The 230,686-nt window shown below is 36.9% G+C and carries 186 protein-coding genes, 4 tRNA genes, 1 other RNA gene, 2 pseudogenes and 2 riboswitches (1 of these 195 running past the window's edge); of the genes and pseudogenes, 78 read left to right on the plus strand and 115 right to left on the minus strand.

The features are described from left to right. From glgC to glnS, 8 genes are all read right to left on the minus strand, one after another. Positions 1-210, minus strand: the beginning of a protein-coding gene (gene glgC / locus HSM_RS07035; RefSeq protein ID WP_011609040.1) for a glucose-1-phosphate adenylyltransferase. The gene continues 1,101 nt to the left of window position 1, outside the view; only the first 210 of its 1,311 coding nucleotides appear in the window; its start codon is at positions 208-210; its stop codon lies off the left edge, out of view. A gap of 58 nt (positions 211-268) precedes the next feature. Then, positions 269-2,251, minus strand: coding sequence for a glycogen debranching protein GlgX (glgX, locus tag HSM_RS07040; RefSeq protein WP_012340518.1), 1,983 nt, complete (start codon positions 2,249-2,251; stop codon positions 269-271). 25 nt (positions 2,252-2,276) lie between these two features. Further along, the gene (gene glgB / locus HSM_RS07045) at positions 2,277-4,724 is read right to left on the minus strand and encodes a 1,4-alpha-glucan branching protein GlgB (RefSeq protein ID WP_012340519.1); all 2,448 of its coding nucleotides are present in this window, start codon (positions 4,722-4,724) and stop codon (positions 2,277-2,279) included. Between the two features lie 11 nt (positions 4,725-4,735). Further along, complete coding sequence (gene malQ, locus HSM_RS07050) at positions 4,736-6,835, minus strand: 4-alpha-glucanotransferase (protein WP_012340520.1); 2,100 nt, start codon at positions 6,833-6,835, stop codon at positions 4,736-4,738. Positions 6,836-6,944: 109 nt separating this feature from the next. Then, complete coding sequence (locus HSM_RS07055) at positions 6,945-7,388, minus strand: YcgN family cysteine cluster protein (RefSeq protein ID WP_075293883.1); 444 nt, start codon at positions 7,386-7,388, stop codon at positions 6,945-6,947. Between the two features lie 113 nt (positions 7,389-7,501). Then, positions 7,502-10,285: a M16 family metallopeptidase gene (locus HSM_RS07060; protein ID WP_012340521.1), complete on the minus strand. Its 2,784-nt coding sequence runs from the start codon at positions 10,283-10,285 to the stop codon at positions 7,502-7,504. Continuing rightward, a complete protein-coding gene (locus HSM_RS07065; protein ID WP_012340522.1) occupies positions 10,285-12,672 on the minus strand; it encodes a TonB-dependent receptor plug domain-containing protein in 2,388 nt (795 codons plus the stop codon). Before HSM_RS07065 ends, HSM_RS07060 begins: the two co-directional genes overlap by 1 nt. A 195-nt stretch (positions 12,673-12,867) precedes the next feature. Then, the gene (glnS, locus tag HSM_RS07070) at positions 12,868-14,535 is read right to left on the minus strand and encodes a glutamine--tRNA ligase (protein WP_012340523.1); all 1,668 of its coding nucleotides are present in this window, start codon (positions 14,533-14,535) and stop codon (positions 12,868-12,870) included. Positions 14,536-14,730: 195 nt separating this feature from the next. Between glnS and HSM_RS07075 the strand changes: the two genes are divergently transcribed. After that, on the plus strand, positions 14,731-15,684 hold the full coding sequence (locus HSM_RS07075; protein ID WP_012340524.1) for a gluconeogenesis factor YvcK family protein: 954 nt from the start codon (positions 14,731-14,733) through the stop codon (positions 15,682-15,684). Here HSM_RS07075 and HSM_RS07080 read toward each other — a convergent pair. Genes HSM_RS07080 through ttrB form a run of 3 tightly spaced genes read right to left on the minus strand, consistent with a single transcriptional unit; the run spans position 15,671 to position 20,515 of the window. Next, positions 15,671-18,760 carry a tetrathionate reductase subunit A gene (locus HSM_RS07080; protein ID WP_012340525.1) on the minus strand — a complete coding sequence of 1,030 codons (3,090 nt, stop codon included), beginning with the start codon at positions 18,758-18,760 and terminating at the stop codon, positions 15,671-15,673. The genes HSM_RS07075 and HSM_RS07080 overlap by 14 nt on opposite strands. Then, positions 18,753-19,781: an NrfD/PsrC family molybdoenzyme membrane anchor subunit gene (nrfD, locus tag HSM_RS07085; protein WP_012340526.1), complete on the minus strand. Its 1,029-nt coding sequence runs from the start codon at positions 19,779-19,781 to the stop codon at positions 18,753-18,755. Before nrfD ends, HSM_RS07080 begins: the two co-directional genes overlap by 8 nt. Then, positions 19,778-20,515 (minus strand): tetrathionate reductase subunit TtrB, encoded by a 738-nt coding sequence (ttrB, locus tag HSM_RS07090; RefSeq protein WP_012340527.1) that lies wholly within the window; start codon positions 20,513-20,515, stop codon positions 19,778-19,780. The genes nrfD and ttrB overlap by 4 nt, the downstream gene beginning before the upstream one ends. 218 nt (positions 20,516-20,733) lie before the next feature. On the opposite strand from ttrB, the gene HSM_RS07095 reads away from it, so the two are divergent. Next, positions 20,734-22,431, plus strand: a complete 1,698-nt coding sequence (locus HSM_RS07095; RefSeq protein ID WP_011609053.1) for a sensor histidine kinase — start codon at positions 20,734-20,736, stop codon at positions 22,429-22,431. A gap of 1 nt (position 22,432) precedes the next feature. After that, positions 22,433-23,023: a response regulator gene (locus HSM_RS07100; protein ID WP_012340529.1), complete on the plus strand. Its 591-nt coding sequence runs from the start codon at positions 22,433-22,435 to the stop codon at positions 23,021-23,023. Between the two features lie 91 nt (positions 23,024-23,114). Here HSM_RS07100 and thiI read toward each other — a convergent pair whose 3' ends face one another. After that, on the minus strand, positions 23,115-24,569 hold the full coding sequence (thiI, locus tag HSM_RS07105; protein ID WP_012340531.1) for a tRNA uracil 4-sulfurtransferase ThiI: 1,455 nt from the start codon (positions 24,567-24,569) through the stop codon (positions 23,115-23,117). A 189-nt stretch (positions 24,570-24,758) separates the two neighbouring features. Here thiI and xseB point away from each other — a divergent pair, with 189 nt between their 5' ends. The 5 genes and pseudogenes from xseB to fabA all read left to right on the plus strand — a co-directional run bounded on the left by xseB (position 24,759) and on the right by fabA (position 29,673). After that, a complete protein-coding gene (gene xseB, locus HSM_RS07110) occupies positions 24,759-25,010 on the plus strand; it encodes an exodeoxyribonuclease VII small subunit (protein ID WP_012340532.1) in 252 nt (83 codons plus the stop codon). Positions 25,011-25,025: 15 nt separating this feature from the next. After that, positions 25,026-25,916, plus strand: a complete 891-nt coding sequence (ispA, locus tag HSM_RS07115) for a (2E,6E)-farnesyl diphosphate synthase (RefSeq protein WP_012340533.1) — start codon at positions 25,026-25,028, stop codon at positions 25,914-25,916. 32 nt (positions 25,917-25,948) lie between these two features. Continuing rightward, positions 25,949-27,802: a 1-deoxy-D-xylulose-5-phosphate synthase gene (dxs, locus tag HSM_RS07120; protein WP_012340534.1), complete on the plus strand. Its 1,854-nt coding sequence runs from the start codon at positions 25,949-25,951 to the stop codon at positions 27,800-27,802. A 257-nt stretch (positions 27,803-28,059) separates the two neighbouring features. Further along, complete coding sequence (locus HSM_RS07125) at positions 28,060-28,968, plus strand: lysine exporter LysO family protein (RefSeq protein ID WP_011609059.1); 909 nt, start codon at positions 28,060-28,062, stop codon at positions 28,966-28,968. A gap of 185 nt (positions 28,969-29,153) precedes the next feature. Then, positions 29,154-29,673: pseudogene (gene fabA, locus HSM_RS07130) on the plus strand (bifunctional 3-hydroxydecanoyl-ACP dehydratase/trans-2-decenoyl-ACP isomerase). A 113-nt stretch (positions 29,674-29,786) separates the two neighbouring features. On the opposite strand, the gene sppA reads toward fabA, so the two are convergent. Then, positions 29,787-31,643: a signal peptide peptidase SppA gene (sppA, locus tag HSM_RS07135; RefSeq protein ID WP_178384297.1), complete on the minus strand. Its 1,857-nt coding sequence runs from the start codon at positions 31,641-31,643 to the stop codon at positions 29,787-29,789. Between the two features lie 136 nt (positions 31,644-31,779). Between sppA and HSM_RS07140 the strand changes: the two genes are divergently transcribed. Beyond that, positions 31,780-32,334: an NAD(P)H nitroreductase gene (locus tag HSM_RS07140; protein WP_012340537.1), complete on the plus strand. Its 555-nt coding sequence runs from the start codon at positions 31,780-31,782 to the stop codon at positions 32,332-32,334. A 65-nt stretch (positions 32,335-32,399) separates the two neighbouring features. On the opposite strand, the gene folE is transcribed toward HSM_RS07140, so the two are convergent. Next, positions 32,400-33,056 (minus strand): GTP cyclohydrolase I FolE, encoded by a 657-nt coding sequence (folE, locus tag HSM_RS07145; RefSeq protein ID WP_011609063.1) that lies wholly within the window; start codon positions 33,054-33,056, stop codon positions 32,400-32,402. Between the two features lie 146 nt (positions 33,057-33,202). Between folE and moeA the strand changes: the two genes are divergently transcribed. Both moeA and moeB read left to right on the plus strand, forming a co-directional pair. After that, a complete protein-coding gene (moeA, locus tag HSM_RS07150; RefSeq protein WP_012340538.1) occupies positions 33,203-34,417 on the plus strand; it encodes a molybdopterin molybdotransferase MoeA in 1,215 nt (404 codons plus the stop codon). 7 nt (positions 34,418-34,424) lie between these two features. Beyond that, positions 34,425-35,153, plus strand: a complete 729-nt coding sequence (gene moeB / locus HSM_RS07155) for a molybdopterin-synthase adenylyltransferase MoeB (protein ID WP_011609065.1) — start codon at positions 34,425-34,427, stop codon at positions 35,151-35,153. Between the two features lie 72 nt (positions 35,154-35,225). On the opposite strand, the gene purN is transcribed toward moeB, so the two are convergent. The 6 genes from purN to rnpB all read right to left on the minus strand — a co-directional run bounded on the left by purN (position 35,226) and on the right by rnpB (position 42,166). Further along, positions 35,226-35,858 carry a phosphoribosylglycinamide formyltransferase gene (gene purN, locus HSM_RS07160; RefSeq protein WP_012340539.1) on the minus strand — a complete coding sequence of 211 codons (633 nt, stop codon included), beginning with the start codon at positions 35,856-35,858 and terminating at the stop codon, positions 35,226-35,228. Between the two features lie 212 nt (positions 35,859-36,070). After that, positions 36,071-38,677 (minus strand): type I DNA topoisomerase, encoded by a 2,607-nt coding sequence (gene topA / locus HSM_RS07165; protein WP_012340540.1) that lies wholly within the window; start codon positions 38,675-38,677, stop codon positions 36,071-36,073. Positions 38,678-38,957: 280 nt separating this feature from the next. Next, positions 38,958-39,545 carry a UbiX family flavin prenyltransferase gene (locus HSM_RS07170; protein ID WP_041604193.1) on the minus strand — a complete coding sequence of 196 codons (588 nt, stop codon included), beginning with the start codon at positions 39,543-39,545 and terminating at the stop codon, positions 38,958-38,960. After that, on the minus strand, positions 39,535-41,049 hold the full coding sequence (gene purF / locus HSM_RS07175) for an amidophosphoribosyltransferase (RefSeq protein WP_012340542.1): 1,515 nt from the start codon (positions 41,047-41,049) through the stop codon (positions 39,535-39,537). Before purF ends, HSM_RS07170 begins: the two co-directional genes overlap by 11 nt. A gap of 12 nt (positions 41,050-41,061) precedes the next feature. Then, complete coding sequence (locus HSM_RS07180; protein WP_012340543.1) at positions 41,062-41,562, minus strand: CvpA family protein; 501 nt, start codon at positions 41,560-41,562, stop codon at positions 41,062-41,064. Between the two features lie 216 nt (positions 41,563-41,778). Beyond that, positions 41,779-42,166: RNase P RNA component class A (gene rnpB / locus HSM_RS10490), an RNA gene on the minus strand. Positions 42,167-42,256: 90 nt separating this feature from the next. Between rnpB and HSM_RS07185 the strand changes: the two genes are divergently transcribed. The 4 genes from HSM_RS07185 to ftnA (HSM_RS07200) all read left to right on the plus strand — a co-directional run bounded on the left by HSM_RS07185 (position 42,257) and on the right by ftnA (HSM_RS07200) (position 45,085). Next, positions 42,257-43,192, plus strand: a complete 936-nt coding sequence (locus tag HSM_RS07185; protein ID WP_012340544.1) for a KpsF/GutQ family sugar isomerase — start codon at positions 42,257-42,259, stop codon at positions 43,190-43,192. 4 nt (positions 43,193-43,196) lie between these two features. Beyond that, complete coding sequence (locus tag HSM_RS07190; RefSeq protein WP_012340545.1) at positions 43,197-43,748, plus strand: KdsC family phosphatase; 552 nt, start codon at positions 43,197-43,199, stop codon at positions 43,746-43,748. A gap of 337 nt (positions 43,749-44,085) precedes the next feature. Further along, positions 44,086-44,571, plus strand: coding sequence for a non-heme ferritin (ftnA, locus tag HSM_RS07195; protein WP_011609074.1), 486 nt, complete (start codon positions 44,086-44,088; stop codon positions 44,569-44,571). A gap of 16 nt (positions 44,572-44,587) precedes the next feature. Further along, a complete protein-coding gene (gene ftnA / locus HSM_RS07200) occupies positions 44,588-45,085 on the plus strand; it encodes a non-heme ferritin (protein WP_012340546.1) in 498 nt (165 codons plus the stop codon). Positions 45,086-45,306: 221 nt separating this feature from the next. On the opposite strand, the gene HSM_RS07205 is transcribed toward ftnA (HSM_RS07200), so the two are convergent. The 4 genes from HSM_RS07205 to pdxA all read right to left on the minus strand — a co-directional run bounded on the left by HSM_RS07205 (position 45,307) and on the right by pdxA (position 49,402). After that, entirely contained in the window at positions 45,307-46,062 is a 756-nt protein-coding gene (locus HSM_RS07205) for a DeoR/GlpR family DNA-binding transcription regulator (protein WP_012340548.1), read from the minus strand. Between the two features lie 103 nt (positions 46,063-46,165). After that, positions 46,166-47,395, minus strand: a complete 1,230-nt coding sequence (locus HSM_RS07210; protein WP_012340549.1) for a four-carbon acid sugar kinase family protein — start codon at positions 47,393-47,395, stop codon at positions 46,166-46,168. Further along, positions 47,392-48,390: a 2-keto-3-deoxygluconate permease gene (locus HSM_RS07215; protein ID WP_012340550.1), complete on the minus strand. Its 999-nt coding sequence runs from the start codon at positions 48,388-48,390 to the stop codon at positions 47,392-47,394. The genes HSM_RS07210 and HSM_RS07215 overlap by 4 nt, the downstream gene beginning before the upstream one ends. 10 nt (positions 48,391-48,400) lie before the next feature. Next, positions 48,401-49,402 (minus strand): 4-hydroxythreonine-4-phosphate dehydrogenase PdxA, encoded by a 1,002-nt coding sequence (gene pdxA, locus HSM_RS07220; RefSeq protein WP_012340551.1) that lies wholly within the window; start codon positions 49,400-49,402, stop codon positions 48,401-48,403. Positions 49,403-49,821: 419 nt separating this feature from the next. On the opposite strand from pdxA, the gene HSM_RS07225 reads away from it, so the two are divergent. Both HSM_RS07225 and ddc read left to right on the plus strand, forming a co-directional pair. Next, positions 49,822-51,186 carry a diaminobutyrate--2-oxoglutarate transaminase gene (locus tag HSM_RS07225; RefSeq protein WP_012340552.1) on the plus strand — a complete coding sequence of 455 codons (1,365 nt, stop codon included), beginning with the start codon at positions 49,822-49,824 and terminating at the stop codon, positions 51,184-51,186. An 89-nt stretch (positions 51,187-51,275) separates the two neighbouring features. Further along, complete coding sequence (ddc, locus tag HSM_RS07230) at positions 51,276-52,811, plus strand: L-2,4-diaminobutyrate decarboxylase (RefSeq protein ID WP_012340553.1); 1,536 nt, start codon at positions 51,276-51,278, stop codon at positions 52,809-52,811. 116 nt (positions 52,812-52,927) lie between these two features. Here the strand turns inward: ddc and recD are convergent, their stop codons facing one another. The 4 genes from recD to dinB form a co-directional block, all read right to left on the minus strand. Then, the gene (recD, locus tag HSM_RS07235) at positions 52,928-54,952 is read right to left on the minus strand and encodes an exodeoxyribonuclease V subunit alpha (protein WP_012340554.1); all 2,025 of its coding nucleotides are present in this window, start codon (positions 54,950-54,952) and stop codon (positions 52,928-52,930) included. Continuing rightward, positions 54,952-58,602: an exodeoxyribonuclease V subunit beta gene (gene recB / locus HSM_RS07240; protein WP_012340555.1), complete on the minus strand. Its 3,651-nt coding sequence runs from the start codon at positions 58,600-58,602 to the stop codon at positions 54,952-54,954. Before recB ends, recD begins: the two co-directional genes overlap by 1 nt. 110 nt (positions 58,603-58,712) lie before the next feature. Then, positions 58,713-59,579, minus strand: a complete 867-nt coding sequence (htpX, locus tag HSM_RS07245) for a protease HtpX (protein ID WP_012340556.1) — start codon at positions 59,577-59,579, stop codon at positions 58,713-58,715. Between the two features lie 82 nt (positions 59,580-59,661). Beyond that, positions 59,662-60,726 (minus strand): DNA polymerase IV, encoded by a 1,065-nt coding sequence (gene dinB / locus HSM_RS07250; RefSeq protein ID WP_012340557.1) that lies wholly within the window; start codon positions 60,724-60,726, stop codon positions 59,662-59,664. A gap of 320 nt (positions 60,727-61,046) precedes the next feature. On the opposite strand from dinB, the gene accA reads away from it, so the two are divergent. From accA to tilS, 3 genes are all read left to right on the plus strand, one after another. Then, on the plus strand, positions 61,047-62,000 hold the full coding sequence (gene accA, locus HSM_RS07255; RefSeq protein WP_012340559.1) for an acetyl-CoA carboxylase carboxyl transferase subunit alpha: 954 nt from the start codon (positions 61,047-61,049) through the stop codon (positions 61,998-62,000). A 68-nt stretch (positions 62,001-62,068) separates the two neighbouring features. Further along, entirely contained in the window at positions 62,069-62,929 is an 861-nt protein-coding gene (gene pdxY, locus HSM_RS07260) for a pyridoxal kinase PdxY (RefSeq protein ID WP_011609087.1), read from the plus strand. A 74-nt stretch (positions 62,930-63,003) separates the two neighbouring features. After that, positions 63,004-64,287: a tRNA lysidine(34) synthetase TilS gene (tilS, locus tag HSM_RS07265; RefSeq protein WP_012340560.1), complete on the plus strand. Its 1,284-nt coding sequence runs from the start codon at positions 63,004-63,006 to the stop codon at positions 64,285-64,287. A gap of 47 nt (positions 64,288-64,334) precedes the next feature. Here the strand turns inward: tilS and pgi are convergent, their stop codons facing one another. The 17 genes from pgi to HSM_RS07350 form a co-directional block, all read right to left on the minus strand. Continuing rightward, complete coding sequence (pgi, locus tag HSM_RS07270) at positions 64,335-65,984, minus strand: glucose-6-phosphate isomerase (protein ID WP_012340561.1); 1,650 nt, start codon at positions 65,982-65,984, stop codon at positions 64,335-64,337. A 27-nt stretch (positions 65,985-66,011) separates the two neighbouring features. Further along, the gene (gene alr / locus HSM_RS07275) at positions 66,012-67,091 is read right to left on the minus strand and encodes an alanine racemase (protein WP_012340562.1); all 1,080 of its coding nucleotides are present in this window, start codon (positions 67,089-67,091) and stop codon (positions 66,012-66,014) included. A 16-nt stretch (positions 67,092-67,107) separates the two neighbouring features. Then, a complete protein-coding gene (locus HSM_RS07280) occupies positions 67,108-68,526 on the minus strand; it encodes a replicative DNA helicase (protein WP_011609094.1) in 1,419 nt (472 codons plus the stop codon). Positions 68,527-68,677: 151 nt separating this feature from the next. Next, positions 68,678-69,757 (minus strand): 3-deoxy-7-phosphoheptulonate synthase AroG, encoded by a 1,080-nt coding sequence (gene aroG / locus HSM_RS07285; protein WP_011609095.1) that lies wholly within the window; start codon positions 69,755-69,757, stop codon positions 68,678-68,680. A gap of 106 nt (positions 69,758-69,863) precedes the next feature. Beyond that, on the minus strand, positions 69,864-71,114 hold the full coding sequence (gene lolE / locus HSM_RS07290) for a lipoprotein-releasing ABC transporter permease subunit LolE (protein WP_012340563.1): 1,251 nt from the start codon (positions 71,112-71,114) through the stop codon (positions 69,864-69,866). Next, a complete protein-coding gene (gene lolD / locus HSM_RS07295; protein ID WP_012340564.1) occupies positions 71,111-71,794 on the minus strand; it encodes a lipoprotein-releasing ABC transporter ATP-binding protein LolD in 684 nt (227 codons plus the stop codon). The genes lolE and lolD overlap by 4 nt, the downstream gene beginning before the upstream one ends. Before the next feature lie 20 nt (positions 71,795-71,814). Next, positions 71,815-73,005: a lipoprotein-releasing ABC transporter permease subunit gene (locus HSM_RS07300; protein WP_012340565.1), complete on the minus strand. Its 1,191-nt coding sequence runs from the start codon at positions 73,003-73,005 to the stop codon at positions 71,815-71,817. A gap of 169 nt (positions 73,006-73,174) precedes the next feature. Next, entirely contained in the window at positions 73,175-74,116 is a 942-nt protein-coding gene (locus HSM_RS07305; protein WP_011609099.1) for a 2-hydroxyacid dehydrogenase, read from the minus strand. A 111-nt stretch (positions 74,117-74,227) separates the two neighbouring features. After that, a complete protein-coding gene (kdsA, locus tag HSM_RS07310) occupies positions 74,228-75,082 on the minus strand; it encodes a 3-deoxy-8-phosphooctulonate synthase (protein WP_012340566.1) in 855 nt (284 codons plus the stop codon). 13 nt (positions 75,083-75,095) lie between these two features. After that, entirely contained in the window at positions 75,096-75,890 is a 795-nt protein-coding gene (locus tag HSM_RS07315) for a SirB1 family protein (RefSeq protein ID WP_012340567.1), read from the minus strand. Then, positions 75,874-76,779: a peptide chain release factor N(5)-glutamine methyltransferase gene (prmC, locus tag HSM_RS07320; RefSeq protein ID WP_012340568.1), complete on the minus strand. Its 906-nt coding sequence runs from the start codon at positions 76,777-76,779 to the stop codon at positions 75,874-75,876. The genes HSM_RS07315 and prmC overlap by 17 nt, the downstream gene beginning before the upstream one ends. 14 nt (positions 76,780-76,793) lie before the next feature. Then, entirely contained in the window at positions 76,794-77,285 is a 492-nt protein-coding gene (locus tag HSM_RS07325; protein WP_012340569.1) for an RDD family protein, read from the minus strand. Positions 77,286-77,336: 51 nt separating this feature from the next. Continuing rightward, the gene (gene prfA / locus HSM_RS07330) at positions 77,337-78,419 is read right to left on the minus strand and encodes a peptide chain release factor 1 (protein WP_012340570.1); all 1,083 of its coding nucleotides are present in this window, start codon (positions 78,417-78,419) and stop codon (positions 77,337-77,339) included. A 37-nt stretch (positions 78,420-78,456) separates the two neighbouring features. After that, positions 78,457-79,359: a glycosyltransferase family 52 gene (locus tag HSM_RS07335; protein ID WP_012340571.1), complete on the minus strand. Its 903-nt coding sequence runs from the start codon at positions 79,357-79,359 to the stop codon at positions 78,457-78,459. A 123-nt stretch (positions 79,360-79,482) separates the two neighbouring features. Then, positions 79,483-79,944 carry an outer membrane lipoprotein gene (locus HSM_RS07340; protein ID WP_012340572.1) on the minus strand — a complete coding sequence of 154 codons (462 nt, stop codon included), beginning with the start codon at positions 79,942-79,944 and terminating at the stop codon, positions 79,483-79,485. A 23-nt stretch (positions 79,945-79,967) separates the two neighbouring features. Further along, positions 79,968-80,291: a hypothetical protein gene (locus tag HSM_RS07345; protein WP_012340573.1), complete on the minus strand. Its 324-nt coding sequence runs from the start codon at positions 80,289-80,291 to the stop codon at positions 79,968-79,970. Between the two features lie 5 nt (positions 80,292-80,296). Beyond that, on the minus strand, positions 80,297-80,884 hold the full coding sequence (locus HSM_RS07350) for a VOC family protein (RefSeq protein ID WP_012340574.1): 588 nt from the start codon (positions 80,882-80,884) through the stop codon (positions 80,297-80,299). An 83-nt stretch (positions 80,885-80,967) separates the two neighbouring features. On the opposite strand from HSM_RS07350, the gene argS reads away from it, so the two are divergent. Continuing rightward, positions 80,968-82,701 (plus strand): arginine--tRNA ligase, encoded by a 1,734-nt coding sequence (gene argS, locus HSM_RS07355; RefSeq protein WP_012340575.1) that lies wholly within the window; start codon positions 80,968-80,970, stop codon positions 82,699-82,701. Positions 82,702-82,774: 73 nt separating this feature from the next. Here the strand turns inward: argS and sucD are convergent, their stop codons facing one another. From sucD to sucA, 4 genes are all read right to left on the minus strand, one after another. Continuing rightward, the gene (gene sucD / locus HSM_RS07360) at positions 82,775-83,647 is read right to left on the minus strand and encodes a succinate--CoA ligase subunit alpha (RefSeq protein WP_012340576.1); all 873 of its coding nucleotides are present in this window, start codon (positions 83,645-83,647) and stop codon (positions 82,775-82,777) included. Next, a complete protein-coding gene (sucC, locus tag HSM_RS07365) occupies positions 83,647-84,816 on the minus strand; it encodes an ADP-forming succinate--CoA ligase subunit beta (RefSeq protein WP_012340577.1) in 1,170 nt (389 codons plus the stop codon). The genes sucD and sucC overlap by 1 nt, the downstream gene beginning before the upstream one ends. Positions 84,817-84,869: 53 nt before the next feature. Then, positions 84,870-86,093, minus strand: a complete 1,224-nt coding sequence (gene odhB, locus HSM_RS07370) for a 2-oxoglutarate dehydrogenase complex dihydrolipoyllysine-residue succinyltransferase (RefSeq protein ID WP_012340578.1) — start codon at positions 86,091-86,093, stop codon at positions 84,870-84,872. An 88-nt stretch (positions 86,094-86,181) separates the two neighbouring features. Then, positions 86,182-88,977, minus strand: coding sequence for a 2-oxoglutarate dehydrogenase E1 component (gene sucA / locus HSM_RS07375; protein ID WP_011609113.1), 2,796 nt, complete (start codon positions 88,975-88,977; stop codon positions 86,182-86,184). Positions 88,978-89,322: 345 nt separating this feature from the next. Between sucA and HSM_RS07380 the strand changes: the two genes are divergently transcribed. The 3 genes from HSM_RS07380 to yfaE all read left to right on the plus strand — a co-directional run bounded on the left by HSM_RS07380 (position 89,323) and on the right by yfaE (position 92,197). Next, positions 89,323-90,606: a citrate synthase gene (locus tag HSM_RS07380; protein WP_012340579.1), complete on the plus strand. Its 1,284-nt coding sequence runs from the start codon at positions 89,323-89,325 to the stop codon at positions 90,604-90,606. Positions 90,607-90,743: 137 nt separating this feature from the next. Further along, a complete protein-coding gene (nrdB, locus tag HSM_RS07385; RefSeq protein ID WP_011609115.1) occupies positions 90,744-91,874 on the plus strand; it encodes a class Ia ribonucleoside-diphosphate reductase subunit beta in 1,131 nt (376 codons plus the stop codon). A gap of 65 nt (positions 91,875-91,939) precedes the next feature. Next, positions 91,940-92,197, plus strand: a complete 258-nt coding sequence (yfaE, locus tag HSM_RS07390; protein WP_011609116.1) for a class I ribonucleotide reductase maintenance protein YfaE — start codon at positions 91,940-91,942, stop codon at positions 92,195-92,197. Positions 92,198-92,250: 53 nt separating this feature from the next. Here the strand turns inward: yfaE and nhaA are convergent, their stop codons facing one another. After that, positions 92,251-93,438 (minus strand): Na+/H+ antiporter NhaA, encoded by a 1,188-nt coding sequence (gene nhaA, locus HSM_RS07395; RefSeq protein WP_041605296.1) that lies wholly within the window; start codon positions 93,436-93,438, stop codon positions 92,251-92,253. A 186-nt stretch (positions 93,439-93,624) separates the two neighbouring features. Further along, complete coding sequence (locus HSM_RS07400) at positions 93,625-94,977, minus strand: anti-phage deoxyguanosine triphosphatase (RefSeq protein WP_012340581.1); 1,353 nt, start codon at positions 94,975-94,977, stop codon at positions 93,625-93,627. A 161-nt stretch (positions 94,978-95,138) separates the two neighbouring features. On the opposite strand from HSM_RS07400, the gene HSM_RS07405 reads away from it, so the two are divergent. The 8 genes from HSM_RS07405 to HSM_RS07435 all read left to right on the plus strand — a co-directional run bounded on the left by HSM_RS07405 (position 95,139) and on the right by HSM_RS07435 (position 99,532). Then, positions 95,139-95,642: a thermonuclease family protein gene (locus tag HSM_RS07405; RefSeq protein WP_012340583.1), complete on the plus strand. Its 504-nt coding sequence runs from the start codon at positions 95,139-95,141 to the stop codon at positions 95,640-95,642. Further along, positions 95,632-96,831 carry a cysteine desulfurase gene (locus HSM_RS07410; protein ID WP_012340584.1) on the plus strand — a complete coding sequence of 400 codons (1,200 nt, stop codon included), beginning with the start codon at positions 95,632-95,634 and terminating at the stop codon, positions 96,829-96,831. Before HSM_RS07405 ends, HSM_RS07410 begins: the two co-directional genes overlap by 11 nt. Further along, on the plus strand, positions 96,828-97,205 hold the full coding sequence (locus tag HSM_RS07415) for a SufE family protein (RefSeq protein ID WP_012340585.1): 378 nt from the start codon (positions 96,828-96,830) through the stop codon (positions 97,203-97,205). Before HSM_RS07410 ends, HSM_RS07415 begins: the two co-directional genes overlap by 4 nt. Positions 97,206-97,519: 314 nt before the next feature. After that, positions 97,520-97,663, plus strand: coding sequence for a hypothetical protein (locus tag HSM_RS10850; protein WP_157857767.1), 144 nt, complete (start codon positions 97,520-97,522; stop codon positions 97,661-97,663). Positions 97,664-97,888: 225 nt separating this feature from the next. After that, positions 97,889-98,080 (plus strand): antitoxin VbhA family protein, encoded by a 192-nt coding sequence (locus HSM_RS07420; RefSeq protein ID WP_041605106.1) that lies wholly within the window; start codon positions 97,889-97,891, stop codon positions 98,078-98,080. Then, a complete protein-coding gene (locus tag HSM_RS07425) occupies positions 98,049-98,687 on the plus strand; it encodes a Fic/DOC family protein (RefSeq protein ID WP_052292874.1) in 639 nt (212 codons plus the stop codon). Before HSM_RS07420 ends, HSM_RS07425 begins: the two co-directional genes overlap by 32 nt. A 286-nt stretch (positions 98,688-98,973) precedes the next feature. Then, a complete protein-coding gene (locus tag HSM_RS07430; RefSeq protein WP_012340588.1) occupies positions 98,974-99,267 on the plus strand; it encodes a type II toxin-antitoxin system RelB/DinJ family antitoxin in 294 nt (97 codons plus the stop codon). After that, on the plus strand, positions 99,260-99,532 hold the full coding sequence (locus HSM_RS07435) for a type II toxin-antitoxin system YafQ family toxin (RefSeq protein WP_012340589.1): 273 nt from the start codon (positions 99,260-99,262) through the stop codon (positions 99,530-99,532). Before HSM_RS07430 ends, HSM_RS07435 begins: the two co-directional genes overlap by 8 nt. Positions 99,533-99,616: 84 nt before the next feature. Here the strand turns inward: HSM_RS07435 and HSM_RS07440 are convergent, their stop codons facing one another. Beyond that, positions 99,617-100,759 carry a porin gene (locus HSM_RS07440; protein ID WP_012340590.1) on the minus strand — a complete coding sequence of 381 codons (1,143 nt, stop codon included), beginning with the start codon at positions 100,757-100,759 and terminating at the stop codon, positions 99,617-99,619. A 437-nt stretch (positions 100,760-101,196) separates the two neighbouring features. Between HSM_RS07440 and HSM_RS07445 the strand changes: the two genes are divergently transcribed. The 3 genes from HSM_RS07445 to HSM_RS07455 all read left to right on the plus strand — a co-directional run bounded on the left by HSM_RS07445 (position 101,197) and on the right by HSM_RS07455 (position 102,472). After that, positions 101,197-101,478 carry a virulence factor gene (locus tag HSM_RS07445; protein ID WP_012340591.1) on the plus strand — a complete coding sequence of 94 codons (282 nt, stop codon included), beginning with the start codon at positions 101,197-101,199 and terminating at the stop codon, positions 101,476-101,478. Between the two features lie 198 nt (positions 101,479-101,676). Then, complete coding sequence (locus HSM_RS07450) at positions 101,677-101,976, plus strand: type II toxin-antitoxin system TacA family antitoxin (RefSeq protein ID WP_012340592.1); 300 nt, start codon at positions 101,677-101,679, stop codon at positions 101,974-101,976. Then, positions 101,966-102,472 (plus strand): GNAT family N-acetyltransferase, encoded by a 507-nt coding sequence (locus tag HSM_RS07455; protein WP_012340594.1) that lies wholly within the window; start codon positions 101,966-101,968, stop codon positions 102,470-102,472. Before HSM_RS07450 ends, HSM_RS07455 begins: the two co-directional genes overlap by 11 nt. A gap of 23 nt (positions 102,473-102,495) precedes the next feature. On the opposite strand, the gene lapB is transcribed toward HSM_RS07455, so the two are convergent. The 16 genes from lapB to HSM_RS07535 all read right to left on the minus strand — a co-directional run bounded on the left by lapB (position 102,496) and on the right by HSM_RS07535 (position 117,785). Next, the gene (gene lapB, locus HSM_RS07460; RefSeq protein WP_012340595.1) at positions 102,496-103,692 is read right to left on the minus strand and encodes a lipopolysaccharide assembly protein LapB; all 1,197 of its coding nucleotides are present in this window, start codon (positions 103,690-103,692) and stop codon (positions 102,496-102,498) included. Between the two features lie 9 nt (positions 103,693-103,701). Then, entirely contained in the window at positions 103,702-103,986 is a 285-nt protein-coding gene (locus HSM_RS07465) for a LapA family protein (RefSeq protein WP_012340596.1), read from the minus strand. A gap of 119 nt (positions 103,987-104,105) precedes the next feature. Next, positions 104,106-104,390, minus strand: a complete 285-nt coding sequence (locus HSM_RS07470) for an integration host factor subunit beta (RefSeq protein ID WP_011609129.1) — start codon at positions 104,388-104,390, stop codon at positions 104,106-104,108. Between the two features lie 63 nt (positions 104,391-104,453). After that, a complete protein-coding gene (rpsA, locus tag HSM_RS07475) occupies positions 104,454-106,097 on the minus strand; it encodes a 30S ribosomal protein S1 (RefSeq protein ID WP_012340597.1) in 1,644 nt (547 codons plus the stop codon). Positions 106,098-106,169: 72 nt separating this feature from the next. After that, on the minus strand, positions 106,170-106,883 hold the full coding sequence (cmk, locus tag HSM_RS07480) for a (d)CMP kinase (RefSeq protein ID WP_012340598.1): 714 nt from the start codon (positions 106,881-106,883) through the stop codon (positions 106,170-106,172). Positions 106,884-106,935: 52 nt separating this feature from the next. Next, entirely contained in the window at positions 106,936-107,961 is a 1,026-nt protein-coding gene (gene lpxD, locus HSM_RS07485; RefSeq protein WP_012340599.1) for a UDP-3-O-(3-hydroxymyristoyl)glucosamine N-acyltransferase, read from the minus strand. Then, on the minus strand, positions 107,961-108,545 hold the full coding sequence (locus HSM_RS07490) for an OmpH family outer membrane protein (protein ID WP_012340600.1): 585 nt from the start codon (positions 108,543-108,545) through the stop codon (positions 107,961-107,963). Before HSM_RS07490 ends, lpxD begins: the two co-directional genes overlap by 1 nt. Positions 108,546-108,641: 96 nt before the next feature. Beyond that, the gene (gene bamA / locus HSM_RS07495; protein WP_012340601.1) at positions 108,642-111,071 is read right to left on the minus strand and encodes an outer membrane protein assembly factor BamA; all 2,430 of its coding nucleotides are present in this window, start codon (positions 111,069-111,071) and stop codon (positions 108,642-108,644) included. A gap of 68 nt (positions 111,072-111,139) precedes the next feature. Beyond that, positions 111,140-112,471, minus strand: coding sequence for a sigma E protease regulator RseP (rseP, locus tag HSM_RS07500; RefSeq protein WP_012340602.1), 1,332 nt, complete (start codon positions 112,469-112,471; stop codon positions 111,140-111,142). A gap of 8 nt (positions 112,472-112,479) precedes the next feature. Then, entirely contained in the window at positions 112,480-113,343 is an 864-nt protein-coding gene (locus tag HSM_RS07505) for a phosphatidate cytidylyltransferase (protein WP_012340604.1), read from the minus strand. Between the two features lie 12 nt (positions 113,344-113,355). Beyond that, positions 113,356-114,081, minus strand: a complete 726-nt coding sequence (uppS, locus tag HSM_RS07510; RefSeq protein ID WP_011609137.1) for a polyprenyl diphosphate synthase — start codon at positions 114,079-114,081, stop codon at positions 113,356-113,358. A 182-nt stretch (positions 114,082-114,263) separates the two neighbouring features. Then, positions 114,264-114,770 (minus strand): DUF2301 domain-containing membrane protein, encoded by a 507-nt coding sequence (locus tag HSM_RS07515; protein WP_012340605.1) that lies wholly within the window; start codon positions 114,768-114,770, stop codon positions 114,264-114,266. A gap of 1 nt (position 114,771) precedes the next feature. After that, positions 114,772-115,980 carry a 1-deoxy-D-xylulose-5-phosphate reductoisomerase gene (gene ispC / locus HSM_RS07520; RefSeq protein WP_011609139.1) on the minus strand — a complete coding sequence of 403 codons (1,209 nt, stop codon included), beginning with the start codon at positions 115,978-115,980 and terminating at the stop codon, positions 114,772-114,774. Positions 115,981-116,050: 70 nt separating this feature from the next. Then, positions 116,051-116,608, minus strand: coding sequence for a ribosome recycling factor (frr, locus tag HSM_RS07525; protein ID WP_011609140.1), 558 nt, complete (start codon positions 116,606-116,608; stop codon positions 116,051-116,053). 53 nt (positions 116,609-116,661) lie between these two features. Beyond that, positions 116,662-117,378 (minus strand): UMP kinase, encoded by a 717-nt coding sequence (gene pyrH / locus HSM_RS07530; protein WP_012340606.1) that lies wholly within the window; start codon positions 117,376-117,378, stop codon positions 116,662-116,664. 98 nt (positions 117,379-117,476) lie between these two features. Then, positions 117,477-117,785: a DciA family protein gene (locus HSM_RS07535; protein WP_012340607.1), complete on the minus strand. Its 309-nt coding sequence runs from the start codon at positions 117,783-117,785 to the stop codon at positions 117,477-117,479. A 100-nt stretch (positions 117,786-117,885) separates the two neighbouring features. Between HSM_RS07535 and secM the strand changes: the two genes are divergently transcribed. The 3 genes from secM (at position 117,886) to mutT (ending at position 121,405) form a co-directional block, all read left to right on the plus strand. Then, positions 117,886-118,185 (plus strand): secA translation cis-regulator SecM, encoded by a 300-nt coding sequence (gene secM / locus HSM_RS07540; protein ID WP_012340608.1) that lies wholly within the window; start codon positions 117,886-117,888, stop codon positions 118,183-118,185. Between the two features lie 78 nt (positions 118,186-118,263). Then, on the plus strand, positions 118,264-120,960 hold the full coding sequence (gene secA / locus HSM_RS07545) for a preprotein translocase subunit SecA (RefSeq protein WP_012340609.1): 2,697 nt from the start codon (positions 118,264-118,266) through the stop codon (positions 120,958-120,960). A 46-nt stretch (positions 120,961-121,006) separates the two neighbouring features. Beyond that, positions 121,007-121,405 carry an 8-oxo-dGTP diphosphatase MutT gene (gene mutT, locus HSM_RS07550; protein ID WP_011609145.1) on the plus strand — a complete coding sequence of 133 codons (399 nt, stop codon included), beginning with the start codon at positions 121,007-121,009 and terminating at the stop codon, positions 121,403-121,405. A 67-nt stretch (positions 121,406-121,472) separates the two neighbouring features. Here mutT and hrpA read toward each other — a convergent pair whose 3' ends face one another. Both hrpA and HSM_RS07560 read right to left on the minus strand, forming a co-directional pair. Further along, positions 121,473-125,384 carry an ATP-dependent RNA helicase HrpA gene (gene hrpA, locus HSM_RS07555; RefSeq protein ID WP_012340611.1) on the minus strand — a complete coding sequence of 1,304 codons (3,912 nt, stop codon included), beginning with the start codon at positions 125,382-125,384 and terminating at the stop codon, positions 121,473-121,475. A 46-nt stretch (positions 125,385-125,430) separates the two neighbouring features. Continuing rightward, positions 125,431-125,886, minus strand: a complete 456-nt coding sequence (locus HSM_RS07560; RefSeq protein ID WP_012340612.1) for a DUF441 domain-containing protein — start codon at positions 125,884-125,886, stop codon at positions 125,431-125,433. A 312-nt stretch (positions 125,887-126,198) separates the two neighbouring features. Between HSM_RS07560 and ppc the strand changes: the two genes are divergently transcribed. Further along, positions 126,199-128,838 (plus strand): phosphoenolpyruvate carboxylase, encoded by a 2,640-nt coding sequence (gene ppc, locus HSM_RS07565; RefSeq protein ID WP_012340613.1) that lies wholly within the window; start codon positions 126,199-126,201, stop codon positions 128,836-128,838. A gap of 102 nt (positions 128,839-128,940) precedes the next feature. After that, entirely contained in the window at positions 128,941-129,264 is a 324-nt protein-coding gene (locus HSM_RS07570) for an HI1450 family dsDNA-mimic protein (protein WP_012340614.1), read from the plus strand. A 156-nt stretch (positions 129,265-129,420) separates the two neighbouring features. On the opposite strand, the gene HSM_RS07575 is transcribed toward HSM_RS07570, so the two are convergent. The 3 genes from HSM_RS07575 to lolB are packed head-to-tail and all read right to left on the minus strand — an operon-like array spanning position 129,421 to position 131,946. Continuing rightward, complete coding sequence (locus tag HSM_RS07575; protein ID WP_011609150.1) at positions 129,421-130,368, minus strand: ribose-phosphate pyrophosphokinase; 948 nt, start codon at positions 130,366-130,368, stop codon at positions 129,421-129,423. A gap of 7 nt (positions 130,369-130,375) precedes the next feature. After that, on the minus strand, positions 130,376-131,317 hold the full coding sequence (gene ispE / locus HSM_RS07580) for a 4-(cytidine 5'-diphospho)-2-C-methyl-D-erythritol kinase (protein WP_012340615.1): 942 nt from the start codon (positions 131,315-131,317) through the stop codon (positions 130,376-130,378). After that, positions 131,317-131,946, minus strand: coding sequence for a lipoprotein insertase outer membrane protein LolB (gene lolB / locus HSM_RS07585; protein ID WP_012340616.1), 630 nt, complete (start codon positions 131,944-131,946; stop codon positions 131,317-131,319). The genes ispE and lolB overlap by 1 nt, the downstream gene beginning before the upstream one ends. 177 nt (positions 131,947-132,123) lie before the next feature. Here lolB and HSM_RS07590 point away from each other — a divergent pair, with 177 nt between their 5' ends. Together HSM_RS07590 and greA are read left to right on the plus strand one after the other, a co-directional pair. Further along, complete coding sequence (locus HSM_RS07590; protein WP_012340617.1) at positions 132,124-132,393, plus strand: DUF945 family protein; 270 nt, start codon at positions 132,124-132,126, stop codon at positions 132,391-132,393. Positions 132,394-132,671: 278 nt separating this feature from the next. Further along, positions 132,672-133,148: a transcription elongation factor GreA gene (gene greA / locus HSM_RS07595; protein ID WP_011609154.1), complete on the plus strand. Its 477-nt coding sequence runs from the start codon at positions 132,672-132,674 to the stop codon at positions 133,146-133,148. A 54-nt stretch (positions 133,149-133,202) separates the two neighbouring features. On the opposite strand, the gene yhbY is transcribed toward greA, so the two are convergent. Beyond that, positions 133,203-133,499, minus strand: a complete 297-nt coding sequence (yhbY, locus tag HSM_RS07600) for a ribosome assembly RNA-binding protein YhbY (RefSeq protein ID WP_012340618.1) — start codon at positions 133,497-133,499, stop codon at positions 133,203-133,205. A gap of 116 nt (positions 133,500-133,615) precedes the next feature. Continuing rightward, on the minus strand, positions 133,616-133,966 hold the full coding sequence (gene arsC / locus HSM_RS07605) for an arsenate reductase (glutaredoxin) (protein WP_012340620.1): 351 nt from the start codon (positions 133,964-133,966) through the stop codon (positions 133,616-133,618). Between the two features lie 85 nt (positions 133,967-134,051). Here arsC and HSM_RS07610 point away from each other — a divergent pair, with 85 nt between their 5' ends. From HSM_RS07610 to HSM_RS07625, 4 genes are all read left to right on the plus strand, one after another. Continuing rightward, positions 134,052-135,104, plus strand: a complete 1,053-nt coding sequence (locus HSM_RS07610) for an AI-2E family transporter (protein WP_011609157.1) — start codon at positions 134,052-134,054, stop codon at positions 135,102-135,104. Between the two features lie 19 nt (positions 135,105-135,123). After that, a complete protein-coding gene (gene mltF, locus HSM_RS07615; protein ID WP_012340621.1) occupies positions 135,124-136,563 on the plus strand; it encodes a membrane-bound lytic murein transglycosylase MltF in 1,440 nt (479 codons plus the stop codon). Further along, positions 136,560-136,712 (plus strand): hypothetical protein, encoded by a 153-nt coding sequence (locus HSM_RS11035; RefSeq protein WP_012340622.1) that lies wholly within the window; start codon positions 136,560-136,562, stop codon positions 136,710-136,712. Before mltF ends, HSM_RS11035 begins: the two co-directional genes overlap by 4 nt. Before the next feature lie 600 nt (positions 136,713-137,312). Further along, positions 137,313-143,852, plus strand: a complete 6,540-nt coding sequence (locus HSM_RS07625) for a YadA-like family protein (protein ID WP_012340623.1) — start codon at positions 137,313-137,315, stop codon at positions 143,850-143,852. Between the two features lie 128 nt (positions 143,853-143,980). Here the strand turns inward: HSM_RS07625 and bioB are convergent, their stop codons facing one another. The 6 genes from bioB to HSM_RS07660 form a co-directional block, all read right to left on the minus strand. Next, positions 143,981-144,964, minus strand: coding sequence for a biotin synthase BioB (gene bioB / locus HSM_RS07630; RefSeq protein ID WP_012340624.1), 984 nt, complete (start codon positions 144,962-144,964; stop codon positions 143,981-143,983). Between the two features lie 31 nt (positions 144,965-144,995). Beyond that, positions 144,996-145,640, minus strand: a complete 645-nt coding sequence (thiQ, locus tag HSM_RS07635) for a thiamine ABC transporter ATP-binding protein (protein ID WP_011609165.1) — start codon at positions 145,638-145,640, stop codon at positions 144,996-144,998. Beyond that, positions 145,633-147,237: a thiamine/thiamine pyrophosphate ABC transporter permease ThiP gene (gene thiP / locus HSM_RS07640; RefSeq protein ID WP_012340625.1), complete on the minus strand. Its 1,605-nt coding sequence runs from the start codon at positions 147,235-147,237 to the stop codon at positions 145,633-145,635. Before thiP ends, thiQ begins: the two co-directional genes overlap by 8 nt. 1 nt (position 147,238) lies before the next feature. Next, complete coding sequence (gene thiB / locus HSM_RS07645; RefSeq protein WP_012340626.1) at positions 147,239-148,255, minus strand: thiamine ABC transporter substrate binding subunit; 1,017 nt, start codon at positions 148,253-148,255, stop codon at positions 147,239-147,241. Positions 148,256-148,319: 64 nt separating this feature from the next. Then, positions 148,320-148,410: riboswitch (TPP riboswitch) on the minus strand. Positions 148,411-148,794: 384 nt separating this feature from the next. Beyond that, positions 148,795-161,082, minus strand: a complete 12,288-nt coding sequence (locus HSM_RS07655) for a YopT-type cysteine protease domain-containing protein (protein ID WP_012340627.1) — start codon at positions 161,080-161,082, stop codon at positions 148,795-148,797. Between the two features lie 24 nt (positions 161,083-161,106). Next, positions 161,107-162,867 (minus strand): ShlB/FhaC/HecB family hemolysin secretion/activation protein, encoded by a 1,761-nt coding sequence (locus HSM_RS07660; protein ID WP_012340629.1) that lies wholly within the window; start codon positions 162,865-162,867, stop codon positions 161,107-161,109. A 344-nt stretch (positions 162,868-163,211) separates the two neighbouring features. Between HSM_RS07660 and HSM_RS07665 the strand changes: the two genes are divergently transcribed. Further along, positions 163,212-164,570 carry a Na+/H+ antiporter family protein gene (locus HSM_RS07665; RefSeq protein ID WP_012340630.1) on the plus strand — a complete coding sequence of 453 codons (1,359 nt, stop codon included), beginning with the start codon at positions 163,212-163,214 and terminating at the stop codon, positions 164,568-164,570. Positions 164,571-164,617: 47 nt separating this feature from the next. Next, positions 164,618-165,211 carry a primosomal replication protein PriC gene (priC, locus tag HSM_RS07670; RefSeq protein ID WP_012340631.1) on the plus strand — a complete coding sequence of 198 codons (594 nt, stop codon included), beginning with the start codon at positions 164,618-164,620 and terminating at the stop codon, positions 165,209-165,211. Positions 165,212-165,245: 34 nt separating this feature from the next. Here the strand turns inward: priC and HSM_RS10855 are convergent, their stop codons facing one another. Together HSM_RS10855 and HSM_RS07675 are read right to left on the minus strand one after the other, a co-directional pair. Then, complete coding sequence (locus tag HSM_RS10855) at positions 165,246-165,419, minus strand: anti-sigma factor family protein (RefSeq protein WP_011609170.1); 174 nt, start codon at positions 165,417-165,419, stop codon at positions 165,246-165,248. Then, the gene (locus HSM_RS07675; protein WP_370483375.1) at positions 165,420-165,995 is read right to left on the minus strand and encodes a sigma-70 family RNA polymerase sigma factor; all 576 of its coding nucleotides are present in this window, start codon (positions 165,993-165,995) and stop codon (positions 165,420-165,422) included. A gap of 82 nt (positions 165,996-166,077) precedes the next feature. Between HSM_RS07675 and msrP the strand changes: the two genes are divergently transcribed. Both msrP and HSM_RS07685 read left to right on the plus strand, forming a co-directional pair. Next, a complete protein-coding gene (gene msrP / locus HSM_RS07680; protein ID WP_012340633.1) occupies positions 166,078-167,031 on the plus strand; it encodes a protein-methionine-sulfoxide reductase catalytic subunit MsrP in 954 nt (317 codons plus the stop codon). After that, positions 167,031-167,630: a protein-methionine-sulfoxide reductase heme-binding subunit MsrQ gene (locus HSM_RS07685; protein WP_012340634.1), complete on the plus strand. Its 600-nt coding sequence runs from the start codon at positions 167,031-167,033 to the stop codon at positions 167,628-167,630. Before msrP ends, HSM_RS07685 begins: the two co-directional genes overlap by 1 nt. Positions 167,631-167,731: 101 nt before the next feature. Here HSM_RS07685 and HSM_RS07690 read toward each other — a convergent pair whose 3' ends face one another. The 8 genes from HSM_RS07690 to HSM_RS07725 form a co-directional block, all read right to left on the minus strand. Further along, positions 167,732-168,997, minus strand: coding sequence for an NRAMP family divalent metal transporter (locus tag HSM_RS07690; RefSeq protein WP_012340635.1), 1,266 nt, complete (start codon positions 168,995-168,997; stop codon positions 167,732-167,734). Positions 168,998-169,279: 282 nt separating this feature from the next. Continuing rightward, a tRNA-Gln gene (locus HSM_RS07695) sits at positions 169,280-169,354 on the minus strand. A gap of 46 nt (positions 169,355-169,400) precedes the next feature. Continuing rightward, positions 169,401-169,475, minus strand: a tRNA-Gln gene (locus HSM_RS07700). Between the two features lie 27 nt (positions 169,476-169,502). After that, positions 169,503-169,587: transfer RNA gene (locus HSM_RS07705), tRNA-Leu, on the minus strand. Positions 169,588-169,592: 5 nt separating this feature from the next. Further along, positions 169,593-169,669, minus strand: a tRNA-Met gene (locus tag HSM_RS07710). A gap of 160 nt (positions 169,670-169,829) precedes the next feature. Further along, positions 169,830-171,986: a bifunctional 23S rRNA (guanine(2069)-N(7))-methyltransferase RlmK/23S rRNA (guanine(2445)-N(2))-methyltransferase RlmL gene (gene rlmKL, locus HSM_RS07715; RefSeq protein WP_012340636.1), complete on the minus strand. Its 2,157-nt coding sequence runs from the start codon at positions 171,984-171,986 to the stop codon at positions 169,830-169,832. A gap of 45 nt (positions 171,987-172,031) precedes the next feature. Continuing rightward, complete coding sequence (gene msbA / locus HSM_RS07720; RefSeq protein WP_041605303.1) at positions 172,032-173,780, minus strand: lipid A ABC transporter ATP-binding protein/permease MsbA; 1,749 nt, start codon at positions 173,778-173,780, stop codon at positions 172,032-172,034. A gap of 51 nt (positions 173,781-173,831) precedes the next feature. Next, the gene (locus HSM_RS07725) at positions 173,832-176,258 is read right to left on the minus strand and encodes a DNA internalization-related competence protein ComEC/Rec2 (RefSeq protein WP_041605115.1); all 2,427 of its coding nucleotides are present in this window, start codon (positions 176,256-176,258) and stop codon (positions 173,832-173,834) included. Positions 176,259-176,556: 298 nt separating this feature from the next. Between HSM_RS07725 and dksA the strand changes: the two genes are divergently transcribed. The 3 genes from dksA to folK all read left to right on the plus strand — a co-directional run bounded on the left by dksA (position 176,557) and on the right by folK (position 179,142). Further along, positions 176,557-176,994, plus strand: coding sequence for an RNA polymerase-binding protein DksA (gene dksA, locus HSM_RS07730; RefSeq protein WP_012340641.1), 438 nt, complete (start codon positions 176,557-176,559; stop codon positions 176,992-176,994). Between the two features lie 301 nt (positions 176,995-177,295). Next, positions 177,296-178,669 (plus strand): polynucleotide adenylyltransferase PcnB, encoded by a 1,374-nt coding sequence (gene pcnB / locus HSM_RS07735; protein ID WP_012340642.1) that lies wholly within the window; start codon positions 177,296-177,298, stop codon positions 178,667-178,669. Beyond that, on the plus strand, positions 178,666-179,142 hold the full coding sequence (gene folK, locus HSM_RS07740; protein ID WP_012340643.1) for a 2-amino-4-hydroxy-6-hydroxymethyldihydropteridine diphosphokinase: 477 nt from the start codon (positions 178,666-178,668) through the stop codon (positions 179,140-179,142). The genes pcnB and folK overlap by 4 nt, the downstream gene beginning before the upstream one ends. A 97-nt stretch (positions 179,143-179,239) precedes the next feature. Here folK and nagA read toward each other — a convergent pair whose 3' ends face one another. The 6 genes from nagA to moaA all read right to left on the minus strand — a co-directional run bounded on the left by nagA (position 179,240) and on the right by moaA (position 183,661). Beyond that, positions 179,240-180,388 carry an N-acetylglucosamine-6-phosphate deacetylase gene (gene nagA / locus HSM_RS07745; RefSeq protein WP_012340644.1) on the minus strand — a complete coding sequence of 383 codons (1,149 nt, stop codon included), beginning with the start codon at positions 180,386-180,388 and terminating at the stop codon, positions 179,240-179,242. A gap of 12 nt (positions 180,389-180,400) precedes the next feature. Further along, on the minus strand, positions 180,401-181,207 hold the full coding sequence (nagB, locus tag HSM_RS07750) for a glucosamine-6-phosphate deaminase (protein WP_012340645.1): 807 nt from the start codon (positions 181,205-181,207) through the stop codon (positions 180,401-180,403). A 231-nt stretch (positions 181,208-181,438) separates the two neighbouring features. After that, positions 181,439-181,891: a molybdopterin synthase catalytic subunit MoaE gene (gene moaE, locus HSM_RS07755; protein ID WP_012340646.1), complete on the minus strand. Its 453-nt coding sequence runs from the start codon at positions 181,889-181,891 to the stop codon at positions 181,439-181,441. Next, positions 181,892-182,137, minus strand: coding sequence for a molybdopterin synthase sulfur carrier subunit (moaD, locus tag HSM_RS07760; protein WP_011609184.1), 246 nt, complete (start codon positions 182,135-182,137; stop codon positions 181,892-181,894). 21 nt (positions 182,138-182,158) lie between these two features. Next, complete coding sequence (gene moaC / locus HSM_RS07765; RefSeq protein ID WP_012340647.1) at positions 182,159-182,635, minus strand: cyclic pyranopterin monophosphate synthase MoaC; 477 nt, start codon at positions 182,633-182,635, stop codon at positions 182,159-182,161. A gap of 9 nt (positions 182,636-182,644) precedes the next feature. After that, positions 182,645-183,661, minus strand: coding sequence for a GTP 3',8-cyclase MoaA (moaA, locus tag HSM_RS07770; RefSeq protein WP_012340648.1), 1,017 nt, complete (start codon positions 183,659-183,661; stop codon positions 182,645-182,647). Beyond that, positions 183,650-183,784: riboswitch (molybdenum cofactor riboswitch) on the minus strand. (Overlaps the previous gene by 12 nt.) A gap of 148 nt (positions 183,785-183,932) precedes the next feature. On the opposite strand from moaA, the gene purR reads away from it, so the two are divergent. After that, positions 183,933-184,934 carry an HTH-type transcriptional repressor PurR gene (purR, locus tag HSM_RS07775; protein WP_012340650.1) on the plus strand — a complete coding sequence of 334 codons (1,002 nt, stop codon included), beginning with the start codon at positions 183,933-183,935 and terminating at the stop codon, positions 184,932-184,934. 50 nt (positions 184,935-184,984) lie between these two features. Here purR and cysB read toward each other — a convergent pair whose 3' ends face one another. The 4 genes from cysB to mepM all read right to left on the minus strand — a co-directional run bounded on the left by cysB (position 184,985) and on the right by mepM (position 188,993). Beyond that, the gene (gene cysB, locus HSM_RS07780) at positions 184,985-185,956 is read right to left on the minus strand and encodes an HTH-type transcriptional regulator CysB (protein ID WP_012340651.1); all 972 of its coding nucleotides are present in this window, start codon (positions 185,954-185,956) and stop codon (positions 184,985-184,987) included. Positions 185,957-186,017: 61 nt separating this feature from the next. Beyond that, positions 186,018-186,344, minus strand: a complete 327-nt coding sequence (gene grxD, locus HSM_RS07785) for a Grx4 family monothiol glutaredoxin (RefSeq protein ID WP_012340652.1) — start codon at positions 186,342-186,344, stop codon at positions 186,018-186,020. A 101-nt stretch (positions 186,345-186,445) separates the two neighbouring features. Next, positions 186,446-187,474: a porin OmpA gene (gene ompA, locus HSM_RS07790; protein ID WP_012340653.1), complete on the minus strand. Its 1,029-nt coding sequence runs from the start codon at positions 187,472-187,474 to the stop codon at positions 186,446-186,448. Positions 187,475-187,616: 142 nt separating this feature from the next. Then, positions 187,617-188,993, minus strand: coding sequence for a murein DD-endopeptidase MepM (gene mepM / locus HSM_RS07795; RefSeq protein ID WP_012340654.1), 1,377 nt, complete (start codon positions 188,991-188,993; stop codon positions 187,617-187,619). 188 nt (positions 188,994-189,181) lie between these two features. Between mepM and znuC the strand changes: the two genes are divergently transcribed. Next, positions 189,182-189,976, plus strand: a complete 795-nt coding sequence (gene znuC, locus HSM_RS07800) for a zinc ABC transporter ATP-binding protein ZnuC (protein ID WP_012340655.1) — start codon at positions 189,182-189,184, stop codon at positions 189,974-189,976. 9 nt (positions 189,977-189,985) lie between these two features. Next, the gene (znuB, locus tag HSM_RS07805) at positions 189,986-190,771 is read left to right on the plus strand and encodes a zinc ABC transporter permease subunit ZnuB (protein ID WP_012340656.1); all 786 of its coding nucleotides are present in this window, start codon (positions 189,986-189,988) and stop codon (positions 190,769-190,771) included. A gap of 72 nt (positions 190,772-190,843) precedes the next feature. Here the strand turns inward: znuB and HSM_RS07810 are convergent, their stop codons facing one another. The 3 genes from HSM_RS07810 to HSM_RS07820 form a co-directional block, all read right to left on the minus strand. After that, entirely contained in the window at positions 190,844-192,283 is a 1,440-nt protein-coding gene (locus HSM_RS07810; RefSeq protein ID WP_012340657.1) for an alanine/glycine:cation symporter family protein, read from the minus strand. 171 nt (positions 192,284-192,454) lie between these two features. Further along, positions 192,455-193,372 carry an N-acetylglucosamine kinase gene (gene nagK / locus HSM_RS07815; protein ID WP_012340658.1) on the minus strand — a complete coding sequence of 306 codons (918 nt, stop codon included), beginning with the start codon at positions 193,370-193,372 and terminating at the stop codon, positions 192,455-192,457. Positions 193,373-193,407: 35 nt separating this feature from the next. Then, positions 193,408-194,145, minus strand: a complete 738-nt coding sequence (locus tag HSM_RS07820; RefSeq protein ID WP_012340659.1) for a phosphatase PAP2 family protein — start codon at positions 194,143-194,145, stop codon at positions 193,408-193,410. Positions 194,146-194,237: 92 nt separating this feature from the next. On the opposite strand from HSM_RS07820, the gene ribA reads away from it, so the two are divergent. After that, entirely contained in the window at positions 194,238-194,888 is a 651-nt protein-coding gene (gene ribA / locus HSM_RS07825) for a GTP cyclohydrolase II (protein ID WP_011609198.1), read from the plus strand. A 321-nt stretch (positions 194,889-195,209) separates the two neighbouring features. On the opposite strand, the gene HSM_RS07830 is transcribed toward ribA, so the two are convergent. Then, entirely contained in the window at positions 195,210-196,334 is a 1,125-nt protein-coding gene (locus tag HSM_RS07830; RefSeq protein ID WP_012340660.1) for an IS1595 family transposase, read from the minus strand. Positions 196,335-196,862: 528 nt separating this feature from the next. Beyond that, positions 196,863-197,020, minus strand: a pseudogene (locus tag HSM_RS11170) (IS1595 family transposase); the annotation flags it as partial. A 186-nt stretch (positions 197,021-197,206) separates the two neighbouring features. Between HSM_RS11170 and HSM_RS07835 the strand changes: the two are divergent. The 7 genes from HSM_RS07835 to HSM_RS07865 all read left to right on the plus strand — a co-directional run bounded on the left by HSM_RS07835 (position 197,207) and on the right by HSM_RS07865 (position 201,615). After that, entirely contained in the window at positions 197,207-197,605 is a 399-nt protein-coding gene (locus HSM_RS07835; RefSeq protein WP_240731007.1) for a hypothetical protein, read from the plus strand. A gap of 185 nt (positions 197,606-197,790) precedes the next feature. Further along, the gene (locus HSM_RS07840) at positions 197,791-198,009 is read left to right on the plus strand and encodes a hypothetical protein (RefSeq protein ID WP_041605117.1); all 219 of its coding nucleotides are present in this window, start codon (positions 197,791-197,793) and stop codon (positions 198,007-198,009) included. A 9-nt stretch (positions 198,010-198,018) separates the two neighbouring features. After that, complete coding sequence (locus HSM_RS07845) at positions 198,019-198,537, plus strand: hypothetical protein (RefSeq protein ID WP_012340661.1); 519 nt, start codon at positions 198,019-198,021, stop codon at positions 198,535-198,537. A 25-nt stretch (positions 198,538-198,562) separates the two neighbouring features. Further along, on the plus strand, positions 198,563-199,075 hold the full coding sequence (locus HSM_RS11175; protein ID WP_012340662.1) for a hypothetical protein: 513 nt from the start codon (positions 198,563-198,565) through the stop codon (positions 199,073-199,075). Positions 199,076-199,240: 165 nt separating this feature from the next. After that, positions 199,241-199,843, plus strand: a complete 603-nt coding sequence (locus HSM_RS07855; RefSeq protein WP_012340663.1) for a hypothetical protein — start codon at positions 199,241-199,243, stop codon at positions 199,841-199,843. Positions 199,844-199,852: 9 nt separating this feature from the next. Further along, a complete protein-coding gene (locus tag HSM_RS07860) occupies positions 199,853-200,389 on the plus strand; it encodes a hypothetical protein (RefSeq protein WP_012340664.1) in 537 nt (178 codons plus the stop codon). A gap of 245 nt (positions 200,390-200,634) precedes the next feature. Then, on the plus strand, positions 200,635-201,615 hold the full coding sequence (locus HSM_RS07865) for a hypothetical protein (RefSeq protein ID WP_012340665.1): 981 nt from the start codon (positions 200,635-200,637) through the stop codon (positions 201,613-201,615). 239 nt (positions 201,616-201,854) lie between these two features. Here HSM_RS07865 and HSM_RS11180 read toward each other — a convergent pair whose 3' ends face one another. Beyond that, positions 201,855-202,322, minus strand: coding sequence for a hypothetical protein (locus HSM_RS11180; RefSeq protein ID WP_012340666.1), 468 nt, complete (start codon positions 202,320-202,322; stop codon positions 201,855-201,857). Positions 202,323-202,483: 161 nt separating this feature from the next. On the opposite strand from HSM_RS11180, the gene ydiJ reads away from it, so the two are divergent. From ydiJ to HSM_RS07890, 5 genes are all read left to right on the plus strand, one after another. Then, the gene (gene ydiJ / locus HSM_RS07875) at positions 202,484-205,579 is read left to right on the plus strand and encodes a D-2-hydroxyglutarate dehydrogenase YdiJ (protein WP_012340667.1); all 3,096 of its coding nucleotides are present in this window, start codon (positions 202,484-202,486) and stop codon (positions 205,577-205,579) included. A 16-nt stretch (positions 205,580-205,595) separates the two neighbouring features. Further along, positions 205,596-206,018 carry a hotdog fold thioesterase gene (locus HSM_RS07880; RefSeq protein WP_012340668.1) on the plus strand — a complete coding sequence of 141 codons (423 nt, stop codon included), beginning with the start codon at positions 205,596-205,598 and terminating at the stop codon, positions 206,016-206,018. A 94-nt stretch (positions 206,019-206,112) separates the two neighbouring features. Then, complete coding sequence (locus HSM_RS10645; RefSeq protein WP_075290441.1) at positions 206,113-206,628, plus strand: HdeD family acid-resistance protein; 516 nt, start codon at positions 206,113-206,115, stop codon at positions 206,626-206,628. Positions 206,629-206,639: 11 nt separating this feature from the next. Then, positions 206,640-207,599 (plus strand): ferrochelatase, encoded by a 960-nt coding sequence (hemH, locus tag HSM_RS07885; RefSeq protein WP_167591114.1) that lies wholly within the window; start codon positions 206,640-206,642, stop codon positions 207,597-207,599. A gap of 142 nt (positions 207,600-207,741) precedes the next feature. Next, the gene (locus tag HSM_RS07890) at positions 207,742-208,788 is read left to right on the plus strand and encodes an extracellular solute-binding protein (RefSeq protein WP_012340672.1); all 1,047 of its coding nucleotides are present in this window, start codon (positions 207,742-207,744) and stop codon (positions 208,786-208,788) included. 105 nt (positions 208,789-208,893) lie between these two features. Here the strand turns inward: HSM_RS07890 and degS are convergent, their stop codons facing one another. The 7 genes from degS to mdh form a co-directional block, all read right to left on the minus strand. Further along, on the minus strand, positions 208,894-209,940 hold the full coding sequence (gene degS, locus HSM_RS07895; RefSeq protein WP_012340673.1) for an outer membrane-stress sensor serine endopeptidase DegS: 1,047 nt from the start codon (positions 209,938-209,940) through the stop codon (positions 208,894-208,896). A gap of 19 nt (positions 209,941-209,959) precedes the next feature. After that, positions 209,960-211,090, minus strand: a complete 1,131-nt coding sequence (gene ribD, locus HSM_RS07900) for a bifunctional diaminohydroxyphosphoribosylaminopyrimidine deaminase/5-amino-6-(5-phosphoribosylamino)uracil reductase RibD (protein WP_012340674.1) — start codon at positions 211,088-211,090, stop codon at positions 209,960-209,962. A 2-nt stretch (positions 211,091-211,092) separates the two neighbouring features. Next, positions 211,093-211,542, minus strand: a complete 450-nt coding sequence (gene nrdR, locus HSM_RS07905) for a transcriptional regulator NrdR (protein WP_011609206.1) — start codon at positions 211,540-211,542, stop codon at positions 211,093-211,095. A 149-nt stretch (positions 211,543-211,691) separates the two neighbouring features. Continuing rightward, positions 211,692-212,021, minus strand: coding sequence for a branched-chain amino acid transporter permease (locus tag HSM_RS07910; RefSeq protein ID WP_012340675.1), 330 nt, complete (start codon positions 212,019-212,021; stop codon positions 211,692-211,694). 10 nt (positions 212,022-212,031) lie between these two features. Next, entirely contained in the window at positions 212,032-212,763 is a 732-nt protein-coding gene (locus HSM_RS07915) for an AzlC family ABC transporter permease (RefSeq protein ID WP_012340676.1), read from the minus strand. Between the two features lie 7 nt (positions 212,764-212,770). Then, complete coding sequence (locus HSM_RS07920; RefSeq protein ID WP_012340677.1) at positions 212,771-213,697, minus strand: LysR family transcriptional regulator; 927 nt, start codon at positions 213,695-213,697, stop codon at positions 212,771-212,773. A 136-nt stretch (positions 213,698-213,833) separates the two neighbouring features. Continuing rightward, a complete protein-coding gene (mdh, locus tag HSM_RS07925) occupies positions 213,834-214,769 on the minus strand; it encodes a malate dehydrogenase (RefSeq protein WP_012340678.1) in 936 nt (311 codons plus the stop codon). 223 nt (positions 214,770-214,992) lie between these two features. On the opposite strand from mdh, the gene argR reads away from it, so the two are divergent. Both argR and HSM_RS07935 read left to right on the plus strand, forming a co-directional pair. Further along, positions 214,993-215,460: a transcriptional regulator ArgR gene (gene argR / locus HSM_RS07930; protein WP_012340680.1), complete on the plus strand. Its 468-nt coding sequence runs from the start codon at positions 214,993-214,995 to the stop codon at positions 215,458-215,460. Positions 215,461-215,481: 21 nt separating this feature from the next. After that, positions 215,482-216,369 carry a TIGR01777 family oxidoreductase gene (locus HSM_RS07935; protein WP_012340681.1) on the plus strand — a complete coding sequence of 296 codons (888 nt, stop codon included), beginning with the start codon at positions 215,482-215,484 and terminating at the stop codon, positions 216,367-216,369. Between the two features lie 77 nt (positions 216,370-216,446). Here the strand turns inward: HSM_RS07935 and HSM_RS07940 are convergent, their stop codons facing one another. Next, positions 216,447-223,604 carry a YadA-like family protein gene (locus HSM_RS07940; protein ID WP_012340682.1) on the minus strand — a complete coding sequence of 2,386 codons (7,158 nt, stop codon included), beginning with the start codon at positions 223,602-223,604 and terminating at the stop codon, positions 216,447-216,449. 678 nt (positions 223,605-224,282) lie between these two features. On the opposite strand from HSM_RS07940, the gene rsxA reads away from it, so the two are divergent. From rsxA to nth, 7 genes are read left to right on the plus strand one after another with little or no spacing between them, the layout of a single operon-like run. Next, positions 224,283-224,864: an electron transport complex subunit RsxA gene (gene rsxA / locus HSM_RS07945; RefSeq protein ID WP_012340683.1), complete on the plus strand. Its 582-nt coding sequence runs from the start codon at positions 224,283-224,285 to the stop codon at positions 224,862-224,864. A 3-nt stretch (positions 224,865-224,867) separates the two neighbouring features. Continuing rightward, positions 224,868-225,458, plus strand: a complete 591-nt coding sequence (gene rsxB / locus HSM_RS07950; protein WP_012340684.1) for an electron transport complex subunit RsxB — start codon at positions 224,868-224,870, stop codon at positions 225,456-225,458. Between the two features lie 3 nt (positions 225,459-225,461). Further along, positions 225,462-227,582, plus strand: a complete 2,121-nt coding sequence (rsxC, locus tag HSM_RS07955) for an electron transport complex subunit RsxC (RefSeq protein ID WP_012340685.1) — start codon at positions 225,462-225,464, stop codon at positions 227,580-227,582. 16 nt (positions 227,583-227,598) lie between these two features. Beyond that, complete coding sequence (gene rsxD, locus HSM_RS07960) at positions 227,599-228,690, plus strand: electron transport complex subunit RsxD (protein ID WP_012340686.1); 1,092 nt, start codon at positions 227,599-227,601, stop codon at positions 228,688-228,690. Next, positions 228,687-229,310: an electron transport complex subunit RsxG gene (gene rsxG, locus HSM_RS07965; RefSeq protein ID WP_012340687.1), complete on the plus strand. Its 624-nt coding sequence runs from the start codon at positions 228,687-228,689 to the stop codon at positions 229,308-229,310. Before rsxD ends, rsxG begins: the two co-directional genes overlap by 4 nt. After that, a complete protein-coding gene (locus tag HSM_RS07970) occupies positions 229,307-230,023 on the plus strand; it encodes an electron transport complex subunit E (RefSeq protein WP_012340688.1) in 717 nt (238 codons plus the stop codon). Before rsxG ends, HSM_RS07970 begins: the two co-directional genes overlap by 4 nt. Next, on the plus strand, positions 230,020-230,655 hold the full coding sequence (gene nth, locus HSM_RS07975; protein WP_011609220.1) for an endonuclease III: 636 nt from the start codon (positions 230,020-230,022) through the stop codon (positions 230,653-230,655). The genes HSM_RS07970 and nth overlap by 4 nt, the downstream gene beginning before the upstream one ends. The last annotated feature ends 31 nt before the right edge of the window (positions 230,656-230,686 follow it).

Genomic DNA, 230,686 nt, shown 5'->3' on the forward strand with positions numbered 1-230,686 from the left:
GACTACCCCAATGCGATTTAAGCCGGAGTTAATACAATTTGATAAAGCAAAATCAATAATACGACGGTTGCCACCAAAATATAAAGCTGGTTTAGCACGTTTATCTGTTAATTCATGAAGTCGTGAGCCTCGACCTCCGGCGAGAATTAATACTAAGGTATCTTTAACAAGTTTATGTTTACTTAAATTTTTAGTAATACTGTTACTCATAGCAACTCCTTATCTTTTATTTTTATACTCACGACTAACTCACATTTACTTGAGTTATTCACTTTTTCTGCAACACACCAAAAGCCAAATCCGTCATCTCCAACTGCTTGTTTTCTAAATGTACTACTTTTGAATAACACAAAATCTCCCAATTGCCTTGAGGTAATAAGAATTTTTGTGAACTTGTTTTTGCGTTGATAACGAACAGGTATTTACTGTCCAGCAAAATCTGCAGAGCTTTGCTCTCTTTATTATGCCACTCATCTAATGACATCTTCTCAGCATCAATATTTAACCAAGATACATTGCTCTCCTGCCACCAATTATCCCGTTGTAAACTCGGAATTTGTTTACGCAATGCAATAACTTGCTTAACCAAATTAAAGAGATCTTGTTCAAAATATTGCCATTTTAACCATGTTGTTTCATTATCTTGGCAATAGGCATTGTTATTACCATACTGCGTATTACCAAACTCATCACCAGCCAATAGCATTGGCGTTCCGTTTGATAATAACAAGCTCAGTAACAACGCACTACGACTTAAATAACGAGCTTCTTCAACAAGAGAATTTCCCTCTTTATATCCTTCCATACCATGGTTATAACTATAATTCTCACTCCGCCCATCTCGATTATCTTCACCATTTGCCCAATTATGCTTTTGGTTATAACTTACTAAATCATGTAATGTAAAACCATCATGTGCGGTAATAAAATTGACAGAATTATGTGGTAATTTCCCCTGACAACGATATATATCACTCGAACCTGCGAAACGCTCTGCAAAAACACCGAGTTCACCGCTTTTCCATAACCAAAAACGACACATATCATCACGAAATCGGTCATTCCATTCAGCAAAATACGCTGGGAAATTACCTACTTGGTATCCACCCATACCTATATCCCAAGGTTCGGCAATAAATTTAACTTTTTGCAAAATTGAGACCTGCTCAATTTCTTTAAATAATAAGGCATTAGCATTAAAATCCGGCGTTTCTCGTCCTAAAACTGAGGCTAAATCAAAACGAAAACCATCAACATGACATTCTTCTACCCAATAGCATAAACAATCAATTATCCACTTTCGTCCTAGTTCAATGGATAAATTAAGTGTATTTCCACAACCTGTTAGATTAATGTAGTTTCCCGCTTCGTCCTGCCAATAATAAGTCCGATCATCAATTCCTCGTTGACTAAACGTTGGAAAATACTTTTCCGATTCAACAGAATGGTTGAACACTACATCTAAAATCACCTCAATTCCCGCTTTATGTAATGCTTTTACCATTGATTTAAACTCTGTTAAGGGTGTTGTATCGGCTTGATTTGACCAATATTTGGACTCAACAGCAAACATCGCTAAGGGACTATAACCCCAATAATTCTGTAGTCTTTTCTCCTGCAAGTGCGGTTCATCTAAATGATAATTTATTGGCAATAATTCCACCGCACTTACACCTAATTCTTTCAAATAGGCAATGACATTTTGATGAGCTAAACCTGCATAAGTCCCTCGAATTGCTTCCGGAATGTCCTCTCGCAACTGAGTAAAACCTTTTACATGCAATTCATAAATGATACTTTCTGACCAAGGTGTTTGGGGTAAAATATCTTCTTCCCAATCAAAAGATGACGATTCAATTAACGCTTTAGGTGCTAAATGTGCATTATCTCTCTCATCTTCAAGTAAAAACCAAGCTCTATTTTCTACACAACTTAAATCAGGTTTACCCACAACAGCTTTCGCATAGGGATCTAACATCAATTTATTTGGATTGGATAAAGAACCATCCACGCCATGAATACGAAAACCATATTCAGTTCCATATTCCAATTCAGTTACCCAAATATGCCATATATTTTCTGTACAATACATTGAATAACAGGTTTCTTGAACAGAATTTTTATTAAAAATACAAAGTTCAACCGCACTTGCCTGTGAGGAATAGATTGCAAAATTAAATCCTGCAATACCTTCCATACAACATTCTGTACAACCTAAAGGATATGGTTTACCTAAACTCATCTTGCTCATAAATATTCAAATTGTTTTTATACCTTTAGCTAACGTTGTTTTCTACTGATGTCGATTCTGCAATCACCTCTGCATTTGGAAAAACAGCACTTTCCTCGTTTTTTACTTTTTTAACTACCGCTCTTTTTGTTACCGTCTTTTTAGGCTTAACCTCTGTTGCCTCAGAGACAGTATCAGCGACAGTTTTTTTGGTTCTCGTGGTTTTACCCTTTGCTATTTTTTTCTCTGTTTTCACCGCTGTATCTTCAACTTTCGAGGTTTTTCTCATTTTTCTGACTTTTTTTACTTTATGCAGTTTAAGATACACTGTTGCTAGAGGAGGGATATCAATACTGATAGATTGTGCTTTATTATGACTTTCAATATCTTCAGTTACAATTTTGCTCGTATTTGTCGAATTTGATCCCATATACTGTTGTGCATCGGAGTTTAAAATTTCCAGATATTCACCGGCAATATTTACACCAAAACGGTAATTTTGACGTAAAACAGGGGTGAAATTACTGACAACAATAATACGTTCATCTTTTTTACTACGACGCTCAAAAACAAACACGGAATTTTGATAATCATCAACAACAAGCCATTCAAAACCTTGTGGATCCGTATCTAACTCAAAGAGCGGTGCATTTTTTTGATAAATATGATTAAGATCTCTAACATAATCCTGTATAGCTTTATGCCAGCCACCACCATGAAATTCATCAAGAAGATACCAATCCAAACTTTCCTGATAATTCCATTCTCTGCCTTGAGCAAATTCATTGCCCATAAAGAGTAATTTTTTACCCGGATAACCCCACATATAACCATAATATGCACGTAAATTAGCAAATTTTTGCCACGCATCTCCGGGCATTTTACCGAGTAATGAACATTTACCATGTACAACTTCATCATGTGAAAGCGGTAAAATAAAGTTCTCACTATATTGATACACCATACCAAAGGTCATTTGGCTATGGTGATGTTGACGATAAATCGGATCTTTTTTCATATACGACAATGTATCGTTCATCCAACCCATATTCCATTTAAAATGAAAACCTAAACCACCTTCATACGGAGGATGAGTAACACCGGCAAAAGAGGTTGATTCTTCCGCAATTGATACAACACCAGGAATTTCCGTTCCCAATAAATGATTAGTTTGTTTCAAAAATTCAATGGCCTCCAAATTTTCACGACCACCATACTGATTTGGTATCCATTGCCCGTCTTCACGGCTATAGTCACGATAAATCATAGACGCAACCGCATCTACTCGAATACCGTCTAAGCCAAATCGCTCCATCCAATACAACGCATTCGAAGCCAAATAATTTTTTACTTCATGACGACCGTAGTTATAAATCAAAGTATTCCAATCTTGATGATAACCTTCTTTGGGATCCGCATGTTCATATAAAGCCGTACCGTCAAAAGCAACTAAACCGTGCGTATCGCTTGGGAAATGACCCGGAACCCAGTCTAAAATCACATTGATTCCAGCCTTATGAGCTTTATTCACTAAACGTTTAAAACCTTCGGCTGTACCAAAACGGCTAGTCGGAGAATACAAACCTATAGGTTGATAACCCCACGAACCGTCAAATGGAAATTCAGACAGGGGTAAAAGTTCAATATGCGTAAATCCCATGTCTTTTACATAAGGAATAAGCTCCTCAGCAATTTGATCATAATCCAGCCAAAAATTATTTTCCAAGTTACGACGCCAAGAACCCAAATGTACTTCATAAATTGAAATCGGCTGATCAGCTTGATTAGCTTTTCGGCGTTTTTCAGTCATTGATACAATTTCAGGCAATGCCCCAATTTGTGATGCTGTATCAGGACGTAATTGTGAACTGAAGGCATAAGGATCGGCTTTTAAGCGTAATTGATTATGACAGTCTAACAGCTCAAATTTATACAGTTGCCCCAACGATACTTTGGGTAAAAATAATTCCCAAATACCGCTAGATTGATGAAAACGCATTGGGTGCCGGCGACCGTCCCAATAGTTAAAATCGCCTACGACCGAAACACGTTTAGCGTTTGGTGCCCACAGACGAAAATTTACACCTGCTACGTTGTCACATTCGGTAAAATGTGCACCTAAAATTTCATAAGGGCGTTTATGGGAGCCTTCTGCCAGTAGCCAATTATCAAGTTCATTAATCATCGGATGAAATGCGTAAGGATCTTCTATAACTTGAGCTTCATTTCCCCAATAAACTTCTAATTGATACGCAAAAAAACTATGCGTATTAGGCACAACACCGGCAAAAAAACCACGTTCATCTACCCTCAATAATTCACAAAGTACATTTTTTGTTTCTTTACTGAGAACAAATACTTTTTCAGCATCCGGTAATAATACCCTTACTTCAATCCCATTTGACGTTTCATGCATACCTAACACGGAAAAAGGATCCGCATGTTCTCCATCAAAAAAAGTATCAATGGTAGATTGTGATACAAATTTATTCATAAAAACCCTGCCTATTTATTTCTTGCCTGATTAATTGTTCTAATTAATGAAAGTACTGTTTTATCAGTAAAAATTTTTTCTAGCGGTTGTAATAATTTCTTACGCCAGTTAGGATATTCCGTTGAAGTACCGGGTAAGTTAAAAGAAACCTCTTGATTAAGTAAATTTTCCAGTTGTATGCCAATTAATTGCGTTTGACTTTCAGCTAAATATTGATGAATGACATGATTTAAATTATCGTGCATTGCCATATTTAACGCATCTCCCCAATAATCAGGCGGTAAGTATTGATCTCGGTGCAAAGTATTAAGCAACGCTTGTTTATCTACTACTCGCTGATCATATTTTGATTTTAAAACATCTTCTTTCAACATACCTAATTGAGCAAACAGTTCTAAATCACGACAGTGCCAAAAACTCTGCAATGAAGGAAGATCATGAGTTCCAACTGTAGCAAATGCTTGCAAAGGAAAATGATCTGCTTTCGGATATTCGTTGTGTTGTTGCTCAAAATACAGAACAAAATAAGAGAACACTTTAAATTCATCCAATTTAAACCGCACTTCATTAGGTACAGTACCTAAATCCTCACCGACAATTAAACATTGATTACGCTGACTTTCAATTGCCAAAATTGCCATCAACTCTGCAAAAGGATAATGTACATAAAGTCCATCACAGGCACTTTTTCCTTCCGGTATTAACCACAAACGAAACAATCCCATAATATGATCAATACGTAACACACCAAAATGCTGCATATTGGCTCGCAACATATCAATAAAAGGCTGAAAGCCACGAGCTTTTAAAATTATTGGATTATAAGGCGGAATATTCCAATTTTGTCCTACCGGACCCAAAGGATCCGGCGGAGCACCAACTGAAGCGTTCACACAATAAAGTGTTTGATCGGACCAAACATCCGCACTTCCTCTCGAACTGCTTACAGCCAAGTCTCCATAAATTCCCAACGATAGACCTTTTTCCAAGCACAAGTTTTTTACTTCAGTTAATTGGATAGTAGCCAACCACTGCACCCAAGCGTAAAAATCCACTTGTGTTTTATATTTACGTAACAAATTTTTGCGTTCTTTATCAGTTAAAATTTGCCATTCTTTACGCCAACCTAACCAACCAATTTTATTTTCATCTTCCGGCATATTTTGATGTTCAATACTATCTAATACGTCAAATAAAGCCTGAGATAATAAAGCATCACCTTGTGCCTTCACAAACTCAGCAAATTGGCGACGACGCTCAATAATTTTACTTGCTCTGCTACGCTTAAAATAAGCGAATAACTCTTCTAATGCAGAACGTTTTAATGACATTACTGCCTGATAATCTACGATATCAGATTGGCACAACTCAGCCAGTTTAGCTTGAGTATTCTCTTGTTTAAACCAATTTTGGACTTTTTGACACAAATTAAATTCAGGTAATTTATCTACTGCCAAATATAAAAAATTCAACCAACGTCTTGAAGAAGAACTGTACGGACTTGCCCATTCAGGAATAGCCGGATAAAGTTGATGTAACGGATTAATTCCAATAAAGTCAGCTCCCAGCACCGCACTTTTCTCAATTAAATATGCAAGATCGGCAAAATCGCCAATCCCCCAATTGCGTGCGGAAACCAAACTATAAAGCTGAACATTAATTCCCCATGCTTTTTTACGTTGAAATACTGTCGGTTGATAAGATTGTTGAGGCGAAACTAAAATGCGAACGACATAGTTATTTCCATTTATTTCAAGAAGCAACGAATAATAACCATAAGCTAAAGGAGATAATGTTAGTTTTTTCTGCTCTTTAAGAAGTTGGCTCCGAGACAGGAAGTTCCCATTATCATCATACAAAGAATATTGAATAGAAATGCCGGAAGATAAATTAAATGCGGTTAAGTCATAAATTATAGGTTCATTTTCACTGACGACTATTACATCATCAAATTTTTTATCTTCTGAACCGACTTCCGTTTGATTCAGTAATTGAATGAAATAATGCAGACTTTCCGGTTTTGCGTAAATCAAATTACCATCAATATCATAATGAGATATGGCAATCCCTATTTTTTCTGCATCTTGTTGTAATTGATTAGAAATGCCCATCTTACTCTCAAAAAGCTTAAAAAGAATTAAATCAATTTCATTCTATCTAATCTTAACTGACAAAAGCAAACGCATTACTTTAAATTGTGATCCAGTTCAAATAGAAATTTTAAGTTTTTTCATCAATCACAAATTCAAACCAATCAATCACATCTTTTTCATGAATACCCTGCTCAATCATCACACCAGCACGTTTCATTGCTTGAGAATGACCAACGATGAGAGGATGCCAATCAAAGAGCGGTTTATTTTCATAAAGTAAACGATAAGCACAAGTACTGGGCAACCAACTGAAATGTGGCAAATTTGCTTTAGTTAATTTTGTACAATCTTTCTCTAAGCGAAAACGTTTCTCATAATGACCGCACTTTCCCGTTTCTAAATTCAATAGATTGCAAGCAATACGAGTAAAATACAGCTTTTGTCGTTTTCCTCGCCCTTCAATAAACTTACGGTAACAGCACTTGCCACAACCATCACAAAGTGCTTCCCATTCTTCATCGTTCATTTCAAGCAAAGATTTATATTTCCAGAATTCAGGGGATAAAGTCATTTCGAAAAAAACCGATACTATCATCTTAAAAAAATAATCCGGTTAAATATTATTCAACCGGACTCGTAGAATATTACCCAATTCAGGGAGTACGGAATTTAACCGCACTTTTATTACTGTGTCAATATTGCTTCAAATCTAAATTGAGATGGCAAAATTTTATGGGCTAAAGCCTCTATATTTTGTTGAGTTACTTGCTGTAATAACTGTTGCTCAGCAAACATAAGCAAAGGACCATCACTCAAAGAATAACTTTGTTCCAATTGAGATAAAATGGCTAACAATGATTCCTTCGCCTGTTTTAACTGAGATTGTTTTTCACTCACTTTTTTAGCCAACAATTCAGGCTCAATGCCTTGTTTAAGTATTTGATCTAATACATGATGAGTCATCTGCGTTAATTCCTGTACACGCATAGGATCACAACTAAACTCTATTTTCCCCTCAATTTGAGGTGAAAAATGTTCTTGTTCAAACCACGCATGCACTGCATAGATACCCGATGCCTGTTCTCTTAAACTCAACCGTAATTTCTCTTGTATGATATCTGCTAAAATATCCAGTAAATATTTGTTTTCCACTTGCCATTGATGATCAGCTGCGAAATACATTTCAACTTCTGCTCTTGGCTCATGCAACCCTTTAACAACTAAACGCTGCTCGGGTACATGTGCCTTTATCGGCTGTAATACTCTATTTTGTGTTTTAACCGGTACATTGGCTAAATATTTTTCAGCCAAATTTTGTACCGCACTTTCGCTAATATCACCAACAATAAAATAAGTGAAATCTGTTTTATTCGTAATATATTGCTGATAAATTGCGGAAAGTTTATCTGCCGTTAAATGCAGATTACTGAAACGATTTGCACCATATAGCGTTTCTTGTTGTGGAAAACGCAATTGCTCTACTTTCTGCATAAACGTCTTTTCCGGACTTTTTTCATTCACTTCATCCTGTAAAGTTTGGCGATATTCGGCTAAGACTTTCTCTGAAACAGGGCTGGTTTGTAGTTTTAACCTAAATAATCGCAGAATATCCGCTAAACTTTCTGTTTTACCTGCCGCCGTAAAACCCTGATCAGCCTCATCAATAACCGTCGTAAAAGCTATCGGAGCGTGACTGAAATACTGATCAATATCAGCCTGAGGTACAATGCCAATTCCAGTATCATCGACCACAGAAATCGCCGCTCTTAACGCATGATAATGTGATCTTGGCACAGAACGTAATCCTCCTGCTGTCAAGGCTTTAAAATAAACTTGTTGCGGACTTTTATCACTATACATATAAATCAATTTACTGCCGTTACTTAACAAATATTCAGTAATTTTTTGTCCACGCCATACTTTTTGCTTAGTGGCATTGCCCGCAACTAAATCTAAATGCGGAAGCTGAACTACCCTATTATCTTGTTGTTGCCAAGAAGATTGCGATTGCTGTAAAGCCTGTTGCCATTTTTGTGCCAACCATTGACTATCAAACGATAATTTGTGCGGTTTTGGCTGAGTAATCAGCACCAACTTGGACTTTAACTGCAACATTTGTTGAAAAGTGCGGTTAATATCTGCCAAAGTCAGTTGATTGAACAATTGATGATTTAATTCATATTGATCTTGCGGAGAGAGTAGCACTTGATCATTTGCCATGGTAACAACTAATTCATCAGCAATTTTGATACTACTCACTTCCAAATGTCGTTGTTTAGTATTTATTTTACGCAAACGCTGAAGTTCATCATCCAATTCCGTCTGCGTAAACCCGTTTTGAGCAATTTCCGCAATAAAGTTAAAGAGTTGCTCTGTCGCTTTTTGATAATCCTCATTCTCAAGTTGTAAAGAAAATGTGGATTGTAACGTTTGCTTACCTAAATAATCATGATAAAAATTAGCAGATTTTACGACCGCACTTGAAGACTGATGTAAATATGTTTCCCATTGTTGCAAACGTAAATTAAGCAAACGCACCACAATTTGTTGCCATAAATTCTCTCGGTATTGTGCTACCGTATTGATATTTTCCGGCGGTTTAAAAAAACTCAAGTCCAATCCCGGTTCACGCATTTCTTTCTCAGACACGGTCGCTAAACGCCATTTAGGCGGTAAAGGAATATCAAAATCAATCTCGGGTAAAGGTTGGTGTTGTAGCGGATGGCTACTCCCTAATTTCTGTTGAATTAAAGACTTAATTTTTACCGGATTCACATCACCTACCACAATAAGACTGACATTATCCGGACGATACCATTTTCGATAAAAATCTTTTACACGCTGTGCCGAAACATGTTTAATGACGTTGACATCACCAATCGGATCTCGTTCTACATAACGTGACCCCGCCATTTCTATTTGGCTTTTTTTATCCCCTAAACGCAACATAGGACTTAAACGTGAACGCCATTCTTCCAACACAATTCCACGTTCCGCCTCTAAATCCGCTGGTAAAATGGTAAGATGGTTTAGCCATTGATCAATAACATTGAATGCCAAGCTAAGAGATTGCGGATCATTTTTAGCGATATTTAATGTATAAACCGTATTTTCAAAATCGGTAAACGCATTAATATCACGTGCAAACTTCATTCCTAATTTCTCAAGTGCATTAATAATTTGATTTTGCGGATATTGTTGCGAGCCATTAAATGCCATATGTTCAACAATATGGGCAACCCCTTTTTGATCATCCTCTTCGTGCATTGAACCGGCATTAACTACCAAACGCATATACACACGATTTTGCGGAAAATGATTAGGTAAAATGACATAACGCAAGCCATTTTCCAGTTGTCCTTGGTGGGCTTGCGAATGAAAAGGTAACGTATCTTTTTCATGAAATAAGGATTGGCAAGCACCAATCCCCAAAAGAGCGGTTAAAATTAGCAATATTTTTTTTAACATTAGAATTCATACCCTAATTCAAGCCAAAATTCACGACCTGCTGCGTAGAAACCATTATCCTCGTTAGAACTTAACCCCTTTCTCGTTTGATTAAGGACATTCAATATATCAAATTTCACAATCGCAGAATGTTTACCAAAGATTTTAGGTTGCCAACGAAGGCTGGTATCCCATTGTGTATGAGTGCCGTAATTGTAACTGCGATAAATCGGTAACTGACTACTTCTACTACCTGTATCCAATTGTTTAAACCCTTTTATAGGTGCTTTTACATAAATTCGGTTGGTCCATTCCAAATTATAATTTGGCATAGACATATCCACGCCAATCCGAGCCATCCATTCTTCACGATTGTTATTAACTTTAGACCGCATTTCTAATTCGGTCATTTGTTTTCCGTCTAAAATCACAATGGAATTCGGGTCATATCCTACACCTATATCAATACCTTTGGTATTTAACCAATCAAACCCTAGCGAAGCTCGCCATTCTGTCTGCCAAAATTTCCAACTGTCTTTATTTTGAATTTGCAACGTATATACATTATTGCTGTAATCTTTGCCTCGTGCAAAATGACGCACTTTTTTACCATTTTGACCATCTTCTTTTAGTATGATGCGGTTTTTATTTTGACGATGAATATATCGGGCATCAAGGATAACATTCCCGAGTTCTTGATTAATACTGAAACTCAATTCATCACTAAACGGCGTTTTCATGGAAGCAACGGACTGATAACGTGTGGTTCCTTTAGTGCCATCAATATCATCTAATTTGAAAATTCCCTCACTTAATTTCATGGAAGCAAAAGAGCGGCCATAATAACGGTTTGCTCCGAGGCTTAATTTGGTTTGTTCAAAGGGTTGATAGCGGGCGACAAAACGAGGGGCAATATTGGTATTTTTCAGGAAAGTATCACGCTCTAAACGTAATCCCGGACGAACTTCCCATTTACCCCCCAGCTTGATTAAATCTTCGACATAAAGGGCGATATTGTGATAATCGGTTTTTACTGTTCCTTTGGAAACGGAATTTGAAGAAAGAGGACTTTCCATACTATCCTGCATGAAAATTTCAGATTTAGCATTTTGATCACGTTGAAAACGATAGTGCGTAAATTGCCAGATACCCCCTAAGGAAATAGAATGTTCAGTACGTCCCCAAGTCAACGGATCCATAGCAAATTCACTGGAAAAATGCACATTGCGTTGCGTTAAAGCACTATCTCCCATTCCTCCACGTTCATAATTAATCGGATCATAGTTTTCATCAAATGCCAATATTTGCTTCAAATAATTAGAGGCGGATTTACGCTTATCTGCAAATTGATCATACGCCAATGTATTAGTTAACACACCGCTCTTTAACGAACGAATCCAAGCTAAAGTGGCACCATAGGCTTGATGATAATCTTGCACATTGCTATCAACATTTGTATCAAAGAATTTAGTTTCCACATAATTAGAATAACGCAAACTCAATTCAAAGCGATTATCCTCATTAGCAAGCCAGTTAAAATTCAACAACGCATTATCGGAACGGCGTTTATGTCTGCGATTATCCGAACTCAACTTGTCATCTTTTCCCAGCACTAAACGACGTTGCTGAATATCTGAAGTACGGCGACTAAATCCTGCTACCATACCGATATTTTTCCCTAAAGAATGTTGTGCAGAAAGGCTGAAGAAATCTTTGCTATATTTAGGTTGAAAATCCGCACTACTACCGTTAGGCGAGGCTTGTTTAAATTTTTCCCGATCTTTTTCCTCAAGATGAAACTTCGCCCAATTAGAATGGCTGGTACGATAACGCAGTTGCACACCATCGGTACCATCGTATTGCTTGGTTTTGGCGACTACGGCACCGCCGGCAAAACCGCCTAAACTGGCGGAAATATCGCTGTCGTAAACGGTTACGGAAGACAATAAATTCGCATCAAAGAAATAGGCTTGTGCATGACTTGCCATAGGCAAAGTTTGCATCGCTCCATCAAAAATAGCCGAGTCAAAGCCTAAATCATTATTGATATTGACATTATCTACAAAATAACTGGTTTGATTGGCTTCCGCACCATTAATCGAAATGTCAGCAGGTTTAATTTCACCTCGTTGAAAACTGTTTTCATCACTACGTTCAAAACGCACATGAGAATTGGTTTTCAAAAAATCAGAAATATTGCCGTTGGAATTAGGGGAAGATTTAATATCTTTGGCGGTTACTTTTTGGCTGGAAGATAATCCTGCGTTTTGCTCTGCATAAACAACAACCTCCGGTAATTGATTAGCTCGTTCAACTTTATTTTTACTTGTTTCTGCTTGAGCGGAAAACGCTAAACAGACGCTGACAGCTAATAAGGTTTTTTTAGTTTTTAAATCATAAGCTGACATAACTTTTCCTTAATTAGATATAAATGATAATAATTCTTATAAATTTTATCATCTAAATTTTTTAATGTAAAAATGTTCATCGCTTGCAGAAAAAAAATAATCCGACCATAGGTATGATCGGATTATGTGAGAGGCATTAAAATCATTAAATATACTCAGTAATACAACCGCACTTTTGGCGAAAAGGAACAGATATTAAAACCCTTCTTTCAGACTGACAGTTAGATTAAAAACTAAGTTATCTGCATTACTGTCTTTGCTATCGGCACAATAATACCCTTCCCGTTCAAATTGATACGCTTGTTCAGCTTTGGCACTAGCAAGGCTTTGTTCAACTACTCCATGCTTAATGATTAAGGAATTTGGATTTAACACTTCATTAATGTCTTCCACTGCTCCCGGATTCGCTACAGTAAACAATTTGTCATACAAACGAAATTCTGCCGATAAATTATCCGTTGCTGACACCCATTGAATAACACCTTTTACTTTGCGTCCCTCAGGATTTTTACCTAATGTTTCGGGATCATAAGTACAATATACTGTGGTTACACAACCTTCCGCATCTTTTTCAACACGTTCCGCTTTAATCACATAAGCATTACGCAACCGCACTTCTTTACCCAACACCAGACGCTTATATTGTTTATTCGCTTCTTCACGGAAATCAGCCTGATCAATATAAATTTCTTTGGTAAAAGGGAGTTCCCTCGTTCCCAATTCTTCACGATTTGGGTGATTAGGTGCGGTAAGTATTTCTTTCCCATCAAAATTTTCAATCACAATTTTTAGTGGGTTTAACACTGCCATTGCACGAGGTGCGTTTGTGTTTAAATCATCACGAATACAGCTTTCTAATGCACTGTATTCCACCACGTTATCCTGTTTAGTTACCCCTATACGACGACAAAACTCACGCAATGATGCAGGGGTATAACCTCGACGACGTAAACCGGAAATAGTAGGCATACGCGGATCATTCCAACCGTCAACAATCCCATCATTAACCAATTTCAGTAGCTTACGTTTAGATGTCAATGTGTATTCTAAATTCAAACGTGAAAATTCATATTGATGCGGTAATGGACGCTCAATCGAAATATTATCCAATACCCAATCATATAGACGGCGGTTATCTTGAAATTCTAGCGTACATAATGAATGAGTAATTCTTTCAATGGCATCGGAAATGCAATGGGTAAAATCGTACATCGGGTAAATGCACCATTTATCGCCTGTTTGATGATGACTTGCAAATTTGATGCGATATAACACAGGATCACGCATAACCATAAAAGGAGATGCCATATCAATTTTCGCTCTTAAACTTGCCGCGCCTTCTGCAAACTCGCCTTTTTTCATTTTTTCAAATAACGCCAAGTTTTCTTCTATGCTGCGATCACGATAAGGACTGTTTTTACCTGCTGATGTAAGTGTTCCTCTATACTCACGAATTTGCTCGGGGGAAAGTTCATCAACATAAGCCAACCCTTTTTTAATTAATTCAATTGCATAACTATACAGTTGATCGAAATAGTCGGAAGCATAGCGAGGCTCCCCCTCCCATTCAAAACCTAACCATTTTACATCTTGCTTAATACTGTCAACGTATTCCACATCTTCTTTTACCGGATTGGTATCGTCAAAACGTAAATTACATTTACCCTGATAATCTTGTGCAATACCGAAATTTAAACAAATCGACTTAGCATGGCCAATATGTAAATAGCCGTTCGGCTCAGGTGGAAAACGAGTATAAACATTATGATGTTTTCCACTAGCTAAATCTTCATCAATAATTTGGCGAATAAAATTTGTTGGTTTATGTTCCGTATTTTCCATTTCAACTGTTATTTCGCTCATTTTTTGTCCTCAATGCAATTTGATAATTAAAAATCTGCGTATTTTACAGTGTTTTGCACAGAATACAAAGTACAGCGGATTTTATCTCACTTGGCATATCTGTACATTACCTTTTGTAAACTTTCAGGTAAAATAGCATAACCTCTAATACAGGTATTTTTATACCGCACTTATTTTTCATGAAAAGGAACGTTTATGTCTGATTTGACCCTACACAGCCGACATACCTATTTAGATCAAGTCAAACACATTGTGGCAATCGGTGGGGGTCATGGGTTAGGACGTGTCATGTCTGCATTGAGCTTTATGAATGAGCGTCTTACCGGTATTGTTACTACAACAGATAATGGCGGCTCAACAGGGCGGATTCGACAAACTCAGGGCGGCATTGCTTGGGGTGATTTACGCAATTGCCTTAATCAGATCATTGCAGAACCTAGTACAGCATCTGCTTTATTTGAATATCGTTTTTCCGGTCAAGGTGAATTAGCAGGGCATAATTTAGGTAATTTAATGCTGAAAGCACTGGAAAATATGAATATCCGTCCAACAGATGCGGTTAATTTAATTCGAGATCTTCTCAAAGTGCGGTCTTTTATTGTGCCAATGTCTGAAAGCCCTGTACACCTTGCCGCCTCCTTGTCTCCCGGTAAAAGTATCGTTGGAGAAGTAAGTATTGATCAATTAACCGAAATCCCTACATCTATTTTTTTAGTTCCATTAGTACAGGCTACCACTGAAGCAATTCAAGCTTTAAAACAAGCGGAAGTCATTTTATTCGGTCCGGGTAGCTTCTTAACCAGCATTATGCCGCCATTATTACTACCAGAAATTATTGAGGTACTGAAAAATAGTCAAGCTAAGAAAATCTTTATTGATAATTTAGGTGTAGAACACGGTCCTGCCGCCAAATTATCTTTAATCGATCGCATTCAATGGATTAATCAAACTATTGGTTGTGATATTATTGATGGTGCGATCGTTCAAAGCAAGCCGCAACAGAATTATCACGCCTCCTCAATAAAAATCATGGCTCGCCAACTTAAAGCCGATGATATAGGCTACCGCCACGACCGCACTTTACTTTGTAATGCGATTGACGAATTATTGACAGAATTAGCTCATCATTTTTCACCTAAGCAAGTTTGACTAATTTAGCTGGAATTCCTTGTCTAACAGCGGAGCCACATACCCAATCAACCCAAGGCGAGGCAATCTCTTTGGTACTATCTAACAAACCAAGATCATTAATATTAACTCCGGAACCAATCTGAGCATGTCCTTCAATTAATTTCCCATTAATTGTATAACCTGTAGCCCCCAGTTGTTTATGTCCATAACCATGCTCAATCGCAATTGTCCCTTTAATGACACCGTTCATCACAACCAGCTGCACAACAGCTTTTCCTCCCGGGGTATTTAGCTCCACAAGCTCACCATGATGTAATCCATATTCCGTAGCATCCTGTTGATTAATTGCCACAATACCATTAGGTTTAATACTATGTAATCTTAGCAAAGGTGCTGTAATACTACTCATTAAATTTGATTTAAAGGAAATTAATTTAAATGGCCATTGTATTTTAGGGTAATGGCTTTCAACTGTGCTATTATCGGCAAACTGATCTTCAAAATACGTTGGACAGCCGTGATAATTTTTACCGGTTTGAGCATGTTTGGCTTTTGCTACATTTTCATTCCAAATTTGCAAACAGTTTTTCCAGCGAGCCTGCATATTATCTTCCTGCCATGCACTGCTATGAGGAGCAAAACGTCCGCCTTTACAGTAAATTGTAGCCACTTTCTTAATTTCTTCAGGTTTTAACACTTGTTGTAAACTTGGCATCAAACGTTGTACACCCGTTAGCAATAAATCTTCTTGAGTTGCATCTTGTACCGGCTGTTTTCCATCATAAGCTATATTGGCAGCTGCTCGTAAAAAGAAATCTTCACTACGATTTAAAGGATAGGAATGATTTTGTTTATCTAAGATAGCATTATCACCAAATCCAGGTAATTGCATCATCTTAGCAATTTCGATAACAAAACTTTCCATACAAATAGTATCGCCTTGAGATGTTTTCTCATTAGGCGATGCTATCACAGGCCAGCGGGCAGTACTGGTTTTTGTTGGAACACCAGCCCAAGGGGTACTAAATCCCCAACTCTCAAAATTATGGGTATCCGGCACAATATAATCGGCAAGGGCGGTAGTTTCATTCATAAAAGCATCAATAGAAATAAAGAGCGGTAAGATTTTCGGATCTTTTAATTTCTGTTGCGTAATATGGTGAATACCTGTCATACCATAAATTGGATTCCCCATATGATTAATCCAAGCTTTAAGTGAGTATGGATAGCCTTGTAAGGCAGAAGTAATCATTTCTGACATTTGTCCGCCAACAAAAGGATACCAAGCGGCTTTCGCTGGATATGGAGAAATACCTTGTGCTACTTTTTGTTTAAATTCACTGGATTTTTCATAATCTTTTTTACTACGCGCTAAATTTGTTCCTTTGGGTTTAACCATATTGGGGAAATTTGCAAGATTGTAACGAGATCCAGCAGCAAAATCTTTAAATTTACCGCCACTCATACTCATACCACCTTTTTTATTCATATTTCCTATCATGGCATTAAGTAACAATATCGCCCATGCTGTATAGAAACCATTGCTATGCATAGTTCCACCGTGGGTAATAACTGCCGCACGAGGTCCATGAGAAGTAAACTTTTTAGCAAGTTGAATAATAGTATCAACAGGTACACCACACTGCTCAGAATATTCCTCGATGGAGTATGAAAAACAAGATTCTTTGAATAATTGTAAAGCTGATTTAGCTAAAACCTGTGAGCCGTCTTTAAGGCTTATCCTGTCTTCCACAAAAAGCACCGCACTTTGGCAATCTTTGGCAGCTATAAATTTGCCTGTTTGTCGATCTTTCACCAAAATATCACTATCGCTCAATTTTTCAGGTTCGGGTAAATCCTCTATATGAAAATTTCTAATGGCTTGCCCATACTGCTTATGATTTGGATCGGCGATAAATAAATGTGTTGCATTACAAAAACTTACGCCATTAGCTTGTTGCATCGCAATTTCACTTGGTATAGACAAATAATCTTCGTTATAACGTTCATTTTCAATAATCCAACGTAACATGGCTAGTGCTAAAGAAAGATCTTTACCCGGAATAATTGGTACCCAGCGATTTTTATCTTGTGCTGCAGTTGAGGTAAGCTCTAAACGAGGTGCTATCACGACATATTCAAAATTATCCTCTGTACGCTTCTTAGCAAGCTGACGAGATTGACGTTTAAATGGATTTCCGGATTGTGCAGGAGAAGTTCCCATAAACAAAATAAATTCAACATGATCCCAATCAGGTTTAGCATGAGAATTATTAGCAAAGTCATTCATAAATGCACCGGATCCGGCACGATAGGATAAACCACAAAAAGAGCCATGAGAGGCGAAGTTAATGGTACCAAAACTGTTGTTTGCAAAACGTTTCAGAAGAGGTTGTCTTCCTTCAGGACCTGCGAAGGTTACCATCAGTTGATTTACTTTTGCACCAAAATCAGGGTGTTGTGCATTCACTGGCGTTTGCAAATCACGAATCGCTTTTAATCCATCTACATGCCCCTCTCCAAATAGATCTCCGCCATTCACAACTTCATCAATTAATTGCTCAAAACTGATCGTTTTCCATTTACCTTCTCCCCTTTTACCTACTCGCTTAAGAGGTTGTGTAATACGATAAGGGCTATTTATCCCATCTAAAAATGCAGCTCCACGGACACAAGCAGTAGAACGTTGCTGTAAGCCATTTTCACCAGAAACGCTTAACTCTGCTTGTTTAATTGATTGATTATAATCAAGGTAATGATCTGATGAGAGCGGGTGATAAGGATTACCGTTAATACGCAATACTTTATTTTTTTCTAAATCTATTCGAACCCGTAAACCACATAGAGTCCAGCACCCCATACATTGGGTATTACATACTACTTGTTGGCTATTGGTTAATAAATTGCCCTCTTTGACTTGATATTCAGGTAATAAAGAATTTCCATTTATATTGTCTTGTGTTTTTTGTCCTGAAGAACCTTCAATTACGCCCTTTGCAATTTCTTTTACTTTGGGAGAATAACCTGCAACAAAAGCAGTAGCGGCAGTTGTAGCCAAAGCTCCTTTTATCAAATTACGTCTTTGTTTATTCATGATCTTTTCTCCCCAAATTTGATTGCAATAGTGTATGAGATAGCAGTTGCCATAAAATAATACCTACTAATGACCACAAGCTAAAGACAGCTATCATTCCAATTAGCCCATCTACGTTCCAACTCAATTGATATGGATTTACCAAAGCGTTATATTTTGCGATTTGCTGTACTTCAATTAATAAAATCCAACGGGTAAGCCAAGTGATACAAAGTGCGGTTAATATTCGTAATAACCTTAGGAAAGTTGAATGAGGCAATAACAGCAATATGAACAAAACGAAGATCCCGATGAGTAATAACATCGGTGAATAGCTAATTTGCCATAATTTCATTAAATGAATAGCTGTTTGCTCAGAAAATAGATAAAGCCCTAAAATAGAAACCGTTAACCCTAATAAACTGGCGATAGTAAAGTATCTGAGAGCATAAACTTGAGGTATAAAATAATGACAAAATAATAAGCTGACGGGTAAAACACTAAATACGAGCAAAGGTAAAAGCCAAGTGTGATGCCATAAAGGACGAGCCTGTACAGTGAAGACCTCCATCGTGGTATACATTAAAATCAATATTGTCATAATTAAAGAAAGCCAAACAAAAAAGACTTTAATTAAATCAGTATTGAATTTCCCCCAATAAAGCCAGTGAAAATACTTAGGAATAGATTGCATTGGAACTGAGGTACGTAATGAACATAAAAAATATCCTGCCACGGATAAAACAAAGAAAGGTAAAAACCATGCTCCCCAATACATCCAAGACCATATCGTTGGGTTCAAATAAAAATTCATAATACGACCCGGTTGATGTAAATCCGCAGTTAAGGCAATAGGTGCAACAATTGCACAACTGAACGCTAAGCTAAGAGCAAGCAATTCAAGACGTGAATTTTTAATAAAATGAAAGAAGAACGCAGTCAAAACAGATGAACAGGCTAGTCCAATAAAGAAAAAATAGCTTACCGCCCAAGGTAGCCAAGCAATAGCTTGTGGTTCTACTAAGATCTCACGAATAATCATTCTGCTTTCTCCTTATCTTGCCATAACATTGGTTGACCGTTAACTTCATTCACAAAAGCATCATCTAAACCTAGATAAAATACATGTGGAATGGTACCGTGATCCGGTTTTAAAACCTTCAAATCATCTTTAAATTCATCTACCATTTTACTAATTGTACTGGTTGGATCCCGTAAATCCCCAATAATACGAGCTCCTCCCACACAACTCTCTACACAGGCAGGTAATAATCCTGCTTCTAAACGATGAGTACAAAAAGTACATTTATCTGCAGTTTTAGTTTCTGAGTTGATAAAACGAGCATCATAAGGACAAGCTTGTACACAATAAGCACAACCAATACAGCGTTTGTTATCAATCACAACAATACCGTCTTTACGCTGATAAGTTGCTTGTACAGGGCAAACCTGCACACAAGGAGGGTTATCACAGTGGTTGCATAATCGAGGAAGTAGAACATTATTGGTAATATTCTGTTCATTGGTGACTTCATATTGACGTACGGTAGTGCGAAACTCGCCAAGTGGTGTTTGATTTTCCACCGAACAACTCACCGTACAAGATTGGCAACCGATACAACGGCGTAAATCAACTAACATGGCATAGCGATGAGCTTCATTACCCTCTTTTCTTTCCGGCTGAAAACTTGTATTCGCTTGAGAAAAAGGGATAAAAGCCTGCCCAATAGTTAGTACTGATAAGTTTTTCAAAAAACGTCTTTTGCTTATGTACATAATCACTCCTACCTCTAATAAAGATTGAGCATTCAAGTTGATCAATTCAGGTTGTCTGAATATCAATGCTTAATCTTCCCACTCACAAATAAAATATTTAATAAAATTGAGTTGTTACCTCTTTTAGCGTATTGTTAAAAAATCTCCATGAAAAAACCATTGTGGTTTTCCACATAAAAATATGAGGATATTGATCTTCATCAATAAAAGGAAATAAAGTGAGAAAGTGCGGTCAGTTTTTAAAAAATTTTATGTTAATAATGGCTTTATTGCCCCAGTTAGCTTTTGCACAATCTTGGAAAATCGGTATTTTGGCACAGCGAGGAATTGCTGAAGCACATGAGCGTTGGCAACCTTGGATTGATTGGCTAAATCAACAATTTGATGAACATAACCAATTTTCATTAGTTACTCTCGATCTTAATGATCTAGAGACAGAACAAGCACAAGGAGTTGACTTTATTTTAAGTAACCAATCCCAATTTTTTTATTTAAATAATAAGGAAGTTCGTTGGTTGGTAACATTAAAATCGCTAAGACAAAAACAACATGACAGCACAGGAAGAGTTGGTAGTGCTATTTTTGTTCGTAGTGAAAGTAATTTTTATCAATTGAAAGATTTGAAGAATAAACGTATAAGTGCGGTAGGAAATAAAGCATTTGGCGGATTTTTATTAGGTTATAACGAATTATATAACCAAGGCTTGATGGAAAATAAAGATTTCAAGCCGGTTTTTACGGGATTTCCGGTAGACAATACACTATTTTTTTTAAAAGAGAAACAGGTAGATGCGGCAATTGTTCCCGTTTGTATTTTTGAGCAATTGGTAAAAGAGGGAAAAATAAAGGCTGAAAATTTCCGTCTATTGGCAGAAAAACCTAACCACATTGGTTGTCTGGCGAGTACAGTCTTACTACCCAATTGGTCATTAGCTGCAATGCCACAAGTACCCGGTGACTTGGCATCAAAATTAATAACCCTATTGCTTAATCAAGCGTCTGATAATCTTCCGCAATGGACACCTCCATATTCAACAAATCAAGCGGATAATATACTGCATCAGCTATATAAACACCCGAAACAAAATTTATGGCAAGCAATAAAATATTGGTTCTCACAATATCAATTTTGGATTACTGGTATTATTCTGCTTTTATTCGTTAATTATATTTGGATAAATTGGCAGATACATAGAAAAAGTAAAGCCTTACAACAAGCGTATCAACAACATCAAAAATATGAACAACAGTTGATACAGGCTGATAGACTTTCTATTCTTGGAGAAATGAGTGCAGGTATTGCTCATGAAATTAATCAACCTCTTACTGCTATTAGAATGTATGTGGAAGGTATGAAATATCAAGCAGAAGAACAAAGAACTCAAATCGTATTGGATAAAATATTACAACAAGTAGATAGAAGTGCGGAGATTATTCATAACTTAATGAATTGGGTAAAAGGAAAAAGTAGCGAAGATATTGAGTTAATCAATCTCAAACATTTACTAAAAAAAGTGACTCAATTCATTTCTCTACAACATTATAATAAATTTCAAATTAATCTAGTTTGTGCAACAGATATTTATTTGGAAATAAAAACCACAATTTTAGAACAAATTATCTGTAACTGTTTATTAAATGCCTTACAAGCAAAAGCATCAATGATAGATATTATAGTAGAGAAAGAGCAAAAAGAACTAAAAATAAGAATTTTGGATAACGGAACAGGTTTTCAACAAATAGAGTTGGATTTTCCTTTTGTTCCTTTCCGCACAAGTAAAAAACAAGGATTGGGCTTGGGATTAGTATTGTGTCAACGTCTAATCCAAGCGATGAACGGTAATATAAAGCTATCAAATAGACAGGATCAATCTGGGGCAGAAGTGACCTTAATCTTACAAATAAAAGGAAAATAGTATGAATATTCATCTACTTGATGATGACTTAACAATACTTGATGCCGCTAGTTTTTTATTGGAGCAAGCAGGTTATCAAGTTAAAACTTGGTCTAATAGTCAGCAATTTGTACAACAAGCTAATATTTTTGAACCTGGAATTTTGTTATTGGATATGAAAATGCCTCATTTAGATGGAAAAGCTGTTCATCAATTTTTACAGCAACAAAATAGCCCTTTTGCTGTAATTATTATGACAGGTCATGGCGATATCCAAATGGCAGTACAAGAACTCAAATTAGGTGCAGTAGATTTTTTACAAAAACCTATGCAATTTAGCCAATTACAATCAGCCATTAAACTGGCGAGAAAAAAAACAATGGAGAATTATGAACAATATCAAATCAAACGATGTTATAAGCAACTTAGCACTAAAGAATTAGAAGTTTTATCTTTATTATTAAAAGGTTATATTAATCGACAAATTGCAGAAACTCTAAATATATCCGTCAGAACAGTTGAAGTACATCGTTCACATATTATGGAAAAAATGCAAGCACAAACAGTGGCGGAATTAATCTACAAGATCACTCTTATTAAAAAGGACGAATAATATTCGCCCTAATGATGTAGTCTACTCAATTTATACCTTCATTTGCAGTCTAATTGCATCAGCAACCAATTAGCTTTTGCACCTAATGCTTTTAACTGATTTTATTCAATACTTTCACATTATCAAACCCTTTCTCTCGAAGATATAGGGCTTGTAACTTACTCATCACCCCTCGTTCACAATAAAGAACATAATTTTTACTTTGATCTAATTCAGCGAAATGTGAAGATAATTTATAAAAAGGCATTAAAATAATATTCTGTCCTGAGATTTCCAGTGGTTTATCATCGACTTCCTCCGGACTGCGAATATCTAAAATCACCTCATTAGCCGATAAAACCGTTATTTCATCAACTTCAGATACTTCTTTTTTTGTTTGTTCGGCAATTTGACGAATATCTAAATATTGTGCATTTTGCACCGCACTTTCCAGCACGGAAAAATCAAAATAACTTTCTTCCTGTTCGATTTTTTCTTTTACAGCTTTTACTGTCGGACTTTTAGAAATGGCACCGCAAAATTCAGGCATAGATTTAGCAATGTCCTCTGTACCAATTTCTTTTGCCTTAGCAATAATTTGTTCTTTGTCATGCGTAATTAACGGGCGTAAAACTAAACTTTCAGCCACCTCATCAATTAAGCGTAAATTAGTTAATGTTTGACTCGACACTTGTCCCAGTGCTTCCCCCGTTACAATCGCTTGAATGCCGAAACGTTGTGCAACTTTACTTGCCGCACGCACCATCATACGTTTTAACACAACACCCATTTGTCCGTTATCTACTTTTTCTAAAATTTCCGCAACAACCTGTTCAAAATTAATAGCAACAAATCGCACTTTATGCGAACCGCTAAAACGCTTCCAAATATGATACGCCATTTGTTTCACGCCAATTTCATGAGTTGCTCCGCCTAAATTGAAAAAGCAATAATGTACTCTCGAGCCACGACGAATTAACATGTAGCTGGATACACCGGAATCAAATCCACCGGAAATAAGCGATAAAACATCTTCTTGTGTACCGATAGGATAACCACCAATCCCCTGATGACGAGCTTTAATCAACATCATTTTGTCATTTTCAATATCAATTCTGACGGTAACATCCGGTTTGCTCAACTGCACTTTTGCACTTGCAACGGCTTGATTTAAACCTCCGCCAATATAACGTTCAGCATCCAATGAACTAAAATCATGTTTTCCTTTGCGTTTTACTCGTACACAAAATGTTTTATTCTCAATCTGAGTTGCTACATCACTCAAAGTTTGCTCAAAAATATCGTGCAATGTGACAAAAGGTTTTTCTTCCACTTCTAAGAAATGATGTATTCCGGGAATACGTCCGAGTAATTCAACCAATAGTGTCCGGTTTTCTATATTCTTCGACCGCACTTCGATGTAATCCCAATGTTTAACTACTGCAACAGTATCATCATATTTATTTAATACATTGCGAATATTACCGGTTAGAATTTTCACGAAACGTTTACGTACGCTTTCGCTTTTAATCATAATTTCAGGAAAAAGTTTAATAATAAATTTCATAATGAGTTTACATAGCTTTAATTTGATGATTTTCAGCACACGTTTCGCATACTGAATTGCCTTAAGTTTCGTGACATATTAGCATTCATGCCAAATGATATAAATTAATTTTTCATTTGCTATATAATTTTATTCATAAAATACAGTACAATAGACACCCTGATTTAAGATGAAGCAAGGATGATTAATATGGCACAGACACTTGACAAAAATGCAACTGATGAACTCAACTTTGAAACAACCCTCGCTCAACTTGAGTCTGTTGTTCATGTACTGGAAAATGGCGATCTTGCTCTTGAAGACGCATTGAAAGAGTTTGAGCGGGGTATTCAGTTGGCTCAAGCCGGTCAACAGCGTTTACAACAAGCTGAACAACGCATTCAAATTTTATTGCAAAAAAGTGAAAATGCAGAATTAAGCGATTATCAACCAAGTGAATAAAATAGTTAGTTTCTAATGTATCAATTTGCTCAAGATCTCCAAGAATCCAAACAACGAATTAATTTTTTTTTAGAAAAACAATTCGAGTGCATTGATAGTTCTCCATCTCCTTTAGCTGAGGCGATGAAATATGGATTATTGTTAGGTGGAAAACGTATTCGCCCCTTTTTAGTTTATGCAACAGGAAAAATGCTCGGAGCGAATTTAATTCAATTAGATTATGCAGCAGCGGCTATTGAAGCTATTCATGCTTACTCACTCATTCATGATGATCTTCCGGCTATGGATAATGATTCACTCCGTCGTGGACACCCAACTTGCCATATTGCCTTTGATCATGCTACCGCTATTCTTGCCGGCGATGCTTTACAACCTTTTGCTTTTGAGCTGTTAACTCAAACACCCGATTTGTCTGCCGAACAAAAATTAGCTTTAGTTCAAACTTTAGCCAATGCTTCTGGTGTTAAAGGTATGTGTTTAGGGCAAAGTTTAGATTTAATCTCAGAGAATCAACAAATTAATTTATCCGCACTTGAAAAGATACATCGCAATAAAACAGGTGCCTTGTTGTCAGCTGCAGTGAAGATGGGGTTTATTTGTTCTCCGCACTTTGCAAATATAAAATTAGAAGAACAATTAATGCACTACTCCTCTGCTGTGGGTTTAGCTTTTCAAGTACAAGATGATATTTTAGATATTGAAGGTGAAAGTATTGTGATTGGAAAAACTGCCGGATCTGATCTCCTTGCCGATAAAAGTACTTATCCAAAACTTATAGGTTTAGATGGTGCAAAACAGAAGGCACAAGAACTTTATCATCAAGCACTACAAGAATTGGATGCTTTGCCCTTTGACACTTCAGCATTGCATGCACTCGCTGAGTTTGTCGTAAATCGGCAAAGCTAAGTGCGGTTAAAATAAAAATGGAATAACAAATAATGAATAAATATCCACTTCTCTCTCTAATTAATTCACCTGATGATCTGCGATTATTAAGTAAAGACAAATTACCGCAACTTTGTCAAGAGTTACGTAGTTATTTATTGGAAAGTGTAAGCCAAAGCAGTGGGCATTTAGCCTCAGGTCTTGGCACGGTTGAATTAACTGTAGCTTTACATTATGTATTCAAAACACCTTTCGATCAGTTACTTTGGGATGTAGGGCATCAAGCCTATCCACATAAAATCCTTACCGGCCGTCGAGATAAAATGTCAACTATTCGTCAAAAAGGCGGATTACATCCATTTCCTTGGCGTGAAGAAAGTGAATTTGATGTGTTAAGTGTTGGACATTCATCCACATCTATCAGTGCAGGTCTCGGCATTGCGATTGCCGCACAGAAAGAAAATCTCGGACGTAAAACAATTTGTGTAATCGGTGATGGTGCAATTACTGCAGGTATGGCATTTGAAGCATTAAATCATGCAGGCTCCGTACATACAGATATGTTAGTTATTTTAAATGATAATGAAATGTCAATTTCAGAAAATGTGGGGGCATTAAATAATCATCTGGCTCGCTTATTAAGCGGTTCAATTTATTCTACTTTGCGTGAAAGCGGTAAAAAAATTCTTTCAGGACTTCCGCCGATTAAAGAGTTTGTCAAAAAAACCGAAGAACATGTCAAAGGTTTCGTTTCCCCAGTGGGAACCCTGTTTGAACAACTCGGTTTTAATTATATTGGACCTATTGATGGGCATAATATCCATGAACTCATATCGACTTTAAAAAACATGCAATCATTGAGCGGTCCGCAATTCTTACATATCAAAACGAAAAAAGGGAAAGGCTATGCTCCGGCAGAAAAAGATCCTATTGGCTTTCATGGAGTACCTAAATTTGATCATAAATTAGGGGAATTACCTAAATCCTCAACGACGCCAACTTACTCACAGATTTTTGGCAGTTGGTTATGTGAAATTGCAGCACAAGATGAAAAACTGATCGGTATTACGCCAGCTATGCGTGAAGGCTCCGGCATGGTTGAGTTTTCGCAACAATTTCCACAGCAATATTTTGATGTGGCAATCGCAGAACAACATGCGGTAACTTTTGCCGCCGGTTTGGCAATTGCAGGCTACAAACCTGTTGTAGCCATTTATTCAACGTTCTTACAACGAGCCTATGATCAACTTATTCACGATGTTGCCATTCAAAACCTACCCGTGCTATTTGCTATTGATCGTGCCGGCATAGTAGGTGCAGATGGACAGACTCATCAAGGTGCATTCGATTTAAGTTTTATGCGTTGTATTCCTAACTTGGTGATTATGACACCAAGCAATGAAAATGAATGTCGTCAAATGCTCTATACCGGTTATAAATGTGGAAAACCTGCTGCTGTACGTTATCCACGAGGCAATGCAATCGGTGTTAAGTTAGAACCGCTTGCAGAACTACCATTGGGTAAATCAAAGCTGATTAGACAAGGTAAAAATATTGCTATTTTAAACTTTGGTACTTTATTGTCAGAAGCAACAAAAGTTGCTGAAGATCTTGATGCAACCGTTGTTGATATGCGTTTTGTTAAACCTTTGGATACTCAACGTATTCAAGAAATTGCACAAACTCATTCTTTAATTGTTACCTTAGAGGAGAATGCAATTCAGGGTGGAGCCGGAAGTGCGGTAGCTGAAACTTTATATCAGCAGCAACAAAAAGTTTCATTATTGCAATTGGGGCTACCGGATAACTTTATCCCTCAAGGTACACAAAAAGAAATGCTGGCTGAGTTAAAATTAAATGCTGAAGGGATTTTTGAACAAATAAAACAATTTTTGCAAAAAATTTAATATTTTTATGAACTATTTTTTATGTTGATAGTCTTATAGATCGCTAGTGCACTGCAATTGCAGTTGTCTTTTTAATGTTAAAGTTTCTTATATTAAGACCTCCCCGCTATTCAATCTTTGAATAGCGGTTTTTTCTTTTTTAACACTCAACAGCTATAAAAGAGCGGTGATTTTTACAAGTAATCTGTAATTGGACTTGACTGATAACCTTAATGTGGTAAAACAACGCTTTCAAGTATTTTGGAAGGAAGATGAATATGTATGAAGGACTGCTTATTGTATTGGTTCCAATGTTCATTGGATATTTAATCAAAACAAAAAATACCGCACTTTTAACACGCATAAATCATATTATGATGATATTGTTATATATGATCTTATTCGTGATGGGATTTTCTCTAGGTCAATTGGATGATTTAGCGAAACAACTACCGATAATTGGTATCTCCGCCTTTACTTTTGCGTTAACTATTCAAAGTTGCAATATTATGGGGCTGTTAATTTACGATAAATTAAATCCCAGTCCATTACCCCATCTCGCCAAAGAAATGCCTTCTCGTTGGAAATTACTTCTTGACAGTGCGAAACTTTGTGCAATGGTGTTATTAGGCTTTGTGATCGGTTTATCGGTAAAAAGTTGGTTTATGTTAAAATTTGGTGCAAGCACTTATATTCTAATAACTTTAATTTTTTTCGTCGGATTACAATTGCGTAATAATGGTATCTCCTTAAAAGAAGTCTTCTTTAATAAACGTGGACTTTATACAGGTATTATCTTCGTTTTTACTTCGTTGTTAGGCGGAATTCTTTCTGCTTATATTCTCGACTTGCCTATTACACAAGGACTTGCCATTTCTTCGGGATTTGGTTGGTATTCTTTATCCAGCGTAATCATTAATAATGCTTGGGGACCTGTTTTTAGTAGCATCGCTTTTTTAAATGATCTATCAAGAGAAATAACTAGCTTATTTATTATTCCTTTATTGATGCTAAACTACCGCTCTACCGCAGTAGGTATTTCTGGAGCAACATCGCTGGATTGTACTCTTCCTATTATCCAACGTTCCGGAGGAATTGAAGTTGTACCGTTAGCAATTAGTTTTGGTTTTATCACTAATATTCTTCCCCCTATTTTATTGGTCTTTTTTTCCTCCATCCCAATTTAGCTAAAACGAGAGTAAGACGATAAAAGTCTCACTCTCGTTTTATAAGATAAAATCATTTTTCATATAATTACTCGACTGCTCCGATAAGTTAGGAAAATAATTGTTGGCTATTTATATTTATATTCATCTTGATAGAATAAACGAGTTAACAGTAACTTTGATATCTTATGTGGGGATTAGTTAATATGATGAATAAAAAAAATAGTTATAGTTACGAAGATTTGTTAGCTTCTGGAAGAGGTGAATTATTTGGTGAAAAAGGACCTCAGCTACCAGCCCCCCAGTATGTTAATGATGGATCGTGTTGTAGAAATGAATGAGGAAGGAGGATTGTTCAATAAAGGCTATGTTGAAGCTGAATTGGATATTAACCCGAATTTGTCTTTCTTTGGTTGTCATTTTATCGGTGATCCGGTCATGCCTGGCTGCTTAGGTTTGGACGCTATGTGGCAATTAGTTGGATTTTATCTTGGTTGGATAGGCGGTCAAGGAAAGGGACGTGCCTTGGGTGTAGGAGAAGTAAAATTTACCGGTCAAATTTTACCTACGGCTAAAAAAGTTATTTATCGTATTAATATGAAACGTGTAATCAATCGTAAATTAGTCATGGGAATGGCGGACGGTGAAGTTGAAGTTGACGGTAAAGTCATTTACACGGCAACTGATTTAAAAGTAGGATTATTTCAAGACACCTCAACGTTTTGATTAAATAATTGCTATTGTGTTAAAAAATTGTAGTTTCTGCGAATTTTACATTTATAGAGTTATCTAGTTTAAAAAAGTGCGGTTATTTTTATTAAATAACCGCACTTTTTTTATTACTTCAATTCACCACAATTCAAACAATATAAGTATTGCCCTTTGGGATCATTAAATTTATTTAAAATACCTAATTGCTCAGTCATTTTCTGCATTGATGTAGAAAAGCCGAATAAATGGGCAATATACTGACGAAGATTATGTTCTGAATGTTGTTTAGCATTTTTCATCAACTCCCCCAATAATGACGGTTCTTTTTCCGTTAGCCAAACAACAGAAAAATCTTTTATTTCTTCTGAAGATTTTTGTATCACTAATTCTCTAGCTTTTTCGACTGCATCATCAAAACTGCCCAGTTGATCTACCAGTTTATACGTATAAGCATCAAAACCTGACCAAACTTGACCTTGAGCAATTTTATCAACTTGTGTTTTTGATAAATTACGCCCACGGCTAACAACATCCAAAAATTGATCATAACCATGCTCTATTTCTAATTGAATAATCTCACTGCTGATTTTAGATAACGGGCTGAAATGTGATTTCATCACCACATCAGTTGTCGCAACACCATCGGCATTCACACCAATTTTTTGCATAGATTTTTCAAACGTTGGAAACATGGCAAAAATACCGATAGACCCTGTAATTGTATTAGGGTCAGCAACAATATAATCTGCCGTTGAGGAAATCCAATAACCGCCGGAAGCCGCCATTGCCCCCATCGAAACAACGACTGGCTTTCCTGATTTTTGTAAATTATCTACTTCTTGGCGAATAATTTCTGAAGCGAACGCACTTCCACCCGGACTATTTACTCGCAATACAACCGCTTTTATATTTGGATCATCATTCGCCTCACGTAATAATTGTGCTATGCTATCTCCGCCCACATTTTGTTCATCACTTTCGCCATCGACAATAGCCCCTTCAACATTTACCACGGCAATAGCAGGTTGTGTAGGTTGTGCAAATCGATTTTTCAATATTGCCAAATAATCCTCAAATTCAACAAAATCCAACTTATCATCAGAATTAACTATCCAACGTTTAATGATTTTTTCTCGTTCTTGCGTTACCGCTAATTCTGTTATTAAACCACGCTTTTTCGCATATTCAGTTTGATTTCCGTTCAGTGCTTTTAATTCACTAAGGTATGTTTTACTATCCGGTAACACCTGTGCTAATGGAATATCACGATTTTCAGCCACAATTTGCTGATAACTTTTCCATAATTGGTTAAGCCAACGGCTTGTATTTTCACGACTTTTTTCTGACATTTTATCGAGCATAAACGGTTCTACCGCAGATTTATAAGTACCTACACGAAAAATATGCGGTGTAATTTCCAATTTATTAAATAGCGATTTAAAATACAAATTCTCTGCAACCATACCTTCTATCGCCACTTCACCTTGTGGATTTAACAAAATAACATCCGCATAACTTGCCAATAAATATTGACTTTGCGTATAGTTATCCGCATAAGCAATCACTGGTTTCTTGCTGGCTTTAAAGGCTTGAATAGCTTTCCCAATGTAAGTTAACGCAGGAATATCTTTCCCATCAAAATAATTGAGATCAAGAACAAGTGCGGTAATTTTTGGATCTTTTTTAGCCGCTTGAATGGCATTAACAACATCAAACGTTGAGATTTTTCTCGGTACATGTTGATTACCTAATTCCAAAAGAAGCTCTTGCCATGCCGTATCATCGCTACGATTATCTGCCAAATAGCCGTCCAAATTTAATAGCAACGCCCCTTTAAAATGAGTTAAATCTACTTTATTCGACATACTCGAATTAACCGAAAACACTGCTACAATCAATAAAACGAAAAAAAGAAATACTATATTCATTACAACACGACGAGCAAAATTGAGCATTTGCCAGCACAATTTGAGAAAGGTCAACATCACTTTCATATTATCCTTTACTAAGTTAAAACAAATGTCGTACCTTACCACAATTTCCTTTTACTTCATATCGATCAAGGTAAAAATGTGCTAGAATCCACCGCACTTTTAAGATGAAAAACAAGATGGAACTAAAATGGATGCTCTACAACTTCTTACCACTCGTCATTCAGAAAAAAAATTAATTTCACCTGCTCCAACTCGGCAACAACTTGAACAAATTTTTCAAGCTGCACTGCATACACCGGATCATGGAAAATTACACCCCTATCGTTTTGTTGTTATAGAAAAGGAAGGGTTGAATAAATTTACAGAGTTACTAAAAGAAGCTGTTTTGGAATTAGATCTTGGACAAGAGCGGTTAAAAAAAGCCAAGAATTTATCCCAAAGAGCACCGATGATCATCGGTGTAATTGCCAAAATAAATCCTGATATTGAAAAAATACCGGCATGGGAACAAATGATTACCGCTGGTTGTGCTGCTTACGCTATGCAATTAGCCGCAAATGCACAAGGGTTTGATAATGTTTGGATCAGCGGTCCTTGGGTTAAAGGCTCTGCTTTGCGTCAAGCCTTTGATTGTGAAAAAAATGATAAAATCATTGCATTATTGATGCTTGGTACAGCAGAACAAAAAAGTGATCGAGGAAATCGAGAATTGAATTTAGATAAGTTTGTGCGTTATTTATAGATTTTATGTAGCCCAAATTTTCACTGGGCTAAAATCTCCCCTTATAATTAAAAAATAAATATAACTCATTTTTTTAACAAGGTTAAAAACTCTTTTCTGGTTTCTCTGTCGTCCAAAAATACTCCGCCAAAAGCCGATGTCACAGTGTAACTATTGGTATCTTTAATTCCACGGCATTTTACGCAAAAATGCGTAGCTTTAACATAAACGGCTACATCTTCCGTTTCTAAAATGGTTTGGAATGCCAACAAAATTTGTTGCGTTAGACGTTCCTGAACTTGAGGACGTTGTGCAAAAAAAGCAACAACACGATTAATTTTAGATAAACCGATCACCCATTTTTGCGGGTAATAAGCTACTGACACTTTACCATCAATAGTTACAAAATGATGTTCACAAGTACTGGTTAAAGTCACATCATCAACTAGCACCATTTCACTTACTTTCATGCGGTTTTCAATATTAGTAATTTTAGGGAAATTAGCGTAATCTAAACCACTAAAAATCTCATCAATAAACATTTTTGATAAACGTGCCGGTGTTTCTTCCAAACTGTCATCAGATAAATCTAAACCAATCAGTTTTATAACCTCACGCATATGTTGTTCAATACCTTGACGACGTTGATCTTTATCTTGCACAAGATCAATCATTGGTGTTTCAATTCCTTTTTCAACCAAAGCATTACGAACCTTAATCGCTTCCGGAGATAAATTGCTCATGACTACTTCCCGTAAAATCGTTATATCCTTTAAAAATGCCTGACATTCTAGCAAATAAAAGCTGAAATCTCTATTTATTAGGTATAACAATTACTGAATTTAAAGTAAAATGTGAGCTGTTTTTTCACATTATTACAAGGATTTCTATGCTATCTCTTGAACAAGCTTTACAGCAAATGCTTTCGCAATTAGCAACTATAAATAAAACTGAAACGCTAACATTGGAACAAGCAGTGGCTCGCATTTGTGCAGAGGATATTATTTCACCGATTAATGTACCGTCTTTTGATAATTCTGCAATGGACGGTTATGCAGTACGTTTGGCAGATTTGAAACATTCAACAACGCTATCTATATGCGGGAAATCTTTCGCTGGTAATCCATTCAACGAGCAATGGCAAGAAAAAAGTGTTATTCGAATTATGACCGGAGCAATGCTTCCTGAAGGTACTGATGCCGTTGTAATGCAAGAAAATGTTACAATAAACGAAGACGGCACAGTTACCATCAATGAAATACCTAAATTGCACCAAAACATTCGTCGTTTAGGAGAAGATATAAAAGTGGGTGATATTGCATTAAAAATGGGCTCAAAATTGACCGCACGTTCACTCCCGCTTTTAGCTTCTTTAGGCATCTCTCACGTAAAAGTTTATAAGAAACCCAAAGTTGCTCTATTTTCAACGGGCGATGAGCTTGTATCCGTTGGACAGCCTTTAGTACAAGGAAAAATTTACGATAGCAATCGCTTTACAATTCGATTAATGCTGGAAAAATTTCCTTGTGACATCTTAGATTTTGGTATTCTTCCCGATGATGAACAACTTTTCGAGCAAACTTTCTTTAAGGCTCAAAAACAGGCTGATTTAGTGATAAGTAGCGGTGGAGTTTCTGTTGGAGAGGCTGATTTTACCAAAGCTGTCTTAGAAAAGTGCGGTGAAATTAATTTCTGGAAAATTGCAATGAAACCGGGCAAGCCTTTTGCTTTCGGTAAATTAAATAACGCTTGGTTTTGCGGACTGCCCGGCAATCCGGTTTCAGCTTTAGTGACGTTCTATCAACTTGTGCAGCCCGTAATAGCAAAATTAAGTGGCTATACACAATGGAAAATGCCACAACAATTAAAAGCAATCAGTGCTACAAAATTGAAAAAATCTATTGGTCGGATTGATTTTCAGCGTGGTTTTTACCAACTCAATACACAAGGGCAAATTGAAGTTTATCCTGTCGGACAACAAGGTTCTCATCTTTTTAGTGCCTTTGTGAACAGTAACTGTTTTATTCGTTTGGAACAAGAACGTGGAAATGTCGAAGCCGGTAGCATCGTTACTATAGAACCTTTTAGTGATATTTTAAACTAGGATCTTTATGCAAATCGAACTCTCAACAATAGAAGAATTACGCTATAACCGTCAAATTATCATGAAACAAATTGATTTTGATGGTCAAGAAAAGTTAAAAGGCACAAAAATGCTTATTGTCGGCTTGGGAGGATTGGGTTGTGCTGCTGCTCAGTATCTTGCTTGCACAGGTGTAGGGCATTTAACTCTCCTTGATTTTGATACTGTTTCTCTCTCTAATTTACAACGCCAAGTACTGCATAATGATGAGCGTTTAAATATGCTCAAAGTACAATCTGCTAAAATCGCCCTGCAACAACTGAATCCTCATATTGAAATTCAATGTATTGCAGAAAAATTGAACGAAGAAAAACTTGCTGAAATTGTACCGCACTTTGATGCAGTCTTAGACTGTACTGATAATGTAGAAATCCGTAATCAGCTAGATCGCTGTTGTTTGGCTACAAAAACGCCTTTAGTATCAGGTGCGGCAATTCGTATGGAAGGGCAAGTTTCGGTGTTTACTTATGAAGAAAATACACCAACTTACCAACATTTAAGCCGTCTATTCGGTGAAAATACGCTAAGTTGTGTGGAAGCTGGTGTTTTATCTCCAATAGTCGGCATTGTAGGGGCAATTCAAGCCTTGGAAGCAATAAAAGTGCGGTTAAATATAGGCAAAATATTATCAGGACGTTTATTGATGATTGATGGTTTAAATATGAAGATACGTGAAATTAACATTCCGTCTGAATAAAAACTCAATATCCTTACAATCTCTAAGATAATGCTGGATTGCCTAAAACACAGGTTTATCAATCAACTGTTTTCAAAGTAGCAAAGATTCAGGTAGTACGCCATCATCTCCACGATGTACCCGCATACCTTCAACCCGCACACGTCCCGTCACACAATCAGCGATGGCTCTTGGTAACAAACGGTGTTCTGCAGCTAAAACTCGTGCCGCCAATGTTTCCGGTGAATCATCATCGGCCACAGGCACAGCCGCCTGTGCGATAATCGGTCCGCAATCCATCTCTGCCGTTACAAAATGCACCGTACACCCAACTACACGACATCCTGCTTCCAATGCCCGACGATGCGTATCCAACCCAGTAAATGCGGGCAATAACGATGGGTGAATATTAATCAACCTCCCAGCATAATGCGTGCAAAATTCTGGCGTAAGTATCCTCATAAAGCCTGCTAAAACAACCCAATCAGGCTGGTATTCATCGATTTTTCTCATCAAAGCCGCATCAAAATCGCTACGTTCAGGATAATCTTTGTGACTGACCACACCGGTAGCAATACCTTGTTCTTCCGCCCATGCCAAACCAGCAGCATCAGCTTTATTAGCCAATACCGCCACCACATTTGCACCCTCAATTCGAGCTTCAACTACAGCCTGCATATTACTGCCACGCCCTGAAATTAGAATTACAATGTTTTGAGTGTTCATTTTTTTCCTTCAATTTTTCCTTCAATCAACCCAGCCGGGATTAATTGCTTTGTTGAGATGGCACAAACATCGTTTTAATCACCGCAACTTCAGATTCCCCCTAAATTTTATCAACCCGTCCGATTCGAAAAAGATTCTAAGTACGAACAACAAAGATGGTGAAGAATATGGATTGGGGTAGCCCTTAAAAGGCTATGGCTCTATGGCTATGGCTATTTGCTATTCTCCACCCATTTACCATCAACAAAATAGGCACTCCATTTTGTTGTTTTACCATTTTTCTCTGAGGTAACATATTGACGTTTTTCTTTACGACTAAAGCGAATAATTGCCTCATTACCTTCAGGATCTTTAACTGGCGCATCAGCTAAATAGCGTAATTTTTCCGGCAGGCGATCTTGATATTGAGCCAATTCAGCCACTTTTGCAGGACGACTTTCTCGTGATTTTGGAAAATTATGTGCTGACATAAACACACCACTCGCCCCATCACGCAATACAAAATAAGCATCCGATTTTTCACATTTTAATTCAGGAAAATGTACAGGATCCTCTTTTGGCGGTGCCACTTCCCCACTTTTTAAAATCTTCCGAGTATTATCACAATTCGTGCAGCCCATATATTTACCGAAACGTCCTAATTTTAAGTGCATTTCACCACCGCACTTATCGCATTCAACTATAGGACCTTCATAGCCTTTAATTTTATATTCACCTTGTTCGACCAAATAGCCATCGCAATTTGGATTATTTCCACAAATATGCAATTTTCTTGTCGTATCAATCAAATAACTGTCCATTGCAGTATCACATTTCGAACAACGCTTACGTTCCATTAAGGCTTTTGTTTCAGAGCTTTCATCTAAAACATTTAATAATTCCGCTTCCGGAATTAAATTTATTGTGGTTTTGCACCGCTCTTTGGGAGGTAAGGCATAACCGGAACAGCCCAAAAAAACACCGGTACTGGCAGTACGAATAGCCATTTGGCGGTTACAAGTTGGGCAACCTATATCTGTTGCAACCAAACTATTTGGTTTCATTCCTCCGTCCAATTCATCCAATTCAGCTTGTGTTAATTGTTGGCTAAAATCTTTAAAAAATTGATTTAATTCTTCTTTCCAATTTTTCTTACCGTCTGCAATTTGGTCAAGTATATTTTCCATATTAGCAGTAAAATCATAACTCATTAAATCAGCAAACGATTGGTTCAATCGATCTGTGACAATTTCCCCCATTTTTTCTGCATAAAAACGGCGATTTTCAACTCGAACATAGCCCCTTTCTTGAATTGTGGAAATAATTGCCGCATAAGTAGAAGGACGACCAATCCCTCGTTTTTCCAATTCTTTAACTAAGGCAGCTTCACTAAAACGTGCTGGTGGTTTGGTGAAATATTGTTGAGGTTCAACCTTAGTTAAACTTAATTTCTCTCCAACTTTCACTATCGGCAACTCTTGATCTTCAGGGTTTCTATTCGATTGAGGTAATACTTTTGTCCAACCATCAAAGCGTAAAACACGTCCTTTGGCTTTTAACTCATAATCTCCTGATTGGACGGTTACGGTTGTACTGTCATATTTAGCGGCTGGCATTTGGCAAGCAACGAATTGTCGCCAAATCAAATCGTATAAACGCACTGCATCTCTTTCCATTCCCTCTAAACTATCTGCCAATTGTTTCACATCAGAAGGACGAATTGCTTCATGTGCCTCTTGTGCATTTTCGTTACTGGAATAGAAATTCGGTTTATCCAGCAAATAGGCTTGTCCAAATTCTTGCACAATATAATTACGCACCATTTCTAAGGCATCTTTACTTAAATTTGTGCTATCTGTACGCATATAAGTAATGTAACCCGCTTCATATAAACGTTGTGCTAACATCATCGTTTTCTTTACGCCAAAACCTAATTTTGTGCTGGCACTTTGCTGTAAAGTTGAAGTAATAAAAGGTGCTTTTGGTTTTGACGTCGTTGGTTTTATTTCAAGATCTTTGACGAAATAATCGGAAATTTGTAAAAAATCTACCGCACTTCTCGCCTGTTCGATATTTTTAGGTTCAAATTTTTTCCCTTGAAATTGTACTACATCTAAACGAATAGGTCGTTTTTGACTGTTTTTACTATCAACAGAAATTTCCCAATATTCTTGAGGTTGAAAAGCCTTAATTTCACGCTCACGCTCAACGACTAATTTTACTGCCACAGATTGAACTCGACCGGCAGATAGACCTCGTGCCACTTTTTTCCAAAGTAACGGTGATACCATAAAACCCACTACACGATCTAAAAAGCGACGAGTCTGTTGTGCATTAACACGATCTAAATTTAACTGTTCAGGTTTCTCAAAAGCTTGTTTAATCGCATTTTTAGTAATCTCATTAAATACTACTCGACTAAAACGACTGTCTTCACCGCCAATAACTTCGCGTAAATGCCAAGCTATCGCCTCCCCTTCTCTATCCAAATCGGTAGCGAGATAAATATGATCAACTTTTTTTGCTAAAGATTTGAGTTCAGAAACCACTTTCTCTTTACCGGGTAAAATTTGATACTTAGCTTCCCAATTATGATAAGGATCAATTCCCATTCTTTTTACCAACGCATTTTGCTCTTTTTCCGTTTTTATGCGTTGTTTTTCTTCCGCACTTAATCCCTTCGTTGAAATAGGTTTCGCTTTTTCACCGCTACTTTCACCTACCGTAGGCAGGTCACGAATATGCCCTACACTGGACTTAACTACATATTGATTACCCAAATACTTATTAATAGTTTTCGCTTTTGCCGGCGACTCAACAATTACTAAGGATTTACTCATATTTTTATTTACCTAATTCGCTGTATTTTTGTAAAATTGCCCGCTATATTGCTTACTATCTTTTGCAAGGTCAACAGTTTTTTATAAAAATGGGTATAAATGAATAAACTAAATGCAGTTTCAATCATCTGTAAAGTTATTAAAATATACAGAACTTTTAAAGCTACAACGTAACAAAGCATTTACCCCATCATGTTTACGCTAAACTAAAAGCATTGATTCATTTTGTTATCAACTTATATTTGTACTAAACGACACGCTAAAAATAAGGTAAGTTACCTTATTTTCCCTCACTTCCCCAGCGAAGAAATAAATCTTGTTCTAATTCAATACCAAATTGATCACATACACGATTGACGCTTTGGTTAATAATATCATCTAAGTTACTGGGTTTATGGTAAAAAGCGGGCATTAGAGGGGTAATCTGTGCACCTATTTCTGCCGCCTGAGTCATCAAACGTAAATGTCCTAAGTGTAAAGGTGTTTCACGTACACATAATACCAACGGTTTACGTTCTTTTAAGCATACATCAGCAGCTCTTGTCATTAAATCATCGGTATAGCTATGTGCAATACCTGACAGGGTTTTTATTGAACAAGGCAAAATTACCATGCCTAAAGTGCGGTAAGATCCGGAAGAAATTGCCGCACTAATGTCACGAATATCATAAACTTTATCGGACAATTCTCGGACTTGTTGTACCGTAAATTGTGTTTCAAGTGCAATAGTCTGTTTCGCCGCTTGGCTAATAATAAGGTGCGTTTCAATTTCCGGAAGGGATTTTAAAATTTGCAACAACCGAATAGCATAAATGGCACCAGATGCACCGGTGATGCCAATAATTAAACAGTCTTTTTTAAGCTTCATTGTGCATTTCGAGATTCGTGGCATCTTTTTCACGCTTTTTCTTTGCTTTGTCATTACGTAAATCGGCAACTTGATCCAAATACGCTGAGGTAATATCTCCAGTAACATAAACACCGGTAAAGACAGAACAATCAAAATCTTTAATTGCCGGATTTTCTTGCTGAACAGCTCTGGTTAAAGCATCAAGATCTTGGAATATAAGCTTATCCACACCAATGAGTGTAGCAATTTCATGAACATCTCGTCCATAAGCAATTAATTCATTTTTAGTAGGCATATCAATACCATACACATTTGGATAACGAATTTCCGGTGCCGCTGAGGCAAAATAGATCTTATTTGCTCCTGCTGCTCTTGCCATATCGACAATCTGTTTCGAAGTCGTCCCTCGCACAATAGAGTCGTCAACCAACAACACATTCTTACCTTTAAATTCAGAAGAGATAGTATTGAGTTTACGACGTACCGCACTTACACGCTGAGTTTGCCCCGGCATAATAAAGGTTCTTCCCACATAGCGATTTTTCACAAAACCTTGTCGATAAGGTTTATTTAAAATATGTGCAATTTGTAACGCAATATCATTAGAGGTTTCAGGAATGGGAATAACAACATCAATATCTAAATCTTTCCATTCTTTTGCAATTTTTTGTCCTAAATTCTCTCCCATATGAACACGAGCTGCATAAACAGAAACGCCATCAATATAAGAATCCGGACGAGCAAAATAAACATATTCAAAAATACAAGGCGTTAACTTAGGATTTTCTGCACATTGTTGTGCATATAACTGACCATCAAAAGTAACATAAACGGCTTCTCCCGGTGCTACATCACGAACAAATTCAAAGTCAGCAATATCTAACGCGATACTTTCAGAAGCAAACATATACTCTGTTTTACCGCTTACCTCATCTTCACGTTTTCCTAATACTAACGGACGAATACCATTTGGATCACGAAATGCAACTATGCCATAACCAATCATCATTGCAACACAAGCATAAGCACCACGAATATCTTTGTGAGTAGCTCTAACTGCCTCAAAAATATCCTGCGTAGATAAAGGGTGTGTTGTTTGATCCAAATGATGAGCCAAAATATTTAACAAAATTTCCGAATCCGAATTGGTATTGACATGACGGCGAGCAAAGGTAAAGAGTTTTTGTTTTAACTCTTCTGAATTTGTTAAATTTCCGTTATGCACCAAAGTTAAACCGTAAGGTGAATTTACATAAAATGGTTGAGCTTCAGAGACACTGGAACTTCCGGCAGTAGGATAACGCACATGACCAACTCCCGCATTCCCTTGTAAACGTAGCATGTGAACTTGCTGAAAGACATCACTTACCAATCCATTTGCTTTTCGTAAGCGAAAACGATTTTCTTCATCTACTGTGATAATCCCAGCCGCATCTTGCCCCCGATGTTGCAATACCGTCAAGGCATTATAAATAGACTGATTTACAGGGCTATGGCTAACAATACCCACAATTCCGCACATATTTCACGTTCCTTATTTATTCAATGTTGAATTTATTAAATTTGAATTTGCTTGTATTTGTTCAAAAAACCATTCCACAATAAAGCCAAAGTGCGGTATTAATTTTGATGTTTTCCACCAATCACTCTGTGCAAAGTTTGTGAAAGAATCAATAAAAAATAGCAATGCCGCCACGATTAATATACCTCGTAGCAACCCAAAGCAAGCACCTAATACCCTATCTGTTCCGGTTAAACCTGTTTTATCAACTAACTGACTGATAATGTAGTTAAGCATTGCACCAACAATCAAAGTTGCTACAAATAAGATTGCAATAGCAACCGCATTACGAACATAAGGTGCTTCTATTTGAGTTAAATAAGTTGCTAAATAGGGATAAAAATTATTTGCCACCAAAAAAGCAACAATCCAGCTGGCAAGCGACATAACTTCACGCACAAACCCTCGCAATAAACTGACAATTATAGAGAATAAAATTATTCCGATAATCATTAAATCAAGATAATTGTTCATTAGGTAACCTCTAAAATCCCATCAATTTAAGACCGCACTTATTCTAGCAAAAAAGGAAAACGTTTGCGTAGTCTAAATTCACGCTTTATGCAAATTTAATCGAAATAAAAAAGAAGAAATCAGAATTGTCGTCTAAAAATATAGATGGAAATATCAGGAAATGTATCCTTTCAGTTTAAAATCCATCTGTCTATTCACTAAAACACTAGATGAGAGATGTTGAGTTAGTCGATAAGCCGGGTTCTGTCTTGGACAATCATTCATCTAGGCGTATATTTACACATACGCTCAAGCAACCTACCCGAACTCTGAGCGGGCAACTCATTGAGTTCCTATTTGGTCTTGCTACGAGTGGAGTTTACCATGCCATAAAATGTTACCATTCATGCGGTGTGCTCTTACCACACCCTTTCACCCTTACCTGATCTCTTACGAGCCATTGGCGGTCTGCTCTCTGTTGCACTGGTCGTAGGCTCACGCCTCCCGGACGTTATCCGGCACTCTGCCCTATGTAGCCCGGACTTTCCTCTCGTTTACTTATGCCTCTAAGTCGTTTAAAAACGGTTAAAGATTTCAACAAACCAGCGATTGCCTGACTAACTCAATGCGGAGTATAGCGTAAAATTCAGATAAAATATAGAGTTCACCCAAAACTTGCGGTAAAATAACCGCACTTTTCAATGAGGAAATGACGATGAATTACTTACAAATCGCTCGAAATTCGTTAGCTGCCGAGCAAAATGCTTTAGCTAAACTTAGTCAAAATTTAAATCAACAGTTTAATCAGGTTGTTGAGCTTATTTTAAATTGTGAAGGACGATTAGTTGTTGGCGGAATCGGGAAATCCGGACTTATTGGTAAAAAAATGGTTGCTACATTTGCCTCAACAGGAACACCAAGTTTTTTTCTACATCCAACAGAGGCTTTTCATGGTGATTTAGGTATGTTAAAGCCTATTGACATTGTGATGTTAATCTCTTATAGCGGTGAAAGTGACGATGTTAATAAATTGATTCCCAGCTTAAAAAATTTTGGCAATAAAATCATTGCATTAACAGGTAACCTGAATTCTACTTTAGCAAAACATGCCGACTATATCCTTGATATCAGTGTTGAGCGTGAAGCTTGTCCCAATAATCTGGCTCCAACAACTTCGGCTTTAGTAACGTTAGCTTTAGGCGACGCTCTTGCGGTTTCTTTAATTACAGCCAGAAACTTTCAACCGGCTGATTTTGCCAAATTTCATCCAGGCGGTAGTCTTGGTCGTCGTTTGTTATGTAGAGTGAAAGATCAAATGCAAGTTCGTTTACCAAAAGTAACAGAAAACACAAACTTTACTGGTTGTTTAACCGTTATGAATGAAGGTCGTATGGGGGTTGCTCTTGTCATGGAAAATGAAAATTTAAAAGGTATTATTACCGATGGCGATATTCGCCGTGCATTAAGTGCAAACGGAACTAATACACTTAACAAAATCGCCAAAGATCTTATGACTTCCAATCCTAAAACTATTAACTATAATACTTATCTGTCTGAAGCGGAAAACTTTATGAAAGAGAAAAAAATTCATTCATTAGTCGTTGTAGATGATCAGAATAAAGTGATAGGTTTAGTTGAATTTTCGAGTTAATCCCATGATGTTATTAAATGAAAAATTACAAAAAATTAAGCTGGTTATTACCGATATTGATGGTGTACTAACAGACGGCTTATTGCATTATGATGCCAACGGGGAAGTAATGAAAAGTTTCCATGTGCGTGATGGACTGGGTATCTGTATGTTAATCAAAAATGGCATTCAAGTTGCAGTCTTATCTGGTCGAGACTCCCCTATCTTACGTAAACGCATTGCAGACTTAGGCATCAATTTATTTTTCTTAGGTAAATTAGAAAAAGAGAGTGCTTGTTTTGAATTAATCAAAAAAGCAGGTGTAACACCCGAAGAAACTGCATACATTGGTGATGATAGCGTTGATTTACCCGCATTTTCCGTTTGCGGATTGTCTTTTGCCGTAAATGATGCGATGGACTATGTGAAAGATTGTGCTGATCATATTTTGAGTTTACCAGGGGGGAAAGGTGCCTTTCGAGAAATGTCTGATATGATTTTAAAAGCTCAAGGAAAAGCAAGTGTCTATTCCACAGCACAAGGTATTCTCAAAGCAGTTAACAAGATGGTGCAATAAAATAGATAATGAAAATAACAGTCCACATACAAAATAAGCGGACTGTTACTTGTCTGTAAAATATCTCTAAACACAACTAAAATCCCCGCAAGCAACGTAAAAAATACTTTTCACATTCTACCCATTCATTCATTAATTTAATAACCACATTATCGATCACCGCACTTACATAAGCTAAACCTTACATCATAATTACCTATTCGTATTCTAAATAACAATAGTTATTATTAAAAATACCCTTTTAAATTAATAACTTATAAAAAAATAAAAGTTGCATTCCATGAAAAACTGATTAAAATAAAACCTGTTTTATTCATCAATAAAAAAGGAACTCGCTATGCTAAATCAAGCTATTATTACTAAGTTAAATGAACAAATTAACTTAGAGTTTTATTCATCTAATGTATATTTACAGATGAGTTCATGGTGTGCTCATAACGGCTATGAAGGTGCAGCTGCATTTTTACTTCGACATGCAGATGAAGAAATGCAACATATGCATAAATTATTTACTTATGTAAGTGAAACAAGTGGTATGCCTCTGTTAGGTAAAATTGAAGCACCCAAAAATGATTACAAATCTTTAAAAGAAATTTTTGAAATAATCTTAGAACACGAAAAATTTGTAACTAGTAAAATCAATGAATTAGTTGAAATTACTTTTGCAACCAAAGACTATTCAACATTTAACTTCTTACAATGGTATGTTGCGGAACAACATGAAGAAGAAAAATTATTTACCGGCATTATTGATAAATTCAATTTGATGGGCGAAGACGGTCGTTCTCTTTACTTTATCGATCGTGATTTACTTACTTTATAATAGATAGGACAAAAATATGTTATCAGCAAATGTTATCAAATTATTAAATGATCAAATGAATTTAGAATTTTATTCTTCTAACCTGTATTTACAAATGAGTGCTTGGTGTGAGCAAAACGGTTTTGACGGAACAGCTAAATTTTTAGCCGCACATGCAGTAGAAGAAATGCAACATATGCGTAAGTTATTCACTTATTTGAATGAAACAGGTGCTTCGGCAATCATTACGGCTATTGATGAACCGCCACATGAATTTGATTCATTAAAACAAGTAATTGAACTAACATACGAACATGAAAAACTCATTACCTGCAAAATCAATGAATTAGTCGGAAAAACCTTTGAAGAGAAAGATTATTCAGCTTTCAATTTCTTACAATGGTATGTAGCAGAGCAACATGAAGAAGAGAAGTTATTTAGTGGTATTTTAGATAAAATTAATCTTCTTGGTGAAGATGGTAAATGTTTATATCTAATAGATAAAGACCTTGGTGATTTGACAAGTAAAGTATAATCTATAGAAGATCAAATCTAATCTGACAGTCCCTGTTTAAAATTATCATATCTGTCAGATTAGTTTGAGCTTAAGTTTTTTCTATCTAAGTACATTTTCCATCAAGTGATGTTGCTATTAATCTCTCACTTAAGCACGTTTTTGTGGGATTATAATAAAGGTCTCTTTTTGAGTTGCTATACCTTTTACCAAAATGAGTAAAAAAATAATCATTTGTAGAATCATACTAATGACAGTTTAAAGATATCACTTGATAGTAATTGACAATATTCAGTAGACAGTCCTTTATCTGTGATAATTTGTGTAAAGTTATTAAGTTGAGTCGCACAAAATAAGGAATATTTTCCATATTTACTGCTATCGGCAACTAATACTTTTTGTTTGGCATTTTGTTGGAGCATTCTTTTTAAATGGGCTTTCTCTTCTGTAGGTGCGGTAACACCTTTTTCCAAACTCCAAGAATTACAACTTACAAAAGCAATATCAGGATTAATGTTATTCAATAAAATCAGGCTATGGTTACCGATACAGGATTGGCTACTATTATCCACTCTTCCCCCGGTTATGGTCAATTCTATTTGTTTATATTCGGAAAGTAATAAAGCGATATGCAGATCAGTCGTAATCACTCGAAGTGGCATATGAGCGATTTTTTTTGCAATGCACAAAGTTGTAGTACCTGCATCTAATACAATAGAGTCTCCCGGAGAAATGAGAGAAACGGCATATTCGGCTATCCGCTCTTTTTCAGTAATTTGCTTAAGTTGCTTTTCATTTGTAGTTGGTTGGAATGGAATAAAATGGTTTAAACTTACTCCTCCGTGTGTACGAATTACAACACCTTCTTCATCTAATTTTATTAAATCACGGCGGATAGTTGCAGGAGAAGCATCAGTAACCTTTACCAGCTGTTCTACGGTAGCAATATTATGACTTTTTAGAAATAGTAAAATCTGTTCTAGACGATTTTTAGACATATAAACTCTCTTATTTGTAATTATTTTACTATAAATAATTTTTTGAAAATAAGATAGTGAAAATTAAAGAACCTAAAACATTATTGCTTTAGGTTCTTTAGTATTATTTCTCCATTATGTGGCTTAAAAGTACTTCGCTTCCAAATCCACCGGATTTGGTCATTACAACGATGTCTGAATAGTTACCTTCTTCAATTGAGCATAAAGGCACTCCCGGTACTACTGCATATAATACGTTCATTTCAGTTACATTCATTTGCTCCAATAATGCTGCAGCCCCATCTCCACCGAATAGTATAAGACTATCAAATTTTTCATTATCAAGGCAGAATTTACTTAAATCAGCTAAGTGTTGAGAAATTTCTTTAGCGGTTTCAGTAATATTTGCCGATTTTGCATTTACGACTTTTGCTGGGTTTGCTCGAATAATCACATTATCCTTACTAAAACGTATTAGAGCGTTTAATTGTAGTTTTAGTGAATGTTCTGACTGCGAATAGTTCATCAACTGCGAAGGTGAAGGATGAAATACAATCGATTTTCCACCTAAAGTTGAAACATATTCATCAACTTGAAGCTGGCTTGTTTCGTGGATTGATGTTACTACAATTAATGTTCTACCTAATGTAATCTCTCGCTTTGGTCTCGGTTTATTTTGAATATTTTTCAATTTCTGTGCTAATCCAGCTGAGCCAACAGGAATAATTTTATTTCCTATATGGTTTATAACTTTTGCAATAATTGCAAGATCTTCGTGCGTTTTAGCATCAATAACGATCTGTTTATATTCACTATTTTCAATAGATGCCTGCAAATTATCGACCGTATCACACGGAATTACTTGAGCATCAGGCAATAATTCTTGCATAGAGGAAGACAGTACAGGGCAAATAGGATCTTTGCCTGAAGCGGTTTCCTTTACAGGAACACTATTAACATATAAATGACCGGCTTCTATCGTTCTCCCCATTTCTGGATATGCAGGACAAATAATTGCTTTAACGTCCGGATATAAACTAGCCCACGCTTCAATAGCACCTTCAATTTGATATTTTACAGAGCCTCTCATTGTAGAATCAATTTTGAGGTAAATTTGCCCAATACCATTTTGGATAGCATTACTAATTGCAATTTGAGTTTGTTCTTTTGCCTTTTCTCCAATAGCTCTTGAGTCAGTAGAAACAGAAATTACTTGAGCTTTATCAGATTGCATTTGTGCTAATGCCGAAACTTTAGTTTTTAAGACAGTGTTAAATCCTGCTTCAGCAAACATAACTGCGGTATCATTTGCACCGGTAAGATCATCTGCAATAACTAAGAGAGTTTCTTTCATAGCTTTTCCCCTTTTACTGTTTCTTGTGCTAATCCACCTTGACGTTTTAAAACCCAAGCCGCAAATAATGGAGCTAAAACAGCGGAAACTAATACAGCAGCTGCAATTTGTGCAGTAGCAGTTTGCACAAAAGGTGCTAGTGTAGGGTCAGCTTGAGCAACAATTTCAGGTGTAATTATGGCATTTCCAGCAGTAGTACCAGCAGCAAATCCAATCCCTGATTGATTACCTCGTCTTAAAATAGTTTTGTAACCGATAAACACAAGGAAACCTGTAAAGAGAGAAGCTACTATACCTAAAATAATACCTGTTGCTCCACCAGTAATAATGGCTTGTAAGTTAATACCTGTACCTAATGCGAAAGCAAAGAAAGGGATAACAATAGCACTAGTTGGTTTCATTAGTTCTGTCCATTTAGGATCTAAGTTACCAATAACCATACCAACAATCAGAGGAATAACAGCTGCAAGCATCAATGAGAAAGGAATATCAGCTAATCCCGATACACCTAAAAATAGTAAAACAAAGAAAGGACCGTCATTAACTGCAGAAGCAATATAAGCCCCTTTATCTCTATAATCGCCATATTTTCCTGTAAATGCTAACCAAATACCCCCATTTGAATTAGCCACAACAGTAAGCATAGCTAATAAAGAAACACCCATAACACCATCATTTCCCACCCATAATCCTAAAAAAACAACTAAAAGAGCGGGTATAATTGTTTTAAATAATAATACAATGCCGGTATGAGCAAGAACAGGACCGGAACTTCTCACAGTAATTTGCATACCTGTTGCGAAAATTAGGAGTGCAATAAGTGAGCCTGCTGATGATTTGAATAAAGCTGTCGTAAATGAACCTAAATTCAAAAAGTCAGGCAAAAACGTACCAATAATAGAACCAAAAATTAGCGATATGACCATTGCCCCACCGGGAATTTTGTTCATACCATCATATATTGGAACGATGGATTTAGATACTTGAGTAGACATATTAATCTCCTTAGTGTGTTGCATATTTGATATTTGCCATTTTTGCACCTAGATAGAGTGCTTCAGACATACTACGGCTATCGGCAACTCCCTTTCCTGCAATCGGAAATGCAGTGCCGTGATCGACAGATGTTCGAATAAATGGAAGACCGACAGTAACATTTACACCTGTATCAAAACCTAATAATTTGATAGGGATATGTCCTTGATCGTGGTACATCACGACGACAATATCGAACTCGTTTAGATTAGCTGCACGATGAAATAAAGTATCCGGTGGTATAGGTCCTGTAACATTAAATCCTTTGGCTTGAGCTGCTAGAATTGCAGGTACGATTTCTTTTTGATCTTCATCACCAAACATTCCATTTTCACCAGAATGAGGGTTTAAACCGGCAACAGCAATACGAGGCTCTTTAAAACCAAGAATACGAGCATTTTCTTCTGCCAAATCAATAACAGTGGCAACTCGTTCTTTAGTAACTAAATCACAAGCTTTACGAAGTTGGACGTGAGTAGTAACGTGAATAACGTTGAGTTTTTCGCTGGTTAGCATCATTGAGTAATCTTTAGTATTACTAAGGGTAGCTAAAATTTCAGTATGACCGGGAAACATTTTACCACTTGCATGTAATGCCTCTTTATTTAAAGGGGCTGTAACAATAGCTTGGATTTTCCCTTCCATCGCTAACTTAACGGCTTTTTCGATGTATTCATAAGCCGCTTTACCAGCACGAGGATCAATTTGAGCAAAAGGCAAATCTTCTGATAAGTTATTCAAATCTAAAATATCAATAACACCATACTCTGCCGTAAAGCTATCTAGATCATTTAATATTCTTAATTTCAGTTCTGAATGAACAATAGGTAAAGCTCGTTGCATAATTTTTTGATCGCCGATAACAACTGGGTGTGCTAACTCATAAATCCGTTTATCAGCCAATGCTTTAATAATAACTTCTGGGCCGATACCTGCGGCATCTCCCATCGTAATTCCTAAAATAGGTTTCATTTCCACTCCTTGATTGAAATTAATCATTTTTAGCAAATTATATCGCAAATAAAGAGATAAAAATGTGATTAAAGTCAAAAAATGATCTTTTTTAATCGCATTGATTTTATTTAATCTAAAGGTAAGGGTTATAAAGCAGATTAGAAAAGTAAAATGTTATTTAATTTGAATAAACACTTCCCTTTTTAGCAAAAAACGGTATCATTACGCCTCTTAAATGTAACCCTACATTTAAGTTTGTTTCCAACCTATCCTATCTTGGGACAAATAGGGTAAAAACAAAAAAGCTGGAACGCTTTTTTTAATAAGTAGCGAGTCAAATGCCCCATGGCGTCTAGTCTCTCTGGATTTGAGAGCTTAGGCTTCCTCCGCAAGGCACCCGACTTATTTTTTTCACCTCTTTTAGAAGGTTTATTTCAATGACAATTAAAACCCCTGTTCAAGCAACTCTTGCTTCAAATCAATACTTTTTAGATCGCCAAGATATAATGGAATCAAACGTGCGTAGTTACCCGCGTAAACTGCCGTTTGCTTATCAAAAAGCACAGGGCGTTTGGGTAACTGATGTTGAAGGTAATGAATACCTCGATTTCTTAGCTGGTGCAGGAACGCTTGCATTAGGTCATAATCACCCTAAATTAATTCAAGCAATTAAAGATGTTTTAGACAGCGGTTTGCCGTTACATTCTTTAGATATTACCACTCCATTAAAAGATGCTTTTACCGAAGAATTACTCTCTTTCTTCCCTAAGGATAAATACATCTTACAATTTACCGGTCCATCAGGAGCAGATGCTAATGAAGCGGCAATAAAATTAGCGAAAACCTATACAGGTCGTGGCAATGTCATTGCATTCTCTGGAGGTTTCCATGGTATGACACACGGTGCATTATCTTTAACCGGTAACTTAGGTGCAAAAAATGCTGTGCAAGGTTTAATGCCTGGTGTGCAATTCATGCCTTATCCACACGAATACCGTTGCCCATTTGGTATTGGCGGTGAGGCTGGTGTGAAAGCGGTTGAACATTATTTTGAAAACTTTATTGAAGACGTAGAAAGTGGTGTGGTAAAACCGGCAGCAGTAATTTTGGAAGCTATTCAAGGTGAAGGCGGTGTTGTTCCGGCTCCAATCAGCTTCTTACAAAAAGTACGTGAAGTAACCCAAAAACACGGCATTTTAATGATTGTGGATGAAGTACAAGCCGGTTTCTGTCGTTCAGGAAAAATGTTTGCCTTTGAACATGCAAATATTGAACCCGACATTGTAGTAATGTCAAAAGCAATTGGCGGTAGTTTGCCATTAGCGGTATTAGCGATTAAAAAAGAGTTTGATGCGTGGCAACCGGCAGGTCATACAGGCACATTCCGTGGAAACCAATTAGCGATGGCAACAGGCTATGTTTCTCTCAAAATTATGCGTGAAGAAAACTTGGCTCAGAACGCAAAAGAGCGGGGTGAATACTTAACTAAAGCCTTAACTGAATTAAGCCAAGAGTTTCCTTGTATCGGGAATGTGCGAGGTAAGGGTTTAATGATGGGTATTGACATTGTAGACGAACATCAAGCCAAAGATGCAACAGGTGCTTACCCACGTGATTGCGATTTAGCGGTAGCTATTCAAAAATATTGTTTTAAAAACAAATTGTTACTAGAGCGTGGTGGTCGTGGTGGAAATGTGGTGCGTGTGCTTTGTGCAGTAAACATTACCCAAGCAGAATGCGAGGAATTTATTAAACGCTTTAAGCAATCTGTAGCCGAAGCTGTGAAAGCGGTACGTGGTTAATTTTTGATAAAACAAGCGGTCATATTTTGCAAAAAATTTGCGAATTTTGACCGCTTGAATTGTATATAGCATTGAATGAGATAACAAAAATGACAGATATTTCCAAACACAGACAATCGCTATTTTGTAGCGATCCACAATCTATTGCGGATTATGAAACCGCAATGAACAATGCGGTACAAGCGGTATCAAATTGGCTAAAAAATGAAAAAATGTACACCGGCGGTTCGATCAAGCAAATGCGAGCCTTGATTGACGGCTTCAAGCCGACCAAAGAGGGAGTGGGAGTGCAAAAATCTCTTGAGCATTTGGTAGAGATTTTCCTCAACCCAAGCCTTAAAGTTCACCATCCACACTCTTTAGCTCACTTACATTGCCCGACAATGGTGACCAGCCAAATTGCAGAAGTGTTAATTAATGCGACTAACCAATCTATGGACTCTTGGGATCAAAGCCCTGCGGGATCTATTATGGAAGAGCATTTAATCGACTGGTTACGCCAAAAAGTCGGCTATGGTGAAGGTACAGCTGGGGTGTTTACTTCAGGTGGTACGCAGTCGAATTTAATGGGCGTATTGTTAGCTCGTGACTGGGCGATTGCGAACCGTTGGAAAAATGAAGACGGCTCTGAATGGTCGGTGCAAGCGAATGGTATTCCTGCTGAGGCAATGAAAAACGTGAAAGTGGTTTGCTCGGAAAATGCACACTTCTCGGTACAAAAAAATATGGCGATGATGGGAATGGGCTTCCAATCGGTAGTCACTGTGCCGTCAAATGCCAATGCTCAAATGGACTTAGAAGCGTTAGCCAAAACCTTAGCAGACTTAAAAGCTGACGGTAAAATCGTAGCTTGTATTGTAGCAACTGCAGGCACAACCGATGCTGGTGCGATTGATGATTTAAAAGCAATCCGCAAATTGGCGGACGAATACCAAGCGTGGTTACACGTTGATGCTGCTTGGGGAGGTGCTTTATTATTATCGAAAGATTTCCGTCATTTCTTAGATGGAATTGAATTAACCGACTCGATTACACTCGACTTCCACAAACATTTCTTCCAATCCATTTCTTGTGGGGCATTCTTGTTAAAAGACGAGGCGAATTATCGTTTCATTGATTACAAGGCAGATTACCTCAACTCAGAATATGACGAAGAACATGGTGTACCAAACTTAGTAGCAAAATCACTGCAAACAACTCGTCGTTTTGATGCGTTAAAATTATGGTTTACGGTAGAAGCCTTGGGTGAAAATCTGTATGCTTCAATGATTGATCACGGTGTGTATTTATCAAAAGAGGTTGAGGCTTACATTACTGCTACCGAAGGCTTGGAAATGTTAGTACCTGCACAATTTGCCTCAGTGCTGTTCCGTGTTGTGCCGAAAGGCTATCCGGCAGAATTTGTGGATACATTGAACCAAAACGTGGCTGATGAGCTGTTTGCTCGTGGTGAAGCGAATATTGGTGTCACGAAAGTCGGTAACAAGCAATCACTGAAAATGACAACCTTAAGCCCAATTGCTACTCTTGAAAATGTGAAAGCCTTATTAGCACAAGTGTTGGCAGAATCAGAACGCATCAAAGATTCTATTGTAAACGGCACCTATATCCCGCCTATTGATTAAACGATTGGCAAAATTATACCTAAATCAGACCGCTTATCAGCCTTGAATTGATTAATGAGCGGTCAATTTTTTAACTTTTTACAAATTTTATTGAAAGCTCTATTGTTCATAACAAGTTAATCAACCATTAATTTCCTCAATACTTCACCCAACCCACTTTGACGCTCAGTCGCTTTACTCACCGCCATATTCCATATTTTGCGGTCGGAAAAAATAGTAACTTGATTGATTGCTCTTGTTACTCCAGTATAAACCAGTTCTTTACATAAAACAGGATTGGCTTCACAAGGCAAAACCACAAAGGTATGGGAAAATTCTGAACCTTGGGATTTATGAATAGTCATGGTAAATGCTGGACTATGCTCAGGAATACGACTTGCTAATTCAGCCTTACCATTTTCAAACCAAAAATGCCCTTTTAAGCTACCATCAGGTTGTTTTTCTGCTAAATACAACGCAATATCACCATTAGCCAATCCGAGACGGCTATTATTTTCAGTAATAATGATTGGTTTTCCAATATAGAAATCACGACTATGATTAAATTGCACAAGTCCTTTTTTCTTTAATTGTTCCGCAATAAGTTGATTGAGATTTTCGCTCCCCAGTTCCCCTACCCTAAGTGCGGTCAAAAATCTCACTTTATTGAATGCGGCAAAAATAGCCGCAATATGCAGTTTAATCGGTAAGTTATTTTCAGTAATTTTGTGAATAAGTTGCAAATATTCTTCATAATTTTGCACCGCACTTTGCACGACCAATTGACTGCAATATTGAGAATAATGGTGTGCTAATGGCTGTTCATCAATATTAGTTTGTTCATATTGTGTAGAATAATCCACTAAATTGATTTCTCCCGTGTCGTTTGTGTTATTTTCTTGTTGATATTGATGAAATAATTGCCAACTTTCAGCAATTTTTTGTTGGTTAATTAATTGAGCTAATTTACCAATATAAGGATGTTTACCGAAACGACGACTGCCCTCTAAGTTGCATAAACAATCACGAATAAGATTTTCATCTGCATGATGTTCTAAGTTTTCCCCTGTTGTTTGCTGTAAATAATCTGCTAACTTTGAACTAATTGAATATTGTCTAAAAGTACCTAATTCAGCCAAAATCGCTCCTGCTTCAACAGAGGATAACTGATCCTTATCGCCAAGCAAAATCAGCTTACAACTCGGTTTCAAGGCTTGTAATAATTTCGCCATTAGAAACAAATCCACCATAGATGCTTCATCCACTACCAAGAGATCTATCGGTAGTGGATTACGTTTATTATATTTCGTCTTTTCTTCAAAAAATCGCACACCAATTAAACTATGAATAGTTTCAGCATTAAAAGGAATAGCATTTTTTATATGTTCACTAACTTTAATTAACTCCTTTTTTGTCAATAAATTAAAGGAATTTTTCATACTAATTTTTAAGCGTTCTGAAGCTTTTCCAGTTGGGGCAACCAGGCGAATAACTAATTTTCCCTCTGCCAGCTCCTGTAATGCCAATAATAATCGAGTAACTGTTGTCGTTTTACCTGTTCCAGGTCCACCTGTAATCATGCAAAAAGGTTGATGAATTGCCGTTGCTACAGCAATTTTCTGCCAATTATGCTTTTGTTTTAAACTATTATCTTCATGCTCTACCGGGAAGTATTTTTGTAAGATGCCTTGAATTTTTTCTATCGGATATGGTTGATTTTCTTTCTGTTTTATTGTTCGAATTAAAAATTCGGCAATTCGATGCTCATCTTGCCATGTGCGATAAAAATATAGGCGATTATTTTGTAGCACCAAGGGCTTTACCTCATTAATAGGATCTTGAGTAAATGCGATATGATTAATGAGTAAATTTTGCCATTCAGATTGTGTAATATTCCCTATTTTCTCTTTAATATCAATAAGGTAACTTTTTTCCGCATAAGGTAAATTAAACAGATTTCTAAAAGAAAAATTTTCTATTTTTAAGCACGTATGTCCTTGTTGGTTATGAAAATTACAAAGTGCGGCAAGTAAAATAGCTAAATTTTTAACTTGTGATGAATAATCTAATTCCCGTTGTTTATCTGCAATCAACTTTGCAAAATAATAATCACCAGCTTGAATAAATTTCCTTTCCTTAAGTTGATACAAAATATTTAGCATTAAAATAAACTCTCCAATTCAGAAATCAAACGCCAATCCGGTTTATCAAAAAATATCCCGGAATTATCTTTTCCATTCATTCCACGTAAAAAAGTATAAAGTACACCGCCGAAATCACGTTGGTAATCATAATTTTTATCCCGCTCTTTTAAATAACGATGTAATGCAATGGTATAAATTAAATACTGCCAATCATAATGATTATTACACATCACTTGAATTAGATTGTCTTGCTGATAATGTTGAGAAGAATAGCCTAGTAAATTAGACTTATAATCTAATAAGTAATACTTGCCTTCAAAACGAACGACCAAATCAATAAAACCTCTCACCATACCTTTAATTCTATCCATCAGTATCGGTGATGACGGTAAATGATGATACTTACTTAACAGCCGATTAAAGACATTTTCATTAAATGATTGATTTAATTTCAAATAAAATTGCATTTCTTTTAAACAATCTTGTGGCTTGATATTGCCTAAAGTAAAGCCTGCAATATCCTGTTTTAAAGGCGTATTAAAAATCGCATTTATCCATTTTTTCAATGGATTTTGCCATTCATCACTTAATTGTAACGTCTGACAAAGTTTAGATAATTGGTCATCATTCAATGCCTGCGTCATATTATATTTTTCAAAATAACGATGGAATTCGCTACCAACATGGACACCATGAGGAAAATCAAACGGTGAAAAACCTACAGGATAATCAGAGTCTGCACTCAACTTTATATCAAATGACGCTGACATATCATGACCATTTTCTCTCACATCATGATCTCTTGCTTGATCAAAAACTCCGGATATTTCAATCTGCTGTGCTTTTTGTCGAGAATTTAAAGATCTGTTACGTTGATGACGGTAGGTCATTTCAGTAAAACTTGTTACAGTCCAATTACGCTCAATCTTGCCATGAAATTCTTCCGCTTCAACCGGCGACAATGCCTGTTGCACTGTAATATACTCATTTCTCCTTACTAATAGTTTTTTATCTTCCTCTATTTCAACACATTGTTCACCTAATTCCTCAATTATTGGACTTAACAATTTTTTTGCATCATATTCATCATCAATTCTTTTATTTACACCAATTTGTCCCTTAGTTAATACATAAAGTAACGCATTCCATTTTTTCTCAAAAATGCGAGGAAGATTAATAACAATCTGATATTTCGCTCGAGTAAGTGCAACATAGAGTAAACGGATATCTTCCGCCATACGCTCTTTTTCAATTTCATCGGAATGTTGCTTATCCATATCCCATAACACTTGTTCTTGATTTTCATCATAATAAGTATTAATGGCATTATCTCGGAATAGGGACGGCTTACAAATAAAAGGAATCCAAACTAAATCATAAGCAAGCCCTTTGGATTTATGTAATGTAACAATCTTGACTAATTCTCGATCACTTTCTAACCGAATTTGTTCTTCCAAGCGTTCTTCGCCTTGAATCTGTTTCTCAAACCAACGAACTAAGGAGGACTCGGTATCATTTAAACGGGTAGCCTGTTGCAATAACTCACTTAAATGCCACAAATCAGTCATTTTTCTCTCACCTTGTTCCATCATTTGTAAATTTTCATTAATTTTTTCAACTGCAAATAAATGATGCAACATAGGTAAAATACCCTGCCTTTGCCATTGTTGTTGGTAAGCAATAAATCGCTCAACACAGTTTTCCCATAAGTTCTCATCTTGCTTAATTTGGAATATTTCTGCACCGGTTTTAGCAAAAAGAGCGGTACTCAACGCATTTAAAATATTATTTTCATTTAACGGATTTAAACAAGCTCGTAAAATATGCAACAGTTCTTTTGCAGTGATACTATCAAAAACGTTACTACGATCTGAAAGATAAACTGATGCAATACCTTTATCCCTTAAGGCTTTTTGTATTTTCTCCGCTTGAGTAAAACTACTGACTAAAACTGCAATATTTTTTGCTTTTAGTGGTTTGTTATCTAAAATAGCTTGATTTTGTACCGCACTTTGTAGCCATTGCTCAATAGATAAAGCACAATTTTCAGCAAGTTGTGTGTCATTGTTGTCAGTCAAATAACCTCTTAATGCAGGTTCAATTCTTCCATTTAAGCAAAATCGGTTGGGAAGAAGATTCCCTTGAGTGTCATAATATAATCCTTTAGCAACCTGTTGAAATGGAATTTTTTTATGTAAAAAAGGAGAATTTTCTTGAAAATCAAAAAGATAATTTATCGTCTGAATAAGAGGTTGTGTAGAACGCCAATTTTCGCCCAAACTAAATCGATATTGTGCTTGTTCCGTTGCTTTCAGATAGGTAAAAATATCCGCACCACGAAATTTATAAATAGATTGTTTAGGATCCCCAATCATAATAAAGCCCGTATTTTTCACCGCACTTTTAATATAAATTTGATAAAAAATATCATATTGCTGTTGATCTGTATCCTGAAACTCATCAATCATAGCAAAAGGATATTGATGGCGAATAAGTTGTGCTAATTTATCTCCTTGTGGTTGATATAAAGCATTGCGTACCAGACGTAAAAGATCATCAAACCCCTTTTGTTGATGCGTAAGTTTATAATCCATTATTTTACGATTTAATTCATGAACACAATGGTATAAAAGTACAGAAAAATTATTTGAAATTTGAGTAACTTCATTGGTCACTAAGTTTTCCAATTCGGAAAATAAATCATGCGATACTAAAGGTTCTTTTTTATCTAATTCCAATTGATAAAAATATTTTGCCGCCTCAGGTTGCTGAATATCCTCGTTTTCTGCCCATACTCGCATTTTATTAAAACGACTTTCAAACCAATCTTTACGCCATTTTTTTAAAGCGACAAGCTCTCTTAACGCTTTTTCATTTTCTAACCAACGTTGTTTAAATTGATGAATTTTACTAAGTTGAGGCTCAACTTGAGTATGTAAAAATTGCTGCAGAGAAATCTCCAATAAGTGCGGTTTTTGGGTATTTACTTTTGGCGGCTGAGAAAGATATTTATAAACGTAAGATACCAGTTGCCTCGGCGATCCTAATTTTTTGAAAATGAAGTTTGCGACTGACAAAGGCTGATGATAAAAATTTTCACGCCATAGCTCATTTGCCAAACGTTGAATTAGTTCAGATTCATCACTCACCAGTTCCATATTAAAATGTACCCCCGAATTAAAGGCATATTGCATTAATACTCGGCGACAAAAACTATGAATAGTCGAAACGGCGGAAATATCCAAATTTCGTTCTGCTAAAGTTAAACGATAGACTGCAAGATCGATGTCTTTAATATAAGGCAGTAATTCTTGCAGAAATTGATCTTCAAGTAATGTTTTATTTTGATGTTGCTGATATTGAATTAACGCTTGTTTTGTTTGATAAATACGTTCCCGAATACGTTGCTTTAACTCTTGTGTTGCCATTTCTGTATAAGTTACTACCAAAATTTGATCAACTTCCAATGCCTGAGAAAAATTATTTTCTCCCGCTTGTAATAACAAGCGAATATAAAGAGAAACGATGGAATGAGTTTTTCCTGTACCGGCAGATGCCTCAATTAAACTGACCGCACTTAACGGAGTAGAAATAGGATTAAAAGGTTGAAAGACGGATATGTGTAAGGAAGAATATTGATCTTGTAAGCTGGTCATGAAATTAAGCATCTTCGATAGAACATAGAATATTGACTAATTTACCTAACCTAAACTCTTTTTGCAAACCTTCAAACCGATGTAAAAATAAAACGGAGCAGATCTTCCGCTCCGTTCTCATGTTATTTGCCATTCAAACTATCTAAATTACGTAATGCTTCAATACGTTTTTCCAATGGAGGATGACTTAAGAATAAAGAAGCAAGTCCTCCACGTTTTCCATTGATGGCAAAAGCAGCTAGCTGCCCCTCCATTTCTTGTGGCTCATGCAATGTTTTCAAACGTTGTAACGCTGCAATCATTTTATGTTTACCCACTAATTCCGCTGAACCTGCATCAGCTTTAAATTCACGATAGCGAGAAAACCACATTGCAATCATACTTGCCAATACACCAAACACAAGCTCAAGAACCATTGAAATCATAAAATATATACCTTGACTGGTATTTCCATCACGATCTGTAGCAACAACTTTTGCCAGCATTCGAGAAATAAAAATGACGAACGTATTTAATACACCTTGCAACAAAGTCATCGTTACCATATCACCGCTTTTAATATGGCTTACTTCGTGAGCTAAAACCGCTTCCGCCTCATCTCTTGTCATAGCATTTAGTAATCCTGTACTCACGGCAACAAGTGAATTCTTTTTTGTCGCACCTGTTGCAAAGGCATTTACATCCGCTGAATGATAAATGGCAACTGTCGGCATAGGTAATCCTGCTCTTTCTGCCTGTGAATGCACCGTTTGAAGCAACCAATGTTCCGTTTCATTACGAGGTTGTTCAATAACTTGACCATTTACCGAACGTAATGCCATTGATTTTGACATCAGTAAAGAAATAATAGATCCCGTAAAACCAAATAAAGTAGCAAAAATCAACAATCCCACCGCATCTTGGCGTTGAATACCGGTCAACGTCAAAATAATGTTAAAAACAAATAAAACGGCAAAGTTAGTTGCTAAAAATAGCAAAATTCTCATCATAATAAAGTTCCTTTACATTAAAAATTCTCTGCCTATGATAAGGACAAAATATTGAAACTCAAGGGTAAAATAAAAAAATTTGTTACCATAAACTCATTTGTTTTTGCTCAATTATTGTGGGAATACTGACATATAATCCAACTAAACGCACAGAACGATTTTGATGTCGTTGCCAAATTTGAGTTAATAGTTTTACAAAATTTTCTTGCGAACATTTCACCGCACTTTTTTCTAATGTTGTTATTTGGAAGTCATAAAATTTTAATTTCACGCCTATTTTACAAAAACGTTCTAAGGGAATAGCAGGACAAGTCTTTTTAATTCGTTTCAATAAAAGAGGATAAAGGCTATTGATAACCTCAATACCTTGTTCAACCTGCAAAATATTTTTCATTAAAGTTCGTTCCAGCCCGATAGATTTAGGTTCACGATGAGACTGCACAGGGCGTTCATCTATACCTTGACTAAATTGCCAAATACGATGTCCTATTTTACCAAATCGATCGATTAAAACATGATAGTCAAATTGTTGAATATCCGAACAAGTTTCCAATCCCATTTGCTGTAATCGTTGCGTTGTCACTTTTCCCACTCCCGGAATTTTTTTCAGTGGAAGTTGCCTAATAAACATTGCAACTTCTTCAGGTTTAATAACAAACTGTCCATTGGGCTTATTCTGATCTGAAGCAATTTTAGCCAAAAATTTTAACGGAGCAATGCCGGCAGATGCCGTTAATCCCGTTTCCTGAGTAATGATTTGTCTAATTTCTTCTGCAATCCACGTTGCTGAGCCTGAACATTTTTGACAATCCGTTACATCCAAATAAGCCTCATCTAAAGATAAAGGTTCAATTAAATCCGTATAACGCAAAAAAATGTGTTGGATTTGTTGCGAAACCTGCTTATATAAAGGCATATTTACAGCTAATAATACCAAATCGGGACAAAGTTTCAGTGCTTGCGATGTTGGCATTGCACTATGTAAGCCAAACTGACGAGCAACATAATTACAAGTACTTAATACCCCACGCTGATTAGCCAATCCGCCCACAGCAACAGGTCTATCATACAATTCCGGTTTATCTCTTATTTCAATAGATGCATAAAAGCAATCCATATCAATATGAATAATTTTACGAGGCATCATTGTTAAAAGTGCGATTAAAATGTTCAAAGTTGACCGTATTCTAACATTTTTACTGTATAAATAAACAGTTTTTGTTGTTTTTCTTATTTAACATCATTTATACCTATTTTTCTCCAAGTAATGTCTTTTAGCTATGCTTTTTTGAAAGCTGTACATTTTATTCTCCTTCTTTCCGATACGGTCCTACCAGCTAAAATTTTTGATAAAATCACTGATTTTTTTGCAAAAAAGGCATAGAATACAGGACGCATTTGCACCTTAATAGAAATGTTATTAAAATGCGGTGTTATTTTGTGCTAAACCATTTTTAGGAAAATCAGATGAGCCAAGAATTTTTGGATTTTGAACTGCCTATCGCCGAATTAGAAGCGAAAATTGAGGCTTTACGTTCAGTTTCACAACAAGATCAACAGATTAATTTAGATGATGAAATTACTCGTTTACAAAAGAAAAGTGCGGAGCTAACGCAAAAAACTTTTGCTAATTTAGATGCTTGGCAGGTATCTCAAATGGCTCGCCACCCTAATCGTCCTTATACTTTAGACTATATTGAACATATTTTTACAGATTTTCAAACACTGGCAGGCGATCGTGCTTTTGCTGATGATCAAGCAATTGTCGGTGGATTGGCTCGTCTAGAGGAACGTCCCGTTATGATTATCGGTCATCAAAAAGGACGTAGCATTAAAGAAAAAGTAAAACGTAACTTTGGTATGCCCGCACCTGAAGGTTATCGCAAAGCATTACGTTTAATGCAAATGGCGGAACGATTTAACTTGCCAATCATTACTTTCATCGACACGCCGGGGGCTTATCCGGGGGTCGGTGCAGAAGAAAGAGGTCAATCTGAAGCTATTGCACGTAATTTACGTGAAATGTCTATGTTAAAAGTACCGATTATTTGTACAGTAATTGGTGAGGGCGGCTCGGGAGGTGCGCTTGCTATCGGTGTTGGTGATAAAATCAATATGCTGCAATACAGTACTTACTCCGTTATTTCTCCGGAAGGCTGTGCCTCGATTTTATGGAAAAGTGCAGCAAAAGCCTCTACAGCAGCAGAAGTAATGGGCTTAACAGCTTCTCGTTTGCACGAATTAAAACTGATTGATAGCATAATTGAAGAACCCTTAGGAGGTGCACATCGCAACTATGACACTATGTCAAATAATCTGAAAAAACGTTTGTTAGCCGATCTTGCCGACTTGGATAAATTAGATCAAGAGACTTTATTAGATCGCCGTTACAAACGATTAATGAGCTATGGTTATTGCTAATTTTATAAAAATAGGGCGGTCTTATACCGCTCTTTTCTATTTATAGATATGTTATAGAGGAAGAAAAAATGAAAAATATTCTCTCAATTCAATCTCACGTTGTTTATGGCTATGCAGGTAATAAATCAGCAACATTTCCGATGCAGTTGCTAGGCATTGATGTTTGGGCGTTAAATACAGTGCAATTTTCTAACCATACACAATATGGAAAATGGACCGGCATGGTCATTCCCAAAGAACAAATTGGTGAAATTGTACAAGGTATTGATAATATTGGAGAACTTCATCAATGTGATGCTGTCCTGTCCGGTTATATCGGCTCAGCGGAACAAGTAGAAGAAATTATAAAAGCCTTTCATAAAATAAAAGAACGTAATCCAAAAGCAATTTATTTGTGCGATCCGGTGATGGGACATCCTGATAAAGGCTGTGTTGTTGCAGATGGTGTTAAAGAAGGACTGATTAAAATTGCGATGGCTCAGGCAGATATTATTACCCCAAATTTAGTTGAACTAAGAGAATTAAGCGGATTAGCGGTTGAAAATTTTGAACAGGCTATTGAAGCAGTAAAAGTGATTCTAAGTAAAGGTCCGAAAAAAGTATTGGTTAAACATTTAAGTCGTGTTGGTAAGAATGCTGCACAATTTGAAATGTTATTGGCAAATAATGATGGTATTTGGCATATCAGTCGCCCATTACATAATTTCAATAAAGAACCTGTTGGCGTAGGTGATTTAACCGCCGGATTATTCCTTGCAAACCTACTGAATGGAAAATCGGATGTTGAAGCATTTGAACATACTGCAAATACAGTAAATGACGTAATGGAAACAACACATAATGCAGGCGTCTATGAACTTCAAACTATTGCTGCTCGTGAATGGATTGTTAATCCGAAAAGCCAATATAAAGCAGTAAAAATAGGTTAATCTTATTAAATTGTAGGGGTTATCACTCCTACTTTTAATATTTCCAAGTTCAATAGATTTCGATCGGAATCCCTATGGATTTATTACAACAGTTACAAAATCAGTTAAATCAGTTTCCCTCTCATACTAAACTTCTACTAGGATTTAGTGGCGGACTGGACTCAACGGTTTTGTTATCTTTATTGGCAAAACTCAGAAAAAAACAACCGCACTTATCCTTACGGGCAATCCATATTCATCACGGATTAAGTCAAAATGCAGATAACTGGGCTATTCATTGCCGACAAATTTGTCAGCAACTGGATATTTCTTTTCTGTGTGAAAAGGTGACGATTAATCCTCGTAAAGGGATTGAGGCTGATGCTCGTGAAGCCCGTTATCAAGCGATTGCTAATCATCTACAAGACAACGAAATTCTTGTTACCGCTCATCATCAACAAGATCAAACAGAAACCTTTTTGTTAGCTTTAAAACGTGGCAGTGGCTTACAGGGATTGGGGGCAATGCAAATACAGAGTGTTGTTTTTAATCTGCCTATTTTTCGCCCGCTTTTACATTGCACAAAACAACAACTTGAGCAATATGCTAAAACAGAAAAACTTAGCTGGATTGAAGATGAAAGTAATGCTGATAATCGTTATGAACGTAACTTTTTACGTAATGATATTTTGCCTAAACTTCGTCAGCGTTGGCAATCTATTGATAATGCGGTACAACGTAGTGCTCAACATTGCTTTGAACAGCAGCAACTGATTAATGAATTGCTTAATGATGAATTTAATAAAATTTACGATAAATTCGACCGCACTTTATCCATTGCCAATTTCGCTACTTACTCAATTTTAAAGCAAAAAGCCTTACTACGAACTTGGTTACAACATCTCCATATTTTGATGCCTTCAACAATACAGTTGGATAATATTATGAGAAATATGATTCAAGCACAAGAGGATCGTAATCCGACATGTAGACTTGGAAATCAGGTCTTACGCCGTTATCAAAAACGTCTTTATGCTACGCCGATATTACAAGATTTAAGTCATATTCGCCTAGATATTCAAGCTAACGAATGCATTAATTTACCGGATAATTTAGGTGAAATTTGTTTACTAACCAAAAATGAGCATTTGCAGGTTACATGGCAAAATAAACAGATTTTATTACCCCTGACACAGGAAAAAATAGAAATTCGCTTTCGCTATTCCGGTAAAGTTAAACTCCCACAAGGATTTCATCAAGAAATGAAAAAATGCTGGCAAGATCATAATGTTCCTGTATGGCAACGCACCCGTATTCCCTTGATTTTTTATGGCAATAAATTTAAAAGTGCGGTAGGTTTTTTTAATAATTGTGAGTAAAAAAATAACCCCATCTTGATGGGGCTATTTTAAGAACCAATCCTATCTTAACGCCAACTTTTAAACTGATTAATTAAACCATTAGTTGAACTGTCGTGACTATTGATTTGCTCATCTCCAACCAGTTCTGGCAAAATGCGGTTAGCAAGTTGTTTACCTAATTCAACTCCCCATTGATCAAAACTGTAAATATTAAAAATCACCCCTTGTACAAAAATTTTATGTTCGTACATAGCAATTAATGCACCTAACGTGAATGGTGTAATTTTTTGCACTAAAATGCTGTTTGTCGGTTTATTACCGGTAAAAATTTTAAACGGTACAATATTTTTCACTTCATCTAAGGACTTCCCAGCTTGAATAAATTCAGCTTCAACTTCTTGTTGTGTTTTACCAAAAGCGAGTGCTTCTGTTTGTGCAAAGAAATTTGAAAGCAATTTATTATGATGATCTGATAACACATTATGGGTTTGTGCTGGGGCAATAAAATCACAAGGAATAATCTTCGTCCCTTGATGAATTAATTGATAGAATGCGTGCTGACCGTTAGTGCCAGGTTCTCCCCAAATAATAGGACCGGTTTGATAATTATTAATCACTTGACCACTGCGATCTACATATTTACCGTTAGATTCCATATTACCCTGTTGGAAATAAGCTGCAAAACGATGTAAATATTGGTCATAAGGTAACATCGCTTCAGTTTCAGCACCTAAGAAATTACAGTTCCAAATACCAATTAACGCTAACGTAATCGGAATATTTTGTTCCATTGGTGCGGTGCGGAAATGTTTATCCATTTCATGTGCACCAGCTAATAGTTGCTCAAAATTGTCAAACCCAATAGAAAGTGCAATAGAAAGTCCGATTGCAGACCATAAAGAATAACGACCGCCTACCCAATCCCAAAATTCAAACATATTGTGAGTATCTATACCAAACTTCTCCACTTCTTTTACATTGGTTGAAAGTGCAGCGAAATGCTTAGCTATTTGGCTTTCATCTTGTGCGGCTGCTAAAAACCATTTACGTGCAGAAATCGCATTAGTCATAGTTTCCTGTGTTGTGAAAGTTTTTGAAGCAACTAAAAATAAGGTTGTTTCCGGATTTACTTTTTTCAACGTCTCCGCTATATGCGTTCCATCAACATTGGAAACAAAGTGCATGGTTAAATGATTTTTATAGGGACGTAATGCTTCCGTTACCATATAAGGGCCTAAATCCGAGCCGCCAATACCGATATTCACCACATCGGTAATCGCTTTACCGGTGTAACCTTTCCAATCACCAGAAATAACACGTTGACAAAAAGATTTCATTTTCGCCAACACTGCATTTACTTCCGGCATAACATCTTTACCATCTACATAAACCGGTGTATTTGCACAATTACGAAGTGCGGTATGTAATACAGCACGATTTTCTGTACGATTAATTTTTTCACCATTAAACATTGATTCAGTTGCTTCATTCAAAGCACATTCTTTAGCTAACTGACGTAATAAAGATAATGTTTGTTGATTAATATTATTTTTTGAATAATCCACTAAAATTTGTTCGGCAAATTTTAACGAATAGTCATTAAATCGAGTCGGTTCTTGCTCAAAAAGTTGTTGAATAGTAACTTGCTCTAAGTCTTTTTGATGTTGCTCTAAAGCTTTCCACGCATTAGTTTGAGTTGGATTAATATTTTGCATCATTTTTCCTCTCTATGGTTTAAAAAGTTAATCAATATATTCGATCAATACTCTAGGTGTTAATTTAGTGATAAGTTCATAGCTTATCATACCGCTAATTGCAGAAATTTCCTCAATAGGTAATTCCTTTCCCCATAAAATAACTTCATCACCCACCTTATCTTGACTCTCAATACCAAGATCTACCGTTAACATATCCATCGATACACGCCCAACAATTGGTACTTTTCTGCCATTAATATAGACCGGTGTACCTTGAGGCATATCCCGTGGATAACCATCTCCATACCCAATAGCTACAACGCCTATTTTGGTATCTCTCTCACTAATCCAACTTCCACCATACCCCACAGGTTCACCTTTTTTATGATTTCTAATAGTAATTAATGAAGAAGTTAACGTCATAACCGGAATCAATCCATAAACCTCAGCAGGCGTATTATTCGGCGAGATACCATACATAATAATACCTGGACGAATCCAATCTAAATAGGCTTGCTGCCAAAACAAAATACCTGATGAGGCAACAATAGATCGCTCACCTTGTTTACCCTCGGTAACTTGTAAAAAACGCTCTAACTGAATTTCCGTATAACCACACATCAATTCATCTGCCCGACTAAAATGACTCAAAAACCCGATTTCTTTTACATTTGAACATTGAACAAGTTGCTGATAAAAGTCTTCTACCTGTTCAAGATCTACACCTAAACGATGCATTCCTGTGTCAATTTTCAACCATACTTTAATTTTATTCGGCAACTTGGCTTTCTTAAGCACATAAAGCTGTTCTTGATTATGGATAACTGTTTGAATGTTATTAACAGCAATAATTGGCAAATCATCCTCGGAAAAAAAACCCTCTAATAATAAAATAGGTTTAGTAATACCTTCAGTGCATAGACGTAATGCTTCCGATAATCTAGCCACACCAAAACAGTCAACCAGATGATGCAGAGTAGAGGAAACGAACTCCAAACCATGTCCATAAGCATTTGCCTTAACAATTGCAATGACTTTACTGTTTTTGGCTTTTTGCTTAATAACTTGAATATTATGTTTTAATGCAACAGAACTAATCCTGGCTGTTGGAGGTATGACATTCATTGATTCGACTCTAATCTTATTTTGTATAATACTGCGGTATATTTGCTAAATTATCAAAACGTGAATATTGCCCCTGAAAGGCTAATTTCACTGTTCCAATAGGTCCATTACGTTGCTTACCGATAATAATTTCCGCAATGCCCTTATTATCTTCCGTTGTTTCGTTATAAACTTCATCTCGATAAATAAACATAATCAAATCCGCATCTTGTTCAATGGATCCCGATTCACGCAAATCCGAGTTTATAGGTCGCCTATCCCCTCTGTTCTCCAATGTACGATTTAACTGAGAAAGTGCAACCACAGGAACTTTTAATTCTTTCGCTAATGCTTTTAAGGAACGAGAAATTTCTGCAATTTCTAAAGTGCGGTTATTTTCAAATCCTGGAGCTCGCATTAATTGCAAATAGTCAACCATGATTAAACTTAACCCGCCATTTTCTCGATACACTCGTCTTGCTCTGGAGCGTAATTCCGTTGGCGTTAATCCCGAAGAATCATCAATATACAAGTTAGGTTTTTGCTTAAACATCCCAAAGGTTCCGGAAATTTTAGCAAAATCTTGCTGTGTTAAATTACCTGTACGGATTTTAACCTGATCCACTCGAGAAAGTGAGGCTAACATACGCATCAAAATCTGTTCAGCCGGCATCTCCAAGCTAAAAACCAAAACCGGTTTTTCCGATAACATCGCAGCATTCTCACATAAATTCATAGCAAATGTTGTCTTACCCATCGAAGGACGAGCTGCAACAATAATTAAATCGGATTTCTGTAATCCAGATGTTTTTTGATCCAATGCAGTAAAACCGGTTGAAACACCGGTCACACCGTTATTTGTTGGTGTAGCCGCCAGATTTTCAATTTTATCAATAGTGTTAAAAAGAAGATTTATTACATTTTGCGGTCCTTCATTAGCTGATGTTCGTTTTTCCGCAATAGAAAATATATCACGCTCCGCATTATCCAAAATGTCTTTTATTGCTTGCCCATTTGGTTTATACGCATTTTTTACAATATTATTTCCCACTGAAATTAACTCACGTAAAATTGCTTTTTCACGCACAATTTCAGCATAAGTCAAAATATTGGCCGCACTCGGCGTATTGTTGGACAACTCTGCTAAATAAGCAAAACCACCGACCTCTTCACTTTTTCCTTTTGTCTTTAACACCTCATCAAGAACTAATAAATCAACAGGGGTATTTTGTGCAAATAATAATGCAATTTCTTGAAAAATAATCCGATGTTCAAAAGTATAAAAATCTTCGGCAATGATCTGATCCGCTACGCTATCCCAATAACGATTATCTAATAGAATCCCACCTAAAACAGCTTGCTCCGCTTCAATGGAATGAGGAGGAATGAGGGTTTGCTCAAATTTTTTATCTTTGATCCGTGCAGATTGATTTGAACCGGTAGTTGCTTTAGTCATTAAAAGAAAAATTACCTAATTAGAAATTGAAAACTGTGCTATATGATATACCAAATCTAAGCGAGAATTAAGAGAGAGGGAAAAATTAATCAAAACAATATAAGTGATGAAAAGCAACCGCACCTTAAAGTGCGGTTATTTTTGAGAAATTTTACTTCTTACGTCGTTCAATTAATGCCTCAGACAATTGTTGTAATACAATTTCTGTATCTGACCAACCAATACAAGCATCGGTAATACTTTGTCCATAGGTAAGTGCTTTTGCTTCAACTAAATCTTGACGACCTTCAACTAAATGGCTTTCAACCATGACACCAAAAATTTGTTTTGAACCATTGGCAATTTGAGTACAAACATCAGTGCAAACATCTAACTGTTTTTTAAATTGTTTACTACTGTTCGCATGACTAAAATCCACCATAACATGCGGAATGCGACCGGTTTTTTCTATATCCGCACAAACTGTCCGAACATCTTCCGCACTATAATTAGGACCTTTCTCACCTCCACGCAAAATAATATGACAATCCTCATTTCCTTTTGTAGACACAATTGCTGAATGACCGAATTTTGTGACAGATAGAAAATAATGTGGTGCTTCTGCCGTACCTATTGCATCAAGAGCAATGCGAACTCCACCGTTAGTTCCATTCTTAAAGCCCACCGCACATGACAAACCGGATGCCAATTCACGATGAACTTGCGATTCCGTTGTTCTTGCTCCAATAGCCCCCCAACTCATAAAGTCCGCAAGGTATTGCGGTGAAATCATATCTAAAAATTCACCGGCAGTAGGCATTTCCATATCGTTAATATCAGATAACAATTTACGTGCAATACGCAAACCATCATTTAAAGCATAACTACCATCTAAATGAGGATCATTCACTAATCCTTTCCAACCCACAGTTGTACGTGGTTTTTCAAAATACACACGCATTATAATTTCCAACGTATCATGATATTTTATACGCATTTCTTTAATGCGTTTAGCATATTCCAACGCAGAAGCAGGATCATGAATAGAACAAGGTCCAATAATAACGAGTAAACGATCATCTTTTTGATGAATAATGTTATGTGCTGCCAAGCGGGCTTTTTTTACTGTTTTAATGGCTACATCACTTGCAGGAAATTTTTCTAATAATGCAATCGGGGGCAAAACTTGCTCAACTTTTGCAATTCTGGTGTCATCATTTGCAATACGAATATTATTTTTATTCTTAGCCATATACTACTCTCTCTTACTACATAAAATTTACAATCATAGAATTAACAATTTATATTTAATGGTATTAAACGTAACATTTATTTTTGTACTAGTAAACTAATTTCTCCTAGTACGCACTTAAGACTTGTGCAGGTTGTAATTTAGCCGCTCGGCTTGCTGGATATAAACTTGCCAATAAACTCAACATCAAAGCGACCACTAGTACCATAAGTACATCTTGCCAATGTAATTCGCTCGGTAAAAAATCAATAAAATAAATTCCATCTGATAATAACTTTTTATCCAGTAAAAATTCAATAAATTGAATCAGATCGGTTAAATTTAAACTCAGTATTACCCCCAATGCTATTCCAACTAAACAGCCTTTCATACCTGATTGCAACCCGTACCAAACAAAAATTTGTTTAATAAAACGATTATTAGCCCCCAATGTACGCATAATAGCAATATCAGCCTGTTTATCTTTTACTGCCATAATCAAAGTTGACACAATATTAAAACAGGCAACACCTATCACCAACACCATCGCAATATACATTACTGTTCTAATTAACTGAATATCGTTATACATATAACCAAACTTGCCAATCCAATCTTGAACTTGTAGGCGTTGCGGATAATCATATAAATATTCATACGTCATATTTCTAACCGCAAAAGGATCTTGAACTTTTAGCTCAACCCCAGTAATTTCATCGGGCGTATAATCCAATAATACTTGTGCTTGCGATAAGCTCATCAACGCATAACTATGATCCAATTGCCCATCTAAACGCAAAATACCTGTTACTTGAATGCGATAACGGAGAGGCTGAGATAATTGATTATCGCTATTAGCAAAAGAAATTAATAACGTTACCCAATCATTTTCGGATACACCTAATTCTTTCGCAATGCCATAGCCTAAAACCAAACCGCCATTTTTCTGAAATTGTTGCCAGCCATCATTTAACACAAATTTACTCAAATTACTCACTTGATCTTGTGTAACTTGTTCTATTCCCCTCACTTGAGCTACTTTCAGTTTTGTGCCGTTTTCAATTAATGCCGTAAATTCAACAAAAGGGGATTGTGCTAAAACATTTGGATCCTGCTGTAAAAGTGCGGTAATTTTTTGTCGACTTTCAATCTTGACATTTCCTTGCTCTTGATACGATATAATTTCACTATGTGGAACAACAGATAAAATACGCTGATTAAGTTCTCGCTCAAAACCGTTCATCGCACTTAATCCTACAATCAACACTGCCACACCTAATGCAATTCCAATAGTTGAAAATAAAGCAATTAATGATACCAACTTATTTTTAGAACGACTGTATTGATAACGCCAGCTAATAAAAAATGGAGTATTCATGAGTTACTTTCCCTCAAGATACCGTCTTGCATCACTAAACGGCGACCCAACTTTTCCGCTAATTGCAAATCATGAGTTACTAATAAAAATGCAATTTTTTGTTCCTGATTAAGTTTTTGGATAAGTTCAAAAATACTTTCTGTTGTCTTATGATCCAAATTTCCCGTAGGTTCATCAGCCAACACGAGTTTTGGATTATTCACCAACGATCTAGCAATTGCAACACGTTGACGCTCTCCGCCAGAAAGTGCGGACGGTTTATGCAAAATTCTCTTAGCCAATCCCACCGCACTGAGTATATTCTCAGCTCGATCTTTCGCCTCTGTTTTATTTTTGTGACTAATTAACATCGGCATCATCACATTTTCAAGTGCGGTAAAATCCGCCATTAAATGATGAAATTGATACACAAATCCTAAATACTGATTACGCAGTTTAGCTAATTCGTCCTGTGTTGCCCTTTGTAGTGATCGCCCATGAATAAAAACTTCACCGCTTGTTGGCTGATCTAATCCGCCTAACATATGTAAAAGAGTACTTTTGCCGGATCCGGAACTTCCTACAATAGCAATTAATTCTCCTTCCTGCATGGAAAAAGACACCTCTTTTAAGACTTGAGTTTGAAGACTTCCTTCCTGATAATGCTTTGTAATATTTTGACAGATTAATAATCTATTCATCGTTTGCTCCAGTTCTCTTATTATTCATAACGTAATGCTTGTGCTGGCTCAATTTTACTCGCTCGGTAAGCCGGATAAATTGTTGATATTAAAGATAATGTTAACGAGAAAAATAAAATTAACGCAATTTGATAAACATTAATTTCTGTCGGTAAAAAAATACCCTGAGGATTAATCCACTGAATAATCTTCGCTAAATTCATTGCTACAACAACCCCTAAACCGCCACCTAACACAGCACCGCTTGCCCCTACAAAAAAACCTTGCAAAATAAAAATATTACGCACTTGTCCTTTTCTCAATCCCTGTGTTTGTAAAATAGCAATTTCACCTTGTTTATCCACCACCATCAAACTTAATGAAGTAACAATATTAGAAACCGCCACCACAATAATTAAACTAATTAGCAAGCTCATCATATTCTTTTCCATGCGAACTGCTTGGAAAAACTCCCCTTTTTGACTACGCCAATCTACAATTTTCCATTGCTCAGTAGGGAAAAACTTAGGCAATTCACTAATGAAAAAAGGATCTTGCAAAAATAAGCGATAACCTTGAACTTGTTCAGGTTTGATCCGCATTAAGCGTCCAATATCCGCTAAATTGGCAAAAACTGCATAGCTTGCCTGTTCAGAAAAGGAAGAGTAAATATCACTGATGGTAAATAAACGTTGTACCGGAACTCGACCAAAGGGAGTATATTGGCTATTTTCCGTCACCATCACTCGAACTTTATCACCAATCTGTACGTTTAATTTTTGTGCCAATTTCCAACCGATAATTAATTTAAACTCACCGATTGGAAGAAGTTGCGAAAAATGATTTTCTGAAAACTCACTCAATAAAGGATCATCAGAAAATTTTTGCACCCCAAGAATTTGCCCGGCACTGACACCTTGTGCAGTTTGAAACACGACAGAAGTTGTATTAATCGGCACAACTTTTTGCACAAAATCGGGCATGTCCGGTTGCGAGGCGATCAAATATATAGAATTATTTTTAGGCATTAAAATACTGTGCGGAATATTGGAAAGAACCTGTTGTTTTTGATATTTTTCCAAGCCGTTCATCACAGACAAAACAATAATTAACGCCATAACACCTAAAATAATACCAACGGTAGCAAGCGTCGTAACTAATTGCCCGAAGTGATCCGCACTTTTAGCCCGCCAATAGCGTAATGCAATAAAAAGAGAAATTGGAAAGGTCATCTTATAATCTATAAAATTACAAATCTATGAATTCACGTTGCGACTACATCAAGAAAATAAAAACAATAAAATTGGACTTATTAAACCAGTGTTTTCTTTGTTACTGAAAATCAATCTAACAAACCCAATTTAGTCATTTTTACTGAGTAAATAAAATCAGCTTAACTAATTATTTACCTGTTTTGACAAACTCTTCAATATTTTGTGCAACTTTGTTCACCAAAGTGGTCACCGCACTATCTGATGCCCATGCAATATGTGGAGTAACAATCAAGTTTGGTAAACGAGTAGCTGCCTGAATAAGCGGATTCTCTTTCTCAGGCGGCTCTTTAACCAGTACATCAATAGCCGCTGCGGCAATCACTTTATTTTCCAATGCTTCAACCAGTGCCTGTTCATCAACTAAAGGGCCTCGTCCGGTATTAATTAAGTAAGCCGTCGGTTTCATTAACTTTAACGTTTCTGCATTAATCAAATTTTGTGTTTGCTCCGTTAAAGGACAATGCAAAGTCACAATATCCGCTTGCTTTAAAACCTGTTCAAAAGGTAAATATCCCGAACGAATTTCCGTTGCACCACAACGTTCAGCGTAAATCACATTCATACCAAGTGCGGTCGCTAATCGACCAATTTCCGAACCTAAACAGCCTTTACCTATCACGCCTAAAGTTGATCCTTTAACATCGGTAATCGGATAATCAAAATAGCAAAATTGTTTACAGTCTGCCCATTTTGCACTTAACTGATCTTTGTACCAATTCATTAAACTATGTTTTAAGGCAAAAATTAAACCTAAGACATGCTCAGGTACGGTTACCGAAGAATAGCCGGTTACATTTTTTACTGTAATACCCAATTCTTTAGCTGCTATTAAATCAACATTATTCGTTCCCGTTGCCGTAATAGCGATTAATTTTAACTTAGGTAATTGCAACATCACCTCACGACTGAAAATAACCTTACTGGTAATAACAATATCAGCCTCTTTTGCACGATCTATCAACTGATCAGCATCGGTATATTCATATTCAATCCATTGATGCTCAAAACTTGGGCGAGGAATAGTAATATGTTTTGGAATTGCCGTACTGTCTAAAAATACAATTTGCATCATTTTCTCCTTAGTTAATTGGAATAGGCCGTGTCAATATACCAAAGTAATAAACATAAATATAGAAAAAATCCGTATTCACTAAAAATACGGATTTTTCATTATGCTCATTTAATTTGAAGTATCTATTTCCTCAAAAGATTTAACTAGATCATCAATAGCTTTCATTTGTGCAACAAAAGGTTCAAGTTTTGATAAAGGTAATGCCGATGGTCCATCACACTTTGCTTGGTTTGGATTAGGATGAGATTCTAAGAATAATCCGGCTAATCCAATCGCCATACCGGAACGAGCCAATTCGGTTACCTGATCACGACGACCACCGGAAGCTGCCCCAAAAGGATCACGACATTGTAAAGAATGAGTTACGTCAAAAATAACAGGGCAACCTTGCGACACTTTTTTCATAATATTGAAACCGAGCATGTCCACCACTAAGTTGTCATAACCAAAATTAGTACCTCGATCACACAAAATCACCTTATTATTTCCACATTCTGCGATTTTTTCCACAATATTGCCTATTTGACCTGGGCTTAAAAATTGTGGTTTTTTCACATTAATCACCGCACCTGTACGAGCCATCGCCTCAACTAAATCAGTTTGACGAGCTAAAAAAGCCGGTAGTTGAATAATATCAACGACTTCCGCTACAGGTCGGCATTGATAAATTTCATGTACATCAGTAATCACTTTTACACCAAAAGTCTCTTTTAATTCTTGGAAAATTTTTAATCCTTCTTCCATTCCCGGACCACGATAAGAATGAATAGAAGATCGATTAGCTTTGTCAAATGAGGCTTTAAATATATAGGGTACGCCTAATTTTTGCGTAACTTCTACATATTTTTCACAAACTTGCATCGCCATATCACGACTTTCCAACACATTCATACCACCGAATAAAACAAAAGGCTTATTATTGCCGATTTCAATATTGCCTAACTGAATAACTTGATTTTGCATAATCATTTCCTTACTAATGAATAGATTCAATTTCTAATTGTAAATATTCCAATTGAGGTAATAATAAAAGTGCGGTCGGATCTTCCGGACATTTTTCTAAAAAATATTCAAAGTCATTCAATGCCGCTTGCATACACCCCATTTGAGTTAATACCACCCCACGATCACGAATTTCATAAGGATCATCAGGATTTCTGGACAAGAGCATATCAATATATTGATATGCCTCATTATTTCTAAATTCACGAATTAACGCATGCTTTGCTAATTGACAAAACCGATTCGTTAATTCTTGCACATCTGCAACTTCTAATATCTCCAAGCTTAATTCAGTACCAAAACCAAATGCTCCTTCATATAACTTTTTTAGCTGAGAATATGTCATATATTGACCATTCCAAGGATCAATAAAGGCAACCTCTTCATCAACATCAGCACGCAAAATTAATTGCGTAGGAAAATTGACCGGATAAATGGGCAAATTCAACCTTTCAGCCAAGTATAAAACTATTGCTCCCAGTGTTACCGGCATTCCTCTTCGTTGCGTTAACACTTGATCCAAATATAAATTCTCCAACGCAAAATACCGTTCGGGATCACAAAAAAATCCCCATTCTCCATACATCAACTGCAATAAATGATGAATTTTTCTTTTAGTTTCCCAATTAGAATCAATTTTTTTACGAGCTTCACGAACCAAACCGCCAATCATGCCTCGAATACGCCGTATTTCTTTACTACTATTGTCATGCGTAATAAGATAAAAAGAGGTCATTTCATCATATAATGCTTTATGATAATACTTCATTTTTTCCTCTTAATTGAGCTAATGTTATTCGCTCATTACCGCCATAATCGTTAATCGTTTCAACTTGTTTCCACAGTTTCTCGGCAAAAAAAGACCGCACTTTTTGCCCTTGCTGCCAGCCATGCTCTACTAATAAAAAACCTTGTTTTTTTAAATAATTAGGAGCTTGCTCAATAATATATTGTAAATCGGCATATCCTTTTTTTTCTGCCACCAACGCCGTCAAAGGCTCAAAACGTACATCACCCTGATTTAAATGCTGATCTTCCGCATCAATATAAGGGGGATTACTGACAATTAAATCAAATTGTCCAGTTACTTGCTCAAACCAATTACTTTGCAAAAACTGTACTTCGGTCAAATGATTACGCACTGCATTAGTTTTTGCTAATTTAACAGCGTCGGCAATAACATCCAGACCAAATATCTCAAAATGTTGACCGCTCTTTTTCAGTTCATCAGCCAACGCCAAAGCTATAGCACCTGTCCCTGTTCCTAAATCTAAAATACGAATGGGGGATTGAGTAAAGTCTTTTGATTTCTTAAGCAATTGAATGCAAACCAGTGCTTGTTCAACCAAAATCTCAGTATCTGGACGTGGAATTAAAGTATAGGGAGCCACCTGTAAATTTAATGTCCAAAATTCCGTTTCACCCAGCACATACGCCATTGGTTCACCTTTAGCACGGCGAACCAATAATTCTGTGAGTTGTTTCAATTCATCCTCTGTCAATAAGGTTTCTGAAAAAGCTAAAATCGCTGATTTTGAACGTTTGGTGACGGTTTGCAATAACAAATTTGCATCAACTTTAGCATCTAAGAAAGGATCTTTAGCAACATTCTCAAATAAACGTTTTTCGGCAAGTTCCAGCCATTGTTGATAATTCATTTCTTTAGTGAAACTTAAGTTTTCTTCACAACGATAGTCGACATAACTATATCCACTAACGAACGTCTTTCCTTATTTGCAAAAGCAACAATTGCACTAACTGAAGTTAAGATACCTGTTAATGCAAAAAGCTGTTCAATAAATTCACGCAATACATAACGACCAAATGTTAAGGGGTGATTTGTTCTATAGTCTATCACTTGTAAATTTAGCCATTTCTTTGCTAATGTTTGCTTAGCATTATACATGAGGAATAATTGATATCCGATATAGAGGAAAATAAAAATGAGACCTGCAATCTGGTTCAAAACAATAGATCCAAACAAAATAGCCACATAGAACAACAATACATTTATGAGGGAAGCCAACCAACGCTTAAATCGACTGGCATAAACAATATCTGATACGTTATTAGAATTTGCTTGTAATTTATGATCTTCTTCAACAATAAATTTACGATTTTCATCATTAGAATTGTTTTTTTCATTTAATTTTTCAACAATCATTGTATCTCCTTCTCATAATCTTAAGAGGAATTTTTTCTTCGTCAAAATAGATTAATTTTGTTCGGACAACATTGCCAACTGATCTGCTTGATATTCCGTAATAATTGGTTGAATTAGCTCGTCAATCTTGCCATTCATCACTTCATCAAGGCGATATACCGTTAAATTGATACGATGATCCGTTACACGACCTTGCGGGTAATTGTAAGTACGAATTTTATCTGATCGATCGCCTGAACCTAATAAATTACGACGAGTATCCGCTTGGGCTTGAGCTTGACGTTCCTGTTCAGCTTGTGCAATACGAGAAGCTAAAACGGAAAGTGCCTTCGCCTTATTTTTATGTTGTGAACGCTCATCTTGACATTCCACTACAATACCCGTCGGAATATGCGTAATACGCACCGCAGAATCCGTTGTATTAACATGCTGACCACCAGCTCCCGAAGAGCGGTAGGTATCAATACGCAAATCCGACGGATTAATCTCCGGCATTTCATTTTCCGGTAATTCAGGCATAACAGCTACGGTACACGCAGACGTATGAATTCTGCCCTGAGATTCTGTTTTTGGTACACGTTGCACACGATGCCCACCGGACTCAAACTTCAGTTGACCATACACGCCTTCGCCATTCACTTTGACAATAATTTCTTTATATCCGCCTTGCTCACTTTCATTTGCATTCAATACTTCCACACGCCAACGTTTACTTTCTGCATAACGACTGTACATGCGAAATAAATCACCGGCAAAAATACCAGCTTCATCACCGCCAGTTCCAGCACGAATTTCTAAATAAGCATTGTATTCATCATTTGGATCTTTAGGTAATAACAGGATTTGTAATTGTTGCTCCGCATTTTCAATTTCAGCTTTTGACTCTTCTATTTCCAATTCAGCCATTTCTTTCATATCAGGATCATCAAGCAATAGTTGTGTTTCTTCAATATTGTTATTCAACCAATTCCAACGTGCAAAACATTTTACAACATCTTCTAATTGAGCATATTCTTTTGAATAAGCACGGAATTTATCTTGATCGTTAATGACAGAAGACTCCCCAAGCAACGCTTCAAGTTCTTCATGTCTCTCTTTTAAGCTCTCTAATTTACTAATAATACTGGCTTTCATTCTCTGACCTTACAAAATAATAATGTAAATTTAAATTTCAAAACTTAATATCACCGAACCATTGGTATATTTTATCGTGTATTCGAGTACCATAAAAATCAACAATATTTCTATCATATTTGAAAACAGCGGTGGAAAATAAGGTAATCACTCTTTCAAAATTCACATCAAGCAATTCAAATAGTTCACTCGGCACAACATCTTGATATACAAATACATTCTCAAAATACTTTTGATAATCTGTTGTTTCTCTAGGGTGTGGTTTTATCACTAGCAAACGCTCGTCATAATTTTTTATGATATGTTGATAAATGGCTATTTTCTCTTGTTCTGATATTACACGATCTTCTGATAAACACTGCGTAAATAATATATATTTCTTCATTTTTAACGATATAAGTGAATCTAAATTAAAAGCAAAGAAATCCAATATGTTATGTTGTTCTTGAGCTGTTCTTGTTTTCCATAAATGCTCTAATGAAATCAGTTCAACTTTATGCCTAATGTCACTTGGTACATTTTCTAAAGAGGTCAAATAAATTTTCTTTACCGTCTTATGAAAACCAAAAACAGGAATATTCCTTGTTAAATTAATTTCATATCTTTTAGGACTAAAATTCGCTATGCCATCCTCGATTAAATAAAAATCAAAATATTTAAGAAAATAATCTGTCCAACCTAAATGATCAGCACCATAAACAGGAATACGGTCAATCTTAAATCGATAAAAATAAAGTTTATAATAGAGACGCCAAAATTTTGTTATTTTCTTTTTAATGGCAACATAGTGCTTGATTTTATACTTTTTATGTAATTCAAAACCTTCATTAAAAACAAATAACACTTCATCTAAATGATATTTATTTAACATCAGAAAAATCAACAACATTCTTAAACTACTGACAATAACAATTGCTTTGATTTTTATATTATACTTCATGATATTCAACTATTTTGGCTCTAAATCTTAGATTATTACCCAACTCCGAAAACAGAAAATTCAATTCGAGGCTGCCTTAGAATTACCTAAAACAGCCTCTATATAATAACCATAATAGCAGAGCTACATTACAGAAACATTTAAAGTGGAGCCACCAACAATACGAACTCGAGCTCCCGGCACTAAAGTTGCATCATACTTTTGCACAACAACAATTTCTTGTCCATTGTCTTTTCTGATAACAAGTTCCAACGCATTAATCTGACTTGCTTTTTCTTCTACTTTACTACCAATTACCGCTCCGGCAATAGCACCAACTGCTGCAGCGACTGCCTGTCCGGTACCACCGCCTATACCAGATCCCACTATTCCACCTAAAGCACCACCACCAACAGTCCCAATCACACCTTGGTTATCGCCTTGAATTTTAACCGGACGGATTGATTCGATGATACCATAACTGATTGAACGAGCTGATTTAGCTTGTGTGCCACTATATACATTACCACTGTATATATCTTCATTGGCACACCCAGCTAATCCCAAACTAAGTAAAATAGCTAATGATAAAGTCATTTTTTTCATAATAGTTAACCTCTCTTTTTTGATTAATTTTTAGATGTTCTAGAAAGCCAAGAACTTGATCTTTTACGAGAAATATTTGTTACTGTTATACCATCGTCATTGTGAGACACCTCTACACAAGAGCCTACAACTAAATGAGAATCGTAAGAATGACTTAATACGATCTCCTTAATTCCTCCCTCTTGCTGTTTGCAATCATTTTTACGAATAGTTAATTTTAAATTATTTCCTTTTTGAGCAGCGAACAAAATTTCGCCCTTATACACATTATCATTTTTTGTAGATGAGCAAGCTGCTAATCCTAAAAAACCTAATAATAAAGTGAATGCTAATGTTACTTTTTTCATCGAATCTAACCCTCAATTATCTTTTTGATATGATACGGGTGAACTTTTATGCAAGTATGATTTTCTAGTTGATTAACAAAACTCACTGCAATAGACGGGTTAGGTAATTGCTCGCCATCCGCCTTAGGTTCACTTACTTTAACTTTCAAATTAGCCAATTCGTCCCATAAAAATTGTTGTCTTATACGTGTAACCCATTCATCAACAGTTTCATTCACTTCAAATGGAATTACAACTTCAATATGCTCCCAGTTTTCCACTGGATACACTTTATCTTTAGGGAACGGTAATTCAATAATATCAATAAACTGATCCGAAAAACGTATCGGATTATCAAGTTGAATTAAATAAATAACTCTCCCGTTTACAATATTACCGCTCAGAATTGTACCGCACTTTAACAGCAAAGTCAGCCAATCCTCCGCAGATTTACGTTTATTTACTCTCAAGGCAATATGATCAATTTCAACACGATCTAACCGTAATTGCATGAAATGGGCTAATTCAATAATTTTTCTTTCAAATTGTTCAAACTCATCTAATGAGATATTAGATTGCCGAAACAAAGAATGATTTTGGTTAAAAATCTGCATTTTTTATTGCTTTATCTTTTCTGAATAAGGAAAGAGCGGTATCATAACGCATTATTTTCACAAATCAATTATTAGGTATATCAGTGAATATTCAGTCTATTTTATCTAACAAAATCAAACAAGCGATGCGTCAAGCCGGTGCAGATGAACAATGTGATGCTTTAGTGAAACCATCCAGTAAACCTCAGTTTGGCGATTATCAAGCTAATGGAATTATGGCAACAGCTAAAAAACTGGGTTTAAATCCCCGTGATTTTGCTCAAAAAGTACTCGATCTCATTGATTTAAAAAATATTGCCGAAAAAATGGAAATTGCAGGCCCCGGATTTATTAATATCTTCTTAGATAAAAATTGGCTGGCAGAAAATATTCAAGTTACCCTACAGGATAAGAAATTAGGCGTTACAGTCGAAGAAATTCAAACCATCGTTGTAGATTATTCCTCACCGAATGTAGCAAAAGAAATGCACGTTGGACATTTGCGTTCAACCATTATTGGCGATGCTGTAGTTCGTACATTGGAATTTTTAGGGCATAACGTTATTCGAGCGAACCATGTTGGTGACTGGGGTACACAATTCGGTATGCTTATTGCCTATTTGGAAAAAATGGAAAATGAACATGCTTCAGCAATGGAACTGGCAGATTTGGAAGCCTTCTATCGTGCTGCTAAAGAACATTATGATAATGATGAAACCTTTGCAGAAAAAGCACGCAATTATGTCGTAAAACTACAAAATGGTGATGCTTATTGTCGCACAATGTGGAAGAAACTTGTTGATATTACTATGCAACAAAATCAACGTAATTATGATCGCTTGAATGTGACCTTAACCCAAAATGATGTAATGGGGGAAAGTCTGTATAATCCAATGCTACCTGAAATAGTTGCAGATCTAAAAGCACAAGGTTTAGCCGTTGAAGATGAAGGTGCACAAGTTGTTTACCTCGAAGAATTTAAAAATAAAGATGGTGATCCGATGGGGGTTATCGTGCAGAAAAAAGATGGCGGTTTCCTCTACACAACAACAGATATTGCAGCGGCTAAATATCGTTATCATACATTAAAAGCAGATCGTGCTTTGGTGTTTTCCGACACACGTCAAAGCCAACATATGCAACAAGCATGGTTGATTACTAGAAAAGCCGGTTATGTGCCGGACAGTTTCCAGCTGGAACATAAAAATTTCGGTATGATGCTAGGTAAAGACGGAAAACCGTTTAAAACTCGCTCCGGTGGAACGGTTAAACTGACAGATTTATTAGATGAAGCGATTGAACGTGCGGATAAATTAATTTCAGAAAAAAGTACCGCACTTTCAAGCAAAGAAAAAGCGGCTGTGATAGAGGCTGTGGGTATCGGTTCAGTCAAATATGCGGATCTTTCTAAAAATCGGACAACCGACTATGTATTTGATTGGGATATCATGTTAAGTTTTGAAGGAAATACCGCACCTTATATGCAATATGCTTATACTCGTATTCGTTCTATTTTCAACAAAACCGATATTAGCGAAGAACAACTTCACCCTGCAAAGATCCAGCTCACAGATGAAAAAGAGCGTTTACTTGCAATTAAATTGCTACAATTTGAAGAAACAGTACAAATTGTAGGCAAAGAAGGAACACCGCATATTCTATGTGCCTACTTGTATGAGTTAGCCGGTTTATTCTCTAGTTTCTACGAGCATTGCCCTATCTTGAATAATGATAATGAAAACGTGAAATTAAGCCGTTTAAAACTCGCCTTACTCACCGAAAAAACCTTAAAACAAGGTTTGGATTTACTCGGTATAAAAACAGTGGAAAAAATGTAGTTCAGATATTTCCATTATTGGTTAGTATAAAAAAGGCAACATCCGTTGCCTTTTCTGTAGGTTATTAATTTACTCATGGTGTCAACAAAGTTCTTAAAACTTTACCAATATCAGCCAAACTTCTTACCGTTTTCACGCCGGCTTTTTCCAAAGCGACAATTTTTTCCTCTGCCGTTCCTTTTCCGCCACTAATAATTGCTCCTGCATGTCCCATTCGTTTGCCTTTCGGAGCGGTTACTCCGGCAATATAAGCCACAACAGGTTTAGTTACATGTTTATGGATAAAATCGGCTGCTTCTTCCTCCGCACTTCCACCAATTTCACCAATCATCACTATCGCATCAGTTTCAGGATCTGCTTGGAATAATTTCAAAATATCAATAAAACTGGAACCGGGGATAGGATCTCCTCCAATCCCTACACAAGTGGATTGTCCAAACCCTTCATCTGTTGTTTGTTTTACTGCCTCATAAGTTAACGTGCCGGAACGAGAAACAATTCCGATACGCCCTTTTTTATGAATATTTCCTGGCATAATCCCCATTTTGCATTCCTCTGGTGTAATAACACCGGGACAATTTGGACCAATCATCACGACATCACTTTGCTGTAATTTTTTTTTCACCTCCAACATATCCAACGTTGGAATACCTTCTGTGATGCAAACAATAAACTTAATGCCCCCATCAATTGCTTCTAAAATAGCATCTTTACAAAAAGGTGCCGGAACATAAATCATTGTTGCGGTAGCACCAGTTTTCTCCACTGCCTCACGAACAGTATTAAAAACAGGCAATCCTAAATGCAACGAACCACTTTTTCCCGGGGAAACCCCTCCAACTAATTGAGTGCCATAAGCTAAGGCTTGTTCACAATGAAACGTGCCTTGTTTACCAGTAAAACCTTGACAAATCACTTTGGTATTTTTGTTAATTAAAATTGCCATTATTCACTCTCCTTTGCTGCATTAACTGCTTGTTCCGCTGCTTCAGTTAAGCTGTTTACAGCAATTAAATTCAAGTTACTTTGTGCTAAAATTTCACGTCCTAAGTCCGCATTTGTTCCTTCCAAACGCACAATAACTGGAACACTCACACCAATTTCATTGATTGCGGAAACAATTCCTTTAGCAATTAAATCACAACGCACAATACCGCCAAAAATATTCACTAATACGGCTTTAACCGCACTGTCCGTTAAAATAATTTTGAATGCTTCCATAACCCGTTCTTTTGTTGCTCCACCACCGACATCAAGGAAATTTGCTGGTCGTCCGCCATGTAATTTAATAATATCCATCGTTCCCATGGCTAAACCGGCACCATTGACCATACAACCAATATTCCCATCTAACGCAACGTAATTTAAATTCCACTTTTCAGCCTCAGCCTCACGAGGATCTTCTTGCGTTAAATCACGCATAGAAAACAAGTCGGGGTGACGATACAACGCATTATCATCAACCACAACTTTTGCATCTAAGCAAAATAATTCATCGTTTTTTAAAATAACCAATGGGTTGATTTCCAGTAGGGATAAATCTTTTTCAACAAATAATTTGGCAAGTTGGCAAAAAATTTGGCTGAATTGCTGAATTTGTTTCCCTGATAATCCTAATTTAAATGCCAATTCTCGCCCTTGATATGGCATCGCTCCAACCAAAGGATCGATAGTTACCCTATGCAATAAGTGCGGTGTTTTTTCTGCTACTTCTTCTATATCCATACCGCCTTCACTTGATGCCATAAAGACAATACGTTGAGAGCTACGGTCAATAATTGCACTCAAGTACAATTCTTTTTGAATTTCCGCACAGGGTTCAAGATAAATTTGATGAATCGGTTGTCCCTGTTCATTTGTTTGAACGGTAACTAAACGCTGTCCTAAAAACTTAGTAAAAAACGACCGCACTTCTTGTGCTGATTTAACCACTTTTACTCCACCAGCTTTACCACGTCCACCGGCATGGATTTGACATTTTGCAATCCATTGAGAACCTGATAATTTCTCAATCGCACTTAACGCCTGTTCAACATTTTCACAAACATAACCTTTAGTTACAGGTAAACCATAATCTGCAAAAAGTTTTTTACTCTGATACTCATGTAAATTCATATCGTCCCCTTATTGATACGTTTCAATACCGCACTTTTAGATTATCGGTACTTCTAAATTTCCAGTAGCAAGCGAGTCGGATCTTCCAGCAAGTCCTTCACTGTCACCAAGAAACCGACGCTTTCACGTCCATCGATTAAACGGTGATCATAGCTTAGTGCCAAATACATCATTGGGCGAATAACCACTTCACCATTAACCGCAACGGGACGATCCTTAATCGCATGCATACCCAAAATCGCACTTTGTGGCGGATTTATAATAGGTGTTGACATTAAAGAACCAAAAACGCCACCGTTAGTAATAGTAAAATTCCCCCCCGTTAAATCTTCAACGGTCAATTTTCCATCACGACCTTTTTCCGCCAACAATTTAATTTCTTTTTCAATATCTGCCATACTTAATTTATCGCAATTACGTACAACCGGCGTTACCAAACCACGAGGTGTGGAAACAGCAATACTAATATCAAAATAATTGTGGTAAACAATATCATCACCATCAATAGATGCGTTAATCTCCGGATAGCGTTTTAGTGCTTCAACCACCGCTTTGATATAAAAAGACATAAATCCTAAGCGTGCACCATGTTGTTTCTCAAATTTTTCTGCATAACGCTTGCGTAAATTCATAATCGGCTGCATATCCACTTCATTAAATGTCGTCAGCATTGCAGTAGTATTTTTTGCTTCCAGTAAACGCTCTGCGATACGCTTACGTAAACGTGTCATTGGTACACGTTTTTCATTGCGATGATCAATTTTCAACCCAGTTACAATAGACTGAGATGCTTGTGCCGTTTCTGTTTGTTGTGCTTTTTGCTTAACCACTAACGCTATATCTTCACGAGTAATTCGACCACCTACACCTGTACCTTTAATTTCATCAGCATTTAATTCATGCTCCGCTAACAAACGACGAACAGCCGGACTCAGTACATCGCTACTTGCATCAGTATTCAAATTAGCCGAATGACGATCTGCCGGTGTTTTTTCCACATTCTGTACAGTTGATTTTGTAACTTCTCCAATACCTGCCGAAGCGGATACTTTACCCAACAATTGTTTACTCACGACAGTTGAACCTTCCGGTTGTAAAATAGTTTCAAGCACCCCATCACTAAGTGCGGGAATTTCCAACACAATTTTATCAGTTTCAATTTCCACTAAAACTTCATCACATTTTACCGCATCACCCACGTTCTTATGCCACGTTACAACGGTTGCATCCGCCACAGATTCAGGGAGATCCGGAGTAATAATATCGAAATTGCTCATATTTTTTCCTCCTATTCATATTTCGCTTAAAATTAGATATATATCCGTTAATTATTGAAAATTTTTCCAATACTTTAACCTAGCAAAATTACGCTAATGCCTCAGTTACCAAAGCTCGTTGTTGCTCATTATGTAGAGATAAATAGCCCACTGCCGGTGAAGCTGAAGCTGGACGACCAACATAACGCAACTTACCATGTGGCGGTAACGACGTCCAAAAATTATGCTGACAACAATACCAAGCCCCTTGATTTAACGGTTCTTCTTGACACCAAACATAATCAGTCACATGAGAATAAGGTGCTAAAGCCTCTTTCATTTCTTCATGTGGATATGGATAAAGTTGCTCAATACGAATAATAGCAACATCCATTTGATTATTTTCTCGGCGTTGTTCCAATAAATCATAATAAACTTTTCCGGAACACATCACGACACGACGAACTTTTTGAGGATCAATCGCATCAATTTCCGCAATCACATTTTGATATTTTCCATGTATTAATTCTTCCATAGTAGATACTACAAGCGGACGGCGTAACAATGATTTTGGAGTAATAACAACTAATGGCCGACGCACTTTACGCAGCATTTGACGACGTAATAAATGATAAATTTGTGCCGGAGTAGAAGGTACACATACTTGCATGTTTTGCTGTGCACAGAGTTGCAAATAACGCTCCAAGCGAGCAGAAGAATGTTCTGGACCTTGCCCTTCATATCCATGTGGCAACAACATCACTAAACCACACATACGCCCCCATTTTTGCTCGCCGGAACTAATAAATTGATCGATCACAACTTGTGCAACATTCGCAAAATCACCAAATTGTGCCTCCCAAATAGTTAATGTCCGTGGTGCCGCTGTTGCGTAACCATATTCATAAGCTAAAACAGCTTCTTCTGATAATACAGAATCCCAAACTTCAAAACGCCCTTGTTGAGCATGTAATTGAGTTAATGGAATATACAACGTCGCATCTTTTTGATTGTGTAATACTGAATGGCGATGAAAGAAAGTACCACGTCCCGCATCCTCACCAGATAAACGAACATTATATCCCTCATCAAGCAAGGTCGCATAAGCCATTGTTTCAGCCATACCCCAATCAAATAATTTATCGCCTTGTGCCATTGATAAACGATCATCGTAAAGTTTTTTCACTCGAGGATGTAATGAATGCGAACTTGGATAATCACATACTTTCTTAGCTAATCCGACAAAACGCTCAGAATCAAAGGAGCCATCATACTCAGTCCATTCTTGCGTTAAATACTTAGTCCAATCTTTCGTTTCAATATCCGCTTCACGCCATTCCGGTACAACACAACCTCCATTATCCAAAGCATCTCGATATTTATTTGCTAATTCAATTGCATATGCTTCATCAATGATACCTTCAGTAACTAGACGGTTCGTATAAACTTTCGGAGGTGTTGGATGCTTACGGATACGTTCATACATAAGCGGTTGAGTAACAGCAGGTTCATCTGCTTCATTATGCCCATGTCGACGATATGACACCAAATCAATAAAAATATCACGCTTAAATTTTGCTCTAAATTCAACCGCCATTCGTGCAGCATAAGCAACAGCTTCCGGATCATCACCATTTACATGGATAACCGGTGCCTCAATCATCTTCGCTATATCAGTACAATATTCTGTTGAACGTGTATCCTGTAGATTTGAAGTGGTAAAACCAATTTGATTATTAATCACCACACGAATTGTCCCACCAACTGTATAGCCTCTCACTTCTGACATATTCAGTGTCTCTTGAACAATGCCCTGCCCTGCAACCGCACTATCTCCATGCACCGTAATTGGTAACACTTGAGAACGTTCAACGTCCTGAATACGATTTTGTCTTGCTCGCACAGAACCTAAGACGACAGGATTTACAATTTCTAAGTGGGAAGGATTAAATGCCAACGCTAAATGTACAATGCCATCGTCAGTCATAAAATCAGATGAAAATCCTTGATGGTATTTAACATCCCCCGTCCCACTGCCACTATGCTTACCGGCAAACTCATCGAATAATTCTGAAGGCTTTTTACCCAACACATTAACCAATAGATTCAAGCGACCTCTATGTGCCATGCCCATCACAATTTCTTTCACACCATTTCTGCTACTATGACGAATCATTTCTTTCATTAACAGTATAAAAGCATCGCTACCTTCTAAAGAAAAGCGTTTCGCTCCAGGGAATTTCGCTCCTAAATAACGCTCTAATCCATCTGCTGCAATTAATTCTTCTAAAAATTTCAGTTGCTCTTCTCGGGTGAACAGCGGCTTATCTAATAACCTCTCAACTTTGCGTTGCAACCACGTACGAGCGTCAAGATCGTTAACGTGCATAAATTCTAAACCAATCGTACTGCAATAAGTCTTTTTCAACGAATCGGCTAAATCACGTAACGAAATTTGTTCCTTGTTATAAACATAACCCCCAATATCAAAAACTTCATCTAAATCATTATCAGAAAAACCATAAAACTTATAATCAAGCGTTGGTGCCTCCATACGTTGCCACATTTTTAACGGATCCAAATCCGCATGTAGATGCCCTCGGTTACGATGCCCATTTATCCATTTAAGCACATTAACCAATCTCGCACTAACATTAGGATCTATCACCCCCACTCCATTTTGAGAAGTATCACGTGCTAAACGTTTAAAATAATCACGGACTTTTGAATGAGGCTGCTCAAGTGCGTTCTGTTTTGGAAGAGAATTGAAAACTTGTTGCCAACTTTCGTCAACAGCTTGAGGGTTATCAAGATAATCTTCATAAAGATCCTCGACATAAGACTGATTCGCACCACCTAAAGCACTGGATGCCAACCATTCACTGATAGGGCTATTTTTTTTCATTATGACCACCTAACTTGATTATTGATAGCAATTTACAGTGTAATTTTTTCCATTATACATAGATTTAGCCATAAACAATCTATTTATTTGATAAGCTATATCAATTTCAGCTGGAAATTAAAAATCAAATTACCTATCTAAGCAATAAAAAAGTTAAAAAGTTGTTAATAATTTTTTATTTTTTTGATCTACATCTCATTTTTAAACATCCAACACCTTATTTGTAAAAATAATGTAAAATTTATGCAGACAGTAACAAAATTAAACGTTATATTGAAAACATACACAAATATTCAACATCTTACTTTCTTTATAAACTTTTAAACTCTCAAGGGGGAATGTCTTATGTCTAAATTAACAGCAAAACTTACACTTAGTGACGGACGTGAATTTGATTTAAATGTTCAACAAGGAACGCTTGGATACGATGCTGTTGACGTTCAACCGTTAGTTAAAAATAAATTATTTACTTTTGACCCCGGATTTATGTCAACTGCATCTTGCGTTTCCGAAATCACCTATATAGATGGTGATAACGGCATACTGTTACATCGTGGTTATCCTATTGCGGATCTTGCTAAAAATGCGGATTATTTAGAAGTTGCTCATCTACTGTTATTTGGAGAACGCCCGAATAAAGAAGAATATGCCAACTTTATAAAGTTGGTCAAAAATCATACTTTAGTACATGAGCAAATTTCTCGCTTCTTCCATGGATTCCGTAGAGACTCTCACCCTATGGCGATTATGTGCGGGGTAAGCGGTGCCTTAGCAGCTTTCTATCATGATTCCTTGGATATTAATGATATTGAACACCGAGAATTAACAGCAATTCGTTTATTAGCGAAAATGCCAACGCTTGCGGCGATGTGTTATAAATATTCTATTGGACAACCTTTTATGTTCCCATTAAACAAACTTTCTTATGCAGGAAATTTTTTATATATGATGTTCGCAACGCCTTGTGAACCTTATGAAGTTAACCCTGTATTAGAAAAAGCGATGGATAGAATTTTCATTTTGCATGCAGATCATGAACAAAATGCCTCAACATCTACAGTGCGTACCGCTGCTTCGTCCGGAGCAAACCCTTTTGCTTGTATCGCTGCAGGAATTGCCTCTCTTTGGGGACCGGCTCATGGGGGAGCAAATGAAGCCTGCATCAATATGCTAGAAGAAATCGGTTCTGTTGATCGTATTCCTGAATACATTGCACGAGCAAAAGATAAAAACGATCCTTTCAGATTAATGGGATTCGGACATCGAGTTTATAAAAATTACGATCCTCGAGCTAAAGTGATGCGTCAAACTTGCCATGAAGTATTAAAAGAATTAAACATTCAGACACCGCTCTTTGACGTTGCTATGGAATTAGAACGTATTGCGTTAAATGATCCTTACTTTATCGATCATAAACTGTATCCAAATGTCGATTTTTATTCAGGAATTATCTTGAAAGCAATAGGTATTCCGACATCAATGTTTACTGTTATTTTCGCTTTAGCTAGAACAGTAGGTTGGATTGCTCATTGGAAAGAAATGTTTAAACCTGGCAATATGAAGATTGTACGCCCTCGTCAATTATACAAAGGACATACAGAACGTAAATTTGATGCCATTGAAAAATAATTTCTGTCAGAGTTAAAGTGAAGCTCGTCTCTTTTTGAATGGCGAGCTTGATTTTTTGTACCTTATTCTATTTTTATCAAAATTTACAATAAATCATGGTAAAATTAGACTAATTAATCATAATCGGGAATTTTTCTATGGCATACACTACCTTTTCACAAACTAAAAATAATCAATTATTAGAACCCATGTTTTTTGGTCAAAACGTCAATGTTGCCCGTTATGACCAACAAAAATATGAAACCTTTGAGAAATTAATTGAAAAGCAACTCTCTTTCTTCTGGCGACCGGAAGAAGTCGATGTATCACAAGACCGCATTGATTATCAAGCACTACCTGAACATGAGAAACACATCTTTATTAGTAATCTAAAATATCAGACATTATTAGATTCTATCCAAGGTCGTAGCCCCAATGTTGCCTTACTGCCATTAGTTTCCATTCCGGAATTGGAAACATGGATCGAAACTTGGACATTCTCAGAAACGATTCATTCCCGTTCTTATACACATATTATTCGTAATATCGTAAATGATCCGTCAATCGTTTTTGACGATATTGTCACAAACGAAGAAATTATCAAACGTGCAAGAGATATTTCTTCTTACTATGATGATCTAATCCGTGACAGTCAACTTTACGGATTATATGGCGAGGGTACTTATACAGTGGATGGTAAAGCCTGTAAAGTCACTTTACGCAACTTAAAACGCCAACTTTATCTCTGTTTAATGAGTGTAAATGCGTTAGAAGCAATCCGCTTTTATGTTTCCTTTGCTTGCTCTTTCGCTTTTGCTGAACGCAAATTAATGGAAGGTAATGCAAAAATTATTAAATTTATTGCCCGTGATGAAGCACTGCATTTGACAGGCACTCAGCATATCCTCAACATCATGGCGGCGGGACAAGATGATCCTGAAATGGCTGAAATCGCTGAAGAATGTAAACAAGAGGCTTATGAGTTATTCGTTGCAGCGGCGGAACAAGAAAAGGAATGGGCTGATTATCTCTTTAAAGATGGCTCAATGATCGGATTAAATAAAGATATTCTTGTGCAATATGTGGAATATATCACAAACATTCGTATGCAAGCTGTGGGCTTGCCATTGCCCTTCCAAGCACGTTCAAACCCAATTCCTTGGATAAACGCTTGGTTAGTATCGGATAATGTTCAAGTTGCTCCACAAGAAGTTGAAGTCAGTTCTTATCTTGTCGGACAAATTGATGCCAAAGTAGATACAAATGACTTCGGCGATTTCGATCTATAAAACACCTATAAAATCAACCGCACTTTGACCTAGGTTAAAAGTGCGGTTGATTTTTACTAAAAATAATGAAGATTTATCAAGTTTATATCAGCAATTACCGGCAAACGCTTACCCATGCCAACGAAATGCCTTTATTGGAAAAATTAGAAAAAAACGGCATTATACATGAATATCAATGTCGCTCAGGTTATTGTGGTTCATGTCGGGTAAAACTACAAAAAGGCAAAGTGTCTTATAAAGAACAGCCCCTTGCCTTTCTTAATCCAAATGAAATATTACTTTGTTGTTGCCAATTGGAAGATGATATAGAAATCGAACTCTAATCTATACACATGCAAAAATGCGACTTCCAATTCACTTATCTCTTAAAAAATATTTACTGGTTAGCATTTTCCTTCGTTGTTACAAATAATAGCCAATATCCTACTACAGCCGATACACTAGAACCAAACAAGATACCTAATCGTGCATAAGCGGTTAAGTGTCCATCTCCCCCACCAAAAGCAAGACTGGCTAAAAACATCGACATGGTAAACCCTATACCACAAAGTACCGAAACTGCAAATATCTGTTTAAAATTAATACCTTCAGGTAGTTTTGCTATATGCAGTTTCACTGATAAGTAGCTAAATAAAAACACCCCAATCGGCTTACCTAACAATAACCCCAACGTAACACCCAGTGTTAATGGTGAAGTTAATGCTTCCATACCCAAACCGGACAAAGAAATACCGGCATTACAAAAAGCAAAGAGCGGTAAAATTAAAAATGAGCTCCAAGGTGCAATAGCATGTTCCATTTCAACCAAAGGTTCGCTGTTATTTTTACCTTTCAGCGGTACACAAAAACCTATAATGACACCAGCTAATGTCGCATGCACACCTGATTTCAATACAGATACCCAAAGGATAATCCCAACGACAACATAAGCGATTAAATTTGATACTTTGAAACGATTTAACAAAATTAAGCCAACAATAGCAATACTTGCTAAAATCAACGCTTTTGTACTTAAATCATGTGAGAAAAATAAAGCAATCACAATAATTGCACCTAAATCATCAATAATAGCCAATGCTAATAAAAATACTTTTAAAGCAAGAGGTACTCGAGTACCTAGCAACACTAATACACCAATAGCAAAAGCAATATCGGTCGCCATTGGAATGGCCCAACCGCCGTGATAATCGGGAACACCTTGATTTACGAGCCAATACACTAAAGCTGGTACAATCATTCCGCCACAAGCCGCAATTGCCGGAAAAATAGCCTTCTGATAGCTGGAAATCGCACCAATCAACATCTCACGTTTCACTTCCAAGCCGACAAGAACAAAGAAAATCGCCATAAATCCGTCATTTACCCACATTAATAACGGTTTATTAAGCTCAACGATAGATCCGAATTGAATAATCACCGGAGCATTCAGAAAACTAAAGTAATGATCTCTTAACGGAGAATTGGCAAATATCACCGCCCCTACAGAAAAAACCAATAACAGGATTCCTCCGGCGGCCTCCATTTGTAAAAATTGACGAATACATTCCCGAATTTTTTCAGTCATTATTTTCATTATTACTTCCTTTGCATAACTAAAAACGCATATAACAAGTTTTTATCACGAACTTTTATTTAGGGTCAAGGCAAATCAAACAATTTTTTCTATTGATAAAAAAAACACAACAAAGTTCACAATAATATTCAACAAATTTAACAAAACTTTATACAAAAACAAATTTACTCAACACATTTAAAGCTGTTGATACACTCTCAACGCATACGCATCGGACATTCCCGCAATATAATCGCAAATAATTCGCTTACGATCTGTTTCTGTTGCTTTTTGCCAACGCATTGCTGTATTACGAGGCAGTAAACGCAACGGATCACTGTCAAAAATTTGAAACATTTCAGTAAGCATTCTTTGCCCTTTATATTCGACACGTTGTGTATCAACATGTTTAATCACATACTCCCATACGAAGTGTTTAAAAATAGTTAAAACTTCAATAACTTCATCAGGTAATTCGGCGTTATAACGTAATAAAGGCTCGGAAAAACCATTATTTATTTTCCAACGTACATGGGTAATAAAATAATTCACCAATGCACCGATGGCATTTTTACGCTCATAGTGTAATTCCGAAAAAAGTTTTTGGCTAAGTGATTGTACATTCTCAACAATCCATTCTGATCGACATTCTGTTAATTTTTCCACCGCACTTTGCCACTGCTGAAACGTTACCACGCCAACAACAATCGCATCTTCTAAATCATGTACCGCATAAGCAATATCATCTGCAAGTTCCATAATACTGCAATCCAAAGATTTATAACGGGTTTTCAAAACCTCATCAGGACGAGTACGCTCTTTTTTATATTGCCCGAATAAAGTGCGGTCATTTTCCGATAAGGGTTCAAGTAACCATTCAAACATTTTCAAATCATCACGAAAAATCCCTTTTCCCGGTTTCCACGCTGAAATCTTCACATATTTAGAATCAACATTATCGACAATTACCCCTTGATGATATTGTGGGGAAGAACGATCTAAAATCGTAGGATATTTAACAACGCCCAATAACGTTCGACGAGTTAAATTCATTCCTGCATTAGGCGTATAAGGCTCAAGCTTAGTTAATAAACGAAACGTTTGTGCATTTCCCTCAAATCCCCCATGATGACGCATCATATAATTCAAGGCGACTTCTCCGCCATGTCCAAAGGGCGGATGACCGATATCATGAGCAAAACAAAGGCTTTCAATGAGGTCATTAGACGGCAGTATTAATTTAAGTTGTTTTTGCAACTCTGCTCGATCTTCCTTGAGCTGTTGAGCTAAAGAAATAAAACTATCAATAAGTTTCATTTGTGCAACGATACTGCTACCAATTTGAGCGACCTCAAGCGAATGGGTTAAACGAGTGCGGTAAAAATCATTTTCGCCTATAGCGTGAATTTGTGTTTTTGCTTGTAAACAACGGAAAGCCGCACTATGCAATATTCTCCCACGATCACGACGAAAAGGCGGACGATGATCTTTCTCTCTCGGCGGATCGGCAAGAAAGCGTTCTTGCCAAGATGAATTAATTTGCAATTTCATAGTTATTCCTCAAAAACAAGCAAAATCCACGTAATTCATCTCATTATACAACTCAACGTCAACAAAAATAATAAAATTTATAGCTTGATTTACTTCTTTTATTCGTTTTGTTACGTTTTTTCGGTAAAATAGACGAAATTATCTTGAACAACATCATCAATATGTGGAAAAAAATCTTTTTTATTTTATTTTTTTGTGCCATTTCTAGTGTTTCAGCCAAAAATCCCCGCATTCTTCCTTGTTATGTAGTGAAAATTAGTGATGGCGATACATTTACCTGCTCACTTCGCAATAACAAAAAAGTAAAAGTGCGTTTACAAGAAATTGACGCACCGGAAAAAGGACAGCCGTTTGGTAAAAAAGCCCAACACTATCTTACAAAGTTAATTTATAAAAAAAACGTAAAATTGCATGTGTCAAGCTATGACCGTTATCAACGCATGCTCGCAACGGTTTATACCTCACAAGGAAAAAATATCAATTTAGCGATGGTAAATGCAGGTTTTGCTTGGGCATATCAACAATATTTAAAAGATCCGCAGTATCTACAAGCACAAAAATACGCACAACGTAAACGTCTTGGCTTATGGCAAGATCCTCATCCTGTATATCCACATCAATGGCGTAAACAAAAAAAGCAAAAGATAAAAAAATATGATTTTTGATCCAACATTATTTCGCCGGCAATTCCCTTTTTTTCACCAAAAAAATGGTATCACTTATCTAGACAGTGCGGCGACCACCTTAAAACCGCAAGTTCTCCTTGACGCAACGCAGCATTTTTATGCTTCTGCCGGCTCCGTACATCGAAGCCAATATGATGCAAAACAGACCGCACTTTTTGAACAAGCGAGAAAGCAGGTGCAAAAACTGATCAACGCTGAAAGTGAAGAAACCGTTATTTGGACATCCGGCACCACACAAAGCATCAACATTGTCGCCTACGGCTTAATGGCACAACTTTCCCCAAACGATGAAATTATCATTAGCGAAGCGGAACATCATGCAAATTTTGTTACTTGGCAACAAATTGCTAAAAAGTGCGGTGCAACATTAATTATTTTACCGTTGCAAGATAATTTACTCATTGATCAACAAATTCTACAAAAATCCTTAAACAAAAAAACGAAATTAGTCGCCTTAAATGTGATCTCCAATGTAACAGGAACACAACAACCGCTGACACAGCTTATCCCCATCATACGAGAAAAAAGCAGTGCCTTGATTTTATTAGATTGTGCACAAGCCATTAACCATCAAACCATTGATCTTCAAAGGCTTGATGCAGATTTTATCGTTTTTTCCGCACATAAAATTTACGGACCAACAGGGCTAGGTGTATTAAGTGGAAAACGTTCTGCTTTAGAACGATTACAACCCAGTTTTTTCGGCGGAAAAATGGTTGAACAGGTTTCAAAACAAGAAACTGTTTTTGCCTCTTTACCTTATCGCCTCGAAAGCGGCACGCCTAATATTGCTGGCGTAATCGGTTTCGGTGCGGTATTAAATTGGCTGGAACAATGGGATATCATACAAGGGGAACAATTTGCCGTGCAACTGGCGGAAAAAACAAAAGAGCGGTTAAAAAATTATCCTCATTGTCGCCTATTTAATTCGCCACACCCAAGCACATTTGTTTGCTTTACATTCACCACAATCGCCACATCGGATATTGCGACCCTACTTGCAGAACAACATATTGCCTTGCGTAGTGGCGAACATTGTGCAACTCCCTATTTACAGCGTCTAGGACAAAAAAGCACCTTACGCCTCTCTTTCGCCCCTTACAATAACCAAGAAGATATTGAACTGTTTTTTAGTGCATTGGATAAAAGTTTGGAGTTATTGGCATGATTGAACAAATCAAACAAGCGAAAAATTGGGAAGAACGTTATCGCTTAATCATTTTGGCAGGAAAAAATCTCCGCCAACCGACAGAACAGCAATTGGCTGAAATGGAAATCATTCAAGGTTGCGAAGTCAAAGTATGGTTTAAATGCTTACTTAAAACAGACCGCACTTTTGAATGCCACGCTTATAGCGAAGCAAGAATTATGAATGGCTTATTATGGATGTTATTGCAAGAAATGAACGGCAAACAGGCGACTCAATTGGCAGAATTTGATTTAATCCAATATTTCGATGAACTCGGCATTGCCCAACGTTTAACCGATACAAGACTTAACGGCTTAAAACAAATTGAGCAAAAGATAAAGTTAATGCCTTAAGACGGTATACAATACTACTCAAACGTTAACATTCACATCGAAAAATACAAATTTGTTGATGAAAATCTATGCTTATGCAACTCATCTCCTTGAAGAAGAGAAAAAATAGACGTTAGGTAAGATTTACAAGGCAAAAGGCTTTTAAATTACTTTTTTACTTGTTTTTTGCTTTGTAAATACTCTCAATAAACTTGCTAAATTTATTTTAATTACTCAAAATATACTTAATGAGGTGCGACTTGTTTTGATGAAAAAGCAAACAAGTCAAGAGATGAAATTAAAGCAGTTATTGATGAAATTTTAGGGAGTGAATAATGAAATTACCAATGCAATCTAAAGAAGCAACTAAGTTTGTTAAAGAAACGAATAATGGCGATTTAAAGCCTAAATCTAAAGTTTCCTCTATTCTTCTCTCCGAGAAACAAAATCAATTTGTAAAAGATTACGTTCGACGGTGAAGATATTAGCCCATTTCTTAAAGAATGGATTGAGCTATACTCTGAACACTTGAAACTAAAAATGAAAAATATATTGCTGCTTGTGCTGATTCATTATGCCAAGCATAATACTAAATTTGATGTTGATAGTATTTTATAGCTTTAAATTGCTTGCAAAATACTTTTATTTTACTTTTATATTACTTTTTATCTTTTAGCAAAGATGAAATTATGAGGAGAAAATTTATGATTACTGAAGAAGAGAAATTAAGTAGAAAAAAAGCTGTTCAATCTGCGATTGATAATAATCGTTTAGAGGGGTTAGAGCCTAGTAAAGTTTTTATTGATATTGCTCAAAATTGGGTCAATGGAAATTTGACTAATGATGAATTTGGAAGAAAAGTTTATGAAATACACGGGCTTCGATTCCCACATTGATGAAAATAAAGTCTTAAAAAATCATTTTGGGATTAAAGATCAAAATAAGCTAGATCAAATAGAAAGAGATATTACCTCTTACAAAGAATCTATTCTTAACGATAATCCAATAAAAGGAAAATTTGACCTTAAGCATTTACAAGATATTCACAAACATTTATTTAGCGATATTTATCCTTTTGCAGGAAAAATTAGAGACGGCTATTTGCAAAAAGGGGAGCAAGATTTCACTATGGGATATAGAATTGTTCCACAAGCTGAAAAATTGTTTAGTGAGCTAAAAAGTGAGAATTTCCTAAAAAATACTGAACCCGATAAGATGGCTGGACGCTTAGCTTATTATATGGGCGAAATAAACGCTATACACCCTTTTAGGGAGGGCAATGGGAGAACTCAAAGGATATTTATTTCTCAATTAGCAAAAGAAGCAGGTTTTGAATTAAACTTTAATAAAGTTAGTCAAGGTGAAATGATAAAGGCTTCTATTCAGGCTCATAGATGTGATTATACAGCCTTAGAATCTATTATTAAAAGAGGGTTGAAACCTCTTTTTTCAAAAGTTCTTGATGGGCTTGCTACTCATAAACCAACAGTAAATCAGGCTTAATGCGGCATTCTCATCACCTTTGCTACAGTAGGGGCGAATCACATTCGCCCCATGACATCAACCCGAACGGAGAATAAAATACATTAAAAGGCGGATGTAATCTGCCCCTCCCCTTGTTTCTTTAAATTGTCATCAATGCGGATATTTAAGTTTGAAGTTGTCATAATTTAAGCTCACATTGTAGATAAAAAGCAAATTACATTACATTTACATTTCATTATAATTTAAATATAATTAGAACCTACTTTAAATAGCGTTTAAATGTCATTTACTTTGGAGGTTTATTATGGATTATACAAATTTTAATATGCGACTTGATAACGACTTGCGTGGACGGGCTTATCCTATTTTGGAGCAGTATGGATTGACGCCAAGTCAAGCGGTAAGAATGTTTTTTAATCAGATTGCACAAACCGGTAAAATACCCTTGTCGTTTGATTGGGCGGAAAATCAAACTTTAACCCCAAAAGCAGCCGCACGGTTACGCCAAACTGAGCAGGAATTCGCCAATGGCGAATTTGAACGCTTTTATAGCCTAGATGAACTCAATCAAGCGATAAAGGAGATCTCGCATGGCTAAACGCAAATTTGATATGGCAAAATCTTTTAAACGTGATTTGAGAAAACATTACTTGGCTTTAGTCGGCGAAGCATGGGCAGAGATTTCAAACTGTCTTTTGAATGACTTGCCAATTCCTGAAAAGTATCAAGATCACCCGCTTAAAGGCGATAAATCAGGCTTTCGAGACTGCCATGTCAAACCGGATTTAGTGTTGATATACAAAATCGTTGATGATGTTGTGGAGTTACATTACCTTGATAGCCATAGCGAAATTTTTGGCTAGCCTACCGCTCTTTGTTACAAAAATGTCAAAAAAAACCGCTCCGAAGAGCGGTTAAATTTTTGAGGTTTTATTATATATTATATATTAGAAGTAAACACGTAAACCTGCTGCGTAGAAACTTTCTCTCACGTTTTTATCTTTTGTAGGTGCTTTAACACGGCTATTAGCAAATTCTGCATAGGCTAATAAATTTTTGTTAAAGGCATAGTCAGCACCGACGATAAATACGTTTTGTACTGCTTTTTGATGTTCTTCTAACTCTAAGTCAGCTAATTTTACATAAGAAAGTGCAAAAGGCTGTTCAAATTTTTTAGCACTAGTATCACTAGCACTTCTTAAACTATTACGTTGCCATTGTGTATAGACATTTAAGACATCCGGTAATACTGCATATTTTGCACCGACTTCAACAAAGCGAGCAGAACCTTGAAATTCGTGTTGAACTTTAGATTGATACACTGTTTGACCGTATTCAATACCGAAAGATGCCGGTCCGAATTCTACTTGCGTTGCTAAACGCCAAGCTTGTTGTTGATTATCAGTTTTAGAAGCAATAACACCAACTTTGGTATTTTCGTTACGAACTGTATAACCCGCATTGGCATTTACCTTAACATCACCAAAATTACCTGTATAGAACGCAGACAATCCGTAAGTATTTTTTAATTTAACATGTTTTTTGTCTGAATCCTTTCCTTGAATATCTTTTTTATGTGCTTCACCGAAGCCATAATCAGCACCAAAACCTAAAGTTTGCCCTTCCGCTAATTGGATATCTGCTGTACGGAAAGACACCACTTTATCACCGGAAGTAACCAAGTTGTTGTTACCGCCAAAGATATAGGTATGATCATTTAATTGCACATCATCCGCAGTGGTATTTTGTTTACCGAAAGTTACTTTACCGATATCGTTATGTTTTAAGCCTAACCATAATTTAGAAAGTTTGATGTCGTTAAAAGATGTATCTTCTTTTTCAGCATCACCTAACCCGAAACGAACCGCACCGATTGCTTTTAAGCCGTTTTGTACTTCATGCTCCGCTTTAAACTCCACACGAGAGCTGTTATTACGTAAATCGGTACGTTGAGCATCACCGAATTTACCTAACATTACATCAATACGACCGCCAACATCTACTTTGGTACCGTTTTGATTATAAACAGTTGTTGCGTTTGCTGATGCCGCAACTGCCGCTACCGCTAATGCTACTAATGTCTTTTTCATAATAAAATTCCTTTCAAATTTAAATTATTTTACTACTGAATTGAACCTTTCCATATATGAAAAGTCCAAGCCAACTTTTAAAAAAAAGCGAGCCTATATTGGCAAAGAAACCGTTTACAGTCAACTAAATTTAATAAAAAAATGCTAAATTTAGTGATCTAAATCACACTTTTTGAATAATTTTTGAACTTTTTTGCGGTACTTTTATTTATTTTAATGATTCGCTTAATATCGTTTATTTTCCAGCAAATACGCTACTTTTGCGTTCTTTTTTCTCTATACAGCTATCAACCGTATGATCAGGGGTTATCTTGACCACTAAAGGGTAAAAATTTCATTCTGGCGTTAATCATCTCAATACTTTTGAATACGCTTGATTGTTTTTCATTTTTCTATTTTGTATAATCGGAACTCAACGTTTAATTAAAGGGGGAAATATGTACGCCATTGCTTTTGATCTCGATACTTCTATGTTAAAAGAGCTATACTCCACCGAGAGTTGGCAAAATGCCTATGGTGATATTAAAAAGACGCTTGAATCTTTAGGTTTTGATCATCAACAAGGTAGCGTATATTTTGGTAACGAGGATATGACTGCGGTTAAATGTGTTTTAGCTACACAAACACTATCTAAGACTTACTCTTGGTTTAAGCCATCAGTTTCAGATATTAGAATGCTTAGAATTGAAGAGCTTAATGATTTATCCCCTGCGTTATAAGCATTATTCTTTTACTTTATAACCTCTAATACTTGTTAGAGGTTTTTTTGTAGCTTGTGAAATTTACCTCTCTCATCGCTTAAATATTCACTTTTTTCGAGCAAATACCATGCCTTTGCTTTATTCTTTTTCTTGAACTATACGGCTGTTAACCGTATAATTTAGGACTATTTTAACAATTAAAGAGGGCGTATAGAAATGAGAACACAAGTAACAAAAGCAAGATTGGAAGCTAAAGTAAACCTTGATATATACGAATTATTAAAACAAGCCGCCGCAATTACAGGGCGAACCTTAACCGACTTTGTGGTAAGTGTAGCTTATGAAGAAGCCAAAAAAACTATTTCAGAACATCAAATTTTACGTTTGACATTAAGCGATCAGGCTTTACTCATTGACAATCTCAGTAAACCGTTTGAGCCTACTCAGTCAATGAAAAATGCACTTGATGTGTATGAAGAATATCTTTCCGTTGCGGGGAAAAATAATGATAAATGAAAATTTACCTTATTTAAGCGTATTACCTTTAGAAGATTTGACAATTGATAGGAATTCATTTTCCTGCTCGGTTGAGCCTTTAGAAACCTATTTTTATAAGTATGCTTCTCAAGATGTAAAAAAAGGAATTACAAAGTGTTTCGTGCTTATAAATAAACAACAATTCGGAATTATCGGCTATTACACTTTATCGGCACTATCAATCCCTATTACCGATATACCTCAAGAACGAATAAGTAAAGGTATTCCATATCCTAACATTCCTGCGGTTTTAGTGGGACGATTGGCTATTGATACGAATTTCCAAAATCAGGGGTATGGCAAATTTCTTATTGCAGACGCTATTTATAAGATAAAAAATGCTACGGTAGGGGCTGCAATTTTAGTCGTTGAGGCAAAAAATGATCATGCTGTCTCATTTTATAAGCGACTTGGGTTTATTGAGTTTAAAAATTTGAAAAAAACACACAGAAAATTATTTTATCCGCTAACTTGAAATTTTCTTGAACAGTTGCTTTTTTAGTGGTGTTCAGTTCCGACAATCGGTTTGATTTTTTCCCATTTCCGACAAGATGGGCAATTCCATGATAGTTTGTGTGTTTGGTAACCGCAATGACTGCAACGATAATCAAAGCCTCGTGCAATTCTATCTCCCACGATTTTGTGCAATAAAATCAAACTTTCTTTTGCTTTGCCGTTTTCAGCAGCATCAATTTGGTATTGAATAAAACGATGTAAAATAAATGTACTTGGGTTTTGTTCCAGTTGTTGGTGTAATTTAGTTTGTGCCGCAACAATGCCGTCTTTTTCTGCGATAAGATCCGATAAAGCTAAATCAACCGCACTATTATTGCCGGTTTGGCTTGCCCGAATAAGAAAAAGTTCAAAGTTGTCTAACCGATTTAATTCTTGGTAGCAATATTTTAATGCCGGTAAAATTTCGCTCATGTAATCCGCATTTTGTATTAGCACATTTTCTAAATGTTGCACCGCACGTTGATATTCTAAATTCACAATATAACGTTCAGCGATGAGGATAGAGGCTCTAACACTCGTTTTTGAAACATTCAATGCTTGTTTCAAAATATGGATTGCTTGAGCTTGTTGTTGCTCATCACTTCCTAAAGTCAGGGAATATTCGCAGTAGTAATGTGCTAATGCAATGTTATCTTCCGTAGGCGAAATTTTGGCAAGTTTCTCAGCAACATTGATCGCTTTTTTCCATTCTTTTGTTTTTTGATAAATGACGGCTAGTTGTTGTAAAGCATTTTCAGCGTAGTTCGGTTCGTCAATCAATAAAATATAAAGATTTTCAGCTCGATCATAAAAGCCTATCGTCAAAAAATCTTTTGCTAATTGTTGTTTAGCAAGAAGTTTTTGTTCGAAGGTATAATTTGGACTGCTATCCAATGCTTGATGAATACGCAAAGCTCTATCAACTTCACCTCGAGAACGATATAAATTTCCTAAGGTTAATTCAGCCTCAAATTGTGAACCTGTTTCAATGTTATTTTCTTGTTCCTGCTTTTGTAGAATATCAAGGAAGAGATCAGCCGCTTTTTCGTGTTGATTAGATAATAATAAATTAATACCTGTTACATAATCACGAGAAAATTTATTGCTAATCGTATCTTGATCTTTTCTTGCACTACGATGCCCCATATACCAGCCGTAAGCTGCTGCAATCGGTAAAAGCAGGAAAAGTAATTCGAGCATTATACAACCTTACTCTCGATTTTTGTTTAATTCATCAATTAACGCTAATTGATGCTTTACTTGGCGAGATAAAAAAAGATTTCTAAATTTTAATTTGATATAGAAGAAAGCGGTAATTAACCAACCTAAAAGCAGACCTAGCCCAAACAAGATAGCCACTAAAGTTGATAAACGTATTTCATTTTGTGCAACTACATAATTAAAGGTAATAATTTGGTCATTGTTAGCACCAATAGTTACAGCAACTAAAACAACCGTAATCAATAAAACAAAACCTATAATATATTTGATCATCTGTATCTCCTATAACTTTCTATTTATGGTTAAATCAATTAGCATCACTAAAAGCTCGGTCATTATGCCAAAAAAATAAAAAAAACGACACTTTACGCGTCGTTTTTTTATATTTTATATTACGAGTAAATATTAACACGCTCTTTCAGTTCTTTACCGGCTTTAAAATGAGGTACATATTTAGCACTTAAATCTACCTTTTCTCCGGTTTTTGGATTACGTCCTATTCTAGATTGACGAAAATGCAATGAAAAACTACCAAATCCTCGAATTTCAATTCTTTCACCGTTTTCTAATGCTTGTGATAATTGTTCTAGAATGTCTTTTACTGCATTTTCTATATCTTTCAAAGGAACGTTAGGATTGGTTGATGCTAAATTTTCGATAAGTTCTGACTTTGTCATAATATACTCCTAGTGCCGGTTGGCATAAATCCTATAATTCATGCCAACCAAAAAGTGAATGAATTATTCACCTTTTGCCGCTTTAAATGCTTCAGCCATTGCATTTGGAATAACAATTTCTTCTTTATTCACATTTGCAACTGCCGCCGCTTCTTCTGCTTGGTCTTTTGCTTTAACAGATAGATGAACGATACGAGATTTACGGTCAACACCGGTATATTTCGCTTCAACAACATCACCAACAACAACTTCATTGCTCAAATCAGCTGTACGAATATAACCTTCAACGCCGCTTACTAATTCAACTTTAGCACCTTTTGCGTCAACTTCAACCACTTTAGCACTGACCACAGCACCTTTTTTGTTTACCGCAATGAAATTATTAAACGGATCTTCTTCCAGCTGTTTGATACCTAAAGAAATACGCTCTTTTGCAGAATCAACTTGTAATACAACTGCTTCTACTTCGTCACCTTTTTTATAGTTACGAACAGCTTCTTCACCCGGAATATTCCAAGAAATATCAGATAAATGTACTAAACCATCAATTCCGCCTTCAAGACCGATGAAAATACCGAAATCTGTAATAGACTTAATCTTACCGGAAACTTTATCACCTTTGTTGTGAGTTTCAGCAAACTGTAACCATGGGTTAGGTTTGCATTGTTTTAAACCTAAAGAAATACGACGACGTTCTTCATCGATTTCCAATACCATTACTTCAACAACATCACCTAAATGAACAACTTTAGATGGGTGAATATTTTTATTTGTCCAATCCATTTCTGACACATGAACCAAACCTTCAACACCTTCTAAAATTTCAACAAAGCAACCATAGTCAGTTAAGTTAGTTACTTTACCTGTTAATTTGCTGTTCACCGGATGATTTTCTGCGATGGCTACCCAAGGATCTTGACCCAATTGTTTTAAGCCTAAAGATACACGTGTTTTATCTTTGTCAAATTTGAGGACTTTAACTGTAATTTCATCGCCGACACTCACAATCTCACCCGGATGTTTAACACGTTTCCACGCCATATCGGTGATATGCAATAAACCGTCAACACCACCTAAATCAACAAATGCACCGTAATCGGTTAAGTTTTTAACAGTACCTTTAACTTCTGAACCTTCAGCTAAGTTAGCTAAAATTTCTTCACGTTCTTGACTATTTTCCGATTCGATGACTGCACGACGAGATACCACAACATTGTTGCGTTTTTGATCTAATTTAATGACTTTAAATTCTTGTTCTTTACCTAATAGGTGATCCGCTTCACGAGTTGGGCGAGTATCTACCAATGAACCCGGTAAGAACGCACGAACACCGTTTAACTCAACTGTGAAACCGCCTTTCACTTTACCGTTGATTAAACCGATAACAGTTGCTTGTTCTTCGTATGCTTTTTCTAAATCAATCCAAGATTCTTGACGTACCGCTTTTTCACGTGAAAGTTTAGTTTCACCGAAACCGTCTTCAACAGCGTCCAAAGCAACGTTTACAACGTCACCCACTTTAACGTCCAATTCACCTTGAGCATTTTGGAATTCTTCCGCCGGAATACGAGCTTCTGATTTCAAACCTGCATCTACGTACACGAAGCCTTTTTCGATAGCAACAACAGTAGCGTTAACGATTGAACCTACACGAGTTTCAAGGTCTTTTAATGATTCTTCAAATAGTTGAGCAAAAGATTCTGACATAATTAATCTTCTAAATTTAAGTTAATAACGACCACTTTAATTTCCATAAAAAGTGGGGCTGATAATAAATGTTTATTCAATCCTTGAACAAACGAGTTCAGATTCCAACGGAGAGTTCATCACACGACTGATATGCTCTAATGCTTGTTTGATCACATCATCAATTGTTAATTCCGTGCTATCAAGTAATAAAGCATCTTCTGCGGGCTTCAAGGGAGCGACTGGACGATTTCTATCACGAAAATCACGCTCTTTTATCTCGGTCAAAATCTGTGCAAAGTTACCATTAATTCCTTTATTTTGCAACTGTTTATGACGTCTTTTTGCTCTTTCTTCCGCACTAGCATCTAAAAAAATTTTTACTTGAGCATGCGGAAATACCACTGTCCCCATATCACGCCCATCTGCAATAAGCCCTTCCCCGTTTGCAAAATCTCGTTGTAATTGCAATAACGCTGTTCTAACTTGTGGAAACACCGCAATTTGAGACGCAGCTTCAGCCACTTCTTGTGTACGAATTTTTGTACTGACATTCTCATTTTGCAAAATGATATTCACTTCGCCATGTTGTGGAATAAATTGAATGTCGAGACTACGGGCTAATTCAGTCAGTGCCGTTTCATCATCAAGTGCCACACCTTTTTTTAACGCTGCCAATGCTGTCACACGATAAATTGCTCCGCTATCTAATAATCGAAATCCAAGTTTCTCGGCTAAGGCATAACATAGCGTACCTTTGCCCGCTCCACTTGGTCCGTCAACAGTAATAATCAGATTTTTATTCATAAATTGAACCTTGATACAAAAATGCGTCATATATCATGACGCACTTTATTTTTTATTCGGCTAATTTCTTCTCAACAGCCTTCAATCGCTTGTTTATTTTATCAATATCTAAAGTTAATGCGGCAGTTTTACGCCATACCTTATTTGGCTGTAACGGAATTCCGGAAGAATATATTCCCGGTTCTGTGATTGGTCGCATCACCATACCCATTCCAGTAATTGTTACTTTATCACAAATTTCCATATGCCCATTAATAACACTTGCTCCGCCAATTAAGCAATAGCGACCAACTTTCAAACTACCCGCCATAATAACACCGCCGGCAACAGCAGTACCTGTTCCAATATGAACATTATGTGCAATTTGGCAAAGATTATCTATGATTACATTATCCTCAATCACAGTCGCATCAAGTGCACCTCGATCAATACAAGTGCAGGCACCGATTTCAACATGATTGCCTATAATGACAGTTCCCGTTTGTGGAATTTTAATCCAGCGACCACGATCATTTGCATAACCAAATCCATCACTACCAATTACCGCACCTGATTGAATGAGACAATCTGAGCCGATTTTAACGTCATGATAAATATTAACATTTGCCCAAAGCTGGGTATTTTCACCAATCTGCACATGTTTACCGATAAAGCAACCTGCACCAATCACCACATTGTCACCAAGTATAACTCCGTCTTCAATCACCGCATTAGCCCCAATGGAAACATGTTGACCTAACTTTGCCGTATCGGAAATGACCGCACTTTGGTGAATACCTTGAGCGGCTTTGGGTGTGCTGTCCATGTATTGTGCCAAAATAGCGTATGCAACATAAGGATCTTTTACTACGAGCAAATTACTTTGTGCAGAACAGAATTCGATATCACTTTCGGTTACAATTAATGCACCGGCTTGTGATTGAAGCAAATGTTCTCGAAATTTAGGATTGGAAATAAAGGTCAGTTGGTTGTTATCCGCTTTATCTAAAGGTGCTATGTCCGTTACAATAACATCGGCGTTACCACGAATGGTAGCGCCGATTTGTTGAGCCAATTCCAGTAAAGAATATCCTTGCATTACTTAGCCTTTGCAGGAGCTGGAGCCGGAATAGCTTTTAGAACTTCCTCGGTAATATTTTTACCGTCAGCAACATAAATTGCCGTTTTTTCATCCAATACAATTGTAAAGTTTTTGGCTTTAGCTACATTCGTTGTAGCTGTTTGAACCTCTTTTAATAAACGTTGAGTAATTTCGGCATCACGTTTTTGTGCTTCAGCTTGAAACGCTGCAACATTTTTTTGGTGTTCCGCTACCAGCTTGTTAAACTCGTCATTACGTTTTGTTACCAATTTAGCAATTTCATCTTGACGTTTTTTGATATCAGCTTGACGTAGTTTCGGTGCATCTTTTTCCAATGCTTTACTTTTTGTTTCAATTTCTTTTTCAAAATTGGCACGTTTTTCAACTAATGCTTTATCTGCTGCTTCCAGTTTTTCTGCAGGTGCTTTAAATTCCTCATTTAATTTTTGAAACTCAAGCAAGCGAGCAGGGTGATTTAAAAACAAGTACTCTGTATTAACAACAGCGATATTATCACTTGCCATTGCAATTGATGAGCCTAATGCGATAGAAAGAGCGGTCAGTTTTACTGCATTTTTCATTGTTTGAATATCCTTAATAAATTAATTTTAATTGAGTTCCGTACAATTTAATTATACGGGTTTCATATCAGACTATTAATTATAGCCGAAAGTTCCCTAAAAAGAACCACCAATACTAAATTGGAATTGTTCAATTTGGTCACCTTGATATTTTTTCAGTGGTTTAGCATAAGAGAATACTAAAGGTCCAATCGGAGAATACCATTGGAACGCAATCCCTGCTGAAGCTCTTATACGAGCTGGGTTCCCGTAGTCAGGTATATTTTTATCTCTAGCAAATGGTTTACCATCTGATTTCCATTTAGTATTCCATACAGAACCGGCATCGGCAAAGATAGAGGTTCTCACTGAGCGTTGGTTTTTCTCCGCTACAAACGGCGTCGGAACAATAAGTTCAATACTTGCCAATGTCATGGCATTTCCGCCAACAATATCTTTGCTATGGCATGTATATTGGTTTTGGCTTGTACTTTGCATACCTCCAGCCGCACTGTTTTGCATTGCACTACAATTTCTATTCCCCTGATAAATCGCTTTTGGTCCTATTGCTCCATATTCAAAACCACGTACAGTTCCTATGCCTCCAGCAGAGTAAGTTTGATAAAACGGTAAACGTTTACCGCCAAAACCGTTTGCATATGATCCTGACAATCTACCTGTCAGTACCCAATAATGATCACGATCCAATGGATAAAAACCCTGCACTTCAGCACTCACTTTATAGTATCTGTTATCTGAACCTGGGATTGTCACTTTACCGCCAACATTTGCTCTTACTCCGGAGGTAGGCAAATAGCCACGGTTTAAGCTGTTATAGTTCCAGCCGAATGAAAATTCAAAGTCATGCGATTTAAAATTCCATCTATTAGAATCAGGATACCCCATTGATTTGCGATATAAATCACGATTATATTCTTTCGTCACATTTTTTAATTGGCTATAAATATGCCCTAAACTTAAATAATAGGAGTTATTTTCATTGACCGGAAAACTTAAATTTCCACTTAGACCGTAAGTTGTACGTCCATAGGCGGCTGCAGTATCACTTTTTGAGTTATCGTGTTTTTCAAAAAATGCGTTTCCACCTAAACTTACACCATCTTTAGTAAAGTACGGTTCGTTATAACCTAAATTAAGACTTGTGCCATAATTGTTGCGTGAACCGGCTAAACTAATCGAGGAACCCATGCCCAAGAAATTATCCTGTTTAATACTTGCCTGATAACTTATACCACTTTCAGTACCATAACCAATACCGAAGTTCAAACTCCCTGTATTGCGTTCTTTGACTCGATAAATGACATCAACTTGGTCGTTAATTTGTTGATTGGTTTGAGTTTCCGTTTCCACTGACTCAAAAAATCCGGTACGCTCTAGACGAATTTTCCCTAACTCAACTAATTGAGATGATAACCAAGCACCCTCTTGTTGACGCATTTCTTGACGTAATGTGCTATCGGCAGTAATCGTATTCCCCTCAAAGCGGATTTGACGAACAGAATAACGATGTCCCGCATCAACAACAAACGTTAAATCAATCGTTTTGTTCTCTTCATTAAAGACTGAACTAACATCTACTTTTGCCGTTGCATAGCCTTGCTCGCTTAATTTTGCTTTTATCAATTGTTCAACACTGCTAACTTCACTACGACGGAAAGTTTCTCCGACATAAATGTTTTTAAGTAACGGTGCTAACTCTTCTGACATACCGCCTACATCACCAACGATTCGGACACTATTTACAGAATACTTATCACCTTCGTTAACTTGAATTCTAACTCTAACCTCAGTTTTTTCGTCATTTAGCTGAACATCAGTACCAACGATTTGAAATTTTGCATAACCATGTTCTAAATAAAAATCACGAATAAGATCCAAATCTTGGTTAAATTGATTGGTATCAAATTTATTCCCAAACAACTTCCACCAAGCATCCGGCTGTAATTCCATCCGCTCTTGTAATTGGCTACTGCTAAATGCTTCATTGCCCTCAAAACGCACTTCTTTCAGTTTTGCCACATCACTTTCTTTTATTTTAAGTTTTACTTCTGCCCGATCATTTGATAATGGATTAACAATTGCCTCTACAGTCGTATTATAACGACCGACAGACTGATAATGATCAACTAAACTTCCACGAAACGCTTCCAATTTTTCCCGATTTAAAATATCACCGCTAGCAAATCCGTTCGCTTTCAAGTTTTCTCGTATTGCTTCACTAGGAATAGATTCATTTCCCTCCACTTTCACTTCCGCAATCACTAAGCGTGGTACTACAGAAATGACTAAGGTATTTCCTTCACGAACAGCTTGCACATTATCATAGCCACGCAAAAATAATAGTCTTACGACATTTGAAATATCACTCTCCGTTGCTTTTTGTCCAATTCGAACCGGCAATCCGGATAACACCGCACTTTCCTTACCTGCTTGAATACCGTTTATACGAATATCTTGCACGACAAACGGTGCGGCAACCAGACCAGTCGAGCCAAATAATAGGCTTGCAATTAACAGTTTTTTCATTGTTAGTTCTATCCTCTAATAAAGAAATATCTAAGAGTCTGTTTATCGATTAAACAAAATCCTGACGATTATAAACGTAAAAAATCATTAAACAATACAAATATTGTTAATATCAATAATAATCCCGTACCAATTTTATACGCAATATTTTGCATTTGCTCAGATAAGGGCTTACCTTTGAGTGCTTCTATGGCTAAAAAAAGTAAATGCCCGCCATCCAATACCGGCAATGGGAATAAGTTCATAATACCTAAATTCACACTAATCAACGCCATAAAGCTGAGATAGTACACAAAACCTATTTCCGAAGATGCCCCAGCACCTTTAGCAATGGAAATCGGACCACTTAAATTTTTAGCTGAAAACTCTCCTGTAAACAGCTTACCGATAATTTGAATAGTTAATTTGCTCAATTGATAAGTTTTCTCAATACCTTTTATAAACGCCTCAAAAAAACCATATTTTAATTCTGTGCGATATTCATCACTTATAGGATAAATAGTCGGTGCGACACCAACGAACCATTTCCCTTTTTCATTTAAGTGCGGTGTAATCACCTTATCCAGCCATTCTCCATGACGTAATACTTGAACATTGAAACTATCCCCTTTATCAACAAAACTGATAAAATCACGCCATTTCATTGGTTCATTTTGATAATAGATTTGATCACCAATTAATAACCCTGCCCGTTGTGCTGGAGAATTTTCAACGACCTTAGACAGTATCATCTCAATTTTAGTTCTTACCGGAACAATCCCTAATGCACCAAAGGCCGTTTCTTTTTCAGGATCAAAGTTCCATTCAGATAAATCCAATACTTTTCTTTGCTCGATATTTGTTGTTGAGGACTTCAAAAGTGTTAGCGTAACGCTTTCCTCCCCCATTTTTGTAGCAAGAACCATATTGATACTTTCCCAATCCGGTGTCGATGTCCCGTCAATTGCCATAATTTGTGAGTAAGGTTCAAGCCCTGCCTTCTCTGCCAAAGATTGAGGAACCACATTTTCAATAACAGGTTTAATACTGGGGATACCGATAGAATAAACCGTCAAATAGGCTAAAATCGCAAACAGAAAATTTGCTATAGGACCTGCCGCAATAACAAAAGCACGTTGCAAAATGGATTTATTGTTAAAGGCTTGTGATTTTAAGTTGTCAGGAACTTGTTCATTACGTTCATCCAACATTTTTACATATCCGCCTAAAGGGATTGCGGACACGGCAAATTCCGTGCCTTGTTTATCCACTTTAGACCACAAGACTTTACCAAAGCCAATAGAAAAACGATGAACTTTAATACCGCACTTTCGTGCTGCCCAAAAATGGCCATATTCATGTACTGAAACCAATACACCGATAACAATGATAAAAGAACCTAAAGACCAAAGAAATGACATAATAATCTCTACAAGAAATAAAAATAGAAATAAGCAAAAAACGGAACTGCCGCCGTTAAACTGTCGATACGATCCAATATTCCACCATGTCCCGGAATAAGTTGACTGCTGTCTTTAATACCGCACTCACGTTTGAACATACTTTCCGTCAAATCTCCCACTATGGAAATCGCTACTGTAGTAACAGATAAGGAAATAAAAGACAGACGTTCTAACACAAAAAGATCTGCCGGCACAAGATTAATAAAAAGTGCGGCGAAAATACCAGCAGTAATCAAGCCTCCAAATGCCCCCTGCCACGTTTTCCCAGGTGAAACTTTCGGTGCTAATTTATGTTTACCCAATGCTCGACCTGCAAAATATGCACCTGAATCGGCTGCCCAAACTAAAATAAATACATAAAGCAATAGCATTAAACCATCGTAAGGATTAGAAACGTAATTGTCCAAACGTAAACGTAATACAGCGATGAAGAAAGGGATCAAAGTGCAGAAAGCAAAAATAAATTGTAAGAAAGAGGATTTAGCCCAAATTTTTGCCGAAGCAGGATAACGAATAACAAAAAATAAGGCGATGAACCACCAAATTACCGCCATCAATAATACAGGTTCAGCATAGTTTTCAAACACTCTGCCAACCGTTAAAAAATGTGCCTCACCAAAAATCCACAAAAAAATAAAAGCCCCAAACAGCCCAGTAATCATTAAACGCCAAAAAAATTGTTTAACGCCACCAAACTGTGTCCACTCCCAAATACCTAAAGCAACAACGACACCAAGAGATAAAGCAAAATAGAAAGGGGAAAACCATAATAACGCAATCAAAACAACCGCAATTAATACGATAGCTGATAATATTCGTTCTTTAAGCACTACTCTTCTCCATCATTCCGAACTGCCAAAACGACGTTCACGTTGTTGATAAGCTAATATCGCTTGATTAAATTCCTGTTCATTAAAATCAGGCCACAATGTATCGGTAAAATACAGTTCCGCATAAGCAATTTGCCATAATAAAAAATTACTAATTCGTTGCTCACCACTTGTTCTAATTAATAAATCTACTGGAGGTTGTGAACCTGTTGTTAGATGATGTTGAAAAATTTGTTCATCAATCTCATCAATATGCAATTTATTTTCTTTTACCAATTGTACCAATTGACACGTCGCCTGAACAATATCCCAACAACCACCATAATTCGCAGCAATATTTAAAGTAAGTGCGGTATTATTTTCCGTTAATTTTTCTGCTCTTTTGATTTTTTCTTGCAAACGCTCATTAAATTGAGAAACATCACCAATAATTTGTAATTTAATGTTATTTTTATGTAATTTTTTAACTTCAATATCCAGTGTTTGCATAAATAAGGACATCAAAGCACTTACTTCACTTTCAGGACGGCTCCAATTTTCACTGCTAAAGGCATACAACGTTAAAACTTTAATTCCGATTTTTCTAGCATAAGAAACCGACTCTCGGACAGCCTTAATCCCATTTTTATGCCCCCAAATACGCATTTTTCCCTGTTGTTTCGCCCAGCGTCCATTGCCATCCATGATAATCGCAACATGCTGAGGAATATTGTTTAAATTTAATGCTGTTTTCGTCATTATTTAATCGATTTTTATCGAAGTGAAATTCGGTTGCGACTATACCATAAGTTGATACGGCTTGCTATGAAAAGGCAAATAAACAGAAAAAAAATCCTCTTTTAATCGGTAAAAAACATAAGTTTAGTCGTTTAGTTTTCAGGCTTAACAAATAAAATCTCAATGTTTTCATCATTAATGCTTTAAAGCTGATATTTTCTTTTATCACCAATATCAAAATGTAAGGGCATTCTCCATTTTTGAATAGAAACCATAAGAAAAAGTACCGCACTTACGACCGATAAAATATACACCATATAAGTCAAATTAAATTGTAGGCTTAACCAAAGTGTGGCAACAAAAAATGGTTGTAAATTTAATGCAAACACACGAAAACAAAAATATTCTTTGAATGCCAATCCCCCTAAAGTCAACAATGCTCCGCCCAGTGCAAACTCCGGTAAATTAAATAATTGGCAAATTAATGCAACCCAAGTTGCCATTTGTAATAACAAGCGGATATTTTTTAAATAAATATGCAAAGAAGAGGCACATAACGTTGCTGCAATAAGTATACCGTAATGTGCAATTTCCGGCTTATAAGGTAAAAGTGCGGTCATGATTGCGGCTAAAGTGAAACCGCAACGATATAAAATAACTGTTAGATAATCCCAATGATCCATAGAGGATTTAATTTGAGGATCTGCCATATTATGTTCCTGATGTACGTAAAACAAAGCTATTAGCCAATTCTCTTGCCTGCTTATCTACCAGCAATACATCTTCTATACTGGTAATTACTTGGCTTTCAATTTTTTCTAATACCGCTGTGTTAATTTTTGCTATATCCGTAAATTTTATTCTCTTATTTAAAAATGCTTCAACAGCCATTTCATTTGCCGCATTCAAAGCTGTTGTTGCATATTGTCCTGCTGAGAAAGCCTCTATAGCTAATTTTAAACAAGGATAACGTTGGTAATCCGGTTTTAAGAAAGTCAACCCACTTAATTGATAAAAATCCAATGGTTCAACCCCCGCAAAAGTGCGGTGAGGATATGCCATAGTTTCTGCAATCGGTGTACGCATATCAGGGTTACCCATTTGTGCGATAACCGAACCGTCAATATAACGCACCATAGAATGAATAATAGATTGCGGATGAATAATTACTTCCATTTCATCAGCACTGGCATTAAATAACCAGCGTGCCTCAATATATTCCAACCCTTTATTCATCATCGTTGCACTGTCTACTGAAATTTTTTTGCCCATAGACCAATTTGGATGTGCCACTGCTTGCTCGGGTGTAATATGTTCAAATGCTTTCAAATCTGTATAACGGAAAGGTCCCCCTGATCCTGTCAGTACAATTTTGCTAATTCCCAATTGCGTTAATGGACAAAAACCAATTTGTTGCTGAGCTTGTGGAGGTAAAGATTGGAAGATGGCGTTATGCTCACTATCTACCGGCAAAAGTTGAGCCTTATTCTTTCGTACTTCATCAATAAAAATCTTGCCACAGGTTACCAATGTTTCTTTATTTGCCAATAGGATACGTTTACCTGCTTGTACAGCGGATAACGTCGGCAATAACCCCGCCGCACCGACAATAGCCGCCATTACTTGATCTGCCTCAGGATGAGCAGCAAGTTCGCAAATCGCTTTTTGTCCGCTCAACACTTCAGTTTTACTCTCCAAGAATGCCAACTTTTCTCGCAATTTTTTCGCCGCACTTTCATCATTCATTGCCACAAAGTGCGGTTGGAATTTTATAATTTGTTGTAGCATAAGTTCGACATTTTTACCGCCAACTAATGCAAGAGCTTGATATTGCTCCGGATTCTTTGCAATAACGGAAAGCGTACTGGTACCGATTGAGCCGGTAGAACCGAGAATGACAAGTTTTTGTTTATTATTCATACTATTACAAATTTATCAAATATATAACAAAAAACGCAGTAAAAACTGCGTTTTCGCTAAATTAATCATATTAGAAATCAAGCAATTCTTTTTCTTTGTCAGCCAAAATTTCATCTACTTTTTTCACGAAAGTATCCGTGATTTTCTGAATTTCATCTTGTGCTTTACGTTCTTCATCTTCACTGATTTCCTTATCTTTTAGTAAGGCTTTAATTTGATCATTTGCATCACGACGCACATTACGGATCGCAATTTTACCTTGCTCACCTTCGCCTTTCACGATTTTAATTAAATCACGACGACGCTCCTCCGTTAATGGCGGAAGAGGAACTCGGATAGTTGTTCCAGCAGAAGACGGGTTTAAACCTAAATCAGATGTTAAAATCGCTTTTTCTACCGCACTAATCAAAGAACGGTCAAATACTGTTACTGCCAAAGTACGTGCATCTTCAGCCACTACGTTTGCAAGCTGACGTAAAGGTGTCGGTGAACCGTAATATTCCACTTGAATACCATCTAACAAACTAGGCTGTGCACGACCTGTACGAATTTTAGCAATATGTGTTCTTAATGTTTCAAGGCTTTTTTCCATACGCTGTTGCGTATCTTTTTTAATTTCGTTAATCACAATAATTCCTTTAAAAATAATAAGATAAGTTTAAAATCTGTGTTAATTTACTACTAATCGCAAATTAACGTCCCTTCTTTTTTACCTAAAATGACATTGCGTAATGCACCCGTTTTGCTCATGTTGAATACACGAATTGGCATATTATGGTCACGAGCAAGTGTAAATGCGGCTAAATCCATAACTTGTAATTCTTTTTCTATCACTTCAGCATAAGATAATTTGTGGTAAAGCACTGCGTTGGGATTTTTCACGGGATCGCAATCATAAACACCGTCAACTTTGGTCGCTTTCAACACAACATCAGCCTCAATTTCAATTCCTCGCAAACAAGCTGCTGAATCTGTAGTAAAAAATGGACTGCCGGTTCCGGCAGAGAAAATGACTACCCGTTTTTCACATAACATTTTTATGGCTTCCGACCAGTTGTATGTATCACAAATCCCATTCAGTTGGAAAGCTGACATTAATTTGGCATTTACATTGGCACGGTGCAACGCATCACGCATTGCCAAACCGTTCATCACTGTTGCAAGCATTCCCATGTGATCACCAACAACCCGATTCATACCTGCTTTGGCTAACTTGGCACCACGAAATAAGTTGCCTCCGCCAAGAACAACTCCAACCTCGACACCCAAACCCAATAACCCTTTGATTTCCAGTGCCATTCTATCCAAGATAGACGGATCAATACCAAAACCCTCGTCGCCTTGCAACGCTTCTCCACTTAGTTTAAGTAGAATGCGTTTATAAATTGGTTGGCTCATTTCCTTACCCCTTTCAATAACCCAGAGACAAAATCTCGCTTATTATAGTTCAACCTGACTGGCGTGCAAGTATTCATTGAAAAATACCCTTAATTATTTTAAACCAGTTTTAAGTCAGGATTAATCTTGAACGCTAATTTATTTACACTTGGATACTGACGTTGGATCAATTGCAATAAAGGCGATTGCTGAAAGAGGAAAGCTTGTCGTACAGTTGCATTAACGACTTCAATCCACATAGTGTCAGATTCAAAATTGATAACACGATAAAACCCCTTGAACTCAATAGGAAATAAATGTTGTATTTGTTCATTTAATTCTTCTAAAAGCGACGCTTTTTGAATGATTTGCATCAAAGGGGAGTTTTCCAATAACTCATTGAAATTTTTCGGCTTACTGTATCTCATCTTGATTTTCCAAGTTTCGTCCTAATATTTTATACAGAGTTATGACATTGTAACGAATTTCCGTTACAATACGCAGAAAATTTTGTGGTAATGTAAAACAATGATTTTAATTAAAGGGAAACAGTATTTTTGGTCGCAACTGCTATTAAGTGTCATAGCGTTCTTTACTTTACCCGTTGCACAGGATATAGCTCCACAAAAGATTACTAATGATTACCCAAAAACACAAAATGTAATACAGCAACTTTACTATACCGCATCAAATATTCAACAAGTGCAACAGCAACAATTACGACAAATTCGTTATGTTGTTACTGAATCATCAATTCCTTTTCAATTTGTACCGCTCTTTTTAGTTGGACAATTCAGTCATCTCCCCCCTATTCGTGCCGGTCCGTAAAGAAATTAAATTTAAATTTATTTCAGTGCCAAATATTATTAGGCGAATTTGTTTATTCAATTATAAAAGAAAAATACTATGTTAAGAACTATTGTTACAAAAATCTTTGGTAGTCGTAATGACCGAATTTTACGTCGTTTAAATAAACAAGTGAGAATTATCAATAAGTTAGAGGCTGAATTTGAGCTTTTAACCGATGAGGAATTGAAATCAAAAACTACAGAATTTCGGACAAGATTGAAAAATGGAGAAAAACTGGAAAATTTAATTCCGGAGGCATTTGCAACCGTTCGTGAAGCTAGTAAACGTATTTTAGGCATGCGTCCTTTCGATGTGCAATTAATTGGCGGTATGGTGTTAAACAATCGATGTATTGCAGAAATGCGTACAGGTGAAGGAAAAACCTTAACTGCAACCTTACCTTGTTACTTAAATGCCTTAACGGGAAAAGGTGTTCATGTTGTTACCGTAAATGATTACTTGGCTCGCCGTGATGCGGAAACCAATCGCCCCTTATTCGAATTTTTAGGTATGACTGTAGGCATTAATGTTCCGGGTTTATCACCGGAGGAAAAACGTGCCGCCTATGCAGCAGATATTACTTACGCAACAAATAGTGAATTGGGCTTTGATTATTTGCGGGATAATCTTGCACATTCAGCTCAAGATCGCTTTCAAAAACACTTACATTATGCTTTAGTAGATGAAGTGGATTCTATTTTAATTGATGAAGCCCGTACGCCGTTAATTATTTCCGGTCCGGCTGAAGACAGTTCCGAGTTGTATATGGCAATGGATAAACTGATTCCAATCCTTATCCAACAAGATAAAGAAGATACTGAAGAATATCAAGGTGATGGGGACTTTACACTGGATCTGAAAAATAAACAGGCTCATTTAACCGAACGTGGACAAGAAAAAATTGAGCAATGGTTAATGGAAAAAGGTTTTATTAATGAAAATGAAAGCCTCTACTCCCCTGCTCGTATTTCTTTATTGCATCATATTTACGCTGCCCTACGAGCACACAAACTATTTGAGCGTGACGTAGATTACATTGTAAAAAACGGTGAAATTGTTATTGTTGATGAACACACCGGTCGTACAATGGCTGGTCGTCGCTGGTCTGATGGCTTACATCAGGCAATTGAAGCAAAAGAAGGCGTTCAAATTCAAGGAGAAAACCAAACCGTTGCTTCTATCACTTATCAAAATTACTTCCGTCTGTATGAAAAGCTGGCAGGTATGACAGGTACGGCAGATACTGAAGCATTTGAATTTCAACAAATTTACGGTTTGGAAACCATTGTTATCCCAACCAATAAACCAATGATTAGAGATGATCGCACTGATATTATGTTTGAAAACGAAAAATATAAATTTGATGCGATCATCGAGGACATTAAAGACTGTGTTGCACGCAATCAGCCGGTATTAGTAGGTACGATCTCTATCGAAAAATCAGAGTTACTTTCCAATGCACTAAGCAAAGCAGGTATCAAACATAATGTCCTGAATGCCAAATTCCATGCTCAAGAAGCTGAAATTATCGCCAATGCGGGATATCCAAGTGCGGTCACTATTGCTACCAATATGGCAGGGCGAGGAACTGATATTGTACTGGGCGGTAACTGGAAAGCTGAAGTTGCTAAATTGGATAATCCGACGGAGGAGCAAATTGAGGCAATTAAAGCGGCATGGCAAATTCGTCATGAAACGGTAAAACAAGCCGGTGGATTACATATTATCGGAACAGAACGCCATGAATCCCGCCGCATCGACAATCAGTTGCGTGGTCGTTCAGGTCGTCAAGGTGATCCCGGTTCTTCTCGTTTTTACTTATCCTTAGATGATGCTTTAATGCGTATTTATTTAACAGAAGGTAAATTAAACTTCATGCGTAAAATGTTCACAGAAAAAGGTGAAGGCATGGAGTCAAAAATGCTGGCGAAAGTGATTGCTCAAGCACAAGCAAAAGTTGAAGCACATAACTTTGACGGACGTAAAAATCTGCTTGAATTTGATGATGTTGCAAATGATCAACGCCATGCAATTTACGAACAACGTAATACTTTACTGGATAATGAAGATATTGCTGAAACTATTCAGGTCATTCGCCAAGATGTCTTCAATCATGTCATTGATGAATATGTCCCACCGCACTCTTTGGAAGAACAGTGGGATATTCCTGCATTAGAAACCCGTTTGAAGCAAGACTTTGCTCTTGATCTGCCGTTAAGTAAATGGCTTGAGGAAGACAATACTTTCAATGAAGATGTATTACGTGAACGTGTTTTAGCAGTTGCTATTTCTGAATATAAACGCAAAGAAGAATTGGTAGGTCAGGAAGCTATGCGTAATTTTGAGAAAGGCGTTATGTTACAAACTCTTGATGAACTATGGAAAGAGCATTTATCGGCTATGGATCATCTACGTCGAGGTATTCATTTACGTGGTTATGCACAAAAAGATCCGAAACAAGAGTACAAAAAAGAATCTTTCCAAATGTTTACTGACATGTTAGATACATTAAAACTAAGCGTCATTACTACATTAAGCCGAGTACAAATTCGTACTCAAGATGAAGTAGAAAAAGCGGAACAGGCTCGTCAAAAAATAGCTGAGCGTGAAAATGCCGCAATGCAATACCAAAATAATGAAGGAACATCATCACTTCACGAAAAATCAGAACATAAGATAGGACGCAACGAATCTTGCCCTTGTGGTTCCGGAAAAAAATATAAGCATTGCCATGGTAGCAAAGCAAAATATTAATTAATATGGCGGTGGAAATTTCCACCGCACTTTTTAGGATAAAACCATGATAAAACCAACAATCCAAGTTGCCGCTGGCATTATTCGTAACGAGTTTGGACAAATTTATCTAACTCAACGACTAGAGGGACAGGATTTTGCTCAATCATTAGAGTTCCCCGGTGGAAAAGTGGATCAACATGAAACACCTGAACAAGCACTGGCTCGTGAATTAGAAGAAGAAATCGGTATTCATGTTCTAAGTGCGGTGCTTTTTGAACGTTTTTCTTTTGAATATCCAACTAAGATTATTCAATTTCATTTTTATCTTGTCGAACAATGGATTGGAGAACCGTTTGGACGAGAGGGTCAAGAAGGTATGTGGGTCGATCAAAATGAGCTTGATGACAGCCAATTTCCTCCTGCCAATTTTAAACTTATTCAACGATTACTAGCAGAAAAATAGCGATAACAATTATCTTCTCGTTATATCAGCTTTATAATCGTATACAAACAAGAGGGCATTTACAAATTTAGCATTTTACGTCCGCAATAACATTCAAAATTCTTTTATCTGATATAGGATATTTAGTGCCTAGTTGTTGAGCAAATAAACTGACTCTTAATTCCTCGATCATATAAGGAATTTCTTTAACTTCACTCGAGTGCGGTTTAGATTTCGGCAGTTTTGCTAAAAGTTGTTGGTACGCATGACTAACCTGTTCTACTCTGAGCATTGCAGCACGATCACGATTAATATCTTGTGCTAATTTATCAATACGCTTATCAATTGCCTGTAAATAACGTTGAATATCAGACAAACGCCCATAACCTGTTTTCGTTACAAATTCCGGATAAATAAGTCCATTCATTTGTGTTTTTATATCAGCAAAAGCAAATGCCATTGTAAAATCCATTTTTCCTTTCAGGCGTTGATTGATTTCAAAAGTCAAGGTCAGGATTTTTTCAACTTGCTGTGCAATTTCCACTGTAATCTCATTCAGATTTTCTCGAATAAAATCACGCAATCTCTCAAAATCAGTTTCATTCCAAACCAAACCGCCAAAATCAGCAATAAGTTTATCCACGGCACAAGCAATGCAATCATCAATTAAATCTAAAACTCGTCCGAAAGGCGTAAAATACAAACCTAACTTCGATTTGTTAGGCAATTTTTCATGTAAATATTTAATCGGCGAAGGCACATTTAATAGCAACAAACGACGTAATCCTTGCTGCATAGTAACTTGCTGTTCAAGCTCTGTTTCAAATAGCTTAATGCCGACTGAATCTTTTTCATCAACAATAGCAGGATAAGCCTTAATGCTAAAACCTTGTTTTTTCTGTTCATAAAATTGCGGTAGCCGAGCGAAATTCCAAACATGAATACCGCTTTGTTCAATACCACTATCTGCAACGCAGGAAATACTTTTTTGCACTTTATCTTTTAGGCTAAATTTCAATTGATCTAAATCAAGGCTTTCGGCAATTTTGCCTCCCTTTTCATCAATGACCCTAAAAGTCATTCTTAAGTGCGGTGGAATCTGTGCTAAATTCCATTCTTCAACTTCAATCTGAACTCCGCTCATACGACGCAATTCATGACTAAGCGTTTCTAGCAAAGGTTTGTCGGTTTGCGTTATTCGACCTAAGAAAGCACTGGCATAGTTAGGTGCGGGTACAAAATTACGGCGTAAAGATTTAGGTAAAGATTTAATTAAGGCAATAACTAATTCTTGGCGTAATCCCGGAATTTGCCAATCAAATCCTTTCATTTCAACCTGATTTAATAGTGGCAATGGAATATGCACCGTCACACCATCTGCCTCTATACCTGGTTCAAATTGATAAGTTAATTTTAATTTTAAATTGTCTTGATACCAAAAATTGGGGAAATCTAATTTGTTGATATTGGCATTGTCTTCGTTCATCAGAAAAGACTTTTCAAAATTCAACAATTCAGGTTCTTGTTGTGCTTTTTTCTTCCACCAACTATCAAAATGTTTTTGTGAAACAACATCGGTACCAATCCGTTGATCATAGAAATCAAATAAAGCACGCTCATCAACTAAAATATCCCGACGACGTGTTTTATGTTCCAATTCTTCAATTTCCTTAATTAATTTTTGATTGGCAAAAAAGAATTTGTGTCGGGTATTCCAATTTCCCTCTACTAAAGCGGATTGAATAAAAATTTCTCGGCTGGTAACAGCATCAATAGCACCATAATTAGCAAGCCTATTAGTTACAATGGGGATACCATAAAGACTGACTTTTTCATTTGCAATCACTTGTCCTCGAGACTTTGACCATCGAGGTTCTGAATAACTGGATTTAACCAAATGTTTCGCTAACGGTTCAATCCATTCCGGCTCAATATCTGCCATTATTCTTCCCCAAAGTTTAGAGGTTTCCACTAATTCGGCTGCTACAACCCATTTAGGTTGTTTTTTAAATAAAACGGAATTGGGGAAAATAGAGAAATGTGCATTTCTTGCCCCTAAATATTGCTGTTTTTCATTTTCTTTGAATCCAATATGGGATAGCAATCCACTTAAAAGTGCGGTGTGAATTTGTGCATATTCAGCCTCATGAGAATTTATGGGCAACCCCATTTCACGCACGGTTAAACGAATTTGATGATAAATATCTTGCCATTCACGAATACGTAAATAATTTAAATACTCTTTTCGACACAAGCGACGAAATTGATTTTTGCTTAAAATTTTCTGTTGCTCTTGAATGTAATTCCACAAATTTAAATAAGCTAAAAAATCTGATTTTTTATCAGCAAAACGACGATGTTTATCATCCGCAGATTGTTGTTTTTCTTGCGGTCTTTCTCGAGGATCTTGAATAGATAAGGCAGCAACAATAATCATGAGTTCATGTAAACAAGAAAATTGCACCGCACTTAATAACATTTTAGCCAAACGAGGATCAACGGGTAATTGTGCTAACTGCTTACCAATAGCGGTAAGCTGGCGTTTCTCTCCTTGCTTGTTTTTTTTCCATTCAAATGCCTGCAACTCCTCCAAGAGCTTCATACCATCTTGGATATGACGTTTATCCGGGGCATCAACAAAAGGAAAAGCTTCTATATCATCTAAACCTAAAGCGGTCATTTGCAAAATAACCGATGCCAAATTGGTACGAAGAATTTCAGGATCGGTAAATGCCGGACGATTATTAAAATCATCTTCCGAATACAAACGAATACAAATCCCTTCAGACACACGCCCGCAACGACCTTTACGCTGATTAGCGGAAGCTTGTGAAATTGGCTCAATCGGCAAACGTTGTACTTTAGTGCGGTAGCTGTAACGTGAGATTCTCGCCGTGCCGGGATCAATAACATATTTTATACCCGGTACAGTTAATGAAGTTTCCGCTACATTAGTTGCCAACACGATACGCTTTAAATTACTCGGGTGAAAAATTTTATTTTGTTCTTGTGCTGAAAGACGAGCAAAGAGCGGTAAGATTTCTGTATGTTTTAAATCTAATTTTTGTAATGCTTCTGCCGTATCTCTGATTTCCCGCTCTCCATTTAAGAAAATTAAAATATCACCGACTTTCTCTGCCTGTAGCTCTTCTACCGCATTTAAAATACCTTGTAACTGATCTTGATCTTCTTCCTCCACAATTGGACGATAACGTACCTCTACAGGGTAAGTTCTACCGGAAACTTCTATAATCGGGGCATGATTAAAATGTTGAGAGAAGCGTTCTACATCAATCGTCGCTGAAGTAATAATTACTTTTAAATCAGGACGCTGAGGCAACAGCTGTTTTAGATATCCTAAAATAAAGTCATTGTTTAAGCTACGTTCATGTGCTTCATCAATAATGAGCATATCATATTGATTTAAAAAACGATCAGATTGAATTTCTGCCAATAAAATTCCGTCTGTCATTAATTTAATTTGTGTTTCATCGCTGATTTGATCACTAAAACGAACTTTATAACCCACGACTCCACCGAGTTCCATATTTAATTCTTCCGCAATTCTTGCAGCTACGGAACGTGCAGCAATGCGACGAGGTTGAGTATGTCCTATCACTCCCTTCTGCCCAAAACCCAATTCTAAACACATCTTTGGTAATTGAGTGGTTTTTCCTGAACCGGTTTCTCCGGCAATAACGACTACTTGGTGTTCCCGAATAAGTTTCTGGATTTCAGCTTTTTTTTGATTGACCGGCAAGTTTTGTGGAAATTCAATTTTTTGTACCGCACTTTGTCGTTGTAAAAAACGAAAGTGTGCCTGCTGAATTTGCTGTTCAATTTCCACTATCACCTTGTTGATATTCGTAGGATTTTTAAGTTGATTCATGCCTTTGATACGAGCAAACAAACGACGCCGGTCAATCGACATCATGTCGTTAAGCTGTGCCAATAATGTCTGCTGTTGTGTGCTAAAAACATTTTTTTTATTATTCTTCATTATTCTTATATTCAAATTTAGTCAATCATGTAACGCTAAAAATTATTTATCCTGTTTTTCCAATAAACAAAGACAAAATCCCTGCGGCAATTAACGGTCCAACAGGAACACCCCCTAAAAATGCGACACCCAAAATAGTCCCTACTAATAAACCTGTGAGTAGCGAAGGTTGCGTCCCCATTAAATTTACCCCTCGTCCTCCAAACCATGCAACAAGCACGCCTACCGCCATGGCTAAAAACATTTTCCAATGAATAAGTGCGGTCCAATTCGGCAACTGAACCTTGCCTGAAACGATGGGACTAAGTACGCCAATAGTGAGAACAATAATACCAATATTTACACCGTACCTTTCCATAAAAGGGATATATTTTGCTAAAAAGGTTTGTTGCATTAAAAGTAAAATAGTTGCGGAAATGGTTATGGAGCTATTATTGCCTAGTACACCAAGCAAAATAAGGCTGACTAATAATAAAGCAATTGAGTTAAACTGTAACGACATTGAAATATTCCTAACGGATAATTAATTCTCATAAAACGGTGCTAATTATAGCAATTTTCTACATGCTTGCGACTTTTTCGTTATCAATAAAAAAGACATTACAGCAATTATTTAACAATATTTTAATAATTAAAAAACATCTAATTTACTTAAATAAAATTTAAAAAATAAACAATATATTAAATATAATTTCAATTTTTAGGGTAAATTTTATTTTTTTATATTTTAAAATAATTCTATTTGACCTTTCAATTATTTTTGGGTATATCTACCCCATCAAATAAATTTGTCATCTTTTTAAGTGAGGATCTTATGCCCCAAAAATACTCAACGCTAAAAAATAACATAAATATGTTAGGCCACTTTTTAGGCGAAACAATCAGCGATGCACAGGGTAGTGATATTCTTGATTTGATTGAAAATATTCGTGTATTATCTCGCGACTCTCGTTCCGGTGATGAAAAAGCACGGGAAAAATTATTAGATACGCTTTCGACTATTTCCAATGAAAATATTATTCCAGTAGCTCGTGCTTTTAGTCAATTTTTGAATTTAACCAATATAGCGGAACAATACCAAACAATCTCACGAAAACACATAGACCAAGTTGCCTCCGATCGTTCTTTAGAAGCACTCTTTGAACGCTTAAAAGCACAAAATGTACCGGCAGAAAAAGTCATTTCAACAGTAGAAAAATTATTAATTGAATTAGTTTTAACCGCCCATCCGACAGAAGTTACCCGCCGTTCTCTTTTACATAAATATGTAGAAATTAACCGCTGTTTAAGCCGTTTGGAACACGATGATCTTACTCAATCAGAAAGCACAAAATTAAAACGCCGTTTAATGCAATTAATTGCACTTGCTTGGCATACAAATGAAATCCGTACACAACGCCCTACTCCTGTTGATGAAGCAAAATGGGGGATAGCGGTAATTGAAAACAGCTTATGGAAAGCCGTGCCTGATTTTTGTCGTCAATTGAATCTCCATTTAGAGAAAAATTTTGGTGTACAACATTCAGTAAACTTAGCACCTGTCAAATTTTCTTCTTGGATAGGGGGAGATCGTGATGGTAATCCATTTGTTACCGCAGAGACAACTCGCCAAGTTTTAATCATGAACCGCTGGAAAGCGGCAGAATTGTTTTTAGCGGATATTCAAGTTTTATCAGAGGAACTTTCTGTAGTTCATTGCACTGAGGAATTCCGTGCCAAATACGGTGATCATTTAGAACCCTATCGTGTAGTCGTTAAAAATTTGCGAGCAAAACTGGTAAAAACTGTCGCTTATTACGGTGAAATTTTAGAAAATAAACCTTCAACCATCAATACAAATGACATTTTGACCGATGATCAACAACTTTGGGAACCGCTTTACGATTGTTATCAATCTTTACATCAATGCGGTATGCGAATTATTGCTAACGGTATATTGCTGGATTGCTTACGTCGTATTCGTTGCTTTGGTCTCTCTTTGTCTCATTTGGATATTCGTCAAGAAAGCCTTCGTCATACTAAGGCTCTCTCTGAAATTACTCGTTATATTGGTTTAGGCGACTATTCACAATGGATGGAAGATGATAAACAAGCTTTTTTAATCCGTGAATTAAGCTCTCGTCGTCCTTTGCTACCTCGCAACTGGACGCCTTCTCCGGAAACGCAAGAAATTTTAGAAACTTGTCGAGTTATTGCACAACAACCTGAAGGCGTTATATCTTGCTATATTATTTCTATGGCTCGCACTGCCTCAGATGTGCTTGCAGTTCACTTATTATTAAAAGAAGCTGGCGTAACCTATTATTTACCAGTAGTTCCTCTTTTTGAAACCCTAGATGACCTCAATGCTTCTAAAGAAGTTATGACTCAATTATTTAATGTAGGCTGGTATCGTGGTGTGATCAACAATAAACAAATGGTCATGATTGGTTATTCCGATAGTGCGAAAGATGCAGGTATGATGGCTGCTTCTTGGGCACAGTATCGAGCACAAGAACAACTGGTAAATCTTTGCGAAAAAATGGGAGTAGAATTAACCTTGTTCCATGGTCGAGGTGGTACTATTGGACGTGGAGGTGCACCTGCTCATGCCGCACTTCTATCTCAGCCACCCCGCTCATTGAAAAATGGTCTACGTGTAACAGAACAGGGAGAAATGATCCGTTTTAAACTGGGTCTACCTGCAGTTGCAGTAAATAGCTTTGATCTTTATGCCAGTGCAATTTTAGAAGCCAACCTGCTTCCACCTCCGGAGCCTAAAGAAAGCTGGCGTGCAATTATGAATGAATTATCCGATTCATCATGTAATATATATCGTAGCGTTGTACGTGGAGATAAAGATTTTGTACCTTATTTCCGTTCCGCCACACCTGAACAAGAATTATCTAAGTTACCTCTAGGCTCTCGCCCATCCAAACGTAATCCGAACGGTGGGGTAGAAAGTTTACGTGCAATTCCTTGGATCTTCGCTTGGATGCAAAATCGCTTAATGTTACCGGCTTGGTTAGGTGCAAGTGCGTCTATTCGCCAATCAATTGAAAAAGGCAATAAAGAAACTATTGAAGAAATGTGTAAAAATTGGCCGTTTTTCTCTACCCGTATCGGTATGTTGGAAATGGTGTTCAGCAAAACTGATACGTGGTTATCTGAGCATTATGATCTGAACTTGGTTAAAAAAGAATTATGGTATTTAGGTCAATCTTTGCGTGAACAACTGCAAGCCGATATTAAAACTATTCTTTCTTTATCTCATGAAGATGAATTAATGTCTGATTTACCTTGGATTGCAGAATCCATTGCCTTACGTAATATCTATACCGATCCGCTCAACTTACTACAAGTAGAACTGTTGCGACGTTTACGTGAAAACCCTGAAAATCCAAATCCTGATGTGGAACAAGCATTAATGATTACGATTACAGGTATCGCTGCAGGTATGCGTAATACTGGTTAGTGATGAACTCATCATACAAAAGTGCGGTTAAAATCACCGCACTTTTTTCTACTTCTCACTTTTGTGCTATGATTATTTCACTTTTACTTATGAGAAAATACGATGACAGACCAAATTAATAAATTAGATCCTGATACAGCAATTGATATTGCTTATGATATTTTTCTCGAAATGGCGGGAGAAAATCTTGATCCTGCCGATATTATTTTATTTAACTTACAATTTGAAGATCATGGCGGAGTTGAATTTGTTGAAACAGCCGATGACTGGGAACAAGAGATTGGCGTTCTCATCGATCCTGATGAATACGCTGAAGTTTGGGTTGGCTTGGTCAATGAACAAGACGAAATGGATGATATTTTTGCTAAGTTTTTAATTTCCCACAAAGAGGAAGACCGAGAATATCACGTTGTGTGGAAAAAATAATCCAAGCTCAAAATTGAGGAAAATTTGCAGTTCAATAGCCTCTTCGTATAATTGCTGAACTTCCAGTTTTGCTATTTAATATAAATCCTAGAATATTACTATTTCAAATAAGAAGAGCGGAGAATTCCGCTCTTTTAGCCTTAAAATGCGTTGTGATTAGTTGAACATGGCGGAAATAGATTCTTCATTACTAATACGGCGAATTGACTCTGCCAGCATACCTGATAATGTTAATACTCGGACTTTACCCAATGCCTTAATTTCCGGTGTAAATGGAATAGTATCAGTTACAACAATTTCATCTAATGCTTCATTCGCTAGATTTTTTGCCGCTGCTCCGGAGAATACGGCATGAGTTGCATAAGCAAATACACGTTTTGCTCCCCGCTCTTTTAATGCTTCCGCCGCTTTGCATAATGTTCCGCCCGTATCAATCATATCATCAACTAAAATACAATCACGTCCGGCGACATCTCCAATAATGTGCATGACTTGGGCTACATTGGCTTTTGGACGACGTTTGTCAATAATCGCCATATCTGTATCATTCAGCAATTTTGCGATAGCACGGGCACGAACGACACCGCCAATATCCGGAGAAACAACGATCGGATTTTCCAAATCTGTTTTCTTTAACATGTCATGAATAAGCACCGGTGAACCGAATACATTATCTACCGGTACATCAAAAAATCCTTGGATTTGTTCAGCGTGCAGATCACAAGTTAACACACGATCTACTCCTACGCTCGATAGGAAATCTGCCACCACTTTTGCAGTAATTGGTACACGGGCTGAGCGTACACGACGATCTTGACGAGCATATCCAAAATAAGGAATAACTGCGGTAATACGCCCCGCCGATGCACGTCTTAGTGCGTCAACCATAACGACTAATTCCATGAGATTATCATTTGTAGGTGCACAGGTAGATTGAATAATAAATACATCACAACCACGTACATTTTCATTAATTTGAACTTGAATTTCTCCGTCACTGAAACGACCAACAGTTGCATCACCTAAGGAAATATATAGGCGTTCGGAAATTTGTTTTGCCAGTTCAGGTGTTGCATTACCGGCGAAAAGTTTAATGTCAGGCATCGTAAATTTAACCTCTGGAATTTGTATTGTTAGGAAGACAAAGTGTTTGTTTTTGTTGCGATAAATATTCAATCATTTGATGTAATGGTGAAATATTTGTTCCCTGAGCAACAAAACCAACGTATTTTTCAGGTTTATCAAGAAATGCAGATTGTGCCGCCTGTTCGTTAGCAAATTCAGCGAAAACACAAGCTCCAGTTCCTGTTAATCTTGCCGGTGCATATTGTAACAACCAGCCAAGGGCTTCTTCAACCTCTGAATAATGATTTAAAACAACTTTTTCGCAATCGTTTTCATATTTTGTTGTTAATAATTCCGCTAAAGGTCGTTTTGAGGTATTGCGAGGTAAGTTAGAATCTTTAAATATAATAGCTGTAGAAATAGATGTTTCGGGTTTTAATACTAAAAACCATTTTTGTGGCGGTTGACAAAAAGTAAGTTTTTCACCAACACCTTCGGCAAAAGCGGCTTTTCCATATACAAAAACAGGCACATCAGCACCGAGCTGTAATCCTATTTCAGCAAGTGTTGAGAGTGAAAGTTGTGTATTCCATAAATAGTTGAGTGCAACGAGTGCTGTGGCTGCATTTGAGGATCCTCCGCCAACCCCTCCGCCTATTGGCAAAATTTTATCTAAATGTAAATTTGCCCCTAATGTACACCCTGTTTTTTGTTGTAATAATTTAGCGGCTCGATAGATTAAATTATCCTCGTTTTTTAGATGAGGTATTTCGGGTGTTAAGATTATTTTTCCGTCAGTGCGTATCTCAATACTTAACCAATCGCCAAAATTTAAAAATTGAAATAAGGTTTGCAGTTCATGGTAACCGTCGGAGCGTTGAGAAGTTATATATAAAAACAAATTTATCTTTGCAGGGCAAGGAAAACGTAATTTTTTTCCTTGTATTTGCGATGATAAAAGTGCGGTCGAAAATTGATAGTTTTTCATTAATATTTCCAATTATCTATCCTAACTTTTAAGGTCTGCTCACTACTTTTCAGAAGAATATCTTTGGGTAATGGAATGCTTTGATCTGTTCGATAGTTGAGATAGTCAGCACTCCAAACTTCACCCTCAACTGAATAAGTAAAGCTTGCTAATAAATGATTTATGCCGACCTGATAATCTGAATTTTCATCTGGTTGACCTTTTAGCCAGTTCCCTATTTGTTGTAATGGAATAGAGATACCAATCATTTCACGTAGCAAGTTGTTGATATCTTTTGTTGAACGCTGATTTCCTTTATGGTCTGAAACAGTAATACCGAAAGGTGAAACTTCAAATTTAAGTATTGAACTGCTGAAAGCTGATGAAAGTAATAAAGAATAGGATTGCGGATTGTTATATTGCCAAGTAAAGCGAGTGGAAAAACGTTGTTTATTGTTAATATAACCCAATTGTCCTTGAGCTTGATATTGTTTTATTTGCTTAATTTTTTGTAGGTGTTGCTGCCATTTTTTATCATTTTTTTCTATATACTGAATACCTTGCGGGCGTTCGCTGGCAATATCTAAAGTACAAGCACTCAGCAATATCGTTAAAATAAGTATAAAAAAAGGTTTTTGAGATGTTTTCATGTGTCGGACTCGTAAAAATATCGGATATTTTAAGGTCTTACATAAGATTAGTAAAGATACAAACACTTTTGATTTTTTGACCGCACTTTGATCTGTTTATTAAAAGATGCTAATTTAAATTTATTTGAAGGGTGGCTTACTTCAATTTTTACAATGATCTCTTTTTAAGGAAACACAATGAAAAAATCATTTATCTCAATTGCGGCGTTAGACTTATTGGGAGCGGTTTGGGTTGGTACTTCTTGGTATACCGGTAAAGTAGCAGAACAGGAATACAAGACACACTTAGAACAGGTTAAATCGAAATTACCCGTAAATCCGAACCCGATAGCTCATCTACATGCTAAGATCAATGATTTACAATTTAATGGTCAATCTTTTACTGATGAAGATATTAAACATGTAATAATGAACAGCGGAATTGGGGATAAATTAGGTTTACAGTAAATTGTAGGTTGGCTGATTTTTATACTCTCCCAATTTTTTCTCAACAAAGGGGATTATGGAGAAATTTTAACCTTGAAACTAATTGCCCAAAGCAAGTTGTTTGGAAATAACTTTATACATAATGGTGATTATAGTTGCTATTTTTTTGAAGACGAACAATAATAGTGTGCCGATAAGCAAGAACAAATGATTTTTGCGAGGATATTTTTTGATAAACTACGATATGGTTATTTTTCCGTATCGTAGTTTTGTTTTACTTAAAAAGGAAGTGTACAACAATGAAACAAATTCCAATGACTGTACGTGGTGCGGAACAATTAAGAGAAGAATTAGATTTTTTGAAAAATGTGCGTCGTCCGGAAATTATCAAGGCAATTTCAGAAGCACGTGAACATGGCGATTTAAAAGAAAATGCGGAATATCATGCAGCACGTGAACAGCAAGGTTTTTGCGAAGGGCGTATTCAAGAAATTGAAGGTAAATTAGCAAATTGCCAAATTATTGATGTAACAAAATTACCTAATAATGGTAAAGTGATTTTTGGTGCAACGGTCGTTTTGTTAAATATTGATACCGACGAAGAAGTCACTTACCGAATCGTTGGAGATGATGAGGCGGATATTAAATCGGGTTTAATTTCTGTTAATTCGCCTATTGCTCGCGGTTTAATCGGCAAGGACGTTGATGATACTGTTGTCATTACAACACCTGGCGGTAAAGTTGAATTTGAAATCGTTGAAGTAGAATATAAATAACATAACACCTTGATAGGAAAAAAATGGGCTTAATGCCCATTTTATTTGTTTCAGTTATTGGCGAGGTAACTGAATTTTGGGTTCATTACTTGGACGATAAAGTACAAGAACATGCCCTATAGCTTGTACCGCACTGGCTTGCGTTTCACGTATAATTGCCTCAATAATCAGCTGTTTTGTTTCACGTTCAGCACCAGAAATTTTCACTTTGATCAATTCGTGGTGATTTAATGCGTTGTCAATTTCAGCTAAAACCCCTTCTGTTAAACCATTTGTGCCCAGCATAACCACCGGATTTAAATGATGTGCTAAACCTTTTAAAAATTGTTTTTGTTTTGTTGATAATGTCATTGGTTACCCATCCTACATAATTAAAAGTGCGGTCAATTTGATAACAATATTTCAATTGCCTTTATCTCGAAGATTTTAACCATAAATCCAAAAAATAAAAAGAAGGAATAATTATTTTATAGAATAGTTAAAACACTTTCCGGCGGTCGTCCTATTTTAGCTTTATCTCCATTTACTACGATTGGACGTTCGAGCAATGCGGAATTTTGCGAGAGTGCAATCAAAAGTTGTTGTTCCGTTAGCTCCTGACTATTCAATCCTAATTGTAAATAAAGATCGTCTTTCGTACGCATCATCTCCCTTACAGACGTAATTCCCAATTTTTGAGCTAACGTTTGCAACTCTTCAACGCTGTAAGTTTGCTGTAGATATAATTCAACGTCAAAAAGAATGGATTGTTGTTCCAATAAAGCCAATGTTTCACGACTTTTTGAACAACGTGGATTATGATAAATTTTAACCGTCATAAATGCTCCTTTGCTCAGATACAGTTCAAATATGCAAAATTTTACCTTATAATCACCCAAAATGCTCATTCGTTAAGGATAAATTATGATTGAAATGTTAAAAAATTGGTATCATCGTCGCTTTACCGATCCGCAGGCGATGGCACTTTTCGCTATTTTATTCTTTGGCTTTGTAGCAATTTATTTTTTCAATAGTTTATTGGCTCCCCTCCTGATTGCGATTGTTTTAGCTTATTTACTTGAATATCCCGTTCGCTTATTACATGAAAAACTGAAACTGCCCAGAATTTTGGCGACATCTCTTATACTCGGTGGCTTTATAGCAATCACATTTGTCATGACCTTTATTTTGATCCCGGTACTTTGGGCACAAACCATCAAACTGGTCAGCGACTTACCACACATGTTCAATCAACTTAACGAATGGTTACTTTCTTTACCGGAGAATTATCCTGAATTAGTAGATTATCAAATGATAGATGCGTTTTTTATTTCATTTAAAAATAAAATATTAGGCTTAGGTGAATCTGCACTTAAACTGTCCATTGCCTCCTTGTTAAATCTTGTTACCTTAGGAATTTACGCGTTTCTTGTGCCATTAATGGTATTTTTCCTCCTCAAAGATAAAACGGAATTAATTAACTATATTACAAACTTTCTGCCAAAGAACCGCACTCTTGCCTCAAAAGTTTGGCGAGAAATGCAACAACAAATTGCCAATTATATTCGCGGTAAATTACTTGAGATTTTAATCATAGCTTTAGTCAGTTATGCCATTTTTCTATTTTTTGGTTTGAATTATTCATTGTTACTGGCAGTTGCCGTGGGATTATCTGTTTTAGTGCCATACATTGGTGCAGTTTTGGTCACTATTCCTGTTGCTTTAGTTGCCATGTTCCAATTCGGTGCAACCCCAACTTTTTGGTATTTAATGGTTGCTTATGTGATAAGCCAAATCCTTGACGGAAATTTACTCGTGCCATTTTTATTTTCTGAAGCAGTGAATTTACACCCCCTCACTATTATTATCGCCGTTCTTATTTTTGGGGGATTATGGGGTTTCTGGGGAATTTTCTTTGCAATTCCATTGGCAACACTAGTCAAAGCCGTTGTTTCATCTTGGCCGTCAACAGAATAACCGATAAGGAAGAGTTTCATTGAAAGGGCTATTTATTAGGATTGTTTTAGCCATCTGTTTATCGCTTTGGGCAATAGATATGGTTTTCCCTTGGCAACAAATAGTGAGATCAAAACAGAATTACCATACTACAATTCAAGAGCGACAAAAATTGATTGTAGGAACAATCAATAATCCGGTGTCTTATTTTATCGGTACAAACGGAGAAACAGGGCTAGAATATGAATTAAGCAAGGCTTTTGCAAATTACTTAAATGTTGATTTGGAAATGTTTCCTCTAAATAGTGCGGACGCATTATTTCAGGCTTTAGCACAAGGTAAAATAGACATTGCCGCTGCAAGTTTATTTTATCAACAAGATAGAAGTGAAAAATTCAAACTAGGTCCGGCATATCACGCTGCATCTTGGCAATTGACTTATCGCAAAGGTGAACGTCGTCCTATCACATTAGAAAATTTATCCGGCAAATTGGTTATTCCGGCTAATTCGGCACTGAATAATATTCTGCTGGCAAAAAAAGAAAAATACCCTTCTTTAACATGGGAAACCAGTGAACTAAGCCAAGAGGAACTCTTATTTCAAGTTGCTGAAGGAAAAATAGATTACACAATCGCTACCTCTACTGAAGTATCAGTTAATCAGCAAATTAAACCTCAAATTGCAATTGCCTTTAATGTGACTGATGAGTTTACAGTACATTGGTACTTATCTGATAAGGGGGCTTCAGAATTACAAGCCGCACTATTAGACTTCATGAACTCTGCCATTGAAAACGGCTTAATTGCTCGTATTGAAGAAAAATATTTCAATCACCTCAACCAATTTGACTATGTTGATACTCGCTCCTATTTGAATGCAATTGAAACAGTTTTGCCTAAATATGCTCCTTTGTTTGAAAAATATAAAGGTGATTTAGATTGGCATTTATTGGCAGCCATATCTTATCAAGAATCCCACTGGAATCCGGAAGCAACCTCACCAACCGGAGTACGCGGTATGATGATGTTGACAAAAGCAACTGCAGATAGAATGAATATTACTAATCGTCTCGATCCTGAACAAAGCATTAAAGCCGGTTCCGAATATTTACATCTTCTGCTCAAACAAATGCCGGATACTATTTTAAAAGAAGATCGTATTTGGTTTGCACTTGCCGCTTATAACATGGGATTGGGACATTTATTAGATGTTAGACGCTTAACTAAACAGCTAGGAGGAAATCCGGATAATTGGTTAGAGGTGAAAAAAAATTTACCCTTATTAGCACAAAAACGTTATTTTACCCATCTTAAATATGGCTACGCTCGAGGCTACGAAGCGTTTCAATATGTGGAAAATATTAGAAGATATATGAACAGCATAATGAATTATTATCGGCTTCAACAAAACCAACAAGATCGGTATGAAAATGAAAATAATGATGTCATTTCAACACAAACACAACAGGAACAACGATGAGAAGAAAAACCTTTTTAAAAAAAAGTAAAGTCACGCTATATCGTACCGCACATAACCGAGCATTAAGAATTAAACGCTTAAAAAAACGTAAAGCCCAACAAGCAGCACGACATGCCCAGCAATTCGTCATACAAGAAATTTGTTGCTGATTTTTCGTGCTGTAAAATCATATTCTTTAGCATATGGATATAAGACCAATCAGATAAAAAAGCGGAATTTCCACCGCCCTTTTTGCTTTACATAACACACCCTACCAAAACCGGATCGTTAAATTCTGTTTTACAGCAACCCTTAATTAACAAAACATTCAAGGCAAGCGAAAAGAAAAAAGAAAAAGAAAAAGAAAAAGAAAAAGAGAAAAGCGAAATAAAAAATGATTGCCTTATTAATAAATTTTGTAATAAAATCTCCGAAATTTATTACTATCTGCTTGACAAACAAAAATAACATGAATTTACAGCCTACAGCCTACAGCCTAGGCTAACGCCTTTTTATAAACCTTGCAAAATAAATTTTAAAAAGTTTTTAACTTTTCATCATACCCAAATTTCCCCTTTTAAAACCCTTAGCGAAAATATCATTCGTCTTTTTCTGCTTTGCCTTAAAAAGCAAGGCATCGCCGATTTATACCTCATTAATCTACCTAAAAAACAAAAAGTTTAATCCATTCACAACCATAAAAAAGTGAAAAAAAATCAACAAAATAAATTATTAAATAACCCATTTTAAAAGATTAAAGAGAGTAAACCATGAATAAGATTTTCAAAACCAAATACGATGTAACAACAGGTCAATGTAAAGCCGTGTCCGAGTTGGCGAGCAATCGCCAAATAGCAAGTAGCTCGGAGAAAAAGCCAAAGTGCGGTGCTAATTTGAAAAGAACGAGCTTGTCAGAAAACTTACTGTTCAACATGCTGATCAGCGGTTTAGTGTTGTTTGCGTATCCCGCTTGGGCAACAGCGGCTCAAACTCAAGTTAACAAAGAAGGAGAAATCAAAATAGATGCTGATACCTTAAAAAGTAGTAGCAACAGTGGTGGTAGCAATAATAATGGTAAAGGTAAAAGCGACATCATCATAGGTAATGACGCTGATGTTGACAATAAGAGTGTAGCTAGCGGTAATAATGGTCTCGGTCAACGGGTAGCACTTGGTAATAAAGCCTATGTCGCAGGCAATCAGGCGGTGGGGATTGGTGGTGATGTATTCGCCCAAGGCTATTCCTCCATCGCCATCGGGAGCGATGATATCGGCGAAACAGCTGATGAAAAACAAAAAAATGGAAGTGGAAATGACAAATACTCCAAATACGCCGTCCCCCTACCTAAAGCCATCTGGCAGTTGTTTGTGGATGAGGGAGATAATTTTAATTCAAAAACGAAAAATAACTATGCGGTTTTGCAAAATGGTAATAGTGACGGTAGCAACGGCAAAGCCAAAAAGAGTTCAGAGTTTTATAGCAATGGGAATGGTAGTGGAAAAATCGACAGAAATAAAGACCCTGCTAAATGGGAAGAAGAATATGCAAAATTTAATAAAGACGCATATGATAAATATGTAGAAGGCACCCAAAACGGCGGTAGCAGTAACCCCAAAAACGTCTACTCCCACACTTGGGCGAAAGGGCGTGGGGCGATTGCCATCGGGGCAAGGTCTATCGCCTACGGTGACCATTCTAACGCCATGGGAACGCTTGCCATCGCAAAAGGAAACTACTCGTCCGCCTTTGGTACGGGAACCATCGCTTTTGAAGAGGGCGGTATCGCCGTGGGGAACAATGCGTACGTTTATCGCGAACATTCCATCGGGGTGGGAAATAACGTCCAAGCAATACAAAAAGGCTCGATGGTCTTCGGGGTCAATTCCTACGCCGGTGGTAGCGGTTCCTTAGCGTTAGGGGAATATACCTTTGCGAATGTGACTATGCATGATGAGTTTAATGGGAAAGCGGAAGCTAAGAAAGTAACAGAATTTACAAAAATAATGGAGGATTATAAAAATAAATATAATGCAGAGAATCCTGACAAATCACCGTTAACATTTGCTAGTTATACGCCTGATTCACCAGACGAAAAAATGAATATAGAAGACCTTTATACTGTGCCAAATTATGATACCAAAACGATACAGCATGTTGGAAAACAATTTTACAGAGCCAAAACAAATAAACAACCAGGTACAGGCGAAGAAAAAGCCGAACAATCCAAAGACAGCAAAGGCACTTATAACCAAGGCGGGATAGCCATCGGGTCGTATTCTGTCGCATTGGGGGATAACGCCCTCACCCTCGGCAGACACGCCTACGCCAAAGAAGACAGCACGGTTGCCATCGGGAACTTCGCCTTTGCAAAAGATGAAAACGCCTTCGCCCTCGGAAAAGCCGCCCGATCCATGGGTAAAGATTCCTTGGCAATCGGGGTAAATTCAGAAATTTGGAGTCCAGATGCCGTGGCAATCGGCACAGGCTCTAAAGTGGAAACAAACGCCGATGGCGGTGTCGCCATTGGACAAAGTGCGACAGTGGCAATGGGTGCCGGCGATTCTATTGCGATTGGTAAAAATTCTAAGGCGGGAGAGAAGAAACAAGCCTTTAAAACCCAAGAAGTTAATGTGGGTACAAAAGGCTTGATGTTTGACTGGGGCAGTGCAGGCACCTCAGAAAATGATCAAGAGGACAAGAAAAAAGCCGTGGTCAGCGTAGGAAGTGCAGGCAGTGAACGGATTATTACCAATGTTGCCGCTGGTTCTGTTATGAACGGTTCCACTGATGCGATTAACGGCGGACAGTTGTATAGTGTGATTGAAACATTCGGCAAACTCGGCACAGATATTCTTGGTGCGGAAGTATATGATAAGGATAAGGATAAGGGTCAGTACGGATTTAAGGCTTCAACGTTTGACAAAGTAAACTATCATCGAGAACAGCCACAGGGACAAGGACAGCAAGAACAAAAAGCACCCACAACTTTTAAACAAGCCATTGATGAAACCATTACTGCGATAAATAAAGGTATGATTTTCAAAGCCGGTAATGATAATGGCGGTAGTGGTAATACTACAACAAAACAACTTGGCGATACTTTAGAATTTAAAGGAGACGACAAGTATATCAAGGCGAGTGTAGATGGTAGTGCTATTAAATACAGCGTAGAAGTAGCAACTAGCATAGATGACAGTTCAACCCCATCTAGTTCAGGTGGAGCAGGAGCAGGAACAACAGGTTCCACGGATAAATTAGTAACAGCAAGTGCGGTGAAAAATTATGTCACGACAAAATTTGGTGCATTAAGTTCAACGTTGAATTTAGAAACCGATCAACCAACTGATGACAGTAAAAATAAAGGTTCAATCAATTTAAAAACCGATACATTAAAAATTACTGGCGATAGTAATATCACGACTTCATTTGTGTCTAATGGTGAAAAAAAATTAAGTATAAAACTTAGTGAAAATTTAACTAACATTTCTTCCATAGGTAAAGGTAGTAATGGTACCAAAATCACATTTGATGATAGCAAAAAGGAAATCAAACTTGGATCTGTATCCGTAAGTGTAAATGATCAGCATAAAATCGTAATCGGTGAAGGTTCCAAATCAGAATCAAACCATACACTTGCAATAGGGAATAAAGCCATAATAGGTCAAAATGCAAAAGGCTCTATCTCTATAGCCAGTCTAACAAATGGTGAGCAGGGGAATATACAAAACGCCGAATGGGCGGTGTCTATCGGTAATAAAAACAACGTTTCAGGCGGAAATGATATTGTCGCTTTGGGGTCGAATATTACTATAAGCGGTGAAGAGGGTAAGAATAAGTCCGTAGTGGCGATAGGTAATGGAACACAAGTAAAAAATGGTAAAGAATCCATCGCTATCGGCGTAGCAGGCAATACCAAAATAGACAGTGCAGAATGGGCGGTTGCTATTGGTAATAACACCAAAGTATCTGGCGGAAACGACATACTAGCATTGGGTTCTAATATTTCAATAACTGGAAGTAATAATGGAAGTGTAGTCGTACTAGGTAATGGTGCAAAAGCTAGTGCCGCAGAAAACAGTGTGGTTATAGGTAAAGGAGCAGAATCAAAAGCCCAAAGTGCGGTGGTTATTGGGGAAGGTGCAACGGTTGAAGGTGATGCTGGCGATTCTGTTGCATTAGGTAAAAATTCTAAGGCGAAAACTAAAAAACTTGCTCCGAGTGGATTAGATGGTAATGTCGGAACTAATTCATTAAAAATCAGTTGGACTGCTGGGGTTTCTAGAGATACAAATGATAAAAAATCCGTATTCAGCATTGGAGATGCAAATAGCGAAAGAATAATAACCAACGTCGCCGCAGGGACAGTAGATAATAGTTCAACTGATGCCATCAATGGCGGTCAATTAAAAAGCGTCATTGATGTGTTTGGTAAGTTAGCATTTGATGTTCTCGGAGCGGAAAAAGAAACAGAGAAAGAGGCAGATAAACAAACAGTTAAAGACGGATTTAAAAAATCAACATTTACTGCTGTTCAATATAAGAGAGACCCACAACCACAAGGACAACCACAAGGACAACCACAGCAACAAGCAAAAGTACCAATGACATTCAGAGAAGCGATTAATGAAAGCATTGCTGCTATTAACAAGGGCTTGATATTCAAAGGTGATATGCCAAGTGCGGTAACAAATGGTACTCAAAACACACCGCACTATCTTGGTTCGACTATTCAGATTGTGCGTTTGGCAACGCCTGCGAACACTGGCACAACGACTACACAGCCAGCTACAACTACGCCAGCCATCACGGCGTATAGTGGGGAGAATTTAATCACGCAATATAGCAATACTAATGGCAACGCCAAAATCGAAATCGGTTTTAAAAATGCACCGACATTTAGCAAAGTAATGCTTGATGAAGAACAAACATATAATGGCGTAAATGGAAATAGCGGAAGTACAGATTGGAAAAAAGAACTCATCACTAAAGGCTACCTTGAACAAGCGTTAGATAAGTTTAAGTTTAAAGTATCTACTGGCGAGGGTGATGATAAGACTTTTGAAATCGGTCGTGGCGATACGTTGAAGTTTACGAGTGGTCAAAATATTCAATTGACTTTAGCGAAGCAAGATGGGACAACGTCTGCTAGTAGTGCAACAGCTCCAACCGCTGCACCAGCACCAACGCCTGCACCAGCAGTGGCAAGCAGTTCGTCAAGCGATGTAAGTTCAAATAGCGGTGGTTCAAATGGTATGGCTTCGTCAGGTGGTGCAAATGGCGGTGGTTCAGGCGATGCAAGCATGGCTACGACGGGAACTGCTCCAAGCACGCCAACCAGCACAACAAGCGATACGAGTACACCAACCGCTACTACACCAACAACGGCAGTGTTAAACATTGCCACAACTAGCGATTTAAGCAATATCAGCTCGATTTCCTCACCGCCTAAAGGAGCGAATGCAGGTACAGGCGGAAGCGGAAGTGCGGGCGGAAATTCAGGTACTGGTTCAAATGAAGAAGTCGCCAAACTTACCTTAGAAGCCGAGAAAGGGGCGACTTTCCAAGTGGGTAGCACTGGTGCGAAAGTGAATATCAATGACAAGGGTATTTCACTTACGCCACAAGGAGCAAATAGCACAGGAGGATCAAGTGGAGCAGATCCATCTGACTCACCATCAATCACTATTAAAGCAGGTGCAAAACCGGCGGATCCAAAAAGTTTAGATTCACTTGATCCTAATAACGGACCTTCAATAGAGTTCTCAGCCAAGAAAACAAGTGATGGTAAAACCATTGGCTCAGGCAAAATCACCGGTCTTGCTGATATTAAGTCAGATGAAAAAGACGGCACCGTTGCAACCAACAAAAATTATGTTGATGGCAAAGTGGAAGATCTGAACAATAACCGTCCATTTGATTTTTATTTAGACAAGGAAAAAGTCGTGAAAGATAAAGATGGAAATTTCCACAAAGCAGACAAACCTACTGAAAAACTTTCTGCCGATGATATGAAAAAAGTTGTTATCAAAGCCGAACCAAGCACCGCACCTATTGGGATTAGCAATGTGGCGAGTGGGTTGGGATTGCCTGCCCCTGAAAAAGATGAGGAAGAAAAGAAAAAGGCACAGCAAAAAAACACTGAGCTAACAAAAGCTGTTGAGGAAACAGTGAAAGTAATCGGTGATAAAGCTAAAGAACTTTCAACTACTGCTCAAAAAGTAACAGATTTAACTTTAGCAGCCAGCGGTTTGGAAATGGCGATGAATGCAATGCCTGAGGGCGAAGAAAAAATGAAACTTCAAACTCAATTGGAAGAAAATAAGAAAAAGCTAGAAAAAGCCAAAGAAGATCTAGGAAAAGCAAAAACTGCTTTAACCGAGGCACAAAAAGGCTTAACAAAAGCCAATGCTGACTATGAAGCCAACTACAAGGGTTATGAAAAAGTCGCTGCCTTAGTCAGTGCCGATAGTAAAGCCGAATTAACCAACGTAGCCACAATCGGTGATTTGCAGGCGGTAGCGAAATCGGGCTTGAAATTTAAAGGCAATGATGACATGGAAATTCACACAGCATTAAGCGGTACTTTTGCGATTAAAGGTGAAGAAGGTGCGAATGGCAATAAATTTAACAGCGACCGCACTGCTGCCGGTAATATCAAAGTGGAAATGTCTCAAGATGGCAAAGGGCTTGAAGTCAAACTGTCCGATCAGTTGAAAAATATGACCTCTTTTGAGACACGTGAAGTGGAGGGGAGAAAATCTACGCTAAACAGCAATGGTTTGATAGTGGTCAATAAAGGTGCAGATAACAAAGTCAAATCAGCAACATACGGTGCGGAAGCGATGGTGTTGTCGAATCAAGAAAACGGCAATAAAGCCGTGGTGACCGCTGGCGGTGTCCATTTTGCCACTACCCAAGCCCCAGCGACAGGGGCTCGTGCGGGGACAGGCGTGATTACAGGCTTAAAAGACCTAGACGCACGCTCGACAGGCGACATGGCAACCAACAAAAACTACGTGGACGAAAAAGTTGGTTCCGCCGTCAATCGCTTGGATAATGCGATCAGTACCACTAACAGACGCTTGCAGGCGGGTATCGCTGGAGCATTGGCTACAGGAGGATTGCCGATAACGGTGATGCCAGGTAAATCTATGTTGGCAGCGTCGGCTGGCTCGTATAAGGGGCAAAGTGCAGTGGCATTAGGCTATTCTCGCATGAGTGATAACGGCAAGATAATGCTACGCCTACAAGGTACAAGCACTTCAACGGGCGATGTCGGCGGTTCGGTTGGTGTAGGCTATCAATGGTAGGGTTCTAAACGCCAGCAAAACTCACCGCACTTATTGATAAGTGCGGTGGGTTTGGTAGGGATGATTAGTTAAATCTCACCAAAACAGTGAACAATGCACTGTCCCAAATATTAAACTAATTTATTCTCTTATGTCTCAGGCTTAAGATCTAATTTTGCCATGAGCAATTGATCGCCATCTTCTTCAGGATTGACTGTTACCAATAATTTGTCACCGTAAAAAATAGAATTGGCTCCTGCCATAAAACACATTGCCTGCATTTCTTCAGACATTCCTTGACGACCGGCAGATAAACGCACATAGCTTTTCGGCATGGTAATTCGAGCAACGGCAATTGTCCGCACAAATTCAGTCCAATCTAATTCTTGAGCATCGGCAAGCGGCGTTCCCTCCACTTTTACCAGCTGATTTATTGGTACGGATTCAGGCTGAGGATCTAAATTTGCTAGACTTGCAATTAAACCCGCCCGCTCTTTGCGAGTTTCATTCATACCGACAATACCGCCACAACATACTTTTAAACCTGCTTTCCTGATTTTACCAAGAGTATTTAATCGATCATCAAAATCTCTTGTGCCGATAATTTCTTTATAATGTTCAGGTGCGGTATCAATGTTGTGATTATAGTAATCCAATCCTGCCTCTTTTAATTCTTCCGCCATACCGTCTTGTAATAAACCGAAAGTGCCACAAGTTTCCAACCCCAGATCTTTTACCGCTTTGATAATTTCAGTAATTTTTCCAATATCTTTCGGCTTCGGTCCACGCCAAGCCGCTCCCATACAAAAACGCCCCGCACCACGAGATTTAGCTATTTTCGCTTTTTCGACAATTTCCTCCACACATAATAATTGCTGATTTTGTACGCCGGTATGATAACGTGCAGATTGTGGACAATAGCTACAATCCTCAGGGCATCCGCCTGTTTTAATAGACATCAATGTCGAAAGCTGGATCGTTTGTGGATTAAAGTGCTTTCGATGTACCTGAGCCGCTTGATACACAAGTTCTAAAAACGGTGTTTCAAATAACGCCTCAACTTTGCATACAGACCAATATTCAACGCAAGGATGCGGCGTTAAAGAGGGAATGTTGATAGTTGTGATTGTCATATTCTTTTCCTTATATAAAGTGCGGTCAATTTCAACGAGGAATTTCCCTCTCTGTTGCTTGACCATTTTTTATTTCAACTATGCGATCAATTTTATCTATCACTTCGCTCAGTTGATGAGTAACCAATAATAACGTTAATTGTTTTTCTCTGCAGAACTTATCAATCAATGTCAACATTTCCTGACGTAAATGAGGATCTAACGCTGAAAAAGGTTCATCAAGTAATAAAATCGGTTTATCTCGTAACAAACATCTCGCTAGAGCAACTCTCTGTCGTTGCCCTCCCGACAATTCTTTAGGTAAACGTGATAAAAAATCCGTTAAACCTACCGCACTTGCTACTTTTTCCAGTTGTTTGATTTCTTCTTTGCTCAACTTCAAATCCGCTCTTAAACCGATAGCAATATTTTGCCATACCGTTAAATGAGTAAATAAATTATGCTCTTGAAACAAAATGGAAACAGGGCGTTGATGTGGTGCGGTATAAGTATGATTTTCACCATTTAGCCGGATTTCCCCTTGCTTAACCGGCTCAAATCCTGCAATTAAGTTTAGCAATGTACTTTTTCCCGCTCCGCTTTCACCAATAATAGCAATCTTTTCGCCTAGACTTATATGTAAATCAAAGTGCAGAGAAATATTGGGATAATCAAAAATAGTGTTTAATTTAATCATCTTTTTTTATTCGTTCAATTAATATAAAAATACATGTACAAAAAACGAGTAACAGTAATGCAGTTACTGCACCTTCGTCAGAGCGATAACTACCTAATTGTTGATATAACAAATAAGGCAAGGAACTAAAATCCTGATTCCCGAATAAAGCTATGGCAGTAAAATCCCCTAAGGAAATAGCACAAGCCAGTGCAAAAGCATATTTAAATGATGCGTTTAAATTATGCCATTCAATTAAATAAAATCTATTCCAACCTTGAATAGCCAAGGATTGCGATAGTTTTTCGTAATGTTGCATATTGTTGTACATCGGTAACTTTAGAACCTGTAAAACAAAAGGCATGGCGGTTAAGCCATTACATAGTACGACTAAAGCAAATAAATGATAGTGGGAGAAATCCATTTCCCTTAAGCGAATAAATAAACCTACTGAAATAACCAAGACAGGGATAGCCAGCACCAGCATTCCGCTATTTAAAATACTCTGAGATAAAAATGAATAAGACAAATAGTGTAAACGGCGTGCCAGTAATAATAATGAAACGGAAAATAACATCGCTAAAATCGCTGATAAAGGTGCAATAGCTAACGAATAACCTAAAGCCTGCCAAAGTTGTGATTGCTGCCAAATTTGCCATAAACTTTGTGCTTGAAAAGCGGAGAAAACAATATTTATTAAAGGCAAGCTGATGAACAATAAAACGCAATTGATATAAAAAATTTGCCAGATTTGTACCGCTCTTGACTGCTTTTCTAACCAAATATTTTTACTATGCAATAACACTTGTGGCGATTTTTGCCATAGGCTACCCAATGCAAACAGCACACAACAAAAAATTACTTGTAACAACGCAAATAAAGCCGACTTCACCAAATCAAATTCAAATAAAACGGCTTGGTAAATAGCCACTTCCAATGTAGTGTATTTGGGACCGCCGCCTAAGGTGAGAACAATAGAAAAACTGGTGAAACACAGCATAAAAATCAAGCCAAAAACCGGTAATAATTGTTGGCGTAAATAGGGAAATTCAATCAAACGAATAAACTGCCAACCACGAAGATTCAATTGTGATGCCAGTTGCCTTTGCTGAGTAGGAATTGTTTGGAATGTTTGCAAAAACATTCTTGCTGCTAAAGGAATATTAAAAAATAAATGAGCAATTAAAATACCGCTTAAACCATAAATATGGGGTTGCCACGTTATGCCTAAAAAGGTTGTTAATTTAACCAGCCAGCCGTTATGTCCATAAACTCCTGTAATACCAAAAATTACAACTAATGCAGGCAACACAAAAGTTAACGAAAATAGCTTAAGAATCAAAGATTTTGCTATAAACCTTTGATAGAAAAAGGCTCGAGCGAATAATAAGCCCAAAAAAACAGAAAGTAAGGAAGATAAGGTAGCCTGTCCAAAACTAAATAAAATAACTTGCTTGATGTAATCATCTCGTATCAGTTCCGTCAATTTATAATCAGTTTCAACAATAAAAATACCGCTCAATACCAGACCATAAAATGAAACAATAAATAACCACACTACCAATCCACTTAATGAGCTGATTGGTAATGTGGAAAAATAACGCCATGCTTTTAACAAATTACTTCACCAAACTTGCTTGCCATTGATTAATCCATTTTTTTAGTTGCTCAGCAGAAATATTGGAACTGTCAAACACATTTGTTTTGAGCTGATACTGTTTTAAGGCATCATAATGTGGCTCAATAGGGTCAGAAATCACAGATAACATCACGTTATTTTTAACGATATGTGTCTGTGCTTGCGGTGAAATCAAGTAATCCATAAATAAATCACCACAGGCATTTTCTTTGTTTGCTATTTTGGCTGCTAATTCAACTTGTAAAACGCCGCCTTCAGCAAAATCTGTCGCTTGGTACTGATCTTTTTGTTCATTTAATAAATGATAAAGTGGAGAGGTGCTATAACTTAATACTAAATCCGCTTCACCTTTTAAAAATGCCCCATAACTTTCCGTCCAACCTTTACCGACAGTAACGGTATGTTTAGCTAATGTCTGCCAAGCTCGATCTACCTCTTGTTGTGGATACACCAAATTTAACCAAATGATTAATCCCCGCCCCACACTGCTTGTTCGAGGATCCTGATAAATAACTCGTAAATCCTGACGTTCAACCAGTTCTCGCAAAGAGTGCGGTGGATTTACTAATTTAGTTTTATCATAAATAAAAGCATAATGCCCAAAATCATAAGGTAAGAAACGTCGATCTTGCCAAGAAATCGGTAAAGAAAGTCTATTTAAATCAACTTTATGCTCACTAAATAATTCAGACTTAATTGCCTCTTGTAGTAAATGATTACTTAAGCCTAGTACAATATCCGCTTTGGTTTTCTTACCTTCTAAACGCAGACGATTGAACAATACACCTGAACTGTCAAAGGACACATAATTTACCCGACATTGCGGATATTGTTGCTCAAATCCTTGTTTCACCTTTGGACCTGCCCCCCAATCGGAGGAAAAACTTTTATAAGTATAAACGGTTAAGCCTTGTGCCGATTTCGCTTCCGCTTGAGCAAAAGAGCAAATAGACATCGCAGAAAGTGCGGTAAAAATTAGAGTGGTTTTGAAGTTCATTACTTTTCTCCTGTTTGAATAAACACAGCATGATAAGTAATATTGACTTGATTGGAAAAAGAAAGGAGTAAGACCATTAGTTTCCTACGTCAGTATTAACTGTATCAGGTTCACGGGTATTATCTCAGCTGTTATCAGCACCCCGACTAAGTCGGACAATAGTCTATTATATTTTTGTTGAAAATAACAAGGAATTTTCTCTTAATCTTTGACTTAACTTCAAGAACTTATTATGTCTAATGTAATGTACAATTTTTTTATCAAACATTTTCCGGCACAATACAACGCTACACTTTTTCAAGAAATTCAAAAAAATAAACATAATCAAAAAACTCAACTTGAGCAAGTTATGGATTATGTTTATCAGATTTGTCGTTTTGCTTGCTCATATACAAAAACCGAACACCATCCTCTTATTAAAAGTAAAATTAGAATTTTAAGCAAAACAAAAACGTTCCCAATTAGTAGGCAGGAAGAGTTTCAAGCCTGTCTAAAAAGAAACGTTTTGAAGTTATGTCAGATTAAAAGAAATTATTTAATCAATTATTTTTTTTGTAGTTGACCACATTAAAGAAACGTCTTCCTTCTTGCTTTCCAGCGTAGCCACTTTTTTGCCAAAATGCATTCTTCAACCAATTCTCAAACTGCTGATGAGTTGGAAATGTCATTTCACCAAAATTCGGATCAAAGAAAGTAACTTTTGAGCCGTCAACCGCCGCAGATACAGTGTGAGATCCTCCCTCAAGATTAATGGAGATTTTCTTAACACCGGCAGTATCATCGCCTGTATCCAAAATCGCTTTTACTAATGAGGATACATCATTTTTTGATACAGTTCCTGATACTTCATCACGACGAACAAAATCTGCTACTTTTTTCTCTTTCGGAACAACACCCTGCTCTTGCAACCAACTATCTGTCAATTTGAATTGTTGAGTCGCACTACCGCTATTAATAAACTCAGTTTGAAGTTTTTTAATAGAATCAATAGTTTCTTTTTTCAAGTGTCCTTTTTTACCACCTTCATAAAGGGTATTAAAGAAATTCTCGTCGGTTGGATTAACATTTTTTGCAATCCAATGTGCACAAGTTGATTCACACACACCATTTTGTGTTTCAATGTGTTTTACAATTTCCTTGTAAACTTCTCCTTTAGATTGGGCAAACTTAAAGCTTACTTCTCCACCAAACTCTTCAACGGAAGAACGTACAGCATCAATTTTGCTTTTCACTTTCAAAGGCTGAAATTGATCCTGAATGCGTTGCAATACCGTGCGTTGCTGTTCCACTAAATCTTTACTGCTCACCAAATCACTAACTGGTTTCGCTTTTGCCTGTTCCGTTTCAGTAACTGTTTCAGAAACTGTCGCAGATCTAACTGTTCCGGAACTCAAAGCAGCCGAATTTTCTACCGCACTTTCTGTCAAGTCCGTAGAAGTGCGGTCAGTTTTTTCTAAATTCTGCTCGTTATCTTCCTTGCTTCCTTTTTTTGCCAACTCTTTTAAAAACTCAACTACCACTTCACTGCTCGTTGCGGATTTAGTTGATGCTTTCGTTTGAGGAATAATCTGCGGTTCAAACTCATCACTAAATTTGGTAAATGCCGGATAACCTGCATCAAGTAAAATTTTATTTACTATGACTCTCGCCATACGTCCATTACCTTCTGCAAATGGGTGATAAGCAATCAATCGCTGATAAACTAATGCCCCAACCACACTCGGCTCAATCCCTTCATTTTTCGCTCGATTGATAAAATCAACCGTTTCCGCTAATTGAATTTTTGCCGCTTCGGGACTAGAAAATACCGCATTTTCTTTGGTTAAATTCTCTTTTTTATAAAGTAAACGACCTTCTCCCTCATCCGGACGTAATCCGTGATTAAGATTCTCGATCATCTGCACTGTCAAAGGTTTGCCTTGACTGTTTTGTAAGAAATCCTCTATTGCTGTCTTCAACTGTTCTTTCAACTCCGGTGTACGTTGAATGGTTTTCGATGTCGCAGCTAAAGCTTCTGTGATTTCATTTGTTTTTGTTGAAAGATCCTCTATAACCTTTGTTTTCGGTAACGTTTTCACCAAATCTTGAATTTCTGAAAACTCCTCAACAGAAGGGCGGAATGTGATTGCCTTATTAATACGACTTTCTACTTTCTTAGCTCCCTCGGTGAGAATATCATCAAATTCAGGTAAATGAGACATTTGCTTAACTGTCGCTTCAGGAATTGATTTCTTCGAAATCTCTCTTGCTTCATCTAAAAATTTCTCATTTTTCAATACATTACTTTCAAAATTAGCATTTCGATCATCTTCTAAAGAAATTAATCCTTTTAAGTTCAAATTATCTTCCAAATCTTGATAATTGACTTTATTCGCTGTCTCATCTCCCGCTACAGGTTTCGCACCGCTCTTACTTCCGGTGAAAAATTGTTTCACTCGTTGGAAAAGTGTGGTTTTTTCTTTTTCTACACCCGTAGCACCCTCTGATTTCTCTGCCGCTTTTTTATTTCCTCCAGCAGCATCTTTTAGTTCTGCTGGTACAGATGACAACGGTGCAACTTCATTTACAGAAGTCTCCACTTTCGGAACAGATGGTAACTGACCACCTGCTTTACCTTGTTCCGGCTGTTTAATGGTCAAACTGTCTGCGGATTGTGTGTTTTCGACTTCACTAACATCTTTAGACTTCAACGTAACAGGCGAAGTCGCTTGTCCGTTTTGATTATTCGCACCTCCCTCTTGCGGAGATGATTTTTTACCTAATTCAGTCAAAAACTCTTTCACAACTTCCGCACTTGTTGCTGATTTAGCCGTAGCTTTTGTTTGCGGAATGATCTGCGTTTCAAATTCAGAACTGAATTTAGTAAACGGCGGATAACCTGCATCAAGTAAAATTTTATTTACTACAACTCGAGCCATTCGACCATTCCCTTCTGCGAACGGATGGTACGCAATTAATCGCTGATAAACCAACCCCGCTAAAACACTTGGTTCCACATTTTGCTTGATTGCTTGGTTAATAAAGTCCACTGTTTCATTTAACTGAATTTTTGATGCTTGCGGACTGGAAAATACCGCATTTTCTTTAGTTAAATTTTCCTTTTTGTAAAGCAAACGATCGCTACCTTCATCAGGACGTAATCCATGATTTAACTTTTCGATCATCTCTACAGTTAACTCTTTGCCCTGACTACTTTTCAAAAATTCTTCAATCGCACCTTGAACTTCTTCTTTCAATTTTGGATTACGTTGAATTGTTTTTGACGTATCTGCTAAAGCTTCTGTAATCGCTAAAGTTTGTGCATTGAGATCATCTACCGCACTTCCTTTTTGTATATTTTTCACCAATCCCTGAATTTCATTAAATTCATCAACAGACGGCTTGAAAGTTAAGGCATCATTGATACGTTTCTCTACTTTCTTCGCTCCCTCTGTCAATATTTCATCAAACTCCGGAGAATTACCCATTTGTTTGATTGTAGCTTCAGGAATATATTTCTTAGCAATCTCTCTTGCTTCTGCCAAAAATTCAGGATTTTTCAACACATTTTCTTCAAAAGAAGAACCACGTTTATCTTCTAACGCCAATAAATTTTTCAGATTTAAGTCATCTTCCAAACTATCATAATTCGGCTTAGAAACAGTTTCCTGTTCAGATTTTGCCTCTTTAGCTTGTGATTTATTCGATTTCGCAAAGAAGAAATCTTTTACTTTCGCAAACCAAGATTTATCCTCTGATTTTGTTTTTGGCGATACGCCCTCTGCTCCTTCTGATTGGAGCTTCTGATTACCGTTATTATTGCGATTACTTTCAGCCACCGCACTTTTTGGTGTACCTAACGCAACGGATTGTCCATTTTCCGCAATTGTCTCATTGCTTATTGAATCGCTCAAATTTGATGGACGTGCTGGTAATTCCGGTGCTACATCATCTTCCACTCTCGTTTTTACAATCGGATTCGCTGCTGCCGCTTCATCACCTTTTGCTTTCGCTCTCGCAAGCCCTTCCGGACTTTTATCCAATGTCGCATAAATCGGCTCGCTTACCTCTGCTTTTGCCGGATTTGCTTGATCTTCTTTAGATTTTAACCGAGCTTTTAATTCATTACCCAGTTCATTTACAACCGCATTTTCCGCCGGTAATGCACGTTTCGGCGATTGTGGCTCGGAAGAAAATTCCGATGGAAACGGTTCAAATTCTTCACCGCCCGACTGACCACGTGCCGATCTCGGCTGTATTGATGGAGAGGTAATTTCAGCATAATCTCCCTCTACTGCCGAGCGTTCTGTACGCACCGCTGCTTGCGATGGTTCGTCTAACGGAATTGTTTCATAATCACTAACTTGACCTTTTGCAGCTCTCGGTTGTAACACCTCAGCAATTGTCGCATAACCATCTTCACCCTCTGCCGATGTGCGTTTTACAGGCGATGTTTTTTGCGGTGCCGTTTCTTGTGGTAGTGGAATTTCCTCATAATCGCTACTTCCTTGCTGACGAGATGCTCTCGGTTGTAACGGCGAAACCTCACCAATTGTAGCGTAATCTCCACCATCTACCGCAACTTTAGGTGTAGCCTCCGGTGTTGCCGGTAAATCACGTTTTGCTTTATTCGCTCTATTTACAACATCATTAATGTCGGCATAAATATGATCTGCCGTATCAACTTCCTGAGTTAAACGGAAATTTGGAAGTGCCGGCAGAGGATCATTCGCACTGCGAGTTTTAGAGGTAATTTCCGAATAAATTTCATTACCTACTTCTTCCACTTTGTTTAACAAGGTTTTCACTGTCGGTAATTCCGGCAATTGATCACCAGCCGCTCTTCTCACACTGCCGTACAGCGGATTATCCACCATTTCAAGGTTAGAAGATGCTTTTGGTTTGGACAATACGCTGTAAATACTTCCAATCGTATCATAAACATGATCTGCCAAATCCGCACCCTGACTTAAACGAGTTCTAAACTCATTTGGAAGAGGTGGTAACGGATCATTCGCATTGCGGGTTCTAGAAGTAATTTCCGAATAAGTGCCATTACCTGCTTCCGTGTCGCTATTCAACAAGTTTCTCACTGTCGGTAATTCCGGCAATTGATCACTCGCAGATCTTCTCACACTGTCGTACAGCGGATTATCCACCATTTCAAGGTTAGAAGATGCCTGCGGTCGGGACAAGGTACTGTAAATGCTCTCAATAGTATCTGCTAGAACTTTATTTCTCGTCCCTTCACCACCTAAAAGGCTGTAAGGACTATCACTTTCACCACCTAAGGTTCTATTTCTAACCGCACTTCCATTACCTAAAAGACTGTAAGGACCTTCACCGATTTGTTCGTAAATATGTTCCTCTGCTGCTTTTGTTCTTCCTAAAAGACTATAAGGACCTGCTACAATCTCATCATAAACATTTGATCTGATACGAGAAATATCTGAATTTGCATCACCTACCGTACTGTAAGGACTATCACTTTCACCACCTAAGGTTCTATTTCTAACCGCACTTCCATTACCTAAAAGACTGTAAGGACCTTCACCGATTTGTTCGTAAATATGTTCCTCTGCGGCTTTTGGTTTTCCTAAAAGACTATAAGGACCTGCTACAATCTCATCATAAACATTTGATCTGATACGAGAAATATCTGAATTTGCATCACCTACCGTACTGTAAGTGCTATTACTTTCACCACCTAAGGTTCTATTTCTAACCGCACTTCCATTACCTAAAAGACTGTAAGGACCTTCACCGATTTGCTCGTAAATATGTTCCTCTGCTGCTTTTGTTCTTCCTAAAAGACTATAAGGACCTGCCGCAATCTCATCATAAACATTTGATCTGATACGAGAAATATCTGAATTTGCATCACCTACTGTGCTGTAAAGATCATCGCTATTGTTACGTAAGGTTCTACCCTTGTTAGCGTTGCTATCGCCTAAAAGATCGTAAGCACCTTCAGCACTCACTTTGTCATAAACTGGCTCATCGCCAGATACTTTCACTTTTCCTAAGAGGCTGTAAATATCATCGCTACCGTTAGGCAATTTTCTTCCTTTATTGGCATTTTGATCGCCTAAAGTGCTGTAACCTTCACCTACCTCATCCAAAGTTCTTAGTTTGCGTACGTCGGCATTAGAACCGTAAAGCGGATTATCTACCATTTCTACAACATCTTCTGAAGAAATTCTGGTTGTAGTCGGCTGTTCGGCATCATTATTTACTGCTTTGCTAAACTTAGATTGTAATTTAGATTTTGCTTTTTCACCCAACTCCACTAAGTCTGCAACTTCAAAATTGAATTGTGTACTTGCATATACATCATCTCTCGTTACGGTCTTAGCTTTGCTTAGATCATCAACAATTTCGCCCGTTACATTATTATCTTTAAGATTGATTCCGGAAATAACCGATTTTTGTACCGCATCGTAATGTTTTTGCTCCGCACGCCCACCACGTACATTAAATGAAGATGCACCACGCTCGTTAATACCTACAGAAACGCCGACAGAACCACCATCTTTATGATGACTATCATTAAGTTGTTGGCTCGTAACATTTCCTGAAACACGGAAGCCACTATTTTCATCTTTATTGATGAAATGAGCCGCTACAAGATCCAAATCTTTAATTTGTCCGGTAATTCTGTTCGCAACAATACCTGCCTGTTGATTAAGAAGTTTTCTGTTCTCAACTTCATGAGTATAACCTGCCCCAAAACTTCCATTACCTTTTACAAGTGTGGAACTAGAAAGTGCGGCACCTGCTGAAGCACTAAAATCAAAACCTCTATAAAGTCTATCGAAGGAATCTTGTTTTGATACAATGTTCGTTTTACCTTTGATATTTAAATCCAAATGATCCGCTTTAATATTTGAGCTAATCAAATTAAGATCTTTACCTGCTGCAATTTTTAGATTTTTCGCTCTCAACAAGCTGTTGTTATGTGTAACAGATTTTTCTGTCGTGAAACTTTCATTGCCATCAACAGAACCCGATACGCCACCATTACAACCTCCGCTCATCACGCTACAACCTGAATTTATACCAAATGCAAATTTCTGACGAGATTGTCTTTCAGTACTTTCTCTTGTTGTTTCGCCATCAAGTATATCAACATTACGTTTGGCTTGAAGCGTTAGCTTGCTGTTAGCATCGCTTTCTACATTTTTCAACTGTAGATTTCCACCATGGGCTGAAAGCGTAATATTACCTGCAATTTTTGTGCGAATGTCAGAGGTTTCCTTAACCTTATTTGTTTCGTAATTACGCTCAAATCCAAACTTAGATGAACCGCCGACCAATTCGCCGGTAACAATATTTGCAACATCGCTAATGTGTTGCAACGCAACTGTACCATCTTGCTTAACGCCACGTTGTGCCTCTACAATTTCTTTCGCTACATGGCTAACAGCATCTGCAATAGCTGAGTGTCCTTCCGTTTCAATACCGAATTTCAAGACTGAACGTTCAGAATCAAGATGATATTCATCTTTTTGTTTATTCGATGTAATCTCTTTTGCAGAAAGTTCAAAGCCTTCATCTTCTTTAACTTTCTTATATTTGTTGAATAAATCATTGGCAGATTTTTCTGTCATCAAATCATCAACTTCACTTTGAGATAGAACTTTAAATTTAGGTTCCTCTTTCTGAGCTGCGTTGTCTGTTGCATCAGGTGCGGCTTTTGCCTTAGCCTGTTGCTCAGCTTTCGCTTCATCTTCCTCGACTGCTTTTCCTGTGAACTTATGCTTGTTAATATCAACACCACCGATTTCCGCTTTTTTCAATACATGTAAAATACCATGATCGACCTGCAAATCGCTGTTGGTGTGAGTTAATGATGTTTCTTTTTCTCTCGTTTCGCTGAAAGAACCGCCCAAAGTAAAACCGGTGCCGGTATTAGACGATGCACCACCAATATTTGTTTTCTCTCCATTTTGGCTATCACGTTCATGGCTTACAGTGAACCCTGCACCGCTAATATGACCGGATGAATATTCTTGATCCAAGCGAATGTAACGTTCCGTCTGTTGAGCATTTCGACCTGCCTTGGTGTTATAATCACCTTGTACAACTCCGGTAACAACTTTTGCCTTGATCTTACTGCCTTCCTGATTCACATCATTTTTTATAGCGAAATGTACGTGATCAAATTCGGTATTTGACCCAACGGAAATTGCTTTTTGAGTGCTTTCCTTACGATAGCCCAATATCTCGCCTTTCTTAGAGAAAATTCTACCTTTTTCAACGGAATGCTCAGTTCTGTGAGTATCTGTCGTATTAAAATTACGAGCTTTCACAAAACCTGTTTTACCTTTAATATCCGATCCTTTTGAATTAATATCCGAATCTTCATCTGCTTCAAGGTGTAAATGTCCCTCTGTTCTAATTGATGCACGTTGAACTTCAACATCGCCGTTTCCATTAACAAAAGAGCGGGCGGTATTATCAATTCCTTTGTGTCCAACTAAACGAGTGCTTTCCTCACTTAAAATATCACCTCTATTTTTAATTTTATTTTCGGCTTCAATATCAATATTTTTACCGGAAATCGTACCGCTGTTTAGCACATCTCTTGTTTTCAAATTAATTTCATTAGCACGAATAAGTGCATCACCAAGCCCTTTGAATTTTTCAGCATCTCTTAATGTTTTATTTGCAAAATAAACTTGCGGTAATAGAACCTCTTTATTGTTGATATTGGCTTTAACATACCAAACAATGTCTTGTTTAAGTTGATTTTGTTGTTCTTTTGTTAGTGCTTCCCCAACTTTCAAACCTAACTCTTTAGATTCAAAATAAGAGTTATCTATTAATTTTTTAACCAACTGTGCATCATTTACTTGATATTTCAATGCCAAATGGTTATCTACTTTCTTCTCAATAGATTTTGTAATTAACTGATGTTCTAAATAGTTATCACCAATTACCGCTACTTTCTTACCGGCATCGGTAGATGAACCTACTTTATTTAAGAAATATTTAGATCCAAAATATTCATCTTGGTTAATATACTGCAATTTCGTTCTGTAAAGCGGATCGGTTTCCACTTTAGGACGTGTATCATCTACCTCTTTTAAGAATTGGTTTTTCGAAAGTGCTTCTTCAATTTGATGATCTTTCGCCAGCTCTTTTCTGTATTCTTCAAGACGTTTTTCTTCTTCAATTTTCGCTTTTGCATCCGCTTGTTTTTGCTGTTCTTGTTTTTGCTTCGCTAAAGCCTCTTGCTGTTTTTCCTCGTTAATCTTGCCTTGTAACTCCTTCTCTTTCGCAAGCTTTTCTTTTTCTTGCTGATCAAGCTGTTGCAACTCTGCTTGTTTTTCAAGATCGTTTTTCGCTTGACGTTTTTCTTCCTCTTTATAACCTGTTTCTAGGTCACTTTGTAGTTGTTCATTTTTGGTTTTTGCTTGAAGAGCTTCAGCTTGACGTTTCTGCTGAGCTTTTTCTTTATATTCATTGAATTTTTGGCGTAATTTATCTTGTACTTCACTAGGCAAAGTATCAAAGCGATCTCTTGTTTCTAGTCTTGATTCGGTTTTATAATCCGGTTCGTCTGGTTCATCGGGATCTCGCTCCCAATCATCAGATACCTCTCGAATATATGTTTTTTCACCAATTTCACCCAACAACTTATCTAAGAATTTTCCATTCTCTGATAATTCGTTTTCATTCAATAAATCAGGTTCTTCTCCTGTATGAGGTTTTAATAGAAATTCATCTTCCTCATCAATTTCAATATTTTTATCAACTGTTTTATCTAACTGTACGCTGTTATCCACAAAAAGATTTGGAATAGATAACAAATCTGACAATGCGGATAAATCAACATTGCTATTATTCAGATTTTCTTTTCTATTCACTTCCGATCTAAACTCTACTTTACTTAAGTCGAATTTATGTTGTCCTACAGTGATTCGTTCACTTTCAGAAAATCCTCCGGTTGAACCATTTTTTAACTCATCTATTTTGCCATTAATTCTTTGAGCAAGAATTTTGGCTTTATCAGTTGGACGATAATCAAAATGTGCATCTTGTTTTTCTTTAAATTCTTTCCAGCGTTGTGATAATTTCTTGTGGTCTTCATTTTTCCAATTTGCCCCAAAGACCAAAGTCATTGCTTTTTGGAAAGTCGGCGATTTAATCTCTTCTAATAAATGTACAGCTTGCGAGTTATCCGCATAATAAGAACTGGAATTTGTTATTGGTTGCTCAGAAAATAAACCGTCAAAAAGCTCCTCAAGAGAATTGAATTTTCTCTCTGCTTGCCCTGAAAGTGCGGATAAAAAGAGACGGGCTCTCGGCTGATAATTAAATGTAATATCTTGTTTTTGTTTGAAAAATTCAGTCAACAAATTGGCTTGGTAAGCCTTCATATTATTTACAACTTTCGCATTTTGGGCTTCGAAAGTGTTTTTAACATTAATTACACCATGGTTAGTCAATGTTGCATCTTGTTGATTATCTCCTTTCTTACCTTCGAATTTGAAATTCCCTTCCGCACGGATCAAACCTGCTTTTTCGACTTTCACTTCTGCTTTTTCAAATTCTATTGGATTAATCCATAAACGATAGTCGTTATTATGCCAACCATGACTTGCAATATCAGAACGGCGATAACGATTTAACACCGAATAAGGTGATTTTTTAGTAATGCTACCGGATAGTTTAACATCATTAATCAGTTCATTAGCTTTTACAGTAAGATCGCTCTTAGCAAAAATATTACCCAAGTTGTAAACGGTATTTTCTGCATCGAGTTCCATTTTACCCTCAGAATGCAATAGAGAATCCGCTCCATTAATAATATTTCCCTCAGTTTCTTTATTATTTCCTTTAGCAGATAAAGTCAGTTGTTCACGAGCACCCAAAATCCCTTTTTCATTATAGATACTCCCCTGTTTAGCATTAATCGTCAGCGTTTTTCCGCTGGCTAATAATCCGTTGTTAACAACATTACCTGCCGCATTAATGGTAAGTCTTGCAGTAGTTTGTAGTTCATCATTTTCGCTAATAACCACATTTTGAGCATCAATAGTCAACTCATCTTTCGCTTTTATAAACTTGTTACCCTTGCTGACAAAACTTGTATTATCTTTAAAAGTTAATTTAGCTTTAGATTTACTTTCAATGGTACCGGTATTTTCAAAGCCAACATCTAAATCAGCAACGGTTTCTTCTTTAACGTCCGCCTTGCGTTTATTGTCTTTATTTACAGAAACAGTAACTGTCTTACCTTTGGTTGTAATATCAAGATTGTCTTCCGCATAAATTTCTTTTTTATTGACTAATTTATCGGTATCAATTTTTACTTTATTTCCGTAAATACGCCCTTGGTTAGTCAATGTTTGAGATTTAAGCTCAAGATCCGTTGCAACGACTTTTGTCTCGTCATCCAACACAAGAGATTTTTTTGCTTCCACTTTTACTTTTTTAGAGGCTAACTTCCCTTTACCTTTTAACTTAGCTTCCTCTGTGGCTGATGCCTCTTTATTATTTTTTAACTTAACATCATCTGCGGTTATTGTGATAGACTTATCCGCCGTAATCTCATTTGCTATAGTAATTCTTTTGGCGTTATTTAATGAAATCTCATTTTTGGCTTGTAGTTTATCACCTAAATCAATATCCCCTTTATTGCTTTCAATTTTAATATCATTTTCAGACAAAATAATACCGTCGTGTTTTACACCCGCACCTTGCTCCGTTACGATCAATTTAATGCTTTTACCGTGCATCGCACCTGTACTTGCCCCAGTAATGGCGACTTCTTCTTTATCGGAAGGCTGACTGGTATTACTATCTTTTTGTACTTCTAATTTTGTCTTACCATCATTCTCAATGTTATATTTGATTTTACCTTTCCCAGCAATGAAGGTAATTTCTGTTTCCGATGTTTTGTTCTTTTCTTTCTCTTTATTTCCAATCGTACCTTTTTGTTCAATTTTCTTCGCAACAATATCTAAGTAAGGTAAATTATCCGTTGCAAACCCGTTGACATCTATTGTTACTGTTCCTTGTGTAACATCAAATTCCATCTTGTTAGGATCAATAAGTTTACTCGTAGTAGCAACAAAACGTCCCGCATTAATAGTTTGCACTCCATTTAGGTTAATACCATGTTGGTTAGCAATAACCAAATCGGCTTTTGTACCTAAAATTTCCAACGCCCCTTTAATTTGACTAAGTTCTGAACCCGTTACCTGATTTAAAATAACTTTCGCTTCTTTGTCTGCTAGATTCTTATTACCTTCCAGATAACCTACTAATTCAGAACGTTGTTGATCTTTATTATTTTTAAAAACCGCTCCGTTTGGAATATTAAATTTTTGGAAACGGTTATCTGAAATTCCTTTATCATTCGGTTTCGCAATATCGATAACAATGACGTTATTTTCTGTTTTGTATAGCTTAGTAGGATGGTTATTTTCAGTTGTACCTGCACCTACTCCTATATTTTGATTCTTAGTCTCTAACTGGATACCGTCATTACCATTTTGAATTTCAGTTAGCTTAGGCGTTTTCTCCGCTTTTGCCGCTTCCTCTGCCGACTGTGCAAAATTCGGTGCTGCTACCATACTTAACAGCAATACAGAAACGCTTTTCCAATTTAAGCACAACGCAGAAGATACCGGATTTAAAAAGGTTTTTACGGATAAACATACGTTGGATAAGCGGTAGTCTTCAATGGATCCCTGCCGGTCTTCCTCGTCTGTTTTTTCTGACACAACAACAGAATCAGATGAACCACTATCTACAGCTGATGTAATACATTCTGCTACAGGAACTAAACAACCTCTTGTCTTGCTGAAAATAAGCTTATAACAATTCTTATTCATAATACCTTCCTCTAAACTAAAAAATCAAAACGAAACCGAACCTGTGAAATAAAAAACCGACTTCTTGTTACTTTCCTCAAAAGTTCCCACTCCATTAATAGGCTTAGCATAAGTCAATGATAATGCAAGTGATTTTATTTGAGCTTTCACACCGAATGCAAACCCCGCAAACGTATCTACAACATGGTGCGGTCGTTTTGCATGAACTTTTCCTATATCAATACCCAAAAAAGGGTTAATGTAAGATAAATAACTCTTTTGAGGGTAAAAAGGGATCGTAACTGTTTGAGAAATATAGAAACCACGATCACCTGAGCCTGCCCCACCTTTGAATCCTCTTACCGTATATTCATCTCCAATTGAGAACTGGTTCTCTCCATATAAGCTATCAAATCCATATTGTGCACCTAAACGAAATTGATAACTCATTCCTCGATTAAAAAAAACAAACGGTCTCTGCCAGTTAATACTGCCTGAAACCAATCTTAATGTTTTGTCTCTATGTGAATTATATGCAGAATGATTTGCATTAAACCACCGCAGTCCATTGGAATAAGACAGATCACTATAAAGTTTGCCATGCCCCAAATTGGTCACATAAGATAATCCTATATTCAATTTGTTATTGTGATATTTCCCTATGCGAATATCACCAAAGTAGCTAAGACGCCTTTTAAACTCAAGTTCTCCATATAAAGATAAAATCATGTCTTTATTACGCAATAATGTGTGCGATAACTTAAATGACGCTTGCTTTGTTTCCCCACTGGATCCGTGAGTATGAATTCCTCTCAACTGTTTCTTATAACCGGAATATGATAACTTAATATCCAAAGTCGAAAATGAGAAAGGTTGAGTATAAGACAAGGAATAATTTTGTTGCCGATTTGCTTGACGATCCTTATAAATACGATAACCCGTTGAAAAACTCCAACGGTCATTCGTTCCTAACAGATCACTCCATGAGATGCTTAATGTTGCCTGATTTCGACCTTCGGCATTACTTCCTTCACCGGAATTATTCAGGCTTAAACTAACCTGCGGATAAGAAGTGCGGTGCCTCTCAATGCTCAAATTTGACATACTTTTCTCATTCGCTGCAATCACATTCACCTTTGCTGTCTTATTTCCCGTATTTAGAATTTCGATCAGCTGATCCACGTCGTAAATACGAAGTACCTTTCCTTTTAAATTAGGCAAAACAAATAGCATTGCTTTATCTTTGAACAAAGAAGCCTGCTGTTCTTCCACTAAAATATCATTTACTTTTCCCCAAAGTACGACAAATTCCACTTCACCGTTTTTGATCTTTGAAGATTTTAAACCAATAGCACTGGTTACATAACCGGCATTGTACAATACTTGTGTTAGCTCTTTTGTCAACGCAAACACCGTTTTTGCCGATAATGGTTGGTTTAAATAATGTTTTGTTACTTCATCAAAATCCAAAAAGATCTCTTCCCCACCAAAATCAATGGTGATCTTCGTGATCGTTTGTACATCTTTTGCTGATTTTAATTGCTCAACTATCTGTTCTTGATTTGGTCGATTATCTTCCAAAAACCGCTGTGCTTTCTCGAAATTTTGCTCAACTTTTTCAAATTGTTGTTGATTTTTTAAATGCAATAACTCTTGAACCAAAGGCTTAGCCTCTTTCGCTGCTTCTCTTGCTTGCGTAACCAAAGGATCTTCTTGTGCTTGCACAACTAAAGGTGCAACAACAAAAGAAACTAGTAAACAGCATGAAAATAGGATATTTATCTTGTTATATTTATATTTTGGCATAAAACGCCGTCCTTCCACTTTAATTGGAACAAATTATACTATACGCTATTTAGACAACTGGTAATACCAGTATAAATCATTCTTAGCAATTTCATCGTGTCTTTTTCATAATTTTTCATAAAAAAATACCCCTTTCCTGTGCTAAAAAGAAAATTGATTATACTATAGTTTTTATACTATTGAATGGAATGAATTACGCAGTAATTACTTTCTTATTTTTATCTTTGTTTTATCATAACTGTCATTTTCATTAAATAATACTAATTTCCTCTTTAAATCTCTCCTTTTTTCGAGTAGATTAAGAGTTTTCCTCAAAAAATTAAGTAACCATAAGGAAGAACATTATGTTATTAACTAACCCAGTAGTAATTTCCATTATTGTGTTACTCGCCTTAAGTCTTATGCGAATTAATGTTGTTATGGGATTAGTTATCTCAGCATTAGTTGCCGGGCTATGTAGCGATTTAACCATTAATGAAACAATAAAAGCGTTCACAGGCGGTTTAGGCGGGGGGGCTGAAGTTGCAATGAACTATGCAATTTTAGGTGCTTTTGCTATTGCCATCTCTAAATCAGGTATTACCGATCTACTTGCTTTTAAAGTAATTAAACGCTTAGGTAAATCGCCAACAGGTAATTCGATGGCTGGATTTAAATACTTTATTCTTGCCATACTAGTGTTATTCTCAATTTCTTCGCAAAACTTATTACCTGTACACATCGCATTTATTCCAATTGTTATTCCTCCGCTCCTTGCAATTTTCAATAAACTAAAAGTTGATCGTCGTGCGGTTGCTTGTGTCTTGACATTTGGATTGACTGCAACCTATATGCTTCTCCCCGTCGGTTTCGGTAAAATTTTTATTGATAGTGTTTTAGTGAAAAATATTAATCAAGTAGGTGCTTCACTCGGCTTAAAAACCAGTGTAGCAGAAGTCTCTTTGGCAATGGCAATTCCGGTTATCGGTATGGTTATCGGTTTATTAACCGCAGTTTTCGTCACTTATCGTAAACCTCGAGAGTATGTTTCAGGCGGTTTAAATGCTACAACTGAAGAAATCGAAAAGCACATTGCAAATATTAAGCCTTTCCATGTGATTGTAAGTGCGGTCGCAATTGTACTCACTTTCGCTTTACAACTGATAACCAGTTCAACAATTATCGCTGGTCTTGTCGGTCTCATTATTTTCGCAGTATTTGGTATTTTTAAACTAAAAGAAAGCAATGATATTTTCCAACAAGGCTTAAAATTAATGGCAATGATCGGTTTCGTAATGATTGCCGCTTCGGGCTTTGCTGCGGTAATTAATGCAACTGGCGGTGTAACAATTTTGGTGGATAATTTCAGCCAAGGCTTGGGTGCAGAAAATAAAGGTTTAGCTGCATTTCTTATGTTGCTTGTAGGTCTATTTATTACCATGGGAATCGGTTCATCCTTTTCAACTGTACCAATTATTACATCTATTTATGTACCGCTTTGTCTTTCCTTTGGATTCTCACCGTTGGCAACTGTTGCAATTATCGGTGTTTCTGCCGCACTGGGCGATGCTGGCTCACCTGCCTCAGACTCAACTTTAGGTCCGACATCCGGCTTAAATATGGACGGTAAACATGATCATATTTGGGATTCTGTTGTACCAACATTCATCCACTACAATATTCCGCTCATTCTTTTTGGTTGGATTGCGGCAATGTTCCTTTAATAACTTACTTTGAGTGCCTATGGCATGGCACTCAAATTTTTTAACTTATGCAACAATCTCCTGTTATTATCTTACTTAAACAAAAAGTTGACGAGTTTTTCTCTCGTTATTCTCATATACCTTCCAAGCAAAAAATCTATGCCAAATTTGACCGCACTTTATTTAGCCAAGACTTTGAGAGTTTGTCGTTTTACCTGAAAGAAGTTCGTCAATGTTTAACTCAATTAGAAAAAATCAATGATGATAATGTACAAAAATATACTTTTTATAGTGAAAAATTAAAAGGACAATGTAAGGCTCTCTCAGAGGCGTTATCACAAACGAATGCTAAAACAAACATCAAATTTCAGCATAACGATACAAATCTGCAATCTGTACAAGAGCGGCGGGAAAAACAAAGAATTGCACTGAATAAACTTCCTCCAAGGGAACGTTTAAGCAAATATTATGAAGCATTACAGGCTTTAAACACAAAATTAGAACGACAACGAGATTGCTTTGAAGAGGCTACATTATTACAGGATAAGCAAACCTATAGCCAACAAATCGCAATTACACAACAACGTAAACAACGGTGTTCTGAGGCTATTGAACAACTGGAAGAATATTTGGCTTTATTAGATACAACCTCAGAGAAATAACGAAAATATAACGAACATATTTCACAAGTATGCACTATTTTTGTTTAAATTCTTGCATTAATCGCTTGATCTGCCGATCATTCTTTTTAAATGCTCGACAATAAGGACAAAATAATAAATGAATATTAATTGCACATTTTTGATAGAACGCTAATTTTTTTTCATTACTCAAAGAAATCAATTCAGTAATTTCTTTACAATTTTTCATCTATTTTTTCCCTCCAAACCAATTTTTAGATAAACATGCCTGTAACTGAAGTCTAGCTCGATACAACAATACATGTAAATTAGACGTAGAAATCTCACATTCCTGACAAATTTGTTCGCTATCCAATTCCAAATACTCTCGCATCATAAAAATGCGAGCTTGCTGAGCTGGTAACCGATTTAAACAAGCATCAAAAATAACCCAAAACTCCTCTTTATAAGTAGCACTTTGAATATCTGACCATTCATTAGGTTCAAAATGGTTTAAATCCCAATGTCCTTTATCGTTAAAAAACGCATTTGGTGCATCTTCTTCACAGATTTCAGAAATATTAATCATTCGATTACGACTATGAATTAAGTCAATAATTTTATTTTTTAAAATGGCAAATATCCAAGTTTTTAATGCAGATTTCCCCTCAAAAGTGCGGATATTTTTTAAAGCATTTGTTAATGCCTCTTGTACCACATCTTCAGCTAAATCAAAATCCTTCAGTTGCAAAACTGCAAATTTGACCATTTGTAAGCGAACTTCTTCAAGATCCAGTTGAGAAATATGTTTTATTTCACTCACAATCGTTCTCCTTGACAAAATAATGTAAGATTTTTCATCATTCTCTGACTATACAAATTATACGTCAATAATATAGGATTTAAGAATGAAAAAACTTACCTCAAACGATGTTACACCTGAAGAAATTTTCTACCAACGTCGTAAAATTATTAAAGCCTTCGGATTAAGTGCGGTGGCAACTGCATTACCAACGTTTAGTTTTGCACAAGAAAGTAGCGACTTGAAAGCACTTGAATATAAAAAATCAACAGAATCTACTTTAATTTTAACCCCCGAAAATAAAGTAACCGGCTACAACAATTTCTATGAATTCGGTGTAGATAAAGGTTCTCCTGCACACTATGCCAAAAAATTTCAAGTAAACCCATGGAAACTGGAAATTGGAGGAGAAGTCGAAAATCCTTTTACGCTCAACTATGATCAGCTTTTCACTCAATTTCCCTTAGAAGAACGTATTTATCGTTTCCGTTGTGTTGAGGCTTGGGCAATGGTAGTACCTTGGATTGGTTTTGAACTCAATAAATTATTAGAAAAAGCCAAACCGACAAGTAAAGCAAAATATGTGGTATTTCATACTTTGTATGATCCCGAGCAAATGCCGGGGCAGAAAAATCACTTCTTTGGAGGCGGTATTCATTATCCTTATGTTGAGGCTCTTACCCTCGCCGAAGCAATGCACTCTCTCACATTAATGTCAGTAGGTTTATATGGAAAAGCATTAGCACCGCAAAATGGGGCACCGATTCGCTTGGTTGTACCTTGGAAATATGGCTTTAAAAGTATTAAATCTATTGTCAAAATTACCCTATCGGAAACACGCCCTCGCACTACGTGGGAAAGTCTTGCTCCCAATGAATACGGCTTTTATGCCAATGTAAACCCTAAAGTGGATCACCCTCGCTGGTCTCAAGCCTCCGAACGGGTCATTGGTGCCGGCGGATTATTAAGAGTGAAACGACAACCTACACTCATGTTTAATGGATATGAACGAGAAGTGGCACATTTATACAAAGGATTGGATTTAAGGATCAATTACTAATGTTGGCATTATTACGTATTATTATTCACTTGAGCTGTTTAGCTCCATTAATATGGCTTTTTTTCGTACTTTTTTCAGGAAATGAAACCGCACTTGGTGCCGATCCGATCAAAGAAATTGAACATTTCTTAGGCTATACAGCTATTTTGATTTTCTGTGCTATGTTTTTACTCAGTATCCTATTGCAACTATTGAATAAAAACCAATACCAAATTTTACGCCGTCCTCTTGGTTTATGGGCATTTGTATTGGCATTATTGCACGTTGCCAGCTATCTTTTCTTGGAATTAGGATTTGATTTCTCATTATTCATAAATGAAATTATAACTCGTCCTTATCTGATTTTAGGCGGTATTGCTTTTTTAATTTTGTCGGTAATGGCAATAACATCATTGCCTAAAATAAAACAATGGCTCGGTAAGCGTTGGTTCCAAGTACATCAGCTTGCTTATATAGCAATTATCTGTGCGGCAATCCATTATTATTGGTCATCAAAAAGTGTAACTTTAGCACCGATTGTGGTAAGCCTAGCAGTGGTTGGGATCGTTATTTGGAAATATAGCGGAAAATATCTCTTAACATTTTTGCATAAAAAATAGACATTTTATTGTATAAAACTCTCCTGATTTTCACCGCACTTTTCCGCTAATTGAATGATCATTTCACACAAAAAGCGACAACTAAGTGTCGCTTTCTACCTTTAAGCAAACCATCCTGCTTGATGGGCAATAAATAATAATGTGAACGCAGTTAAATACACTAAACCGATTATAGAAAGCCAAAATAACCCGCCTCTTATCCGATGTTCGCCCTTTAATACAAGCGAAAGATTTAACCACGCAAAAATAGGCGTTGAAACAAAAGAAGCGATCATGGCAAATTCTAACATTGGACCGACAGCATTATTGAAGTAGAAAATAATCGCTAATCCGGAAAGTGCGGCAAATAATATCGCTAAATTTAATGTTCTTAAACTACTTTGTTTTTTATTTAAAATTAAACGTAAACATTCCACATTTGAGCGAGAATATCCATCAATTACCGTAATTGTTGTACCAAACATACACATAAAAGCAATAAATGCAATAAGTGCTTTTGCCCATTCACCAATCGTTGAAGCATACATATTAATCAATTGTGCAATATATTTTCCACCAACCATTTGAACCGTTTCACCTGAACCAAATTGGACTAGTGCACCCAGTGCAAGAAATACAATGGCTAAAATTGCAGTACCAATATAACCGACATTAAAATCCCAAATGCCGTCCTCATAAGATATTTTTGAAATACGGCGTTTAGCGACTACCCACATTGAATTGATTGCAGAAATTTCAATTGGTGCAGGCATCCAGCCCATCAATGCAACAATAAAAGCAAGTGCACTTAGACTCCATGGATTTGGGGCAATATAATCTTGCGAAGCAACGCCATTAATACCATTACGCATTAATGCAATAATTACAGCAGTTAATGTTGTCAATGTTAATGCAATCATAATGAGTTTAGATAAACTATCTAGCAAACGATATTGCCCAAATAACAAAATAAATAAGCTAACGCCAATAACAATCAGACTCAATGTAGGAACCGGAACAGAAATCGGCAATACAAAAGTTAAAATCGCCGCACAAAGCAAGCCTACTGCGGCAGTATTAATAACCGTTGAAAAAACATTTAATAAGAAAAATACCCATAGATAAGATTTCCCTTTTTGGCGATAACCTTCAAGTAACGTGTTACCGCTATCTAAAGTATATTGCACACCAAAACGAAAAAATGGATATTTAAATAAATTCGCTAAAAGAATAATAATGGCTAATTGCCAACCATAAATAGCACCTGCCTGTGTCGACGCAATAATATGCGAACCGCCAACAGCCGCTGAAGCCATTAAAATACCAGGACCCAGTGCACTTAATTTTTTTGCCCAAAAAGATTGATTTACTTGTTGATTTTCTTTCATAAAAATTCCTACTAACCATCTAACGAATTAAAATTCTAAAATATTTAAATATAAAAACAAGAGAAAAATAAAAAATAAAATTCTAATAAAGAAGATTTATAAACAAAAAATAATTATATAAATCCAAAATATTTAACTTTACTAGATTTTAATGCTATTTTTTAAAAAATAAAAAGAAATAAACTCTAGAAATTAAGAAGTTAGCAAACAAATAAAAAACATATAAAAAGTAAAAGCAAAGAACACAATTTCTGTAACAAGATGAAAAACCGAAAAATAAGATGGCTGGGGTACTAGGATTCGAACCTAGGAATGCCGAGATCAAAACCCGGTGCCTTACCGCTTGGCGATACCCCAATAGATATTCTAAATCTGAGTCAATTAAGAAGTGATTAGGATAGTATGGCTGGGGTACTAGGATTCGAACCTAGGAATGCCGAGATCAAAACCCGGTGCCTTACCGCTTGGCGATACCCCACCTACTAAAGATTTGCAAGCTAATGAATGGTGCGGGACGAGGGACTTGAACCCACACACCTCGCGGCGCCAGAACCTAAATCTGGTGCGTCTACCAATTTCGCCAGTCCCGCAAACATGGTGGCTATGACGGGATTCGAACCTGTGACCCCAACATTATGAGTGTTGTGCTCTAACCAACTGAGCTACATAGCCATATCATTTGCATTACCCTCATCGGCTTTGCGGGGCTAATTATGCTGATATATACCTTACTCGTCAACTATTTTTTAATGTTTTTTTTGATTTCAGTGCTGTTCGCATATAGATTATACAATTCAGATAAAAAGCATCTTATACTGTTTTTAATAACCGTTTATGATTGATGTCGAATAATCCAACAATTATGAATTTGTTTATTCCGTTCAAAATCTAAAGGTAACGTTTTAGCAGAAATTTCTACCGCACTTAACTCTAATTCTTGCAAACCGTCTATATCCATTTTAAAACCTCGTTTATTATTGGAAAAAACGATAGTTCCATTTGTTCGTAGGATACGCTTTAGATTTGCCATTAACTTAATATGATCACGTTGAACATCCCAGCTATCTTCCATTCTTTTAGAATTAGAAAATGTGGGAGGATCAACAAAAATCAAATCGAATTGACGATCACATTTATTCAACCACTGCAAACAATCTGCTTGAATTAGTTTATGCTGTTTACCTTCAATATCATTTAACAACAAATTCTGTTCTGCCCAATTTAAATAAGTATTTGACATATCTACCGTGGTTGTTGATTTTGCCAACCCCAACGCAGCATGAACCGTTGCAGATCCTGTATAAGCAAATAAGTTAAGAAAATCTTTCCCTACAGCCATTTCTCCCAGCATTTTACGGGTCAAACGATGATCTAAAAATAACCCTGTATCCAAATAATCAGTTAAATTTACCCATAATTTTGCACCATATTCATGCACATAAAAATACTCTCCCTTATTAGCGAGTTTTTCATATTGACTGGTGCCTTTTTGTTTTTGACGTACTTTTAAAATTAATTTATTCGTTTCAATACCTGTTACCGATAAAATAGCACTTACAGCATCCAATAAACGCTGACGAGCTTTATTTTCATCAACATTTTTAGGTGCCGCATATTCTTGTACTATAATATGATCCGCATAGCGATCAACCGCCAAATTGTATTCAGGTAAATCGGCATCATATAAACGATAAGCATCCAGTTTTTGTTGATTAGCCCATTTATCAATTTTCTTGATATTTTTACGTAAACGATTAGCGAAATCTTGTGCAACTTGTGTATTTTCCGATACAAAAGTCAATGTTTTTTCTTGCGAATTTTCAACCGCACTTTCTACCTGTTTACGAACAGCAATATGGTAATTTTTTTGGACACAATCTAAAGGACCGTTTTTTGCCTTAAATTGACGATACGCACGTAAACGTAAACAATCCAGCAATGCAGGTTCTCCACTAAAAATTGAAACGTTCCAATCTGCAAACTCTGTTTTTAATTGACGACCGAATACAGAATATAAAGCAATTAAAGCCGGAGTAGTGCCTAATCTTTCACCATAAGGCGGATTACAAATCACTGTTCCTATTTCTTGTTCAGTTGGATTTTTCAATCCTGCAACATCACCTTGTTGCCATTTAATGAGATGTGAGACCCCTGCATTTTGAGCATTTTTCTGTGCTTTCTTCAATACTCGATGATCCAAATCAAAGCCCCAAAAGTGCGGTGTTAATTTTCGATTAAATGCCTGCTCTGCAAGCTCAACTGCCTCTTGCTTTACTTTTTCCCATACAACTTGATTATGACCTTTCCAAAAATCAAATCCCCAATGTAAACGATGTAATTGTGGTGCTATCTGAGCTTCCATTTGTGCTGCTTCAATCAATAAAGTGCCGGAACCGCACATAGGATCAACAAGAGGTGTCCCTTTTTCCCAACTGGAACGTAAAACAATTGCAGCAGCTAATGTTTCTCTTAACGGTGCTTTCCCTGTATCTTCACGATAACCTCGCAGATGCAACGCCTCTCCGCTCAAATCGAGAGATACAACTAACTCATCTTGATTTAAATAGGCATGAATACGAATATCGGGATACTCTTTATCCACATTTGGACGTGTTTTTCCATGACGCTCAAAATAATCTACAATACCATCTTTAACACGCATTGCACCGAACTGAGTATGGCGAATTTCTCTATTAGTACCGTTAAAATCTACCAAAAAAGTAACTCGTTCATCAAAATGAGTCAACCAATTTTGTCCAACAATAGCAGAATATAAATCTAAATCACTATAAATTTTTGTTGTAATAAGCGGTAACAAAATACGAGAACTCAATCTTGACCATAATAAAATGCGATACTGCGTTTCATCATTCGCAATAAAGTGAACTCCACCTTGTACAACTCGACATTCTTGAGCACCAAGATCCGTTAATTCAACTTTTAAAAGTTCTTCAAAACCACGTGACGTAGTAGCAAAAAGTTGTTTCATTCTATCTCTCTATAAAGTAAAAATTGGGCGAAAGCCCAATTAACATTAATGATTAAATTGCGTGCTATGTAGCTGTTTATAAGCACCATTTAAGGCTAATAACTCTTGATGAGAACCTCTCTCTTTGATTTCACCCTGCTCAATCACTAATATTTCATCTGCTTTCTCAATAGTTGATAAGCGGTGTGCAATAACCAATACCGTTCTATCTTTCTGCAAAGTTTCCAAAGCGGCTTGGATTGCACGTTCCGACTCTGTATCTAAAGCAGAAGTTGCTTCATCTAAAATCAAAACCGGCGAATCTCGTAATAAGGCTCGAGCAATAGCCAAACGCTGACGCTGTCCGCCTGATAAACTCGCACCGTTCTCACCAATCACGGTATCCAAACCATTTTCTAATTTTTCGATAAACTCCATAGCATAAGCCGCTTCAGCCGCTTCAATAATTTGCTCACGAGTACATTTCTCTGTAACTGCATAAGCAATATTGTTAGCAATAGTATCGTTAAACAAATGAACTTGCTGTGAAACAACCGCACAATGTTCACGTAAATTTGCCAAAGTATAATCTTGGATATTCACCCCGTCTAAAGTAATTTTACCTTGTTCAACATCATAAAAACGAGTAACCAAGTTAGCTATAGTCGATTTACCTGAACCGGATCGTCCCACCAATGCAACGGTTTTACCTTGCGGAATAGTGAAAGAAATATTATTCAATGCCGGATGTTCTTTTCCACTGTAACTGAAAGTAACATTTTCAAACCGCACTTCCCCTTTAACTGTATCTACAACATGTTTCCCTGTATCCTTTTCAGTTTCGAGATCTAATAATGCAAATAAAGTCTGACAAGCCGCCATTCCACGCTGAAATTGTGCATTTACGTTAGTTAAAGATTTTAGTGGTCGCATCATAGCAAGCATTGATGAAAAAACGACAGTAAATGAACCCGCACTGAGATTTTGTGTCATGATTTCCGGTAGTGTTGCCAAAAATAAAACGGCAGCAAGTGCAAATGAGGCTATTATTTGTACAACCGGATCGGAAATTGCACTAGCTACCATAACTTTCATGCCTCTACGACGCATATTATTACTTACTTGATCAAAACGCTCTTCTTCAATTTTTTGTCCGCCAAAAGCTAAAACAACTTTATGGCCTTTTAACATTTGTTCTACTGAAGAGGTTAAATCTCCCATGGAGTTTTGTAAATTTTTTCCCAATTCACGAAATTTTTTTGACACTATACGAATGATAATCGCGATAATTGGACCAATAATAAAAAGCACCAAAGCCAATTGCCAGCTGGTATAAAACATGACCGTGAGTAAAGCTATGATGTAAGCCCCCTCACGTACAATTGTAACTAGCGAACCTGATGAAGAATTTGCTACTTGTTCACTATCATAAACAATACGTGACAGTAACCTCCCTACCGAATTCTGATCAAAAAAAGTAACGGGCATATACATTAAATGCCTAAACAATCTACGACGCATCACCATCACAACTTTACCCGAAACCCAAGCTAGACAATAAGTTGAAATGAAATTGGTGACCCCACGAACAAATATTAACAAAACCACCACAATAGCCATTATTCTCAAGAGCGAATTGTCAACTTTACCAAAACCTTCATCCAACACCGGTTTTAACATTTGGATGAGTGCCGCATCAGCTAAAGCATTAAATACCAATGCTGCAGCAGAAGCAATTAAGCCTAATTTAAAAGGTGCTATTGTTGGCCATAGCCGTTTAAATGTTTGTAATGTAGAAAGATCTTTATCTTGCATATTCATACTTCTATCGTAAAAAAATTGAGTGGCATTATACATTTATTTAAATTACAAGCCAATTAATCCTCTATACCAAGGGCTAAACTCTGTCCTTGCGGTTTGAATTTGAATATCTTTTCCTTTAAATGTTAAACGGATTTGGCCGGAAATGGCCGTATTATAGACCGCACTTTCAACCGCATTTAAGCGTTTGACGACATCTTGATGCGGAAATCCCCACGGATTCCAACGTCCACTGGAAATTAAAGCAATTTTAGGCTGAATATGCTGTAGTAATTTCTCACCGGTTGACGTTTTACTACCATGATGTCCGACCTGTAACACATCAATCTTACCCAAGTCAGACAAAATTTTATATTCAGTCGCCACATCAGCATCTCCTGTTAATAGTACTTTATGCTGTCCATCTGAAATTATCAGCACACAAGAATCCGGATTATTGGCTCTCATCACAATTTTACTTGGCGATAAAGCTTCAATATATAACCCTTGCCAATGCCATATTTTTCCTTTTTGACAAGCAATATGCGGTCTATTTTCTGGAGAATTCTCGTACTTTTTTAATGAGGGACTAATAAACTCAGCATTCGGATAAGCTTGGAAAATATCTTTTACTCCACCTGCATGATCATTATCATCATGACTTAATATAACTTTATCAAGAATAATACCCTGTCTTCTTAGATAAGGAATAATCTCAATTTTTGCCATACTACCATTTTTCCAGCTTGCTCCCGTATCATACAAAATTCCATGTTGATTTTTTACCAATAAACTTGCCAATCCTTGACCAACATCTAGAGTATCAAATTGCCATTGTGTGTTTTTTAATCGCCCTTGTTCATATAGCGAAAAAAACCACAGACATAAAAAAATAACAAACATAGCTGAACTGACCACCATACCATATTGATATTTTTTATGTGAAAAACCGTCCGAAAAATTCAACCGTATAGGGTAAAAACTTTTTTTTCTAACTTTTCTCAATAAAGATAAATCATCGTCGGTTGAACACTTAATAATCCATTTACAGCATAAGGTGAAGAGCAAAGCTAATATAGCTGAAATAAAATAGCTTTCTGCAAGAGAAATATTGATCCACTGATTTGGTAACAGCTTTAACAATTGATTGATCCATATAGCAAGCTGATCAGCTATATTCCAGCTATTTAACGCACCTTCCGTCAGTACAGCAAAAAGAATAAGTGGAACTAACAAAAAACTGAACAAAGGCAACAATAATAAATTAGCCCAAAATCCATTTAAGGCGATACCATTAAAAATTAAGAGTTGGATAGGTGTAAAAAACCACAAAAGCCCAAATTGCAAATGAAAAAGACCGATAAAATACCGCACTTTTTTCAAGGAAGATTGTGCCAAAGGCTTTTCTTTCCATAAAAATAAATTTAGCGGTATCCATTGATACCACATGATCAAACAACCTACCGCTCCGATTGATAGCCAAAAACTGGCTGACAATAACATAAATGGATTAAGTATCAGTAAAACACAAATAACCCGCAAAAATAGTTGCCAAACACTATAGGAAACTCGACATATACGACACAAACAAACTATAAATAAAGCGACAATCGCACGAAAAGTAGGAATTGAAAATCCCGCTAATTCTGCATAACAGAATGCTAAAAAAATCCCTAATATTAAAGGAAAATAAGGTTCAATATAACGAGTAGGGAATAATAATTGAATAGCTCGCCCTAATGTAAAACCGATGAACATAGCTAAACCAATATGCAACCCTGAAATTGCAATTAAATGTGCGGTATTGGTTTGTTGATAAAGTTGCCATAATTCCTTGTCTAACCATGCTCTTTCACCAAAACCCAATGCAAGCAATAAACCTTGTGAAACTAAATTGGAAGTTTGTTGTAAAGCTTGATTCAGTCGAGTAGCTCGCCAAGAAAAATCCTCACCAATTTTCACCGCACTTTTTACTGTGGCATAAGCTGTAATTTCTTTTGCTAAATACCAGGTTTGACGATCAAATCCTCCTATATTTAATCGAGAAGAAATCGGACGAATGTGCATATTTACTTGCCAAATTTCACCAACTTGAACCTCTTGCTCAGTACGCCAATTTAAATAAATTCGCTGTGTTGGCAAAGATGAGGTGAATTTTCCTTCTGCGATCACTGCTTGATAGTCTTTCTGCTGAATAATTTCAGCTATTTTAACGTTAGTTTGTACTTTTTTAGGTAAGCGGGTAATATGCTCACTTTGTTCCAACAAGTTTAATGCTTGATAATGAAAAAATCCCAACCCAAGAACAAAAATGAAAAATAGCTTTAGAACACAGCGAAAAAATACTGCTTTAACACCAATATATCCTAACCCAAGAACAAGACATAAGATCAATATCCATTGCCAATTCAATAAAAAAATACGAGGCGTAATTAGCAATGTCATTGCACTCACTAAAATAACAAAAAGGTAATGATCAAGGTTGAATTTCATTGATAAATTGAAGATTAATTAATTCTTAATCTACAATATGAAAAAAATACCCATAAAAACCAAGTCAGATAAACTTATCTTGGAATACAAATCACAAAATCAACAAAATAATAGAAAAAAATGAAGAGTTAACATAAATTTATTTGCTTATTTGAGCAACTTCTGATATTTATAGTGCCTTTAAAATCAGCTGTTCCATTTTTTGGAGTTTTTGAACAATCATAACCAGTTTGCAAAGTGCTTTCTTAAGTTACAATCAATTGTAAGCCACAGAATGAATAATTATTAGGAGATTTAAATGTCTAAGTCATCTTTAAGTTTATTAGTGCTCGCCGGCGTTGACCCTTATAAAGAAAAAAAAGGCGAAGAATATATGAACGATGAGCAACGTTCTCATTTCAGAAAAATTTTGCAGGCTTGGCAAACACAAATTCAGGAAGAGACATCTCGTACTGTAGCACATATGCAAGATGAAGCTTCGAACTTTCCGGATCCTGCTGATCGTGCAACACAGGAAGAAGAATTTAGTTTGGAGTTACGTGCGAGAGATCGTGAACGTAAATTAATGAAAAAAATTGAACATACATTGAAAAAATTAGAAACAGACGATTTCGGTTATTGTGATTCCTGTGGTGTAGAAATCGGTATTCGTCGCTTAGAAGCTCGCCCGACAGCAGATCTTTGTATTGATTGTAAAACGTTAGCTGAAATTCGTGAAAAACAAATGATCGGTTAACCAATTGATCAAATTTGGATAATGTAAAAATAAATTTTGGAAACGTTTTTTGATAGTTGGTTTGTTAGCTTAAAAGAAATTTTAGAACATAAATCAATTGTTAGTGTTAATACAAATAAAGTGCGGTCTTCTCTGCCGCACTTTTGAATTTTTATAAAACTACAAGATATTAAAAAAGGGGTTTATTATTTTAAAATTTATTCAAAATCTGTTAAGAAAAAAAAATAAAGTAGCTAAATTACCAAGCTCAAATTTGCCTCTAACAGTTTCTACTTCAAAACATAAAACTATCTCTCAGGAAATGCGAACTGAGTCGCCTTTTATTGCAACAAAACAGCGATCGATACACAAAAATCAACACAATAAATATGTTGTCAAGGCGTCTCAATACGGAATTATGCCACGTATGATCAGTCGTAATGCACTGTCAGTTGTAGAAAAATTACATCGTAATGGTTATGAAGCTTATATTGTTGGCGGTTGTTTAAGAGATTTATTATTAGGCAAAAAGCCAAAAGATTTTGATGTTGCAACTAATGCTAAACCTGAGCAAGTTCAAGCTATCTTTCAACGACAATGTCGTTTAGTGGGGCGTCGTTTCCGTTTAGCTCATATTATGTTTGGACGTGATATTATTGAAGTGGCAACATTCCGTGCAGCACACACGGACAATCATAATGAACGCCAGGCAAAACAAAATAATGCCGGTATGCTATTGCGTGACAATGTTTATGGAACTATTGAACAAGATGCCGAACGCCGTGATTTTACCGTCAATGCCTTTTATTATAATCCGCAAAATAATACATTACGTGATTATTTCAACGGCATTGAAGACCTCAAAGCCGGAAAGTTACGTTTAATTGGCGATCCAGTTAAACGCTACCAAGAAGATCCTGTACGCATGCTTCGTTCTATTCGCTTTATGGCAAAACTGGATATGTTTTTGGATAAGCCTAGCCAAGAACCTATCAAAAAAATGGCTCATTTATTAAAAAATATTCCTCCGGCAAGACTTTTTGACGAAAGTGTAAAACTTTTACAAGCGGGTTATGGTATAAAAACTTATCAGTTGTTACGTGAATACGGATTGTTTGATCAATTATTTCCCACGCTTACATCTTATTTCACCGATAAAGCGGATAGCTTTGCAGAAAAAATGATTATTACCGCTCTTACCTCTACAGATGAAAGAGTTGCCGATAACTTACCAATTAATCCTGCCTTCTTGTTTGCCGCTTTCTTCTGGTATCCGCTAAGAGAGAAAGTTGAAACACTCAAAAATGAAGGTAGTTTCAATAATCATGATGCTTATGCTCTAGCAAGTAATGATATTTTAGATGCTTTTTGTACCGCACTTGCCGCACCACGTCGTCATACAACTGTCATCCGAGATATTTGGTTTCTACAGCTTCAACTGCTTAAACGCACCGGTTCTGCTCCGATGCGAGTCATGGAACATGCCAAATTTAGGGCGGCATTTGATCTCCTCGTTATGCGTGCACAAATAGAGGGGGGTGAGGCAATTGAATTGGCAACTTGGTGGCATGAATATCAACTTAGTAACCAAGATCAACGTGAAAGTTTAATAAAAGAACAACAACGCCTTAATCCGAAACCGAAGAAGAAATTTTATCGTTCAAAAAAACATCGGAAATCTACGCTATCATCATGAAGACTGTTTATATCGCTTTAGGAAGTAACCTTGATACGCCTATACAACAACTAAATCTGGCACTAGGTTCATTAGCTCAACTCAAAAGTTGTAAATTAAGTGCGGTAAGTTCTTTTTATCAAAGTAAACCTCTTGGTCCACAAGATCAACCGGATTACGTGAATGCGGTTGCTTGTTTAAAAACCGAATTAGATCCCATAGCCCTATTGGATCAATTACAACATATAGAAAACCAACAAGGACGAGTGCGGTTACGTCGTTGGGGTGAACGTACTTTAGATTTAGATATTTTGTTATATGGCAATGAAATTATCCAAAATGAACGCTTAACAATTCCTCATTACGATATGAAAAATCGTGAATTTGTTATCATTCCTCTTTATGAAATTGCACCACATCTCATTTTACCTCATGGCGAAAAATTAGCGGATATAATGCTCAATTTCACTCATCATCAAATGCAAAAATTATAAAATTTAAGGCAAATATCATAATATTTGCCTTATTTGCTGAACTAATTTTCAACTTAAACATTGTTGAATTTTTTTTCGAAGGATTTGACGTCGTTGACTATAAATTACAATAAGTTTTCCACTCACCATTCACTGCGGTACCAATCACGTTAAATTGATTATCAAAGACAGTTAAGTTTGCAATCTTGCCCACTTCAATCGAACCTAATCTATCATCAACGCCGATTGCACGAGCCGGATATAAATTACACATACGTAAAGTTTCATCTAGAGGAACTTCAACATATTTCACCATATTTTCTACCGACTCTATCATAGTGACCGCCGCACCGCCTAATGTACCATTAGCGTCATAGCATTTTCCATCTCGCACATAGATTGTTTTTCCAACAAATTGAAAAGATTCAATATTGGCTCCGGCGGCGGCTGTCGCATCAGTCACAATACAAAGTTTATCGCCTTTCAACTTTTTATCCAGTTTGATATTTTCAAAACTCACATGTAAACCATCGGCAATAATACCGCTATAAATATCACTATCTAATACTGCACCAACGACACCCATTGCACGTCCAGAACTAATTGGCGACATAGCATTATGTAAATGTGTTGCAAAACCTGCTCCTAGTTGAATAGCCTTTTTTGCAACTTCATAGCTTGCATTGCTGTGTCCTAAAGAAACCAAGATCCCATTTTTTACAAACTCAGGAATATGTTTTGCGGTTGGATTTTCTGCTGCTAAAGTAATTTTAGTAATGACATCCGCATTATCACATAAGAAAGATTTCATCTCGGGCGTAATTTCTCGAATATATTCATCACGATGCACACCTTTACGCTCAACACTTAGATAAGGTCCTTCTAAATGCAAACCTAATGCTTGATTTTGATATTTTTCCAAATAATCTCGCATGACTTGCACCGCACTTTTCATCCCTTCATCAGGTGAAGTGATAAAAGTCGGAAGATAGCTTGTCGTACCGGAGCGTAAATTCGTTTCTTGCATAATCTCTAATGTGCGGACACTAATATCTTCATTAAACATTACGCCCCCACAACCATTTAACTGCAAATCAATAAAACCAGCGGTTAAATTATTACCTTTTAAATCAATACGTTGAATTTCATTACATAGCTGTTCTTCGGAAACAATGGCTGAAATTTTATCGTTTTCAACCACTACTGCATGTCCGTACAGCACTTCTTTTGCCGTATAGATCACACAATTTATAAAGGCATATTTCATTTTTTCGTCCTTTTAATCAAGCACGCTATGAATAGCACGTTGTTCCAGTTCAGTAAAATACTTAACCGTTTTTACTTTTAATTCTTGTGTTGCCGGTTCATCACAAACAAAAATAGCATGACGATGTAATTGCAATGCACTAATTGTCCAAAAATGATTAACATTTCCTTCAACACCAGCTTGTAAAGCCAAGGCTTTATTATGTCCTGTTACCAACAACATAACTTCTTCCGCATCTAATAAAGTTGCAACTCCAATAGTAAGTGCATATTTAGGCACTTTAGTTACATCATTATCAAAAAAACGAGAATTGGCAATTAATGTATCTTCTGTTAATGTTTTAATTCGAGTACGAGAGGCAAGAGAAGATGCCGGCTCATTAAAGGCAATATGCCCATCAACCCCTACACCGCCCATAAATAAGTTAATCTTACCGTAAGATTTAATTTTCTCTTCATAACGGCGACATTCTTCATCATGATCATCTGTATTCCCATCTAAAATATTAATATTTTGTGGCTGAATATCGATGTGATTAAAAAAATTATTATACATAAAAGAATGATAACTTTCAGGATGTTCTTTAGGTAGACCTACATACTCATCCATATTAAAAGTTACAACATATTTAAAACTCACTTCCTCCGCTTGATACAGTTTAATTAACTCTTTATATGTCTGTAATGGCGTTCCTCCCGTTGGTAAACCTAGTACAAACGGACGTTCTGCAGTAGGAGCGAATGTATTAATACGGTCAACAATATATTTTGCAGCCCATTTACTGACTTGTTGTGCTGTTTTTAATGGAATTAAACGCATAAAATCACCTTAATTATTTCGATATTGTCATGTACAAAATGAAGTTTTATTTCAGAAATAGAATAATAAATAAAATTATACACTAAATCTAATAATAATTAGCCTATTTCTTAAAATAGTGATCTCAATCACAGATAAATAACCGCTACATTTGGATTGTTCCACATTGCGAAACATATTATTAAGCAACATTAATGGTGTCGGTATAAAGGATAATATAAACCTTTTGATTTACCATTTTTCCAACGCTTGTTGATCGGATTCTCGATGTTCAATCCAACGTGTACCTTGGCAAGTTTGTTCCTTTTTCCAAAAAGGGGCTTTGCTTTTTAAATAATCCATAATGAATTCATTAGCCTGATAAGCATCACCTCGATGAGCTGTGCTGACACCCACTAAGACAATTTCATCACCCGTATTTAACAAACCGACACGATGCACAACTGCAACTCGATAAAGTTGCCAACGTTTTTTTGCCTCGACAACAATTTCCTGCAAGGCTTTCCCTGTCATTGCCGGATAATGTTCCAAATATAAACCGGAAACCGAATCGCCCAAATTCATCTCTCTTACTTTACCGATAAAAATAACCGCAGCACCTACGCTATGAGGCTCGGTTAGCCATTGATAAATCGCATTTTGATCAAAATTTTGCTCTTGAACGGAAATTTTAATATCTGGCATTTATCCTCCCGTAACAGGTGGGAAAAATGCAATTTCATCTCCGGAACGAACCGCACTTTCCAACGGTTTAAGCGTTTGATTAATCGCAACCAATAGCTTCCCTTTCTCTAAAGCTAATGCCCATTTATCACCTTTTTGGCTGAGATGTTGACGTAACTGCTCTGCTGTTGCAAATTCCGCTTTAACCTCTAATTCATCAACACCGATTAATTCTCTCGTTTGTGCAAAAAATAATACTTTTAACATCTTTATAAATTCACTTCTTGTCTATTCAGCAATAAAATGCCCTGATTTTCCACCGCTCTTTTCAAGTAATCTAACCTGTTCAATAACAATGTCTTTTTGTACTGCCTTGCACATATCATAAATGGTCAATGCAGCAATACTGGCGGCGGTTAATGCTTCCATTTCAACGCCGGTTTTTCCACTTAATTTACATATACTTTCAACACGAACACTACTTATTTCAGGAAGTGCGGTCAAATTTACTTCAACTTTTGATAATAACAATGGATGGCACAACGGAATAAGTTCCCAAGTACGTTTTGCCGCTTGAATTCCGGCTATACGTGCAGTAGCAAACACATCACCTTTATGATGCTGCCCTGAAAGGATCATGTTCAATGTTGTCGGCAACATTCGAACGAATGCTTCCGCTCTTGCTTCACGAACAGTATCTTGTTTAGCAGATACGTCTACCATGTTCGCTTCACCTTGATGATTGATATGCGTAAATGTTGTCATATTTTCCTTTTATCCTCCAATACTCGCCAAATGATTTCGAATACCGCTATCGCCAATATGTAAAAAATGATGTTCTCTTTTACTTTGCAATGCTGTAAAAATTCGACTTTTTAATTGGTTCTGCTGCTCATCAAATTGCAATAAATCTCGTAGATCAATTCCTTCTTCACCAAATAAACACAAGTGTAATTTTCCCTTTGCCGAAACTCTTAGACGGTTACAACTTGTGCAAAAATTTTTTTCATAAGGCATGATCAATCCAATTTCGCCCTTATAATCAGGATGTGCAAATACCTTTGCCGGTCCATCTGCACGTTCTTTTTTCTGTATGCTCCACCCTTCTCTTATAAGTTTTTCCGCTAAAATTTGACCTGATAAATGGTATTGATGAAAAAATTGAGCCATTTCGCCGGTTTGCATCAATTCAATAAATCGCATTTGAATAGGACGCTCTTTGACCCACATTAAAAATTGATCAAACTCCCTATCATTGAGAGATTTCATTAACACTGAATTCACTTTAATTTTTTCATAACCAATTTCAAAAGCACGGTCAATTCCTCGCATAATATCGTGAAATTTATCAACGCCGGTAATCGCATGAAACATTTTAGGATCAAGGCTATCCACGCTCACATTGATTGCACTGATTCCCGCTTTTTTCCAATCCTCAACTTGTCTAGCCATTTTGTAGCCATTAGTCGTCAATGCAATATTTTTTATTGTTTCAATAGCACGAATATTTTCAACAATGGACAGGAAATCTTTACGAAGAGTTGGCTCACCACCGGTAATACGAACTTTTTCTGTACCTAATTGTGCAAAGGCATTCACCAATCGTTTAATTTCAACCAGATTCAGAAAACTGGGTTTTGTGCTTTCCGCTCGATAGCCATGAGGTAAACAATAGTTACAACGAAAATTACACATATCCGTGACAGACAAGCGTAAATAATAGTATTTACGTTGAAACGCATCAATAAGATGATTTTCAATAACATTATGAATAGAAATAGATCTTTGCATTAGACACCTTTTTAAATAAGAAAGGATAAGTCGTTTCCAATATTATCCCTGAGCAATTATATTTGCTGGCATTGTTTCCTTATTTTTCAACTTAGGTAAACAAGCTCGGAGTTATGCGATAACGCTCGTATTTTAAAGAAATTTAACTCATTAGCCTAGTCTTAAATGAATGAAATTAAAAAATTGTAATTTAGTACATAAATTTAAGTGATAAACATTCACCTTAAGCATTTCAATCTTTATAATAGGTGAAATTTTATGGAGAGATATTATGGCAACAATTAAAGATGTGGCAAAAATGGCGGGAGTATCCACAACAACGGTCTCCCATGTCATCAATAAAACACGTTTTGTTGCAAAAGAAACTGAACAACAAGTTTTGCAAGCAATAAAAAACCTCAACTACTCACCAAGTGCGGTTGCCAGGAGTTTAAAAGTCAATACAACAAAATCTATAGGAATGATTGTTACAACTTGTGAAACTCCCTATTTTGCAGAAATTATTCATTCCGTGGAAGAGCTTTGTTATCGACAAGGTTATTCTCTATTTCTATGCAACACGCAAAATAATCCGGAGAAAATCAAAAACCATCTCGACATGCTGGCTAAAAAACGTGTTGACGGCTTACTCGTTATGTGTGCTGAATATACTCAAAACTCTCTTAATCTCCTTGCCGCATTCGAAGATTTGCCGATGGTTGTCATGGATTGGGGACCATTTAATGAAAATACGGATCTTATCCAAGATAACAGTTTCTCCGGTGGATATATTGCGACAAAATATCTGATTGATAATGGTCATAAAGATATTGCGATTATTTCCGGAGAATTAAAAAAAACTACCGCAGTAATGCGTTATCAGGGATTTGAAAAAGCAATGCAAGAAGCAAATCTGGCTATCAATCCTGACTGGATCATGGAGGGCTTCTTTGAACCGGAAGATGGCTATGAATGTATGAATAAAATTCTTGTGCAAGATAAACTGCCGACTGCAGTCTTTTGTTGTAACGATGTTATGGCATTGGGTGCAATTTCAGCAATTGGAGAAAAAAGTTTGAAAGTGCCTGATGATATTTCAGTTATTGGTTATGATAATATTCATGCCTCACGCTTCTTTTCTCCCCCTTTAACAACGATACATCAATCAAAATCTCGTTTAGGTGTACAGGCAATTAACCTATTGTTTAAACGGATTAGTGAAAAGGGGAAAGAACATGAAATTATAGAAATTTATCCTGAGCTTGTTATTCGCAAATCAGTGAAAACGCTATAAAATCTATCTTAAAATAAATCTCCATAATATTTTTGTAGGTATTTATTTTTTTATCTATTATCTAATTGAATATGTTCAAACAATTTTTTCACCGCATTATTATCTCTTAAACGTTCAGCTTGCTCGACCAATGTTCGAGTTAAGTGCGGTGAGAAATATTGAATAAAATCGTACATATAATTTCTTAAAAAAATACCATGTTTAAACGCTATTTGTGTCATACTCGATCTAAATAAATGGCTTGCATCAAGTGCAACTAAATCATTGTCAGCCTCAGTGTGTGCCATTGATGCCATTATTCCTACGCCTAACCCTAAACGGACATAGGTTTTGATAACATCGGCATCTGTCGCTGTGAAAACAATGTTAGGCAATAACCCCGCACTATTAAAAGCATAGTCTAAATCAGATCCCCCTGTAAAACCAAAGGTATAAGTCACTAGAGGATATTGACCAAGTGCTTCAATTGTCAATTTCTTACATTGAGCCAAAGGATGTTCCGGTTTGACAATTACTGAGCGATTCCACATATAACAAGGCAATAAAACAACGTCATCAAAAAGATATTGTGCTTCTGTTGTAATTGCAAAATCAACCTCACCGAATAAAAGAGCGTCATAAATTTGCGTAGGAGAACCTTGATGAATATGTAAACTTACTTCCGGATATTGTTTAGAAAAACGTCTAATGACGGAAGGTAACATATAACGAGCCTGCGTATTTGTTGTCGCAATACGTAAAACTCCACAATTTGGACGAGTATATTCATTGGCAATTGCTTTAATATTTTGTGTTTTAACTAATAATTCCCTTGCCACGGCGACAATTCTTGCCCCTGCCGGTGTTAGGCCTTTAATATGTTTACCATTGCGTTCAAAAATCTCTAAACCCAACTCATCTTCTAACAACCTAACTTGTTTACTGATACCGGGCTGAGAAGTAAACAATGCGTTAGCCGCATCAGTAACATTCATATTTTGATTAACAATTTCAACAATATAACGAAATTGCTGAATTTTCATAGCAATACCTAAAATCTCAATGAGAAAAAAGGTGCGTCAAAACACACCTTCGATAAAAAATTTATTGTGGATAACGAGCTGCGACTTCAGATAATAGAGGTTGCAACTCTCCCTGTTGAAACATTTCTAGCATTATGTCACAACCACCAATTAATTCTCCCTCTACCCACAATTGCGGAAAAGTAGGCCAATTAGCATAATTCGGTAATGCCGCTCGAATATCTGGATGTTGTAAAATATCAACATAACCAAAAGGGACATTACAATTAATTAATACTTCAACCGCTCTTGCAGAAAATCCACACGACGGGAATTTAGGCGATCCTTTCATATAAATAAGAATTGGATTCTCACTGATTTGTTTTTTAATTTTGTCTAAAGTTTCCATAATATCTCTTATAAGGTAAATTCGGGCTGAATTGTAGCATAATACAATAAAGCCCTAAATAAATATTTAGGGCTTATAAAATCTACTAAAGGATAACGATATTATTTGCTACCTTTCACTGAGATTTCAACACGACGATCTTCTGCTAAACAGGCGATCAGTGCTTTACGGCCTTTAACCGAATCACATTTCATACCAGTCACCGGATTTGCTTCACCGTAACCTACCGCACTAATGGCATCTTGAGCAACACCTTTAGAGACTAAATAATTTGCTACAGTATCCGCACGACGTTGTGATAATTTTAAGTTTGACGCATCAGAACCGATACGGTCTGTATAACCAGCCACAGAAACTTGTGCGGTTTTTAATTGTGCGATTTCACCATAAACACCGTCCAATGTTTGTTGAGCTTCAGGTTTTAATGTATCTTTAGCGAAGGCAAAATTCACATCTGAATTTAAGCTGAACACTTTGTTTACTACTTCAGGTGCCATAACCGGTTTTTGACCGAAACGGTAAGATAAGCCAAGTGTTACCGCACCGATACTTGGTGTATAGTCGAAACGTTTACCATCATTCTTACGTGCTTTACCAACGCCTTTAACCCATTGATATTCCAAACGTAATGCCAATTCCGGTAAAGAAGGTAGGCTGTATTCAACACCCGCTGCGAAAACCGGAGAAACTTTTAAAGTGTTTTTCACACCGTCTGCTGAATTTTCGAAATTTTTAACATTAAGATAATTAGAACGAATTAACGCCGCACCTACACGACCGTAAATATCCAAGCCTTCTAATACAGGGTAGCTTGCTTTTAAGCCTAATTGCATCCCTTGAGCGGTATGTTTAGCTTCTTTTTTATCTTTACGGCCTTTCGCTTGACCGAAATACTCAGAACCCAACTCTACAGCAACATGATCGGTAATTTGGTAACCACCAAAAATACCATAAGCTACTGAATTACGAACTGTTCCTTTCTTTTCTGTAGAATTTTCAAATTGATTAAGACCGTCATGGAAAGATGCCCAACCGGCTTTCGCACCGGCATAGAACGTATTTGCTTGAGGTGCCGCTTGTACAGAAGCGACAAAACCTGCGATAGATAATGCAATAATTGTTTTTTTCATTTGAATTTCCTCTATATTAATTATCAAGAAATTAAGCACTACATGTATTCCGAAGATTTAAACATCTCTAGGAATTAAGGTGGGATTTTAACCTAATTTTACAAAAAAGATAAATTTTTTCTCTGATTTATCTTATTAAAGCCTAAAATTTAAGCAGATTTTCCATTTTTTTTGCTTTAACTAAGAATTCTTTTCTTTCATGACTTGCCATTTGATTACTTGTTCCCGGTAATTTCACTGTTAACGGGTTAACAGGTCTACCGTTAATATGAAATTCGTAATGTAAATGAGCACCGGTTGAACGTCCGGTATTTCCCGATAATGCTATACGTTGTCCTCTTTTTACCGATTGCCCTGGTTTGACTAATGAGCGACTTAAATGCATATAGACTGTCTGATATTCTTTGCCATGTCTAATCATCATATAACGTCCGGCACCGTTAGCCTGATAAGCGACTTTCTCTACTACTCCATCTGCCGGAGCGATGATAGTCGTGCCTACAGGTACAGCAAAATCAACCCCTTTGTGCGGTCGTATTTTTCCTGTAACGGGATGACGGCGAGCAAGATTAAAAGGAGAAGACACCCTAGCTTGACGTAATAAAGGATAACGTGCGAAACCTTTCCCTAAAGTTTCTCCCTGACGACTATAATAGCGTCCATTATTTGCTTGGATTGCGTAATAACTTTTTCCACCGGACATAATATGTATGGCTTCGACCTTGCCTTGCCCAGTCAATTTATTATCCAGATACTCTCTCGAAACTAAAACGGCAAACTTATCCCCTTTTTTTAACTTATTAAGACTTACCTGCCACTGAAGTGCGGTAGTTAATTGAGCAATTTGTTTACTGCTCAAGCCCAAGGCTTTCAAACTGGCATAAAATGATCCTTCTATCTGTCCTTTTAGAACCTCTTCTTTCCAAACACTTTTCTTTTCTAAAATTTGACGTTTAAACTGAGATTCATTAACTCGCTCATAAATACGTTCTTCACGTTCGGAAACAAGCCAATTTAAATATTCCAAATTTCCATCATTATCCAATATCCAATAAATTTGTTGGCCAGCTTTCAGGTTTTTTAATTCTGGATAACTCGCCATCATTTGACGACTTATTTCCTCATCCAACCCTGAATGTTCCAGTACATCTTTCAATTTATCGCCACGTACAACAGTATGAGAAAATTGATCTTTAATCCGCATTGCCTGATCCGCTGCATCTAATAAACTATTTAACGCATCTTTGGCATTATCAGGCAATGATGATATTTCATTATCCAAATTAACTTGATCCGTTTCATCATCCAAACCGTCTAAATCATCATAAGACAATTCACTGTTATTTTTTTCATTTGCAATTGGCATATCAACGGATGTAGGCTTCTGAGAAGAAACATCGTTTCTCAAGAACAACCCTATACCCATTAAAATAAATAAAATAGCTACAAAAAAAACGGCAACTTTTATGTAGAATTTCTTTTTGCGTCTATCTCTAGCTAATTTAATGTGCTGCACCATTCTAATAACAACTCTATAAAATTTCAGAACTTCAATAAGACCGAGAATTGTACTAAAAATTCATTTCATTTCATAAAAAAAATTATACACCCGCATAATTTATAGACATAAATAATTACTACACCTTGTTAAAATAAAAAAAATAAGCTATTTTTCTACTTCAATTTTACCTCAGACATTTGTTTATTATGCAAATTCACTCTCTAAAATATCCATTAATCGAATTAAAAGGCGTTAATGTAACATTCGCACAAAAGACTATTCTAAGCGATATTAATTTAACGATTTATCCCAATTCCATTATGACCATTGTAGGACCGAATGGAGGCGGAAAATCAACATTACTCAAAGTACTATTAAAACTGTTACCCGCCACAAGCGGTGAAGTTATTTATAGCAAAAATGTCGTCATTGGTTATGTTCCACAAAACATTTATTTGGACAAAAGTTTGCCTATTACCGTAGAAAAATTTTTATCTTTAAGAAAAGGGACGCATAAACAAGATATAAAAGATGCTTTAACATTACTTTCCATTGAACATTTACGTTTGAACGCTATGCAAAAACTGTCCGGCGGTGAAATGCAACGTGTTTTGCTAGCTAGGGCTATTTTGAATAAGCCTAATTTACTTGTATTGGATGAACCTACTCAAGGAGTAGATATAACAGGACAAGCAGAACTTTATCAACTGATAAAGCAAACTCAACAACAACTCAATTGTGCCATTCTCATGGTTTCCCATGATCTACATCTTGTCATGGCAGACACAAACGAAGTTCTTTGCGTTAATCAACACATCTGCTGTGCAGGCTCTCCTGAGGCAGTATCCAATGATCCGGTTTTTATTCGTTTCTTTGGCAATCAATTCGCAAAAAATATCGCTTTCTATACTCATCACCATAATCATAAACATAATATTCATGGTGATATTTGTTGTGGTCAAGATTTCCGGTCTACACAATGTAAACACAAAATAAATTAAGGAATAAAAATGCTTGAAATTCTCTTTCCCGCTTGGCTAACCGGAATATTACTCTCATTAATTACCGCACCTTTAGGCTCTTTCGTTGTTTGGAGGAAGATGGCTTATTTCGGTGATACATTGGCACACTCTGCCTTACTTGGTGTTACCTTAGGCATTTTTTTACACATCAATCCATATGTTGCTATTCTAATATTAACCGTATTATTAGCGATCTTAATGGTTTGGCTGGAAAGTAATACGCAATACTCCATAGATACCTTGTTAGGTATTATTGCACATAGTTGCTTATCTCTTGGTGTCGTTACCGTTGCTTTACTGCAAAATGTTCGTGTAGATTTAATGGCTTACTTGTTTGGAGATTTATTGGCACTGGGATTTGATGATCTCTATTTTATTGCCATCGGAGTAAGCATCGTATTAGGAATTTTAATCTTTTTTTGGCAACCTTTATTATCAATTACCGTCAGTCCTGAACTTGCTCAAGTTGAAGGCATTAATATCAAAAGAATGCAGTTTCTATTAATGATTTTAACCGCACTTACCATTGCATTAAGTATGAAATTTGTAGGTGCTTTAATTATTACTTCATTACTGATTATTCCAGCGGCAACGGCAAAACGTTTTGCAAGAAGTCCGGAAATGATGGTGATTATTGCTATTTTTGTGAGTATGATTTCCATCACATTAGGATTAACATTATCAGCATTCTATGATACGCCTTCCGGTCCTTCCGTTGTTATTAGCTCTACGTTCTTATTTATTCTTTCTTTATTTAAAAAAGAAAATAATTAGGTAAATTACAATAAAAAGACGCAAGGTAACCAAAATACCTTACGTCTTTCTTTTTATTATTGAAAAATTAATTTATTTCCAGAGAGTAGGATCAACGCCTTTACGAAGTAATTGAGGGTATTGTTCAATTTTAAATTCAGGATCTTTACCCGCTTTGAGCTGTTGGCGGTAATCTTTTAGCAACAACATAACTATCGGTGCCAATAAAACAATAGACACAAGGTTAATTAATGCCATAATCGCCATCACCGTATCTGCAAAGTTCCATACAATATTTCCTGAATTGACTGCACCAAAATACACAAAGAACAACACAATTAAACGGAAAGTGAGAATAAACAATGGTTTATTGCGAATAAAACGAATGTTACTTTCTGCATAAGCGTAGTTTCCGATAATAGAAGAAAATGCAAATAACAATAGGATAAAAGCTAAGAAATGTAAGCCAAATTCACCGACATGGTACTGTAAAGCATATTGGGTTAATGAAATGTTTTTCAGTTGTTCGCCACCATAATTATCTGACAATAAAATAATCACCGCAGTACAAGTACACACAATAATGGTATCAACAAACACACCAAGCATTTGAATCAACCCTTGACTTACCGGATGTTTGACATCTGCCGAGGCTGCTGCATTCGGTGCCGAACCCATACCAGCCTCATTGGAGAAAAGTCCCCGTTTAATTCCCATTAGCATTGCTTTGGAAAAAATTGCACCGAACATACCGCCAGCCATCGCATCAAAATTAAAGGCACTCTGAATAATACGACTTATTACTGTCGGTACCATTTCAATATTCATACCTAAAATAATCACCGCAATGATTAGATAAAACAACGCCATCATAGGAACAATCTGAGCAGAAACTTTACCAATACGTTTCACTCCACCAAAAATAATTAACCCCGTTACGATAACGAGAGTTAACCCGACATAGTGCGGTTGCCATTTCCAAGCATTTTTTGTTGCCTCAACAATAGCATTGGATTGAACTGCATTAAACGCAAATCCGAACGTAAATATTAAAGCAATTGCAAAACATACTGCCAACCAAGGAGCTTTCAATCCTCTTGTAATATAATAGGCAGGTCCGCCACGAAATAACCCGTTTTTATCTTTAACTTTAAATAACTGAGCCAAAGAAGATTCAGCAAATGCACTGGACATTCCAATCAACGCCGTTACCCACATCCAAAAGACAGCACCTTCCCCGCCAAGTGCTATTGCCGTTGCAACGCCTCCGATATTACCCACACCTACACGGCTGGCTAAACCAGTAGTAAATGCCTGAAATGGCGTTAAAGATTGTCCTTGAACAGCCCGTCCAAACCACATTTCACGCAAACTTTGTGGAAATAAACGTAATTGAATAAAGCCGGTTGCTAACGTAAAAAACACACCTACACCAAGTAATGTAATAGTCGCTAAATCCCATAGTGGTCCATCAAATTTATCAACAAACCAACTTAGTGCTTGTTCAATGTTTATTATTATAGTTGAAAACATAATCTACCTCCCATTAAATTGAAACGTGAGTATTTAAATACAAATTTAAAAAAAACAAAAACAAAAATAATTAAAATATAAAATAAATATTCTTCAATTAGAAAAAATCTAATATTAAAGCGTTTAATTAAATAAAAAACAATAAAAGGAGGTTCTACTTTTGAAAAAATACTAATCTCGTGATAAAAAGAGTGCGGCCGCACCTCGTACACCGCCGGAATCACCAAATTTTGCTTTTTTAATTAACGGTACTTTCGCTGTACGCATTAAATGCTGCGGTAATGCTTTAGGTAATGCTTCATATAAATAATCAAAGTTGGACAAGCCTCCTCCTAAGATAATCACATGCGGATCAAGTGCGGTAATAATATTGCCAATTGAAATCGCACACAGCTCAATAAAAAGTTCAACAAATTTAACCGCACTTTCGTCTTTGTCATAAAAGCACCGAATAATTTCTTTAGCGGATAACGCCTTTCCTTGTAGATCACGATACAACATTTCAAAACCACGACCGGATAAGTAAGTATCCAAGCATGCTTTATTGCCACAACCGCATTCATAAATAGGTGCTTTATCCCAACCTAACAATTTCAAGGCGTGATAATTAAGTTGCAAATGCCCCAATTCGCCCGCCATACCGCTTTGCCCGGAATGAACTTTGCCGTTAAATACTAAACCGCCGCCAAAACCGGTACCTAGAATCAAACCTAATACGACAGGATATTGCTGGTTATCTTTATCCCAAGCCTCTGACAAGGCAAAGCAATTTGCATCATTTTCCGCCCGCACTTCTCTACCTAAACGCTCAGATAGATCTTTTAAAATAGGTTTATTGTCAGCAACACGAATATTTGTAATCTCTGCAATACCGGTTTCCTGATTAACAAATCCGGGAACGCCGATGCCAACTGTACCTTTACAGGCAAATTTTTCATCGGCTTTTTGCACTAAATGGGTAATGACATTTAACCATTCATCATAACTGTCTTTGGGTGTATCCACTCTTTCGGAATAACGTTTCTCCAGTTTTTCATTAAATACAGCAAGCTCAATTTTTGTGCCACCAATATCAAATCCGTAATACATAAATCCTCCAAATATAACCAATACCAACCGCACTTTTATATCTTGTCAAAAACAAAAATATCTTTTCTTTGTAAATAAGCAAATATAATCAAATGCACAAACCAAGCGATTAAAATAGAAGCCAATAGATCAATAGGATAATGCATACCTAAGCGTAATCGACTCACTAACATTAACACCGCCCACACAGTTACAACAGGTACTAGCAATTTAATTTTAGGGTTGCGATGACCAAGTAATTGTGCAAATCCAACAACTAATAGCAGCCAAGTTGCCGCAAACATTGTATGTCCGGAAGGGAAAGAATAACCTGTTTCATTAGCATGATGTTCGATCAACCAATCAGGTGTGGTCTGTTTTGTCTTTGTTTCTTGATAATATTGATACACTATTTTTTTCCGCTCATGGCGTTTTTGTGCATAAAAATCATCTGTACTCATGTCTGAATTCTGCACTATTTCTTGCACTAAAGGACGAGGTTCAGAAAACATTGTTTTTAAACCGCTCTTAATGCCTTGAGTCAAAATAACTGAACATGCCATAATCACAATTGCCCATATTGCCTGTTTTTTATCCCGAATTGCAACGAAATAAAATAAAGCAAATGCAATACAAGTGATAATTGCATAAGGTGTGCTACCCGTTTCTGTTAAAAAATATAAAAAATAATCAAGCGAGGCAACTTCATTAGATTGCCAGTGCCAATCAATGAAGTAAGTAAAAATTGGTACAACGCAAAGTAATAAAGTATATAATGAAAAACGTTTTAACATCTTGATAACTCATAAAATGAACTTATATAAGGCTCTTGCATTTTAACATTATCAAGTTATAAAAAGCTAAAAATAAGTATAGGTATTTTATTATGTCCAAAATTCAGTTAGTTGCTGAAGCTAAATTACCCACCGAGTTCGGAATTTTCCGTATTGTCGGCTTTGAGTTTCCTGATACTCAAAAAGAACATGTTGCTCTTGTAATGGGCGATATTAATGATGATAAACCTGTTCTTGCACGTATCCATTCAGAATGTTTAACCGGCGACGCTTTACATAGCTTAAAATGTGATTGCGGTTTCCAACTGGCGACCGCATTACGCCAAATCAGCGAAGCAGGACGAGGAGTATTGATTTATCATCGTGAAGAAGGGCGTGGTATTGGACTAATTAATAAAATTCGAGCTTACGCTTTGCAAGATCAAGGATTGGATACGATTGAGGCGAACCTTGCTTTAGGTTTTGCTGCTGATGAACGCAACTTTTCGGTTTGTGCCGATATTTTTGCATTACTGGGGGTGAAACAAGTACGTCTGCTCACAAATAATCCGAATAAAATTGAAACCATGAAAAAATCCGGTATCAATATTGTGGAGCGAGTGCCATTGAATGTAGGTGAAAACCGCTATAACACAGAATATCTAGATACGAAAGCAAAAAAAATGGGACACTTTATTGTGCATAATAATGAACAACATTTAATCGCTTGTCCGCATTGCCAAGAAGAAATTCCGAAAAAATAATTTTCATAGGTTGGCATTCCCCAACCTATATTTTTAACTAAGTTGTCCAATAATTTATTTTTCTATTTAATCTTTCTCACTTAATTCCGGTATTATGTAGCAGTTGCACAAAGACCAAAATTCAATTTTGACCGCAATAAAATTTCTGATGCCCTTAACTCCCAAAACAGAGTTAAGGGCATTTCTTTTGCTTAATTCTAACTCATTTTCCCACACATTAGACAAAATTTCCTTACCGCAGACGTAACCAATCCGCTCAACCTTGTAAAAGGTAAGCAATTTTCCCTGATGCAAATCGGGATGTGATTTTGCAATTAAAAGTTAAGCTGCAAGTAATTCCTGTTCATACTTCATCATCTCATTGAGATTTTTGAAGTAGGTTTGGGAGATTTCTTCAGGACTGAAAGCGGTTATACCAATAAGCTCTTGGGTTCGATGATTACCTTGCCAATAGCCGACCCATTCTCTTAATGGCAATACCCATAAACAGCGTTTAAGAATATCATTGAACAGCTCACCATTAGACTTTTGACGGCTATCCGACATAAAGGCAGCTTGATTGGCGTAATGTAGGGCGTATTTATTATCACATTTATGGTGTACGCCACGATGTAAATCACGAAAGCGAGCGTTGAAGGATTCAGCAAGATTATTGTTGATGCCTTGATAGCTATACGCTTCTTGGTGATTGACTGACCAACGTGTGTAGTGAAAGTCTAAACCTGAATAAGCAGGGTTTTCATCACACATGATATGGCTGCCACTTTTAACAAATTGATGATTCATTTTCAAAATGGTTTCGGCACTTTCACTGTAATCCATTGCAACAAGGGTGCGGTTTGAACCCCACAGATTTTCATCGTTGGAGGCTCGTTGGCTAAAGTTGATAATACAGCGTTTAGTCGGGCGGAATTTGGGAAGTTTTGTCTTTTTGTCTCTCTGTTTATATCTGTTTTTACGGAAATTAGGTTTTCTGAGCCTAAAGTTTATCCACGCCCCATCTTCGTGAATTTCGCCTTGTAATGGACTTAAATCACGAGTTTTGAATAGGGTTTCACGCAGTTTATGACACAAAACAAAAGCGGTTTTGTAATTGATATTTAAGTGGCGGCTCATTGTGATAGCGGAAATACCTTTTACGCTATTGACAAATAGGGCGATGGCAGCAAGTAAATCAACGAGCGGTAATTTATGAAAAGCAAATACCGTATTTGTTGTGATGTAGAAATGACGTTTACAATGTTTGCAGCACCAACACTTACGAGATTCGAGGAAATAAGCGTGATGACGAACACCATAATGTGGACAACACACATCACGGATATTATCAGGGTTTCCCCAACGATTTGCTTTTAAAAGTTGAAAGGCTTCATCTTCGCTTAAACGGAAGATTTTTTTGAGATTTAAATTCTTAGATTTGCTAGAAAGCAGATAGTGCTGTGCCATAAGTATTCCTTGTGTGTACAAGGTACTCAAAGCCAAATGCCAGATATAAAAAATCGCCCACCTGAATTTTCAGGTCGGCTCAAAGCGTTTTGATTGCTTCGAATACCTAGCATAAGCACCATAGGAATGGCGAAATTTGATAACTCACCAGTGAAGTTATCTAGTTTAGCGGGGCTTTAGCCCTAAACCGTAATGAAACAGCACATGTACGCCTTATATAACAAACATACATGCTATAAAGGGTGTTCTAGCAAATTGTCTATCTTCAAAAATTTGAAGTATTCTTGATTATAGAGTGAATTATATAGATATTCAACCTTAAATAGATAAAGAAAAGACAACGAATACCGCTGCCTTTGCTTATATGATTATGAATAATATTTTGAGGGCTGAAGTCGATTAGACCTAAATTTCACACCATTTTCGCAAGGTTTTAAGCTACCTTTTAAGTATTCCAATGTTAAACTCGCTCATGGTGAAATTCACTCACATCAGGGGCATCATAGATGCGGTAAGTATCTTTATAACTCCAGTAGTCCCTCGCTCTCTTTTCCCTTTGCGATGACCGCCAAAATAGCTTTCATCTAACTCAATGTTTCCCTCAAAAATTTCATCGGTTTCAAGAGATAAATGGTGATCCTGACTTCGAGTATATTCGAAACTGAACGAGCAGTCACTTCTAGCACAAAAACTCAAGTAATCTTTTTTATATCATTTCCCTTTATTTTTTTCCTTAAATTCCTGTTTATAAAAAATGCGAGACAGATCACTAATTTAACATCTGGTTGTTTTCTATACCTATTTCCTGTGTTATAAACGTATTTCCTTTATCCAATTATTCCTAGAAAATCCATAGTAAAGGTAGCAGAATAATGTGTAATTTTTTTAGTAGGTTAAAACAGCATTTTCGCAAACATCCTTGTTGCTGTGTTTCATTAGCATTTTTACTTCTATTATTACTTTGGTTAGCAGATTTACTTCTTGTTCAAATCATCACTCCTTTCCGTTGTGATATGTGGAAAGGCAAAGAGCTAGAAGTTTTTTTAACCCCCGAAGAATGGAGGAAACTATCGGGCGTTAATGAATCATTAAAAGATACTGAGTGGATACATTATCCAGCTATTGAGGGAAAAGCAGAAAAAGATCCTTTTTTTATAAAGAATAAGGGGGTATATCAGCCAGTAATGTATTTTAATGGTGATAGACATTGGCTAAGTGAGGTTAATAGTAAATACCCTTACTTAAATATATATATCCCAAAAAGATACTAGGGCATAATACATTTATCTTATACGATCAAAATTTAAAAAAAAGAATGGTCCAGTATAATATCATAAGAGGCTATTTCCGTGATCCTTTTTTTGGGGTATCGGGGAGTTTTGATTGTAATAAAAATGCTATGTCAGATGGCTCAGATCTGATAGAAGATTATTTAAAATAACTAGAGAGGTAAGATATGTCTAATGATAATTTGGCGTTGTTGGCTGCTGCTGCGTATGGCGAATTCTCTGAAATAAATAATATTAAGGAAATTCAGAAAACCTTAATAAAAAAGGCTGAAGTATCCGCTACTCAAGCTGAAAAATTTACAGATACTTATGAAATAATCGCTCATCAAGCAAACACGGCTAGTGGCTATTCAGGGACTATTGTTAAAAATAAATATTTTACATAGAGAGATATTATGAAAAAAAAGATTCTTGCCGTATTTTTAAGTATTATTACGATTATATTTATTTCTACCTATCCTTATTCATTTTGGCTTAGTGAAGTAGTTGTTAGAATGGTGATTGCTGAATTTGAACAAATAATATTTCCAATTAAAAGAACAAAAGTTTTGAATAGCAATGGTTTTAATATAAAAGAAGAAATATGTATCCCTTATAAAAGTTTTTTTGGTGAGTATGCAATTAATATTGATCTAAAAGATAAATCGCTAAAACCATTTGAGACAAAAAGCGTTTTATTAAATGATTTTGATTTTTATATATCTATATATGATGATAAAAACCAATTATTATTTTATAACAGCCCTCAAGACATCAGAGATAAGTCGAGAGAAAAATATAATTCTGTAACACTAAATGAATATATTTTTCCTAAATCAGGGTGTTATAAGGTTAATGTTGAAAGTGTAGATGTAAATAATAGCAAGTATAAATATTTATATTTACGTATTTTTATAACACATGCCATTCCTTAAATTAAGATAAATGTAGGTGATTATTATGAAAAAATATACTTTAGAAGTTAAAATAGCAGAAAGAGGAACCTCATATAAAGGTCATAGTTCTTCTGTTGCTGGGCATATTTTCTATGTATTAGTAGATGAACATGGCAACAGAAAAAGTTTTGGCTGGGGAAAAGGAGAGAATTCAACACTAGGTGGAATAGAGAACATTACTAAAACAGATGACATCGATTATTCAGAAACAAATTTCGGTGGCTCCGATGATGATATGTTATACGGTGGCGACGGGGCAGATACCTTGCTTGGTGAAGGTGGTGATGATTATTTAGATGGCGGAGAAGGCGAAGATGTTGCCGAGTTCTCGGGTAATTTTGCTGACTATAAAATCACTAAAATGGGTGATGGCTTATTAATTAGCGACACCAAACAAGGACGAGATGGTACGGACTTTTTACGCAATATTGAGAAGCTGAATTTTAAAGATATTACGAACTATCAAGTACCAGTAACCAATAATTTTAAGCCACAACTTCCCTCCTTCCAAGCCTAAATAACTATTTAATCCCCCCTCATTAAAACCTAATTAAACATCATTTAACTTTTTGTAAAATAAACTGCAAGACAGATCACAAATTTAGCATTTAGTTGTTTGCTATTTTGAAAAATTCCTTATACTCGCTAAAGAGGTTTTTATACCAAAACTTAGGAAAATTTGATGTCTTTTATTCGTATTGTATTGTGGGTACTTTTAGGCTGGTTCTTACTTTGGGCTGGGAAATGGGGTTATTTTATATATAAAGCACATGAGTCGTTTTTGCCTGACGTAAATATTCCTCTTAAATTACAAAAAGGCTATAAATACGTGTTTGAATATATCCCTCCAGATGCAAGTTTAAAAGAGCAAACATGGTCATTAGAGATAGAGGGAATAAGTTTTAATAAAGAATATGAAAGTCATCTAAAAAACTTAATGTTAAATGATGGTATTGAACATATAAGTAAAATTAAAGAGGGGTATCTTTATCCAGCACCAGTAATAAAAACTAGAGTAAAAAATCTAGAAACAGATGAAGTGTATGAGAATGTATTATCTTTTCAAAACAAGAACTCCAGCCATGTATGCAATGAAACCCTACAAAATATTTGGTGTTATCATTATAGAGCTGATGTACTCACAGGACAACGTTGGCTAAGATTTTTCCCTAATAATAGATATTTAATAGAAATTGAAGTTCTTTATTCTGATATTAGACAAGCAAATTTAAAATCAAAACTTGTTCTAGGTGATGCACATTTAAAAAAAACATATCGTTTTTAAGGAGATATCATGGGTAATTATATTGTCGAAATTAAATTAGCAGAAGTCGGAACTGAATATACTTTTCAGGAAGATCGAAATGATCATGATAAAGGAGATAAAATCTCGTCAATAGGGGGACATGCTTGGCTTTCTATTCAAGGTTCTGACGGTAAAGTTGAAGGTTTTGGATTTGCTTCGGAGAATGCTAAAGCATTTGATGTAGGAAGAAAAGTTGATGATGACAACCAAGCCTATGTTCACGCAAATACTATTATCAAATTTGAAATTACCGAAGAACAGTATAAAAGATTTACGCATTTTAAAAAAACAGGAGAGTATTCAGGAGGGAGATTTGATTTTAGTAGATATAATCTTGACTCTCATAACTGTGTTACAGCTGTTGCTTCAGCGTTAATTGCAATGGGAGTAAATAAAGAAAAAAATCTTATTAGTCCAAATGAGATTGATCTAACTCATCATTTAACATCTTCATCTTTTTTCGATGATACAAATAATTCGGGTCAACACACACGGAATTTACAGGTGTTGGAATATCAGGGCTAAAATTAATAAAAAATAATATTTATACAACTGAAAAATATAGACATGGTAAACTTGTAAATACATCCGTAATAGGAACAGCACCAACTACTCCAATTAACAAAACCCCAACCAACAATTTCGACATTTCCACTACCCCAATCCTAGATAAAAACTCTAATAATGATGCGGTTTCTCTTTCTCCTGCACTCTATGCCCTACTGGACAAAGATATATTAAATAAACATAACGATCCGTTTTCAGTTTCCATGTCGAATATTACCACTAATGGTTTTAGAGTATCGAACTATAATCTCTCCAAAGGTATTTTTGACAATGATAATAAATCCGTCCTTAATGAAAAATATTCTTTTATTAAAGATCCAAAACTGCTTAATAAAGTAAAAGGTTTTGGTTATTCTCGCTTACCTGTCGATCCCCTTATCCTTGATTTAAACGGCGATGGTGCAAGAGCGGTGAGTTATACCGAAAAACCGGTATTATTTGATATTGATAATGACGGTGGCTCTTTAGAAGAAACAGGTTGGTTAAGCCATCAAGATGGATTATTGGTGAGGGACTTAAACAACAACGGCAAAATCGACAATATGTCGGAAGTCTTTTCTGAATATTATGCGGGCAGAGCAGGACGTAATAGCGAAGCAGGTGAAAAGCGTTTTGCTAATGGTTTTGAGGCGTTAAAAAGTTTAGATAGTAATAAAGATAATGTATTTGATAGCAAAGACAGGGATTTTAATGCCGTGCATGTGTGGCAAGATGCCAATCACAATGGCGTAACAGATAAGGGAGAATTAAAAACCCTTAAACAATTAGGCATTACCGCTATCAAATTAGATTATGAAGAGAAAGGCGGACAACTTTTTAATGGCAATGAATTATTAGCAAAAGGCAGTTTTACTCGCAATGGTAAACAACAAGAAGTGGTGGCGGTAAACTTTTTAGCCAACCCGAGAGGACATCGTATTAGCAATGCCAATGGCGGTAAGAAAACCGTGACGGAAGCCTCGGGTTTAATTCAGGGCACGACAGGTTGGACAGCCGTTGATGATGTCAATCGGGATTTAAGTGCGGTGACATTAGGCGTTGAAAACATCCAAGCAGGCAATGGTCATGATACCCTACGAGGCGATGAGCAAGATAACTGGCTTGCTGGTGGTGGAGATACGATACGGCACAATTCCAATATCGTACTCGCCGCCGCCGTTTTACCACAAATTCAGCTACCTTAATTATCCGTTTACTCAAAACAGAGCCACATCGTTATTGGCGTGTTGAAGAAATTACAAAAGCAATCCTCATAGCAGATAACCAACCCAATACCCCTGTAAATCGCACCTATATTAAGAATGTTCATGCGGCAATGGATAGGTTGCTCAAAAAAGGCATTGTAGAACGACAGTCAGACAAGACTCACAAGATGGCTTTATGGCGATTAAAAACCGAGAAATAATGGTTATCACTGTTATTTCTACGTTGCAATCTCTTTTAATCGCCACTGAATTACCTTAACCGAAGATTTCTCTTGCAAAACCTGTCTCTCAACAATGCCTTTCTCTTGTAATCTTCTTAATGCGTGTGAAAAGGCAGTTACAATTGAATGATGCTGAGATTTATGCTCTCTTTTCCCTTCAATCTCAAATGCTTTAAACATTATCTCTTTCGCTGACATCCATTGGTTTGGGTAATGTTTAAACACTTTTGCAATATAATCGCTAGGGTGATAAGCGTATATTGAAATCACATTTCCATTACCAATAGATTTAGCTTTCCTCTTGATAGGACTTGAAAACGGATCACTCTGTAATGCCACTAAGGCTTGTTGTAGAGTTACTTGATGCTCTTTCGCCTTTTCAATACATCGCTCAAAGTGAGTAATTTGTTGAGTAAGTTCAGCAATTTTCTGCCGAATAAGGGTTTCCCCACTCATTCTTGCCATAAATAAAAATCCTTATGATGTAAAATAACCACAAGGATTTTAGTCAAATTTAGTTAATTGGTCTTTGTGCAACTGCTACATAATACCGCTTAATTCTGTGTTAAAATCCATTTTGCATTTTTAACCCGATACAACGGTTACGAACAAATATAGGTAAGATAATGCTCCCTAGATTAAAAGATATTCCTCAACTTGATCCTTTAGTTTCTGCCTATTTGGAAAAATTAAAAACGCAACATTTTGAAGGTGATATAGCGACAAATTATGCAGAACGTTTAAGTTTAGCAACCGATAACAGTGTTTATCAACAACTTCCACAAGCTATTTTATTTCCTAAAACAACAAACGATGTGGTATGCCTTACAAAGCTGGCTCAACAAAAAAATTTCCAATCTCTTACCTTTACGCCAAGAGGCGGCGGTACAGGAACCAATGGTCAAGCAATTAACCATAATATCATCGTTGATCTTTCTCGTTATATGACAAAGATCTTGGAACTCAATGTGGAGCAACGGTGGGTTCGTGTACAAGCCGGTGTTGTTAAAGATCAGCTCAATCAATTTTTAAAACCCTACGGGTTGTTTTTTTCACCGGAACTTTCTACCAGTAATCGAGCTACTATTGGCGGAATGATTAATACTGATGCTTCCGGACAAGGCTCTCTAAAATATGGTAAAACTTCAGATCATGTACTAGCACTAAAATCTGTCTTAATGAATGGAGAAATTTTAGAAACAAGTGCGGTCAAATCTGATGAATTTTTACAAAATATTCAGCATTTATCATCAACAGGACAAAAACTTCATCAAGAAATCTTTCAACGCTGTCAACAAAAACGCTCACAAATTCTCACTGATTTGCCTCAATTAAACCGTTTTTTAACCGGCTATGATTTAAAAAATGTATTTAACGAAGATCAAAGCGAATTTAATCTTAGTCGTATTTTAACCGGATCTGAAGGTTCATTAGCTTTTATTTGCGAAGCGGTTTTAGACTTAACACCTATTCCTCAATACCGCACTTTAATCAACATCAAATATAGCTCTTTCGATGCAGCATTACGCAATGCACCTTTCATGCTGGCGGTTGAAGCATTATCCGTTGAAACCATTGATAGCAAAGTACTAAATCTAGCCAAACAAGATATTATTTGGCATTCTGTACATGAATTACTTACGGAAGAAAAAGAAAACCCAATTTTAGGTTTAAATATTGTTGAATATGCAGGAAACGACCGCACCTTAATTCAAAAACAAGTATCTCACTTATGCCAACTGTTAGACGATAAAATAGCTCAACAACAAGATAACATTATCGGTTATCAAGTTTGCTCAGATCTTCCTTCCATCGAACGAATTTATGCTATGCGAAAAAAAGCGGTGGGCTTATTAGGTAATAGCAAAGGCAATAAAAAACCTATTCCTTTTGTGGAAGACAGTTGCGTACCGCCTAAAAATCTAGCCAACTATATTAGTGAGTTTCGTCAATTATTAGATAAACATCACCTAGATTACGGTATGTTTGGACATGTCGATGCAGGTGTTCTACATGTACGCCCCGCTTTAGATTTATGTAATAAAGAACAAGTTTTGCTATTCAAAACTATTTCTGATCAAGTAGCAGATTTAACAAAAAAATATGGTGGCTTAATTTGGGGAGAACATGGAAAAGGAATGCGTTCACAATACGGTGAAAAATTCTTTACTCCGGAATTATGGCAAGAATTACGCTACATTAAATTTTTATTCGATCCGAATAATCGTTTAAATCCGGGTAAAATTTGTACCGCACTTTATTCTGAACAAGAACTCTACTCCATTTTGTCGCCAATGCGGGCAGATCAAGATCGTCAAATCCCCATTCAAATGCGAGAGGAATTTTCCGGTGCGATGAATTGTAATGGTAACGGATTATGCTTTAACTTTGATGTTCACAGTGCCATGTGTCCGTCTATGAAAGTCAGCAAAAACCGGCTATTTTCGCCCAAAGGGCGTGCAGCAATAATTCGTGAATGGTTGCGTTTGATGGCAAATGAAAATATCTCGCCTGAACAGCTGAATTTTCGTAAAGTCGAAGTGAAATTAACAGATCTTGTCAAAAAAATTCGCAATACGGTTGCCCAAAAACGAGGGGAATACGATTTTTCTCACGAAGTTAAAGAGGCTATGAATACTTGTTTAGCCTGTAAGGCTTGTGCTACGCAATGTCCAATTAAAATTGATGTGCCCAGCTTTCGTGCCAAGTTTTTCTATTTTTACCATAACCGCTATTTACGCCCATTGAAAGATTATGTGGTTGCAAATGTAGAAATGATGGCACCTTTAATGGCAAAAGCACCGAAATTTTTCAACTTTTTTACAACGGCTAAACTCACTCAATCTTTGGCTGAAAATCTGCTAGGGATGACTGATTTACCCTCATTGTCTGTTCCCTCTTTGCAACAACAGTTAGTTGAAATAAATTATCAAGGTTATTCATTGGAGCAACTGGAAAATCTAAGTGCGGTAGAAAAACAAAATATTTTATTGATTGTTCAAGATCCGTTTACCTCTTTTTATGATGCAAAAGTCGTCGCTGATTTTGTAGCACTCTGTCAAAAATTAGGTTACAAAGCAATTGTTCTGCCTTTTAAACCTAATGGTAAAGCAATGCACATAAAGGGATTCCTAGCACGTTTTGCCAAAACTGCAAAAAATCAAGCGGACTTCCTCAATAAGATAAGTAAACTCGGTTTATCTCTGGTCGGTGTTGATCCTGCCATTGTTCTTTCTTATCGTGATGAATATAAAGAAATTCTCGGTGATGAAAGAGGAGATTTTAATGTTATCACTGCTCATGAGTGGTTGAAACAAGAATTAAGTTCAGGGAAACTTGAGCATAAACTTACACAAATTATGCAAAAAAATAACCGCACTTTTAATAAAGAAAGTCAACAAAAATGGTATTTATTTCCACATTGTACGGAAAGTACTACACTACCGAACAATGCAAAAGAATGGCAGCAAATTTTTTCAGCTTTTGGACAAGAATTACAAACCAAAAATGTTGGTTGTTGCGGTATGGCAGGAACGTTTGGGCATGAAATTCAACACCTAGAGATGTCAAAAGAAATTTACCATTTATCCTGGGCTAAAAAATTACAAGGAAAAAATCCTGATTATTGTTTAGCTACGGGGTATTCTTGTCGCAGTCAAGTTAAACGTATGCTCCATTGGCAACCTAAGCATCCTATTCAAGCCCTATTATCAATTATTTAAATAGAAAGAACTTGTTATGAAAATTTGGAAAAAAAACTACACATTAGATCAGCTTAACCAATTAACCGCCAATTGTGCCGTTGCACATTTAGGTATAGAATTCACTGCTCAAGGTGATGATTGGCTTGAAGCAACTCTCCCCATAGATCATAGAACAACTCAACCTATGGGATATTTACACGGCGGTATATCCTGTGCATTAGCTGAAACAGTAGGGTCAGCGGCAGGTTTTTGTTGTGTTGATGAAAATCAAGCGGTACTTGGTGCAGAAATCAATGCAAGCCATTTACGCCCTGCTACAAAAGGAAAAGTGACAGCGAGAGCAACACCAATTCGGATAGGAAAAAATATTCACGTTTGGCAAATCAATCTTTACGATGAAGAACGGAAAATTTGTTGTAGCTCAAGACTAACATTAAGTGTGATAGCAATTAATTAACAATTAAATAACGTTGCTCGTTGGCTATTAACACCAATCCACAACGCATGATTTACCATTGACATCACAAGATAATAATTTAGGAAGTTATACAATGAAAAAAGACAATAAAATACTCGGCGTAGTGCTAGGCATAGGGCTTATTTTAGTGGGGATATTTATATTAAACAGTCCCTTATTGACTTTATTGACAATTATTTCGTACCTTGCATGGGCAGTTTTGCTCAGGGGGTTATTTTCCCTCTTTAAATGTTATAAATCACATAAAAATACCCAACCATTTGATAAAACAGAATTAGCCGCCGGCATCGTCTTAATGATTCTTGGCGTGATATTCTTAACCAACCCTTCATTTACCAATGCACTTGTATTTTATTTAGTCGCCTTTTGGTTTATATTTGAGGGGATTGTCGGTATATATTATGCCGCCAAACAAAAAGATGTAGCAAAATGGGTAGGCATTGTGCTGGGGATTTTTCTCGTATTTTTTGGCTTATCCATTTCAGTAGAACCTCTCAGAGCTATATTGGCACTCAATCTATTGCTGGGATTGGCAGTAGTAACCAACGGGATTCAACTCCTAATCGTTCAACTGATGAAAGAGAAATAGAGGGCTACCGAATGAAAAAAATCGGTATTATTCTTGCCAATTTAGGTACACCCGATGAACCCACTCCTAAAGCATTATCTCGCTATTTATGGCAATTTTTGACTGATCCACGTGTAGTGGATCTACCTAAATGGCGTTGGTATCCGTTACTTAAAAGCATTATTTTGCCTCGCCGATCAGCTCGGGTCGCCAAAATATATCAAACCGTTTGGACAGATAAAGGTTCTCCTTTACTTGTCATTTCCAATCAACAAAAGCAAGCGTTACAATCCCACTTCGATGAACACCGGATTAATGCAACAGTAGAAATTGCAATGACGTATGGTAACCCGTCAATGGAAAGTGCGGTTGAAAAACTATTGAAAAAGCACGTGAATGAAATCATCTTGTTACCCCTTTTCCCACAATATAGCAGTACAACTACCGGTGCTGTCTTTGATGCTTTTGCACAGGCATTAAAAAAACAACGCAACATTGTGCCTTTTCAGTTTATTCATTCATACCATTTACATGAAGATTATATCGAGGCACTGGTAAATAGTATTAACACTAAACACAAACCGGATGAATACTTAATTTTTTCTTTTCATGGCATACCGTTACGCTATGAAAATGAAGGAGATTATTATCGTAAACATTGTCATGAAACAGTTTTAGCTGTAGTAGAACGTTTAGGCTTGCGTGAAAATCAGTGGCAAATGACGTTCCAATCAAGATTCGGAAAAGAAGAATGGTTGCAACCTTATACGGATAAAGTGTTGGAAAATATTTATCAACGAAATATACAAAAAGTTGCCGTGGTTTGTCCCGGATTTTCCGCAGATTGTTTAGAAACAATCGAAGAAATTAATGAAGAAAATCGAAGAATTTTTCTCTCTCATGGGGGAGCGTCTTTTCAATATATTCCCGCACTTAATGCAGAAATGCAACATATTGAAATGATGTATAAATTAATCTCAAGTAGATTATAAAATCAACTGGTAAAATAGAGCTGTAAAATACTCTATTTACATCTAAAAACATTAATCTTAAAATGCCCCGTCATCGCATACCACTGTCAGTTAAATTTGCTGATTTATCTTTCTAACTCTCAACGAATTAAAGGAAATTGAGATGAAAAAATTAACTAAAATGACTTTAGCTAATCTGATTTTACTCGGAGCGATTCAAACAGCGAATGCCAGTGATAATACTGTGTATCTTTATACATGGAGTGAATATGTCCCTGAAGGATTATTAGAAAACTTTACTAAGGAAACAGGCATTAAAGTTATTGCATCCAGTTTAGAATCCAATGAAACAATGTATGCCAAGCTAAAAACGTTGGGTAAAAATAGTGGATATGATGTTATTGCACCAACCAGCTATTTTGTTTCTAAAATGGCAAGAGAAGGTATGTTAAAGGAATTGGATCATAGTAAACTTCCGGTGATAAAGGAACTTGATCCTAATATGTTGGATAGACCTTTTGACAAAGGTAATAAATACTCTCTCCCCCAACTATTCGGTGCAACCGGTATCGGATACAATACGGACAGTCAAAATCCGGAACAACTGCAATCTTGGGGTGATTTATGGAACCCTGAATTTGCAAATAAACTGCAAATGCTGGATGACCCAAGAGAACTATTTAATATTGCATTACTAAAAATGGGGGAAAATCCAAATACCCAAGATCCAAAGGTAATAGAAAAAGCCTATCAAGAATTATTAAAGCTACGTCCTAATATTTTAGTTTTTAACTCTGATAATCCCGCAAATACCTTTATTACCGGTGAAACAGATGTCGGCTTGATTTGGAACGGATCTATTCGTGTCGCACAAAATGCAGGCGTACCGATTAAAATTGTTTATCCAAAAGAAGGAACCATGTTGTGGATTGATAATTTAGCCATTCCAGCAACAGCTAAAAATGTTGAATCGGCATACAAACTCATCAATTACCTGTTAAGTGCGGATGTTTCCGAAAAATTAACGCTCGAAATAGGCTATCCTACTTCAAATCTCAACGCTCTCGAACGCTTGCCAAAAGAATTAACCGAAAATAAAGGTATCTTCTTACCGCAAGAAGTGCTTGATCGAAGTCAATGGCAAGTAGATGTAGGAGAGGCGGCTGAACTTTATGAAACTTATTATCAAAAATTAAAAAATATGCAATAAATACTTCCCCGAAAAGAACTCATGAATGATCCCCGTAAACTGCGGGGATTTTATTTATCAGATAAACTATTTTTAAATATTTTTACTCATCAACTTAAATGAAGTTTAATTCGCTTTATATTCTTCAATCACAACAGGTAAAGTCAAGGTTTTATCTAAACGCTGTATGACCATATTTATTGTGGTATTAGGTTTAGTATTACTAATCGCTTCCATCATTTGAGCAGGAGAAACAGCATCAATACCATCAAAACTAACAATCACATCACCAGGCTGAATACCGGCTTTATGTGCAGGGCTACCTTGTAATATTGATGTAATTAAAATTCCTTTATCTCTTAACCCCTTTCCATTGCTAAATAGAATATCACTTTGCACCCCTAAGTAACCACGAATAACTCGACCATCACGAATGATTTTTTGCATAACATCATTAGCTAATTCAATAGGAATGGCAAAATTTAATCCTTCCGCAATTTCGTTGGCATTCTTACCAATACTTAACGTACTTATACCAATCAATTCACCAGCAGAATTAATGAGTGCCCCACCGGAATTACCACGATTAAGAGGTGCATCCGTTTGAATAAAATTTTGTCGTCCAATGAAATCGCCAACAGCATTACGACCCAACGCACTAATAATACCTTGCGACACACTTTGACCTAGGTTATAGGGATTCCCAATAGATAAAACGACATCACCGACATGAGCTTGCCGTTTTGGATTTTGTGGAATGGTTGCCAGATTATCTGCATGAATTTTTAAAACCGCTAAATCTGTCAAGCGATCCGACCCCACTAACTTCGCTTCAAAAATACGTCCATTTTGTAATGCCACCACAATTTGATCCGCATTTTGAACAACATGCTCATTAGTCAATATATAACCATCTTTTGACATAATAACGCCGGATCCCAAGTTATTAATTTGTGGCTGGTAATTATTGGTTGTAAATGCAAAAGCTTGATTATAAACATTAACTACCGCCGGTGAAGCAATACGTACAGCATCTTTATAAGAAAGAATATCTTTTTGTATAAAAAAAACATTTGTCAAATACCCATTTCCTTTGAAAACAGGCAATATAAGTAACACCAATGCTGCGGCAGCTAACCCAGTGATTATTGATTGAATTAATTTTTTTATCATTATGTGATTGCCCTCAGTATCATAAAATGTGACGCTGATAATTCAACTTAATGTCTTCGCCAATTTGTGCCAAAGATAACAATTGCCACTTTGGTGCATCGGCTAAACGCTTCAAATGTGGCAAATGGCAAAAACCACGAGCTTTATTACCCAGTAATTTCGGTGCCATATAAATAATGAGCTCATTCACTAAATTTTCCTCAATAAATGCACCAGCTAAAGTTTCTCCCGCTTCTAACCAAAGACTATTAATCTGACGCTTTGCCAATTCAATCAACAAGTTTTCCAAATAAGAATGCTCGTTACTTGGGAATAATTTTATATATTGACAATAATCAGGAAACGCTGACATATCACGCTCTTTATCACCCACCAGCCAAACGGGAGATTGACATTGAAATAATTTATGACGAGGTGTCACAAGATGCTGACGATCAAGAATAATTCTGACAGGTTGACGCACATCTTCAACTTTATAATTTTGTTGTAATTCCGATGGAAATTGCTCCCAACGAAGATTTAACAAGGGATCATCGGCTAACACCGTCTTAGCTGTCGATAAAATTGCAGAAACTTTAGCCCGCTCTTGCTGTACGTCTTGCCGTGCCTGTTCTCCGCTAATCCATTTACTCTCGCCATTAGCCATAGCAGTTCGACCGTCAAGGCTTATTGCCATTTTCAAGATAACAAAAGGTTTCTGTGTTCTCATTCGTGTTAAAAAACCTTTGTTTAATAATTCCGCTTTTTCTTGTAATAATCCTACCGCACTTTCAATACCTGCTGCTTGCAACATAGCTAACCCTTTGCCTGCAACTTGCGGATTAGGATCTTTCATTGCCACAATAACGTTGCGAATACCTGCTTCAATTAGTCCTTGTGCACAAGGAGGCGTTCTTCCGAAATGAGAACAAGGCTCTAAAGTCACATAAGCAGTTGCCCCCTTTGCTCTATCACCGGCATCACGTAATGCCATAACTTCCGCATGGGGTTGCCCCGCTTTAAAATGAAAACCTCTCCCAACAATTTCACCATTTTTGACTAAAACACAGCCCACAGCAGGATTAGGTGTTGTGGTAAATATGCCTTTTTTCGCAAGATCTAAAGCTATCTGCATAAAATATTCATCTTGAGCTGAAAATGTTGGTTGCATCATTAATCCTTTAATTTTTCAATTTCATTGGTAAATTGATTAATATCATCAAAACTCAAATAAACCGAGGCAAAACGAATATAAGCAACTTTATCCAATTCTTTCAATTCAGCCATCACTAAACGCCCAACATCTTGACTTTTCACATCACGCTCACCAGTTGCTCGTAATTGATAAATAATGCGACTAATTGCTTTCTCTACATCATCAGAACTCACAGGTCGTTTTTCTAAAGCATGTTGAATACCTCGACGCAATTTATCTTCATCAAAAGGTTCACGTGAGCCATCATTTTTGATAATTTTAGGCACAATAACTTCCGCACTTTCAAAGGTCGTGAACCGCTCATGACAATATCCACATTCTCTACGGCGACGAACCTGATAACCATCAGAAACCAAGCGACTATCAATCACCTTTGTCTCCTCCATTGCACAAAAAGGACATCGCATAAAAAATCCTTAATTAATCAAAAAAAAATAAAGCTTATCTTAGCAAAATAGACGTAACTTGACGATATATTTACATGTCAGTCAACAACGAAATGAGAGTTCCCTTTTAGATTTAGAATAAATTTTGACATTCATTTTCTTTTAAGCGTTTAATGAAAAACATGTTGTACCAAAACCATATACAAAACGGTACCGACTGCAATGGATAAAAACATGTTTTTTTGCCAAAAATGCAGTACTAATACCACAATACCAGCAATGAAATCAGGTATACCACGATGACCTGTCGTCAGATCAATATTTTTATAGCAATATACTACCAACATACCGAACATTGCTGCCGGTAATACTTTGCCTAAATAGCGAATATATTCCGGTACAGGGCGATTAGCTGGAAAAATCCAAAAAGGCAACCAGCGAAAAAGCTGTACACCTAAAATTCCCATACCAATAGTGATTAACTGTTCATGAAAAGTCACTTATCTCTCCCTATCTATTCAATTTAGTCGCCAGTTTTTGCGATAATATTGAACGGCGTAATGTTAAATACAACCAAATGCCAATCAGTGTTGGAATAAGAAAACCCTCTTTCCCTACCGTTAATAAAGAAATCAATGCGATTCCGAAGCCAAATAATGAACTTTCATGAGATTTTTCTTTTAACCAATTTTCAGCAAAAATAACTAAAAATAAGGCTGTCATTGCAAATTCAACACCGGCGAGATCAAAAGGCAAAATAGAACCGAATAGCGTACCTAAAGCAGCACCAATGATCCAATAGCAATGTAAATATAAACTGACAAAAAAGAAAAACCAGCCTCTATCTATATTATGAGGAATTTTTGCCATATAGTTTAAAGAAAAAGCTTCGTCAACTAATGTGGCAATCAAATACCACCGTTTTTTACCCAAATCTCCGCTGTATTTCTCCAGCATTGAGATGGCGTAAAAAATCTGCCGCCCACTGACCATTAATGTGATTAATAAAACGTGCCAAGGAGAAAAAGTACTAACTAATGCTCCTGCAACAATAAATTCTACCGAACCGGCATAAATTAAGGTTGCCATTAAAATAGGATACCAAGTTGCAAATCCTTGCACTTTCATATATACCCCATAGGCTATGCCTAAAAACATGAATCCGGCAAGAATAGGAAAAGAATGAGGCAAGGCTACTTTTGCCGCATTCCATACGGTTTTTGATTGATTAAGATCTGACATACAATAACTATTCTAAAATAGACAATCCATGCAAGGTAGAAAAACGTTGAGATTTAATAATCTCATAGAAATCATCAATAAAGGCAATATCATTATCCGTTTCTCGGAAAGCACCATAGAGATCACTATATAACCCTTCATCAGTAATTTTTCTTGCCACAACATAGCCTCTATCCAAATAAGGTTTTACTGCCCAAAACGGCAATGTCGCCACACCACGTTTACTTGCTACAAGTTGAATAATAGCAATGGTTAATTCACTTGTACGTCGAGAAGGATTGATGCCTTTAGGATGTAAAACCTTACGTAGAAGATCGAGCATATCATCAGGCACAGGGTAAGTTATCAAGGTTTGCTCAACAAAATCTTCTGCTTGCCAAACCTCTTTCCTCGCCAAAGGATGATCCTTTGCACACAAACCAACCATTTCATAGGAAAACAAGGGCTTATGAATAATACCCGGCGTTTCTTCAATTTCTGATACTACCGCCCAATCGGCTCGATGACTCAGCAATAAACCAATAGCATCTGTATGGAATCCAGACACAATATCAAGTTCAACTAAAGGCCAATGTTGACGAAAATTATCCATGGCAGGCATCAGCCAATCAAAACAAGTATGACATTCTACAGCTATTTTTAACTCGCCCGCCTCTCCTTGTTTAATTCTCGATAAAGCTCGTTCAGTCTCCATGACCTTAGGCAAAATTTCATTGGCTAATTTGATCAACCGCTCTCCTGCCGCTGTAAACCGCAAAGGATGACTTTTCCGCTCAAATAAAGGTAATTGATATTGTTCTTCCAATAATTTAATTTGATGCGAAAGTGCCGATTGAGTTAAATAAACTCTCTTTGCTGCCAAAGAAACACTCCCAGTTTCTTTTAACGCAATGAGCGTTTTTAAATGACGCAATTCAAGAAAAATAGGTTTCATGAAGATTTTGATAACAAAAAACAATTTGCCGTATTGTACAGCAAAATAAAAGGATCAAAAAGGCTTTCTCCTCTTTGACCCTTAGTCAACTACATCAAGGTAAAACCGATCTTTACCCTCTCCACACTAAGTGCGGTTAGTTATTGACAAATTTTTCGCCTAATTCAATATCAGCTCGTAAAGTTGGCAACATATCTTCTAAGGCTTTTTGTTCAAATGCACTTAAGGTACCCACCGGTAAAATTTCCTCTACCCCTTCTTTTCCTAAGCGAACAGGTTGTGCAAAGAAACGAGCATATTTACCATCACCTTCAACATACGTACATTCCACAACAGTTTCACCACTTAGCCCCTGTACCAGTGAGAGAGCAAAACGTGCTGCTGCTTGAGCCATTGAAAGTGTAGCAGAACCGCCACCCGCTTTCGCTTCAACAACCTCAGTACCGGCATTTTGAATACGTTTTGTTAATGGTGCTATTTCGTCCTCTTTCCATTCGGTATATTGCACTTGGGATAACAATGGAAGAATCGTCACACCGGAATGTCCGCCAATTACCGGTACCGCAATGCGTGAAACATTGAGTCCTTTCAATTCAGCAACAAAAGTTTCAGAACGTAATACATCTAATGTTGTTACCCCAAATAATTTACGTTTATCATAAACGCCCGCTTTTTTCAGTACTTCAGCAGCAATTGCTACTGTTGTATTAACCGGATTGGTAATAATACCCACACAGGCTTTAGGACAAGTTTTAGCGACTTTTTCAATTAAATTTTTCACAATACCTGCATTAATATTAAATAAATCTGAACGATCCATTCCCGGTTTACGAGCAACACCGGCAGAAATTAGTACAACATCAGCGTTTTCTAAAGCGGGAATTGGATCTTCCCCTGCAAAACCTTGTATCTTCACCGCTGTTGGAATATGGCTTACATCAGCAGCAACACCCGGTGTAACAGGTGCAATATCATATAATGATAATTCTGAACCCGCAGGTAATTGTAGTTTTAATAACAGAGCCAATGCTTGACCAATACCCCCAGCCGCACCTAAAACAGCTATTTTCATAAGAACCTCCTTATACTCATACAGTTACAAATTGAACCGCACAAATTTTAAAATGATCAAGTTCTTATTTCAAACAAAGAAATTAAATTGTGCGATCTACCTCAAATTTTTAACAAAAATTATTTTTAAATGTTGAAAACTAAGAATATAAATATAAAAATTATCTACCTATTTTGCATTTTTATGCAGCATTCCCCAACGTCGATTTAAGAGAGAATACATAATGATCAATGAAAAAGCAGATAGCCTAGTCAACGCTTTTAAAGAGCTACTTTCCCAAGAAAGCTTTGGTTCCCAAAGCGAAATTGTTAGTGCTTTACAACAAATGGGATTTACTCATGTCAACCAATCAAAAGTCTCCAGAATGTTAACAAAATTTGGAGCAGTGAGAACACGAAATACTCGTATGGAAATGGTATATTGTCTTCCTAATGAATTGAGTGTACCTAATACCGGTAGCCCATTGAAAAATCTCGTGTTAGATGTAGATCATAACGAAACATTAATTGTTATCAAAACCAGTCCTGGTGCGGCACAACTCATCGCAAGATTACTGGATTCGGTTGGCAAATCTGAGGGAATTTTAGGCACAATTGCAGGAGATGATACTATTTTCGTTACCCCCACCACAGGAAATGATATTCAGATTTTAATTACTAATATCCAAAAATTATTCGAAAGTTCTTTATAGGATTGTGATGAGGAACATAAGATGAAAATATTCATCACAGGTGCCACCGGATTGATTGGCTCAAACTTAATCCCTCTCTTACTGGAAAAAGAATATCAAATTACCGCTCTAGTTAGGAATATGGAGAAAGCTCGTCATCAGCTACCCAATCAAGTTCAGTTGGTCAAAGCACTGTCTCATTATGAGAATTTCAATGATTTTGATGGCGTTATCAATCTTGCCGGAGCCCCGATTTTTGCCCAATATTGGACAGCCGGCTATAAAACCGAACTCATTAATAGTCGCCTTAATTTAACGGAAAATTTAACCGCACTTATTAATAACAGTAACAAACCTCCACATTGTTTCATTTCCGCTTCCGCAACAGGTTATTATGGCGATCAAGGAAATAATCTCATTACTGAAGAATCTCTGAGCGGAAATCAATTTACCGCTCAATTGTGTCAACAATGGGAAAATATTGCTTTACAAGCCAACAGCAGAGTGTGTTTATTACGCACTGGAATGGTGTTTTCCGAAAAAGGCGGTGCATTAACAAAAATTCTACCAATTTATCGTTATGGACTTGGAGGAAAACTCGGTACCGGCAAACAATTCTGGGCTTGGATTAGCTTACAAGATATGTTACAAGCTATTCTGTTCTTGTTGGAAAATGCACAATGCGAAGGTGCGTTTAATCTCGTTGCACCAAAACCTATTCAAAATAAAGATTTCAATTGCCAATTAGGTGCATGGCTAAAACGTCCTTATTTCACAATAGTTCCTAAATTTTTACTTAATTTATTGTTAGGTGAACGAGCGACCCTTTTATTAGACAGTCAAAATGTTATTCCACAAAAATTATTGGAAGCCGGATTTCATTTTAGCACACCGACATTCAGCGATTTTTTACATTCGATAAAGAAATAGGACATGTTATTTACAAAAAAACCACCGCACTTAATTAGTGCGGTGGTTTTTTCTTAGGGTGTAGCAAGTTGGCTAAATTACCACTGATACCCCACACCAACCGAACCGCCGACATCGCCCGTTGAACTGCGAGTACCTTGCAATCGTAGCGTTATTTTACCATTATCACTTACTCGTGAATAACCTAACGCCACCGCACTTTGTCCTTTATAGGAACCTGCCGAAGCAGCAAACATGGATTTACCCGGCACAGAAGACATCGGCAAACCTGAAGTTGCCAAAGCACCCGCAATCCCCGCTCGCAATTCTTTATTGGACATATCCAGTTTATTGTTGAGATTGCTGAGTTTTTGGTCGGTTTGTCTTTGTAAAGTATCCACATATTTTTTATTCACCACCGCACTTCCACTGGTTGTTGGTTTAATATCCGGCACGGTAATAATACCTTTTTCACCATCAATCTTAATTTCACCGTTTGCTCCGGTTACGGTTAAGCCGTTTTTATTAAGAACAGCTTTTGGCATTTTTGGATTTTGCTGATTTTGTGTCGTTGCGTTGTCAGCAAAGGTCAGGCTTTCAGCAGTTATTGTTGCTTTATTGCCAGTTTTCTTATCTTCCAACATGATATTGTCCGCACCATAGGTGGCAGAGATGTCTTTGCCATTACCATTTTTGTTGTTGACAACTTTTAAGCCCTCGCTATTTAACGTGGCTTTTTTACCGCCCTCCTCTTTGGTTTCAAAGGCTTTCATATTTTTCAAGGTATCCGACAGTTTTATTTCTAAACCATCTTTGGCTGTATTGGTTTCTACCTTAATGTTACCAGCGGCACTACTAAATGAACTTGTAGCTTGACCGTTTTGAGTTTCCTCTTCCCCTTTAATGGTTAAGGTATCGCTGATTTTTCTGACTACATCATCGCCCTGATTTCCTTTAAATCTCAACCCAGCTTGTGCAACCGCTTTTAAGTCAGCGAGATTGGCGGCTTGATGCAGATCTTGTTGCTCAGTCATTTTTTGCCCTTGCTGGCTACTTATGCCGTTGGAAACCAGTTTTTTCACTAGATCAAGGGATTTACCTTGTTTTTCAGATTCAGACTTACCTTTCATACTATCATTATCAATTCCCAAGGCGGATTTTAGATTTTTGATGGCAACAGGGTCATGAGCCTTACCTCCATTTTGAGGTTTACCGCCTAAAGTGATTGATTTTTTATGTTCATCATCATATTTCACCGCTATTTTATCCGCTTCTGTCTGTTGGTCGGTGATGGTCTTGATTTTGCTGTTTACAAAGTCTTTCACCGCCTTAGCTGTAGTAAGTTTTTTGTCCTCAGCACTAGAATTTCCGCTAGAACCGTCCGCACTTCCATTTTCCTTAATTTCTTCAGTTGCCTCTATTTTGAAGGAAATTGTTCCGGTGTCGGCATCAATACTCGGTTTGATATAGTCATCGCCTTTAAATTTAATCGTAGCCCCAAGCTGACGGGTCATTTTGTTGGTTGATGTACCGCCGGTTTGAGGTGCGGTCGTAGTTGCTGTTGTTGTAGTACCATCGTCCACCTCAAAAATTAAACCTTTGTTAATGGTTTTAATGCTTTCATCAATGGCTTCTTTAAATGTCGTGGTAGCCTTATTTTTAGTGCCATCTTCTTTGTTTAATGCGGTAAACGTAGTTTTCTTAAAACCATCACCGCTATCATCTTTCTCCGCCCCTAATACGTCCGTACCGAGTTTACCGAATACCTGAATAACATTGTAAAGCTGTCCACCATTGACGGCATCAGTTGAGGTATCTTTGACTTCACCGGCGGCGACATAAGTAATAATGCGTTCAGCATCTTTCTTACCCACGCTGATGACTTCTTTATTAGCCCCAACACCTGCTGACCAGCTGATTTTTATATCATTTCCACCTACATTTTGTATTGTTCCACTAGGTGCGGTCTTTTTATTCACGATTTGAGAACCATCGCCTAACGCAAAGGAATTATCGCCGTCTTTACCATTAACTGTAATTACATCTAGCTTTTTCTTTACTTGGTCAGCAAGTTTGATAGTAACTTTTTGTTGCTTATCTTCAACTTTCGTTTCAATCTCATCTGTTGTTCCCAAAACCTGCAAGGCTTGACTTTGAATTTTAACAGCACCTTGGACTTTTCCGTTTGAGGATTGAGATTGTCCGCTAGAAGACGGCGTACTTGGAGCCGCACTTTGAGCTTGTCCACCGGCTTGTGCTTGTGCGGTATTGGAATTATCAGCTTCAATTTTTAGCGTTAATGAATTCAATTGATTTTTCAAGTATTCTTTAACCGCACTTGCGGTAACCAGTTTATTGTCGTTTTGGTCAGTTGTACTGCCTGAATTTGTATCACTAATAGAAGTAGCCACTTTGAGCTTAAAGGTAATTTTACCACCGCTGTTATCAAGGCTAGGCGTAAGGTAACTATCCCCACCAAACGTTAGCGTTGAGCCAAGTTGACGGGTTAAAGGACCGTTTCCACTCGCCATTGATGATTGAGCTCCACCACCAGTTTCCACTGCAAATTTTAGCCCCTCGTTGATTTTGGAGATATTGGCATTAATTGCATCTTTAAATGTGTCTTTAGTCGCTTGATTTCCACCACTTGTATCTTTCAATGCAGTAAATGTAGTTTTCTTAAAGCCATCTCCTCTATCATTTTTCTCTGCACCCAATACTTCCGTACCCAGTTTTCCGAATACTTGAATAACGTTGTAAAGCTGTCCGCCGTTAATTGCATCAGTTGAACCGTCCCTTACTTCACCTGCGGCGACATGGGTGATAATGCGTTCTGAGCCTGTAGAACCAACGCTGACGACTTCTTTTTTATTGCCTTCCATTGTATCAGCAGAAGCACCGGCGTTTTTCCAGCTGATTGTTACTTCACTTTGTCCTGTGTTTTGTGTAGTTCCACTAGGTGCGGTCTTTTTCTTAACAATTTCAGAACCTTTACCCAACGCAAAGGAATTATCGCCGTTGCCATTAACAGTAATCACTTCCAATTTTTTCTTCACTTGGTCGGCAAGTTTGATGGTTACGGTTGGTTTGTCTTGTGTAACTTCTGTTTTGATGAAATCACTTTCACCTGTTATTTTTAGTTTGTGTTTATTTAACTCAACTTTACCAACAGGGTTGGCAGGGGTGCTTCCGTTTTGGGTGTTATCCCCCTCTAGTTGCAACGTACCACCAACATTTTGGAGTTTTTGGGTTATGTAGGTTTTCACCGCAGTTTCAGTTACAAGTTTGTTGCTTGAACTACCTGAACTTCCCCCACTATTTTGTTGAGTATCATTAATTGTGTCGGTTGACTCCGCTTCAAAGGAAATTTCGCCTTTTGAGCTATCAATCGTTGCTTTGAGGTGTTTTCCGCCTTTAAAGGTAACCGTCGCTCCGAGTTGACGGGTCATTTCAGTTGAATTTCCAGCAGAACCGCCCGCACTTGTGCCGTTTTCGACTTTGAATTTTAAGCCCTCGTTGATTTTCTCAATGTTTTTGGTAATAGCGTCTTTAAATGTTGTTGAAGCTGGATTTGTCTCAGCTCCGTTTTTATCTTTCAACTTAGTAAACGTAGTTTGTTTAAAACCGGCTTTGTTAGTTTCGGCTTTTTCTGCACCTAATACGTCGGTTCCTAAATAGCCGAATACATCGATAACGCCTTTTAATTGCCCACCGTTGATCGCATCTGTGGAACCGTCCCTAATTTCACCCGCAGCAACATGTCTAATAACTCTTTCACGTCCCATATCCCCTATACTTAGCACGGATTTTTTATCAGAATCGGATGCAGATGTTCCAGCATTTTCCCATTTAAATAATAGGCTATAACTGCCATTAACACTTAACTCTTGTGTTTTAAATGCTTGTTTCTTATCTTCTGCCTTAGAACCTTTACCTAAAGCAATCGAATCCCCTGCATTAGTGGATACAGACGCACCCTCCCCAATCGCTACCGCACCTATGGCACTTGCTTGAACAGTTGCATCTTTACCAATCACCACCGCACTTTCAGCTTGAGAAATTGCATGTTTACCGATAATCACTGAATTTTTGGCGTTTGTTATTGTGCCATTACTTCCGCCGTTCTCACCATTTCCTATTATGATTAAATTTGCATTGTTAGTTCCTACACTAATATTACTTCCCAATGCAAGAATGTTATTATCGGAACCTGTTATGGCTATTTTGTTTCCTAATGCGGTTGACCATTTAGAATTGATTATTTTTGTTTCTCCTGATACACCTATCGCTATTGAAGCATCGCTATTTTCCAATACTTTTGCTTGATACCCCAACGCTAAAGATTGAATTGATTTAACCTGAGTTTCTGCACCTACAGCAGTTGACCATTTGGCATTTGTTACATTTGATTGATAACCGATAGCAACGGAATCGTGTGAATTACCATTTTCTACTTTTGCACTATGACCAATCGCAATAGAATTTTGGGCTTTTGCTCCGTCGTTATCAAAATTGTCGTTTCTGTTACTTGTTGTGCCGGAAGCGGCGGTGTCATTTCTTACCGAAATATAATGCAATTTCGCCGCTTCAAGTTGTTTAAAGTTTACGGCATCGTTTTGATCTGAGCCATCAGCAACGCCTGAAATTTTGACTTTACTATTTCCATTAGTTCCGGTTTGTGTAAATGTTAAATCAGTCCCACCGACTTTTAACGTGGCAGTTGATGTACTATTTGACCCATTACTAAATGATAGAATGTTATTATTATCTTTTCCTACGCTGTTAATACCTTTTAAGGTATCGCTAAGTGCTATTGTTAAATTACTTCCAGAAGACGTAGTGGTAATATTTTTATGGTTGCCATTTGAACTATCTTCTTTTCCTTTAATATTTAAAGTGTCTCCTAATTTTAGAGATTGTTCTCCGCCAGTATCTCCAGCAAATTTAAGTCCTTTGTTTATCGCTGTGATGGTATCTTCAATTGCTTCTCTAAAAGTAGACTTCCTAGCATTAGTTTCATTTCCATTATATGAAACAGCTTTAAAAGTAGTCTTTTTAAAACCATCTGTTCCAGTATCCGCTTTTTCGGCACCGAGTACATTTATCCCTAAATTAGCAAATACATCAATTACGCTATAAAGTTGCCCGCCATTGATAGCATCGGTTGAACCTGATTGCACTGTTCCGGCGGCAACATTCGTTATTATTCGTTCCTTACCGCTGTCCCCAATACTTAAAACGGACTTATTAGCTCCTGCTCCGGCACTACTCCAAGAAATTGTTATATCATTAGCTCCAGTAGTAGATGTAAGACCGGTTGGTGCTAGCTTTCTAGTGGTCGCCTTAGAATTTCTCCCCAACGCAATAGAATCGCCAGCGGCGGTGGATACAGACGCACCCTCCCCAATCGCTACCGCACCTGTTGCACTTGCTTGAACATTCGCACCTTTACCGAGTACCACCGCACTTTGTGCTTGAGATTTTGCATCTTGACCAATCACCACAGAATATTTAGCATTTTCAGCGTTTGCCTTATTACCAATAATCACTAAACCACTGTTTGCACTCTTTTCATCGCCACCATTCGCTTTATTTACGTTAATATTATTCCCCAACGCCACGATATCTGTACCGCTGTTGATTTTGGTTTTATTACCGATGGCTAATGACCATTCGGCATTATCTAATTTTGTATGGTCAGAACCATCTCCTTCATTAACCGCACTGATAGCGATTGAGCCTTTTGCATTGTTGAATGTAACGCCGTTACCAACAGCGACAACAGCATCTTGTTTTTCTTTACTGCCTTGTGTAACCGTAATACCTGAGCCTAACAACACGGAATGTTTTACATCAACATTCAAGTCCTTACCAATTACAATCGCTTGTTCAGCTTTTGATTTCGCTTCGTACCCAAGGGCGATGGCATATTTTTCGGTCGCTTCCGCCCCCACACCGATAGCGATAGCACCCTCCATCTTTGCTCCATCGTTATTGTAGTTGCCTTTTGTGCCACTCGAACCGCTAGAACCGCTACCTGCACCGTTTGTACCATCATTCACCGACAAATAATGCAAAGATTGCGTACCAGTACTGCTTCCGCCACTTCCGCCACCGCTTGTAATTTTACTATTTACATAGTCTCTAACTGCTTTTACAGTCGTTAATTTTTTGTCATTGCCGTTGCTGTTACCGCCTGATGTGCTGTTAATTGAATCAGTCGCATTGACGGCAAGCTTAATTGTGTCCTTACCACTACTACCTTCAGTGCTTAAAGTCAGATAATCGTCGCCTTTAAAGGTCAATGATTGTCCGAGTTGTCTTTTGATAGTATTGTTGTTACTGCTACCACTTCCATTTCCCCCAACTTTAAAGGTCATTCCTTGGTTTATGGCTTCAATAGTATCTTGAATAGCTTCTCTAAACGTGGTTTGACTTTTTCTTGTATATCCATTACTTTGAACTGGCCTAAACGTTGATTTTCCGAAACGTTTTCCACCATCACTTTCTCCATCAAGCCAAACTTGTGCACCTAACACCTCTGAGCCTAATTTCCCAAAGGCTTCAATCACGCTATATAATTGTCCGCCATTTACCGCATCGGTTGAGCCATTTTGCACCTTACCTGCAGCGACATGTTTTAGTAGGGTTTCGGTGCTACCGCTTCCTACATTAATAACGTTTTTATTTTCACCAGCACCTGCGTCTTTCCATCTAATTCGTATAGAATCCGAACCAACATTCACCTCTGCACTACTAGGGGCTAATTCTTGACCCCCTCTCGAAAATAAATCACTTAACTCCGTGGCTTTGGTGATTTTTTGGGTTATATCGTCTTTGAGTTTGATTTTGATGGGGTTACTTGAACAATTGTGTATTCCTTGATTGTTTGAAGCCCCAAATCCCCCTCCTGCTCCATTGCCTTGTTTACTACAAGTAAATGATCCTACATCTACATCGATAAAACCTTCTCCCTTTATCCCCGTTTTCATCATGTTTTGGACATCTTTCGCTTCACCATCTTGTAATCCTGTAACACCGGGGGAAAAACCTTGTCCCAAAACCTCCACCGGCAACACCACCGACAACGCTAACGCCAGCGGTGCGAGTTTAAACGCCCCGAAAACACCGAAAAACACACCGCACTTCGGCTTACTCTCCGAACTGCTCGCTATTTGGCGATTACTTGCCAACTCGGAAACGGCTTTACATTGACCTGTTGTAATATCATATTTGGTTTTGAAGATTTTGTTCATATTCTTTACTCACTATTTGTTTATTCATCTGTTTTTTTTGGTTTTTGTTGTGTTTTTATATTTATAGAGCGGTTATAAACCTAAGCGGAAAATTGCTTTGCTTTTTAAGGCATAGCAAAAAAAGACGAATGATATTTTCGCCGAGGGGTTGAAAAGGGAAAATGGGGATATTTTTAAAGGTTAATAATATAAAAAATAGGTTGCAGGGCTTGCAACAAGGCGTTAGCCTAGACTGTAGACTGTAGACTGTAGACTGTAGACTGTAGACTGTAGACTGTAGACTGTAGACTGTAGACTGTAGACTGTAGACTGTAGACTGTAGACTGTAGACTGTAGACTGTCATTTTTCCTGTTCTATTTTATTTGTCAAGTAAAAATTCTTGCTATCCTATCCTAAATTTTTATAGAAAGAAATGATTTTTTTACTTTTTATCCTAACTTGATTGAGGCGAACAATTAAAATGTTTGATATTCAAAGAGGATTAAATCATCACCGCACTTTTTAGCATAACGAAAAATCCTAGCTCCCTATTGGGTAAGAGTTCACATTTATATGGCTCGATCAGATAAAATTGAACGCTTAAAAGTGCGGTGCATTTTACAGAGATTTCATTTTTCTGTTGTTCTTACGCTGAGAAATAGCGATAATGTGCGATCTAGAAAATCCATTGAAGACTTATGATAGATTATATTTTACTGATTATTAGTACCGCACTGATTAATAACTTTGTTCTAGTTAAATTCTTAGGACTCTGTCCGTTTATGGGCGTTTCAAAAAAAATTGAAACTGCGATTGGCATGGGATTAGCGACAATGTTTGTACTTACTGTTGCCTCGTTGTGTGCTTATTTAGTTGAGCGTTATTTACTCACTCCACTCCATGCAAATTTCTTACGCACCTTGATTTTTATTCTTGTTATCGCTGTTGTCGTACAATTTACTGAAATGGTCATTCATAAAACGAGCCCAACACTTTATCGTTTACTAGGTATTTTTCTCCCTTTAATTACTACTAATTGTGCAGTTCTCGGTGTTGCACTCCTCAATATAAACTTAGCCCATAACTTAACTCAATCCGTCATTTATGGATTTTCCGCTTCACTTGGCTTTTCTCTTGTTCTTGTTCTGTTTGCCGCTTTGCGTGAACGCCTTACTGCGGCAGATATTCCACTTCCCTTTCGAGGAGCCTCTATTGCGTTAATTACCGCAGGATTGATGTCTCTTGCTTTTATGGGCTTTTCCGGTTTAGTGAGAGTTTAAGCAATGGCAACATTACATTATGTTCTGCTGATTATCGTTTTACTTGCCGCTCTTTTTGGGGCAATTTTAGGTTTTGCCTCAATTAAATTAAAAGTTGAAGGCGATCCTATTGTGGAAAAAATTGATGCTTTATTGCCACAAAGTCAATGTGCTCAATGCGGTTATCCCGGTTGCAAACCTTATGCTCAAGCTATTGCGAATGGAGATGAAATCACTAAGTGTGTACCCGGTGGGCAACCATTAGTCATCAAAATAGCAGATTTATTAGGCATAGAAGCACCTAGCGGTAACTTTGAGCAAGATCCGATCCCTAAAGTAGCATTCATTAATGAGGAAATGTGTATCGGTTGTACAAAATGTATTCAAGCCTGCCCTGTTGATGCCATCATTGGTACAAATAAAGCAATGCACACCATTATTGCCGATCTTTGTACTGGCTGTGAACTTTGTGTTGCACCTTGCCCAACAGATTGTATTTCAATGATCAACGTCAAACAACATATTGATAACTGGGATTGGAAGTTCGATCCTAAGTTAGTTATTCCCATCGTTGATACTACTTCAGCACAAAAGAAAATCGTTGTAGGAGAATAGGGAATGACACAACATATAGATATTTTAACCAATTACAATTCAGGTAAGTTATGGGATTTTTACGGAGGAAGTCATCCTCCGGAAATGAAATCTCAATCCAATCAAAACCCTATAAAAAACTTGCCTTTAGCCAATACATTTTATGTTCCGGTCAAGCAACATGCCGGAAGTGCGGGTAATATTTTGGTTAAGGTAGGAGATAGAGTCTTAAAAGGTCAAGCCTTAACGCTTGGCTCGGGTTTAAATGCATTGCCTGTTCATGCCCCCACATCAGGTATTATCAAAAATATTGCCCCCTATGTTGCCGCACATCCCTCAGGTCTGTGCGAATTAAGTATTGAAATTGAAGCCGATGGATTGGAACAATGGCGAAATCGCCAACCGATAGAGGACTATCTAACTCTTAGCCGAGAACAACTAATTGATAAAATTTACCAAGCGGGTATTGCAGGATTAGGCGGTGCGGTTTTTCCAACCGCCGCCAAAATTCGATCAGCAAACAATAAAGTTAAACTATTAATTATTAATGGTGCAGAATGTGAGCCTTATATCACTTGTGATGATCGCCTAATGCGTGACTACAGCGAAGAGATTATTGAGGGTATACGTATTCTTCGCTATATCTTACGCCCTGAAAAAGCGGTGATTGCAATTGAAGATAATAAACCGGAAGCTATCGCAGTATTGCGACAAAGTTTGCATGGTGCTGATGATATTGATATTCGTGTTATTCCAACTAAATATCCTTCCGGTGCAGCAAAGCAACTTATCCAAATTCTAACAGGATTTGAGGTAGCAAGCGGACAACGCTCTTCCAGTATTGGTATTTTAATGCACAATGTAGGAACAGCTTTTGCCATAAAACGTGCCATTATTAATGATGAACCTTTAATTGAACGAGTAGTTACCTTAACCGGAGATAAAATTGCACAAAAAGGGAATTTTTGGGTTCCTTTGGGAACGCCAATCTCCCATGTACTAACACAAGTCGCCTATCAATATGATTCACGTTTCCCTGTTTTTATGGGTGGGCCTATGATGGGATTCATCTTACCGAATTTATATGCCCCTGTAACTAAAGCGACTAACTGCTTGCTGGCACCGGATCATTTTGAATATGAACCGCCGGCAACGGAACAATCTTGTATTCGTTGCTCTGCTTGCTCTGATGCCTGCCCTGTACATTTAATGCCTCAACAACTGTATTGGTTTGCCAGAGCAGAGGATCATAAAAAGTCCGAAGAATACGCCCTAAAAGAGTGTATTGAATGTGGTTTATGTGCTTATGTTTGTCCGAGTCATATTCCTCTCATTCAATATTTCCGCCAAGAAAAAGCAAAAATTTGGGAAATTAAAGAAAAGGCACAAAAATCAGAAGAAGCCAAAATTCGTTTTGAGGCTCGTCAAGCTCGCTTAGAAAAAGAAGAACAAGAACGCAGAGCAAGGGTTAATAAAGCGGCAGAAAACCGCCGTGCAGAAATGGCACAACAAAAAGGAATTGATCCAGTTCAAGCCGCACTTGAACGCTTAAAAGCGAAGAAATCAATCGAAACACGTGAACACAACCAAGAACAGAAAACGTTTATAAATATTAAAGGCGAAATATTGCCTGATAACAGCGACATCATAGAGCAACGTAAAGCACGTCGTTTGGCTCGTCAGCAAACCAATTCAAACAGCATTCAAGAAATTGAAACTGTTGTACAAAATTCGGAGAAAAATACAGAAAAAAGTGCGGTACAATCTGGCGTAGATCCGAAAAAAGCCGCTGTTGCTGCTGCTATTGCTCGTGCTAAAGCAAAAAAACAGGCTTCACAAATTACTGCAAATAGTATTTCGGAGCCTGATACTACAACACAAAATACAGAAAAAAGTGCGGTGCAATCTGGCGTAGATCCGAAAAAAGCCGCTGTTGCCGCTGCTATTGCTCGTGCTAAAGCAAAAAAACAGGCTTCACAAATTAATGCAAATAGTATTTTGGAGCCTGATACTACAATACAAAATACAGAAAAAAGTGCGGTGCAATCTGACATAGATCCGAAAAAAGCCGCTGTTGCCGCTGCTATTGCTCGTGCTAAAGCAAAGCAATTAGCAAAAAAACAAATTGAAGTTACCAATAAATGAAACAAAGAGATTTTACATGTTTAAAATGATTAGCTCCCCACATACTCATTCGGGGAAATTGACAGCCCGCATAATGTTATGGGTGATTGTGGCAATGTTACCGGCAATCGCAGGGCAAGTATATTACTTCGGATTTGGCGTTTTAATCCAATCACTGTTGGCAATAAGTACGGCGTTATCCCTCGAGTTTGTTGTAACCTTATTGCGTAAAAAACCAAAATTTTTTTATATTGGTGATTTTAGCGTTGTTTTGACCGCACTTATTCTCGCAGTTGCCATTCCGCCTTATGCCCCCTATTGGGTTATTATTATCGGTACCTGTTGTGCTGTAATTTTAGGTAAACATGTTTACGGCGGATTAGGACAAAATTTATTTAATCCAGCAATGGTTGGCTATGTCATTTTGCTTATTTCATTTCCCCTACAAATGACAACTTGGTTACCTCCAATTCAACTGCTTAACGAACCACCTCATTTTGCCGATGCGTATAAACTCATTTTCCAAGGTGTTACCACTGATGGTTTTAATTTAAGCCAATTAATATTGGCTATTGACGGTATGAGCCAAGCAACGCCATTAGACACAGTTAAAACAGCGATGCGGAACAATTTATCTTCATTACACGAAGTCAGCTCATCACCTATTTTCAGTTCAGTTCTACCATTGGGCAAAAGGGATATTGTTGAAGGAATGGGCTGGACACAAATAAATTTACTCTTTTTTCTAGGGGGTATCTTCCTAATTTGGAAAAAAATTATTCATTGGCAAATTCCAACCGCACTTTTAGCAACAATTTTTAGTTTTGCATTGTTGAACTGGTTATTTTCCCCAGTCACACCAAATCCCATTTGGCATTTAGTCAGCGGTGCTACAATGTTCGGTGCATTCTTTATTGCCACAGATCCTGTTACCGCCTCCATTACACCGAGAGGAAAACTCATTTTCGGTGCTTTAGTCGGATTATTAATCTGCTTAATTCGTTTTTGGGGAAATTATCCTGATGGCGTTGCTTTTGCTATTTTACTGGCGAATATTTGCGTGCCGCTAATTGATCATTACACTCGTCCACGTGTTATAGGCCATAACAAAAAAGGAATCAAACAATGAGCGTTACACAAATAAGTAGAAAATATGGCATATTGTTGGGAACAGTCGCCTTTATTTGTACCGCACTTTCCGTTGCCGTATATTGGCTTACGAAAGATAAAATTGCTTTTGCAATCGCTAAGCAAGAGAAAATGCTGTTAGCTGAAGTAATGCCTCCAGATTATTATGACAATGATCTGTTAGCCGATTGCAAAATGCTCTCATCTTCTTTGGCAAAAGAATATCGTATTAATAAACTTTGTACAGCAAAAAAAAATCAGCAAATTAGTGCTTACGCTTATGAAACTATCGCACCGGACGGCTACTCCGGCAATATAAAAATGTTGGTCGCAATTACACGACAAGGCGAAGTGCTGGGCGTTCGAATTACGGAACATCAAGAAACCCCCGGTCTAGGCGATAAAATTGAATTACGAATTTCCGATTGGGTCCTGAATTTTGCCCATAAAATGTTACAGCCAAACAATTTAAACGATTGGGCAGTCAAAAAAGACGGCGGTCAATTCGATCAATTTACCGGTGCTACCATTACACCTCGTGCTGTTGTAAATCAAGTTAAAACTTCTGGGATAATACTTCTAACACAACTTGATAAACTTGCTGTGGAGAATGAAGAATGAGTACAAAAAATCTACCCGAAACACACCGCACTTTAGATGAATTTGAACCCTCTCATTTGACTGTAAACAAGGTTAAAACCGAAAGTGTATGGGCAAATTTATTTAAACAAGGATTTTGGCATAACAACCCTGCCCTAGTTCAGCTATTAGGACTCTGCCCTTTACTTGCGGTATCAAATTCAGCGACAAATGCTTTAGGTTTAGGCATTGCAACTATTATCGTTTTAATTTGTAGCAATACTGTAGTTTCTTTGTTTCGCAAACAAATCCCTCAAGAGATCCGTATCCCCATTTATGTGATGATTATTGCGACTACGGTAACGATAGTGCAACTTATCATGAATGCTTATACTTACACCCTTTATCAAGCATTAGGTATTTTTATTCCATTGATTGTGACCAATTGCATTGTAATTGGGCGTGCGGAAGCATTTGCCTCAAAAAATACCGTTTTACATTCCATTTTTGATGGGTTTGCTATGGGACTTGGTATGACCTTCAGTTTGTTTATTTTAGGTGCATTACGTGAAATTTTCGGTACGGGGAAATTATTTTTTGGTATAGAAAATTTATTTGGCGACTGGGCAAAATGTTTACAACTGAACCTATTTCAATTAGACAATAGTTTCTTACTGGCAATCTTACCGCCCGGAGCGTTTATCGGTCTAGGCATTATGTTAGCAATAAAAAACGTGATAGATCACAGAAAATGAATAAACAAAAACGTATCGAAATATTAACTCGTCTGCGTGATCAAAATCCGCACCCCACGACTGAATTGCATTTTAATACACCTTTTGAATTACTTATTGCAGTCATTCTCTCTGCACAAGCAACAGATAAAGGAGTAAATAAAGCAACGGATAAACTTTTTCCTTTAGCTAATACCCCACAAGCCATTTTAGATCTTGGTTTGGATGAGTTAAAAAAATATATAAAAACGATTGGGTTATACAATAGTAAAGCTGAAAATATTATTAAAACTTGCCGTGATTTAATTGAAAAGCACAATGGTCAAGTTCCGGAAAATCGAGAAGCATTGGAAGCACTGGCAGGTGTAGGCAGAAAAACGGCTAATGTTGTTCTTAATACAGCTTTTGGTCATCCTACTATTGCCGTTGACACACATATTTTCCGAGTGTCTAATCGTACGGGATTTGCTCCCGGAAAAGATGTTATAAAAGTAGAAGAAAAATTATTGAAAGTTGTACCATCAGAGTTTAAAGTGGATGTACACCACTGGTTAATTTTACATGGTCGCTATACTTGCATTGCAAGAAAACCGAGATGTGGCTCTTGTATTATTGAAGACTTATGTGAATTTAAAGAAAAAACAGAGATTTAACATAAATTATAAATAGAAACGAAGGTATAAC

Origin of the sequence: Histophilus somni 2336 (assembly GCF_000019405.1) — a bacterium.
GTDB lineage: Bacteria > Pseudomonadota > Gammaproteobacteria > Enterobacterales > Pasteurellaceae > Histophilus > Histophilus somni.

Coding starts and splice junctions, on each gene's coding strand:
- glgX (WP_012340518.1), bottom strand. CDS start 2,251: ATGAGCAAGATGAGTTTAGGTAAACCATATCCTTTAGGTTGTACAGAA.
- glgB (WP_012340519.1), bottom strand. CDS start 4,724: ATGAATAAATTTGTATCACAATCTACCATTGATACTTTTTTTGATGGA.
- malQ (WP_012340520.1), bottom strand. CDS start 6,835: ATGGGCATTTCTAATCAATTACAACAAGATGCAGAAAAAATAGGGATT.
- HSM_RS07055 (WP_075293883.1), bottom strand. CDS start 7,388: ATGACTTTATCCCCTGAATTCTGGAAATATAAATCTTTGCTTGAAATG.
- HSM_RS07060 (WP_012340521.1), bottom strand. CDS start 10,285: ATGTTAAAAAAAATATTGCTAATTTTAACCGCTCTTTTGGGGATTGGT.
- HSM_RS07065 (WP_012340522.1), bottom strand. CDS start 12,672: ATGTCAGCTTATGATTTAAAAACTAAAAAAACCTTATTAGCTGTCAGC.
- glnS (WP_012340523.1), bottom strand. CDS start 14,535: ATGAGCGAAATAACAGTTGAAATGGAAAATACGGAACATAAACCAACA.
- HSM_RS07075 (WP_012340524.1), top strand. CDS start 14,731: ATGTCTGATTTGACCCTACACAGCCGACATACCTATTTAGATCAAGTC.
- HSM_RS07080 (WP_012340525.1), bottom strand. CDS start 18,760: ATGAATAAACAAAGACGTAATTTGATAAAAGGAGCTTTGGCTACAACT.
- nrfD (WP_012340526.1), bottom strand. CDS start 19,781: ATGATTATTCGTGAGATCTTAGTAGAACCACAAGCTATTGCTTGGCTA.
- ttrB (WP_012340527.1), bottom strand. CDS start 20,515: ATGTACATAAGCAAAAGACGTTTTTTGAAAAACTTATCAGTACTAACT.
- HSM_RS07100 (WP_012340529.1), top strand. CDS start 22,433: ATGAATATTCATCTACTTGATGATGACTTAACAATACTTGATGCCGCT.
- thiI (WP_012340531.1), bottom strand. CDS start 24,569: ATGAAATTTATTATTAAACTTTTTCCTGAAATTATGATTAAAAGCGAA.
- xseB (WP_012340532.1), top strand. CDS start 24,759: ATGGCACAGACACTTGACAAAAATGCAACTGATGAACTCAACTTTGAA.
- ispA (WP_012340533.1), top strand. CDS start 25,026: ATGTATCAATTTGCTCAAGATCTCCAAGAATCCAAACAACGAATTAAT.
- dxs (WP_012340534.1), top strand. CDS start 25,949: ATGAATAAATATCCACTTCTCTCTCTAATTAATTCACCTGATGATCTG.
- HSM_RS07125 (WP_011609059.1), top strand. CDS start 28,060: ATGTATGAAGGACTGCTTATTGTATTGGTTCCAATGTTCATTGGATAT.
- sppA (WP_178384297.1), bottom strand. CDS start 31,643: ATGTTGACCTTTCTCAAATTGTGCTGGCAAATGCTCAATTTTGCTCGT.
- HSM_RS07140 (WP_012340537.1), top strand. CDS start 31,780: ATGGATGCTCTACAACTTCTTACCACTCGTCATTCAGAAAAAAAATTA.
- folE (WP_011609063.1), bottom strand. CDS start 33,056: ATGAGCAATTTATCTCCGGAAGCGATTAAGGTTCGTAATGCTTTGGTT.
- moeA (WP_012340538.1), top strand. CDS start 33,203: ATGCTATCTCTTGAACAAGCTTTACAGCAAATGCTTTCGCAATTAGCA.
- moeB (WP_011609065.1), top strand. CDS start 34,425: ATGCAAATCGAACTCTCAACAATAGAAGAATTACGCTATAACCGTCAA.
- purN (WP_012340539.1), bottom strand. CDS start 35,858: ATGAACACTCAAAACATTGTAATTCTAATTTCAGGGCGTGGCAGTAAT.
- topA (WP_012340540.1), bottom strand. CDS start 38,677: ATGAGTAAATCCTTAGTAATTGTTGAGTCGCCGGCAAAAGCGAAAACT.
- HSM_RS07170 (WP_041604193.1), bottom strand. CDS start 39,545: ATGAAGCTTAAAAAAGACTGTTTAATTATTGGCATCACCGGTGCATCT.
- purF (WP_012340542.1), bottom strand. CDS start 41,049: ATGTGCGGAATTGTGGGTATTGTTAGCCATAGCCCTGTAAATCAGTCT.
- HSM_RS07180 (WP_012340543.1), bottom strand. CDS start 41,562: ATGAACAATTATCTTGATTTAATGATTATCGGAATAATTTTATTCTCT.
- HSM_RS07185 (WP_012340544.1), top strand. CDS start 42,257: ATGAATTACTTACAAATCGCTCGAAATTCGTTAGCTGCCGAGCAAAAT.
- HSM_RS07190 (WP_012340545.1), top strand. CDS start 43,197: ATGATGTTATTAAATGAAAAATTACAAAAAATTAAGCTGGTTATTACC.
- ftnA (WP_011609074.1), top strand. CDS start 44,086: ATGCTAAATCAAGCTATTATTACTAAGTTAAATGAACAAATTAACTTA.
- ftnA (WP_012340546.1), top strand. CDS start 44,588: ATGTTATCAGCAAATGTTATCAAATTATTAAATGATCAAATGAATTTA.
- HSM_RS07205 (WP_012340548.1), bottom strand. CDS start 46,062: ATGTCTAAAAATCGTCTAGAACAGATTTTACTATTTCTAAAAAGTCAT.
- HSM_RS07210 (WP_012340549.1), bottom strand. CDS start 47,395: ATGAAAGAAACTCTCTTAGTTATTGCAGATGATCTTACCGGTGCAAAT.
- HSM_RS07215 (WP_012340550.1), bottom strand. CDS start 48,390: ATGTCTACTCAAGTATCTAAATCCATCGTTCCAATATATGATGGTATG.
- pdxA (WP_012340551.1), bottom strand. CDS start 49,402: ATGAAACCTATTTTAGGAATTACGATGGGAGATGCCGCAGGTATCGGC.
- HSM_RS07225 (WP_012340552.1), top strand. CDS start 49,822: ATGACAATTAAAACCCCTGTTCAAGCAACTCTTGCTTCAAATCAATAC.
- ddc (WP_012340553.1), top strand. CDS start 51,276: ATGACAGATATTTCCAAACACAGACAATCGCTATTTTGTAGCGATCCA.
- recD (WP_012340554.1), bottom strand. CDS start 54,952: ATGCTAAATATTTTGTATCAACTTAAGGAAAGGAAATTTATTCAAGCT.
- recB (WP_012340555.1), bottom strand. CDS start 58,602: ATGCTTAATTTCATGACCAGCTTACAAGATCAATATTCTTCCTTACAC.
- htpX (WP_012340556.1), bottom strand. CDS start 59,579: ATGATGAGAATTTTGCTATTTTTAGCAACTAACTTTGCCGTTTTATTT.
- dinB (WP_012340557.1), bottom strand. CDS start 60,726: ATGATGCCTCGTAAAATTATTCATATTGATATGGATTGCTTTTATGCA.
- accA (WP_012340559.1), top strand. CDS start 61,047: ATGAGCCAAGAATTTTTGGATTTTGAACTGCCTATCGCCGAATTAGAA.
- pdxY (WP_011609087.1), top strand. CDS start 62,069: ATGAAAAATATTCTCTCAATTCAATCTCACGTTGTTTATGGCTATGCA.
- tilS (WP_012340560.1), top strand. CDS start 63,004: ATGGATTTATTACAACAGTTACAAAATCAGTTAAATCAGTTTCCCTCT.
- pgi (WP_012340561.1), bottom strand. CDS start 65,984: ATGCAAAATATTAATCCAACTCAAACTAATGCGTGGAAAGCTTTAGAG.
- alr (WP_012340562.1), bottom strand. CDS start 67,091: ATGAATGTCATACCTCCAACAGCCAGGATTAGTTCTGTTGCATTAAAA.
- HSM_RS07280 (WP_011609094.1), bottom strand. CDS start 68,526: ATGACTAAAGCAACTACCGGTTCAAATCAATCTGCACGGATCAAAGAT.
- aroG (WP_011609095.1), bottom strand. CDS start 69,757: ATGGCTAAGAATAAAAATAATATTCGTATTGCAAATGATGACACCAGA.
- lolE (WP_012340563.1), bottom strand. CDS start 71,114: ATGAATACTCCATTTTTTATTAGCTGGCGTTATCAATACAGTCGTTCT.
- lolD (WP_012340564.1), bottom strand. CDS start 71,794: ATGAATAGATTATTAATCTGTCAAAATATTACAAAGCATTATCAGGAA.
- HSM_RS07300 (WP_012340565.1), bottom strand. CDS start 73,005: ATGACCTTTCCAATTTCTCTTTTTATTGCATTACGCTATTGGCGGGCT.
- HSM_RS07305 (WP_011609099.1), bottom strand. CDS start 74,116: ATGCAAATTGTATTTTTAGACAGTACGGCAATTCCAAAACATATTACT.
- kdsA (WP_012340566.1), bottom strand. CDS start 75,082: ATGCAAAATCAAGTTATTCAGTTAGGCAATATTGAAATCGGCAATAAT.
- HSM_RS07315 (WP_012340567.1), bottom strand. CDS start 75,890: ATGAAGTATTATCATAAAGCATTATATGATGAAATGACCTCTTTTTAT.
- prmC (WP_012340568.1), bottom strand. CDS start 76,779: ATGAATTATCAACAATGGCTGGAACTTGCCGAAAAACGTTTATTTGAG.
- HSM_RS07325 (WP_012340569.1), bottom strand. CDS start 77,285: ATGATTGTTGAAAAATTAAATGAAAAAAACAATTCTAATGATGAAAAT.
- prfA (WP_012340570.1), bottom strand. CDS start 78,419: ATGAAAGCCAGTATTATTAGTAAATTAGAGAGCTTAAAAGAGAGACAT.
- HSM_RS07335 (WP_012340571.1), bottom strand. CDS start 79,359: ATGAAGTATAATATAAAAATCAAAGCAATTGTTATTGTCAGTAGTTTA.
- HSM_RS07340 (WP_012340572.1), bottom strand. CDS start 79,944: ATGAAAAAAATGACTTTATCATTAGCTATTTTACTTAGTTTGGGATTA.
- HSM_RS07345 (WP_012340573.1), bottom strand. CDS start 80,291: ATGAAAAAAGTAACATTAGCATTCACTTTATTATTAGGTTTTTTAGGA.
- HSM_RS07350 (WP_012340574.1), bottom strand. CDS start 80,884: ATGCAGATTTTTAACCAAAATCATTCTTTGTTTCGGCAATCTAATATC.
- sucD (WP_012340576.1), bottom strand. CDS start 83,647: ATGGCAATTTTAATTAACAAAAATACCAAAGTGATTTGTCAAGGTTTT.
- sucC (WP_012340577.1), bottom strand. CDS start 84,816: ATGAATTTACATGAGTATCAGAGTAAAAAACTTTTTGCAGATTATGGT.
- odhB (WP_012340578.1), bottom strand. CDS start 86,093: ATGAGCAATTTCGATATTATTACTCCGGATCTCCCTGAATCTGTGGCG.
- sucA (WP_011609113.1), bottom strand. CDS start 88,977: ATGAAAAAAAATAGCCCTATCAGTGAATGGTTGGCATCCAGTGCTTTA.
- HSM_RS07380 (WP_012340579.1), top strand. CDS start 89,323: ATGTCTAAATTAACAGCAAAACTTACACTTAGTGACGGACGTGAATTT.
- nrdB (WP_011609115.1), top strand. CDS start 90,744: ATGGCATACACTACCTTTTCACAAACTAAAAATAATCAATTATTAGAA.
- yfaE (WP_011609116.1), top strand. CDS start 91,940: ATGAAGATTTATCAAGTTTATATCAGCAATTACCGGCAAACGCTTACC.
- nhaA (WP_041605296.1), bottom strand. CDS start 93,438: ATGACTGAAAAAATTCGGGAATGTATTCGTCAATTTTTACAAATGGAG.
- HSM_RS07400 (WP_012340581.1), bottom strand. CDS start 94,977: ATGAAATTGCAAATTAATTCATCTTGGCAAGAACGCTTTCTTGCCGAT.
- HSM_RS07405 (WP_012340583.1), top strand. CDS start 95,139: ATGTGGAAAAAAATCTTTTTTATTTTATTTTTTTGTGCCATTTCTAGT.
- HSM_RS07410 (WP_012340584.1), top strand. CDS start 95,632: ATGATTTTTGATCCAACATTATTTCGCCGGCAATTCCCTTTTTTTCAC.
- HSM_RS07415 (WP_012340585.1), top strand. CDS start 96,828: ATGATTGAACAAATCAAACAAGCGAAAAATTGGGAAGAACGTTATCGC.
- HSM_RS10850 (WP_157857767.1), top strand. CDS start 97,520: ATGAAATTACCAATGCAATCTAAAGAAGCAACTAAGTTTGTTAAAGAA.
- HSM_RS07420 (WP_041605106.1), top strand. CDS start 97,889: ATGATTACTGAAGAAGAGAAATTAAGTAGAAAAAAAGCTGTTCAATCT.
- HSM_RS07425 (WP_052292874.1), top strand. CDS start 98,049: ATGAAATACACGGGCTTCGATTCCCACATTGATGAAAATAAAGTCTTA.
- HSM_RS07430 (WP_012340588.1), top strand. CDS start 98,974: ATGGATTATACAAATTTTAATATGCGACTTGATAACGACTTGCGTGGA.
- HSM_RS07435 (WP_012340589.1), top strand. CDS start 99,260: ATGGCTAAACGCAAATTTGATATGGCAAAATCTTTTAAACGTGATTTG.
- HSM_RS07440 (WP_012340590.1), bottom strand. CDS start 100,759: ATGAAAAAGACATTAGTAGCATTAGCGGTAGCGGCAGTTGCGGCATCA.
- HSM_RS07445 (WP_012340591.1), top strand. CDS start 101,197: ATGTACGCCATTGCTTTTGATCTCGATACTTCTATGTTAAAAGAGCTA.
- HSM_RS07450 (WP_012340592.1), top strand. CDS start 101,677: ATGAGAACACAAGTAACAAAAGCAAGATTGGAAGCTAAAGTAAACCTT.
- HSM_RS07455 (WP_012340594.1), top strand. CDS start 101,966: ATGATAAATGAAAATTTACCTTATTTAAGCGTATTACCTTTAGAAGAT.
- lapB (WP_012340595.1), bottom strand. CDS start 103,692: ATGCTCGAATTACTTTTCCTGCTTTTACCGATTGCAGCAGCTTACGGC.
- HSM_RS07465 (WP_012340596.1), bottom strand. CDS start 103,986: ATGATCAAATATATTATAGGTTTTGTTTTATTGATTACGGTTGTTTTA.
- HSM_RS07470 (WP_011609129.1), bottom strand. CDS start 104,390: ATGACAAAGTCAGAACTTATCGAAAATTTAGCATCAACCAATCCTAAC.
- rpsA (WP_012340597.1), bottom strand. CDS start 106,097: ATGTCAGAATCTTTTGCTCAACTATTTGAAGAATCATTAAAAGACCTT.
- cmk (WP_012340598.1), bottom strand. CDS start 106,883: ATGAATAAAAATCTGATTATTACTGTTGACGGACCAAGTGGAGCGGGC.
- lpxD (WP_012340599.1), bottom strand. CDS start 107,961: ATGCAAGGATATTCTTTACTGGAATTGGCTCAACAAATCGGCGCTACC.
- HSM_RS07490 (WP_012340600.1), bottom strand. CDS start 108,545: ATGAAAAATGCAGTAAAACTGACCGCTCTTTCTATCGCATTAGGCTCA.
- bamA (WP_012340601.1), bottom strand. CDS start 111,071: ATGAAAAAACTGTTAATTGCAAGCCTATTATTTGGCTCGACTGGTCTG.
- rseP (WP_012340602.1), bottom strand. CDS start 112,471: ATGTCATTTCTTTGGTCTTTAGGTTCTTTTATCATTGTTATCGGTGTA.
- uppS (WP_011609137.1), bottom strand. CDS start 114,081: ATGACGAAAACAGCATTAAATTTAAACAATATTCCTCAGCATGTTGCG.
- HSM_RS07515 (WP_012340605.1), bottom strand. CDS start 114,770: ATGGCAGATCCTCAAATTAAATCCTCTATGGATCATTGGGATTATCTA.
- ispC (WP_011609139.1), bottom strand. CDS start 115,980: ATGAATAATAAACAAAAACTTGTCATTCTCGGTTCTACCGGCTCAATC.
- pyrH (WP_012340606.1), bottom strand. CDS start 117,378: ATGAGCCAACCAATTTATAAACGCATTCTACTTAAACTAAGTGGAGAA.
- HSM_RS07535 (WP_012340607.1), bottom strand. CDS start 117,785: ATGAGATACAGTAAGCCGAAAAATTTCAATGAGTTATTGGAAAACTCC.
- secM (WP_012340608.1), top strand. CDS start 117,886: ATGATTTTAATTAAAGGGAAACAGTATTTTTGGTCGCAACTGCTATTA.
- secA (WP_012340609.1), top strand. CDS start 118,264: ATGTTAAGAACTATTGTTACAAAAATCTTTGGTAGTCGTAATGACCGA.
- mutT (WP_011609145.1), top strand. CDS start 121,007: ATGATAAAACCAACAATCCAAGTTGCCGCTGGCATTATTCGTAACGAG.
- hrpA (WP_012340611.1), bottom strand. CDS start 125,384: ATGAAGAATAATAAAAAAAATGTTTTTAGCACACAACAGCAGACATTA.
- HSM_RS07560 (WP_012340612.1), bottom strand. CDS start 125,886: ATGTCGTTACAGTTTAACTCAATTGCTTTATTATTAGTCAGCCTTATT.
- ppc (WP_012340613.1), top strand. CDS start 126,199: ATGCCCCAAAAATACTCAACGCTAAAAAATAACATAAATATGTTAGGC.
- HSM_RS07570 (WP_012340614.1), top strand. CDS start 128,941: ATGACAGACCAAATTAATAAATTAGATCCTGATACAGCAATTGATATT.
- HSM_RS07575 (WP_011609150.1), bottom strand. CDS start 130,368: ATGCCTGACATTAAACTTTTCGCCGGTAATGCAACACCTGAACTGGCA.
- ispE (WP_012340615.1), bottom strand. CDS start 131,317: ATGAAAAACTATCAATTTTCGACCGCACTTTTATCATCGCAAATACAA.
- lolB (WP_012340616.1), bottom strand. CDS start 131,946: ATGAAAACATCTCAAAAACCTTTTTTTATACTTATTTTAACGATATTG.
- HSM_RS07590 (WP_012340617.1), top strand. CDS start 132,124: ATGAAAAAATCATTTATCTCAATTGCGGCGTTAGACTTATTGGGAGCG.
- greA (WP_011609154.1), top strand. CDS start 132,672: ATGAAACAAATTCCAATGACTGTACGTGGTGCGGAACAATTAAGAGAA.
- yhbY (WP_012340618.1), bottom strand. CDS start 133,499: ATGACATTATCAACAAAACAAAAACAATTTTTAAAAGGTTTAGCACAT.
- arsC (WP_012340620.1), bottom strand. CDS start 133,966: ATGACGGTTAAAATTTATCATAATCCACGTTGTTCAAAAAGTCGTGAA.
- HSM_RS07610 (WP_011609157.1), top strand. CDS start 134,052: ATGATTGAAATGTTAAAAAATTGGTATCATCGTCGCTTTACCGATCCG.
- HSM_RS11035 (WP_012340622.1), top strand. CDS start 136,560: ATGAGAAGAAAAACCTTTTTAAAAAAAAGTAAAGTCACGCTATATCGT.
- HSM_RS07625 (WP_012340623.1), top strand. CDS start 137,313: ATGAATAAGATTTTCAAAACCAAATACGATGTAACAACAGGTCAATGT.
- bioB (WP_012340624.1), bottom strand. CDS start 144,964: ATGACAATCACAACTATCAACATTCCCTCTTTAACGCCGCATCCTTGC.
- thiQ (WP_011609165.1), bottom strand. CDS start 145,640: ATGATTAAATTAAACACTATTTTTGATTATCCCAATATTTCTCTGCAC.
- thiB (WP_012340626.1), bottom strand. CDS start 148,255: ATGAACTTCAAAACCACTCTAATTTTTACCGCACTTTCTGCGATGTCT.
- HSM_RS07655 (WP_012340627.1), bottom strand. CDS start 161,082: ATGAATAAGAATTGTTATAAGCTTATTTTCAGCAAGACAAGAGGTTGT.
- HSM_RS07660 (WP_012340629.1), bottom strand. CDS start 162,867: ATGCCAAAATATAAATATAACAAGATAAATATCCTATTTTCATGCTGT.
- HSM_RS07665 (WP_012340630.1), top strand. CDS start 163,212: ATGTTATTAACTAACCCAGTAGTAATTTCCATTATTGTGTTACTCGCC.
- priC (WP_012340631.1), top strand. CDS start 164,618: ATGCAACAATCTCCTGTTATTATCTTACTTAAACAAAAAGTTGACGAG.
- HSM_RS10855 (WP_011609170.1), bottom strand. CDS start 165,419: ATGAAAAATTGTAAAGAAATTACTGAATTGATTTCTTTGAGTAATGAA.
- msrP (WP_012340633.1), top strand. CDS start 166,078: ATGAAAAAACTTACCTCAAACGATGTTACACCTGAAGAAATTTTCTAC.
- HSM_RS07685 (WP_012340634.1), top strand. CDS start 167,031: ATGTTGGCATTATTACGTATTATTATTCACTTGAGCTGTTTAGCTCCA.
- HSM_RS07690 (WP_012340635.1), bottom strand. CDS start 168,997: ATGAAAGAAAATCAACAAGTAAATCAATCTTTTTGGGCAAAAAAATTA.
- rlmKL (WP_012340636.1), bottom strand. CDS start 171,986: ATGAAACAACTTTTTGCTACTACGTCACGTGGTTTTGAAGAACTTTTA.
- msbA (WP_041605303.1), bottom strand. CDS start 173,780: ATGCAAGATAAAGATCTTTCTACATTACAAACATTTAAACGGCTATGG.
- HSM_RS07725 (WP_041605115.1), bottom strand. CDS start 176,258: ATGAAATTCAACCTTGATCATTACCTTTTTGTTATTTTAGTGAGTGCA.
- dksA (WP_012340641.1), top strand. CDS start 176,557: ATGTCTAAGTCATCTTTAAGTTTATTAGTGCTCGCCGGCGTTGACCCT.
- pcnB (WP_012340642.1), top strand. CDS start 177,296: ATGCGAACTGAGTCGCCTTTTATTGCAACAAAACAGCGATCGATACAC.
- folK (WP_012340643.1), top strand. CDS start 178,666: ATGAAGACTGTTTATATCGCTTTAGGAAGTAACCTTGATACGCCTATA.
- nagA (WP_012340644.1), bottom strand. CDS start 180,388: ATGAAATATGCCTTTATAAATTGTGTGATCTATACGGCAAAAGAAGTG.
- nagB (WP_012340645.1), bottom strand. CDS start 181,207: ATGCGTTTAATTCCATTAAAAACAGCACAACAAGTCAGTAAATGGGCT.
- moaE (WP_012340646.1), bottom strand. CDS start 181,891: ATGCCAGATATTAAAATTTCCGTTCAAGAGCAAAATTTTGATCAAAAT.
- moaD (WP_011609184.1), bottom strand. CDS start 182,137: ATGTTAAAAGTATTATTTTTTGCACAAACGAGAGAATTAATCGGTGTT.
- moaC (WP_012340647.1), bottom strand. CDS start 182,635: ATGACAACATTTACGCATATCAATCATCAAGGTGAAGCGAACATGGTA.
- moaA (WP_012340648.1), bottom strand. CDS start 183,661: ATGCAAAGATCTATTTCTATTCATAATGTTATTGAAAATCATCTTATT.
- purR (WP_012340650.1), top strand. CDS start 183,933: ATGGCAACAATTAAAGATGTGGCAAAAATGGCGGGAGTATCCACAACA.
- cysB (WP_012340651.1), bottom strand. CDS start 185,956: ATGAAAATTCAGCAATTTCGTTATATTGTTGAAATTGTTAATCAAAAT.
- grxD (WP_012340652.1), bottom strand. CDS start 186,344: ATGGAAACTTTAGACAAAATTAAAAAACAAATCAGTGAGAATCCAATT.
- ompA (WP_012340653.1), bottom strand. CDS start 187,474: ATGAAAAAAACAATTATTGCATTATCTATCGCAGGTTTTGTCGCTTCT.
- mepM (WP_012340654.1), bottom strand. CDS start 188,993: ATGGTGCAGCACATTAAATTAGCTAGAGATAGACGCAAAAAGAAATTC.
- znuC (WP_012340655.1), top strand. CDS start 189,182: ATGCAAATTCACTCTCTAAAATATCCATTAATCGAATTAAAAGGCGTT.
- znuB (WP_012340656.1), top strand. CDS start 189,986: ATGCTTGAAATTCTCTTTCCCGCTTGGCTAACCGGAATATTACTCTCA.
- HSM_RS07810 (WP_012340657.1), bottom strand. CDS start 192,283: ATGTTTTCAACTATAATAATAAACATTGAACAAGCACTAAGTTGGTTT.
- nagK (WP_012340658.1), bottom strand. CDS start 193,372: ATGTATTACGGATTTGATATTGGTGGCACAAAAATTGAGCTTGCTGTA.
- HSM_RS07820 (WP_012340659.1), bottom strand. CDS start 194,145: ATGTTAAAACGTTTTTCATTATATACTTTATTACTTTGCGTTGTACCA.
- ribA (WP_011609198.1), top strand. CDS start 194,238: ATGTCCAAAATTCAGTTAGTTGCTGAAGCTAAATTACCCACCGAGTTC.
- HSM_RS07830 (WP_012340660.1), bottom strand. CDS start 196,334: ATGGCACAGCACTATCTGCTTTCTAGCAAATCTAAGAATTTAAATCTC.
- HSM_RS07835 (WP_240731007.1), top strand. CDS start 197,207: ATGTGTAATTTTTTTAGTAGGTTAAAACAGCATTTTCGCAAACATCCT.
- HSM_RS07840 (WP_041605117.1), top strand. CDS start 197,791: ATGTCTAATGATAATTTGGCGTTGTTGGCTGCTGCTGCGTATGGCGAA.
- HSM_RS07845 (WP_012340661.1), top strand. CDS start 198,019: ATGAAAAAAAAGATTCTTGCCGTATTTTTAAGTATTATTACGATTATA.
- HSM_RS11175 (WP_012340662.1), top strand. CDS start 198,563: ATGAAAAAATATACTTTAGAAGTTAAAATAGCAGAAAGAGGAACCTCA.
- HSM_RS07855 (WP_012340663.1), top strand. CDS start 199,241: ATGTCTTTTATTCGTATTGTATTGTGGGTACTTTTAGGCTGGTTCTTA.
- HSM_RS07860 (WP_012340664.1), top strand. CDS start 199,853: ATGGGTAATTATATTGTCGAAATTAAATTAGCAGAAGTCGGAACTGAA.
- HSM_RS07865 (WP_012340665.1), top strand. CDS start 200,635: ATGTCGAATATTACCACTAATGGTTTTAGAGTATCGAACTATAATCTC.
- HSM_RS11180 (WP_012340666.1), bottom strand. CDS start 202,322: ATGGCAAGAATGAGTGGGGAAACCCTTATTCGGCAGAAAATTGCTGAA.
- ydiJ (WP_012340667.1), top strand. CDS start 202,484: ATGCTCCCTAGATTAAAAGATATTCCTCAACTTGATCCTTTAGTTTCT.
- HSM_RS07880 (WP_012340668.1), top strand. CDS start 205,596: ATGAAAATTTGGAAAAAAAACTACACATTAGATCAGCTTAACCAATTA.
- HSM_RS10645 (WP_075290441.1), top strand. CDS start 206,113: ATGAAAAAAGACAATAAAATACTCGGCGTAGTGCTAGGCATAGGGCTT.
- hemH (WP_167591114.1), top strand. CDS start 206,640: ATGAAAAAAATCGGTATTATTCTTGCCAATTTAGGTACACCCGATGAA.
- HSM_RS07890 (WP_012340672.1), top strand. CDS start 207,742: ATGAAAAAATTAACTAAAATGACTTTAGCTAATCTGATTTTACTCGGA.
- degS (WP_012340673.1), bottom strand. CDS start 209,940: ATGATAAAAAAATTAATTCAATCAATAATCACTGGGTTAGCTGCCGCA.
- ribD (WP_012340674.1), bottom strand. CDS start 211,090: ATGCAACCAACATTTTCAGCTCAAGATGAATATTTTATGCAGATAGCT.
- nrdR (WP_011609206.1), bottom strand. CDS start 211,542: ATGCGATGTCCTTTTTGTGCAATGGAGGAGACAAAGGTGATTGATAGT.
- HSM_RS07915 (WP_012340676.1), bottom strand. CDS start 212,763: ATGTCAGATCTTAATCAATCAAAAACCGTATGGAATGCGGCAAAAGTA.
- HSM_RS07920 (WP_012340677.1), bottom strand. CDS start 213,697: ATGAAACCTATTTTTCTTGAATTGCGTCATTTAAAAACGCTCATTGCG.
- mdh (WP_012340678.1), bottom strand. CDS start 214,769: ATGAAAATAGCTGTTTTAGGTGCGGCTGGGGGTATTGGTCAAGCATTG.
- argR (WP_012340680.1), top strand. CDS start 214,993: ATGATCAATGAAAAAGCAGATAGCCTAGTCAACGCTTTTAAAGAGCTA.
- HSM_RS07935 (WP_012340681.1), top strand. CDS start 215,482: ATGAAAATATTCATCACAGGTGCCACCGGATTGATTGGCTCAAACTTA.
- HSM_RS07940 (WP_012340682.1), bottom strand. CDS start 223,604: ATGAACAAAATCTTCAAAACCAAATATGATATTACAACAGGTCAATGT.
- rsxA (WP_012340683.1), top strand. CDS start 224,283: ATGATAGATTATATTTTACTGATTATTAGTACCGCACTGATTAATAAC.
- rsxB (WP_012340684.1), top strand. CDS start 224,868: ATGGCAACATTACATTATGTTCTGCTGATTATCGTTTTACTTGCCGCT.
- rsxC (WP_012340685.1), top strand. CDS start 225,462: ATGACACAACATATAGATATTTTAACCAATTACAATTCAGGTAAGTTA.
- rsxD (WP_012340686.1), top strand. CDS start 227,599: ATGTTTAAAATGATTAGCTCCCCACATACTCATTCGGGGAAATTGACA.
- rsxG (WP_012340687.1), top strand. CDS start 228,687: ATGAGCGTTACACAAATAAGTAGAAAATATGGCATATTGTTGGGAACA.
- HSM_RS07970 (WP_012340688.1), top strand. CDS start 229,307: ATGAGTACAAAAAATCTACCCGAAACACACCGCACTTTAGATGAATTT.
- nth (WP_011609220.1), top strand. CDS start 230,020: ATGAATAAACAAAAACGTATCGAAATATTAACTCGTCTGCGTGATCAA.